A 230,686-nucleotide genomic window follows, 5' to 3' on the forward strand; every position below is an offset into this window, starting at 1 on the left:
GTTGTGGGAACAAGATGGGTCCCGGGAAATAATGGAAAATAAGGTAAATGCCTAGGAACAAAACCCAGTACACTTCACACACACTTTTTGGCGTTTAACCCCAAACTTCCCGATCGGTTTTCTTATCTAGAACGCCCCGTCACTAGTAAAACTAGCAACGGGGCGTCGAATGCTTCTGCTGCTCAGATCAGTAGCTGAGGGCGGCTACTATACTGCGAAGCCGAGAGCACGCAATTGTTCACGACCTTCGTCAGTGATCATCTGTGGACCCCATGGCGGCATCCATACCCAGTTAAGCTCGAGCTCATCGCATTTGGTGTTCGCCACTACGGCTTGCTCAGCCTGTTCAGCAATGACATCGGTCAATGGGCAGGCCGGCGACGTGAGCGTCATGTTAATGACGCAACGTGTCTTTCCGTCCTTTTCTTCAATCCAAAGGTCATATACCAAGCCCAGATCAACGACGTTGATTCCCAACTCCGGGTCAATGACGTCGCGAAGAAATTCTTCACAGTCATACGCCAAGCTCAGTTGTTCTTCTGTCTGTTCCGGTTTTTCACGCGCACCATCAAATGAGGAATTCTCATTCTGGTACGGATCAACCGGCTGGTCAGAAGATTGTGTTTGAGTATTCTCAGACATTATTTCTCCAATTCATTCAGCGCATCCGCGGTCGCGGATTGGAACGCTTTCCAACCCAACAGAGCGCACTTCACGCGGGCTGGATACTTCGAGACACCAGAAAACGCGACTCCATCTCCAATGATGTCTTCGTCTCCTTCAGCTTTGCCTCGTGAGGTGATCATCCGCTCAAACTCAGCGAGCTTTTCCATCGCGCGGTCACGAGACATACCAATGATCTCTTCCGCCATTACCGAGGTCGACGCTTGCGAGATTGAGCATCCAACAGCGTCGTACGAGACGTCCTCGACGGTCTGCCCGTCATCGGACAACTGCACCCGCAGCGTGAGCTCATCGCCACACGATGGGTTCACGTGGTGGACTTCTGCCTGATACGGCTCACGTAATCCCCGGTGTTGCGGGTTTTTATAGTGATCTAGAATCACTTCCTGATACATCGATTCGAGATTCATCTAGATCAGACTCCAAAAAATTCTTGAGCATGCACGATGCCGTCGGCAAGCGCATCGATTTCTTCGGTGGTGTTATACAAGTAAAAACTTGCACGCGCAGTGGACTGCATTCCCAGGCTGCGGTGTGCCGGCCAGGCGCAATGGTGACCGACTCGCACGCACACCCCGCGATCATCCAGTACCTGACCTAAATCATGCGGGTGTACCCCGTCCACCACAAACGATACTGCCCCGCCCCGGTTTTCTGTATCCAGCGGACCTGCAATCTGAACTCCAGGAATGGCAGAGAGTTTCTCCAAACAGTATTTGGTTAGTTCTTGCTCATGCGCGTGGATTTCGTCCATTCCGATTTCTTGTAAGAACTTGACGGCTGCCCCCAGACCAACAACTTGGCTGGTCATCTGGGTTCCCGCCTCAAACCGCTGCGGTGGTTCGGCGAAAGTCGTCTTTTCCATTTTCACGACTTCAATCATGGAGCCGCCGGTCAAAAATGGCGGCAACTTCGCCAGTAGATCTGGTTTGCCGTACAAGACGCCAACCCCAGAAGGACCGCACATCTTGTGGCCCGAAAACGCGGCAAAGTCCACATCCAATTCCCGGAAATCAACGGGCATATGCGGCACCGACTGGCAGGCATCCAAGACCACCAATGCGTCAACCGCGCGAGCACGCCGGACAACTTCGTGCACGTCGACCACCGCACCCGTGACGTTAGACTGGTGGGTGACCGCAACCACTTTCACGGATTCATCGAGCTCAAGTGAATCCAAGTCAATACGGCCGTCGTCCGTGGTCCGGTACCACTTGAGAGTGGCACCAGTTTTCTCACACAACTCCTGCCACGGAACCAAGTTAGCGTGATGTTCCAGCTCGCTCACCACCACGGTATCGCCTTCGCCGACGTACAGGTCCTCGGAGCGGGGGTCAGCGAATGTGAATGCAACCAGGTTCAATGCCTCTGTCGCGTTCTTAGTGAACGCAATTTCAGCACCGTCTACACCGACGAAGTTGGCGATGGCCTCACGAGCATCCTCGTAGGCGTCGGTAGCTTCCTCAGCCAATTGGTACGCTCCCCGGTGCACCGGTGCAAAAGAATTCAGCACGAATTCCTTTTCTGCTTCCCACACCGATTCAGGGCGCTGGGAAGTTGCCCCAGAGTCCAAATAAATCAGTGGGTTATCGCCACGAACCGTACGCGACAAAATGGGAAATTGTGCGCGGATAGCGGTGGTATCCAGAGTAGACATGGTGTGTTAAAACCTAGTTTCTTCGTATCAGCTCGTAGGTGGCCAGCCGTAGATTATGTGCAGCGTGTGCTTTACATGAACTGGTCGTAGCCGCTGGCCTCAAGCGTGTCAGCCAAGTCAGCACCGCCAGTTTCGACGATCCGTCCTTTGGCAAACACGTGGACGTAGTCAGGGTTGACATAGTTCAAAATGCGCTTGTAGTGGGTGATCATCATGATGCCACCGTTGGTCTCTTCCTGGTAACGGTTAATGCCGTCAGAGACAATGCGCAGAGCGTCGACGTCCAAGCCGGAGTCGGTCTCGTCCATAATGGCAAACTTTGGTTTCAGCAGACCCAACTGCAAAACCTCGTGGCGTTTTTTCTCACCGCCGGAGAATCCCTCGTTGACAGAGCGCTCACCGAAGGACTTGTCGATGGACAAAGCTTCACGCGCCTCGTTAACTTCCTTAACCCATTCACGCAGCTTTGGAGCCTCGCCACGAACAGCAGAAACAGCCGAACGCATAAAGTTGGAGGAAGAAACACCAGGAACTTCAGTTGGGTACTGCATGGCCAGGAACAAACCCGCCTGGGCGCGTTCGTCTACTTCCATTTCCAAGATATTCTCGCCATCAAGCAAGACTTCACCCTCGGTGATTTCGTAGCGTGGGTGGCCAGACAGGGCATAAGCCAACGTGGATTTACCAGAGCCGTTTGGGCCCATGATGGCGTGGGTCTCGCCTGACTTGATGGTTAGGTTCACACCTTTGAGAATTGGCTTTGGCTCTGCGGTCTCGTCCGAAGGCAATACCTGAGCATGCAGGTTCTTAATTTCCAAGGTAGACATAGCTCACTCTTTCCGTGGTTGTGGTCGTGCGTAGCTAGTGCGTGGTCTGTCCACACCTAGCAATGTCGATTCGTCTGTTATGCCGAAATGCTTGCGAGTTCATCGTCGACTCGCTTCGCCAAATCTTCCCGCAGGCTTTGCACTGGAATGCGGTTGATGATCTCCAGGAAGAAGCCACGGATGATCAAACGGCGGGCTTCGCCTTCTGGGATACCGCGCGACATCAGGTAGTACACCTGCTCGTCATCGAAACGGCCTACAGTAGCAGCGTGGCCAGCACCGGCGATTTCACCGGTTTCGATTTCCAAGTTAGGAATTGCGTCAGCACGGGCACCATCAGTCAACAGGAGGTTGCGGTTGACTTCGTAGGTGTCGGTGTTCTCGGCATTGGAGCGGATCAGGATATCGCCAACCCAGCAAGAGCGAGCATCCGGCTTGGAAGAGCCCGGTGCGCCTTGGATTGCGCCCTTGTACATGACGTTGGAACGGCAGGATGGCTGCGAGTGGTCCATCAACAGACGGTTTTCGAAGTACTGCCCTTCCGACGCGTAATAGACACCTAGCAACTCAGCGTCGCCTCCTGGCGCGGTGAAGCTGACGCGAGGAACCATGCGGACAATTTCTCCACCAAAAATGGCTGCATTGTGACGCAATGTGGCATCTCGGCCCAGCGAAGCAATCTGGTGCGACAGATGGACCGCGTCGTCTTCCCAGTCGGCATCCACAACGACATTGACGTTGGCCCCATCGCCGATGACGAACTCGACGTTGTCAGCATGGGTGCCGGAGCCCTGGTAGTTCAGCACGATAGTGACCTCTGCGTGCTTGCCTACTTCGACAGACGTGGCACCGAATGAGGTGACGTTTTCGCCGGCACCGGTGATGGTGATGACCACCGCGTCTTCATACTGCTTGTCACCATCAATGCTGACAACTTGACCGGCAGGCATCGAGGTCCAAGCCTGTGCAGCAACACGGTCGGCTGGTGCACCTGCGCGTCCCAGCCGAGAATCGTCTGAGGCTACCTTTTCGCTGGAAACGCCCGGCTGCTCGCTGACGGAGATTTTCTGTTCCACCACATCCGAGAATGTGCCATCATGCAGGCCACGGAGGCTACGCAATGAAATATAACGCCATACCTCATCGCGCCCGCTAGGCACCTGGAAGTCATCCACATTGAACGACGTGAATTGGTCGCCCTTCGTTGCTGCTTTCGTGGTGTTGAATTCGTTGGAATTAACCAATTTAGCCCACGGATCCTTCCATTTGTAGTTCGATCAGACGGTTCAATTCCAGTGCGTATTCCATCGGCAGTTCCTTGGCAATCGGCTCAACGAAACCACGCACAATCATTGCCATCGCTTCTTCTTCCGCAATACCGCGCGACATCAGGTAGAACAACTGCTCTTCAGAAACCTGCGAGACCGTAGCCTCATGGCCGAGGGTCACGTACTCGTTACGAATATCGTTGTACGGGTAAGTATCCGTGCGCGAGATCGAATCAACCAGCAACGCGTCGCACTCAATGTTCGACGTCGAGTGCTTGGCATTCTTGTTGACCTGCACCAAACCGCGGTACGAAGCACGACCACCGGCACGAGCAACGGACTTGGAAACAACGTTGGACGAGGTACGTGGTGCCATGTGTACCATCTTGGCACCAGTGTCCTGGAACTGGTTCTCTCCAGCGAAGGCTACGGACAGAACCTCACCCTTGGCGCCTTCACCGGTCATCCACACTGCGGGGTATTTCATGGTGACCTTGGAACCAATATTGCCATCGACCCATTCCATGGTGGCGCCTTCTTCGGCCTTCGCACGTTTGGTCACGAGGTTGTAGACGTTTTGCGACCAGTTTTGAATGGTCGTGTAACGGCAACGGGCGTTCTTCTTGACGACGATTTCGACGACAGCCGAGTGCAGCGAATCCGACTTGTAAATCGGTGCAGTGCAACCTTCGACATAGTGGACATACGCGCCTTCGTCAACGATGATCAGGGTGCGCTCAAACTGACCCATATTTTCCGTGTTGATACGGAAATATGCCTGCAACGGAATGTCGACGTGGACACCCTTTGGTACGTAAATGAAAGAGCCACCTGACCACACGGAAGTGTTCAACGCAGAGAACTTGTTGTCACCGGCTGGGATAACGGAACCAAAGTACTCTTTAAAGATATCTTCGTACTCACGCAGACCGGTATCAGTGTCCACGAAGATGACGCCCTTTTCCTCCAGGTCCTCACGGATCTGGTGGTACACAACCTCAGATTCGTACTGGGCTGCGACGCCGGCAACAAGGCGCTGTTTCTCTGCCTCTGGAATGCCCAACTTGTCATAGGTGGACTTAATATCTTCCGGCAGATCCTCCCAGGAAGCAGCCTGTCCTTCAGTGGACGATACGTAATACTTAATCTGATCGAAGTCGATGTCAGAAAGGTCAGCACCCCAGGTTGGCATCGGCTTCTTGTCGAAAATGCGATAAGCCTTCAAACGAGCTTCAAGCATCCATTCTGGCTCGTTTTTCCGGCGGGAGATATCACGGACAACGTCTTCGCTAATTCCGCGTTGCGCAGATGCGCCCGCGGTGTCAGAGTCGTGCCAGCCGTATTCATAAGCACCGATCGAATCGATAATCTCATCATCGGTCATCTGTGGTGTCTCTGGCTTAGATTGTGCCTGAGTCATGACCAGCTCCTTTCGTGATGGTGTGTGCTTGCGTCAAGGGAATATTTGTGGTGCAGATCCCGTGGCCTTCCGCGATAGTAGCCAAAGGCTGCACGTGTTGGCTTAGAAGCGAAGTAACGACCTCGTGCTCGGCTTCGCATAATTCCGGATGCTCTGCTGCCACGTGTGCAATCGGGCAATGGTGTTGACACACCTGAATACCGGATTCTGACGGTCGCACCGTCGACACGTAGCCATGCGCGTTCAACACCTCTGCCAGTTGCTGGGCGGTGTGCTCAACTGCTTGTTCATCGACCTCCTCGTTGTCGTCGGCAAGAGACGACGCCGGTGTTATTGTATCGAGAAGTTTTCGAACACGCTGTCGCGCGAACGCACGAACGGCATCGGAGCCTCCTGCTTCACGCAGTGCGTCGAGAGCATCTGATGCCAGGGAATCGTAGGAATGCCCGAAATACGCACGTCCCCGATCTGTCAGGCGGAAATGCTTCGCTGGTCGACCGCGCGATTGTCCTTGCGGGCGACGCTGCACGGTTTCAGTCAGCCCATCTTCTACCAAAATGTCCAGGTGTCTGCGCACACCCGCGGCCGAGAGGCCGAGATGATCACCGAGCATGCTGGCCGTTACGGGTCCAAGCGTGAGTAACAAGTGCATTACTTGGCGACGAGTCTCACCTTCAGTGGTTCGTGTTTCTTTTCCGGAAACCCCAGCAGCTGCGCTGGAGCCACTTCCACCTTCGGTGTGTTTATTGGACTGAGTCACCCTCATGCACCTCCTTTGCCCTCCATCGGCGGTAAATCATTTGACAACACTAGTGTTCCTTAAATGACGTGCAGTGTCCAACTGGGGCCAAGCTGGTCATATTTACACGCGATTATGTTTTTCTTTTGCCTTCACTTGCGTCACACCTGGGCCGAGCTGGCGCCATCCGACCATGAAAAAACACGCACACAACGAGTGGGATAAATTCATCCGGTCCCACCGGTGCTCACCAGAAGGCAACCCAGTATGACTAAAATGAATCTTCGTGAATTTGCGCACGCTAAACCCATGGCCTTCTATTCGCGCGGTTGCCCCGCGGGTAGGCACTGCTGGTTCACGCTCTGCGCAATTGCACGATGACAACTTAGCGCCACCCGAACGCGATTCGCCGACCATTCGCGAATCTCGAGTTTTTCAGTCCTGGCAGTGGTTGGGCACCGTTGCCGCACTGCTTATTGGCCTCGGTGGCTTGGGGGCAGGAGCGCTACCAGTCGTCAATAACCCATATTCGGATTTCCCCTTGGGTTCGATCATGGCCCGTATGCTGCAAACCTCCTCAGCATTAGTCATGCTAGGCATCGGCATGCTTGTCGTTGCCTGGCTTGGCATAGCGCGATTCGTTGGGATCAGTCTCAGGTTTGGTCACGAGCAGCGACTAACCATCACTACTCGCGAGTTAAAACTCACGCTCGTCGCGTGGTCGCTGCCCCTACTGTTTACTGCACCCCTATTTACGCAAGATATCTACTCTTATCTGGCAAATGGGTCGATTGTTGCGCAAGGCATGAGTCCGTACGAGGCTGGGCCTGTCGAACTTCTCGGCACAGAACACCCTTTAGCTCGCTCGGTTCCTTTCATCTGGGCACAATCACCGTCTCCATATGGCCCAGTCGCATTGGGTATTGCCGGTGCGATTAGTCAGCTCACCGGAGACGGCATTGTCTTCGGCGTGCTGGCACACCGCATCATCGCGCTGCTGGGAATTACCACAATGGCCTGGGGCTTAGCCAAACTTTCACGACGCTGCGCAGTCGCGCCGGAAAGCTCACTGTGGCTTGGCGTGCTTAACCCAGTGGTGATGCTGCACCTTTTGGGGGGCATCCACAATGAAGCAATTTTATTAGGGTTTTTGCTCGTCGGTATTGAATTAGCGCTACGTGGAATGGATCATTCGCATACGTTTCCACGCTGGGGATTACTGTGCGCCAGCGGTTTCTTCATCTCATGCGCCGGGATGGTCAAGGTTACTGGTTTTATTGCCTTAGGTTTTGTGGGTATGGCTCTAGCACGTTGGTTGGTCGGTTCCGGAATGCGGCGCGGGCTGGCTATCGTGGTTGCAGCTTCTTTCTACTTCTTTGTTCTTACTGCCAGCATCATCGTCGTCACGCTCCTTACCGGCATTGATCTTGGTTGGATCAGTGCACAAGGTGGCGCGGCCACAATCCGCAGTTGGCTTTCTCTGACAACGGCATTAGGGGTCATTAGCGGTTTCGTCGGCACGCTTTTGGGCCTCGGCGACCACACGGAATCCATCTTGGTACTCACTCGGACCCTAGGTGTGGTGGTTGCTGGAGTATTTCTGCTCCGCATGTTGTTTGCCACATTTCGCGGTGCCATCCACCCGGTAGGTGGTCTGGGCATGGCGACGTTAGTGCTGGTGATCTTTTTCCCGGTGGTACACCCCTGGTACCTACTGTGGGCGATCGTGCCACTAGCTGCGTGGGCAAATCGTGCCGTATTCCAACTGTTGGTCATCATCTACTGTGTAATCGTCAGTTTCCTGACCCTGCCCCGAGGAATGGCGTTGCCACCAGAGGTTGTCGCTGGCATTTACCTCCAAGCATTACTTACTGCCCTGGTACTTTGTGCTGTTTCCTGGGTTATTCATTACCTGCTTCGGCATCGCAAAGCATCTGCCCTAGAATGAAGACCGTGCATACAACTTTCGATGGCTCCGATGGATCTGACGCGAACAACGCGCCCGCCGTGGTAATCGACAACGTCAGCAAGAAATTCGGTGACAAAATCGCAGTCGATGATCTAAGTCTGACAGTTCCGCGCGGGTGCATTGTTTCTGTGCTTGGCCCCAACGGAGCGGGAAAAACCACCACCATCGAAATGTGTGAAGGCTTCACGCAACCCACCTCCGGCCAGATCTCTGTGTTGGGAATGGATCCCGCCGCGCAACCGGATAAGGTGCGCCAACGCATCGGCATGATGCTGCAAGGCGGCGGCGGATATTCTGGCGCCACCGTGGTTGAACAACTCACCCTTGCCGCCAAATACTATAAAAATCCACACGACCCGGAATGGCTGATCGATATCGTCGGGCTTTCCCAGCACCGCTCTACGACGTATCGACGATTATCTGGCGGCCAACAACAACGTCTCTCGCTTGCCCTAGCGCTGCTACCCCGCCCAGAATTAATCTTTCTCGATGAACCAACCGCTGGAATGGATGCCCAAGCCCGTAGGTTAACCTGGGAACTCATCGAGGCCCTGCGTCGTGACGGCGTGACCGTGGTACTCACCACCCATTTACTCGATGAAGCCGAAAAATTGTCCGACTATGTCTACATCATTAACCACGGAAAGTTACAAGTTTCAGGCACGCCGCACGAGCTACTCACGCAAACCGCTGGAGAGAGTCTGACGTTTACTACCGACGTTGAGCTTGCCGAGGATCTCTTCCCCGCAGAGTGGACGGTGACTGCGGTCGGGCACCACCGCTATCGCTTAGACTCAGCCCCTACCCCAGAGTTGCTCGCTCAATTGACCGCTACCCTGGCCGAGCACCATATTTTATTGCGCGAATGTAATGTCACTGCCCGCAGCCTAGAAGATGTCTTCCTAGCAGTAACCGAAAACGTTGATCACAGTGCATAGTTTTAGTACCGACACTTTCCGTCCAGCACCGAACCCGGCCTCATTCGCCAGAATCGCCGCCGCACAAACGCGAATGGAAACTGCGCTGATTATGCGCCACGGCGAGCAGTTACTTTTGAATATTGTCGTTCCACTTGCCATTTTAATCGGGGCTTCTTTGGTGCCGGTATTGGGCGAAGACCGCGGCATTGATGAGATTTTTCCCATGGTCCTAGCCGTGGCAGCGATGGGCTCTGGTTTTACCGGGCAAGCTATCGCGGTAGCTTTTGACCGGCGCTATGGTGCCTTAAAGCGCTTGGGAGCTTCCGGTGTCCCCCGCCGAGCAATAATCGTCGGCAAGATTGCCGCGATCGCCATCGTCACCTTGTTGCAAGCGATCCTGCTGACTATTGCAGCAGCAGTGCTCGGTTTCAGTGCCCATGTCGCCGCCTACTTCTTGGCGGCCGTAGTACTGCTGCTATCAGCTGCCAGCTTTACGGCTTTTGGGCTGTTATTGGGGGGTACTCTTGCGGCCGAAAAAGTTCTGGGATTGGGGAATTTCTTCTGGCTTGTGTTGCTCGGCGTTGTCGGCTGGGTGTTGTATTCGCAAGGTCTGTCCAGTAACGGTGCGTGGACGGTAGTGCCGTCGGTAGCTGTAGCCTCGGGCCTTATGGAAAGTTTGCGTGGAACCATCCCCGTCACCGAGTTGGCCGTGATCTTAGCCTGGGGATTAGGTGCGGCAGGGTTAGCGAGTAAGAAATTCAGGTTCTCCTAAAGCTTCGATCCTGCTGTGGGGAATCCCTCAGGCTGCTTGCCGCGTAGGCGTTCGGAACCCGAGTTTGTGCAGAGTAGGATGAGCGATGTGAGTAGCCTAAATCAGCAGACACACCAAAGCCTGAAATGGCAGCGACGGCTCGCCCTCATCCTGCTAATTTCGCAAGCCGGAATTACGGTGTCTGGCTCGATCGTTCGGGTCACAGGCTCCGGGCTCGGCTGTGATACTTGGCCCAATTGCCACGAAGGCTCCCTCGTTCCCGTCGCTGGCGCACAGCCGTGGGTGCATCAACTCATCGAATTCGGTAATCGCCTACTGACCTTCGTCGTTGCCGCAGCCGCCATCGCCATACTCGTTGCCGTCATGAAAGCTGGCCGACGTGGCGAACTCGTCGTCTACGGCGCGCTCTCAATCATCGGCATCGTCGTGCAAGCTGTTATCGGCGGCATCTCTGTGCACATGGACCTGCACTGGTGGTCTGTCGCACTGCACTTCTTGCCTTCAATGGCACTCGTGTGGATCGCCGCACTGCTGTACACGCGGATTCCAGAAGACGACCAGCAAGCACCACATCGGGTCTTTGGTGCGCACACGCGTCGATTCGCACTCGCGGCGGCCATCGCCTTGGCAATTGTGCTGATGACCGGCACGATGGTTACCGGTTCCGGACCACATTCTGGCGATGCAGATGCTGGAATGGAAGGCCGTTTAGAGCTCGATACCGAAGTTTTAGCCGTGGTGCACGCGGTATGCATGTACGCCTACCTGCTGCTTACTCTGCTGGTCTTGTGGCAGTTATACAAACAAAAAGCCCCACAACGAGCCAAACGCACCGCGTGGGTGCTAGTCGCTGTGATCATCATCCAGTGGGCGATTGGCGTCGCACAGTTTTACCTCGGCGTCCCCCGCTGGACCGTGCCGTTCCACATTGCGATGAGCTCAGTGGTTGTGGCGTTTACCGCTGCTTTCTGGGCACGAGGTTACGCCCGCCCACACTACGACATTCAGCGGTCACAGGATCTGCAACCCCAGACCAGCTAACTCACGAAACTGCCGCAGTCTGTAACCTCGGTAACCATGAAGGCAATACAGATTGAACAGACCGGCGGGCCGGAAGTCCTTCAGCTCGCTGAGGTTGCAGCACCTGAACCATCCGACGGCCAAATCCTCGTCGATGTCCTTGTCGCTGGTGTGAACTACATCGATACCTATTATCGCGAAGGCATTTACGACGCCGAACCACCGTTTACTCCCGGATTTGAAGGCGTCGGGCGTGTCCGCCATGATCCACAAGGCGAAATCGCACCGGGCACCATGGTCGCCTGGAACACCGCCTTCGGATCGTACGCAGAGCAAGTCTGTGTAGATCGTGACAAGGTGGTGGCAGTACCTAATGATTTTGACCTACCGACTGCAGCTTCCATGCTGCTGCAGGGAATCACCGCGCATTATTTGACCCACGGAGTCTACGAACTTGGTGAAGGCGATAGCTGTGTCATTACCGCTGGTGCAGGCGGGGTTGGCTTGGTAGCCACACAGCTCGCAGCGGCAGCTGGTGCCACTGTCTACACAGTGGTCTCATCAGCGGAAAAGGAACAGCTATCGTATGACGCCGGGGCAACCCGTGTTCTACGCTATGGGCCAGACTTAGTTGAACAGGTCCGCGAACTCACCGACGGCCATGGTGTTGATGTGGTGTATGACGGTGTCGGCAAGGATACTTTTGCGCAATCGCTCGATATGGTCCGTGGGCGCGGTGTCGTCTGTTTGTTCGGTGCAGCATCTGGCCCGGTGGATCCGATTGACCCGCAAGTACTCAACCAGAAGGGTTCAATTTTCCTTACGCGACCATCCGTGGCCGGTTGGACGAGCCGCGAAGGTGAATTCCAAATGCGCGCGCAAGCCGTTGTACAAGCTGTCGTCGACGGAGACTTGCGCTTTCGGGTCAGCAACTCCTATGCCCTGAAAGACGCTGCCCAAGCGCACCGCGATTTACAAGACCGCAAAACTACCGGCTCCATTGTGTTGCGAGTGCAGGAAGACGGGCACGCCTAAGCAGGGCTGCTAGTGGTCCTACGCCTTAAGCCATGAACGGTGTCCAGCCGATAACAGCATCGACGGACAAGGTGAGGAATAAAATCGCCAAGTAATTATTTGACCAGATGAATAGCGCCATGGGTTGCACCTTGGCGCCTTTTTTCACGCCTTGGTGTAAGCGACTGGCCATATATAAAAATACCCCCGCCGTGCCGACAGCACCGACGAGATAGATCCACGACGCCGCTGGGATCAGCACAAATGAGGTAATAACCATGGCGACGGAGTACAGCAGAATTTGGCGGGTGACTTCGGACTCCTTGGCGACCACGGGCAACATTGGAATACCCGCTCGCTTGTAATCATCCTTGTACTTCATGGCCAGCGCCCACGTGTGTGGTGGTGTCCAGAAGAAGATAATCAAAAACAACGCGATTGCTTGCCACCACTGTGCAGGCTCACCCGCAGGCGCATTATCGGTGATGACTGCCCAGCCAACCATGACTGGCATACATCCAGCAAGGCCACCCCACACGATGTTTTGCGAAGTACGACGCTTAAGAAACTTGGTATAGACCACGATGTAATGCACATTGGTCAGGATCACGAATAGCGCAGCCAGCCAGGAATTTGCGAGCAGGCCCAACCACAGCACAGAGATAATCAGCAACACTGAGCCAAATACCGCAGCTTCGCTTTTCGACACGGCGTCGTTCACCAACGGCCTGCCGCGGGTACGCTTCATTTTTTGGTCGAGTTCATAGTCGGCAACCATGTTGAATGTGTGCGCCGCAGAAGCACCCATCCAGCCACCCAATAATGTGAGGATGATCAAGCCGAAGTTATTGGCTATCGCTTCCGTGCCACGTTCTGCTTGCAACATGGCAGGAAGTGCGGCCACCAAGAGCAGTTCAATGATCCGCGGCTTGGTTAATGCGAAATATGCCTTGATCTTCCCCAAGGAAAAATCCTCCAACAACGTGCCAATTAGTTCTCTCTACGCCCATGATTGCTAGCAATCTAGGGCTTTAAGAGATAGTCGTTTACAAAGGGCGGAAAGTTCCCACCTACTTTCGGCGGATAAGAACTCACTGTCTCGAACCACAATAGCCTACACGCCTCCACAGGTGTCGCTCATAATCGCATGCAAGTACGCAAACCTAGACAGCTACCTTTAGACTATGGGCAGACCATCGTCGTCACCGTGATAAAACGTCACCGTGATAAGCCCTCACCGTTGTAAACAGATTGATGCGAGGAACCTGCTGTGTCACTGTCCCCTAAATTAAAAGCTAAGACCGTACGTCGCTACCCAAGTGACTGGAGCGAGACCGATACCCGCGCAGTAGATACGGTGCGTTTATTAGCCGCCGATGCCGTGCAGAACTGCGGTTCTGGCCACCCCGGCACCGCCATGTCTCTCGCACCTCTGGCTTATACGCTCTACCAACGTGTGCTCAACCACAACCCTGCCGATCCACAGTGGTCTGGTCGTGACCGTTTTGTACTTTCCGTGGGTCACTCATCCCTGACGCAATATATTCAGCTTTTCCTTGGTGGTTTCGGCTTGGAACTCGAGGATTTGCAGCAGCTACGCACCTGGGGTTCATTGACTCCAGGACACCCAGAATACGGCCACACGGCTGGCATCGAAATCACAACTGGCCCATTGGGACAAGGCTTAGCATCATCGGTGGGCATGGCTATGGCTGCTCGCAAAGAACGCGGTCTGTTCGACCCGGACACGCCTGCCGGTGAATCCCCATTCGATCATTACGTCTATACCATTTGCTCGGATGGCGACGTACAGGAAGGTGTGACCGCCGAAGCTTGTTCACTGGCGGGTACGCAACAGCTCGGAAACTTGATTGTCTTCTGGGATGACAACAACATCTCGATTGAAGATGACACCGATATTGCATTCTCGGAATCCGTCGCCAAACGTTACGAAGCCTACGGTTGGCAAGTTCTCGAAGTTAGTTCCGGCGAAGACGTCGCCGCCCTCGAGCAGGCCATCAAGCTTGCGAAGCAAGACACGTCGCGGCCGACCTTCATTCGCGTACAAACTGTTATCGCTTATCCTGCACCCAACGCTATGAACACGGGCGCATCGCACGGTGCCGCACTCGGCGAAGAAGAAATCCGTGCGACCAAGAAGTTCCTCGGCTTTGATCCGGATCAACACTTCCATGTCGATGACGAGGTGTTGTCGCATACGCGTGAGCTTGTCAACCGGGGCACCGAAGCACAAAAGGCATGGCAGAAGCGTTTCGATGCGTGGGCAGAAAAGAACCCTGAGCGCAAACAGCTATTCGACCGCATGACAGCCTACGAGCTACCGGAGAACTTCGGCGACGATATGCCAGTTTGGGAACCTGATACCAAAGGCATTGCCACCCGAAAGGCGTCGGCGGAAGCCATTCAGGTACTAGCTGCGCAACTGCCGGAACTATGGGGCGGGTCGGCAGACCTCGCTGGCTCTAACAACACCGTTATCAAAGGCGCACCGTCGTTCGGTCCACAATCGATTTCAACAGAGATGTGGCAGGCCGATCCGTTGCAGGGACGTAACTTACACTTCGGTATCCGTGAACACGGCATGGCCGCGATCATGAACGGCATCGCGTTGCATGGACACACCCGCGTGTACGGCGGCACGTTCTTGATTTTCTCGGAGTACATGTATCCAGCTGTGCGTCTAGGCGCGTTGATGGGCACTGACACGTATTACGTATGGACGCACGACTCCATCGGCCTGGGCGAAGATGGCCCAACCCACCAACCCGTGGAAACCCTGGCTGCGTTGCGTGCCATCCCAAACCTCTCGGTAATCCGTCCCGCCGATGCCAACGAAACTACCCAGGCGTGGGTGGCCGCAATGAGGAAGGACAAAGGCCCCAAGGGGTTGGCGTTAACCCGGCAGAATGTTCCGGTATTGGAGGGCACCGCCGAAAAAGCCGCAGAGGGAGTCGCCAAGGGCGCTTATGTTTTGGTGGAAGCATCCGACTCACCAGAATTGATCCTGATTGCGACCGGCTCCGAGGTGCACCTGGCAGTAGCTGCAGCGCAGCGCCTGGAAGCCGAAGGAACGCCAACACGAGTGGTATCGGCTCCGTGTCTGGAATGGTTTGAGCAACAGGATGAGGCCTACCGGGAATCGGTTTTGCCACGCGAAGTTCCTGCACGCGTATCCATCGAAGCTGGGTTGGCGATGCCCTGGCACAAATACACCGCACCTTATGGACGCCAGATTTCTTTGGAGCACTACGGAGCTTCTGCCCCAGCAGAAGAACTCTTCGAGAAATTCGGCTTCAGCGTCGACAATGTGGTCTCTGAGGCGAAGAAAGCTCTGGAACAAGCACCGGCTGCCTCCAAAATTTCTGGGTGGGGTGAAAAAGCCACCTCCGGGCCCGTTTCCGATTCGCTGGCCCCAGCACACGCCGTGGATTCCGCAGACGCCGATTCTGCACTCGCGGAACTAGCCGCGGTTGGCACCGCTACCTGGCTGGATGATCTCTCGCGCGAGCGCATTACGTCCGGCAACCTCAAACAACTCATCGAAACCAAATCGGTTTTGGGTGTGACCACGAACCCATCGATTTTTTCTGCGGCGATGAGTAAAGGTGATTCTTACGACGCTGATATCGCGGAGCTAGCACAGAAGAATCCAGCTGCCGACGAAGCAGTCTACGAATTAGCAATTGCCGACGTGCAAGATGCGTGCGACGTTTTGTCGTCGGTGTATGAACGCACCGGCGGTGCCGACGGTCGAGTCTCAATCGAAGTTGACCCGCGAATTTCTGCTGATACCGAAAAGACCTTGGAGCAAGCTCGCAGCTTGTGGCAGAAAGTCGGCCGCGAAAACGCAATGATCAAGATTCCGGCCACCCGAGAAGGCCTGCCGGCGATCACCGCAGCCCTGGCAGAAGGGATCTCTGTCAACGTCACCTTGATTTTCTCCGTAGAGCGCTACCGCGAGGTCATCCAGGCCTATAAAGAAGGCATCAAGCAAGCCCTCGACAACGGCCATGATCTGTCCAAGATTCACTCGGTTGCGTCTTTCTTCGTTTCCCGGATCGACACCGAAGTCGACAACCGTCTCGACGAGATCGGCACAGATGAAGCACGCAGTCTGCGCGGACAGGCTGGTATCGCCAACGCTCGACGCGCATACGCACTGTTCATTGATGAGTTCCACGACTTCGACATTCCAGGCGCTAACAAACAGCGGCCACTGTGGGCATCCACCGGTGTCAAGAATCCGAACCACCCTGCCGACATGTACGTCACGGAACTGGCTGGTCCAGACACCGTGAACACGATGCCGGAAGCAACGCTGGAGGCCGTACTGGAAAGCGGTACTATCAAAGGCGACACATTGACTGGTGCAGGTGACAAAGCTGGCTTGATCTTCGGGCAGCTGGAATCTGTCGGCATCGATTTCTCAGAGGTCTATGCCAAACTCGAGCTTGAAGGTGTTGACAAGTTCATTAAGGCATGGGAAGAATTGCTGGAATCTATGTCGCAGCGGTTGCGCTAAAGTACCCCTGTCCGTTGCCCACCTAGCTTTCCATATCACGACACTTTCCATATCACGACAACGCCCACGGTTTGGGCTGAGAAAGGACTATTCGCCTGTGACGTCGAATCCTTGGCATAATCCCCTGCGCAATCCGCACGATTCCCGACTGCCGAGGATCGCTGGCCCTTCGGGCATGGTGATTTTCGGAGTCACCGGCGATTTGGCCTATAAGAAACTGCTGCCAGCTATTTATGATTTAGCGAACCGCGGCCTGTTGTCCTCCGCATTCATCCTGGTTGGTTTTGGCCGCAGAGAATGGTCCAACGAAGATTTCGTAGATTACGTGAAAGCCGCCGTACAAGACGGAGCCCGCACTCCGTTCCGGGAAAACGTCTGGCGCCAGCTGGCTTCGGGCATGGAATTTGTCACCGGTGGCTTCGATAACGATGGTTTCGACCAGCTCGCCACACGTATCGCTGAAGTAGATCAACACCGCGGCACCGCTGGCAACTGGGCTTATTATCTGTCCATTCCACCCAGCTTTTTCTCCGAAGTGTGCCACCAGCTCGAACGCACCAATATGGTCAGCGCCGAGCCCGGCGCTTGGCGTCGGGTGATCATTGAGAAGCCGTTTGGCCATGACGAAAACTCAGCTCGCGAGCTGAACGAGATTGTCAACCAGGTATTCCCCGAGGACTCGGTCTATCGCATTGATCATTACCTAGGCAAAGAGACCGTACAAAATATCCTGGCGCTGCGGTTTGCCAACTCGATTTTTGAGCCAATCTGGAATGCCCGCCACATCGATCACGTTCAGATCACCATGGCAGAAGACATCGGGCTCGGTGGACGCGCCGGGTACTACGATGGCATAGGGGCTGCGCGCGATGTCATGCAGAACCACCTCCTGCAGCTTTTGGCATTGGTGGCGATGGAAGAGCCCATTTCGTTCACCCCAGATGCGCTGCGCGCAGAGAAGGTGAAAATTCTGCAAGCAACCTCACTGGCCACCCCGCTAGAGCACACTACCGCGCGTGGACAATATTCCGCGGGCTGGCAGGGCTCACAAAAAGTCCAAGGCCTGAGAGAAGAAGAAGGCTTCGATCCCGAATCGGCCACCGAAACCTATGCAGCCTGCACGCTGGAAATTAACTCACGTCGATGGGCTGGGGTCCCGTTCTACCTGCGCACTGGCAAACGCTTAGGGCGCCGCGTGACCGAAATCGCGCTGGTTTTCAAGCACGCTCCCCACCAACCCTTTGCGAAAAACGGTGCCCAGCATGGACAGAATACCGTTGTTATCCGTGTGCAGCCGGATGAAGGCGTGCTGATGCGCTTCGGATCCAAGGTTCCCGGCTCCGGTATGGAGGTTCGCGATGTGAATATGGATTTCTCCTATGCAGAGGCTTTTACCGAAGAATCACCTGCCGCCTACGAACGACTGATCCTCGATGCGCTGCTAGATGAGTCAAGTTTGTTCCCGACGAACAAAGAAGTGGAATTAAGCTGGGCGATTTTAGACCCTATGCTGGAATACTGGCAGAATGCCGACCAACCAGAAAGCTACCCCGCGGGTAGCTGGGGGCCTGCCAGCGCTGATGCGATGGTGGCACGCCGGGGCCACTCCTGGCGCCGCCCGTAGAACGTGTCCGTGACTGACCTGCCCAAGGAGTAATTAGCAACCATGATTCATTTCCTCACGGATACGACCACCACCGATATTGCCCGCGAACTTAATCTGGCGCAAGAGCACTACACCCTTACCACCGGCCGAGTGCTGACGCTCATCATCATCGCTTCGGCTAGTGACGACGTTGAGTCCATCTTGCGCGCCAGCCGCGATGCATCGCACGAGCACCCGGCCCGTGTACTGATTTTGTTGACGGCTGACTCTAACGACGACACCTACCTCGATGCTGAGCTGCGCGTTGGTGGTGAGGCCGGGGCATCTGAGATCGTCGTCATGACACTCAACGGTGCTATGGCACACCACCCGTCGTCTATCGCCACCCCGTTGTTGCTGCCGGATACCCCTATTGTTGCGTGGTGGCCTAATGTGCATCCTGATAATCCAGCTGCGGATCCACTAGGAAAAATAGCGCAACGCCGCATCACGAGTGCCCAGGACTTCTCGCAACTAGCTCGCAACTATGCGCCCGGTGACTCGGATACCGCGTGGTCGGCGATCACCGCGTGGCGTGGCATTGTTGCCTCAGCCCTGGATCGTTACCCAAACCATGACGTGCGCTCAGTCACCATCATCGGGGATCAAGGCCCCGAGCACGTCATTGCAGCAGGCTGGCTTGCCGACGCTTTAGGAATCCCCGTAACCCGTACGGCCGTGAGCCATGAGGATGCACCGCATGCTATCGATGCAGTGGACTTAACGATGGATGATGGAGAAACCGTGAGCATCTCCCGCGCTGATAACCACTCCGTCAGCGTCCACGTCCCAGGGGCTGCGCGTAGCCTCGTCGCGCTCAACGTCCGTAGCTGGGCAGAACGACTATCCGAAGAATTGCGGCATCTGGAACCAGACGATACATACGCACGCGCTCTTCGTGCAGCCAGCGACGTGAAAGGATCATAATGACCACAGTCTTTCCTGCAACAGATAAACAGGACATGGCGCACAAGGTGGCACAGCGATTTGTTGATTTAGTCACCGAAATTCACGCAACCGGGGGTGGGGCACATGACGACGGCACTGTGCGCGTGGTATTGACCGGTGGCTCTTCGGGAGCCGCGGTGCTCGAAGCACTAGCTAGTAAAGGTGCGGAGCTGGATTGGTCCCGTATCAGGATCTTTTTCGGTGATGAGCGCAACCTGGCCGTCGACGATACAGAATCCAACGAAGGACTGGCGCGCCGTGTCTTCCTTGACCAGCTGGATATTCCCGAAGACAATATCCACGGTTATGGACTGGCTGGCAACGAAGACCTTGCAGAACGCGCCCGAGATTACGCAGCGATGCTAGCGGATTTCGCGCCCGCTGGTTTTGACCTCCACCTAGTAGGCATCGGTGACGATGGACATATCAATTCATTGTTTCCCAACCACGCGGCACTCGACAACGAAGCAACCGTCGTCGCGGTGACAGACTCGCCCAAGCCCCCGGCAGAACGGTTGAGTCTGGGTCTTCGCGCGGTGACACACACTGACCGGATTTGGTTTCTGGCTGCGGGAGAAAATAAATCCGATGCAGTCGCGCGGGTAATCTCCACCGCGAAACCTGATAAGTCATGTCCAGCCACCCTCGTGCATGGACGTATCGAGACGCTCTTGTTTAGTGACGTGATCCCCGCGCATTAAAAATATGCTTGTGCGCTACCTTTAGCTGCACAAGCACTCAACTCTGACCAAAGAACCAACGCACAAAACCCACCGGCTGGAGATGACTCCGACTGGTGGGTTCATCGTTAGTGTGATGACGATCTACAAGCTAGACGAACTACAAGTTATAAGCCTGTAGCAGGTTCAACGCGACGATCGCTGCAATCCAAATCAACGCCAAGACAATTGTGTAACGGGTCAGGTTCTTTTCCACCACGGTGGAGCCAGACAAGTTAGACTGCACGCCACCACCGAACAGGCTCGACAAACCGCCACCTTTGCCCTTATGGAGCAAGATGAAAATAGTCATCAATACTGCTGTAACCAGCAGGATGATCTGCAGCGCTAGTTGCATTCAGGTGTTCCTTCACAATGAGTGCGGGTTTATAAGTATACCGACGGTCAAGTATACCCTTAATGGGCAGCGAATGGGTGATTTACTAAGCCTGTGAGACGGATGCTGCTGCTAACTTAGCAAACTCTTCGCCATCCAGTGATGCGCCGCCCACCAAGCCGCCGTCGACGTCTGGCTGCGCAACGATATCCGCGATAGAATCGGTGCGCACCGAACCTCCATACAGAATGCGCATTGCTTCTGCTGTCTCCTCGTCGGCAAGCCTGGACACCAAGCCGCGGAGAGCCTTGCATACCTCTTGCGCATCCTTCGGTGACGCTGCTTTACCGGTTCCGATTGCCCAGATTGGTTCATAGGCCAAGACGGTATTCTTCAACTGCTGGGCATCCAAACCGTCCAAGGAATTACGGACCTGCTCCATGATGTAGTCGAGGTAGCTACCCGATTCCCGGATATCTAGCGACTCACCGACGCACACAATTGGCTTGATGCCATGTTGATGCGCCACTTGGGCTTTCTGCGAGACCAGATCAGAAGTCTCGTGGTGGTAGTGGCGCCGCTCCGAATGGCCTACAATGACCCATTCGCAGCCCAATTTGGCAAGCATTGGTGCAGAAACATCGCCGGTATACGCTCCCTTTTCTTGGGGAGCCAGATTCTGTGCGCCATAGCTGATCTTCATTTTTTCGCCACTGACCACAGTTTGAATCGAACGAAGATCAGTAAATGGTGCCAGCACCGCGATATCGACCTGCTCGTAGTACTCTTTCGGCAAAGCAAACGTCAGCTTCTGGATATTCTTGATGGCCTCGAGATGATCGAGGTTCATCTTCCAGTTACCGGCAATGAGTGGAGTTCGTGCCATGTGGTTCTCCTTGTGATGGTGCTAAACGTTCGGGTTTTCAGGAAGTGTCTATCGGCGAAGGACAGCGACGCCTGGAAGTTCTTTTCCTTCCAGGAATTCCAAAGAGGCTCCGCCACCAGTGGAAATATGGCTAAATCCAGCTTCATCCAGGCCTAGTGCGCGCACCGCAGAGGCAGAATCCCCACCACCGACAACGGTAAAAGCTCCATTGTTCGTGGCCGCAATAATGGCCTTGGCGACGCCTTCGGTACCACGTGCGAATGGTTCTTTCTCAAATACGCCCATGGGACCATTCCAAAACACCGTCTTTGAACCGGTAATGAGTTCTGCGAACTTGTCCACTGATTTCGGTCCGATATCCGGGGACAACCAGCCTTCCGGGATATTTGCGAGCCCAACAACCTGAGTATTCGCGTCGACGGAAAATTCATCGGCGGCTAGCAGATCAACCGGCAGACAAATCTTGTCGCCGAAACGTTCCAACAACTGTTGGCACGTTGGAATCATATCCTCCTGCAACAGCGAATTCTGCACGTTATAGCCCTGGGCAGCAAGGAACGTGTAGCACATACCGCCACCAATAATGATGTTGTGCGCCTTGCCTGCCAGCGCTTCAATAACGCCTAATTTATCGGAGACTTTTGAACCGCCCAACACCACGGTGTAATCCTGCTGCGGATCATCCGCGACCGCCGAAAGCTTTTCTAGCTCTGCCTCAACCAGGTACCCGGCATAGGCGTCCAATTTGCCCGCAACCTCGTAGACCGAGGCTTGCGCACGATGAACCACGCCAAACCCATCCGAGACAAACACTCCATCATCGGCAGCTAACGCGGCCAACTCCGCTGCGAACTCTTCCCGCTCGGCTGCATCTTTCGACGTTTCCCGAGCATCGAAACGCACATTTTCCAGCAACATCACGTCACCGTCATTAAGCCCATTAGCGCGTTCATGGGCATCTTCCCCCGTCACATCCTGGGCTAAAGCAACCCACTGACCCAAAGCATCAGACAGAGCTTCCGCGACCGGCGCCAAAGAATACTTGTGGTTGAACTCGCCTTTCGGGCGGCCCAGGTGAGAAGCGATAATCACCTTGGCACCGGCGTCGAGAAGCGCTTGAATAGTGGGCAACGCCGCCGTAATACGGCCGGGATCAGCGATGGCACCATCGTCGGTAAGCGGAACATTGAGATCCGCCCGCACCAATACGTGGCGGGAATCCAGATCTTGTTCCAACAACTGCGCTAGCTTACGAAATGCCAATGTCTCTTCCTTTACGCGATCAGATTCGTGTGCGATTCTACAGCGAACTATTTTACGGTGAACAATTATTTACAACGGACAAGCTATGACACGCCTCAATCAGTCCGAGGTTACAGCTGCGCCCCGACGTGCTTGCATAGTCGTAGCAACTGGCTGCTGTAGCCCCATTCGTTGTCGTACCAGGCCACTACTTTGGCCAGGGACTCGCCGATGACTTTCGTCAACGGGGCATCAAAAATTGCACCGTGCCCGTTTCCAACAATGTCGCTAGATACCAACGGGGCCTCGGAATACTGCACAATTCCTGCTAAACAGCCTTCCGCTGCTTTCTGGATGGCCGAGTTGATCTCGTCAACGGTAACGCCGCGTTCGGCCTGAAACGTCAGCTCCATTGCCGAACCAGTGAGTGTAGGAACGCGTAACGCGTAACCATCGAGCTTGCCAGCAAGCTCCGGAATCACGATTCCCACTGCTTTGGCTGCCCCCGTCGAGGTAGGAACAATGTTTTGTGCAGCCGCACGCGCCCGCCGGAGGTCCTTGTGTGTGCCGTCGACAAGCTGCTGGTCACCAGTATAGGCATGCACGGTCGTCATCAACCCGCTAGCGATCCCGAATTCTTGATGCAGAATCGATGCAATTGGCGCCAAGCAGTTCGTGGTGCACGAGGCGGCGGAAATGACATCGTGTTGTGTTGAATCGTACAAATCCGAATTGATTCCATACACTAAAGTCGCATCGACGTCCTTACCAGGAGCCGACAAAATCACCTTCTTTGCGCCCGATTCCAAGTGAGGGTGAGCTTGTTTACTGGAACGGAATTTGCCGCTAGCTTCAACTACAATATCGACGTCGTGGGTTTCCCACAGCAGTTGCGACGGTTCGCTGATGCTGGTTAACGCAATACGCTGCCCATCGACAACCAGGGAGTTTGTCTCACCAGATTCAACAGAAACGGTAGCCGCAAGCGGACCTGACACGGTGTCAAATTTCAACAGATGCGCCAGAGTTTCCGGCGGCATCACGTCGTTAATGGCAACAATCTCAATATCTCCCGGCGATTCCAGGACGGCGCGCAAAAAGCTGCGCCCAATTCGGCCGAAGCCGTTAATTGCTACACGAGTCATAGCGCCATATTACCGCGTGACGGCCTCAACCGCCGGTCACTTCTGAGTTTCCGCTAGTTTTCTGCACTCCCGGACTCGTCGGAGTGATTGTTGTGCTCGGGAGCCGCAAGATCGTCGTCGAAAGGCTCCTCGTCGATACCTTCTGAAGTATCTGGGATACCAAGTTCTTCTGCACGCTTATCCGCCATCGATAACAGCCTGCGGATGCGTCCAGCAACCGCGTCTTTGGTCATCTGCGGATCACCGAGCTTCCCCAGTTCCTCCAACGACGCTTGACGGTATTTCACGCGGAGGTTGCCTGCATCCGCTAGATGCTCCGGTACCTCGTCACCAAGAATTTCCATCGCCCGATGAACCCGGGCAGCGGCTGTCACCGCAGCACGTGCTGATCGACGTAAATTCGCATCATCGAAATTGGCCAAGCGATTCTGGGAAGCCCGGGCTTCTCGCCGCATGCGTTTCTCATCCCATTCCAGGCGCGCAACCTGCGCTCCCATGCGACTCAGTAACGCGCCAATCGCTTCCCCATCGCGTATGACCACTCGGTCCGTGCCGCGGGATTCTTTGGTTTTCGCCGCGATTCCCAGCCTTCGTGCACAGCCCACCAAGGCAAGAGCTGCCTCTTGACACGGGCAAGAAACTTCCAACGACGAGGAACGACCCGGCTCTGTGAGAACTCCCTGGGCTAAAAATGCTCCTCTCCAGGCGGCCTCATTATCAGCAATCGTCCCAGAAATGACTTGTGGGGGCAGGCCCACTACCGGATGTCCAGATTTCGTCACCAGCCCGAGCCGACGAGCGATCATCTTCGCATTCCGGGTAATACTAAGCTGGTAGCGTGGATTCTTTTGCGCACTGACAGGACCCGCTGCGGCGGGGCGAATCGTGATATTAAACAGTTCTTCCAAGTCGTTTGCCAAACGCTGCGCCACCGATAATGAACTCAGTTCGACCTCGATAGTCAAACTATCGCCGACAACTTCCATCGTCCCTGCTAATCGCAAAATCGCGGCGACTTCTGCATTCCGGGAGGATTGCTTAGCAGGAACTACCCGAGTGAGTTCCTCTTTGACTTGGTCTGTGAGTCCCACAGCAGCACTCTGCCTTTCGTCTAATGAGTCGATATTTTCTAGCCGGGTGTTAAATTTTCCCGGCTCCGCGGAAATGCACAGCCCAGTATTACGTTTCCCGGTTTAACAGGAACTTGGCATAAACTTCGCGCAAAGTATTCGCGAGTTTCGCTTCCTCGTGCCGGGAACTCTCTCTGCCTGCTTCGTCTATTTCGCGAACATCGGAAAAAACCATCTCAGCTTGCAAGATTCGCGCAGCTTTGCGCAAGTATTCTCGTTCTGCTTCCGAGGTTACCGATGCAGAGTCACAAATCACCACATCCACATGTAGCCCTGGCGCATGCTGAGCAAGCACGTGGATATGGCGCTCATACGAAAAACCCTGTGTCTCCCCTGGTTCACCATTCAAGTTCAACACCAGTACACGTAGTCCCGAACATTCGTTAATCGCGCGCACGATCTCTGGCAGTACCAAGTGCGGTATCACACTAGAAAACCAAGAACCTGGACCGATAGTCACAAGTTCCGCATCAGCAATTGCCTTCAGGGCCGCGGGATTAATGCGCGGATTACTAGGAATCACACTTACTCGTCGCACTTGGCCAGGTGTGGAAGCCACCGCGACCTGGCCACGCACTGAACGCATCACACGCGGGTCCTCGTCCAATCCCGAAACATCAGCCTGAATATCCAATGGCTCTGTGCACACCGGCAATACCCGGCCTTGCGCCCCGGTTAAACGCGTCACTGCATCCAACGCCGCCTGTTCCTGCCCCAAAATCTCTTTTAATGCAGTGATCAGCAGATTTCCAAGGGCATGACCAGCCAACGCACCGCTACCGCCAAAACGGTGTTGGAGAGTTTGTTCCCAAAATCTTCCTTCTTCGCTGCCACTAACCGATAACGCAACCAGAGCCATACGCAAATCACCTGGTGGGATCATGTCAAATTCTTTGCGCAACCGACCGGAACTACCACCGTCGTCCGCCACCGTGACGATTGCTGAAATTTCCTCAGCCCCTAACCCTCGGGCAGCCTTAAGGGTTTGGAACAAACCGTGACCACCGCCAAGCGATGCAATGCGCTCTAGTAAATGCGTATCAGAATGGAATTGTCCATGGGCAGGCGCCTCAGATACAGGTGGCGGTGTCGAAGCCATGTCGCAGCTAGTCTTCCTTCTCGTAAATCGATGAGTTAATTATCAATAACCGAGCCCGGTTACAGACGTACACAGATGTGTGGGCTCCGGCTGTTAGTCACCGGGACGTTGAAACCATAACGAGTCTCCGATCGCGGCCCCTATGGCTTTTCGAAATCACGGTGCATAACGTTTACTTCCAATTCCTCGCGTTGGCGGAGTCTTCGCGCTACTTCTTCGGAAATTGCGACCGAGCGATGATGTCCACCGGTACACCCAATAGCCACCGTGATGAAGTTTTTCCCTTCATGTCGATACCCAGAAAGCATCGAATCAAACATTTTCTCAAAGTTTCCGATAAAGCTCTCTGCCGCGGGGTTCTCCAGTACATAATCAGCCACGGGGCCATCGGTACCGCGATATTCTCGCAACTCCGGGATCCAATACGGATTAGGCAAAAAACGCACGTCCAACATCAGATCCGCATCGCGCGGCGTACCATGCTTAAACCCAAACGACTCGATAACCACGTGTTGCTTATCAAGGCTCATCGAACCAAAACTCGCCTCGATTGCACGACGCAGATCATGCACAGAGAGATTTGAGGAATCGATAATCACATCCGCACGCGCCTTCAGCGCAGAAATCGCTTCCCGCTCCCGCTGAATACCCACCTGAAGGGTATCGTCCTCCTGCAGCGGGTGCGTCCGGCGCACAGAATCAAACCGACGAATCAAAACGTCGTCACGAGCGTCCATAAACAACACCATGACTGGCATATCGCGGCGTTCTAATTCATCTTTGGCAGACAGAATCGACCCCCCAAACATGCGAGAACGCACATCCGCCACGACGGCAACTTTGTCAACCGGCGAATTCTCATCCGCGCACAAATCTAACAGCTGCACCATCAATTCCGGTGGCAGATTATGCGCAACATAAAAGCCTTTGTCTTCCAGCACGCGAGCAGCCGAAGATAGCCCGGCACCGGACATTCCGGTGAGTAAAATTGGCGACGTGGCGAATGTGGTCATGGCTTACAGCATAGTCGGTGCATCACATCGGTGCGATTTACCGAAACCACCGGTAAACCTACTTGTGGAGCGCAGTATAAATATTTTCCGCTAATGCCGGACCGAACCCCTTGACCTCGGTGATCTCCTCAACGCTCGCTTGCTTCAGCTTCTTCACGGATCCAAAATGCTTCACCAAATCTGCGCGCCGGGCCGGGCCCAGCCCAGGCACCGCATCCAATGCCGAGGTGCGCATACGTTTCGAGCGTTGCTGACGGTGGTAGCTGATGGCAAAACGGTGTGCTTCGTCACGGATGTGCTGCAACAAGTACAGTGCTTCACTGCCACGCGGGAGAATTATCGGTTCTTCATCACCCGGAACCCAAATCTCTTCGAGGCGTTTTGCCAAGCCAATCAACGCAACGTCCACTACGCCGAGCTCATCGAAGATTTTTTGCGCGGCATTCACCTGGGGCAAACCGCCATCTACGACGAATAACTGTGGTGGATACGCAAATTTCTTTCCATCCGCGGATTCTTCGGTGACGTCTTCGTCGGAAAACGTCGTCGCTTCCAATTCCTCATCCGGGACGTGCAATTTATCGTCTTGGTGTCGTCTGAACCTCCTTCTGGTGACCTCCGCTATGGACGCGACATCATCCGAATGACCATCACCTGCTGCTTCTTTGATACGGTACCGACGATAGCTGGATTTTCGGGGCAGCCCGTCCTCAAAAACCACCAGTGATGCCACGACATCAGTACCTTGAATATGCGAAATATCGATGCACTCAATGCGCAACGGGGCAGTGTCCAAGAACAACGCCGATTGCAGATCCTGGAGCGCGGCCGAACGTGCGGTTAGATCCCCGACACGTTTGAGTTTGTGTTGTTTCAGCGCATCCTTGGCGTTGCGGTAGACAGTGTCCATCAACGCTTTTTTGTCTCCGCGCTGCGGTACGCGTAGCTCTACCGGCCCACCACGTAAATCAGAAAGCACCGTGGAGACTTGCTTGCTGTCCTGAGGTTCGGTGTGCACCATGATCTGACGCGGAATAACAGCCCGGGTGGTCTGCCCCGTAGCCCCGACATGCTCTCGGCTGTCTGCACGCGATTCTTGATCGACCCCGCGACGATCAATGAGCTTAGCGTCTTCAGCAGCTTCTAGTTCTTCGCGTTCGGCGGCATCAGAATAAAACTGCACCAAGAAATTCTCAATGAGCTCAGGAAGTTCCGTGAGCTTTTCGACGACCCAACCACGCTGGCCGCGGATGCGACCATCACGCACGTGGAAAATTTGCACTGCAGCTTCCAACTCGTCGTCGGCAAAAGCTATGAGATCTGCAGCGGTCCCGTCCCCCAGAACCACTGTCTGTTGTTCCATTAACTTGTCAATCGCCCCGAGGTCATCTCGCAAGCGGGCCGCGCGTTCAAATTCAAGCTCTTCGGAAGCTTGTTCCATTTCTGCGGTCAGGCGCTTGACGACGTCATTAGTCCGTCCACGCATGAACGACACCAAACCATCGACCGTGTCACGGTGCTCGGCGACGCTGACCCGGCCGATGCAGGGAGCATCGCATTTGCCGATATATCCCAGCAGACAAGGCCTACCCAAGCGTTCATGCCGTCGATACACCCCAGCAGAGCAGCTGCGCATCGGAAATACGCGCAACAGCAAATCCATGGTTTCGCGCACCGCCCAGGCATGCGAGTATGGGCCGAAGTACCGAACCCCGCGCTTGCGCGGCCCACGGTAGAAAAACACGCGCGGGACTTGTTCGCCCACTGAAACCGCGAGCATCGGATAAGTCTTATCGTCGCGGTACATGACGTTAAACCGCGGATCGAACTTCTTAATCCAGGTGTATTCCAGCTGCAGTGCTTCGACCTCACTGGCAACCACAGTCCATTCCACCGAGCTTGCGGTCTGCACCATTTGTCTGGTTCGCGGGTGCAGTTGCGTGATGTCTTGAAAGTAATTCGACAGGCGCGCCCGAAGGTTTTTTGCCTTGCCGACGTAGACAACGCGCCGGTTTTCGTCGCGAAATTTGTACACTCCCGGTTCCGTGGGAATCGTCCCCGGCGCTGGGCGGTAGGTTGCTGGATCGCTCATTCTACTGGATCACTTAGGGTGCTAGAACTCTCTGTAGCGCTGGTTATTCTTCTGGCATGTACTGTGCTTCAAGTGCGCGGAATTTCCGGACTGCTTCAATCGTGTCTTTGCCATCCGAAGCTTGAATCGCCCACAGCGGCATATATTCAAACTCTGGCAGCTCTAAGCGTGCCATCCGTGCACCTTCTGGGAAGGACAAACCGTAGATCAGCTGCCAATAATAAAATCTGGTGCCAATAATATTGCGAACTTCCACGCCGTCGCTGTTCACACGCACACGCGGACGAGACAACGCGAGCCAAACCAACACGGAAATAATCAACCCCACGCCGGGAAACGCGATGAAATCAATCCCGGTGACTGCAGCACCTGTAAATTCTAGGCTTAATTGCCACGCCATGAAAATATGCACGGCCATGATGATCGGGATCAAAATCCAAGCATAACCCCGCAGGCGTCGGGAAGTGATGGCCAGCTGCCAAGGCTTATCGCTGGTCACAGAAAACGGGTCGAGTGCGGTATACGCGGCTAGCTTCTTCTCATCAAGCTGCTTGCGGGAACTGCCCTCATGAGATTGAGATGTCATGCTTGCTCCTGCTCATTAGATCGCTGTTGTTCGCGCAAAATACCCAGCGTCGCCAAAGTATCGAGCGCAGCAGTCATGGCTTCGCCGCCTTTGTCTTCAATGGAATCAGGAAAACCTGCACGAGCAAGCGCTTGTTCTTGGGAATTAACCGTCAACACCCCGTTCGCGACCGGGGTGGATTCGTCCAGGCTGACCCTAGTGAGGCCTTGCGTCACTGAATCACAAACGTAATCAAAATGCGGGGTACCACCGCGAATCACACACCCCAGCGCAACGACAGCATCGAACTGCCGGGCTGCCTGTTGCACTACCACGGGCAATTCGATAGCGCCCATGACATGGACTTCGACCACTTCTGCCCCTGCTTCGGTTGCTACCGCGACCGCGCGTGAACGCATCTGTTCACACACTTCCTCATTCCAGCGAGTTGTCACTACACACACACGCACGCCTGCAGCACTACCGCTACTGATATTGCTCGCTGGTGCTCCTCCGTGTGCCATGTCAGCTCTTCGCTCCTGTTGGTGTCGGTGTTGTTGCACCTGGCCTCACGCCAGTCGTTTCGTCGGTGTTATCTTCTGTGTGTTTGTCTTCTGAGTGTTTATCTTCTGGGTGCCGTGCATCCCATTCCGCGACCGTCGGCAAGTCATGCCCCATGCGATCACGTTTAGTGCGCAGATAAGAAATATTGTCTTCGTTAGCCTCCGTCACCAGCGCGGTGCGCTGAGACACTTCCACTCCAAAGCCTTCGAGCCCTTCTGCTTTAAAGGGATTATTAGTCAACAAATTTGCCGTGGCGATACCAAGATCAGAAAGGATTTGGCCGGCCACAGAAAACTCGCGAGCATCCGCTGGCAGTCCTTGCTCTAGATTCGCATCGACAGTATCGGAACCGTTTTCCTGCAAGCGATAGGCCTTGAGCTTGGCCAGCAATCCGATCCCACGACCTTCGTGGCCACGGATATAAATCACTACCCCGCGACCAGCCTCTTGAATGTAGTCAATCGCTTGGTCAAGTTGTTGCCCGCAATCGCAGCGCCGCGAATGAAATACATCTCCGGTCAGGCACTCCGAATGCACGCGCACCGGAACATCAGTGGCATCACGTAAATCCTCTACTGACCCCGCGATCAGCGCAACGTGTTCTGTGCCATCCACCTGGTGGCGATATCCCAACGCGGTCATCGGACCAGCATCCGTCGGCAAGCTGGTTTCGACTTCCCGAATCACTTGCATTTCATTACGACGGCGCCACTGGATCAATTGCTCGATCGAGATCAATGCCAGCCCGTGCTCGTCGGCAAATTCACGCAGCTCCGGCAAACGCGCCATATCAGTCGGATCTTTTTCGGAGACGATCTCACAGATAGCACCCGCTGGGCGCAGACCCGCTAATCGAGCGAGATCAACCGATGCTTCAGTATGTCCGTTGCGCTCCAATACTCCGTGTGGACGCGCACTCAGCGGCACGACATGTCCAGGCCGGGTAAATTGTTCGCGATCAGCATCATCAGCTGCTAATGCACGCAAAGTCTTCGCTCGGGTCGTCGCAGAAATGCCAGTAGTCCCATCATTGACATCTACAGTGACCGTATAAGCAGTTCCGCGCACGTCCTCATTAATCGCGGTCATGGGTGGCAACCCCAAACGGTTGAGGTCATGCGGCAACATCGGCGCGCAAATATAGCCGGAGGTATAGCGAACCATGAACGCAACCAGTTCCGGGGTGGCTTTTTCGGCGGCAAAGATGAGATCACCTTCGTTCTCGCGATCTTCGTCGTCAACAACGACGACCGCCTTGCCTGCGCGAATATCGGCTATCGCGCGCTCGACGCTATCAAGTTTAATCTCACTGCCATCCTGGGTGACCTCGGTGCTCATATGCCTCCACCTTAGTGCGTGTCCGACGGAAAATTATAACTGGTCGGCGTACCTGCGGCCAACAGCTTTTCGACGTATTTGCCGATGATATCGACCTCCAGGTTCACCGTTTCGCCCACCACCAATTGCCCCAAGGTAGTTTCGGCCAAAGTCGTGGGAATCAAGGAAACTTCAAACCAGTGCTCAACCTCATGCTGAGCAGTAGAACGAGCTCTATCTTCTGAATTCGCGGCGGCGTCCGCCGTAGCTGCATCAGAAATAGCTGCGCCAGAAACCACTGCGCTAGAAATAGCAGAGACCGTCAAAGAAACCCCACTGACCGCGATCGATCCCTTTTCCACGACGTATCTCACTAGGTGTTCTGGTAGCTGGAACCGCAATACGTCCCAGTGCTCGGAAGGGGTACGCGAGACTAAGGTAGCCGTACCGTCGACGTGGCCTTGCATAATATGGCCACCAAGCCTGGAATCTGCCCGTAATGCGCGCTCCAAATTCACAACACTGCCGGGCCGGAGATCTCCTAACGACGAACGGTTAAGCGATTCCTGCATAACATCAGCACCAAAGACACCGGAAGCAGCGTCTAATTCAGAAACAGTCAAGCAGACGCCATTGACTGCAATGGAATCACCAAGACGTGCATCCTTAAGGACTGCCGGGCCGGAGATGCTTATCCGGGCCGCGTCACCGACGTTGTCCACCGCAGTAACTTCCCCTGTAGTTTCCACCAATCCACTAAACATTATCCGCCACCTTTCACTGCTTCCGGTTTTCGGGCGTGCGCCCTGGCACCATTGTCAACAACACATCGCCGCTAAGTATTTCCACGTCGCTTATCTGCAAGCGCAACCCTTCCGCCAAGCTTTCCCCAACAGCCGAAGCGAGCACACTACGGCCCTGTCCTAACAGCAAAGGAGCGATATAAGCCTGCACTGCGTCCACATAGCCGTGAGCAACGAATGAACTCAACAGCTTAGGTCCGCCTTCCACCAGTACGTCGCGGCAGCCTTGCTCCCATAAAGCAGTCAATGCAGTCGGAATATCCGAATATTGTGCGTAACCCAACCGTTGTAAGTTGCTGCATTCTGTCAGATCCGACTCACCAATGACCACCCGCTGTGGTTGTTGCTGGTACCAGGCAGTTTCTCCTGATTCGGTGATATAGCGAGCAGTCAGCGACGGATTATCCGCCAATGCGGTACCAGTACCGATAATGATCGCATCGCGCTTGCTACGATCCAGGTGCACTCGCTCGCGGGCTGCGGTACCTGTGATCCACTGGCTCGACCCATCGATTGCGGCGCTGAAGCCATCAACAGACTGTGCAAACTTCAGTGTGACATGTACTCGCCCCATGGCTGTTGCGTGCAGCCATGGACGAAGCTCACCATTGCGCATCGCGACCCCGTCAGGGTCGGCAGCACCGAGGTGAAAAACGGGAATTCCTGAGGCACGCAGTCTTTCTGCCCCGCCAGCGGCAATCGCGTTGGGATCCGCATGCACGTAATGCACTGAGGCTACACCTGCATCAATGAGTGCCTGCGCACACGGGCCAGTTCTGCCGAAATGATTACAAGGCTCAAGTGTGACTACCGCATGCGCTCCACGCGCAGCCGCACCGGCGTGCTCTAAGGCAACGATTTCAGCATGCCGCCCACCTGGAGGTTCTGTTGCACCAATCCCGCAAATCTCGCCGGTGGAGGTCACCAGCACCGCGCCTACCGGCGGGTTAGGACTGGTGCCGCCACGAACTGCTTCGCCAGCTCTGCCTGCGGCAGCTAGCGCAGCGTTAAGTATGTGAGCGGCAAGTGGGCTCTCGTCCATTTCCGGTGCCATTTAGTGGCGCGTCGCCCCAACAGCGAGCTCACGGAGATTGTCGACCGCCGCGGCAGGGTTATCCTTTGTGAACACTGCAGAACCTGCTACGAATGCGTCACAGCCTGCTTCCGCGGATTTCTCAATAGTGTGCTCGGAGATTCCACCATCGATTTCAATGACACAATCCAGGTGTTTCTCATCGATCCTTTGGCGCAATGCACGGACCTTATCTAATTGATCCGGCATGAACGATTGCCCTCCGAATCCGGGCTCCACGCTCATTACCAATGCTAAGTCGAAATATTCCAAATCATCGAGATACGGCTCAATCGGCGTACCAGGTTTCACGGAAAAGCCTGCACGCACACCTTTTTCGCGAATCTTTTTCGCTAAGCCGATGTGATCCTCGGTGGCTTCGACGTGGAAGATTATGCAATCAGCCCCCGCCGCAACATAGGCGTCGACCCAGTCCCCCGGATTTTCAATCATGAGATGCACGTCGAGCTGCTGCTGGGTGATTTTGTCGACGGTCGCAGTAATGTCGGGGCCGAAAGATAGGTTGGGAACAAAGTGCCCATCCATGATGTCCACGTGAATCCAATCAGCGTTGTCAATGGCACGCACTTGACTACCCAGCCGCGAAAAATCAGCCGCCAAAATTGACGGGTTAATCAAGGCCCTTTGCTTGACAGTTAGGTCACGCTGGCGGGTATGGCTTGCCGCTGTGCGGGAATGGTTTTCGGCGTGGGTAATATCGCGAACAGACATACCACCCATTCTACGACTACTCCGACTTGCGGCGCAGCACAGCGAAAAACATGGCATCGGTACCATGTCGATGCGGCCACATTTGTGCAGAGTGGAATGCGCCGTCTCCCCCAATACCTGGCATCGGCGGTAGCGTCGACGCCGCAGACAACTCTTCGAGATCCGGGGTATCGGCGTCAGAAATAATCGCATCAACAATGTTCCGGGTTTCCCGCAGATCCGGTGAACACGTGGAATAGACCACGACACCGCCTGGGCGGACTAACTGTAGTGCTGAACGCAACAACTCCGACTGCAGTATATTCAGCTCTTCGATATCAGCATCGTCCTTTTTCCACCGCGCTTCAGGACGGCGTCGTAAAGCACCTAACCCGGAGCAGGGGGCGTCGACAAGCACCCGATCATAGCCGGGAGTTAGGCCCGGATTTCGGCCATCCGACTGATGCACTGTCACGGGCAGATCCCTGACCGTGGCGCGAATAAGCTCTGCGCGGTGCGGGGAAATTTCGACAGCATCGACCGTAGCACCATCGATTCCCGCTAATGCACCGAGCAACGCCGCCTTGCCACCGGGCCCCGCGCACAAATCCAACCACCTGCCGGAATCGGCTCCGCTAACCTCTGCTTGCGCCACCGCGCGGGCAATCAACTGCGAACCTTCATCCTGGACCGCCGCTAATGACTGCTGTACCGGCTCCAAAGCACCCGGATTACCGCCGGATTCCAAACAAACCGCATACGGGCTATACCGAGCCGTCTCCCCTCCGATCATCAAAGCGAGTTCCTCTGCACTGATTTCGCCGGGACGTGCAACCAAATGCACTAACGGGCGTGCAGAATCGGCAGCGAGCAGCTCACCGAGTTCCGGGTGGATCCGGGTCGCGGCCGCAGAATCCGCAGCATCGGCGTCGACAGGAAAATCCTCACTGCCTTCAACAACGGCATCAGCAATTTCAGGAGTGCTAGTCCCAAGAGTGCTAGTGGTGTTTCCACCGGATGTCGCCCACAAGGCCGCGTTAAAGGAACGAGCAATCCACTCCGGATGCGCGTTGGCAAACGCCAGTCCTGCCAGTTCATCTTCCGGACGCAGCTGGCTCATCCAGTCCGCCTTTGGCGTGCGCCCGATCGTGCGCAAAATGCCGTTAACAAAGCCCTTAGCCTTGCCGTGCCCGGCCGATTCCACTAACCGAACCGAGGTATCCACCGCCGCATGATCATCGACCCGGGTGAACAACAGCTGATAGGCGCCAAGGCGCAGGGAATTCAACACGGCAGTTGCCAAAGACTCCAACTCGCGCGAAGAACATTCCTGCAAGACAGTGTCGATAATCCCCAGGCAGCGCAAGCACCCATATGTGATCTCCGTGGCAAATGCAGCATCGCGTCCTTTCAGGCGTGCTTGACGCAAAGACTTCGGCAGAATCAAGTTCGCATAGGCATCATCGTCACTGACCCGATTCAACACCTCGAATGCCACCAGGCGTGGCTTGTCGACGCCCGCTGCTGCCTGGTGTGCGCGATTCCGGTCCTGCTGTTTTTCGTGCGGCGCGCCCTGCTTCCTGTTCTGTGCCTGTCTGCTTCCGGGGCGTTGTGACTGGCCAGAACGCGCCCGAGAACGAAAACCTCCTGCGGCTGCACTCATGACAAAATTCCTTCCGGTTGGCTACCACGTGCCCAATCTGCTGCATCCATCTTCTTCTTGCCAGGTGCTTGCACCATTCCCAAACGTACCGGCGTGGTAGCCGTGCCGACGAAAACGTCATTTTTGGTGACCAGGATTTCGCCAGGTGCTAACACCGCTTCTTCCAACACAGTTTCTTTCAACAACGCAGTCTCTTTCAACGCTGTAGCGGCATCGGAACCTGGTTTAACCACCGTCACCGGCGAAATCTTCAACCGCTGACCCTCCAACATTGTCCACGCACCTGGCCCCGGGGTATAAGCACGGACGTGGCGATCCACCGCGAAGTCTGGCTGAGCCCAGTCAATCCGGGCTTGATCTGCCGAAATTTTCGGTGCATAGGTCGACTCACCCGTTTGTGGTTGCGCCTCCAGGCGATCGTCGGCAAGCCCATCCATGGTGGCTACAAGCAAATCTGCTCCCGAATACGCCAACCGTGTCAATAAATCATCGGCGGTATCATCGTCGCGAATTGCCTCGGTGACTGTGCCAAGGACATCGCCAGTATCTAAGCCTTCCTCAATGCGGAACGTACTGGCCCCTGTGATGTCATCGCCATGCGCAATCGCGGCTTGTACCGGTGCAGCCCCACGCCAATGCGGCAATAACGAAAAATGCAAATTGATCCAGCCATGACGGGCCACCGACAAAAGATCCGGGCTGATCAATTTGCCATAAGCAACGACCGCGATCGCCTCCGGAGCCAAGTCCCGTAGCCAATCACGCACCAGGGCTCCGTCGTTGCTCTCAGCACGCAGAGTCTCTGGCTTCAGCACCTCGATTCCCCGCTCCTGTGCCATCGCTGCCACCGGCGACGGGGCCAAATTTCTTCCACGCCCTTGTCGCGCATCAGGACGTGTGAGCACCCCCACGACGTCGTGCTCAGAACCTAATAGCGCTTCCAAAGCTACGACAGCTGGCTCCGGCGTACCAGCAAACACAATCCGCATAGTTTTCACTGCTCCTTCATCGACGCGTAATAACTAGGAATTACCCAGCTTATCCAATATGAATTGGATCAACTTGAATCCGCAATGGCAACTCATCTTTCCGCAGACTCCGAGCCACCGCCGCAGTGCGCAGCGCTGAGCCTAATTCCGCCCGGGGCCCTAAGGGAGTACGCACCAGAATTCGTTGTGGCGGCCCAAAACGCTGTTCATCGTATTCCCCCGGTAATCGCGTTGAGCGCGGCAAATCCACCGGACCGAGCACTTCTGCATGCTGCGGCAGCTCAACTAGATCCAAAAATAAATCCAGGCTGGCATCGGCTCCATCAATCGCTGCCATATGCACCGCCGGCGGAAACCTCGTTTCCCGTCGGCCCGCCAACTCCGCGGCCGCGGCGGCAACCGGATCCCAACGGATAAACATCTGCACTGCGGGCAAACCAGCAGCAGCAACCACAATCACCGTGCCACCAGCCTCCCGGCTCTCCACCAACGCGGCAGCACGCATCCAGGTCGCGAGCGTATCTTCTGCGGCCCGTAGATCCTGTCTCCCGAGCAAAGCCCAGGTATCAAGAAATAACGCGGCACCATAGGCTCCGTCTTCCACCTGGGGCTCCGCACCCGGTGTTGCCACTACGAGCGCTGGGCCGTTGGGCACGGAATCCAATACTCGCGAACCACCCGAGGTAATGACCCGCGTCGATGGGAATGCCCTGCCAAGTTCCTCAGCTGTGCGTTGCGCTCCCAAGACCACGGCGCGCAACTTGTGCGAACCACACTCACCACAACGAAACGACGAGTGTATTGCCCCGCACCAACGACACGTCGGTACCGACGCCTCTGCATTCTCATGCTCCGGCAAGCCCAACGGGCCATTACATGTCCGACAACGCGCTGGATGACGACACCGTCCGCATGCAAGCGTCGGGATATAGCCTTTCCGAGGTACTTGCACCAGTACAGGCTTCGCGGAAGACAGTGCGCGACGAGCTGTAGTGAAAGCCAGCCCCGGTATTCGAGCTTTGGCAGCACCAGGGTCTTTTTCGAGTTCAAAATCTGTATCTGCAGCTGCGCGAATCAGCGGCGCTGCCTCCCGCACCTGGTCCCGGGAAGCTACCAAATTACGCATCCAGCCGGCTTCTACCAAAAGCTGTGTTTCTGCAGTTCGTGCATACCCACCGATCAACAACGAGCACTTTTCCAATCCAACGCGCGTGGTCAGAATTTCCCGCGCATGGGCGTACGGCGCACGCGGATCTATCAAGTTCTCATCACCATCATCGATGATCACCGCCAGACGTAAATTGGCGACAGGAGCAAATGCAGCATTGCGGGTACCCACGACCACACGCGCTTGGCCGTGCAAAACAGACAGAAAACGGCGGTATCGCGCTTGCGGCCCCAATTGGGCATGCAGAGTCGTGATCTGCTTCGGCCCCATATACTCCCGGAACGCGGATTCTAGGTGATCGACATCCCTTTGATCAGGCACTACTAGCAAAACCCCGCCGCCGTCAATGGCAGTCTTAGCCGCCAACGATGCCACTACTCTTGCCCAATCATCGCCAGGGGTAATCTGCCACGCCGCACGGGACGGCTGGCCCGACAGTACCGAATCTACAAACGACTCCCCATACTGATAATTCGACCACCCCGATAAGTCAGGCTCGGTTGGTTCACCAAGATCCTCCCACGCGGTAGCGAAGTCCGCTGTCTCTGCCTGCTTATGCCGCGGCGGAATCGCATTACGGATGATATCGGCTCGGGTGCCGCCATAACGCTGCGCTAACGACTCGACCAAAGCCGCCGTATGTTCCGGATAGACCACATCCGGTGAATACACCCGTTCAAGATAACGCAACCTGCCGACATGGTCCGAATGTTCGCGACGGTGCAAAACGATGCCGTCGACAAGCCTGCCATGAAAACGTATGCGCACCCGGGTGCCGACCTGCGCAGCCTCATCATCTTTGTCCGCGACCAAATAATCAAACCCGCGATCCAGGTGTGCTAGCCCAAGCAGCGGCAACACATGGGCGACCGGACGGGCTAGCTGCATTGCATCTCCCCGAACAGTTACGACACCCCTGCAGCGGCACGCAGTTGCTCGACCCGGTTCGTTTGCTCCCACGGCAAATTCAGATCATCGCGGCCGAAATGACCATATGCCGCGGTAGGACGGTAAATCGGACGAAGCAAATCCAACTCGCGGATAATAACGGCAGGTCGCAAATCGAAAGTCTGCGCAACCGCTGCCTGAATGGATTCGTCATCCAAACCATGATGTGCGGTGCCAAAGGTCTCGACGTACAACCCTACCGGATTAGCCCGACCGATAGCATAAGCAACCTGGACCTCTGCGCGATCCGCGAGGCCTGCGGCCACGATATTTTTCGCTACCCACCGCATCGCATAAGCCGCCGAACGATCAACTTTTGACGGATCCTTTCCCGAAAATGCACCACCACCATGGCGCGCCATTCCGCCATAAGTGTCGACGATGATCTTCCGGCCGGTCAGTCCGGCATCACCCATGGGACCGCCGAGAATAAAGGACCCGGACGGATTAATCAGCAAGGTGACATCATCGGTATAAAAATCTTGCAACCCCGCCTGCTCGATCACGTACTCAATGACATGGATTCGCAGTTGCTCTTCCAGCCACTCCTGACTGACCTCTGGATCATGTTGCGTAGAAATCACAACCGTATCAATGTGCGACGGCTTTTGTCCGGTATAAGCAAAAGTTACCTGTGTTTTGCCATCCGGGCGCAAGTGCGGCACAATCCCCTGCTTACGCACCTCAGTGAGCCTGCGGGACAAACGGTGCGCGAGTGCAATTGGAAGCGGCATAAACTCCGGGGTTTCATTCGTGGCATAGCCGAACATCAGCCCCTGGTCACCGGCACCCGCGACGTCATCATCATCCAGCTGGGAACCAGACCTGGCTTCGTGTGATCGATCCACACCGTCGCCGATTTCCTGGGACTGCTCACCAATGGCAATGTTCACACCGCAGGTCCGACCGTCGAATCCGACATCAGAGCTCGTGAAACCAATCTCCAACAAGGTTTTGCGCACCAATTGCGGAATTTCTACATAACCACTGGTCCGGACCTCACCTGCCACATGCACCTGGCCGGTGGTGACCAGCGTTTCTACGGCAACACGCGCGTGCTGATCCTTCTCGAGCAACGCATCAAGAATGCTGTCCGAAATGGCATCGCAAATTTTATCCGGATGACCTTCCGTCACGGACTCGGAAGTAAACAAACGCAGGCCGTTGGCGCTTGCGCGAACTGGTGCAGCCACGAAAAATCCTTAGAACACAGAGAAAGCAACGTACATAACCGAATTATTTACCAGCATCGGCATAACACAACATGCGCGCAATACAATGACGCGGTATGCCATAGCGCAACACCGGCACAATACTCAGCGCAGCGCACAGCGCCGCGCGGGAACAACAATTAGTATAGACAAAGCGGTCTATAGAAGCAATGCTAGCTTGTCCCAAATTTGGGCAGACACTACGTGCTTTGAGCTCGCGGCAACCTCGGTAACAGTGCCATCGCTGTCCAAAAGAAAACCTTGATTGGTCGTTTGACCGAAGACCTTGCCCGGTCCTACTTCATTGCACATCAGAACGTCGCAGCCTTTGCTCTGCAACTTATCCTGGGCATATTCCAAAATAGATTGCTTATCATCTCCAGTTTCGGCAGCAAAGCCCATTATCACAGTCTCAGCAGCCAAACTTCCGCCAGCTCGCGCTTCCACCAAACTAGCCAGCACGTCCGGATTTTCCACCAACTCAATCGTGCTCAGTCCTGCATCACCCTGCGACTTTTTCATCTTATGTTCGGCTGGCTTAGCAGGACGAAAGTCAGATACCGCCGCGGCCATGATAATCACATCCGCACCTTCGGCTTGCTTATGCATTGCACGCTGTAACTCCACAGTGGTTTCCACCGGGATAACCTTGACACCTGGAGGATTGGGCAGCGTGGAATTATTCGCAACTACAAGCGTTACCGTGGCGCCACGCTGTACCGCAATTTCTGCAAGTGCAAAACCTTGCCGCCCCGACGAACGGTTGCCAATAAAACGAACCGGATCAATGACTTCTTGGGTACCTCCAGCACTAATAAGCACGTTCACACCGGTGAGATTGTGCTCCATAGACGCGCCAGAAAATACAGTGCGCGCAACCGTTGCAATATGGCTGGGATCAGGAAGACGGCCTGCACCCGAGTCTTTTCCAGTCAGGCGGCCCACCGCGGGGTTGAGCACCACGATTCCGCGTTCCCGCAGCGTCGCGACATTCTCCTGCGTCGCAGGATTATTCCACATTTCGGTATGCATAGCCGGAGCAATGATCACCGGGCACGTAGCGACCAGCACGGTGGCAGCCAGTAAATCGTCGGCACGCCCTGCAGCTACCCGCGCCAAAAAATCAGCCGTCGCCGGCGCAATGACGATTCCGTCGGCCTCTTGCCCATAGCGAACATGCGCAACCTCGTGAACGTCCTCGAACACCGAAGTAGAAACCGGATTACCGGATAAAGCCTCAAATGTTGCTGCCCCGACAAACTGCAATGCCGAATTCGTTGGAATAACACGTACCTGATCGCCGCATTCCGTGAATTCCCGAACGAGCTGACAAGCCTTAAAAGCAGCGATCCCACCACATACCCCGACGACAATATTTTGTGCACGCCGTGCACCATCCGAATTGCGCGGGCTCTCTGCGTTATAAGTGTTCATCGTCGATCCGTTCTGGGACATAGTGGGGCTCCTGTATATTCGCCTAGCTCATAATTGGCACGTAGAAAAAGCCTACCGCGGTAAACAGGATGGCGATAAAGCCGACCGCCACATAGATGTACTGATTGGTGCGTTTGACCTCGGCCACCGTGACATCTGATTCCACACGTTGCTTCAATTCCGAGATATACTGCCACGAGCTTTCTTCTACCGGCTTGATTTTTGAACCGACGATAACGGCAATCAAGCTGGCTGCGAGACCGAACAGTACCGGGTGGAACGCCATCGGCCAATCGACACCGCCAAAAGTCTTGATGCTTTCCAGGATTAACGTGATGACGCCGCCACAGAGCATTCCCCAGAACGCGCCGGCTTCGGAAATCCGCTTGGATTGCGTAGAGGCAAAAGCCACAATGCCCCAGGATGCGGCAAAAAAGGACGCCGCCATATAACCAATATCTAACACGCTTGGCGTCGCGACATATGCCAGCAGCAAGGCAATGCCACCGACGATAAACATCGACCAACGAGCTGAGCGTACGTTATCAGTCTTCGTGTCGCGGCCATCCAGTCCCTCCCCACGACGGAACAAGGGCCCAACATCGTGTGCTGCACTGAAACCGACCAACGATAAAAACGTCGACGCAGAAGACAGACCGGCAGCCACAATTCCGGTCACCAGGATAACTCCAACCGCGGTGGGCATGACGTTGTAGGCAGCCCAGATAAAAACCTGAGAATTTGGCTCGATATCTGGATTAATCAAATTCACCGCGTACGCAGCGAACATGATGAAGAGATAAAACGAAGGGATAATCAGCAGCGTCACGATCCCCGCACGGATAGCAGTGTGACTGGTTTTGGCCATCATATAACGGGAAGCCTGCCATGGACTCACTGCAGTCACGAACGCCCATACCAGGCCAAAGGTGAAGATATAAATCAGTGCTTCACCAATGGAATTCAGTCTCTCGCCGGGCCCCTCAATCTGCCCATGCCACAATAAGCCCTCGCGCAAAGTCGGGTCTGCTGCCAGTTGCGTGAAAGTTTCTTTCACTCCGCCTGCTTCGCGGAAAATTGCAATCGAGCCAAGGATCCCGCCAATGAGAAAGAAGAAAAACATCATAGTATCGGTAATGATCACACCCTTGGAACCGGACAACACCGTAAAAATGGTGAATGCGACCCATGTGATGAACACCGCCCAGAAGCCGTCGATGCCCAAAATTGCTTCGATGACCACAGCAAGACCACGAGTGACTGTGACAAGGTACAACCCCATACCGATCAGCACGGACGCACCTGCGAGTGCACGAAGGCGGGAAGAATTAAAGCGATTTCCGAAGAATTCGGGGATAGTTAGCGCTTCCGAATCGCGCAGATAGCGACCAAACAGGACGACGCCGGCCAAATAGCCCATCTTGGACATCACGCCCAAAAGCAAGATGGGCCAAGGGAAGCCGTCGTAAGCCATTCCGGCCTCACCCATGAGGGCGACCGTCGACAAGAACGACGCAACCAGCGTACCGACGATGAACAGTACGCCGACGTTTCGACCAGCGACAAAATAGTCGTTTTTGTTAGTGATCCCCCGGCTTACCCAGATTCCTACAACGAGAAATCCGAGGAATGAGAGGATGACAGTGATGGTAAACGTATCCACTATTTCTCAGCCTCCCTCTTCTGTTCGGCGGAGTGCTGGGCATTTTTGAGTTCGGAATTGAGTTTCCAATAGGCCAAGCCAAGTCCGATACTAAACACCACGATGTGCAATATGCTGGGAAATAGCAGTTCGAGCATTCATCACTCCATTCAACAACTAGTCAAAACTCGTAGGAAAACAATGAAATCCTAGCGGATTCTCAAGTTTTTGTCAGTTTTCTCACAACGTTCGGAGGTTCCTCCAAGCTGAGTCGGACCCCAGCGGGGGTAATGTGGGGTTAAGCACCAAAGCCCACCTCCCCGTATCTGGGGAGATGGGCTAAATATGTGTGGCTCTTACTTAAACAGATACCACGCTTAACGAGCTTCCTCGTGATCCAACAAGCCTTCTTCAATCTCACGCAACGACAGCGACAATGGCTTCTCGCCTGGTTCCGGGGTGACCAATGGACCGACGAATTCAAATACGCCTTCGTCTTGTTCCTGATAGTAGCTATTGATCTGACGTGCCCGTTTAGCGGCGAAGATCACCAAAGCATACTTCGACGACACCTTATTCAACAATTCGTCGATCGGTGGATCCGTGATGCCTTCGGGTTTATCGAAGACGCTGTCAGTTTTCGTGGACTCGGTAGTCACTACGAGACCAACCCCTTTTCGCGTTGTTGTTTAGAAAAATTATAGGCCGTATCAAAGCCGTGGAAGACGAGCGCCACCAACTGCCTAGAATTGGCTTAGCTGCGCAGAAACTCGCTGATGGTCTCTACTGCCCTGTCGAGATCGTCATTAACCACGACGTGATCAAACTCATTTTGGGCGTCCAACTCGACACGGGCTGTTTCCAGACGCCGACGCACGACCTCGTCGGGCTCAGTGCCACGGTTACTCAGCCTATCGCACAGCACGTCCCATGATGGTGGAGCTAGAAATACAGTTGTGGCTTCCGGCATTGTAGCTTTGACGTTTCGGGCGCCTTCCAAATCCACCTCAACCAGCACAGGCCGCCCCTGAGACAAAGCCTTGGTGACGGGTTCGGCCGGAGTACCCGAGCGCTGCAAACCGGAATGTACCTCTGCCCATTCCAGCATCTCGCCATTATCGATGGTCTCCTGAAAACGTTCCTGGGTGACGAAATAATAATCAATTCCGTCAGTTTCCCCTGGACGCGGATCTCGAGTCGTCATCGAAACCGAGAAGTAGAGATCGTGGATCGCGGCGCGAAGCTGTTTCACCACCGTGGATTTTCCCACGGCAGTTGGTCCAGCAAGCACGACCAAACGGCCACGTGGTGTCACACCGGGCATGCGCTTTAGTCTTCGGAGTAGCCGAAACGATCCAGCAGCGCACGGCGCTGACGCTCACCGAGACCACGCAGACGGCGGGTCTGGGCAATCTCCAGGTCCTCCATGATTTCGCGTGCCTTGACCTTACCGACCTTTGGCAGGGCCTCCAGAAGTGCTGCGACCTTGGTCTTACCGATGATCTCATCGGTTTCTGCCTTGTCCAGAACTTCCTTCAGGTTAGTTCCGCCACGCTTCAGTTCGGCTTTGAGCTCAGCGCGCGCCTTGCGGGCCTCAGCAGCCTTTGCCAGGGCTTCTTTACGCTGCTCATCAGTCAACTTTGGAAGGGCCACGTGGATTCCTCCGATTCAATGTGGGTTTGTTGTTCTTATCAACGGCAACTGTAGCAGTCATGCACCAATTACCGCCCGAATGGGAATTATAGAGCTTCAACGATGTCAGGCGAACGTAAACCAACCGCGGTCAGTTCCCGCACGCGACATCGCCTGCTTTTTGCATATCTTAACACCGTAACCAGGCATTCCGCGATTTCGCATCCTGGATACCTCAGAGTTTTACCGCGTCACAGCTTCGGGAGGCACCAACGAAAGCTTGATGGGCCAACTGTTAGCACCCTGGAAACTGTACACCTTGCTCACGTACCGCTTTATGCAGGTCAGCGATGTCTGGGCCAGCCGAAAGTACACTCCGTGAGACATTCGGAAATGCCCAGTGGGCAGCGTCAGTCGCTATCCGTGCGATATCAGCCACAGTGCCGCCTTGCGCACCAACGCCAGGCATGAGCACCGGCCCGTTAAACCCGCGAACATCGGGCGGGGTTTGGACTGTCGCACCAACGACAATGCCTAGTATCGGTGATTTCTGCGTCTCGTTGTAGTCGCGACAATAATTGACAACGTGCTGCGCCAAGCTCGTACCGTTACGTTGAAAATTCTGGAATTCGACGGCTTCCGGGTTCGACGTCGCTGCCAAGACGAGCACGCCGGTGCCGGTTGCCTCAGCGGTGTCAATGACAGGTTTCAGCGCGCCGAGTCCAAGATAAGGAGCAACCGTAACAGCATCAGCCCGCAGCGGTGAGGCAGGATCAAGCCACGCAGACGCATACCCGGCCATGGTAGAACCGATGTCACCGCGCTTTGCGTCCGCGATGACCAATGCGTCCGCCGCACGCAGTTCGGCGAGAGTTTCCTCGAGCACTGCAAAACCTGCGGATCCAAACCGTTCATAGAACGCCACCTGGGGCTTGACGACGCACGCCGTATCTGCAAAAGCTTCCACGCACCGGCGCGAAAACTCCCGCAGTCCATGGACATCGTCGTTCAATCCCCATTCGTGTAATAACGAGGCATGCGGATCAATACCGACGCAGAGCCGACCGCGCTCAGCGGAACGCTCCCGAAGACGTTCTCCGAAGCTGACAAGAGCTCCAGCACCCTGTGCACTATTCGCCATGGTTGAGCTCCTGCAGGCTACGAACGGTTAATTCATCACCACGCAGAGCTTCGATTCCCTGCACAGCAGCGGTAATCCCCTGCACGGTAGTCACCGCCGGAATGCCTACCGAAATTGCAGCGCTACGAATGTCGTATCCATCGTGCCGTGCCCCAGCAGATCCCGCCGGCGTATTCAGAATCAGATCGATATCGCCTTCGGTGATCTGGTCCACAATGGATTTGCCCTCGATATTGCCTGCGCGGATTTCCGAGGCCTTGTACGCAACCTCGCAATCGATGCCGTTCCGACGCAACATCTGTGCGGTTCCAGCTGTGGCGACGAGGTTGAATCCCATTGATGCCAAACGCTGAATTGGCACGATCAGCGTACGCTTATCGCGATTCGCCACCGAGACGAATACTGTGCCGTCACGTGGTGGACAACCAAACGCTGCGGTTTCTGCTTTCGCATAAGCCGCACCAAAGTTGTCTGCCAATCCCATTACCTCACCAGTAGATTTCATCTCTGGCGACAGCAAAGTATCCAGCGGTGTGCCGTCCGGGCGCCGGAATCGTTTAAAAGGCATCACTGCTTCTTTCACCGCAATCGGGTGGTCCAACGGCAGGGATCCACCGTCATAGGTAGTTGGGACCATGCCCTCGGCGCGCAAATCTTGCAGGCTTGCACCGAGCATGATCCGCGCGGCAGCTTTCGCCAATGGAACACCGGTCGCCTTCGACACAAATGGAACCGTACGGGAAGCACGTGGGTTCGCTTCGATGACATAAAGGATGTCGTCTTTCAAGGCGAATTGCACATTGATCAAGCCCTTGACGCCAATACCATGGGCCAATGCCTTGGTCGATTCACGCACCTTATCAATATCTTCTGGTCCGAGTGTCATCGGCGGCAAAGCACACGAGGAATCACCAGAGTGAATACCTGCTTCTTCGATGTGCTCCATCACGCCAGCAAGGTACACCTCTTCGCCGTCACACAGGGCGTCAACGTCGATCTCAATTGCCGAGTCGAGGAAACGATCCACCAACACAGGGTGGTCTTCGCTCAGCTCTGTCGCACGTTCGATGTAATTTTCCAGGCTGGCTTCGTCGTACACGATTTCCATGCCACGTCCACCGAGCACATAAGACGGACGAACGAGGACTGGATACCCAATCTGTGCAGCAACCTCGCGGGCTTCTGCATAAGAGGTGGCGGTACCGAAATCCGGTGCTGGCAACTGGGCCTTGGCCAATACTTTGCCAAATACTCCCCGGTCTTCTGCGTTGTTAATGGCCTCTGGGCTCGTACCGACCACAGGAACGCCCGCAGCTTCCAAGCGCTCTGCCAAGCCCAATGGGGTTTGCCCACCGAGCTGCACGATCACACCGGCGACATTTCCGGACTGAGATTCAGCGTGATAGACCTCCATGACATCTTCAAAGGTCAATGGCTCGAAATACAAGCGGTCTGCTGTATCGTAGTCCGTCGATACGGTCTCCGGGTTGCAGTTCACCATGACGGTTTCGTAGCCGATTCGTGACAGCTCCAGTGCGGCGTGCACGCAGGAGTAGTCAAACTCAATTCCCTGGCCAATACGGTTTGGACCAGAGCCTAAGATGATGACCTTGTCCTTATCCCGCTGTTCGGAAACCTCCGATTCTGCATTCGGATCATATTCGTAAGCCGAATAGTGATACGGAGTATGGGCTTCGAATTCACCGGCGCAGGTATCGACTGTCTTATACACCGGCCTAATACCCAAGCTCCACCGCAGGGAACGCACACCATTTTCACCCGCGAACTCCGGGCGCAGTGCAGCAATTTGGGCGTCGGAAAGCCCCATGACCTTTGCTTGCCGCAGCAACTGTTCATCCAGTACTGGGGCGGTTCGCAGGTAATCACCGAATTCCACCAAGTGCGCGAGTTCGGCGAGGAACCATGGGTCGATTTCCGATGCTTCGTGGACCGCGTCGACGCTGGCGCCCCACCGTAACGCAAGTTCGGCGTCGTACATACGGCCTGCCGTTGGCCGGCGCAAGCGATCCAATATTTCCGAGACGTTTGTCGCATCCCCCGCGATAACCTCATCCGGCACCGTCCACAAACCAAACGGCTTGGATTCCAGCGAACGCATAACCTTGTTCAGGCCTTGGATGTAGTTGCGGCCAATTCCCATGGCTTCGCCCACCGATTTCATGGTAGTGGTCAGGGTGTCGTCGGCACCCGGGAATTTTTCGAAAGCAAAGCGTGGAGCCTTGACGATGACGTAGTCCAGCGTCGGCTCGAATGCCGCCGGAGTAGTTCCGGTGATGTCGTTAGTGACCTCATCCAGGGAATAGCCGATGGCGAGTTTGGCAGCCAATTTAGCGATCGGGAAACCAGTGGCTTTGGAAGCCAGCGCCGAGGAACGCGACACGCGGGGGTTCATCTCAATAACGATGATCCGCCCGTCGTCCGGATTGATTGCAAATTGAATATTGCAGCCACCCGTGTCGACGCCAACTTCGCGGATGATGTCGATTCCCAAATCGCGCATCTTCTGGAATTCACGGTCTGTCAGCGTCAAAGCAGGCGCCACGGTAACCGAGTCACCGGTGTGTACGCCGAGAGCATCGACGTTTTCGATTGATGCGATAACCACGACATTATCGTCGCCATCACGCATCAGCTCCAGCTCGAATTCTTTCCAGCCCAAAATGGATTCTTCAATCAGGACGTTCGCATCCGGCGAAGCTGCAATACCGCCTCCAGCAATGCGGTCCAGGTCTTCGTAGGTATACGCCAAACCAGACCCCAACCCGCCCATGGTAAACGAAGGCCTTACCACAACTGGCAGTCCCAATCGTTCGACGCATGCATGCACTTCGTCCATGGTGTAGCAGACTTCCGAACGCGCGGACTCACCGCCAACCTTCTCGACGATATCTTTAAACTTCTGTCGATCTTCGCCTCGTTCGATGGCATCGATATCGGCACCGATCAGTTCAATACCGTGCTTGTCGAGGATTCCCGCACGATCCAGCTGGATTGCGGCGTTCAGGGCAGTTTGTCCACCGAGCGTTGCTAACACCGCGTCAATCGGGTGCCCACCAGCACGTTCTTTGTCAATAATCTTTTCGATATATTCGGTCTCGATCGGCTCCACATAGGTGGCATCCGCAAATTCCGGGTCAGTCATGATCGTCGCCGGGTTCGAGTTCACGAGTGTGACCCGCAGGCCCTCAGATTTCAGGACGCGGCAGGCCTGGGTACCCGAGTAGTCGAACTCGCAGGCTTGGCCGATAACGATTGGTCCAGATCCAATAACCAGGACGTGGTGAATATCAGGGCGCTTCGGCATAATTAAGCTTTCCTTTCCTGGCTGTGCTGCTCAAGCAGCGCGAGAAATTGATCAAAGAGCGGGTGGGCATCGTGTGGGCCAGCAGCAGATTCCGGGTGATATTGCACGGAATAAGCCAGGCCGCTACGTAAAGCGACGCCTTCGACGGTGCCATCATTCAGGCAAGTATGCGTGATTAACGCTGAGCCGAAGTCGGTCGAAAACGCACGGTCGGTTTCCTGGCAATCAGCAGGCAACGTCTCGGTATTCCCCGGGGCCGCTAACGCAAAACCGTGATTCTGCGACGTAATATCGATCTTGCCAGTCTCGTGGTGCAGCACCGGAACATTGATGCCGCGGTGACCGAACTTCATCTTGTACGTCTGCAAGCCCAGGGCCCGGCCGAGCAGCTGGTTACCGAAACAAATACCGAAGAATGGAATTTTCGCCGCCAGAATCTCCCGCAAAGTGGCAACCATATCATCAGCGGTTGCTGGGTCTCCCGGACCATTGGAGATGAATACCCCGTCTGGTTGCAGCTTTTCTACCTCGGCGAAGCTGGTGCCCGCTGGCACCACCACAGTTTCAATACCGCGGCGTGAGAAATTACGTGGCGTTGCAGTTTTAATTCCCATGTCAAATGCAACGATTCGGTAGCGAGTTGCACCTTCCGCAGGCACGGTATAGGCCTTATCGACGGAAACTTCCCCAGCCAAATCCGCGCCCGCCATATCTTCTTGCTCACGGACCTCCGCGATCAGTTCATCATGTGGTCGTTGGGCTTGTTCACCAGAGAAAATTCCTGCCTTGACGGAACCGTGATTACGCAAACGACGGACTAAAGTTCGGGTATCGATACCGGAAATGCCGATGACGCCTTGTTGTTCCATCGCTTCGGGTAGCGAGCTAGTCGCACGCCAATTCGACACGCGATGTGCCAGGTCGCGGACGACCAGTCCAGCAACCCAGATGCGCCCATCGTGTGATTCGTCATCCTCGTCATTCCAGCCGGTATTTCCGATATGCGGTGCAGCGGTAACAACGATCTGGCGGTGATATGACGGGTCCGTCATAGTTTCTTGGTACCCGGTCATCGCCGTAGTAAATACGGCTTCTCCGAGATTTTTGCCAATAGCGCCGAACCCAAATCCGGGATACACGCTGCCATCCCCGAGCACGAGTACCGCAGGTACCGTCTCGGGTGGGTAGCTTCGGTGTGCAGGATTAGTCACGGTTTTCTGCCTTTCGCTTGCTGTTGTCATATTCTCGAGTCCGTTGTGCGGTAATCAATTAATCTTCCGAGCCTGTTGACTCACCAACGTCGGCACGCACAAAATCGGCAAGTTCATAACTCAACCCTCCCCGCAAGATCGTGTGGGTAACCTTCGCCCCGAATTCATGGCCCTCATAAGGGTTGTTCCGCGATTTCGACGCAAATTCCTCGGACTTCGAGGTCCATGGATAAGCCGGATCCACCACAGTGAGGTTCGCCGGTTCTCCCACCGCGATCGGGCGGCCGTGATCCGGCAGTCGAGTGATCTCTGCGGGACGCTCCGACATCACGCGAGCAATAAACCGCCAATCTGCCAAGCCGGATTCCACGAAGATCTGGGCGATCACAGCCAACGAGGATTCCAGGCCGAGCATTCCCGGCTTCGCGTGTTCGAATTCCACGCACTTATCCTCGCTGCCATGCGGCGCGTGATCAGTGGCCACACAATCGATTACCCCATCGAGAAGAGCTTGCCGCAGCGCCAACGTGTCTGATTCTTCACGAAGCGGCGGATTAACCCGGAAAATGCCGTCATAAGTACGCAGCTTCTCGTCGTGCAGCAACAAGTGATGCGGAGTAACTTCCGCAGTGATCGGGATTTCGTGTTGCTTCGACCAGCGCACCAGCTCCACCGTGCCTTCTGTGGAGGCATGGCAGATATGCACGCGGTTTCCGTAATCACGCGCCAATAATGCATCACGGACAACAATGGATTCTTCTGCTACCCGCGGCCAACCCGACAGCCCAAGCTGAGCTGCAGTCGCACCCTCATGGGCAACCGCAGTCTGGGTCATTCGGTGATCTTCTGCATGCTGTGCAATCAAGACATTCAAGCCCTTGGCGTATTCCAGAGCTCGACGCATCAACTGTGGATCATTGACGCACTTACCGTCGTCGGAAAACATCCGTACTTTCGCTGCACTGCGTGCGAGCATGCCGAATTCTGTAAGGTTCTTACCTTCCAGTCCTTGAGAGATAGATCCCACCGGGTGCACATCGCACACACCGTGCTGCTGCCCCTTGTACCAGACGGATTCCGCAATCACTGGCTGATCCGTCACTGGCTGCGTGTTTGCCATCGTGAAGACGGCCGTAAAGCCGCCGCGCGCTGCAGCTTCTGAGCCACTGGCGATGGTTTCTGTGTCTTCCCTGCCCGGTTCACGCAAGTGCACATGCATATCAACAAGGCCCGGTAACAAAACGTTGCCCTGCAGATCGCGCTCATCATCTGCCGAAAGTCGAGCAGCTGTATTCGAATCAGTTGCCTCAATCGCCTGGATACGACCTTCGGCAAGCAATACGTCAACGGGGTCGCCCTCGCCATAAGGCCGTACGTTGCGCAACAACAAGGACCTTTGCGACGCGGGGCGTAATTGCCCAGTCGACGGATATTTCTCGTGCGTCGGAGTGTGGTAAGTATGCGACATGATCGTGGCTTCCCCTGTGTTGTATGAATTGTGTGCTGTCATAGTCTGGTTTTGCCTGCGTTATTCAACTGAGCGCGTTATTCCGCTCCGGAACCGGCCAACAATGTAAACAGCACCGCCATGCGCATGTGCACTCCGTTGTTCACCTGTCCCAGTACCACGGTATTTGGATAGTCGGCAACGTCATAGTTGATTTCCATACCGCGCAGCATCGGACCCGGGTGCATGATAATGGCATCATCACGCATCAATGCCGCACGTTGCTTCGACAGCCCGTAGTATGTGGCGTATTCACGGTGCGAAGGGAAGAAACCACCGTTCATGCGTTCTTTTTGCACACGCAACATCATTACGGCATCGGCCCCGGTAAGCTCGGCATCAAAATCGTGACTGGTGCGTACCGGCCACTGTTCTACACCGCGCGGTAACAGGGTTTGCGGTGCGACAAGTACTACGTCCGCACCCATCGTGGAAAGCAAATCGACATTGGAGCGCACTACACGTGAGTGCAGGCAGTCGCCCACAATAACGACACGCCGACCGGCGATCTCTTCGAGATGCTGACGCAGGGTCATCGCATCGAGCAATGCTTGGGTCGGGTGCTGATGAGCACCATCACCGGCGTTAATCACAGACGGGCCAGAACCATCGGTATCCACCCAATTGGCAAGCAACTGAGCAGCTCCGGACGACGGATGCCGGGTGATAATCGCATCGGCGCCGATTGCGGCCAACGTCAATCCGGTATCGCGCAGGGATTCGCCTTTGGATACCGACGAGGAAGACGCAGATAGGTTAATGACGTCGGCGCTCATCCATTTACCGGCAGTTTCAAACGACGAGCGGGTACGAGTGGAGTTTTCGTAGAACAAGGTATAAATCGTCCGACCCCGCAGCGTCGGAAGCTTCTTCACATCGCGATCAGCCAGGGCTTCAGAAAACCGCTCAGCCTCATCCAACAGTCCCGTAATTTGGTCCGCGTCTAGATCTGCAATGGATAGTAAGTGCTTCATTACTTGTCCCCTTGCCTAGGCTGGTCGTCTACTAGATCCGTGGTTTCGACATCTACCGACGCTGTCGACTCTGCGGATTCTGTTGATATTGCTGCTTGATGCTGTGCAACCCGGTCCTGCACGCTGCGAATTCCGCGTGACAAGATCACAGCGTCACGGCCGTCGATATCCGCATTCAGAACAGAAATACCCTCGGTACGCGCAGTCGGGAGATTCTTGCCGACGAAATCAGCGCGGATCGGCAGTTCACGGTGGCCGCGATCCACTAATACGGCCAGTTGAATTGCGCGTGGGCGACCAATATCGGACAATGCATCGAGTGCTGCGCGAATACTACGTCCAGAAAACAGGACGTCGTCGACAAGCACCACGATGGCATCATCGATGCCTCCACGCGGAATCGATGTCGGTTTTAATGCACGGTGTGGTTTCGAACGAAGGTCATCACGATACAAAGTGATATCCAAAGCGCCAGTGGCAACAGCCTGGCCAGAAAACTCGTGAATCTTTTCCGCGATACTCTCCGCCAAGGGAAGGCCCCCGGACGGAATGCCCAGTAAAATCACCGGCGCCGAGTCTGGCGAGCCGATGGCGTTTTTCTCAATAATTTGGTGCGCGATGCGTGCGATCGTGCGCGAAATTGCAGCAGCGCTCAACAACTCAGTTGTTTCTGCTGCCCCCGCGGACGGTTCTTCCACTGTCATCGTGCCCTCCTTCCCCGCCTCTCTGTGCGGATTTTAAAGGATGCCGACTGCATTCATGGGTGGGTCTATGATGGAGACACCGCTTCAGTCTAGCACTAAGGATTACGCGCGTGAGCTTTTCCGCCCAACATCTCGTTCCGGCCCCACGCTCCGAAGTGTGGGATTGGCACACCCGCCCCGGGGCAATCAGTCGTCTCACCCCTCCTTTCATGCCAATGACTCCACAGACCGAAACGACGAGTCTTGCCGACGGCACCACAATTTTCCGGCTTCCGGCCGGACTGAAATGGGTAGCGCGCCACGATCTGACGCGCTACCAACCCGAAATATCGTTTACTGATTTTTGCATCAACTCTCCAATCCGACAGCTCGCACAATGGCGCCATGATCATCACTTCGGCGATGGTGAGCTGCCGAATACCACCACAATCACCGATACGGTCCACACACGTGCGCCCGCTCGCTTAGTGCGCCCAGTGTTTGCTTATCGACAGCGTCAGCTCATCGCGGATTTGACTTTCTTACGATCATTGCAAAACGCAGGCTTCGCAGGGGCAACGTCCACAGCCACGACCGGCAAAAGCTCCATAGAATCCGTACCAGGAAAAGCTCTCACGGTCGCCATGACCGGCGCCCATGGTTCTATCGGACGCAATTTGAAAGCCCAACTAACCACAGCGGGGCATACTGTCATCGAGCTGGTGCGCGGAGAAGCGAAAACCGGCCAGCGCCACTGGCACACCGACTACCCTTCATCACATCTTCTCGCAGGCATCGATGTTCTCGTACACTTAGCAGGTGAGCCTATTTTTGGCCGCTTCAACGAAACACACAAAAAGGAGATTCGCGACTCACGGGTGGACCCAACCTATAAACTGGCACGCTTAGTCGCAGACTCACCGAGTGTTACGACGATGGTCTGTGCTTCTGCTATCGGCTACTACGGCCCAGATCGCGGCCCCGAAATTCTCACAGAAAATTCCGAACGAGGCGACGGCGTCTTGGCCGATGTGGTCGCCGACTGGGAACAGGCATGTCGACCGGCACTAGAAGCTGGAAAACGTGTGGTCAATATCCGTACCGGGGTGACGCTTTCCGGAAACTCTGGTTTGCTTCCACTCCTGAGAACATTGTTTTCCACCGGTTTGGGCGGGAGTTTTGGTGATGGAAATTTCTGGTTCAGCTGGATCGCGATGGATGATGTAACCGATATTTATACCCGAGCAATCGTTGACTCTCAGATTACTGGCGCAATCAACGCGGCTGCCCCGGAACCATTGCTCAACAAAGATATGGCTAGAGTACTCGGTACTGAACTAAAACGCCCGACGCTGCTTCCAGTCCCCACACTCGGACCCAAGTTAATACTGGGTAAAGAAGGCGCCCATGAATTAGCTTTGGCCGATCAACGGGTCTCAAGTGCAAAGATTAGCCAGCTCGGCCACCAATTCCGTTTTCCCACTCTTGATGCTGCCCTCGCTCACGAACTTGGCGGTGAACAGCTACAAGCGGAGTAAATACAGTGCGGGAAAACCAGTGCTCAAGCTGAAACATACACCGGGCCCAATGATTTGTCGGCTAGTTTGCCGGTACGGTGGCAATGGTTAGTAGTAAACCCAACGCGAACGGAAAGAGCATATGAGCCAGCAACCAACGCCGAATGAGCAAGAACGCTCAGCGGAAACCGTCGGCGACATTGGAGAAGTCACCCTCGAGCGGATAGGTGAGATTCTTGATGCCGAAAAGCTCGTGTACCGCAACGAAGAACAAGAAATTCCCGACGGCAGCACATTGCAGGTAGTACGCACCGGATTTAGTAATGCAGCAATCGCAATCAGCGTCCGGCAAAACATCCTTATCGTCGATTCACTCTGGCGCGGACAGCTCGGTACTAGCCAAGCAGTTGACGTGCTTGCTGTCGTGAATTCGTGGAACCAAGCGCAACTCGCCCCAACACTGCGATTTTTTGAGCAGGGAGAAAGCCAGCTAGCGATTTCAGCGGTTCGTGAAGCTGACGTCAGCACTGGTATGACCCGAAACCAGTTGGGCGTGTTTTTGTTGAGCACATTGGACGCAGTCTTGGAATCGTTCCAGACCCTCGGCAAACAATTTCCAGACGCTGTCACCTGGGAAGAAAACCACACGCACGACGAGCAGAAATAGGAGTTTCTCATGAGCACCGATACAGAACTGGCCCCAGCCACCATCGACCGAGTCATCGCAGTCATGCGTGGATTTGATGTGGAACTCACTAAGGTTGCAGGGAAAGAAATCGCTACCGCAAACCTCAACGACACCTTGTGCACATTCGCAGTGTTGGGTTCTGCGATGGTGGTCCGCTCCGAAGTAGCCACCGATACGGACTACGACAGTGCCGATGCTGGATTATTCTTGGCTGCTAACCAAATGAACTCCACCTCGATCGGCGCACGAGCTGTTATTGCCGAGCACGAAGGCAAGTTAATCGTGCGCACCGAACGTGACATTGTGATTGCCGCCGGAATCTCAGACGAACAGCTCAAGGTCTCCCTCAAAGCCGCCGTCGACGGTGTGATTCGAGCGCAAGATGCGATGGTCGCCGCAGCCGATGAAATGCGAAAGCTCAATGAGCACCGCGACCAGGCTGAACGCACCACGGGTGAGCACAGCGCCTCAGACGAAGACGGTGCCTAGTCTCAGCGCCAAAACCTGCGCTTAGGCAGTAGTCCAGGATAGTACCAGGACGCAGCACTGGCGGGACACAGCACTACAACACAAGGCAGCCATGATTACAGCCCTCCGTGAAGGCGGCGGTACTGCTGCTCGACATCGTAGCTTGGCTGCGGCCAATCCAGATCCAAGGCGCGCAAACGCCGCAACAACAAATACTTTACGGCAGTGCGCGCATAAAGCTTATTGTCGCTGGGCACGATGTACCACGGAGCGTCCTCGGTATGGGTGCGATTAATGGCTAACTCATAAGCGCGCTGGTAATCATCCCATTTCTTTCGATTGTCGAGATCAGATGGGTCAAATTTCCAGCGTTTATCGTGTCGTTGCAGCCGACGTGCCAGGTTAGATTTTTGGAATTCTGCAGAAATATGCAGCATTACTTTGATGATGTGTACCCCGCGTGCTGCAAGCTGAGATTCAAAATCAACGATCGCATCATAGCGACGCTCGATCTCCTCAGCTGGTGCCATCTTCTCTACCCGCTGAATAAGAACATCTTCATAATGCGAGCGATCAAACACGACGATTTCACCCTCGTTCGGCACATGTTGGTTGATCCGCCACAGGAAATCGTGGTTCCGTTCTTCTTCAGTTGGCGCGCCGAATCCCACAGGACGCAAGCCTTGTGGGTCAAAAACTGACAAAGCGTTGCGGATCATTCCGCCCTTGCCAGATGTATCCATGCCCTGCAAAATCAACAAAATGGATCCGGACTGTGCGGTCCCTAGGCGAGAATGCGCAAATAATTGTTCCTGCAGTTGCCGCAGTTCCACATCGAATTTACGGAATCGTTTCCGCATCCTTTTTCCGCGCGGATTACCGGAAAAACCGGGAGTCGACTGTGGATCAATCGCGGACAATTCTACGGGTGGAACTGCCCGCAAACATTCTGCATGACGTGGTTTAAAAGACACAGATCTTATGTTTGCTCGTCTGTGTATTTGGCGTCGGGATCTTCGCTAACACCATCGTCAATGTCACTGTCGTCAATCTCACTGTCGTCTCTGTCATCCTGAACCATAGGGTTATCACCTGAGACGGATTGGGCAATATCGTCCAACACCGCGTGAATATACGGCGCAGCCGATTCTGTGGAATATTCACTGGCTAATTCCACGCCTTCCACCACGGCAACGGCTGCCGGAACCTCAGCGTTAAACAATATTTCCCACGCGGAAACGCGCATGATCGCGCGGTCAACAGCCGGAAGTCTTCCAAGTTCCCATTCTTGTGATAAGAAACGGGAAATCAACTCGTCAATTTCATCGAGTTTCTCTGCAGCTCCCGAGATGATTTCTTTAGTGTAGTCAGCCACGGGTGGGACAGACGATTGCTCCCAGGCAGCAAGCTCTACACGATCGTCGACAATCGCCACAGGATCAAGGTCTCTGGTTTCAGCTTCGTAAAGGATGTCCGCGGCACGGCGGCGAGCCCGGTAGCGCTTGGTGTGCAAACGCTTATCTGAGCGTATGAAACGAGAGCCGGAAGCCGCGGTTTTTTTGTTGTCTGACATGCCTTTGCGCGTTAGTTGTTGCTGCGGGACAGGTAGTCGCCGGTACGGGTGTCGATCTTGACGACGTTTCCGGTTTCGATGAACAACGGAACCTGAACTTCAGCTCCGGTTTCTAACGTCGCAGGTTTGGTGCCACCGCTCGAGCGATCACCTTGCAAACCGGGATCAGTGTGTTCTACTTTAAGGTCGACGTTGATCGGTAGTTCAGCGAACAACGGCTCATTGTCATGGAACGAGACTTGGATGCGCATGTTTTCCAGCAGAAAATCCACTGCACGGCCGAATTTGTCGGCAGACAATTCGACCTGGTCGAAGGTCTTATCATCCATGACGACGTAGTTGGTTCCGTCATTATAGAGGTATGTCATGTCACGGCGGTCAACCGTAGCCAACTCGGCTTTCGCGCCGGCGTTCCAGGTCTTGTCAGTCACTTTGCCAGTCATGACATCTTTGAGTTTGGTGCGCACGAATGCTGGACCTTTTCCTGGCTTCACGTGCTGGAATTCCACGATCTGTTGTAGTTTATTGTCAATTTTCAGGACAACGCCGTTTTTGAAAGCAGTGGTATCAGCCACGAATCAACTCTCCAATATTAGTCAGTGCAACAGCTCCACAACGCATGGAGCTGCCTAGTACATCTTTGCTCACGCTAGTATAACCGAGACCAGCCGGACCGTTAAAGAATCGGTGCGGGCGGCAATGTGCATTCGTATCTACCCGACGTCACGCGCACGCATCGTCGTATGCCGACAATCCATGCCGATATCATGGCACGCGCTTCTACAGTTCGCGCAGTTGTTTTGTCGGTGTAGATAAGTTGCGTGGCTTACCGTCCGTAATCACCAAAGTATCTTCAATCCGAACCCCCACCTTGCCCGGGATATAGATTCCTGGCTCAATCGTGAGCGTCATTCCTGCTTCGAGTTTGCCCTGACCCGTGTGAGCAGCTGCTGGGGCTTCATGCACATCAAGGCCAATTCCATGTCCGGTGGAATGGACAAAATACTCTTCATAGCCAGCCTCACGGATAATGTCGCGGCACGCGGCGTCAACGTCAGCCAGCGGAGTACCAGGAGTAGCCGCCCGGACTCCAGCTTCCTGTGCTTTGAGCACAATGTCATAAATTTCCCGCGAGAAATCATCTATCTTGCCTACAGCCACAGTGCGCGTCATATCGGAATTAAACCCAGCGCGGTGTGCACCATAATCAATTGTTACGAGATCGCCTTCTTGCAGCTCGCGATCACCTGCACCGTGGTGTGGTTTCGCGCCGTTCGGACCGCTAGCGACGATTGTGTCAAAACTTGGGCGTTGCGCACCCAACAAACGCATACGGTATTCCAGGTCAGCGGCAATCTGACGTTCGGTGCGACCGGCCGCGATTTCCCCAGCCGCAATCACATCCTCGAGTGCTTGTGAGGCTAACTCTGCGACTCCAGTCAGACGTTCGATTTCGACGTTGTCTTTGATTAGCCGAATCTTTTCAATCATCCCGGAAACCGGCACTAGTGTCACTTCTTCTGGACACTGTTTTTCCAGCTGCTTGAACTGCTCGATGCTGACAAAATCAGACTCCACACCAACCCGACGTGGTCCTTCTAGCTTCTGGAGCAGATCTTTTGTGATGGCACTGGTAATCGTTGCAGTAATATCAGGAACTTCTTCTGCAATCTGCGTCGCATAACGCCCATCTGTGCTGATAGCAGCGGATTGATCTTTCGATAACAGCACCGCACCATTGGATCCCGAGAAACCGGATAAATAGCGAACGTGGATCAGGTGAGTCACCAAAAAATCATCGAGTCGCTCTGCCGCCATGGCTGTTGCCAATTTACGACGACGGTTACTAAAGCGAGTATCAGCCAATGTCATTTTTCTCCTTATTAGGTTAGTTTGCTGAACCTTGTAGGCAACCACCAGGGATCGTGGGAATTCCTATCCCCATACAGCTGAAATTTCCACAAAGAAACTATCTTCTACAATATTACGCCAGATTATCTGCCCAATAACGTAATGCAGCACTATATCCGGTAATACCAAGCCCCGCGATGACACCGCGTGCAAGCGGCGATAAATACGAATACCCACGAAATGTCTCTCGAGCATGCACGTTGGAGATGTGCACCTCGATAAATCCGGCACCGTCTGCTACTTCTGCTAGCGCATCACGCAGCGCCACCGAGGTATGGGTGAAACCACCAGGGTTAATAATCACTGGCCAGTGATGATCCGCGGCTTCGTGCACATAATCCAGTAATTCGTGCTCAGCATTTGACTGCCGACAAATGACATGTAGACCATAGGCCTCGCCTTCGGCGATCAGTGCACTTTCCAGGTCACCCAGCGTCGTCGCACCGTAAATTTCGGGTTGGCGCTTGCCCAACCGGTTCAAGTTAGGACCGTTCAGAACCAATACAGTGGGCCGATTATTCCCAGCCATTACGACAGTATCCTTTCAGCAGATACAAAAATCTGGTTGCCACGCATCGATGCAGATTCTATGAGCAAATTGCTTGGTACGCTGCACGCAATTCTTCATCTGAGGCGTCCGGAATACGCATGCAATCGCCGATTCCCGTGATTCCTACAAACCGGGGTCTGCCGTCACGGTTTTTCTTATCCCTGTTCATAGCTGCAAGTAGTTCGTCGAAATGCCCCGTCTCATACGCCACCGGCAATCCAACTGATTCCAAAATTCGGCGGTGCTGTTGAAGCAATGCATCGTCGATCAACTTGCGGTTACGTGCTAAATGCGCGACGTACATCATGCCCACCGCCACCGCGTTTCCATGGCGCCAGGAAAAATCCTCGCGCAATTCCACCGCATGGGCAAAGGTATGACCGTAGTTTAAGGTTTCCCGCAAACCTGACTCACGCAGGTCCATGCCGACGACGTTTGCTTTCACAGCGATTGAACGCGTGATCAATTCCGGCAAATAACCATCCGGGTCCAAACAAGCAAGCGGGTCATTTTCATAACGATCAATGATGACGCCATCGCTGATAAAACCAGTTTTGATGATCTCCGCCGAACCGGCAATTATTTCTTCTTCAGGAAGAGTCGTCAGCCGGTCTAAGTCAACGAACACACTGTCTGGTTCATGAAAAGCACCGACCAAATTTTTGCCATGTCCAGTATTAATTCCAGTCTTTCCACCGACGGCTGCATCCACCATCGCGAGCAAAGTAGTCGGCACTTGGATGACCTTTATTCCTCGCATCCACGTAGCTGCGATAAACCCAGCTAGATCGGTGACCGCACCGCCTCCAAAGCCCATGATCACGTCACGTCGAGAGAAATTATGCTGCGCAAGTTCATCCCATAATTGACCAGCAACTTCGAGAGTTTTTGCAGCTTCCGCATCTGGTACAGGGAACAAATGTACTCGCAGTCCCAAGTTTTCAATCGAACGGGCAACCTGCCTGGCAGGTGCCGCCATTGTCGGCTGATGCACAATCCCTACAGTCTGAGCGCCAGTATGTTTCGCTCTGTCCGCAATGGCATCAGTCAGTCCCCGGCCAACGGTCACCTGATAAGGGTTTGGGCCATTGACTTCAATTACCTCAGAACTACCCACGCTATGCTGACGGCTTTCAGGCGACGGGGAAAACATGTTAAAGCTCATCGTTATTACTACCTTCCGGCTAAATGCACGCGGTATTACAAAGTTTCCAAAAACCCCAAGATGTCTGCAACTACTTGTTGCGGACTGCGTTGATCAGTGCGGGCACGATAATCAGCAACCTCTCGATACAACGGCCGACGTTGGGCCATCAAATTCCGATAGCGCGTATCAGCATCCTTCCCCGCAAGCAGTGGCCGTTGCTGCCGGTTATGAGGGCGCGTGGTACGCTCAATTCCGGTGTCATCGCTGACATCGACGAATACCACGGTCTGTTGGTCTAATAAACTTCGCGTTCCTGCGTGAGTGACTGCTCCCCCGCCAAGTGCGAGAATTCCCGACTCCTGCAGTGCTTCGGCAATCACCTCAGATTCCAGTGCCCGGAAGGCTTCTTCACCGTCTTCGGCAAAAATTTCCGAACACGTCTTGCCAGCTTTGCTCTCAATCACAAAATCGGAGTCAACAAATTGCTGATTAAGTACGCGGGCTAATCGACGGCCAATGGTTGTTTTACCCGCACCGGGAGGCCCAATAAGCACGACAGACGGACGTGAACTGTCAGCATATCCCATTACATCTCCCCCGCTCCAGCCGTAGCATCCTCAGAGAACGCGAGTTTTTGTTCTACACTGCGTTGATAGGCCAAGAAATTACGGCGAGTTTCTGCAACACTATCGCCACCAAATTTCTCCAGCACAGCCTGTGCCAATACCAACGCCACCATTGCTTCTGCGACAACTCCAGCAGCGGGAACTGCACACACATCGGAACGCTGGTGAATCGCGGTCGCCGCAGAACCAGTTTCCATATCGACGGACCGCAGCGCGCGGGGGACGGTCGAAATCGGCTTCATTGCAGCTTTCAGGCGCAGCTGCTCACCATTGGTGGTGCCTCCTTCTAATCCACCCGCTCGATTCGACGTGCGCTCCAATCCCGTTTCTGTACGGATGATTTCATCATGCGACTCAGAGCCGCGGGAACGAGCCTGTGTAAACCCGTCTCCGATCTCCACTCCCTTAATAGCCTGAATGCTCATCAAAGCCCCAGCCAACCGTGCATCAAGGCGAGCCTGCCCAGAAACATGAGAGCCCAACCCCACTGGCAAACCATCGACGACGACTTCGACGATTCCACCTAACGTATCGCCGGATTTTTTCGCGGATTCAATCTCCGTGATCATCGAAGCTTCAGCGTCTTTTCCAAATGCGCGCACCGGTGAAGCATCAATTTTTTCGAGATCGCCTGGTTGGGGCGCCGGACCATCATAAGGTTGTGACGGGCCAATAGAAATCACATGCGACAAAACCTCCACGCCAAGCACCTGCCGAAGAAAATTACGGGCAACGGTGGCACAAGCGACGCGGGCCGCCGTTTCACGTGCTGAAGAACGCTCCAAAATATTGCGGGCGTCGGCGTGGTCATATTTCACCATCCCGGAAAAATCTGCGTGTCCCGGCCGCGGACGCGTGAGCTGTGCGCCGCGGCCTGAGTGTAGAGCTTTCGCAGTATCCGGATCATTCACATCCACAGGGTGTGGGGACATGATGGTTTCCCACTTTGGCCATTCCGTGTTTCCGATCATGATGGCAATCGGACTACCGAGTGTTTTTCCGTGCCGAATACCGGCAAGCAAGCTCAACTCATCGGCTTCAAATTTCATACGAGCGCCGCGGCCATACCCCAAACGACGACGCGCGAGTTGGTACGCAATATCGTCTGCAGTGAGCTCGACGTGTGCAGGCATATTTTCCACCACAGCCACCAATGCTTGGCCATGTGATTCCCCAGCGGTAGTCCAACGAAGCATGCCGTCTATTATTCCACAAGCAGTATTGAAACAATCACAGTGGCCAGAATCATAGCTGGCCCATGTGCAACGTAGCGCCGGCTTTGAAGCAGTGCAGCGAGCAAGCTCAGCAATGATGCCATTCCTGCAGCAAGCAATACGGCAAGCCCACCGCCTGCCGCGGCAGCCATGATGGCAAGCGGAATTGCTAGTTTAATATCTCCACCACCAAGGCCACGTGCATGCGATTGCTTGCATAAACGGTGCCACAGCGCAGCGCTCCAAATCTGCACCAGATATAGAATTGGCCAGAGACTAGCCGCTAACAAAATTCCGGTGGTATTTGAGTGCTGAAACGCCCAACCAAGAGCACATATCGTGGCCGGAAGAGTCAAAAAATTTGGCAAGCGGTGAGCTTTCAAGTCATAAACAACCAAGGCACACGCCCACAGAAAAATGACGCATACAACGAAATATCCCCCCATGCCTGCTTACGCTACCGAAGAATGCTCAGGTATGGGAATTTCCGTAGCCCCACTCACAATCGAGAAAACCGAGCGCCCCGAAAGCAGCAATTCTTTATGGATTCTGGGAATTCAGCTCTCTATCGAGCGCAGCCCACATTTCTTCTTTCGGGGCAGGAAGCCCTGTGAACAGTCTAAATTGACCAAAGGCCTGGTGTGCCAGCATGACATGCCCACCAACGCTGCGATGCCCATTGGATGCTGCCTGGATCGTCAATGGAGTCGGCCAGGGGTCATAAATAACATCAAGGATCGGTGCGTGTGCCAGGCGCCGTTCGTGGCCGGCTACAGCGCCTGCCGGAGCTGTAGAAATAATAGCGTCGCAGTCTTCTAATGAGTCTTCCCAGGTAGCAATATTCCATTCCAGACCCATGGACTCGGCGAGCGGCGCCCACTCGCTACTGCGATCGCTGCGGTTAACGATGGTGACTTCCCGAACTCCCAACGTACCCAGAGCCCACAGGACCGGCCGCGACGTACCGCCAGAGCCTAGAACCACAACATGCGATAATGAGCCACTTTCATTCGGAAATAATTCCCCGAGTGCTCCAAGCACTCCATCGCCATCCGTATTATCGGCAAACCACCCGTCGTCACGTCGCACCAAGGTGTTTGCGGTGCCAATCATGTTGGCACGACCGCTGACATGATCGGCAAGCTGCAAGGCTTCAAATTTTCCAGGCATGGTAACAGAAAACCCGCGGTACGAGTCATCAGCTTGTTCCACAAAATCGGCCAGCTGTCCCTTACCTACTTCAATGCGATCATAGTGCCAGTCATTCAGGCCAAGCGCACCGTATCCGGCATTGTGCAACACCGGCGATAGCGAATGAGCTACCGGACTACCGAGTACCGCAGCACGATGCGGTACATCCCGTTCCGAATTATTCGGAAACTGAAAGTCCGAAGTAACACTGGACATAGCTGGGATCCTATTCATAATGGTCTAAAATTCCGGATTCGAGTGCACGATCGACATCTTCTAAATGTTGTTCAAAAGTATCATTGAACACCGTGGTACCTTGATCATCGACGGTGACGAAAAACAGCCAATTTCCTTCAGCTGGGTGTTCCATGGCATGCAACGCTCCATCCGAGGGCGCTGCAATCGGTGTGGCCGGTAGCCCATCCATTGCGTAAGTATTCCATGGAGTTTTACGCTCTCGGTCTTCATCTGAGGTCGCGAGTTCGACGTCGTCCAGCCCGTAGTTCACTGTAGAATCGAATTCCAAGCGCATAGGTTCGTCCAGGCGATTAAGAATAACGCGTGCAACCTTATCGAAATCACCCGCCGGTGCCTCTCGCTCAACCAGCGAAGCCGCGATGAGCAAATCATAAGGCGCTAGATCAATCGCACGAGCCCTCTCAACAATATTCGAGTCATTATATCGCTTGGTCGTCCGCGTAACCAGATCAGTCAAGATCTCTTCTGCGTTCATATTCGGATCAATGACATATTGTCCGGGAGCAATCAAACCTTCAAGGCGTTTCGGATCAGCACCTTGCTCACGCACACGATCCGATGCCCATTCGGGTGCACCAAGATCTGCGGGATCGGTGTTGGCAGCTACCGATTCCAACTCCTGTGTACTCACACACTGACTGTCATCGCCACCAGAGCAGCTAACTTTGGAAATTTGTGTGTAGATACCTTCACGGATGTTTCCCCCCTTAACATTCACATCGTGCAGGGTGGCACCACCGTGCACATCAAGTAGTTCTACCTGTTTATCTGGGTCCAGCAATGCCGCCACGGCAGCCTGGGCACTCATTTCCTCTTCCAAACGGTAGAAACCAGGCTGCACATTACCGGCATCAGGATTACTGGCCGCGGCCGTCTGGAAGACCGAGTCCGACGCCACAATTCCGCGCTCTTCCAGCTCCGGTCCAAGCGATGAAATCGAATCGCCTTCTTTAATCTGCACCATCGCCACGACACCGTTACCGTCGCCGTCGTAGTCATCCACGGCAGTACCTCCTCGGTTGCCGGATATGACGTTGAATGCGATATAGGCACTCACTCCAATAATCAGGATAAAAGAGGCGATTAGCACAGCAAGACCCCGTTGCCGACGTTTCACATACTTGGGATCCATGCTGCGTCTTACGCGCACGCGCGTCTGTGTGCTCATGTGTGTTATCTCTTCTTTATTTGGGTTAGTTCGGAGAGTCGTTCTCACGCTGACTTGCCAATACGCGTGAATCCAACCACGATTGCAAAATTTCCACGGCGGCTGCCTGATCAATCACCGATCGGCCGGCCTTTTCTGACACCCCAGATGCGCGTAACGCCTGGGTTGCGGCTACCGTCGTCAAACGCTCGTCGGCAAACACTACGGGGATGGTAGAGCCTGTGTTACGCAGACGGCGTCGGATACGAAATGCAATTTCTTTCGCGTGTTTGACGCTCTTAGAGCCGTGCGCCTGCAAATCGCGGGGCAAACCTACCACGACTTCGACAGCATCATAATCCGAAATAAGCTCCAGAATCCGATCGATGTCTTCCTGGTCCCGATCCTTAAATCCAGTTTCTCGCTGTACCGTCTCCACAGGAAAGGCTAAAGTAGCTTCTCTATTGGACGCGGCAACACCGATACGGACTGTACCAACATCAATTCCGATGCGCCGCCCCTCGATTGCTTGGGAATGCCGAGGCGAATCAACGCTGGGAGCGTTTGGCTCGAGTTTGCTCACGTATGCGGTCTCCCTTTCCATTCCCGAAGTAGTATTAGAAATTACGGCACTAGTCATGTGACGCTGCAAGAAAAACCAGCCGATGCGCCATTATGCTCGCTTATTCTATAACTAAACGATAACAAATCGGCGATCGGCAGGCGTAAAAGCAAACCTTGGCATGCTATGCCCGAGAAATCTCGTCATTCACCGCCGCAAAACCTTGCTCAATACCGGCTGCTTGGTTGCCGGATCCCTGAGCCATATCTGGCTTACCGCCACCTTTACCGCCGACATATCCCCCAAAAATCGACACCAAGCTACCTGCAGCCAAGCCCTTGTCGACTGCTTCTGGGTTTAGCGCTACCACAAACGGAACTTTCCCAGCATTGTCTGCAGCCAAGACTACGACCGCTGGACGGCCTTGCATCCGGTTGCGGATATCGGCCGCAATAGAACGAAGCTGACCACCATTGACCTCTGACGGAAGCTGCGCGTTCACTACGGCAACACCATTAACCTCAATCGCATCATTGGCGTATTCCGCGGCTTTGGCAGCCATTTGCTGTTGCCGCAACGCGGTGACCTGCTTTTCCGCTTCTTTCAACTTACGCGTCAAGGTTTCGATCCGCTCGGGCACCTCATTCGGTTTCGCCTTCAGGGACTGTGCCACGCCATGCGCAAGTGCTGCCTCTTGTGAGAAATAGCGGAAAGCATCCAAGCCAGAATAGGCCTCAATGCGCCGCGCCCCAGAGCCAACCGATGATTCGCCAAGTACAGAAACCGGACCAATCTGCGATGAGTGACTGACGTGGGTACCACCACATAACTCGGTGGAAAAAGGACCAGCGATCTCCACGACTCGTACACGCTCGCCATAATTTTCACCAAACAAGGCGAGAGCACCCATATCCTTTGCATGATCAAGCGAGGTTTCTAGCGTATTAACCTGGTAATCAGCGTCGACTACCTGGTTGGTAATCGTCGCAATTTCTTCTAATTGAGCAGGACTCAACTGCTCCGTGTAATTGAAGTCAAAACGCAAGTATCCCGGACGGTTCATGGAACCAGCCTGCACAGCAGTCGGTCCCAAAACCTCACGCAGCGCACCGTGGATCAGGTGCGTGGCTGTGTGCGCCTGGCGTGCTCCATGGCGCCAATTATGGTCATATTCTGCCGTTACTGTTTGTCCGATCTCTATTGATCCCCCAAGCAACTGCCCCCGGTGCACCCATAGTTTCTTGGCGATTTTTTGTACGTCGGTGACTTCTACGGTGGCATCACCCGCGGTAATCGTTCCACGGTCGGCCAACTGACCACCGGATTCAGCATACATCGGGGTAACGTCCAAAATGACTTCGACATTATCGCCGCTGTGGGCCGTCGTCACGGATTGGCCATCGCGTACTAGCCCAATAATCGTTGAATTAGTTGCCTGCTCCGAATAACCAGCAAATTCTGTCGGCTGGTTGTCGACCCATTCGCGGTACACAGACTCGTCTGCATGAGTATTCTTCTTAGCCTTGTTATCTGCCTTCGCGCGAGCCTTTTGCTCTGCCATTGCCTTCTCGAAGCCGTTCATGTCGACGTCAAGGCCGGCTTCTGCTGCCATCTCCATGGTGAGGTCGATAGGGAAACCATAGGTATCGTGCAGTAAGAAAGCATCGGTACCGGTCAGAACCTTCTCGCCGCGCTTGTTTAGTTGTCGTGCGGTTTCATCGAAACGGCTGGTTCCCGATTCCAAAGTCTTCAAAAACGCACGCTCTTCGGCGAATGAGACCGCGAGAATGCGCTCTCGGTTCTCGGCAATTTCTGGATAAGACGGCTCCATCGTGTCCATGACTGTCGCCATGAAGGTCTTGATGGTCTCGCCTTGTGCCCCGAGCAAGCGAGCAGAACGGATAATGCGTCGCAACAAACGACGCAAAATATAACCTCGGCCCTCATTCGACGGCGTGACACCATCCAAAATCAGCATCATCGCAGTACGCGAGTGATCAGCAATCACGCGGAAACGGACATCGTTATCTTGCTCGGCCCCATAGGCGGCGCCGGTCAGCTTTTCAGCCGCAGTAATTACCGGTCGCAACAGATCGGTTTCATAGACATTATCGACGCCCTGCAGCAAACACGCCAAACGCTCAATACCTAGACCAGTATCAATGTTTTTCGCAGGAAGCTCCCCGAGGATCTCGAAGTCTCCTTTGCCTGATCCGGTCGATTCCCCGCGTTCATATTGCATAAACACGAGGTTCCAGATTTCCATGTACCGGTGTTCATCAGCAGCCGGGCCGCCTTCCGAGCCATATTCTGGGCCACGGTCATAATAAATCTCGGAGCACGGACCACAGGGCCCCGGAACCCCCATGTGCCAGTAGTTATCTTCAACGCCCATGCGCTGAATGCGTTCGGCAGGCACGCCAACCACCTTGTGCCAGATCTCAGCGGCCTCGTCATCAGTTTCATACACGGTCACCCACAAACGCTCTGGGTCAAGCCCTAAGCCACCGTCGGCCAGCGAATTCGTCAATAGCGCCCAAGCGTTGGAAATCGCGCCCTCTTTGAAGTATTGCCCAAACGAGAAATTTCCCGCCATCTGGAAAAAAGTATTGTGCCGGGTAGTGATGCCAACTTCATCAATATCCAGGGTGCGCACACATTTCTGGATCGAAGTCGCCGTACCATTTTCGTACGGAGGGTTTTGCTGGCCCAGGAAATACGGCTTAAAAGGAACCATACCTGCATTGACAAACAACAGGTTGGGATCGTCTAGTATCAACGAGGCGCTCGGCACCACTTCGTGGCCGCGTTTGGCGAAGTGCTGAGTAAAACGATCTCTAATTTCGTGGGTTTGCACTATGTCTATTCCTTTTCGTTGCTAACACGCTGAACACAGCACTCGGCGCGTGCTGTATATTTTGCACACACTGTACATTCTGTACTTTGCCATTAATACGTTCAGCACCGAGTGTACTAAGTGCCCCGGTGTGCTTATTTCTTGCCTCGTACCAACCTACGCAGTCGGCCCAGATATTCCGAAATGCGGCTTTCATTACCATGATCCGTCGGCTGGTAATACACCGCATCCTGGAGCTCATCTGGAATGTATTGTTGTTCCAGAACTCCACGCGGATCATCGTGTGGATATCGATAACCTTGCGCGTTGCCTAAGCGTTGTGCGCCTTCATAATGGCCGTCCCGTAAATGTGCCGGCACCATACCTGCCTTACCAGCGCGCACATCATGTAAAGCATCAGTGATCGCCTGATTCACGCTTGCTGATTTCGGAGCCGTCGCCAAATGGATGACAGCTTGGGCCAAGGTGAGTTTTCCTTCTGGCATACCAATAAGCTGCACTGCCTGCGATGCAGCCACAGCGACCTGCAACGATTGCGGGTCCGCCATGCCGATATCCTCGCTTGCGAGAATAACCAGCCTTCGCGCAATAAAACGCGGATCCTCGCCCGCCTCAATCATTCGAGCTAAATAATGCAAGCCAGCATCGACATCGGAACCTCGAATCGATTTGATAAGAGCACTGGTAACGTCATAGTGTTGGTCGCCGTCGCGATCATAACGAACCAATGCGGTATCGACGCTTTCGGCAACCATGTCGGAGGTGATTTCAGGCTGCTCAGCGTTTTCTGCGGTGTCCGCGCTTTGTGCGGTTTCAGCCGCTGCCTCTAAATAAGTCAGTGCTCGGCGGGCGTCACCGCCAGCCAGGCGCACTATATCGTCAATGGCTGATTGCGCAATGCGAACGCGACCGGATAATCCTCGAGTATCAGTCACCGCACGCTGGACCAATTCAGCAATTTCAGCTTTTCCGAGCGGTTGCAATGTCAGCAGCAACGAGCGGGATAACAGCGGTGACACCACCGCAAATGACGGATTTTCCGTCGTCGCTGCCACAAGTAACACCGTCTGATTTTCCACAGCCGCTAACAAAGCATCCTGTTGTGTTTTGGAAAACCTGTGCACCTCATCGAGGAACAAAACAGTCCGTTTCCCATGCTGTGCATCACGACGTGCAGCACTAATAACCTCACGAACTTGTTTTACGCCAGAATCCAAAGCCGATAAACCAACGAAATAATGCCCCATCTGCGAAGCAATGAGAGAAGCGATGGTGGTTTTCCCAGTCCCAGGAGGTCCATAGAGGATGACAGAGCTGCGTCCCTGTCCTTCAACTAGTTTCCGGAGAGGCTTACCATCATCAAGTAGGTGGCCTTGACCAAGCACTTCGTGCAGGTCCGCGGGCCGCATCCGTGCTGCCAACGGCGCGTCTGCACCTGATTGGAAAAGAGCAGATCCCTGAAAACGTTCATACATCTCTACGCCGAGATTGGCCTGGTAGTCGGAGGTGGAGTTAACACCTTGTAACGCTCCGCCAAACAACGAATCTTGACTCATTATTTCCAGCTCGGCTTTTCGACGCGCTGAGCAATACTGCGGGCAAACTCGGCAATCTCGGCACTCGTGTCTTCCGTGCCGTTATCTCCAAAACGCGACATAGCTTCAAACGTCTCGTAAATATCGCGTCTAGCCAATAGTTCATCGTCACTGAAACTATCGGCAGAAGCAGTGCGCAGTAACGCCGCCGCCTGATCTAAATCAGCGGAAATATCCTCGCCTTTCTGCAACATGCCAACAACACCACTCAGATTTCCGGCCGACATCGTCGCAAGCGTCGATAAGCCCCACCCCACGAGGGCAGCCAGCACACGCGCATGCAAGTTGTGCGGTTCAACCAGTTTTGGGAAGACTTCCTTAATTTCCCGCTTCCAGGCAGAAATAAAGGTATCGGCTTCTTCATCGGTGATTGGATGGGTGAAGACAAATTGTGGAAATCCAGCAACCACGCACGCGATATCAAAGGAGACATCGCGAAAACCTGCCCATTCATAATCCAAGAAATGCGTTCGCTCGGCCACAATAATATTATCCGGCGATAAGTCAAATGGTGTAAAAGCGCGTGCAGACCCTCCGACCACACGTTGCCGAGCAATCTGTGCGGCGTCGTGGAAAGCTTGCGGAACAATAAAACCTGATTGCTCCAGGATCTGCTCACCCAACAGGATGGACTGCTGGAGGGCATCATCCCGGACCCCTTGATTTTCCCCAAACTGTGGATGCTGTTTCAACATCCGGGTCATGAGAATATCAAATTCGTTTTCCCGTTCCGCTGTCCCAGCGTGCATACGGCCCAACGAACTACCCAAGTTACGCAGGATATGACCACGCGTTTCATGTTTCGCGGTTTCCAGTAAATCGTCGAAAGTATCGCCGTCGCCGGAATCAGTCATAACCACGAGGCGTTGGTCGATATCATGCGCGAGCAGCATCGGTCCAGGACGAACGTTTTCCGGCAATGCGGTGGTGAACTGATAGGCAACCACTTCACGCATCAATGCGGCGTCATACAGCACCTCACCGGTCATAGGGACAAATTTCAACACCACTGTGCGATACTGCAAGAATGGTTGGCTTGCTACGCGAGCACGCAGCACCGTAGATTCACCAGAACCTGCGAGCACTTCCACTTCTTCGAGCCGCTGTGAGCCACCGAAACGGTGCGAGAGAAGATCTTCGGCGATGCTTACTAATTGTTCCTGGCTAGGCACTGTTGTCACTCCATGAAGTGGTCAACCCAAGCCTCTTATACCGAGTGTATAAGAGGCTGGATTCACGCATGATAGGGTCGAAAACCTATTTGTCTTTGTCGGTCTCGGTGGCTCTTCCACCGGCTTTGTTCGCCTTTGGTTTGACATCAACCCCGGTTTCTTTACGCTGCGCAGCAGAAATCGGAGCGGGTGCATCAGTCAATGGGTCGACGCCGCCACCGGACTTAGGGAAGGCGATGACGTCGCGAATGGAATCATAGCCGCCAAGCAGAGAGACGATACGGTCCCACCCAAAAGCAATGCCGCCGTGTGGTGGTGCTCCGTAGCTCATAGCCTCCAGCAGGAACCCGAATTTCTCTTGAGCATCTGCTGCGCTGATACCCATGACATTGAACACGCGTTCCTGCACATCCTTGTTATGGATACGGATTGATCCGCCGCCGATTTCGTTGCCGTTGCAGACCAAATCGTATGCGTATGCGGTAGCCTCACCTGGGTTTTCGTCGAAGGTGTCAATCCATTCCGGCTTTGGTGAAGTAAACGCGTGGTGTACTGCGGTCCACTTAGAATCGCCCAAGGCAACGTCACCATCGGCTACAGCGGCCTCGGCTGGCTCGAACAATGGGGCATCCACGACCCATACGAAAGACCAGTCTCCGTCCTTAATGAGACCCAACTTGCGCGCGATCTCATTACGAGCTGCGCCCAGCAAGGCACGTGAGGAACGAGCATCACCGGCGGCGAAGAAAATGCAGTCACCCGGTTGCGCTCCGACGTGTTCTGCGATGCCAGCCCGCTCAGCATCGGTAATGTTTTTCGCCACTGGACCAGACAACGTCCCGTCTTCACCAACGAGAATATAGGCTAGGCCCTTAGCACCACGCTGCTTGGCCCACTCCTGCCACGCATCCAACTGTCGACGCGGCTGGTCAGCGCCGCCACGCACGACGACGGCTCCGACATACTCATTCTGGAACACGCGGAATGACGTATCCTGGAAAAACTCGGCGCACTCGGTGATCTCAATATCGAAGCGTAGATCTGGTTTGTCCGATCCGTATTTCCGCATCGCCTCGGCGTATGTGATGCGCGGAATTGGACGAGAAATTTCGTAGCCGATGAGACTCCACAGCTCTGCAGCGATTTCCTCACCCAGTGCAATAACGTCTTCTTGATCAACGAACGACATCTCGACGTCCAACTGCGTGAATTCCGGCTGCCGGTCTGCTCGGAAATCTTCATCGCGGTAACAGCGCGCGATCTGGTAATACCGCTCCATGCCGGCGACCATCAACAACTGCTTAAACAACTGCGGCGACTGCGGAAGCGCGTACCAAGAACCTGGCTTCAGTCGTGCTGGCACAACGAAGTCACGTGCACCTTCTGGCGTCGAACGAGTCAGTGTTGGAGTTTCGATTTCTAAGAAATCATGCTTCTCGAGCACGCGGCGTGCGGCCTGGTTGGCGCGCGAACGCAGTTTCAGCGCTTCTGCCTGCTTTCCCCGGCGCAAATCGAGGTAGCGGTGACGCAAACGTGCTTCTTCCCCCACATCAGTAGATGAGGCATCTTCTACCTGAAACGGCAATGCTTCCGACGTCGACAAGACCTTGAGTTCGGTGACGTTTACCTCGATCTCACCAGAAGCCAGGTTCGGGTTTTCCGAACCTTCTGGGCGGGGCTCGACCTCACCTGTGATCTCAATGCAGTATTCCGAACGTAAAGTGTGGGCCTGCTCGGCAACCTGCGAATCGCGGAAAACAGCTTGTACGTACCCGGAGTGATCCCGCAAATCAATGAAAATCACGCCTCCATGGTCACGGCGTCGGGCAACCCATCCGGCGAGGGTCACCGAGTCCCCTGCGAGATTTTTGCCAAGCTGGCCTGCTGAATGTGTGCGCAGCACGATTATCGAAGATCCTTCCATGCGGGTCGGGTGGCTCTTGTGCGTGTAATACTCCAAAGATATCGCCAGCCGCGCAGCAGCCTGGCGCACTGCCGAAAGATGCAGCAAGCCAGGATTACAGCGTGACCGACAGCACTGAGCCTGAATGAAACTGTTCCCAATCCTACATTGTTTCAGCCCCGCAGTTTAACCCGTGCAGGTGCGGCCTGGGAGTGTCTTTCAGGCGAGGCGGTGCTTTAATTTTTTGCCGAGCTAGTACCGTGTTGCCCAAATACCCTAGCTAGCCCACAACGTTGGCACGTAGACTAGGGAAGCATTCCCAGCAAATTGTTGAACAAACAAGCGTCGTCCTGATCACTCCAAGACCCTCCTGCTTTTGGGGAGCGATAAGGAAAAGGAGCACTTCTATGACTATTAGCGTGACTGATATATTTTCGATCGGGATTGGCCCGTCATCCTCGCACACGGTCGGCCCCATGCGCGCGGCGAAAACCTTCGTCAATTCCCTCCCGGCCACCCCACACCGTGTGAAGGCCCAGCTACGAGGATCCCTCGCTGCCACTGGCCGGGGTCACGCTAGTGACCGCGCTGTTATCTTGGGCCTAGTTGGTTGGGATCCGCTCGACGTCCCCCTTGATGCCGAGCCACGCGCAGATCACCCCATCCCAGCGACGGGCACTGCACAGGGCCCAGATGGCGAAATACACTACGAACTTGAATTCATTAACGAGCCGCTACCTCAGCACCCCAATGCCGTTGTATTCAGCGCCTGGGATAACAAGGGCGAATGTGTAGCCGACGGCACCGAATATTTCTCAGTCGGCGGCGGGTTTATCCTCTCCCGCAAAGAACTCGATGCCGAAGTGGAAAAAGACGATGAAGTACCCGCCGGTATGGCAGCGGTAGATGGCGAATCAGAGGTACCCTATCCTTTTAGCTCCGGTGAAGAACTTCTGCGTATGTGCGAAGAATCGGGCTTAGAGATCTGGCAACTCGTCGAGGCGAATGAAAAGGTACTCCACCACAACGACGGCGGCATAGACTTTGTCAATGACCACCTGTTCACCGTATGGAAAGTAATGCGTTCCTGTGTCACCGAAGGCATCGCAGCCAAAGGTCACCTACCCGGTGGACTGCACGTGCCTCGGCGTGCACACCAGGTCTATCAACAACTTCTCGACGGCGGCCACGATACCTCGCACGGATTTCATGCAATGGACTGGGTAAACCTCTATGCGTTGGCAGTGAACGAACAAAACGCAGCCGGTGGCCGCGTGATCACTGCGCCCACCAACGGCGCCTGTGGCATCATCCCGGCGGTATTGCACTATGCCCGCGACTTCCAGCCACACTTCACCCACGAATCTGCTCGGCGCTATCTGCTGACTGCCGGCGCAATCGGCATGATCATCAAGCAGAATGCATCTATTTCCGGCGCAGAAGTCGGTTGCCAAGGCGAAGTAGGCTCTGCGTCGGCGATGGCGGCTGCCGGAATGGCGCACTTGTTTGGCTGCAGCCCCGCCCAGATAGAAAACGCAGCAGAAATTGCGCTTGAGCATAACCTCGGCTTAACCTGCGACCCGGTTGGTGGACTAGTGCAGATTCCATGCATCGAGCGCAACGCGATTGGTGGAGTCAAAGCAATCAACGCTGCCCGACTTGCTAAGATCGGTGAAGGTACTCACCACGTCACGCTCGACAACGCCATTGAGACCATGGCCGAAACCGGCCGCGATATGCTCTCAAAATACAAGGAGACATCCATCGGCGGCCTTGCGAAAACCCTCGGTTTTACCGTCAGCCAGGTGGAATGCTAGCGCAGTTTGTTTAACAGCCACTGTTCCAGCTCAGATGCTGGAACGTCGGTTTGCTCGTGCGCTGCCAGATCTTTGACAGCCACAACACCGTCGGCAAGCTCGGACTCCCCCAGGACCAGCGCATATGCTGCTCCAGACCGGTTGGCCGCTTTCATAGCGCCCTTCATGCCCTTGCCGCCAAATGCCATATCCGCAGAAATGCCGATCTGCCGCAAAGAGTTCAGCACGATTGGCATTCGGGTGCCTGCCGTTTCACCAAGCGGGACGCCAAAGACTTCCACCCGTTGCTCAGTACCTTCCAGCGTGATACCTTCCGCTTCCAAAGCCAAGAGTGCGCGATCCACGCCGAGGCCAAATCCAATGCCCGACAATTCCTGACCGCCAAGCTGCGCCATCAGGCCATCATAGCGTCCACCGCCGCCGATACCCGATTGTGCACCCAAACCATCGTGGACGAACTCGAAACACGTCTTCGTATAGTAATCCAATCCCCGAACCATACGCGGGTTAATCGTGTAGTCGATGCCCATATCATCCAAGTAGCCGGTCACCGCATCAAAATGCGCGCGGCACTCATCATTGAGGTGATCAATCATCAACGGTGCATCGACAAGCTGACGCTGGACTTCCTCGCGTTTATCGTCCAAAACTCGCAAAGGATTAATTTCTGCGCGCTTGCGGGTCTCATCATCGAGATCAAGCTGGAACAAAAATTCTTGCAATTTCTCCCGATATGCCGGACGACAATTGTGATCCCCTAGGCTGGTGATCTCCAGCCGGTATCCACGCAACCCCAGTGCTTTATAGGCACGATCGGCAATAGCAATAACCTCAGCATCAAGCGCTGGATCATCCACGCCAATCGCTTCAACGCCAACCTGCTGCAGCTGCCGGTAGCGGCCTGCTTGCGGGCGTTCATAACGGAAAAACGGACCGTTATAGACTAATTTCGCGGGCAGGGGGCCACGGTCAATTCCATGCTGGATGACCGCACGCACAACACCGGCGGTACCCTCCGGGCGCAATGTCACAGAACGGTCGCCTCGATCGGCGAATGTATACATTTCCTTAGAAACAACGTCCGTGGATTCGCCCACACCGCGAGCGAACAACTGGGTGTCTTCAAAAATCGGAAGCTCAATGTGCTCAAATCCCGCAAGCCGCGCGTGATGCACTAACGTATCGCGCACTTTCACAAACGTCGCTGACTGCGGCGGGATATAGTCCGGAACGCCCTTCGGGGCTGCTGCTTTGAATTTCGAAGTACTCACGGCAAACCAGTTTAGCCCCTTAACTGTGCCAGGAATGGATTGGTAGATTTCTCATGCTTCATGGTCGTGGCTGGTCCGTGACCAGGTAGCACATGCAGATCATCCGGCAGGTTCAGGACGACCTCCCGCAATGAGGTATTCATCGCTTGCGGGTCAGAAAACGGCAAATCCGTGCGCCCAACCGCACCCCGGAATAAAACATCACCAGAAAACAGAATGTTGTCACTACCCAGCATCACACAACCAGGCGAATGCCCTGGTGCATGCAACACAAAAAACTCGCGCCCCAAAAATTCTATCGTGCCGAGTTCATCACGCACGTTATCAGCGGTACAAGCTTCAGCGCTACCGATAGTACGCAGATCAGCAATCGGAACCATATTGGCAACGTCGAAAAGTGCCTGCATTTGTTGTGGCAGCGCCGACATATCACCAAGCCACAATTCATCGGCAGCATGGATATAAACTGGGATATCAAATTCTCTGGCTAAATCGCCAGCACACCGTGTATGGTCAAAATGCCCATGGGTAAGAAAAACCGCATCGAGTTGCAACGACTGTGTTGCAACAACGACACGGTCAAAAGAGTGCATTCCCGGATCAACCACAATCGCGTGTCCGTTTTCGGAAACGATATAACAATTGGTTTGATAGGGGCCTGCAGCGAATCCGGAAATCTCCATGTCCGGATTCTACATATCTCACCAACAGTCAGTAGGCAGCGGTTAACGACAAATCATAGTTAGTTCTGCAGCGCTTCCAATGCAGCGTCATAATTTGGCTCGGTGGTGATTTCGTCGACCAGCTCCACGTGAGTAATCGTGTGATCAGCATCGGTCACGATAACAGTACGCGCCAGCAAACCCTTCAGCGGCGACCCATCGAGCTGCACGCCATAGTCCTGCCCAAAACTGGACCGGAACACCGAACCCGTCTTCACGTTGTCGATGCCTTCAGCATCGGTGAATCGACCGTGCGCCATCGGCAAGTCAGCGGAAATACCCAGCACCACGGCGTCGTCAAGCTTCGTTGCTTCTTCGTTAAAACGGCGTACAGAAGCAGCGCACACACCGGTGTCCAAGGACGGGAAGATATTGAGTACGAGCTTCTTGCCGGAAAAATCAGCTGGGGAGAACTCTTTCAGGTCAGAACCAACGATGGTGAAGTCAGGCAGCTTGTCGCCAACTTTTGGCAAGTCACCAACGGTTGCGGTTTCTTGATCTTGGAATTTAGTAATAGCCATGGCCGCCATGATAATGGCATAGACCCCACGCTGCCACTAAAGCATAATCACGAGTTCACACCAGACACTGTTAAAATTCCGCACAGACCGCTATACCATCTGTACTCATGCCCGGGTCTTCAACGGTTTTGACTCGGCAGGCCCCTGAGCACAATTACCGCTACTAGAAAGTTCAACAGTGGATACACAACACAGCAACAAACAACGAGGTGCCGAGGCGCTCGACAAACTCGAAAAGTCCTTGAAATCGCGCGAACGAAAAGAAAAATCGCGCCCAGTCGGAGTCGCCGCAGTCGCAGCTCTGGCGATTGTCGTACTCGTCGGTGGCATCTGGCTATTGGCAACTCGTGATGGCGATGACGCAGACCTTACAGCCGAGGAACAAACCACCACTCCAGAGGCAGAGGCACTTGCACTGGAGCGTAGCGAGCAGCTTCCAAAAACTGTCACTTGTACTTATAACGAACACAAAGGTGAGACTGCTACAGACGATGCCGGTCTACCCAAAACAGATAATGTCTCTGCCCGCGGAAATGTCACTGTCACCCTGGAGACCTCCCAAGGTGACATCGGTATGGAACTAGACCGCGAAGTCGCTCCATGCACGGTAAACGCAATCGAGCATCTAGCGAGCGCCGGTTATTACGACGACACCGTTTGCCACCGTCTGACCACCGAAGGAATCCACGTGCTGCAGTGCGGAGACCCGACCGGTCAGGGCTCCGGTGGACCAGGTTTCCAGTTCGCAAACGAATACCCCACAGATGAGCTTGGCGACGAAGCAGCATCCAGTCAGGTCATCTACCCACGCGGGTCCATCGCAATGGCCAATGCAGGTGCAGACACCAATGGTTCGCAGTTCTTCTTGAACTACGAAGACTCACCACTGCAGGCCAACTACACCTACTTCGGACAAATCGACGATAAGGGCCTGAAAACCCTGGACAGCGTCGCGGAAGCTGGTACGGAAAGCGGCTCCGGTGATGGTTCACCTGCCGAAGAAGTACGGATTAAAAAAGCTATCGTACAGGGTTCCTGAGCACCTAATGTCCTTTAAGATAAACCGTTGCAAGGATACCCATTGCTAAGTTATCCTGGTTGTGCCCTACGCAACTTCAATCCGAAAGGACTAGGAACAATGAAATCCTTCCCACGCAAGTCAGTACTCGCTGGAGCTAGCGCTTTCGCACTAGCAACCACCATGTTGACCGCCACACCAGCTTTTGCTGACGAAGCACAGGAAACCAAGGAAGCACAGGTAACCAAGGAAGCAGAGGAAACCAAGGAAGCAGAAGCAACCGAAGCAACCAAGGAAGCACAGGAAACCAAGACGGAAGATTCAAAGTTCAGCATCGGGAAACTTTTGGGATCCTCGTCTAGCAACGACAAAGACGAGTCTGACAAAACCAGCAAGAGCGACAAAGACGAGAAGACTGGCGGCTCTTCCGAACTGAACTTGGACTTCTTGAAGAAATTGCTGAACCGAGGATAACCAGCTTCAGACTCACCGGCGACTGATTATTAAATCCCGCTAACTGGTTGTCGAGTCAAAGTCAAAACAATCTGCCCGGTAAGTATTGCTTGAGCTACTTACCGGGCAGTTTACGTATGCTTCACTACCTTTTTCTGGTCCATTTTCGTTCACTACCCCAGAACGGCACCTACATGTGCTAGCAGCTTGCTGGTGTGCTTTTCAATGACACGAAACAGACCACGATGCCTCATATGCAAGGGGCAAATGAAGTACCCCAGGTTTTGTGAAGTGCCCCAGGTTGTGTTCAGTTTGAGCAGAAGGAAAATCTGGACTATGCTCAAGAAATTCGATCAGGATGCCAAGGACCGCGTTAGCCGGCTTGTAGAGGACCGCACCCTGACAGAGAATCTTTCGTTGCAACAAAGGTGCGAGATTGTGGCGCCGAAACTGGGAATCCCGTGGAACACGACAAGTCGATGACGGCTACCTCAAATTTCCTCGCCTCAGAACCAGGCCCACGACTTCGGTTATGGTTCGATGTCATCGATGAAAACTGATGTGGTTTCACCACCTGAGTTCCCGTAGTACTTCGTAGTTGCCAAGAGCTTGGAGACGTAGCATTCGCCAGGCAGCGGTTACTACGCAGTCACACGGTAAACGTCGAATACACCCTCCGTATTTCGCAATGTATTCATCAACGCACCAAGCTGTTTGCTCCCGGATACGGTAAAGGTAAAGCGTACGGTAGCGACGTGATCTTCCGAGCACTGCGAATTCATCGACAACACCGACAAACTTGACTGCTGGAAAATCCCGGTCAGCTCGTACAAAAGTCCCTGCCGGTCCAAAGCCTCCAGCTGCAAAGTCGCGCTGAATGCTCCTTCTGTATCCACATTGTTGGCCCAAGCAACCTCGAGCACCCGTTCGGGCTCATCACGCAGCTTCATGGCATTCGTACAATCTGCCCGGTGCACGGAAACGCCTCCACCCCGAGTCACGAAACCGAAAATCTCATCACCAGGCACCGGCTGGCAACACTTCGCGATCTTCGCCATCACATCAGGGTTACCCTCGACCAGAATCGCACTACCACTTTTTTCCTGCCCAGCGGCTTGCTGTTTCGATTCCAGCAGCTGGCTCCACGGCGCGCGGTCTGCCAAGGCATCCACAGCATCTTCTTGGTCGCCGAACATGGCCATCAACTGGTTCGTCACGTGTTTCGCCGACACATGGCCAGCACCAATCGCAGTGTATAGCGCATCGATATCCGGGTAGTGCAGTTGGGTGGCCACCTGCTTCATCGAAGACGTCGTAAACAACCTGTGCAGTGGCAACCCGCCCCGCTGAATCTCCGCCGCTAGGGCATCCCTACCAGCTTCCAGATGCACCTCGCGCATTTCTTTCGCAAACCACTGACGAATATTTGCGCGAGCCCGCGGCGAAACGACGAAATGCTGCCAGTCGCGTGACGGTCCAGCATTCGGGTCTTTGGAGGTGAATATCTCTACCCGATCACCAGAATTAAGCTTGGATTCCAACGCCACGAGCTTGCCATTGACTTTAGCGCCGATGCAGCGGTGACCCACTTCTGTGTGCACGGTATAAGCGAAATCAACCGGGGTGGATCCAGCCGGTAGCGTAATCACGTCGCCTTTCGGCGTAAACGCAAAAATCTGGTTGGACGTGAGATCATAGCGCAACGAATCGAGAAACTCGTTGGGATCAGCAGCTTCCTTTTGCCAATCAAGCAGCTGGCGCATCCACGCCATTTGATCGACCTCGGCATCTTTTTCGCTATTTTTACCCTTCAACTCTTTATAACGCCAGTGAGCAGCCACGCCATATTCCGCATTATGATGCATCTCGTGGGTCCGAACTTGGACTTCCAAAGGTTTGCCACTACCCGAAATCACTGTGGTGTGCAGCGACTGATACACGCCATAACGAGGCTGGGCGATATAGTCTTTGAAACGCCCCGGCAAAGCAGAATAAAGGCCGTGGACGACACCAATGGCTGCATAACAGCTGTTGACATCATTGACCAAAATCCGAATGCCCACTAAATCGAAGATTTCAGCAAAATCTCGACCACGCACGATCATCTTCTGATAGATCGACCAATAATGTTTTGGGCGACCTCGTACCTCGGCTTCAATGCCGTTGTCTTTCAGTGTTGATGTAACTTCAGCGGTAATCTCGGCCAACATACGATCACGCTGCGGAGCCCGATCGGCAATCATCCGCACGATCTCGTCATACTTTTTGGGGTACAAAATGGCAAAGGCAAGATCTTCCAATTCCCATTTCACCGAGGCCATGCCCAAACGATGTGCCAAAGGAGCAATGATTTCCAATGTTTCGCGAGCCTTTTTCGCTTGCTTTTCTGGCGGCAAGAAACGCATCGTGCGCATATTGTGCAGCCGGTCCGAAACCTTAATGACCAACACGCGTGGATCCCGCGACATCGCAACAATCATTTTGCGGATCGTTTCCGCCTCAGCACCGCTGCCAAAAGCTAATTTGTCTAGCTTGGTTACCCCGTCGACCAACCGAGCAACCTCCCCGCCGAAATCGCGGGTGAGATCATCCAACGAATAATCGGTATCTTCGACCGTATCGTGCAATAAAGCAGCTACCACTGTGGTGGTGTCCATACCAATCTCTGCAGCAATTGTAGCTACCGCTAGCGGATGCGTGATATACGGATCACCCGAATTCCGTGTAACGCCTTCGTGTAGGCGTTCTGCCGTCTGATACGCACGGTTAATAACGTCCGCATCTGCCTTCGGGTGAAACTCCCGGTGGATAGACATCAGTGGTTCAAGAACAGGTTTAATCTTTACTTTCCCGGAAGTGAGAGACCGTGCCAACCGTGCGGACATGCTGCGCACGCTGGGGGAAGATCGTTTCGCTGCTTTATTGTCCGTCATAGTTATATCTCCGCGGTCTAGCGTGCCGAATTTGGATAGATGACCACCAGATTATCGTCGCCGAGCATCTTGCGCCCATCGAGACCAGGAATTTCCAAAATAACGACGTTTGCGACAATATTTGCACCGCAGCTAGCCAGCAATTTTTTAGCTGCTCCAAGGGTGCCACCGGTGGCGAGGATATCGTCGACAAGCGCGACGTTTTTGCCGTCTAAATCGATCCCGTCTGCGGGCACCTCCAGCGCAGCATTACCATATTCCAAGTTGTAATCCTGACTATGGACTGGGGGCGGCAGCTTCCCCTTTTTCCGGATCGCCAAAATCCCCAGCCCGAGCTTATATGCAACAGCGGAACCTAATAAAAACCCGCGAGCATCCAAACCCCCGATAATCTCTGCGCCAGCGGCCGCACACTCTTCGGCTAATGCATCAACCAACATGGCAAAAGATTGTGGATCCGCAAGCACTGGCGTGAGATCCTCAAAAACAATCCCAGGTTGTGGGAAGTCTTTAACACGTCGCATCTTGTTATCCAATACGTTTTGCGCGTCGACGAGAGTGGTTGTTCTAACAAGTTCAGTCACAGTCTCAATTCCCAATGTTGGATTTCGTATTGACGGCTTATTGACGGTGTATTGACGGGTTAGTTAATGCACTGCCCCGACTATCTGGTTTTCTGCCAGCGATCCATATTCCACCCGATCGCCGATTCCCCAGTATAAGGCACAGCACTTGTGACATCGCGGTTGATCACAAAAACGCGTGGCTGGGCTGCCAACGGAATCGTAGAGACTTCTTCCCACATCATGGATTCAGCTCGACGCAGAGCATCAATCCCCGAAATGTGTACTGCTGCTCGCGCATCGAGATTTGGTGGATATACCGCACCCAGGTAGGCATCGATTTTGCGACTTTCACCAGGCTGATCCCCCTCGGATTGCTTGGTAGCTTCCTCCTCAGAGTCTTCCACTACAGAGCCACCTACTGCGGTGTTCACGTCATCAATATACAAATCTTGTGCTGTGGTTTCTGCCTGTGCCGCATCTACGACCTCAATTCCGGCTTCCCGGCAGCGCTTCGCAATGATTTCTACCATGGCTGCCAAGCGTTTATCCTGCCCACGGTAGCCTACGCGGATGGTTTGTCCTTCTAATTCGCGCGCCTTGGCAATATCCACGCCCACATGCGATTCCGAAATATCCTGCAGATGATGCCGCACCGGATCCTCGTGCTCAATGCTTTGCCACAGCACGGGCCCAACCTCAACACCGGAGACTCTTGACGACGTCTCTGCTACCGCAGCTTGGTCGATACATGCCGCAAACGCTTGACGACTGCCTGCTTCTGCAAATACTCCGGTTTCGGACAACAACAACGCATCCGTGAGTTCTCCGACCTGAGGTTGAATTGTGAAATTAGCTCCAGCAGCATTACGATCCAACCACTCAGGGTTCACCTGGCTAATATCCGCGATATCCAGCGAGTCTTGTTCCAACAACTTCCCTGAATCAGCACGAGCAGGCCAAACCGCGAGGCTCGCGAGCCTTGCATCGTCACCATAATAAGCTTCATTGCGGACCAGAATCGCTGCCCCGTCATCGCTCACGTGATCCAACAGAAATGGGCCGGCAGATACTTGCAGTAAGGAATCGAAGTTATCCAAGGCGAAAGCCTCGGACCAAATTCTGGCCGGTTCAGACAACTTCTCAACGTCGCGGTCTTCTAAAGCCTGATGCAACTCAGTAAGCGACATACCTGCCCGGGAGGCGATCGCGTGTGCAGGTAGCAGGGTGCCCGGCGAGAAAAGCTCACGCCAGCGCTTACCTGCGCCTTCCTGGAACCTTACGGAAAACCGTGCGGCCCCCGGCTGGCACTCAAATTCATCAATATGTTGCATCAATGGCAACTGTGATGCAAAAAGCTCCGGCATAACGCCCGCAGTATAGGCCAGCAAAAAATCCGTGCACGTTATCGGAGCCCCATCGGAATACTGCGCATCCTCGGAAATCGTGTAAATGACCTGAGGATCAATACCAGGTAAAAACCGTACACTGATCAAATCACTATTCTGAATCAGCTGCCCGTGTGGCCCTGGCACGTAGACACCCGGATAAAGACGTGCCGACAGTTGCTGCGCTGCCGTCGAGCTACCGGTAATGGAGCCCGCATTGGTCGTCGTCAGTGGAGACGAGGACTGGTAGTTCAGTTCCTGTTCCCCGTCAGCGACCGTGCTAATCCAACCTGGGTGATCTTCAGCCTCAGGAGTCGGTTCATCAACACACGCCACCAAGACGCCGACCAAACTCAGACTCGCCGCGTAGACCCCAACCCGACGGATTAGCGATGGCTTGTTGGTGCGCCTGCGGTGTCTTACGTCCAAATCATGGAGAACGGTCATAGCCTAGTGGTCCTCATCTTTGCAATGGTCTCGGGCTGCTGCCTGACTGCGGGCACGTCCGCAGACGTGCCCTTCAATCTTAGACGAGGGGCGTGGCAACGCGCGTTACTCGGGCCTCCAGGTGCTTCCCCCTGAACTGTGCGGGCTTTGAAAAGTTTCGCCTGCTGGTGCCGCAACCGCAGTCGTTTCCGGAGATGCAATGGTCCGATGTTCGATGTCATTATCGTTTTCCGCTGAGACACCCTCGAAATCACCGCGAGCACGGTATTCTGAGACTTCTTGGTTGTGTTTTTTGATCTTCTTGCTTCGATTAACAATTGAGACCAACAATGGCGTCGCCAAGAAAATTGAGGAGAAAATACCTTCGATGACACCAATTAATTGAACGAGCGCCAGATCACGCAAAGTGCCAATTCCCATCAACCAGACCGCAACGGCGAACAGTGCGATAATCGGCAGCGCGGAAATAACAGACGTCGAAATCGAGCGCATCACCGTCTGATTAATCGCGCGATTAGCTTCTTCACCGTAGGTAGCGCGTCGAGAAGCGGTAATGCCTTCTGTGTTTTCATTCACCTTATCAAAAACAATGACGGTGTCGTAGATGGAGAACGTCAATACGGTAAGCAAACCAATGATCACTGCTGGCGAGACCTCAAAACCAAACAGCGAATAAATGCCAGCAATGACAATACCGTCGACAATAAGTGCGCCCATTGCTGCGAGTGCCATGTATTTTTGCAAACGGAAGGCAACATAGATGGTTGCGAAAACCAAGAAAACAACCATGGACAACAACATGCGCTGTGTAATGGTATCGCCCCAGGATTCCGACACTGTGGAATCACCGATGGCATCCGGCGACGGCGCACCAGTGTGGTCTATGGGTTGATGCTCTTCGTAGATCGCCAAACGAGCTGCATCAATTTGCGGTTGCGACAGGTGTTCAGCGGTAATCTCGAGGGTCTCAGAATCACCGGAACCGACGATTTGAGTGATTTCAGGTTCTACGTCGGTTGCCTCGACGAACGTCTCTTCTACTTCCTCAGCGACCAGATCACCAGCAGGCATCGTCATCCGTGTTCCACCCTCGAAGTCGATTGACATGGAGAATCCACGAAACAACATCGACGCTAGGCTGATCAGAATGAATGCCGCTGTAGTGAGGTAGAAAAGTTTACTCCGACCAATGAAGTCGATGCCCCCATCACCGGTGGTCAAACGGTTGACAAGAGATTGTTTAGCCATGGATTTTCTCCTCATCCGCAACTTCGGCTTCTGCACGACGCTCTTCGACCAAGTCAAATACCTTGCCCAGTCCGTTGACTTGTGGTTTTGCCCAGAACGGCTTTCGCGCAGCCATGATCATCAATGGTGCGGTGACCAGGAAGGATACGACGATATCAAATACTGTCGTGATTCCTAGGGTAAACGCGAATCCTTTGACATCGCCGACTGCAAGGAAATAGACCACCACAGAACCGATGAGCGTGACAACGTTACCGGTCACAATGGTCCGCTTAGCACGTTCCCAAGCACGTGGTGCTGCCGAACGGAAAGTACGCCCTTGCAACAGTTCGTCTTTAATACGCTCATACAACACCACAAAAGAGTCAGCTGCGGTGGCGATACCGATGATCAATCCAGCAATTCCAGATAGGTCCAAGGAATAGCCGATCCAACGGCCCAGCAAAACAATCGCTGCATAAGTAATAACACCTGCTGCAGCAAGAGACACTAGTGACACCAGCGCTAACAAGCGGTAATAGTAGAAAACGTAGACGGCGATCAGCGCCAGGCCCACCAGGCCAGCAATGAGTCCAGCCTTCAGCGCGGCCTGCCCCAATGAAGGCGGAACCGTCTCCGCCGTACCGCCTGGAGTGCCGTCTTCTCCAACGAATGACAGAGGCAGAGCACCGTAGCGCAGATTATTTGCTAGTTCTTGGGCTTCTTCTTGGCTGAATTGCCCGGTGATCGAGGTCGTCGAACCATACGGCGTGACGCCTTGAATCACAGGCGCGGAAATCACATTGGAGTCGAGCGTAATCGCAATTTGCTGCTGCAGATATTCCTCCGTCAAATCAGCCCAGGTTTGCGCACCGGACGGACCAGATCCAGTCTTGAACGCAAATGAAATTTCCATCTGACCACTGTGCTGGTTAAAACCACCGTTGATCGGTCGATCCGTATCAATCTCGTTACCCGTCAAACGTGGACCTTTGGGGTCAGTGATCCCGTTAAGCAATGGCGCAGGCTGCAACAGATACGGTTGGCCCTGCTCATAATCGCACGTCACCAATGGTCGAGCCGGATCATCAGCACCGGATAGTGGATCCACGTCACCTTCACAGGTCAGCAACGCACTGGCAGCGGTTTGCGTCGTTGGATCTTCCGACTGCCGATCTGCAATCAGCATCTCGGTAATTTCGTCTCGGCGTTCGGCCTGTTCCAGAGAATTTTCCGGCTCCGGCTTGACAGAGGCGGTAATTTTTGGCTTCTCCCCCAGACCTGCAGCGGCTGCGTCATCAGCTTGCTCTTCAAAAGCAGCGAAGAGCTGATTAATGGTTTCTTCTGCGTCTTGCTTCTCGAGCAAACCGTACTCCACCCAGCGGTTGGCCATATCTCCGAGGGTGTCAGTCAGCTCCGTCGGGTCGGGAGCCGGTTGCTGCGCAACTGGACGGAACAGCAGCTGCGAAGTCTGCCCCACTGCTCGGGCTTGGGCTGTGTCTTCTCCTGGCACAGTAATCACCAGCGTGTTGCCGTCGGTAACGACTTGCGCGCCAGAAACGCCCATGCCGTTGACACGCTGTTCCAAAATTGCGCGCGCTTGATCCAGCTGGTCCTGGGTCGGTTCGTCCCCCTGCGGGACGAGCGTGACGCGAGTTCCGCCCTGCAGATCAATGCCTAAACGGGGTGTTGCGTGTCTATCACCCGTAAACAAAATAAGGGAAAATAGCGCCACTGTGATGACGATGAACCAGGCGATTGCTTTGGCAGGCCACGTGCGGGAATTGCCGCCACGATTAGCCTTAGTATTTGGTTCCGGCAAGGGAGTTTCTCCTGAAAGCGATTATTAAACCTGCGAATGCGCACATGCCCACCGCAGTCAGTCTTTAGTTATTACGATCATCATTTTCTGGGTGTTGTGGAATTCCCCCGCCACCCCGTGCTTCTGTGGCATCATCGTGCATCTGTTCCGGGTGGATTGGAGCGTTCTGCGCCGGGCTTACCTGATCCGCGGGACGCAAAATGGCGATCTTTTCCATGGTGACCTCGACGCCAGCAGCGATTTCTCCTGTAACAGTGGTTTCGCCAATATCTGTCAATACCAAATGGATGCCACCGGCAGTAATCACTCGATCGCCCGGGCTCAACGCCTGCTGAAAACTGCGCAGTTCTTCCTGCTGTTTCCGTTGCTTGCGCATCATGAAAAATGATGGCAACAAGAACAAGGCCAATAGAGCAATAATGAGAACAATATCCATGCCCCATAGTGTGCCAGACGCGGTTAAGGCAATGCTACTTAGTAGCTATTCCATAACCCGTTGAGTCGTCGGAGTTGATGAAAAATATCAAGCACGCCGACGGATAGTGGCACTAGTTTTCGTATTGCCCAGGCGCATTTTCCGGCGCTTCCAACCCCAGGTGGCGCCAGGCCCGTGCAGTAGCAACCCTTCCCCTGCCAGTTCGCGCCAGTAAACCGGCTCGGACCAAGTAAGGCTCACATACTTCTTCTACCGTTGCGGATTCTTCTCCGACTGCTACCGCCAGGGTGTTGACCCCCACAGGTCCACCTCCATGCCCCTTAACCAATGCCGAGAGCACAGCCCGGTCTAACCGGTCAAGCCCAAGTTCATCGACATCGAAAACATCTAACGCTCCCTGAGCAGAGCGGAGATCAATCTTGCCCGGACCATGCACGTCGGCAAAGTCTCGCACCCTGCGCAAAAGCCTATTGGCGATGCGCGGTGTTCCCCTGGAACGCGAACCAATCTCAACGGCGGCATCGTGGTCAATATCAACGTGCAATATTTTCGCCGTCCGTTCGATAACTTCTGTCAAATCTTCGGTGTCATAAAACTCCATCTGCGCATTGAAACCGAAGCGATCACGCAACGGCCCCGTCAGCATTCCTGCGCGTGTAGTGGCGCCAACCAGGGTGAATGGTGGAATTTCCAACGGGATCGAGGTTGCTCCAGGGCCCTTACCGACAATGACGTCGATACGGAAATCCTCCATGGCCATATACAGCATCTCTTCCGCCGACCGTGCCATGCGATGAATCTCATCGATAAACAGCACGTCTCCTTCAATGAGGTTCGACAACATCGCGGCCAAATCGCCCGCACGCTCTAAGGCCGGCCCAGAAGTCATGCGTAAGCTAGAACCGAGTTCACCGGCGATAATCATCGCCATTGTCGTCTTGCCCAGCCCCGGCGGGCCGGAGAGCAACACGTGATCCGGAGTGACATTACGACCCCGCGCGCCTTCCAAAACCAGGGAAAGCTGCTGCCGCACTTTTGGCTGCCCAATGAATTCCTGCAGATTTTTCGGGCGTAAACTACGTTCAAAATCCTGTTCGCCAATCTGCCGCTGAGGATCAACGTCAGCATCAATTGGTCTACCGCCAGCATTCTGGATCCCAGATACACGACCCCCGGCGGTGGCTGCATAATCTTTCGGCAGTTCGAATTCGGTTCGTTCCAAATCTGACATTTCTACCAGCTCTATCCAGCGTTATTTCTTGGGTCCCAATTCTGCCAAAGCACCGCGCAAGACAACGGATGTATCTGCATCTGGCTGTTGCGCAAGCACCTTATCCACCGCCCCAGTAGCTTGCTTCTCGCCGAAACCAAGTCCGATTAATGCCGCAACTACCTGTTCCGATACCGCTGCGGAGGGCTGGCCAACAACGCGGCCTACTCCATCGTCTATTGCTGCGGAATCAGCCTCTGCGTTCGTTGGTTGCCACTGCGCAACCTTGTCTTTGAGTTCCACGATTAAACGCTCGGCGACACGTTTGCCAATACCCGGTATACGTTGCAGAGTTTTGGCCTCTCCTGCAGCAATCGCAATTGCAAGTTCTTGTGCGTTCATGACCGCCAGGGACGTCATCGCTAGTTTCGGACCAAAACCAGACACGCTCTGCAAAACAGTAAACATTTCTTGGTCATTGGCATCAAGAAACCCATAGAGTGTCATGGAATCTTCTTTTACCGCCAGCGTGGTCAAGATGAATGCTTCTTCACCACGACGCAAAATTCCCAATGTGCGCGGTGTCGCAATAACGCGGTAGCCAACGCCTGCGCATTCCACAACCGCGGCATTAAGGCCAACATCAATCACAGTCCCGCGTAACGAGGCGATCATAAACTAGGAGCCTTTCTTAAGCGACTTATTGAGCAGTTGTCTTTGCTGAGCCAATGCGGGAGCACGCCAACAATGACAAATTGCTAAGGCTAATGCGTCAGCTGCATCGGCGGGTTTCGGTGGCTCGGATAACCCTAAAATCCTTGTGACCATAGCGGTCATTTGTTTCTTGTCTGCCCGGCCATTACCGCTAATAGCTTTTTTCACCTCGGATGGCGTGTACATATCCACTGGCAGTCCGCGTTCTGCTGCCGCTAACATCAGCACTCCGGCTGCGTGCGCAGTATGCATCACCGTAGACACATTGCCACGCTCAAATAACCGCTCGATCGCGACGACGTCAGGCTGGTAGTCTTCCATCCACTCGTGCACAGCGTGAGAAATGCGCAATAAGCGTTCCGTCAAGGGGGCATCACTGGGCGTCCTAATCACCCCGACGGAAACTGGATATATCGCGCGCCCCTTACCGGACTGTACGACAGATAACCCGCAGCGTGTCAGGCCGGGGTCAATCCCCATCACGCGCAGCCCTTCGAGATTCATCTCGAGCTAAGCGTTGAGCTCTTCCAAGACCTCGTCCGATACAGTCATGTTGGTATAAACATCCTGCACATCATCGACGTCTTCTAGTGCATCGATCAGTTTGAACACTTTCTTGGCGCCCTCGACACCAAGTGGTACGTCCACCGAAGCCCGAAAATCCTGATCCGAATCATCAACCTCAATCTCGGCTTCTTCCAGTGCTTTTCTCACTGCAGGAACGTCGGTTGGCTGGCAAATGATTTCAAACTTTTCGCCCTGGTCTTTGACCTCTTCAGCGCCCGCGTCCAAGACTGCCATCAAAAGGTCGTCTTCGGTGAGTTCGCCTTTCTTTTCCACCAGCACGTAGCCGGTGCGGCTAAACATATAAGCCACAGAACCTGATTCACCCAAGTTACCGCCGTTTTTACTCATTGCGGTACGTACATCGGTGGCAGCACGATTCTTGTTGTCCGTCAAGCATTCAATCAGCATCGCTACACCATTCGGGGCATAGCCTTCGTACATGATTGCTTGCCAGTCAGCACCGCCAGCCTCTTCACCCGAACCACGCTTTCGCGCACGTTCAATATTGTCGGCTGGAACCGAGGCCTTCTTGGCCTTCTTGATCATGTCATCCAACGTCGGGTTCGCTGCCGGGTCACCGCCACCATTACGCGCCGCAACTTCGATATTCTTAACCAATTTCGCGAATTCTTTGCCGCGTTTGGCGTCGTTGGCAGCCTTTTTATGCTTGTTATTTGCCCATTTCGAATGGCCTGCCATGTCAATCCTTTCAACAGCATTGTTTATGCCGGTTCAACGGCGTGGGGAGTACAACCGTGTGGTAAGTATTCAGTACTCGCACGACGGAGTCATATGAACTCCGGGCGGGAAAATGCCCAGATATTTTAACGCAATCAAGTATACGTGTGAATACACATTGATATGCGAGCACGTGTGCTATTACCGATGATCCCGGACTAGGCCTTCCTGGGTAGCCATAGCTACGAGTTTTCCGTCGCTAGTGAAAAACCTTCCCATCGCGAATCCGCGGCCCGCGCCAGCCGCCGGAGACCATTGGTCATACAACAGCCAATCGTCGACACGAAAAGGTTCAAATATCCACATGGAATGATCTAAGCTGGCCATTTGTACATGACGATCCGGCTCAAGCGCGGTGGCATTCGACAACAGCGTGCTATCAGAGATATACCCCAGTGCGGCGGCGTGGTGGTTATCGTCGTCGGTGATGTCACCGTTATAGCGCATCCAAATACTCAGTCGGTTGCCTGGTGCGAAATCATCACCAACTTTTTCTTGTGGGACTACAAGAGCGTCCCAATCACCACTGTGGTCTAAGGTGTGCGATTTACTGAAATCATCAAACACGGCTCGTGGAGTAGTTTCGGGGTTGGGAACAGCGGGCATGTCATGGCCATGTGATGGCCCGGTATCACCGCTACGGTGGTAGCTCACAGAAACATGGCAAATTTCTACCTCATTCTGGAACACCCGCACCCGGCGATTCGCAAAGCTGCGCCCATCACGCACGAGTTCAACTTGCACATCGATCCCTTGTTGTGCGTCGCCTCCTTTGAGGAAATATGTATGCAGTGAGTGAAGTTTCTTCTTGCCGACGGTCGCGTGGGCTGCGGCTAAGGCTTGTGCGACTAGTTGCCCACCATAGGTACGTTCCAAATTTGTCGGCACGCTTCTAGCGTGAAACCAGCGCGTGTTCGGGCTCACCACAGCCCCGGCTTCCCTGCCGCTCAGTACTTCTCCTTCGCCGCCATTGTTGTTTATATCAACGACACCAGCCGCGTATGCCGGTGATGGAATTTCTGTCACATGAAGGATCCGGTCAATCTCGCTCGAATTCGTGCTCATCGCGTCTCTTTCGCTTGCCGACGATTAGTGATTTATGTTACAAGCCTACCGCAAGTTCTCCACCGCGCAATGAGTAGACATCGAGCCCAAACCTGCTCACGCATCAATGAAGTATTAGAGTTGCGGCTATGACTCCACAAAGACTGCACCGAACCGCCGCAATCCTCGAGATGGTGACGTGGTCGCTGTTAATCTTGGGCATGGTCTTGAAGTATTCTGGAACCACTGATGCAGTAGTACCTATTACCGGTAGTATTCATGGCTTCGGTTTCTTATGCTTCGTGGTCATGACGGTACTCATCTGGATCAATAACCGTTGGAATCCACTTCTAGGTCTTGTCGGTCTCGTGGTTTCAGTCATTCCATTTGCGGCGTGGCCGTTTGCTGCCTGGGCAGACAGCAAAGGAATTCTCGACGGTGGTTGGCGCTTCCGCGATACAGACGCCACTACTTCCCCGAAAGGACCATGTGATTGGGCTTTGTACCAAGCCGTCCGCTACCCGGCCCGCAGCATCATCATAATGGTGGTTGCGGTCGCTGTTGTTTTCAGCGTTTTACTATTCCTTGGCCCACCAGTCGCACTAGAAGATATCGTCAACAAATAAATAACGCTCAATTGCTTGTTAAGCACTCAAATATGAGGTGTATTGGAAGAAATCGGGTAGAGGCGCCCTGCCACCTAAGCGGAAGGTTTTCACTAGCGGGCGCAGGCGTAGCCCACGGGTACTCGCCACTGCCTCGTTATAAAACCGGTGTGCAAGTTCCACCCGTACATCGGCATCGATGAGTTCCGGGTGGTGGTTGCTTAGCCCATGCTCGGCAGGTCCGTTCATATGCGAATCATCAGCAGAAATTTCAGCAGCAAATTTTCTGTTAATCGCTGCCGATAATTCTCGTTCAGCAGCCTCCCGTGGCGCCAATTGTCCGTGAAGGAGCCGAATCGATTCCACTTCTCGTGCTTGAGGTGCCATCTGAGAACTGACGGCGGCGACCACAGCTACACGGCGATCAAGCGCGGCTTGCAACGATTGCAGTGCCGCATCGAGACGAATATGCAAGCGATGAAGTCGCTGCGCTGTGAAATACGTCCAGAGTACGGCACTCACGACGCAAACCAACAAGATTGCTAGTACTAGGTCAATAATCATTGAGCGTCTCGCACCTTAGAACCATTAACGACGGTTTCATACACAGTCTCTACTTGCGTCGCAACAGAATCCCAATCAAAGTTTTGGGCACGTTTGATGCCAGCTTCTACTAAACGTTTCCGATGCCCGGAATCGTCGACCAGCACCCGCAATACCCGAGCAAGATCAGAACTATCACCGGTTCGGAATAAGGCTCCCGCGGGCGTATCGCTAGCTGCATCGCACACGACGTCAAAAGCCTCTAGATCGCTGGCAACCACGGCACAGCCGGCGGCCATAGCTTCGACTAATACGATGCCGAAACTTTCACCGCCTAAATTGGGCGCGACATAAATATCTGCTCGACCCAAAATCGTAGCTTTTTCAGCATCGCTGACACGTCCGACGAAATCCACGCCCGAAGCCTCGCGTTTTCGTCCACCACCCATAATGGTTACTCGAACATCTCGGTCAAATTCGCGCAGTGCTTCCAACAATACATCCAGGCCTTTGCGAGATTCATCCAAACGGCCGAGGAACACAATCTCTACCGGTTTCCCACCGTTTTCTTTGAATGGAACACGTTGTGCCGCATACACCGAGGTGTCGACACCATTGGGAATCAACACGGGATCGCCACCGAGCTGCTCAACTTGCCAGCGCCGTGCCATCTCCGAAACCGCAATACCCGCCCGTATTTTGTCCAATAACGGACGAAGCACCGGCTTAAACAATTTCAACAATAGCGACGAATCTGCCGAGGCATGATATGTCGCGACAATAGGGCCTTGTGCCATTCGTAAAACCGCCATGGAATAGCTCGGCGAGTTCGGCTCGTGGATGTGCACGACATCAAACTCGCCTTCCCGAAGAAACTTCTTTACCGTTCGACGAACGTGTGGTCCGAGGGACAAACGCGCTACCGATCCGTTGTATCGAATCGGAACTGAACCACCCCCCTTGACCACAAAATCAGGGACGTCAGTCTGGTCGGAAGCAGGCCCAAGTACGCGGACCGTATGACCACGGGTGATCAGTATCGTCGCCAGGTCATAAATATGTGCTTGTACGCCGCCAGGCTCGTCGAAAGAATAAGGACAAACTATTCCAATGCGCATTGCGGATCGCCCTAGTTTTCGGACTGCTCGTGAGCGCGCAAGGCCTCGCGCTGTTGCTCGCTCATCCGAGCCGGGTCAAGGTCAGCTAACCAAATCGGCTGCAGCATATGCCAGTCTTGCGGAGTAGTAGCGATGTTTTCTGCTAAAGCATCAGCCAGCCGTTGGGTCGTCGATTGCACGTCGCTGACCTCAATCTCATGAGTCGCAGCAAGGCCCCAGTTCGGCGATACTCCATCGTCAGTACCCTGGAACCACGAGTGCACAGCGAATAATGTCGCTCCAGTTTCTTTCGCTAATACAGCTGGCCCGGCCGCCATAGACGCCGGTTCGCCAAAAAAGTCGACAATAACGCCAGAGTTTTTCAAATCTCGCTCACACAATAGCGCGACGACGCCTCCGTCCTGCAGTACCCGTTTCAGATAAGAAAACGGCGGTTGTTCCCCTCCAGTCAAAGGAATGACGTCAAAGCCCATCGAGTTCCGATACTCCACAAACGCATCGAACAAGGATTCAGGCTTGACCCGCTCGGCGACAGTGGCAAACTGTCCATAATGCGCCACGACAAATACACCCGCCATATCCCAATTCCCGGTATGTGGCAGTGCAAGCACTACCCCCTTGCCGCGTTTTAATGCGGCATCGAAGGCGTCACGGCCAGATACACCGTCGGCAAGCCGTTGTGGAAGACTATCTTCGTATTGCATCATGGGCAAGCGAAACGCTTCTAGCCAATAGCGAAAATAGCTGCGCATGGAATCTCGGACCAATTGTCTGGTCACATTCTCCGCGCCGACGACGCGGGTCAAATTCTTACGCAATTGTTCCGGCCCCGTCCCTTTGTCGCTGACAGCGTCGGCAAGCCTGTCAAACGCCCAGCGGCTAAAAGACAACGGCAGCCGACGAACCAACGACCAACCCGCAAAATACCCATATGCCACGATATCTTCGCGCTGCGGAAGCCGCGTGCCAAGACTGGAAATTATGCTCATGCGGTGGCCTTTCGTGCAACAGAGTCGAGTTTACGTGCCATAGCCATACGCTGGTATACCGTAAACAACGAGCCAACCGCCAAAATCCATAATGCAACATCAATCGCGTAGGGTACACCTAGCCCTTGCAGGCCAATTCCAACCAAAGAAATAATCAACCGTTCGGGCCGTTCAATAAGACCACCCACCAACTTCAGGCCAGAAGCTTCACCGCGAGCTTTGACGTAGCTAATTACTTGTGACGATACTAAGACCACTAGAGACGCTACGACCAGGGATTTCGGGGCGTCATAAGAATAAATCAGCCACCAAATAATAGCCGCAAACAGTGCGCCATCAGTAATGCGGTCACAGGTGGCATCGAGCGTCGCGCCAAAGGCGGAGGCCCCACCTTTGAGACGTGCCATTGTGCCATCGATCATGTCGAACGCTGCGAACAGCCCGGATAAAATGGCAGCCCAAAACAGAAATCCTGCGGGAATCAACACGACGGCGATCGCGGTGGTCACCACTGCACCGATGACGGTGACCATATTTGGGGTTAAGCCAGTAGCAATCGCTAATTTGGCGAGCGGTTCTACAACCACCGCCGCGGGTTTCCGACCATGAACGCTAAGCATCGGTGGCGTTATTCACTCCCTCGTTATCAGAATCTTCCGCGGCAATTTCCGCCCAACTTTCTGCCAGGATAGTGCGCGTATCCGCCAAAAGCTCCGGTAACACCTTAATTCCGTCAATTATTGTCAGAAAATTGGCGTCACCTTGCCAGCGTGGGACGATATGCATGTGCAGATGGTCACGCACACTACCGCCGCTGGCTCCGCCCAGATTCATGCCGACGTTGACCGCGTGTGGACGCGAGACTCGTTTTAATACCCGAATAGACATCTGTGTGAACTCGAGCAGCTCCGTTGATTCCTCGGAATCCAACTCTTCGAGATTCGCTACTTTCCGGTACGGAACGACCAGCATGTGTCCTGCGTTATACGGGTACAGGTTCAACAATGCGTACACCTTGTTCCCGCGCGCAATAATCAGGCCATCCTCATCCGATTTCCGCGGCGCCTCAACAAAAGGTTCTGAGCTCTTTTCTTTGATGTAGGCCTTCCGATAAGGTGCCCACAAGCGCTGCAAGCGGTCCGGATCGCCAACACTGTGGTCAACACACCGCTGATCATTAGTCTCGGTTTCCAAAGGTCTCCTTAGACGGCGCATCATTACGACGCAGACTGATCCAGTCGCTGATCAAATTCACCGCATCATCAACAGCCACACCATTCAGTTGCGTGCCGTCGAGGAAACGGAATGACACAGCCCCGGCTTCTACGTCACGTCCTCCAGCCAATAACATGAACGGAATCTTGCCCGTGGTGTGGTTGCGGATCTTCTTTTGCATACGATCGTCTGAGGTATCAACATCCGCACGGATACCTCTTGCCCGTAGTTGCGCGGTGATTTCTTCCAAGTGCGGGACAAATTCATCGGCCACCGGGATGCCCATTACTTGCTGTGGGGCTAGCCACGCTGGAAATACACCCGCGTAGTGCTCAAGCAGTACACCGAAAAAGCGCTCAATTGAACCAAACAGGGCGCGGTGCACCATGATGGGGCGTTTCTTACTGCCATCGGGCGCCGTATATTCCAATTCGAAGCGCTCCGGCAGGTTGAAGTCCAACTGCACGGTCGACATTTGCCACGTACGACCGATGGCATCACGAGCCTGCACCGAAATTTTCGGACCATAGAAAGCGGCACCTTCCGGATCCGGAACCAAATTAAGGCCTGAAGAATCAGCTACCCGCTGCAAAATGGCGGTGGAGCGCTCCCAAATCTCGTCCGAACCCACAAATTTCTTTGGATCTTTGGTGGAGAGCTCCAGATAGAAATCATCCAGACCATAGTCACGCAACAACGAAATAATAAAATCGATGACCTTGCGCAGCTCATCCTCAAGCTGGTCTTCCGTACAATAAATATGCGCGTCATCCTGGGTGAAACCACGAGCCCGGGTTAAGCCATGCACTACTCCTGATTTTTCGTATCGATAGACCGTGCCAAACTCGAATAGACGCAGAGGCAATTCCCGGTAGGACCGGCCCCGTGAGGCAAAGATCAAATTATGCATGGGGCAGTTCATCGGCTTGGCATAATAATCCTGTGCCGGTTTAGTGACATTACCGTCCGCATCATATTCGCCATCGAGCTGCATCGGCGGGAACATACCCTCAGAGTAGAAATCCAGGTGACCGGACTTCCGGAACAAATCCCCTTTTGTCAAGTGTGGGGTGTTGACGAAAGAATATCCTGCTTCGATATGCCGCCGACGAGAAAATTCCTCCATCTCCATGCGCACGGTGGCACCATTGGGATGAAATACTGGAAAACCGGAACCGATCTCTTCGGGGAAAGAAAACAAGTCTAGCTCAGCCCCGAGACGGCGGTGGTCACGTTTTTCGGCTTCTTCCAACATCGTCTGGTAGGCCTCGAGAGCCTCGGATGATTCCCAGGCAGTACCATAAACACGTTGCAAATCAGCCTGGGATTGATCACCACGCCAGTATGCTGCCGACGCACGTGTCAGGCTAAAGGCCGGGATGTACTTCGTCGTGGGAATGTGCGGGCCGCGACACAGATCCGACCATTCGACCTCTCCGGTCCGAGGGTTGAGATTGTCATAATACGTCAGTTCACCGGATCCAACTTCCGTCGCTTCGTCAGAATCTGGGTCCACGTTTCCTTTGTCGGCCACCAATTCCAACTTGAATGGCTCGTCGGCAAGCGCTGATTCCGCCGCAGTTGAATCCGCAAATACGCCACGTGCAAAGCGCTGTCCGGTCTTGATGATCTTCTTCATCCGCTTTTCGATCTTTTTGAGATCTTCCGGAGTGAATGGTTCTGCAACTTGGAAATCGTAGTAGAAGCCATTGTCAATGGCAGGTCCAATTCCCAATTTCGTCCCTGGGAATTCTTTTTGCACTGCTTGTGCCAGTACATGGGCGCACGAGTGACGAATGACTCCTCGCCCTTCCTCAGACCCCGCAATGACTGGCCAAAATTCGCCATCAGTCTCTGAAACATGGCTTAAGTCTTTGAGAACTCCTTCGGCGTCTTTTACGCAGACGACAGCCTCCGGCCCTTTATTGGGAAACCCAAGTTCTTTCATCGCAGCGCCTACTGGGGTTCCTGCACCGACGCTGAAAGATTCCGAAGGATTCGCCAAAGGCTCAAGTGAGTGGACCATGAAAGTGTGCGCTCCTTTGCGCTTATCGACTGCGGCATACCTGGCCGCACCCTGAGGAAACTAGTTACTTAGCCATTTTAGCGCTTCGGTCTTTCTCCGTTACAGCTAGGCCCGGTAACGCAAAAACCGTATCTTCGACTTCCCTAAGTCAACCTCGAACCAGGCTTTCACGCTTCTAACAACGATTGTCCCCAATATTCATCACGTGCCTGGCCTTCTGCATCAGTTCCAGGGGGAACAGCCCACACCGACGACCCAATATGCGTAATCCATTCGTTAAGGCGGTCGACTTCATCAAGTCGCCTCTGAATGGGAATAAATTGTTCACGCGGGTCCTGCTGGTAGCAAATGAAAATCAGACCAGAGTTCGATAATTGCTCATCGCCGGATTCAGGGGGCAGGTCATAGCTAAATGGCCGACGCAAAAGTTTTTGTTCCGGTTTATCATCTGGATTACGTGCACGCGCCATGTGGCTCGTCGGATCAATAACAGGGAGCCCGAATTTATCGCGAGCGGTGAAATCTGGATCATCATGTTCATCGGTTCCGGTTAACGGCGCCCCAGAATCCAGTTTGCGACCCATCGCATTTTCGCGTGATCCGCGGTCGAGCTTTTCCCACGTATCCAAATTCATCCGGATGCGTCGAATCACCATCGCACTGCCACCATGAATCCAGTTAGGGGCAGACGAATCATGCGGGATAAATACCTGGTTGGCAAATTCTTTTTCGGACCTAGGGTTTACGGTGCCGTCGAATTGCCCGAATAAGTTTCTTGGCGTGGTGCTCCGAGAGCGGGCTCCGTCTGCGTGGCTGAAGCCTTGCTGCAACCACGCAACGTCGACGTAGTCCACGCCGGAGCGAATCATATGTCGCAGAGCGTATGTGGCAGTCAGTGGTTCGTCGGAGCCGATCTGTAATAAGAGGTCTGCTTCACCCCAGTGCGGATCAAGTTCATCTCGGCTAAATTCTGGGATCGGCTCCAACCATTCTGGGCGCTGGTCTTCAGCACCGATGGCGGTAAACAAGCCGGGCCCAAATCCCGCCGTTATGGTTAAATTGCCAGGAACATGCAGCAATTCAGGTTCTAAGGTACCACGCGGTGCGATGCCCGCGGTTAAGCGTCGGGCGTCTTCGGTCCACAATTTCAGCAGTCTCCGAACCCCTTCGCGGTCTACCCCTGCTTTTAGGTCGAACGCGACGAGATTGGCACGTGCCTGTTGCGGTTCCTTAATCCCCGCCTGGTGAGTGCCATCGAATTCCACCACCGCATTTTGCAGCCTGACATCCCCCATTGCTTCAGCGTCGGCGGTGGTGCCGGACCCAGCGTGTGCACTCACCCTAGTCTGCTGGTCTTCGGAACATCCTTGTAACGCGATCGCAGATGCACCGGTACCAAGCCCAGCGAGAAAGTGTCGGCGTGAAAAACCAGCCACGAAACTAGCTCCTTAAAAATATGCCCGTTACCGTTGGCATTGCATGTCCGGCACCACGATTTTCTCTGTAGCGGGCTAGCGAAATCTATCGATATTAGTTGTGTTCGCCGTGATCGTGACCATCGTGCTCGCTGTGGTCGTGGCCCTCGTGATCATGGCCCTCGTGACCTCCGTGGCCCTCGAGGTCACCGTACTCTTCATCACCGGCGCCAATGGTACGAACCGGAACTGGTGCAAGTTCTACTTCACCACCGTCGGCCAATTTCAGGGTAATGGTGATTTCATCACCTGCGGCGATTTCCCCGTCGTAATCCATGATCATAAGGTGATCGTCGCCTGGCTTGAGTTCATGCGATTTTCCAGCGGGGATGCGCAATTCTTCTTCGCGCTCACGCATCGATCCATTCACGACCTCGTGGATTTCGTAGCGTGCCTCCCCCAGGCTCGTCGTGAAGCTCTCGATCACGATATCTTTATCGGAGGTGTTTGTCAGTTCACCAAAGATGGCAGTCATTGGCTCACCAGCTGCTTTTGCCTTGACGACGCCGTCTTCCAGAGTTACTTCCGCGGCGGATGATTCTTTGGACTCGGTCATGGACTCAGAAGCAGAGCTTTCGGTGGTGGTTGCTGTGGCATCTGTGTCTGCATCGTCGCTGGAGCAAGCGGCCAAGGTCAGACCGGTAGTAAGTACGAGTGCGGACAATGATAGGGCTTTGTTTTTCATGGTTTTCTCCTAGTGTTAATTGTCGAATGTTAATTATCGAACCGTTTACGCTTTTGTACTAACAGTGCGATAACCCCGATGGCAGCAGCGATAGCACCGATTGCAATAACGATGCTGGCAGCGCCGATTCCGTCATTGTCTTCCGCGTTTTCTACCGCATCTGAGTTGTCTTCTCCCGCAGAGCCTTTATCATCTGCTTGTGCATCTGCCGACGCGGAGGTAGCGGTTCCGGCGCCGTCTCCAACGCTGAACTCCAGCCCACCGCGGGTAGCATGACCGTCGGATGAGGTGATCTGATAGCCGATAGAGTAGGTGCCATCAGGTGTCTCAAGATTATCAGGAACGTCGACGGTTAGTACCCTGCCATCCAAGTCTGGTTCAGCATCAAAAATGGTCTCGCCATTCGAATCGCTCACCGCGACGGTATTGAAGCCTTCCCTCGGTTCCCCTGAGAACTCGAGCACGATGGAGTCTGGGAATTCTTCTACGACCGAACCGTCTGCAGGGTTACTGTCAACCACTACGTCATGCGCTGACGCTTGTGGCGCAAATGACCACAAGCCAGCCGCGCTCAAAGTAGCTGTCGCCAAGCCAACACCAAAGCGACGTATAGGTGTTCGTTGAGCAGAAGAGCTCATAAAATTCAGCCTCCATGTTGTGAACTGCGTAGTCATGCACTGTTCTACAGGACTAATCGAGTGTTTGACGAGTCCACCGTAGTAGTCGGTAGATCCATAGAAATAGTTCCGACAAGCCTCAAGTTTAACGGTGTAATACCACCCACAGATGACAAGCCCCCGCCCTTGTCACTTATCCACTTTTGTCGTTTAACCCAATCAATAGCATGGACGAACGCCGCCCCTTCCAGCGGAGAGACGGCGTTTCCCGAATAAAATTTGGAGCGGATGACGAGACTCGAACTCGCGACCCTCACCTTGGCAAGGTGATGCGCTACCAGCTGCGCTACATCCGCAAAAGAAAACCACAGGCCCGGTTTCCTTGGGGAACCTCGAAAAGAATTCGGACATTCCCGTGTGCGCGATACTGGACTTGAACCAGTGACCCCTACCGTGTCGAGGTAGTGCTCTACCAACTGAGCTAATCGCGCTGACAATGACGAAAGTCGTCATTGCGACTCGAGGTGGAAACGGGAATCGAACCCGTGTGCACGGTTTTGCAGACCGTTGCCTCACCACTCGGCCATTCCACCGCGGCGATACCGCCTCACAAGGATACCCACAAAGGGGGAACCAGAGCGGATGACGAGACTCGAACTCGCGACCCTCACCTTGGCAAGGTGATGCGCTACCAGCTGCGCTACATCCGCGGGCGAGGGCACCGTGAGATGTGCCCTCTGTGCGCGATACTGGACTTGAACCAGTGACCCCTACCGTGTCGAGGTAGTGCTCTACCAACTGAGCTAATCGCGCTAGATATGGAGTTTTCACTCGGCGTCCGCAACCCTCGGCTGGGATTCAACGGTGTAAATACCAACCAGCGGCGTACGCTGAGCGGATGACGAGACTCGAACTCGCGACCCTCACCTTGGCAAGGTGATGCGCTACCAGCTGCGCTACATCCGCACTCAGTGCTTTGTGCACTGCTTAAGAGACTCTAGCGGCATACTAACCTAAACACCAAATCTCAAGGTGAAAGCCATATTAGCCGGCACGTCATTACACATGTTTGAGTGAATGCTACTGCTATTCTGGTCACTATGGATAACCGGACCAGCCTTGCGCAACTTCTCGGCCCTGAACAACGAAATTCCGACGGATATTGTGTTCGCGCAATCTTTGCAAGCACGATCACTGGTTCTGCGACTATCGATGGCCGCTCGAATGATCTGGGCAACGAGCTCGATACTGAATTATTACTCGCAGCTCGCGAGTGGTCAGACGTGGTCTTGGTCGGTTCAGAAACCGTGCGAGCAGAAAATTATGGTGGTGTCCAACCGACTACCCAGAAACCCTCGCCAGCACACATTGCTGTCATGACGGCGTCAATGAGTTTTGGCGATAATTCCCGTTTCCTCCACGACTACCACGTGCCACATCTATTTTTAGTGCCGGAATCTTCGCTCACCGATCCTCATAAAAAGGAACGAGCGGAGAAATTAACCTTATTTGGCCAGGTCATCGGAGTTGGTGCGGGTTCGGTGGAAGAGTGTATTAAGACCTTGGTAAGTCGAGGCTTTAAGCGCATTTTGTGTGAGGGTGGCCCGTCTATTTTCAGCGGGTTGATCACAGCAAATGCCGTCGACCAATTTTACCTCACACTCCATCCAACGTTGACTTCTACGGTGGAAACTCCCATCACTCGCGGCACTACCGGAACGGTAACAACACAGCAAATGCACTTAGAATCCGTAGAGCACTGTCCGGATAGCACGCTTTTCCTGCGCTATGGCCGTCACCCACGATAGACTCAATGCGATGAATACAGTGGGACTCTCTCAGGTCACCGCCCGCCGCGCACAGGCTTTTTTGTGGCCGCTAGCAATTGTGCTGGGAATACAGCTAGTTATAGTCGACAGCTTGAACGGAGCCGTAACCGACGATTTCACAACAGTCTATTCGGCGCTTCAACGATTCATTGACGGTCAGAACGTTTATGCGCAGGTCTACCACCACACTGACCCACTGTATTTATACAACCCCGGCGCTACTCTGCTTCTAACTCCGCTGGGGTTCATTGAACCCGCAGGACTTGCCCGCGCACTGTTCATCATCGCTAATGTCACCGCGATCGTCGCATCATTGGCAATTCTCACGCGCATTTTTGGTTATTCGCTGCGAGGCCCGGTTTTCCCGTTGTGCATCGCGGTGGCCACGATGACCGAAGCAGTCCGCAATACACTCATTTTCTCCAATATCAACGGCATACTCCTACTCGCACTCACAGCGTATCTTTGGTGCCTGACTCAAAAGCAACCTTGGGCACGCTGGGTGGCCGGAGCAATCATCGGTCTCGCGATCCTGATCAAACCCCAGTTCGCCCCACTGTTATTTTTGCCGCTAGTTATGAGATGGTGGTCTACGATCATCATCGGCATCGTGGTACCTGTCGGACTCAATCTCGCTGCCTGGCCTCTCATTCCAGGCACCCAAGAATACCAGTCAGAACTGATTCCCCATTTACGCCAAACGCGTGATTTCGCGAACTCCTCTTTGCCCGGTCTCGCCGAATATTTCGCCATGCCCGATTGGCTTTATTACCCACTGTGGGTGTTTTTTGCCGGGTTAGCAGGCATCGCGGTGCTCGCCGCGCTGCCACTACGAAAAACTGATCACTTACTCTGGATGGTCACCACCGCCGGAGTGCTCTTCTGCGGTGTTTTCTTCTTGTCCTCATTAGGACAAATGTATTATTCAATGTTGCTTTTCCCAATGATCTTTAGCTGCACGCGGCGGCGAAGTGTATTCCACATCTGGCCATCGTGGTGTGCGGCAATTCTATTTCTATTCCCCCTCAGTTGGACTATGTCATGGACTCCAGACGGGACCGCGCCCATAGGTACATGGATAAATTATTTTTCTGCCACAGCTGGCTGGGGACTGTTGCTCTTGACGACGGCTACTTGTTCGGTGGCGTGGTTGCTGCATGACAGAAAACACAACATCGCAACGCCCAGGGAGCAACATCCCAAGCCGGACACAGGAAGCGATGACTCGTCGAGACAGCGCCACGAAAAAAGACTCCGGTAGAAATGACTAGACTGCCGCGATGAACATCTCGTGCTTAAGCGTAGAATATCGCCCATGACTGATTTTTCTCTGATTGCTGATGACCAATGGCGCGAGCGCCTCAGCGCAGAAGAGTACCGAGTGCTTCGTCAAGGCGGAACCGAGGCTCCACACACTGGTGAATACAACAACACCACCACTGAGGGCATCTATTCTTGCCGCGCGTGCGGCGCAGAATTATTTCGCTCGAACCAAAAATTTGCTTCGCACTGTGGCTGGCCCTCGTTTTTCTCCCCGTTGGCTGGAGATTCCGTTATTGAACGCGAAGATCGCTCGCATGGAATGCTACGTACGGAAGTCCTGTGCGCAAGCTGCCACTCACACCTAGGGCATGTTTTCGCTGGCGAAGGCTACGATACCCCGACGGATCTGCGTTATTGCATTAATTCGGTAGCCATGAAACTCAATGAGTCCTAGGTACTTGAAAACACAGGAGCCTAGTCATACTGCGTATATTGTGTGCATGAGCAGCAGCCATCCATAAATTCAGAAGAGCCTGACGAAAGCAAACAAAACGTGCTAGCAGCGCTAGCACGTTTTCACGGACGTTACCGTCCCGTTGGTTTGATTGCTTTACTCACAGCTAGATCTACGGCAGGATCTGTACTAACTCGGTGAGGTTTTCCACCATGCGGCCGGTGTAGAATGGAAGCTCTTCTCGTACATGCAAACGGGCTTCTGTGTAACGCATGGTGTGCATCAAATCCACGATGCGCCCCAGGTCTTCTGCTTCAAACGACAGCATCCATTCGTAGTCACTGACGACGAACGCAGCGATGGTATTAGCACGCACGTCAGCAAAATCACGCGCTTTCATTCCGTGTTCACGCAGAATACGCGCACGCTTTTCTTCTTCCATGATGTACCAGTCGTACGAACGAATGAACGGATAAACACAGCACCATTTTTCAGGCGCCTCGCCCATGATAAAAGCTGGAAGGTGGCGTTTATTAAATTCCGACGGGCGGTGCACGCCATTTCCTGCCCACACCAACGAGCTTGCCTTACCCAGTGAAGTCTCACGGCGGAATGCAGCGAATGCCGACTGCAATTCCTCGAAGTTTTCCGCGTGCCACCAGATCATGAAATCCGCACCCGCCTTCATCCCGGCGAGATCATAGATTCCGCGAACAGTGATTAGGCCTTCGTCGGCAAGCCTGTCAAAGAATTCTTGTGCCTCAACAGCAATCCGCTCCCGTGAAGCTTTGTCACCAGCCGTAAATCCATCGTTGAGCTTAAACACCGCGTGCTGGCTATAGCGCTGCAGTTTGTTCAACTCGTCGTAATTCAATTCTTGTGGGGACTCTGAATGGGACGCCGCCATGGAAACCTCCTGGGGTGTACAGGTGTAATGTGCAAGTTGTTCGTGACAAGCATTGGTTGTGCACCAATGTTCGTGTTAGACGCACAGCAAAACTCAAGAATTTGCGTTCGTCGGCGATTAACCACGCAATTGGTGATTCTACCGCCAACCTTACCCCACGGCGCGCCTTCACCACTACGCCAAAGCTCAACATTAGGTTGAACGTTGTGAATGACACAGATACGTCGACGAACTCGCAGGGCACCACAGCTTCCAAGCCGGAACGTGGCGTGACGCCACCGGCTTTTAGCGAAGCCGTGGAATCAATGCACCAAGCAAGCCTGCGTCAGGGTATCTCACTCGGAACGATCCGCCCGCCACAGCGTTTGGCGCCTTTTAGCCATGCCATTGGTCTTGAGGTTGAACACCGCTCCACTGAACACACCCCAACAGCCTCTGAAGGCGATGCTTTCGGCCGACTCATCCTTTTGCACGACCCAGGCGCGCAGGAATCCTGGGAGGGTGACATGCGCTTAGTCGCATATATCCAGGCGGACATGGAATCCGCCGTCGCTACCGATCCCCTGTTACCCGATGTTGCGTGGCAATGGCTCAGCGAAGGCCTCGAAGCACACGCCGCCGGTTATACCAACTTAGGCGGCACCGTGACCTCAACGACTTCAGTACGCTTCGGCGAAGTCGGCGGCCCACCTCGCGCATATCAATTAGAAATGCGAGCTTCCTGGACGGCAAACAACAATCAGCTTGCTAGCCACGTTCAATCCTTCGCCGAGGTTCTCGCACACGTCGCTGGTTTGCCGCCCGAAGGCGTGAGTGAACTCCGCCGCTAAACTGCGACACCGCAAAACCATGACTGAATTTCTGCGCCGTCCGGCAGGCGGCATTCCGCCGGTTCTATCGTCTGCGGCCGAATTCCTCGCCGCCGCAGATCGCATTGCAGGCGGCCATGGACCTATTGCCATTGATACTGAGCGAGCCTCTGCGTTTCGTTACGACGACCGAGCTTTCCTAGTTCAGATTAAACGCGCTGGTGCTGGCACATTTTTGTTCGCGCCAGAAGGTCGACGCGCCGAGCTTGGCGCCGCGCTGGCCCCAGTAATCAACAAACTCACCTGGGTCGTGCACGCCGCTGTTTCTGACTTGCCATGCCTTGCTTGGCTTGGGTTGTATCCCGCGCGTCTCATCGATACTGAGTTGGGTGGTCGACTTGCTGGCCTATCGCGTGTGGGGTTAGGAGCCATGTACGAAGATCTGCTTGGTGTACGCGTGGCCAAAGAACATAGTGCACAGAATTGGTCGTCCACCCCACTGCCAAAGTCCTGGCTTGCTTATGCAGCATTAGACGTCGAAGAATTGCTGGAGCTTGCAGACGAAGTTGAGTATCTTCTGCGTTCCCAAGAAAAATGGGAATGGGCATTAGAAGAGTTCGAATACGTGCGCACACAACACCAAGATATCGTGGCACCGGATGCGCGGGAATGGCACGAAGTAAAAGGAATGCGCGGCTTAGAGCGTCCGCGAGAGCTCGCTATTGCCCGGGAAATTTGGACTGTACGCGAAGATATTGCCGCCCAGGACGATATTTCACCTGGCAAAATCCTACCGAATAAGGTGCTCCTCGCGATTGCTAGCCGCAGACCCGCAAACCTTGCGCAACTCAAGCGGGTTCCCGATGCTAAAAATTCCCGCCTAGCACCAAGCACTTGGTTGGATGCTATTCACCGAGCTGAAAACCTCCCTGTCACCGAACTCCCGGTTCCTGGAGAAGGAGAATTGGCTCACTGGCGTAATACTCAAGGCATCAATACCAGGCTGTGGAAAAAGCGCAATGCGGATTCATGGAATACCTGGGAATTAGTTCGCGAAGATCTACGGGAGCTTTCGGATGAGATCGCCGTCCCACATGAGAATCTCGTGAACGCAACCAGCGCGAAAAAAATTACCTGGGATCTCACCGTGACGCATAGCATTCGTACCGAGGATGATTTGGAAGATGCACTGGCGGCAGAAGAGCTACGAGAATGGCAAAAGGATATTATTTGGCCGGTTTTCGCGGAGCTTTTGCTTGAAGACTAACGGCTAGAATTTGACGGTAAAACTAAATTCTCGTCAGGATTGAATGCGCCAAAGGCAACTTGGGACAGCGTAAACCGGCCTACCCGCGCCGGAGCTCACTAATTGCGCCAGAAATGCCCGCGACATCCAGCCCCACTTCAGCTAACAGCTCATTTCGGGAGGCGTGTAACGGGAATACCGCAGGAAAGCCCAGGTGACGCACCGGAGTAGTAATGCCAGCTGCGGAAAGTTCCTCGGCTACCAGCGATCCTATGCCACCGCGCACGATGCCATCTTCCACAGTCAGCACCGCATCGTGATCAGAAGCCAAACTATACAATGATTCCGCTACTGGAGAAACCCATCCTGGATCAACCACAGTGACGTTTCCATGTGCTTTCGCTGCGATAACAGCAGTCTCCACCATCGAGCCGACTGCTATAACAAGAACCGATTTATCCAGCCCAGCTTTTTCCGAACCATCTTCAACGTCACTGTAATGCATGATATCGACGCCGTCGGACAGCGATGCCCAAACTGGGAGCTCCGTCGGTAAGCTTCCTTTCGGGAAGCGAACAATCGTTGGGCCGTCGTCGACAAGCAACGCCTCGTGAAACAGTGTTGCCAGCTGCACCCCGTCGCGCGGTGCGGCGATGCGGATGCCTGGAACGACGCTCGCAACAGAAAGATCCCACACACCATTGTGGCTGGCCCCATCAGAGCCTGTCACACCAGCACGATCAAGAACCAGAGTCACCGGTTGATCCAACAAGGCAACATCGAATAACAACTGGTCAAAAGCCCGGTTCAAAAAAGTGGAATACACTGCTACAACCGGGTGGAAACCAGCCAATGCGAGACCGGATGCAGACGCTACCGCATGTTGTTCGGCGATGCCGACATCAAAAAAGCGCTCTGGAAAACGCTCGGCAAACGGTGCCAGGCCTGTTGGGCCAGCCATGGCAGCGGTAATCGCGACGATATCGGATCGCTCCTCGGCTGCCGCAAGTAATTCTTTCGTAAACACCTGGGTCCAACCAGGTTTCGATTTCGATTTCGGCAAGCCGGTCACCGGATCAATCGCCCCGGTGGAATGCATCTGATCAGCTTCATCATTGACCGCATGCTCATAGCCGTGGCCCTTTTCGGTAACCACATGCACGATGATCGGCCCTTGGTAATTTTTCGCATAACTAAAGGCCTGGTCAAGCGCATCGAAATCGTGCCCGTCAACAGGACCCACATATTTCATGCCGAGTTCTGGAAACATCTCCGTAGGCAAAACGGTATGCCTGACGCCTTCTTTGAATGCATGCAGCGCGTCGAAAGCACGGTTTCCCATCCGGCCCATGGACTTCAACGTCTTTTTGCCGTGCTCCATCAGACCGTCGTAAGGCCCGGAAATACGCAGGTGTGCGAGGTTTTCTGCAAACCCGCCAATGGTTGGCGAATAACTGCGCCCGTTATCGTTGACGACGATAACCACGTTGCGGTCTTTACCCGCTGCGATATTGTTGAGCGCTTCCCAGCACATTCCACCGGTCAGTGCACCATCGCCCACCACGGCCACAACATTATGCTTGCCGCGCCCATCCAGCGCAAAGCCTTTTGATATTCCATCGGCATAAGCCAAAGACGCAGAGGCATGGGAAGATTCGGTCCAGTCATGTTCCGACTCTGCCCGCGAGGTATAACCAGACAAACCTTCTTTTTGCCGCAAAGTCGTAAACCGGTCAGCCCGGCCAGTCACAATTTTGTGAACATAGGACTGATGCGAAGTATCGAAGATGAATGGCTCTTCCGGGGAATCGAAAACTCGGTGCAGTGCAAGCGTCAGTTCCACCACGCCCAGGTTCGGCCCCAAATGACCACCAGTTACTGAGACGTGTTCGATGAGAAAATCGCGAATTTCCTCTGCCAAGGTAGGGAGCTGTTCCGGGGACAGAGCCTTGAGGTCGGCGGGAGTGCGTATTCCGCGAAGAAGGCCCATTGTCTCTACCTCAACTCCTCGTCTCATCTGTAATCGTCAGTAGCTAACGTTTCTATCCTACTTGGTACCCCTACAGAATCTGGAACTAGTGAATTACTCAGAGCTTATAGGTTTTTCCAACAGCGCCAAGACTTCGAAATGATGGGTGCCTGGAAACGCGTTTACCAAAGTAATCTTCTCGACGCGATAGCCGTTATCTACCCAGCTTCGCAGATCGCGTGCACAAGTTGCAGGATCACAACCTATGTGCACAATCCGATGTGGGTTCGCCTGTGCTACTACTTCGATAACGCGTGCGCCAGCACCTTTCCGTGGCGGATCAAGGACCACCGCATCGGGTGAATCCATTTGCGCTACTGCTTTTTCCACCTGCATCTTGTGCATCTCAACCCTCAAATCTGAGAGTGCAGGTTGGGTTTGTTCCATCGCGGCGGCGGAAGTATCCACACTATGTATCACGCTTGCCGACGGATCCTGTGGCTGTAATGCGCGCGCAATCGCCGAGATAAACAGTCCTACCCCGCCATACAGGTCCCAGCCGGTTCCCCCGTCTGTGTGCTGTGTACCGGACAACCAATCAGTGATCATCCTGGAATACTGTTGTGGTGCCCCGATGTGTGCTTGCCAAAAAGCGGTGACTGGAAAATGGAAAGTATTTCCGTCGACGGTTTCCGTAACGGTCCCGCTTCCTTCTAATACCTTTTCGATTTTCTCCGTGCGTTTACCCCTGCCAGATTTGCGGGATTCTACGACGTGTCGTGTGCCTGTTGAATCCATGGCCACGATCACTTCTGCCCCAGGCCGAAAATGCCGAGCATCGGGACCGACAATATTGTCGGCTAGGCCGTCGACGAGCTGGATACATACATGGTTGGTTACCAATTCATGGCTGTTTTTCTTGCGTAGTCCGGCCCGACCGTTGTCGTCGACGCCAAACCGAACGCGAGTACGCCAACCGCGTTGGGGAGCAAGATCAACGGTGGCTACTTCCGGCAGTTGGGTGGTATCCAGTTTCCCAATCCGCTGAAGCTGATCTAGAAGAACCGATCGCTTAAGTTCTGCTTCCTGTGCGTAGTCAAGGGTGGAAAAATCACAGCATCCGGCCCCGGCAGCTGCTGCAGGGCACCGTGGCGCAGTGCGATAATCGCTAGGCTCGATGATTGACGTAACTTCACCGGCGATGAAAGATTTCTTTTCCTTGGTGATCTGCACCTGCACCCGATCACCGGGGTAAGTGGAGCCAACAAAGACCACTCGTCCGTCGTCAGCGGTTCCAATTCCAACACCGCCGTGACCCATCCGCTCGATGGTCAGTTCAAGATTAGATGCAGCCACTGCTATCGCTGTTCCTCTATGCTATCTGGGGTTACTGGATGTGTGCTATCCGGGCTTGCTGCGCTTTGATCGTTGCTTGTCGGTTGCCCGGCTGCATCCCGTAGCGCTTGTTTCGCTTCATCTACTCGTGGAGATTGCTGCTGGCTTTGTGCTTGACGTTGCTGCATCGCTTGTTGGATCTGCTGCATCAAACTGGAAGGCATCGTGACTGGCAAAGAATTTCCTGCCAGAATTGGTTTATCGCCGCGGTACACGAAAGTCCGCGCAATCACCTCACGTGCAAGTTCCGCTAATTGCTCAGCCCGTTGCGCTGGGCCTGCCAGGGTGACGCGTAGCATCCAGCGGGGCTTTTCTGCACCGATGACCCGGGTGACGGCCTGTTTATTCTCACCGACGACTTCCCTTCCCCACGGGCCTTGCTCAAAACGCACTTCGGCGCCACTTTGCGCCATACTTTCAGCAATCTCGTCAGCGGCTTCCTCCCATTGGCCCGCAGACGACGGTGCTGCGAACGCAATCGGGGTCAACCTGCCATAGTGGGTCACCAAGTGCAGCATCTTGGGTCCTTTTTCGCCCATTTCAACTTGCACCTGGGAGTCTTTTGGCACAGCAAATTTGACTGATCCTAAGTCAAGCAGCCCCGAAGAAAAATCGCCGAAATCGAATTCGTTGATATCGACGGTATCCCCATCGAATGGTCCGGTTTCTCCGGGCGTACTGGTATCGCCAGGCACAGATGGTATTAGTGATCCTTCCTGCACCTCATTGTTCTCGGCTGACGGATCATCAGAAATATTGTTCTCAGCAACATCTGCAGCTTCGGTTACACCGGTTGCGTCGATCGCTTCGTCGTTACTTACGTCGTTTGATGCCTCGTCAGCCTTCGCTGTCTTTTTCTTCTTGGAAAAACCCCACAATGCCATGCTGAGTATCGTCCTTTCCCGCAGCGGGCTCGCCGCTACATATCATTGACATCGTCACTATCATCAGTCGCTATCATCATGACTGTTAATGCGACCGCCACAGCTAGTACGACCGCCACGGTCACGGCTTAAGACAATGCGCAATGACTTTAGTGTCTTTGGTGTAATGATTCCTCTGGTGTAGTTTTGTTTGCTTCGCTAGTGCGTACCAGTAGAGCCGTAACCAGCGGTTCCGCGTTCTGTCTCAGCGAGTTCGGTAGTTTCAACAAAGTCAACTAACTCCACGCGTTGAATCACCAATTGCGCAATCCGCATTCCCCGGGTGATGTCAATCGAGTTTTCGGGGTCATGGTTAATCAAACAAACTTTGATTTCTCCGCGATATTGCGCGTCGATAGTGCCCGGTGTATTCACAACGCTAAGGCCGTGCTTTGCAGCAAGCCCTGAACGGGGGTGAACCAGCCCGACGGTACCTTCCGGCAACGCGATGGCAATACCAGTCCCGACGAGAGCTCGTTGCCCAGGAGCTAGACTAATATCTTCCGTAGCGCACAAATCTGCTCCGGCATCCCCAGGGTGTGCCCGAACAGGCAGCGGTATTTCGGGGTCTAATCGTCGAACTTGGATCTGGCTAAATTGAGATACGCTCATGTACTGCAAGGTTACCCGTCACTGGTCTCCATGTCGCAGTTGGTCTTGGTTGGCCTGAATTATTCTGGGGTGGTTACCGGTGACCTGGAGTGGTCGTGGCGTCTTCTCGGGAACTACCATGGCCGTTATGAGCTCATCTGCCAATTCAGCTGACACTGCTAATTCACAAGCTCCACACCCTACCGCCAACTCTGCTCCAGCCCCCGAAGTGCTGTATCAAGAGCGTCAATGGGTCCCTTGGCACTGGTGGCTGATTGCCCTAGTTGCGGTTGTGATCGGCACCGGCCAGCTAGCGCTGAACCGAAATCTCTGGTGGTTCGCAATACCTTTTCTGGTTGTCGCTGCATTGGCAACCTGGGTGCTGATCCACCTATCTTCCACCGTCATCCGCGTCGAACGTGATTCCGATGGGACGAGGTGGCTCGTAGCCGGTTCGGCACAGTTGCCCTCGGACGTCGTCAGCCGTAGCTTGGCTGTCCCAAAAAGTGCGAAACGGAATGCCATGGGTCCACAACTTGATCCAGCCGCCTTCTTGGTGACACACAGTTGGGTTCCGCATCTCGTGATGTTGGTGCTTGACGACCCCGATGACCCCACCCCATATTGGTTGGTCAGCGCAAAAAAACCGCGCGCTATTTTAGAAGCGTTCGTCCCGGACCAAGCTGCACAGGCCACAAGTCCGATGGCTGATTAGCAGCATTCTGCTGCAGTTGTGCCAGGCCGCGACTGAGCGCAACCTGGATTTGCACGCGATGAAGAGTTACGCGCAGTCGAGGCAAATCTTTAGCCCGTCTTCTTCATGTGAAAAACGATTTTTGCGTTGAACCAAAAAGCAGCTATCACATGTAAATTCGTCGGCTTGTCGTGGCACAACTTTCACGTTGAGTTCTTCACCTGAAACATCAACTGTTGGCGGCTCGAAGGGCTCAACGATGTCCCCGTCTTCATCCATCGGGTCGGAATCGCTCTCCGCAGCCTTGAGCCCTTCCAACGAATCTGCTTCCAATTCGTCTTCTGGGCGAGTGCGGGCCGCATCGTAGTCTGTAGCCATTATCCACGTCCTATTGAGTGATTGATTAATGTCGAAACCGGGTATTCGAGCACTCAGGCCTTGATGGTTAGAGCCTTGTGATCGACTACTCGACGGTTTTCTCAATGTATGTGCGTCGGATACTAAGCTAAAATAATTACATTGTCATATTTCCTGCTCATCTACGCTTTTTAGCAGGATATCTAATCATCAGTTGTAGTCGGAAGCGCCTCTAATGCCCCTGCTGCGTGCAGCTCATCGTGCATGCGTTCTGCCAACCCAGGCGCATAGGCAGCAAGAACTTCACCCTGGCTGCCTTCAGTAGCAAACTCTGGGGCGTGCACAACAGCCCCAGCTTCTGCGGCAATCAACATGCCTGCTGCATAATCCCATTTGTTTAAGGCTGCCTCATAGAACACATCGACCTGTCCACAAGCCACCCGACACAAGTCGAGGGCTGCCGAACCCATACGCCGGATATCGCGTACACGACCCAACAGCTTGGTTAAAACTTTGGCTTGGCGCACACGCCTACTGCTTTCATAGGAAAACCCCGTTGCTACCAACGCAAGTGAGGGATCTGAAACAGTATTGGCCTGTAAAAGTTCAACTTCCCCAGTTACATCCTGTCTAGTCGCTCCACCTCCGAGGTGTGCAGAATACATTTGTTGACGCTCGACGTTATACACCGCACCAGCTACAGGTATGCCGTTCCATACCGCTGCCACGGAAACCGAATACTCTGGAATACCGTACAAAAAATTCACGGTGCCGTCGATGGGATCAATAATCCATTCAATCCCAGTGGTCCCGGTATATCCCGCACCTTCTTCGCCAACCATGCCATCGGCAGGTCGAAGTTGCTGCAGCTTGCCGACGAGCGCGGCCTCGGTGGCTTTGTCAACTGCGGTGACAGGATCAACTGCGCTACTTTTTGTTTCTACGGTCTGTGCAATCGCAGTAGAACTTCCAATTTCCTCACTACGGCACGTAATTACTGATCCGCCGAGCCTCGCTAACTCGATTGCAATCTCTCGTAGCTGTTCTGCGGTTTGCACTCGGTGTTGCTGACAGAAATCTGCGAAGGAAGCAAGCACTGAATTACGTTGAGTCGCACCGGTAGTCATACCCTCACCGTACTCGTTACTTATCATGCGCTAATCTGTCACCCATGTGCGAACAGCAACTCGGTTTTGGCATCGATATCGGAGGCTCTGGAACAAAAGGTGCCTTGGTTAATTTGCATACTGGCGAATTTATCGGTGAACGAATTAAGTACGAGACCCCCAAACCAGCGACCCCTGTAGCAGTCGCTGCGACCGTAGCAAGGATCATTGGCCAGGCAGACTGGGATGGTCCCGTGGGGATCGCTTTGCCCGGTGTCGTTCGCGGATCGTCTATGCTTACTGCCGCTAATATCGACCCATCCTGGTTGCATGCAAATATTCACAATGTTTTCCGTGCGGAACTGGGTGACCGCGCAATCACTTTCCTCAATGACGCCGACGCCGCAGGATTGGCAGAAGTCGCATACGGAAACCCACAAGCGCAATCGGGTTCAGTCATCTTTTTAACGATTGGCACAGGCATCGGCTCTGCTTTCTTGGTCGAGGGCAAACTATTTCCTAACACAGAGCTTGGTCACCTTCTCATTGGCAACGAAGAAGCCGAAAAAATCGCTTCCTCCGGGGTAAAAAAATCGCTTGGTTTAAGTTTTGATGACTGGGCACCGAGATTGGAAAAGGTTCTCCGCGAATACGAGCGACTATTCAACCCTGCCGCTTTTGTGATCGGTGGAGGAATTTCGCGCAAATCCACTCGTTGGCTACCGCTACTGCAACTTTCCACCCCAATCATACCTGCAACACTGTTAAACCGTGCGGGTATCGTAGGCGCAGCGCTCGCCGCTCATTCACCCGAGTATGTTGCCGGTTAACCCAAAGTTCTGCCCTGCACAGCCCTGAACACACACAAAACATTGATCGTCCGTTATACTGGGCGCTCATTCCAGACAATCAACCAACTTCATGATGCGCATTAAACACGGTGATGCTGAAATGATTGTGACATGTCACTGCGAACACGAGATTCTTGCAGGTGTGACAAGTCAGTCATTTCAGCAGCCACAACCCAATGCGCACATAGGTAGGCTTGTTCATTGATGTCAGTACAATTCGGCGAAAGGGCGTACGTGTCAGCCACTGAATCTTCCGATCAGCCTCTCAACGAGAGCACACCAAGCTCTGCGCGTGCACGTGGCGCGAAGGCAGCTTCTAGGAAGTCAACCAGCAAGTCTGCGTCGAAGTCTGCTCAGACCAAGACCGGCAAAGCTTCGCAAACCAGTGTCTCCATCGAGCCCGAAGAAATTCCTGCGGCCACAGCACCAGTCACTGATCCGGTGCTGGATGAACCCATTGACGGGACCGATGATGATCCCGATGTTGAGTCAGACCTCGACGACGCCGGCGCATTCGACGACGAGCCTCTTGACGAACAAGAAGCGGCGGAACCAGAACTCGGCGAAGAAGACGAAGAAGACGCTGGCAATTCTGTTTGGGACGAGGATGAATCCGCGGCACTGCGCCAAGCGCGCAAAGATGCTGAACTTACTGCATCAGCAGACTCTGTACGGGCATATTTAAAGCAAATCGGTAAGGTCGCTCTGCTTAATGCGGAGCAAGAGGTTTCTCTCGCAGAACGCATCGAAGCTGGCCTTTATGCGCAGTTCCGTATCGAAGAAATGTCGAAAGCACTCGAAGCTGGAGACAAGCAGGCCAAGCTCTCTCCTGCCCTGAAACGCGATCTGCGCTCGATCGCCCGCGATGGGCGCAAGGCCAAGAACCACTTGCTGGAAGCAAACCTTCGCTTGGTGGTCTCTCTAGCAAAGCGTTATACCGGTCGTGGTATGGCCTTTCTGGATTTGATCCAGGAAGGAAACTTGGGCTTGATCCGTGCTGTCGAGAAATTCGACTATACAAAGGGCTACAAGTTTTCTACCTACGCCACGTGGTGGATTCGCCAAGCCATCACTCGAGCGATGGCAGACCAGGCCCGCACCATTCGTATTCCGGTGCATATGGTTGAGGTCATCAACAAATTAGGCCGGATTCAGCGCGAATTGTTACAAGACCTAGGACGCGAACCTACGCCGCAGGAGTTGGCAAAGGAAATGGACATCACCGAGGAAAAGGTGATGGAAATCCAGCAATACGCTCGCGAGCCAATTTCACTGGACCAGACCATCGGTGATGAGGGCGATAGCCAGCTTGGAGACTTCATTGAGGATTCCGAAGCTGTCATTGCCGTTGACGCGGTCTCATTCACGCTGTTGCAAGATCAGCTGCAAGACGTTCTGACGACGTTGTCGGAACGTGAGGCCGGCGTCGTCCGCCTTCGTTTTGGTTTAACCGACGGTATGCCTCGTACACTGGATGAAATCGGTCAAGTTTACGGCGTCACCCGTGAACGCATCCGGCAAATCGAATCGAAGACTATGTCGAAATTGCGCCACCCTTCGCGCTCCCAGGTGCTCCGCGACTACTTAGATTAAGCCCCCTCCCAATTCGGGAACAAACCGCTATCTAGCCACCTTCGGCCATACCGTAGAAAAACAGAAATCCTCACCCAACGGCTTTGTGGGTGAGGATTTCTGTGTATGACGAGTGAAACTCAGTGAAAGAGTTTATCCCTCAACGTTTTGTTCTTGCATGGCATCATCGACGCACTCTTGCAACGCGGCTTCGTTGTCTCCGTGTTGTTCATAGCAATCAATAAAGCCTATGTCGTCGAGTAGCCTGAACCCGAAGATCACAAGTGCTATACCCACGACAATGGACAAGATAGACGTCACTAAGCCGACTACTGACATCACGGTTCTGCGATTTTCGGTACGCCGCTTGCGCCCCACCACCAAGCTGACGATGGACAGCACGATGCCGATGATTCCGAGCAGCGAACCCAGCAAGAATATTGAGCCAATCAGCGACAGGATACCGATGCCCAACGCCCACGGAGCCACCGGGTTTTTGGATTCATTCAGTGCCTCGAAGCCGCCAGACTGCCCAGCCTCATATCCGCCCGCGTAATAGGCATTACCTGCCTGGTTTTGTCCAGCTTCTTGGCCACCTGCGGAAAAATCATAGCCGTCACTGTGACCATACTGACCGTACTGGGAGTATTGGCCTGTATCATCACCCGATTGTTGCGAATTATCATCGAAATGGTCTGGATTATTGGGGGTAGACATGCCTTTCGCTATCCCTTCATGTATAGATACACTTAACCATTCTTACCTTACCCTGGTTAATGCTAAGCGTGGGTCTTGCGTATTACCAAGCACGCAAATGTTGAATCCGTTCTTTCAGCTGCTCTGGATTACACAATGCAGTGGGTGGGCCACCACATGCTTTCCGGACTTCATTATGAATCGCACCATGTGGACGTCCGGTGTTCTCTGCCCGGACGGCCACCAGGGTATTCAGTTCTTTTCGTAGCTTCGGAATTTCCACCGCGGCGATCTCATCATCCTCCTGGGTGCCGGTCTGTACGGAGGCCGAGTGAGGAGAAACCGCCCGGGACCCCACCAAACTCGATGGCTCATCATCGAGCAAGCCGTTTTTGAGTTTGTGTTGATACTCTGCCTCGGCTTGCCGACGCGCCTTCTCTTCGGCCTCGCGGGCATCAAGCTGTTCTTCCTGACGTTTCCGCAACAACGCTCTGACTTGTTCCTGATCAAGCAACCCGGGCAGCCCCAAAAAATCAGCTTCTTCGTCGGAACCACTGAAGGCACCCGTTCCAAACGTCGAACCATCATAGATCAGCGAATCTAGCTCTGCCGAGGCGCCAATTGATTCATAGGACGAGTCTTCCGTCTTCTCATTTTTTTCTTTATTGGCTTCAGCAACCGCCTCTTCATCCCAAGCCTCCTCACGATGTGGCTTTCCGATGACGTGATCACGAGATGTCTCGAGTTTTTCCGCAAGATCCAACAACGTCGGTACGGAAGGCAAAAATACGCTTGCGGTCTCCCCAGGCATCCGCGAACGCACAAAACGGCCGATCGCCTGCGCAAAAAAAAGTGGCGTGGATGCCGAGGTGGCATATACACCAACAGCCAAACGTGGCACATCCACTCCTTCAGAGACCATACGTACCGCCACCATCCATTCATCCGTGGAATCAGAGAAGGAATTGATGCGTTCTGATGACCCTGGCTCATCAGACAAAATCACCGAAACGGGTGTCGACGAGATTTTCTCCAGTATTTTGGCATAGGCGCGGGCAGTTGTCGTATCCGTCGCAATGACCAAACCGCCGGCATCGGGCATATTGGTTCGGATTTGCTGCAGGCGCGTATGCGCGGCCTGCAGCACTGCCGGTATCCACTCACCTTTCGGATCCAAAGCGGTACGCCAGGCACGTGCGGTTTCCTCTGCGCTCAGCGGGGTCCCCAAACGCGCAGAAATCTCTTCCCCCGCACTGGTACGCCAGGTAGCCTCACCAGAATAGGCAAGGAAAACGACAGGGCGAACCACACCGTCGGCAAGCGCGTCGCCGTAATCGTAGGTGTGATCCGCCTTCGAAATCTCATGACCTTCACCGTCTTCTTCATAGCGTACAAAAGGGATATACGAATTATCGGATCGAAAAGGCGTACCAGTAAGAGCCAGTCGATATTCGGCTTGCTCATAGGCCTCACGAACACCATCGCCCCAACTTTTAGCATCGCCTGCATGGTGTATTTCGTCGAGGATCACCAGCGTACGTTTCGACGTCGCCAAAGCGTGATGCTTCGGCGGATGCATTCCCACTTGGGCATAGGTAACAACAACTCCATCGTAGGCATAATTAATCGCGGCGGAGTTAGTGAACCGATCATCTAAAGACACACCCACGCGCCCAGCGGCCGCAGCCCACTGACGCTTCAAATGCTCAGTGGGAACCACAACGATGATGCGGTCTACGGATCGGTCTTCTAACAGCTCGGTTGCCACCCGAATAGCAAATGTCGTTTTACCAGCTCCAGGGGTAGCGACGGCCATAAAATCACGCGGGCGTTCCGCCAAAAACTTCTGCAAAGCCGCCTGCTGCCACGCACGCAAGCTGGAGTTATTGTTAAAATTGCGTGGTTTTGCCACAAAACACCACCGATGCTGAAGAAATGCTGAACACTGCGACAGAAAGTTAAAGCGAGTTATTCGGACGGTCTCGCCTGCCACAGTCGCTTGGAACTGTCTACTCGTGGAGTTACTTCTTGCGTAACCCAGAATAAATTTCTTGGCATTTCGGGCACACCGGCGAACCTGGTTTAGCTTGTTTACGCACCGGGAATTTTTCACCACACAATGCGATGATCATTTTTCCGCTGACGGCGGAATCAACGATCTGATTTTTCTTTACGTAGTGGAAAAACTTTGGCGTATCGTCGTCAGAGCCGGTACGCTCGCGGGTTTCTGGACGTTCGATGGTCTGGGTTGCTGTGCTCGTCATGGCCTTCCATTTTGCCGTATTCATAGGATTTTGGGTAGCCAGCCTCTAGGCTGGGGTTTATGACTACCGGAAGCACTCATGGCACCAGTGGAGAGGATTTCCCGCGCCGTTCTCTGTGGCAACGCTTCCACCACCACTTACACCGCGACAAACCTGTTTTAATCACCACTGCACGCACCACTCGGGCGCAGGATCGCAAAAAGCGCGAATGGTGGTACGGGCTCTTACAGTTTTTACGAGTCCCATTAACCCTTGCGTGCGTTGGAATGTATCTAGCTTGGGACTGGGTGCTGGTTCCGGTAGTACTCGCAGCAATTACGTTCCCTCTACCGTGGATTGCAGTAATGATCGCAAATATGGAAGGTACTCCCACGGACAAGCGCCAACCGCGGGTATACAAGCCAGCAGTTGCCCGGCAAGCCGAGCGGAGTATGTTTCCTGATATCGAAGCTGCCGAACAGCAGCAAAACCACAGCAACGCGCTGCCGCCCAGAATTATCGACGCGGATGCGGCGAATTCGCACAACGGAAACACGAGAAACGATAATGCTGATGACCACAATGATCATTACGGCGAATGATCATTACACTGAATAGCAATGACTACGCACGCTAATTCCAATACTCCTCATCCAGCTGAAAAATTTGGCGACGCTGCCAAGGACCTCATCGAATATTTCACCACTATCGGGTTTGATTCGGCAGGTTTAGCCGCCCACTTAGGCCCGGATTATCTTTCGGCGCTGCACCGTGGTGATCCCGGCGCACTCCGGTTTCGCACTCAAGAGGCCACAGAATTCGATCAACTCATTCAGGCATTCATCCTGCGCGATCCGGTAGAAAAAGAGCATTTTTCACAACTGCTAGGCCCAGATCTCGCCGATAAGGTGATCGCCGCAAATATTGCCGTCTGCAACGGACCAGCTATCGTACGGGTGGTTATCGATGTCCGGCCGCACATTATTAACGGTAAGCCACGCTGGGTTTTCTCCGATCCAGATGCAGCAATGGTGCGCCAAGACGCTGCGGAAGACCATGTACCGGGTGTCGGTGCCGCATCGTTATCGCTGTTACAGTTTTGCCCCACGGAGCCAGTCGAATCTGTACTTGACCTAGGAACAGGTTCAGGCGTGCAGATTCTAGGGCAAGCTGATTCAGCTCAGAAAGTGACTGCCACCGATGTATCTACGCGAGCCCTCGCTTTAGCAGATGCCACCATTCGCGGTGCAAAAATCGCCGACAAAGTTGAACTACGCGCCGGATCGTGGTTTGAGCCCGTCGTCGGCAAGCGCTTCGACCGGATTGTCGCAAACCCACCTTTTGTTGTCGGCTCCACCGAAATTATGCACACCTACCGCGATTCCGGGTTGGACTTGGACGGCGCTAGCGAGCTGGTGGTTTCCGAGGTGGCCGACTATCTGGCTCCAAGTGGATCCGCATATTTATTGGCGTCGTGGACCCACAGCGGGAAAATACCATGGCAGCATCGAGTTGCCAGTTGGTTGCCGAGCCATGGCGTTGCGGCCTGGGTGTTGCAACGTGATTTTGCAGATCCTGCGCTGTATGTCAGCACGTGGTTGCGCGACGAGGCGATTGACCCGCGCTCGCATGAAGCAAGTGAACGCAGCGCAGAATGGTTACAACATTTTGCTGACCATGACGTGCACGCAATTGGGTTTGGGTATATCGCCATACAGGATATCGGGGATCAGCCCTCAGAAATTATCGCGGAGGATATCCCGCAAGCATTTGACGACCGGCTGGCCGACGAGGTTTCCGAATATTTCGTGCGTGCCGCTTGGCTCCGGGAACAATCAAGCGAGGACATTGCAAACGCACATTATCAATTACGCCCGCAAGTAGCACGGGAGATTGTCGAAGTACCCAATACGGCAGCTGGAATGGGATTTCAGCCACAGGTTTATCGTTTGACGCGCATGGACGGTCCCCGGTGGTCGCACGAAGTGGATGAGCACGTTGCCGCCATTGTCGCAGGCCTGAATCCAGAGGGGCTACCCCTGCGCGAGGTCGTCAACATGTACGCTGCCGCACATAACATCAGCAACGTCGGCACGCTTCGCGCGGAGGGCATCAGCAACAACGACGTTGAAGACTCACATGATTTTCCAACCGGCCCCGACCATGATGACGATGAGTTATTACGACAAGCAGTGAGCGTTATCGCTGATTTGGTGCGGCACGGCCTCGTTATTCCCGCCGAGCTTGTCGACGATTAACCTCCCTGCGATCAACACAGCAGCGCTGGGCTTGCGGTGCTCACGCTGTCGCAATTGGGTTATTGGAAGCAACCATACATCGTTAATACATAGCAAAACCACCAAATTTTTCCTGGACAAGCGAGATAAGGACAGCATGAAAGCAGTATTAACCCGTGTCTCAGAAGCCAAAGTCACCGTACATGGAGAGATTGTCGGCAACATTAAAGCGGAAGATACCGGCGGTATTTTGGCTCTTGTCGGTGTCGGGGCCGAAGACGTATCCAGTGGCGAACCCAGTGACGAAAACAATGCCAACAACGCGTCGTGGAAAAAGATGGCGAAAAAATCGCCGAGTTGCGCATCTTGGCTGACGAGAAATCTGCACTAGATCTTGAGGCGCCGATTTTAGTCGTCAGCCAATTCACCTTGTACGGGCAAACTGCACAAGGACGGCGTCCTTCCTGGGCTCAGGCAGCACCAGCAGAATTGGCAAAACCCGTCATCGACAAGATCGTCGCAGATCTTCGCGAACGGGGACTCGATGTCGCCACTGGCAGTTTCGGCGCGATGATGGAAGTATCCTCGGTGAATCAAGGCCCTTTTACCGTCCTCGTGGAAACATAAAGACGTTGCATAACAGTAAAGCCCACGAGTAGTTAGCCAACGCCAGCAGAATGATCTGCCTACATACCGGAAAACCCTGGGTACCCACAGGAAGCTACCCCCGATTACTACCCCTGCAATGGTACTGGGAACAACTTCACTCGGTGAGTCGTTATTAGCTATGTAATCGGCAATTTGAGGAGGCCATCACAGTGACAACCGCTCCCGTGCAAGAATTTGACGAAGAAGAGCAGGATCGCGGCTCCCGTCGTGGCCACACCAACGACAATCCGTCCGCGGACTTGGTTCGCGTTTATCTCAATGGAATCGGCAAAACCGATTTACTCACTGCAGATGACGAAATTGAACTCGCTCAACAGATTGAGGTCGGCCTATATGCGCAGCATCTATTGAATGACCCGGAACAACACTTAACCCGCGCCAAAAAGCGTGACCTTAAGGTGCTTGCAAAACAAGGCAAAAAAGCTCGCTCCCATCTATTAGAAGCCAACTTGCGTCTAGTTGTCTCCTTGGCGAAGCGTTACACCGGTCGTGGAATGCCACTTTTGGATCTCATCCAAGAAGGCAACCTCGGGCTGATTCGCGCCATGGAGAAATTTGATTACGACAAGGGATTTAAGTTCTCCACTTATGCCACATGGTGGATTCGGCAAGCGATCACTCGCGGTATGGCCGACCAATCACGCACCATCCGGCTTCCAGTCCACCTCGTCGAGCAGGTCAACAAGCTTTCCCGCATCAAGCGAGAGATGTACCAGTCATTGGGCCGCGAAGCTACCAACGAAGAGCTTTCAGAAGAATCCGGAATACCGGAAGACAAGATTGAAATGCTTTTGCATCAATCCAGGGATCCAGTTTCGTTGGATATGCCGGTTGGCGCTGACGAAGAAGCACCATTGGGTGATTTCATTGAGGACGCAGAGGCAACGGATGCAGAATCGGCGGTTGTCGCCTCACTACGCCACTCCGATATCCGCGATGTAATTGGCACCTTGGAGCAACGGGAACAGGACGTCATTCGTTTACGTTACGGCCTAGACGACGGCGTTCCACGGACCCTGGACCAGATTGGCCGCCGATTCGAACTTTCTCGCGAGCGTGTCCGCCAGATCGAACGCGAAGTGATGGCCAAGCTGCGCGACGGCCATCGCGCTGATCGACTTCGTGAATATGCACAATAGGTAACTGTTATTGCTGTTCACCACGGCAGCATTGAAGGTCTGGTAGTTCTATGCCAGACCTTCGTTGTGCGCTAGAATGACCCACAGGCATTAGACGAATTAACAGGAAGGTTTCCCACAGTGAGGGACTTAGTCGATACAACAGAGATGTACCTGCGTACTATCTATGAGCTGGAAGAAGAAGGCATTACCCCACTCCGTGCTCGTATCGCTGAACGCTTAGAGCAGTCTGGCCCTACGGTTTCGCAAACCGTCGCGCGCATGGAACGCGACGGTTTGCTGCACGTACGCCCAGACCGCAGCCTAGATTTAACCGCTCGCGGTCGTGAATTAGCCACCAAGGTTATGCGTAAGCACCGCCTAGCGGAATTGCTTCTTACCGAGGTACTCGGCGTCGATATTCACGACGTGCACGAAGAAGCCTGCCGTTGGGAGCATGTTATGAGCGACAACGTCGAGCGTCGCGTGACCTCGATTTTGCAGGATTGTTCCCGCTCCCCATTCGGTAACCCGGTTCCGGCATTAGAGGAGCTCGGTGTCGAAACTTCATCGCTACCTAAGGTTGCTCGTGCCATTGATCTCCCAGAAGAAGAGGAAATCGAGGGTACCGTAGCGCAAATCAACGAGATTCTCCAAGTCGAGGGCGATCGTCTTCGCGAACTCACCGATGCTGGCATCGTCGTTGGCGCCAAAGTCAACGTGATTAACTATGGCCATTCTGTCATTCTTACCGCTGAGAATGGGGCGAAAGTGGTCTTGAACGAAACCCTTGGTCACGCCGTCCGTATTGCTACTGATTAATGCACCTCAGCCTAATTAATAGCTGGTTTGTGCATGTGCCCGATCATCGCCACGACTGAGACTAAGCAAAGGGAACCGAATTAGGCATGCGCGTGTTGGTCACTGGCGGCGCTGGATACGTCGGAAGCGTATGCAGTGCCGTCCTTATTGAAGCCGGTCACGATGTCACCATCGTTGACGATTTCTCTACCGGAAACCGCGACGCGGTTCCGTCGGCAGCACACTTAGTGGAAGGTGAGCTTTCACAAGTAATCGAGGAAACACTCAGCGCCCGGGACATTGATGCTGTGGTTCACTGCGCAGCACGTAGCCTCGTTGGTGAATCGGTCTCACAACCAGAGTTATACTGGCACGCCAACGTTGTCACCTCGCTGCATCTGCTTGATGCCATGCGCGCGCACGACGTACGCAATCTCGTTTTTTCGTCCACTGCCGCGACCTACGGTGAACCTGACTCAGTCCCGATCCTCGAATCTGCAGCGACTGCTCCCACTAACCCTTATGGTGCAAGCAAGCTTGCCATCGACCATATGATTAGTTCTTATGCGGGTGCACACGGATTAGCAGCAACGTCCCTGCGTTATTTTAATGTCGCCGGAGCCTATGGCACGATTGGTGAAAACCGCGCAGTAGAAACTCACCTCATTCCTCTGGTTTTGCAAGTAGCACTCGGGCATCGTGAAAAGATCATGATCTTCGGCGACGATTACCCTACTGACGACGGGACAGCGGTACGCGACTATATTCATGTCAGGGACTTGGCTGAGGCACATATTCTGGCACTGAAATCTAATAAGGCCGGATCGCACAGGATCTATAATTTAGGATCTGGTGACGGCTATTCGGTGCAGCAAGTTATTTCACAGGTACGCGAAACCACAGGGCACCCAATTCCTGCAGAATCAGCTCCGCGTCGCGAGGGCGACCCAGCGACGCTCATCGCATCGTCCAGCAAAATTTGTCACGAGCTGGGTTGGATGCCTCAACACACTGATTTGCCGACAATAGTCCATGATGCCTGGGAATTCACGCGTAACTTGGGCCCTAGTGCCCATTCGCATCCCAGTCATCGTCCCTGAATACCCTGCTTTATAGCTGCTAAAGCAGTTTCTTCTGCACGTGCGCTAATCGCGGCGAATAATAACTGACTTAAATTATGCCCAGGGTCTTCATCCAGTGCCTCGGTCAGCGCCTGACTCGCATTCAAGTTTTTCCCAAGCTCCAGAAATACCACAGCCAGGATCGCGAGCGCATTGGCGCGCGGTTTGCCGGTAAGGCTCCGTGCCGTAGCAATGAGGAGCTCTTGTGCCGGAAGCGGATTGGACACCATCGGCTCCAAGACTTCATCCCGTAAGCTGGTACGTGACAACCACGTTCCTACCTTTTCCAGGATGTCTTCTTCTTTTTGCAGGTCCTCAGCTGTTAGTTCATTGTAGGAAATTCCCGCCAACAAATCATCGGCATCTCTTGCAGCGTATCCTAATACCCCGCCTGGAGCATCGGCGATCCATTGCACTCGGCGAGTACGTTCGGCTCTTTCTGCTTCGCTCCGATCCGGATCATCACCCAATAAATACGCAAATGCTTCACGCCGTGTCAGACTTGGCAATTCATTACGCTGTCTCCACGGCCGCATAGCAGGAGCAGCAGTAACTGACGCTACCTCCCCGCTCTGCCAGCATCCTGAGCCCGAACTATCCTGTTCAGCGGTGCTGTCAAGTAATAGGTGATAGTTCGCGCCTTGCCTGGTCTCATCCACGATCCAACAAGCCTGTAGGGCTGAGCTATCTGCGCCCATCGATTCAGTGAGCGATCGATACCACTCTCGATGTTGCCGCCCGGAGATTCCTTCTGGACCTGGATCAACGCTGGCCTCTGCCGTAATGATAAATCCGAGGTAGAATGAACACTCCGCATTATCGAGATACCTGATAATTTCTGTACACGGTAACTCCGCAGACAAATCCACACGAACAGTAGGGCCGATCTCCGCATTTCCATCAGGTTTCGAATAGAATCCCTGAACAACCAGGGATTCTTCAGGGTAAAAACCTAATAGACCCGGGATATTCGCGATCAATTCACCAGGGTGCAAGTCAAGCAGAGCTGAAAAATTCGCCGATTGCTCGGGAATTCTCTGCTGTCTCGGATTGTTTCGAGCGGTGCGGTATTTTCTTCCTTGCTGACTCATGATGACCAGTATCGGAGTGTCCACCACTGTTTTCCAGACCACGAATGAACGAGAGCCCGCAACCTGTGGATAGTCTCGGTTCTCCACAGGACCAAGCTATCGGAGGTTGCGGTTAGATCCAGATGAGGATCAAGAATCCGTTCGAATGCACAGGGAATAAGCTGGCATCGACGGCTGTTAATACACAAGAGGCCCACCGACGTGCCATTGGTATGTCATCGGCGATAGAATGCAATGAGGAGGTGCGCCAATGTATGACGATGCACGCGACATGTACGAACTTGAATACCCAGCACCAGATATGGGGAGCAAATCTGGTGACCGCCCCACGTTGGTGGTGGCGTTGAATGGATACGCAGATGCGGGCATGGCAGTGGAAGCTGCGGCTGACCACCTCGTTTCGGCATTAGACCATCGACCAGTAGCCACCTTCGATTCTGATGAATTGATCGATTACCGCTCGCGGCGCCCGGCGGTAACTATCGCGAACAATCAGCCCGTCGAAATTGACGACACCGATATTGATATGAAGGTGTTGCGCGATAACCAAGGCAAGCCATTTTTATTGCTGTCGGGCCCAGAACCAGACTTGCGGTGGAACGGCTTCACTGAAGCTGTCGCTGACCTGGTCGAAAAATTGGACGTAGAACAGACTATTTGTCTGTACGCAGCGCCGATGACCGTGCCGCACACCCGCCCGATGACGATTTCTGGCCACGGAAATTCCCAGCAACTGATCGACCGCCTGGTTTCCTGGGATCAAAAGTTAATGGTTCCTGGCTCCGCCGCCCTTTACTTGGAACGCGCATTGCACAAGCGTGGACGCAATGTGGCTGGCTATACGGCGCATGTACCGCACTACCTGGCTTCTTCGCCATATCCGCTCGCAACCTATAACTTGTTGCGATCGGTAGCTAGCGTAAGCAAATTGGATTTCCCGCTGGGCAGCTTGGAATACGATATCCAACGCATCAGCCATCAGTTAGAGGAACAAGTCGCGCAAGCTGACGAGGTTCAGTCGCTGGTCGCAGGCCTAGAAGAACAGTTCGATGAAGGCTTGGAGCGCTACCGTGAGCAAAACCCCCAAGCCATTTTGCCTGGCGAGCAAAATATGCCTACGGGTGATGAAATCGGTGCGTCATTTGAGCAATTCCTTGATTCCTTAGACAACCCAGACGCTGGGGATTCTGACAAGGACTAATCGTCGTGGCACATCGACTACGGTGGAGGCTGTGAATCTCAACGACGTAGTCCCAGATCTCTCCGAAGTACCTTCCTCTTTGTTGGAAGAATCCATTTGGGAATCCTTCCTGCGGTGGACTCGAGAGAAAAATATCTCGCTTTATCCCGCTCAAGAGGAAGCCAGTCTCGCGGCTTTAGCTGGAGATAACGTGATCTTGTCGACGCCCACTGGCTCCGGTAAGACCATGGTTGCCACCGCCGCGCATTTTTTCTGCCTTGCGGAGGGCAAACGCTCGTTTTATACTGCTCCGATTAAAGCACTAGTTAGCGAGAAATTCTTCGCCTTGTGCGGGGTATTCGGCCCAGAAAACGTCGGCATGATGACTGGTGATGCCACGGTTAATGGTAACGCCCCGATTATCGCCGCCACCGCCGAAATTGTTGCGAATATTGCGTTGCGTGACGGCAAAGATGCCCGGATTGATCAGGTCGTGATGGACGAGTTCCATTTCTACTCCGAACCAGATCGCGGATGGGCTTGGCAAGTTCCGCTCCTAGAACTACCGCAAGCACAGTTTATTTTGATGTCGGCCACCCTCGGTGATGTGGATTGGCTACGGGCTGATCTCACCGAGCGTACCGGGCGCACCACCACTGTGGTTTCTGGTGCTACCCGGCCAGTCCCGTTGTCCTTTAGCTACGAATTCGTTCCGGTCGAGGAGATGATTTCTCATCTCGTCGAAGACAACAAAGCGCCGATCTATGTGGTGCATTTTTCCCAGCGTAAAGCCACCGAACAAGCGCAATCATTAACCGGAACCTCGTTTTTGAACGCGGAAGAAAAACAGCGCATGGTCGACGAGATTGGAAATTTTCGGTTCAGTACAACTTTCGGCAAACAGCTATCGAAGATGGTGCGCCGCGGCATTGGCTTGCATCACGCGGGTATGCTGCCAAAATACCGTCGCCTGGTGGAAAAACTTGCACAGACTGGTTTGCTGAAAGTCATTTGCGGCACCGACACTCTCGGGGTCGGCATCAATATCCCAATCCGTACCGTGCTGATGACCGGATTGGCAAAGTTCGATGGCAGGCGCGAACGCATCGTCAAATCCCGCGAGTTCCACCAGATCGCAGGCCGCGCTGGTCGTGCCGGCTATGACACCGAAGGCACCGTCGTCGTGCTGGCACCTGAATTTGAGATCGAAAACGCTAAGATGCGTCGAAAAGCAGGCGATGATCCGAAAAAACTAAAGAAGCTCAAGAAAAAAGCGCCACGGGATGGTGAAGTTTCGTGGTCGGAAAAAACCTACCAACGCCTCATCCATGCGGAACCGGAACCGCTGAGCAGTCAGTTCCACATGAGCAATTCAATGTTGTTGAACGTCATCGCGCGTCCGGGTGACCTTTACGAACACATGAAGCATCTCATTCGCACGAACCACGACACCCGAGCCCAGCAAAACCAGTCGGTTCTGGCGGCCACTTCCCTGTTTCGCGGGCTGCGCAATGCGGGAATCGTCGACAAGCCGACCAGTAACAACGGCACCGATGAACACGGTCGACGCTACCACCTGACTGAGGAATTGCAGCGGGATTTTGCACTCAACCAGCCGCTTGCCCCATTCGCTCTGGCTGCCGTCGGGTTATGGGATCCGGACTCGCCGACCTACACGTTGGATATTATTTCTACCTTCGAAGCAATCTTGGACGATCCACGTCAGTTGTTGCAAGCCCAGCAGTCTTTTGCGCGCGGCGAAGAAATTAACGCGCTGAAGGCCGACGGCATCGACTACACCGAGCGGATGAAAATCGTCGAGGAAATTACCTGGCCGATGCCTCGCCGTGAAGAGCTTGACGACGCGTTTGACACCTATTGTCAGGGACACCCGTGGGCCCGCGAATTCGATATCTCTCCGAAGTCCGTCGTGCGCGACATGATCGAAAACTCCATGACTTTTTCCGACCTCATCGCTACTTATGGCCTTGCGCGTTCAGAGGGCGTAGTGCTGCGCTACCTCACTGATGCGTGGCGCACCTTGAGCCATTCGGTACCAGAAGAGGCTAAAACCGAGGAGCTTTCCGACATCATCGTCTGGCTCGGCGAGCTGATCCAACAGGTAGATTCTTCGCTTGTCGACGAATGGGCCACGATAACTGATGATGACGCACCAGTCTCACAAGAACGTGTGGATCACGAACTAGCATTTGGCGTAGAAGACCCGACTGCCCTAAGCGCAAATCCGCGGGCTCTAAAAATCATGGTGCGCAATTATATGTTCCGCCTAGTGCAGCTGTTTGCGCTAGAGCGGGAAGAGCGGCTCGAGCAGCTTCTGGATTATCTGGAACATTACCCAGATGTCAGCGATGCTCTCGACGATTACTTCGAGGAATATACCGACCTGGATACCGGCCCAGAAGCGCGCGGACCAGAATTTTTCCACCTGGATGCCTCAGCCCGTTCCCGCTTGTGGCCAGTACGCCAAATCATCAAAGACCCAGCAGGAAATAACGATTTCCAATTCGTGGCAACGGTAGATCTCGATGCCAGTGATGCTGCCGGTGAGGTTCGGCTTCGGGAGCTACGCATCGAGCGCTAAACCGCGACTGGGACGGATGCATTCCTAGTAGCTCACCTGATCACGGTGACAAACCGGCCCCGTCCCAGTGGCAAAAATCGCTCTAGCGCAGTGGATCAAACGGCGTGAGGATGGGATCAGTTACGCCCGTCGCAATCTGTGTTGCCAGCAGTTTACCGGAGATCGGCCCCAACACCACTCCCCACATGCCATGGCCGCCACACGTATACACATTCGGTACTTGGGTACGCCCAATGAGTGGCAATCCGTCTGGGGTTACTGGCCGGGAACCCACCCAGGCATCTTCGATGTCGTCCCAGTCGATGCCGGTAAACATCGGGGCTGTGACGTCAATGATGGATTCTATGCGCCGGGGCTGAAACGGCTCATCCGGTCCACGAAATTCCATGGTTCCAGCGATTCGGAAACGACCGCGGGTTGGCGCCGGTGTACAAGCCACGCGTTTTTCCGGCAGATATATCGGATATTTGGTTTCTACTTCTGGTTTAACGGTGAACGAGTATCCACGGCCAGCCTGGACCATGGTGCGCACACCTAAACTCTTGGCTAAGCCCGATAACCAAGCGCCAGTAGCGATAACTACCACATCAGCAGTTTTCCACTCACCGGTGGACAGCTGCACGATGGGCTGCCTGGTGGATTGGACTTCGGTGACCTCCACGCCGGTGGTAATCACCCCGCCGCGGGCAGTGACTGCCTCTGCGATTGCCTGACAGAAATATTGCGGTTCGATGAACCGCTGTCCACCAATCTTATAAAAGGATTCAACGCGCTCGGAAAAGATCGGTGCACACCGGGTAGCTTCAGCACGCGGAAGTTTCTCGAAAGGGACGTCTTGACCATGGCGTACCACACCCGCAATCTCGTCGATGACGCCGGCAACTTCTCTGTCGTTTTCGAAACCTGCGATAATCGGTTTCTCGTGAGTCACCGCATCAACGCCGCCGTCGATCAATTCATCATAGGCACCGAGAGCAGCTTTATCGATGGGGGTCAGTGCAGCCATGGTTTTATCCCATGCTCGCTGAGTAGCGCGTGCCATAAACTGGGCGACAAATGACCACAACTTCGGGTCAATCCGCGTGGGTACGCTCAACGCTGCGTCTTTATCCAACAACGCTGTCGGGCCATAACGCCACAAGCTGGAATTCGCCAGCGGGATGGTTTTACCCGGCGCGAGCCAACCAGCATTGCCCCACGATGCGCCTCCAGCCACGCCGATTCTGTCGATGACTTCGACGTCGTAGCCGTGTTCTTGCAAGTACCATGCTGTCGACAGCCCGGTCATTCCGGCACCGACTACGATTGCGCGAGTCATATAATCCTCTGTCTTTATATTGCCCTGTAGTGCAGATGGTAATGCATCTCGAGACGGTCCATTGATAGCTGTCTTCTTAGTTATTCGATAAAATTATAGTTATGTCTAATAAGGAGTTTAGTCCGACGCTGTCACAGCTACGCACTTTTGCGACGGTTGCCGAGAACCGACACTTCGGTACCGCAGCCACAAAGTTAGGCATCTCGCAGCCTTCACTGTCGCAGGCATTGGTGACGTTGGAACAGGGATTGGGGGTTCAGCTCATTGAGCGCTCCACCCGAAAAGTTATCGTCACCGCTGCCGGCAAACAACTCCTGCCTTATGCATTGGCGACATTGCAAGCTGCAGAGTTATTCGTCACGGAGTCACGCGGTTCTGCAGGTACGTTGGATGGGCCGCTCACCCTTGGCATCATCCCTACTGTTGCCCCGTATATTTTGCCTGATGTCTTGCGCGCGACTGCTGAGGATTATCCGTATCTGGAGCTCCACATTGTAGAGGAGCAAACCACTCATTTATTACAGCAATTGCGTGAAGGCTCGATTGATGTCGCGATGATTGCTTTGCCGACCGATGTCTCTGCATTCGTAGAGCAGCCTTTGTATACAGAGAATATGGCTCTGGTGGTCAACGAGGATCATGAGTTGGCCGGGCGTGCAGACTTGAGCTTAGATGCCTTGCACTCGATCGAATTATTGTTGCTTGACGACGGCCATTGTTTGCGTGACCAGATTTTGAAATTGTGTCGGCGCGTGGATCGGCAGCCACAATCGCAAAACTCGTGGGTCACGCGCGCTGCCTCATTGACGACGATTATGCAGTTGGTTGTCGCACGGTTTGGGGCCACGTTGGTGCCGGAATCCGCGCTTGATGCCGAGTGCCGCAAGCCAGGGTTGTCGGTCGCGAATTTCGCAGATCACGTGCAGGCGGACCGCACCATTGGCTTGGTTTATCGCGCCTCAAGTTCTCGTGGCGACGATTTTGACGCACTCGGTGAAATTTTGCAGCGGGCATTTCACCAGGCGGTCGACCGTGCGCAGGATTTGCAAGTCCCCCACGCCGGGCGCAGCGCGTCGCTGCGCTAGATGTTTCTAATCGTTTGTTTTGTTTGGTTGACTGCCTAGTGAGATGTGGTGCCGACTGCCTGGCGGAACATGTGTGCAAGCATCAAGGTATATGCCGGGAAGATGACGATAAAGCCAAGCAAGAGCGTAAGCAAAATTGCAATTGGAGCAATGAGTTGGAATGCGATCACGAATAACAAGAGCTTTCCAAAATTACTCTTTCCGATATTCCATCCGGTTTTCAAGCTCTCACCAAAGCCAAACTGACCGCTAACTGCTGCCCATACCATGAACATGCTCAACACGGACCAGATGAGCATCACTACGAAGCCCAGCACCACGAGAATCACCGCGGATGTAGCAACGCTGCGATCGGGATCTATCAACTCCTCCAAGGCCTGATTCAAAGGCACCATCGTCAGCAAATACACGACTCCGCTCACGATCCCGGCAACAATCATCACCCCCAGGGTGCGCAACAACGGAGTGTCTTTCCACAAATGACCCCACCCTGTCGCAGGGTCATCTACCTGGAAAAGCGCCAAACGATAAATATACGGCGTCAATACCAAGCTGATCAGCACGACAGCCACCCAAACCATGCTTTCTGCAGCACTTACGCCCCCAAACGGTTGCAGTTCCTGTTCGTTAGCAGCATCTAAATCGGCGGTCACGGTCAATACCCCGAAGGAAATCGCGGATGATCCGATAATCGCCAGCAGACCAATCAGCCCCAACACGATCCACAACTTCGCGTTTCGGAAAGTGGCAGAAAAACCCCAGGACACTGCTGCTAAAATGTTGATCTTGCCAGTGCCTGCCCCCGCGCCGGGATGCACTCCAGACTGCGAGTAGCCTTCTGCAGAATGGTTGCCACCGTTTTCACTGAGGTCTCCGTAAGCACCATAAGCGGCCTGCTCTGCGCCTTGATAACCGAAGTCAGACCGATCTTCAGGATGGTCGCTCGGCGGATAATACGGCTGCTGCGAGGGATTGTTGTTGTCCTGGTCGTCGTCATCTGAGCTACGACCATGTGAAGGAGTTGTCATCGTGATGCACCTGTCTTTCTGACGAAAATCATTACCGTTACCCATGGTACAGAGTTGCCCTAAGAGTTAGGCTTACCAGACTGGCGACGGTTAAACTAGGGCTATCACCATGACTAATTCACATCACCCCACACATCACCCCACTCAGCAGACTTCCACATCCATAAATTCCGCAACCATGAATTCCGATTACCACGCTGACGCTCCACGTAAACGCGAGCTGTACAAACGGCTCGACCAATTACGCTATGCCGATCAACACCGTTTTCGCCGACGGCTGTCCAAGGCAAAAGCAGACAAAGCACTGCGTGCGATAGCCAAAGACTTGGACAAAGCTGCCGCAATTATCCCAGCGATCGAACAAGGGCTACCAGATATTAACTTTCCTGAAGGATTACCGGTTAGCCGCAGCGTCGACGAGATTTCCACAGCAATCGACAACCACCAAGTAGTGGTTATTGCTGGTGAGACGGGATCTGGTAAAACCACTCAGATTCCTAAAATTTGTTTGCAGTTAGGCCGCGGCCGCCATGGCCTAATTGGACATACGCAGCCGCGTCGTTTGGCTGCGCGTACCGTCGCCGAACGCATTAGCGATGAACTTGACCAAAGCATCGGTGAATCTGTCGGTTACGCAATTCGCTTTGACGATCGCGTCGGCAAGAACACCTCCGTAAAATTGATGACCGACGGTATTTTGCTAGCGGAACTGCAGCGCGATCCGAAGCTGTACGCTTATGACACCATCATCATCGACGAAGCTCACGAACGTAGCTTGAATATCGATTTTCTTCTCGGCTACCTCAAACGACTATTGCCGCAGCGTCCGGATCTCAAGGTGATAATTACCTCGGCAACCATCGATCCGGAGAGTTTCGCCGAGCATTTCCGGGACCCACAAACGAACCAACCTGCGCCGATCATCGAAGTTTCCGGCCGCACCTACCCCGTAGAGGTGCGCTACCGGCCGCTGGAAATCGACGTCGATGGCAAAACGGTAGCTATTGAGCCAGTAGATGGTTTGTGTACGGCGGCGGAGGAGCTTCTGTCCGAAGGCAGCGGTGATATCTTGTGCTTTTTGCCGAGTGAGCGAGACATTCGGGATGCCCAAGATGCCTTAGAGAAAAAACGGTGGCGCGGGGTAGAAATCGTGCCGCTGTTTGGACGGTTATCGAATCAGGAACAACACCGAGTTTTTGCACCGCATTCCAAGCGCCGGATTGTCTTAGCGACCAATATTGCAGAAACCTCATTGACGGTACCAGGGATCCACTATGTAATTGATTCCGGCACAGCACGTATTTCTCGGTATTCCACACGCACCAAGGTGCAGCGCCTCCCGATCGAACCGATCTCACAAGCTAGTGCCAACCAACGCGCCGGGCGTTGCGGACGAATTGCCGACGGTATCGCGATTCGCCTGTACTCCGAGGAAGATTTCGCTTCCCGCCCGGAGTTTACCGATCCAGAGATTCTGCGGACCAACTTGGCCAGTGTCATTTTGCAGATGTCCTCGCTCAAGCTCGGCCCTGTGGCAGACTTTCCGTTTGTGCAACCGCCGGAGCCGAAAGCAGTCCGCGACGGCCTGGTGCTTCTCGACGAACTCGATGCGATCGAGCTTGCCGGGTCTAGTGGATCTCACAGCTCATCTGGATCCGCTGATACCGCACCACGATTGACCACGATTGGTAAGCAGCTTGCTCGTATACCGGTGGACCCACGCTTAGCACGCATGCTGGTGGAAGCGGAAAAGCTCGAATGTTTACAGCCAGTGATAGTTCTTGTTGCAGCAATGACACTGCAAGATGTGCGTGAGCGCCCGCTGGAGCACCAACAACAAGCGGATCAAGCCCACGCTCGTTTTCGTTCGCGCACGAGTGATTTTTTGAGCCTGCTCTCTTTATGGGGCTATATCACGGAACGGAAAGCAGAGTTATCAGGTAACCAATTCCGCAAACGCATGAAGGAAGAATTTTTGCATTTCATGCGCATCCGCGAATGGTTTGATTTGGTGCGCCAATTGCAAGATATCGCTCGTGATATGAGGTGGACTCTCTCTGGTGGGTCTGACGGCCAACACGGCGGTATCAGAATGGCCGATGGAAAGTTCGCAGGTGATTCTGTTGCAATACACCGTGCGCTGCTCACCGGGTTGTTATCGAATATCGGTGCACGCATCAGCGACTCTGCAGAATTCCAGGGAGCACGCGGCACGAAGTTCCTCATTTTTCCGGGGTCCGGGGTAGCAAAAAAGCCACCAGAATTAGTGATGGCCTCTGAATTAGTAGAAACCTCACGACTATTCGCACGCGAGGTCGCCGCCATCGAGCCAGCATGGGTCGAAACCGCCGCCCACTCACTGCTCAAGCACCACTACTCAGATCCGCACTGGTCTTATAAACGCGGTGCGGCGATGGCAACACAACGCTCCACGCTGTACGGCGTGCCGATCATAGCTGACCGAGCCATCTCATATCACCGCGTAGACCCAGAAGCTGCGCGCATAATGTTCATCCAGCACGCATTGATTGCCGGGGAATGGAAAACTTCCCACAAATTTTTCCACGACAATGTAGAAAAATTGTCTGCAGCGGGTGAATACGAAGAAAAGGCTCGTCGACGCGGCATCATCGCGGATGAAGACGCACTGTTCGAATTTTATGATCAACGGTTGCCTGACTCTGTCACCCACTCGAAAGCCTTCGATGGTTGGTGGAAAAAAGCCCGCCGCACACAACCAGATCTACTAGATTTTGACCCGGCTGATCTGCTCACTGACGGGGCTGAATCTGTCACAGAACAGGATTTTCCGGACCATTGGCGTCATGCTGGTCTGGACTTGGAGCTGGATTATATGTTCGAGCCTGGACACCGCCGCGATGGCGTCACGGTCAACATTCCAGTACCGATGTTGGCTAGCGTTGATCCAGGACCATTCGCATGGCTAGTTCCTGGTCTCCGCGAAGAGTTGGTTACTGAGTTAATTCGTGGCTTACCCAAAGCACTGCGCCGCAGCCTGGTACCCGCACCTGATTTTGCTGCCCGGGCTATGGAGCACTTGTTGCCCTATGAATCTAATTTGTTGCAGCAAGTAGCTGGGGCATTCCAGAAATTAGGTGCACGCGGTATTAACGCCGCTGATTTTTCGTGGGAAAAACTACCGTCGCACCTGAAAATGACATTTGCGGCCATCGATAAGCGTGGAATTATCATCGATGCTGATAAAGATCTCCGTGCGTTGCAAGAGCGCCAAGCCAGCAAAATTAGTGCTTCAATCACCAAAAAAGTCGAAAACAAGGTCCGGGATAAGCACAAGCACTCTCCACACGAGTCACACGCGAGACCACAACAGCAATCAGCGCGCACCTACGTTGCTTCCTGGACGGCAGAAAACCTGGGAACAATCCCCGCCTCAATTGAGCACGAGGTTGATCAGCACACCGTCACGGCATACCCAGCCTTGACGATAAGCGAGCGTGGGTTGACTGTGCAGTACTACCCGACGCCTGCTGCAGCAGATTCAGCGATGATGACTGCCACGTTGACGCTACTGCTGCGTAATTTAACTGTGAATACTCAAAAAATGATCAATGGTTTACCCCTGCAGCAACGCGTGACCGTGGATCATTATCCTCATGGTGGTGCCGATGGTCTGATCTCTGATGCACGCATTGCCGCGTTACGAGACCTGCTGGTAGCACACGGTGGTCCGGTGCGCAGCCCAGCTGAGTTCGAGAAACTGAAAAACGCCATCGGGCAGCAGCTACCGCGCGAGGTGCGGCAAGCAGTGGTCACGTTGGCTCCGGGTTTGGTGCGCTACTCTAAGCTTGCCGACGAGTTGCAGAACTGGGAAGGTCCCGCCATTGATGATATGCGCGGCCAGTTGGAATTCTTATTGCCGAAAAATGCAGTCAGTATCCACGGGATCTCTCAGTTGCGCCATCTATCGCGATATCTGCAAGCTATGGAGATCCGATTAGACGATATGTCCAGTAACCCAGACAAAGACGGTGAACGGCAAGACGTCATTGACGATTGTCTGGCATATGTACGTAATCGCCTCAGACGCCTGCCTGCAGGAGCGGAAAAGTCTCCCGCGGTGACAAAAATTCGCTGGATGATTGAAGAGTTACGAGTAAGCTTGTTTGCCCAGCGGTTGGGCACGGCACATCCCGTCTCTGCCCGTCGGATTCGTAAGGCAGTGGACAGCCTTGGGAAAAATTCCTAACTAGCTTACGGCATTGAGCTTACGCGCCAACTAGTCTCCGCGCTCCCGGCGGCGCATCAGTCGAATTTCAGACTCAAAATCTTGTGCACTGTCGAAGGACTTATACACCGAGGCGAAACGCAAATAAGCAACCTCATCGAGTTCTCGCAGCGGCTCGAGGATGGCTAAGCCAATCGCATTAGCATCAACCTGGGAGCTCCCGTGCCCACGCACAGTCTCTTCAACTTGCTGTGCCAGTCGCTTCAGTGAGTCCTCAGTCACCGGACGGCCTTGGCATGCCCGATGCACACCGCGTATCAGCTTATCGCGAGAAAACGGCTCTGTCAGACCATTGCGCTTGACCACCAACAACACGGATTTTTCCACAGTAGTAAACCGTCCCTGGCACTCCGTGCATTCCCTGCGACGCCGAATGGCTACACCGCCATCAACTAAACGGGAATCGACGACTCTGGACTGTTCGTGGTGACAGAATGGACAGTACACGGCCTCGTCAAAGCTCCTTCACTGCATATAACAGCATGTAGTCGGTAAAAAGATTGTGTTTGGCAAAATTTCTGGCGTCATAGCGCAAAGAGTGTGATGCACGGGGTGCTCTAATGATCACCACCGCATCCCCCACCGACAGCACTAACTCGCCCCGAGCAGAACGCCGCCGGCCATCAGTACCCCTAGTATCGCACCTAACACGTACGAGACAATAATTGCGGACGTACGGGACGCTGCCCCAGTGCTACCTACGGATAATTCATCGTTGTCAACACTGTTTACGGCGGCAGAGTTGCATTTTCCACCGTTCGCATAATCAGCTATGCAGGGCAGTGGCTGGAGAGCATAAATTACTTCCTGCGCAGTGCCTGCCCGGACTGGTTGTGGCTCCCACTCAGCAGCCGTCGGAGCGGTGCTCCCCACAGATCCGCTGGAGGCCTGTGCTGGTCGTACACGTTTATAGCGCGGCAGGCCGTGCTGGCTCTGTTGGCGGTGGCCATACTGAGATTGGCACAGCAGTTGGCATTGGCAACGCCGATGTCGATGTCGTTGGTGATGGTGACGATGAATGTGCAGCATAACTAAGATTCACGCTCCTTTCAGAATGATTTATGTACTCAATCTGAAAGCACAATAAGCCGTGACTGTCACACCCATTCGCAGTACTAGTAATTGTGTTCGATTAACGCTTGCATTAGACTAGTCATTAAAACTCATTGCCACGCAGAGGTAATTTCTCACGTATGTTCGGTACCAAGCATGTGAATTACACCATAGTGTAAGCATATGCCACAACATTGCTAACAACTCGACTTAGGAGCTATCTATGCCGCGTCCACGCACATCCTCAGCGCCGAAGCCCACCTTTGAACAACTTAGCCACCGGCAGCGTCGAATTCTGGAAGTCATCCGCGACGCCGTGATGCTGCGCGGATATCCGCCAAGCATTCGCGAAATCGGAGATACCGCAGGGCTGCAATCCACCTCATCGGTGGCGTACCAGTTAAAACAGCTGGAAGAAAAAGGCTTCCTCCAACGCGATCCCAATAAGCCACGTGCGATGATCGTGCGCAACATGCCCGAGACCAAAAAGCCGGGCAAACGCCCCAGCAGCAACAAAACTGCAGAAAACCCAGAGGCACCAACCGACGCCTCAGGTTATTGTTATGTCCCAGTTTTGGGTCGAATCGCTGCTGGTACACCTATTACCGCGGAAGAAAATATCGATTCTTATTACCCAATGCCAGAAGAGATTGTTGGCGGCGGGGATCTATTCATGCTGCAGGTTGTTGGTGAATCCATGAAGGATGCCGGGATTTTAGATGGTGACTGGGTCGTGGTGCGTTCGCAAAAGGTCGCTGAAGTGGGGGAATTCGTCGCAGCTTTACTCGATGGCGAAGAAGCCACAGTCAAAGAATTTCACCGAGATTCATCAGGCATCTGGTTACTGCCACACAATGACTCTTTTAGCCCTATTCCAGGCGATGAAGCCGAGATCATGGGCAAAGTTGTCTCCGTCATGCGTAAGCTTTAACTACCGCAGCAGCTGCGCATTTGATCCACTCTTACGTTACTCAAACCGGCAGAAAGGACCCTGCACGCAGAATGTACGCCGAAGAACGGCGCCGCCATATCGCCTCACTCGCCGCGGTAGACGGGTGGGTTAAGGTCGGAGAACTAGCCGAACGGTTCTCTGTGACCTCCGAAACCATACGTAGAGATCTTGCGGCGCTAGACGAAATCGGCGCTGTGCACCGGGTCCGCGGCGGCGCACGAGCCGCGCATAACTACCAGACCTCGGAAGTTCCTCTGGCGGACCGCAACAGGTCAGCCACAGAGGCCAAACTTGCCATCGCAACCGCTGCACTCCAATTCGTGCCTTCCCATGGCACTGTATTCATTGGCGCTGGCACCACAAATAATTCTTTGGCAGATTTTCTTGGTCAAACCGAGCACGCCGCCAATCTAGAGATTGTGATCAATAGCCTGCCTGGCGCATTGAACCTTGCTGCTTACGGCTTACACAACGTGCAATTGCTCGGCGGAACCGTCCGGAGCATGACCCAATCTATCGTCGGCCCAACAGCACTACGCTCTTTGGCGCTCAAACGTGCCGATGTAGCGTTCATCGGCACCGACGCACTTACCGTCGAACACGGGTTATCGACTGCAGATACACAAGAAGCCGCAATTAAAACCGCATTCATGACGAATGCTCATAAAGTGGTGGTGCTGTGTGACTCCAGCAAACTCGGGCGCGATTACCTCGTCAGCTTCGGCACCATCCGAGATATCGACGTATTAATCACCGATTCTGCGGCACCAGCTTCGCTTGTCACCGCACTACGACAACACGGCGTAGAAGTCGTCGTCGTAGAGCGCTAAAGGTTATTTGTCGCTCTGCGTTTGATAGCTTCTCACCTTCGCAGCGACTGCGCGTGGATTCTGCGTTTTATTTCTGTGTGTGCTGGGTACCTTGGCCTTCCCCAACGCGCTCGTATAGCCAGCGCATAATTGGGTAGAACACCATAATGCCCACGGAACCCCATGCAATGCCTTCGAGCTCCACTGGACCAATCGGAAGGGTGAGGTTCCCGATTCCAGCTACTAACGCGATAGCCGCAGCCGTCAGGTTCGCGGGGTTATTGAAATTAACCTTATTATCCATCCAAATTCGCACACCCAGCATGCCGATCAAGCCATAAAGCAACAATGTTGCACCGCCTAAAACACCGACCGGAATACTGAAAATCAGCGCACCAAACTTCGGAATGAATGCCAACGCAATCGCCGCGATTGCAGCAACCCAATACGCGGCCGTGGAATATACCTTGGTCGCGGCCATGACACCAATATTTTCGGCATACGTGGTGGTACCAGAGCCACCAGCTCCACCGGCCAGCGTGGTCGCTAAACCATCGGCAAGCAACGCATCACCTGCCAAATGATCCACGTTGCGTCCGGTCATCGCGGAGACCGCTTTCACGTGCCCCACGTTTTCGGCAATCAGCACCACCAACACTGGAAGCGTCGTCAGCACCACTGAAAAGTGAAACTCCGGGGTGTGGAATTCCGGGATTCCCATCCACGGTGCATCTTCGATTGCTTACGCGGCTTCTGCATCGACGTTTCCGGTTACCACCGCAAAAATCCATCCAGCGACTACCCCAATCAAAATGCTCAACCGACTGATCATGCCGCGGCCAGCTACCGTAGTCACAACTATTACGCCCAAGGTGATCGCAGCCACCAGTGGTTGGGTTTGGAAATTCTCGGTTGCGGCCGGAGCCAAATTAAGCCCGATCAAAGCGACGATTGCGCCTGTGACTGCGGGTGGCAACACTGCATCGATAACTCCCCGGCCAGCTATTTTGACCAGCAGGCCCACCAGCATCAGAACGATACCGGTAACAAAAATCCCACCCAGCTGGGCAGCAATGCCATGCTGCTGCGAAGCGACCAGGGGTGCGATAAAAGCAAATGACGAACCGAGGTAAGACGGCAATTTGTTGCGGGTAATGAGCAAAAACAGCATCGTTCCCACGCCGGAGAATAGCAACGTGGTGTTAACCGGAAACCCGGTGAGAGTCGGCACCAATAAAGTAGCCCCGAACATCGCAAAGACATGTTGAATGCCGATGCCAATGGTCCGGGGCCATGAAAGCCGCTCATCAGGCGCAACCACCGCGCCTTTATTTATTGTCTTGCCGTCACCGTGTAACGTCCAGCCAATCGAAGTACTCACATTGAGACATTATTGCTGGCAGCCTGAGCCTCATGGTAATCGGATGCGAACTCAGCAAGCTCTTGGGCCATCACTGCAGGTAAACGTACATCGAGTACAGTGCCTTCTGTAGTGTATTCTTCACTGTGCACGGTACCGTACTCATGTACCCGGGAGACGAGATCACCACGCGTAAACGGAATCTTTAGCACCACGCGGGTATCCAGAGAATTCAAAAATAATTCTACTCTGCCGCTTAACTCGGCGATGCCTTCGCCAGTTTTCGCGGAAACATAAACAACATTGTCGTTATCGAGTACGTGGCGAACTTCAGCCAGCACCAACGGGTCCGCCGCATCGATTTTGTTCAGCACAATGATCTCCGGCGGAGCGGGTGTGCCAGTTTCTTCCACGATATCGCGAATAACCTTATTCACGGCGGTGATCTGCTTCAGCGGGAATGGATCTGCCGCATCCACAACATGCAACATGAGATCAGCCGCCAGGACTTCTTCCAATGTCGATTTGAATGCCTCCACCAGCTGCGTCGGCAAGTGTCGCACGAATCCGACAGTATCGGTGAAGACGACGCTGCGACCGTCGCCAAGCTGGGCCTTCCGGGTGGTCGGGTCCAAAGTCGCAAATAGAGCGTCCTCCACCAATACTCCGGCGTCCGTCATCGCATTTATCAACGACGACTTGCCGGCGTTGGTATACCCAGCGATCGCGATCTGCGGCACCAAGGAATCTTGCCGACGCGCCCGCTTTATCTCTCGTGCGGTTTTCATTCCTGCCAGAGATTTGCGCAGCCGTGCCATCTCCGCGCGGATGCGGCGACGGTCAGTCTCAATCTTCGTTTCACCCGGGCCACGCAAACCCACACCCCCGTTGGACCCAGCGCGACCACCAGCCTGACGGGACAAGCTACCGCCCCAACCACGCGTATGCGTATAAAGGTATTCCAGCTGCGCAAGCGAGACCTGCGCTTTACCTTCTTTAGACTTTGCGTGTTGGGCGAAAATATCCAAAATTAGCATCGTGCGGTCAATGACCTTGGTATCAAGCTCGCGTTCCAAAGCCGTGAGCTGCCCGGGGTTAAGCTCACCATCGCAAATCACAGTATCGGCACCGTATTCTTGCACCAGAGATTTCAACTGTTGAACTTTACCCGAGCCGATAAATGTGCCTGAATCCGGCGAGTCCCGCTTTTGGTACAAGATCTCCAGCACATCAGCGCCTGCAGTTTCTGCCAGCGCCGCCAGTTCTTCCAACGTCGCCTCCAATTCTGCGACGGTCCCCTCAGTCCAGACCCCAACCAAGATCACTTGTTCCAGGCGAAGCTTTCGGTATTCCACCTCATAGCCATCGGTAGTGTCCTCAGTCCGGATGGTGGTTTCACGCGTGACACGACGAAACGCGTTACGCTCTGCCAAGTCCATGTCACCGGTAGTCGGAACATTGCTGTCGCCCGTGTGGAGGTCTGTTTGGTCGACTCCAGCAATAGGCGAATCGTGAGTCGAATCGTATGCTGCGCTGAAGGCAGAATCCGCATCGCTGATAGGCAGCGAATCCTGCGGTTCATTATCTTTGAATGCCGCCTGCAGAAGCTCCTCGTGAGCTTGGGAGCTCTCGCGGCCTACAGAAATATTATTCCAGGATTTTTTTGTCATCTTGTTTCCCATTATGCCAGCCGATACCTGATAATTCGAGGTTTCCCCAGAACATGCTAATTCGCTAAAATAAAGCATTATGACCGCGACGAAACAGACTAATCTTTCCGCAATCGGCATGCACTTTGACAATTGGCAGGATGCTGTCGAGGCCGCGATTGCTACCAACCAGCTCATGGTCACCGGCGAGGTCCGCGGCGGCCAACTGGTGCAATTCAATGACACTTCTGGTGCACAGCTCAACATTTTGGCCGTGGAGCCGTTTTCTACTTTCGTCGGGTTCAATTCCCTCAGCCAAACTTATGCCCACGTCGAGATGATCAATGACGTGCTCGGTTTGTGCGAGATTGTTGATCCGTCGGGAGCGCCACTGAAAACAGTCACCGCTCACCTGGCACAAGGCCCGTTGCTTGCCGACGAGCCAGCCCAGCCATGGCAGCAACTGACCGTAGCCGCCCTTGCCGACGACGCATCTATTTCTGTCGACGCCAAGGACTGGCAGCAACAGCACCCCGAGGCGCAACTCGGTGTTGTGGAATCACATGGCGCTGCCGTGATCTCCTCCGGTAGTGGTGCCCAAGCCCCAGATGCGTCTGCAACTTTTTCGGGTCGCGTTATGCAATCAACAACCCTGCGCAATCAACTTACCGGCCAGGAATTTCATCACATAGTACTCGATTCCGAGTTCCCCTTGGATGTCTGCATCCCAGCGGAAAGCTTGGATAAATTGCCGGAAAAAGGAAAAATCCTGCACGGCTCAGGCACCCTCACAGCCAGCATTTTGGCACCGACTGGTGGCTGTGGATGCGGTTCCGGCGGTTGCGGTTGCGGCGGCCATGACCACGAAAGCTCTGCAGCCAATGTCGGCGGATGCGGCTCTGGCTGTGGTTGCGGCGGCCACTAGTTTTCCACTACAGCATGGTTAACCAGGAATAACAGCGCTTATACGCGAGAATCAGGACGAGATGATGGCAGCGAATACTCCGGGCGGCTTTTCCCGTCGACGCCTCGGCATTATCTGCGTCGCCGTGTTAGCAAGCCTACTGACATGGTGGTGGTTGAAATCCGCTGGCGTTATTTTAGTGCTAGTCATTGCGGTTCTCGCCTGGTTTTATCTCGCTTCTCGCCCATCGTCGAATGAAGTGCAGGCGCTACGCACCTCAATAAAATTATCGCTCGATGAGCTCGACGATGTGCTCGCCGAATTCGACGAATTCGCATATTCGCACGACCCAGATAACCTGGCCGATCGCACCATACATCGCCCAGAACTGTTAAACACCGATAGTGCGGATCCCGATATCGAGCGTTTTCATTACGAATATTCCACCGCGCAGCGCTACCGGAAACGAATGCATGCGCATCTAGCGAATCACCACTTAGGTGTCGGGCAGCTTGAGCGATTATTAAGAATCTCTGATGAACGCGTCGCTAAACTTCGCGAATATTGGTTAGCTGCCCGTCGCGCTGCCCACCGGCAAGGCCCCGGAAAACCGGGGACTGCATAGAACCTAAATCCAGCGCTGACCAAATCCGGCATGGACCGGCGCAACTGCTTCGCCCAGCATTGCCGTCTCATCCCCGCCCCGGTTATCTAATTCTCAATCTCATTCTCAATCTCATTGCATTGAGTCAGCATTGAGTTCGATCGTGAACGTTCCGCGAGCCACGATGCGCGATGGCCCAGTTAATGTGGCACCATTGGCACGGATTTCTACTGCCACTTCACCACCAGGTACGACAACACGCACTGTCCCTTCTGCCTTACCTGCTTCTGCAAGCGCGGCACACGCCGTGGCAACAGTGCCGGTGCCACACGACTTCGTTTCACCAACGCCACGTTCAAAGACCCGCATGTGTGTGGTGTCGTCGACGAGCGGAGTTGCTATCTCTAGGTTTGCCCCGGACGGGAAAAAATCATCATCCAGACGCGGCGCTTCAAGTGCCAGGTTCGCAATATCCTTTGCTTCCCAGCCGGGAACTACCACGGCCAAGTGTGGGTTGCCGACATCCACAGCGAGGCCAGCGAATTTTTCTTTCCCAACCTGCGCCGTTGACAAGCCAGTAACCTCAGCATGCCCCATTTCGACACTGACAACTGCTTGCTGGTTATCGGGGCCTCGCCCATGCTCGTCTGCCTCGGCAATGGTGACTGCCCTATCACCGGCTCGCGTACCGATGAGAAAATGGTTGGTGGTTTCATAGCCTTGTCGGTACAACCAATGTGCAAATACGCGGGTACCGTTGCCGCACATTTCGGCGATGGAACCATCTGCATTGCGGTAATCCATAAACCACGTAGCAGCAGAATCCGCTGTTACAGGCACGTGTGGGGTCAGATGCTGTGTACGCACCACTCGCAAGACTCCATCAGCACCGATTCCCCCGGTGCGATCACAGAGCGCGCGTACCTGGTTTTCCGTTAAATCCCGTTGATTGTTCGGATCATCGATGATGACAAAGTCGTTGTGGGTGCCATGACCCTTAGCAAAATCAATGTGGAAATTCACAACCACCCAGTTTACGCATGATCACAGCAATGGCTAGCGTCTGTCTAGCTGACGCAAAGCTTGCGTATACGGCTCCGTCGCAGCATCCAGCCACGTGATGCGCTTATCACGGCGAAACCAGGACCGTTGCCGTCGCGCATATTGTCTCGTCGCGATCAGCGTTTGTTCTTCAGCTTCTTCTTCTGTCAGCTCGCCAGCAAGCAGCGCGAGTACCTGTGCATAGCCGATTGCACGTCCGGCGGTGGAATCCGCCACAAGCCCATCGTCGGTGAGATTGCGGACCTCGTCGACAAGCCCGGAGGTAAACATGGTTGCAGTACGTAATTTAATACGCTCGGCATACCACGCTGGATCGGAGCGCAAGCCAAAAACGGTGGTATTCCACCGGTAAGAAGCAGTTTTATCCGGTTGACTAGCGCGAAATGGTTTGCCCGTGAGTTCGATGACCTCTAGTGCACGCACAATCCGTCGTGGGTCATTTTCCTCAATGATTTGTGCGGCAGCGGGATCAATCTCGGCTAGCTCAGCATGCAACGCTTTCGTTCCCAACCGGTGTTGTCGCTCATAATATTTATCGCGCACGGCTGGCTCCGTGGGCGGAAATTCCCACTGATCAAGTAGCGCCTGCGCATACATCATGGAACCGCCGACCATAATCGGGGTTTTCCCTCGTGCCAAGATGTCGTCGACATCCGCCACGGCGGCACGCTGATACTCCGCCACTGAGGCAGTATCTCTGACCGTAAGAACATCCAACTGGTGATGCGGGATACCACCGCGTTCTTCCGGGACAAGTTTTGCAGTTCCAATATCCATCCCTTGATAGAGCTGCATGGAATCAACATTGACCACCTCACCGTCAAACTCGCGCGCAAGTGCCAACCCCAATTCGGATTTTCCGGAACCAGTAGGCCCCACGACCGCGATCGGGCGCAGACCAGAACTAGTATTTTTTGTCGGCTCCTGCACCGATGAGCCTGATGTCATGGTGTTGTCCTTGTCCGGGCTATCGTTTTCAGCGCTGTCATTTTCAGCACTGTCGTTTTCAACGCTGTGCCTTCCGTGATGGCCCCTAGCCTCTCCAGGCTGTCCGTGCACACCTAATCCCCTTTCTTGCCAGTGCGCCCAATAATCTGGCCAGTCGCAATATAGCGAGCTACCCCATGGCTGACATCCACATGACGTAATTTCATCTGCGTCAATGCTCCGGCAGCGTGCAGCGTAGCTAGCTCGAGCCACAAGGCCGGTTCCCGGATACCGGCATCCTGCAACTGCTGGCTGCTCGGTGGCTCAGTAAACGCGGGCAGCATATCCGGCAACCGCCCTGCACGTTCCGGCTCCCCATCAGTCGCATCATGTGCGTTGGCGTCTTGATTCACAGCACAAGCGCTAGCGCTCGTTTTAGCACTGCCGCTGCCCAATAAGGCCCGTGCCCAACGATCGGCTGCCGGTGCGGCTGGCAGCTCGGCCAAAGGTGCACGTGGCCCTAGCCCGGCGCTCCCATCGATTCCCAACAACACGACGGTTTCTGGAGTTAAACGATGCGAAGCCAGCAGCTCCGCCAAGCTGGGATAGCTCGCGCTGATGAGATGCTCCCATTCCACACAGAGATAGCGCAACACGAGTTCCGCGAGAAAATAGCCGTCGGCAAGCTCAACCTGTGGAGCACCCCACGCGCGAAAACTCCCGCGATGCGCTGTCCGCCACTGTGGATCTTGCGATCCAACAAGTACGATCTCACTGACAGAGCTTTCACCAGCCGCGTCCTTCTCAATCAGATCGGTGAGCAGGCCCCGGACGCGTTCACGAATTTCGGCGCTTGCGCTATCGGCTGGAGCCAATTCCGCAACAAATGCTGGGCTCGTTGGCACCACGCACAACTGACACAAATACTGCGCACCGTGCACGTTTATCTGACCTGTCGAGCCAGATGAAGCTGAGACAGGCCCTGGCGATTTTGACGGTTTTGGCTGCTGCGAGATCACAAACAATAGCCTAACCGAGCGTCGCTGCTTTCCACATAATGACGATAACGACCTCTGCCACGAGTCGCCTAGCCACATGGCAGCAAGAGATGGCTGCAAGGAATTACTGTTCAGAATGGCGATCGAAAAAAGCACCCCAGAAATAGCCGGGAGAGATAACAGTGCCGGAGGGTCTGGTGACAGTAACAAATCCAAGCAGGTAAGTTTGAAAACACAAGTGGTACTCACTCATCATGTGCAGAGTGAGTAGAAACTGTCCACAACTGCCCGACGAGTTTTACAGTAGTAGTTCACGAAAATTCGAGGACCATCAGACATGACACAGCAGCACACGCCCAGCCCATCCCCAGCATCCATGCCGAAGCCGGGTCTGCGTTCACGTGGAGTTTCCCGTACGGCAGGCATAGCCGCGTCTACGCCCACCCCTGTGCCTGTTTCTGCGCCGATTTTCTCCAAGCCCAGTGAGCACGGCTATATTACCGACGACGGCACGGTCTACCTCACCAGCGTGCTCAATGGTGCCGAACGCATAGTCGGGTCCTGGCAGGCTGGCAGCAGTGCAGATGGCCTGGCACATTTTGGCGCCAAGTTCGAGGAATTAGCGACCAAGGCAGAAGTACTCGAAACCCGCCTGCGGGCTCACCCGCACGATGCTGCCGACATCGCACGCTCAGCACAGGCACAGCGTGAAAGTTTGTCTGAGGCAGCTGTCGTAGGTGACCTACCAGCCCTCGACAAGCGGCTTGCAGAGATCATCGACCTGTGCGACGACGCGGCTAAGCAAGCAAAGCGCGACCAAGAACAGCGTGCTGCCGATGCTCAAGCCGCAAAAACCACGCTGGCTGAAGAAGCCGAAGCAATCGCCGAGCATTCCACCGATTGGAAGGCCTCCGGCGATCGCTTGCGCAGCATCTTGCAAGAGTGGAAGTCCATTAAAGGACTGGACCGGGCCACTGATGATAAGTTGTGGAAACGTTTTTCCCGTGCCCGGGACAGTTTCCACCGTCGCCGCGGGGCACACTTCGCGGACTTGGATAAGCAGCGCGCCCAAGCGCAAAAGACAAAGGAATCTCTAGCAGACAAGGCTGAAGCTTTGCAAGATTCCACGGATTGGTCCCGTACCGCAAGCGCCTATCGGGATCTCATGCGGGAGTGGAAAGCAGCTGGCCGCGCTCCCCGTGCCACAGATGATGCTCTCTGGGTACGTTTCCGTGCAGCACAGGATAAATTCTTCGGTGCGCGCGATGCTGCCCAGGCGGAAAAAGACGAGGAGTTTGCCAACAACGCGAAGCGCAAAGACGAGTTGCTCGCGCGCTATGACGAGCTCGTAGACCCTGCCAAAGGCATTGCCACCGCCCGCGAGAAACTGCGGGAGTTGCAAGAGCAGTGGGACGAAATCGGGTTTGTGCCCCGTGGACAAGTGCGCGAATATGAGGATAAAATTGCCGCAGTAGAAGCCCGGGTATCACAAGCCGAAGAAGCTGAGTGGAAACGCACAGACCCCGAGGCACAGGCACGGATCGCACAATTCCAGTCGAAGGCCGATGATTTCGCCGCACAGGCCGAAGCTGCGGAAAAGGCCGGCAAAACAGCACGAGCGAATGCTCTGCGCGAGCAGGCTAGCCAATGGCGCGAGTGGACACAGGTGGCAGAACAAAGCCTGGACGATACCACCGACTAGATGCACTTAGCCCAATTCGCTGCTCCCGTCCGTCGGCAGCAGCCGCAGAACCCACATCAAGCACAGCAGACACACAAACTGCTCGTGCCCAGCGATGAAATCCGCGATTTCGTGCTCGCCGCAAACGTAGCTGCGCAGGATGCGACACAGGATCCAGCTGCCTCTGCAGCACCGGAGCGTGTAGTCTCCCAACTCGCGGGTTCAGCCGAATCAGCAACGTACCTATTTGCACTGTGCGAAGCACCTCCACTCGGCGAGGTCTCTGAACTGTCCTATCCCCTCATTAGTTCTACGGATAATCCACGAGAGTGTGGTATACGCGGCCATGCTTGGCCGGGTGGCGAACCCAATTTTGTTGGTTTTATTCACCTGACCTTGGCGCTACTAGAAGATACCAGCATCGCCGAGATTGAATGCGTCCTCGATATTGACCTGCTGCCGTTGCCCGGCGAATCCGCAGACGAAAAAACCAAACAAGTAACGGCACGGCTACTCGATTCCGCCGAGCACATCGCGGCTCAACTGGGGCGAAGTCGTGCACAGATTACCGTGCATCATCCGGCTGATCGCCCTCCCGATGCGGACCCGTTTTATGCTGCTGTCATAGATTCCGGCTACTACCGCCACTTGGGGCATATACAGGCGTATATCCCCGCGGAGCCCGTTACACAACAAGCACACGTAGCCAGCCAGCAAGCAGACAGCGAAGCAGAAAACCACCCAGGTTATCGTCTTGTGGCATGGCGGGACTACGCCATTGCTGACGAATACGTCCCGCAAGTCCGAGAGCTTTTGACGGTTGCTTCTATCGATGTTCCCAGCGGTGGTATGGAACTCGACCCCATCGAATGGACATCAACCCGTATGGAGCAAGCTGCTCAGCGATTGCGCTCTCGCGGTGGCTCCACCTTGTTGTTCGCGCTCGTCGACAAGCACACAGACAAGATTTGCGCCTTGACCGAAATTGCGCGGCACTATGGCTCCGATCCGACAGTAGCGGAATGGACACTGACCGTGACCGCCCGCATACGACGTCGGCAAGGGTTAGCAAGCCACGTGAAATTCCAAGCTATCCACGCTGCACGAAAAATTTGGCCAAGTGTGAACCGGATTTATGGATCCATCCCGGATCAGCCCGACCATATGCGCTCACTTTATCGCAGCCTTGGTGCCGTCGAGCTTAGTTGCAGCTCGACATGGGAAAAACGACTTCCCTTCGCCGAGACAGCGGCAGATTAGTGCTGAGGACTGAAGGCTAGTTGTTCCGCTGCGTGCGCGAGGCTGCATGCCGACGGCGGTCATCGACAAACAGCGGGTTTGAATCATAATCCGTATTCTGGACTTCCATACCAGATGCTCGCTGCAAGCGGGCAATATCATCAATGGTGGTCGAATCCGCGCGCATCCGGGCCGCAGCTTGCTGCTGCGGATTACGCGTAAGCGCCACCGAACAATACGCGCCAAACGCGAAAATAGCAGCCACTATGCCAACGTACATCCCGATGGAATGTGGAGTATTTTCTCCATCATGTGGCCCGGTGTGACGCACCCACAACGAGAACACCGAATACGGCAGCGCAACGGTCACACACATCCAGCCAATCAGACCTGCCGGAGCAAAGCGGGTGATGACCACAAGAGTGCTCGCGATACCAATGCCGACGGTTAACAGCACTGCATGAACCTGTTCAATCGTCGTGGTCACCTCACTGCTGCCCAGCAAAGCTTCATAACCGCGCGCGCTGCCGGCATACGGCAACAACAGGAACCCGACATAGCCCACGATGGCGGCAATCAGCACATAAGCGGCTTTCCCAAGCGTCATCGTGCGTGCGGCTCGCTTTTCGACGACCGCTGATTCAGCCGCAGTCGGACGGCGCGTCGGCTCTTGCGATTGTGGCTGCTGCGGGTTCGATGATGAATCTGACACTGAGTCCGAAGAGGAAGAAGTAGACATGTCACCGATGGTATAAGACGCGCCTAATTGCTGCGAGCGGCAACTGTAGGCAAGCCCAAGCTCACGCCCACTGGTGCAGTGCTCGGGGTCTTACCGGCACCGGACATGTCACCAGCTTTCGTACGACGGTGGTGATTCACTCCCCCGTCCGCAACAAGAAAATATGGCTTCGCAGCGGTCACAGTAGTCACGACCACATCGCCAGGTCGGATTTCACCATCGAGATTGCCGCTTGGAGCAAAGTGCACAAGACGGCCATCACGGGCACGGCCAGACAAACGATTCGTCTGCTCATTTTTCCGCCCGCCAGCTGCTTGGACCAGCAATTCTACTTCTGTGCCCACAAGGGCGCGGTTGTCCTCCAACATGATTTCGTCTTGCAGCGCCACCAAGCGTTCAAAACGATCCTGCACGATCTCCTTCGGGATCTGCTCATCCATCTCCGCAGCAGGAGTACCTGGGCGAGGAGAATATTGGAAGGTAAAAGCAGAGGAGAATCGAGCACGGCGCACGATATCCATCGTTGCCTGGAAATCCTCTTCGGTCTCACCAGGAAATCCGACAATGATATCGGTAGTAATTGCAGCTCCGGGAATTTTTTCTCGAGCTTCGTCCACGATTTTCATGAATTTCTTGCTGCGATACGAACGGCGCATATCTTTAAGCACTTTGTCCGAACCAGACTGCAATGGCATGTGCAGCTGTGGACAAATAACCGGGTACTGAGCCATCACGTCAATCACATCACTCGTGAATTCTGCAGGGTGCGGGCTAGTAAAACGCAATCGGTCCAAACCCTCAATCTGCGCACAGGCTGCAAGCAACTTCGAAAACGCGCTGCGGTCACGCTTCAGGTCAGGGTCCACGAAGTTCACCCCATAAGCGTTGACATTTTGTCCAAGGAGGGTAACTTCACTGACGCCCTGGTCAACGAGCGCTTTCACTTCCGCAAGAATATCTCCTGGGCGGCGATCAATTTCTTTACCGCGCAACGATGGCACAATGCAAAATGTGCAGGTGTTATTGCAGCCAACAGAAATCGATACCCATCCGGAATAAGCAGATTCGCGCTTAGCTGGCAGCACAGACGGGAAATCTTCCAAAGCATCAACGATTTCTACCTGAGCTTGCTCATTGTGACGCGCCCGTTCCAAAAGCGTCGGCAGCGAGCCCATGTTGTGGGTACCAAAAACGGCATCGACCCACGGAGCGTTTTTCAGCACTGCGTCTTTGTCTTTTTGCGCCAGGCAGCCGCCTACGGCAATCTGCATACCAGGATGATTTTCCTTGGTCTTTTTTAAATTACCCAGGGTGCCGTATAAGCGCTGATCAGCATTTTCTCGTACTGCACAGGTGTTAAATACGATGAGATCAGGTTGCACCGATTCCGCATCCGCTCCAGCATGAGCGCTATATTCTGCGGCAGAGACATAGCCCGCATCTTCTAGCAACCCAGCCAAACGTTCTGAATCATGCACGTTCATTTGGCAACCAAAGGTGCGCACCTCATAGGTGCGCGGAGATCCCGCGGGGCCTGCCTGCTCGGTGGAGCCGGTGGTCATATCGACTGCGGTTTGCCGCATCTCGGTGGTGTATTCCCTATTCTCGTTGCGCATGCTCACGGAAGGACATTGTAGTGACCTCCCGCGAGAGTTCATAACAGCCGGATACCCGGTTAGCTGAGTGTCTTTTCTCCCCAGCAACCGGGTACCGGCCCCATCAGCATCCTGCAGAAAGCAGCCGCGGATGCACCACCTCAGCTTAGGAACGCTGTGGTGCTGCAGGAATGACGTCTGGGTACTGCTCGAGCCAGGCTGCAATGGCTTTGTCTTCTTCGCCCTCAAACTCGTTGACGACGAGATCCTCCAGCGCACCGTATTCCTCATCAGTCATGCTGAGCTCAGCGAACCAATCTGCCAGTTCTGGGAATTCCTCACTGAAACCGCTGCGCGCCAACCAGTGCAACGCTTCGGCCTCGCCCATCACCGTGTCTGGATCTTCCAGATCACGAACCGGGAAGACATGGTTGGCAAAATGTGGGCGCCACAGGGTCACGACAATATCTTCTTCATCCTGGATCGCCGCATCGAGCTCAGCCAGCATCGCAGGAGTAGAAGAAGTAGCCAGCTGGTATTCATCGTCGAGATCATAAGCTGGCATCGCCGAGTTTTCTGTCTGGTCAGTCAAGCCGGCGGATGGCTCAATCCCCACGATGCGGCCGCCGAAGCGCTCACCTTGGCCTTTAAGATCCTCAATCTTGTCGACGCCTTCGACATACTCCGGAACCGCCAGCGTCAATTGAGCATTGTCGTAGTACGCGCCCAGATCTTCTATGTTGTCGCCATGTTCTTCTATGTAGTGGTCATGGGTCATTTCCGGCCACGCGGACGGATAGATATCGATATCGCCATTGGCTAGGGCAGTGTAGAGCACGGCTGCTTCCGATTGCGGATCATGCTCAACCTCGTAGCCGGCTTCTTCCAAGAAGTGCTCGATAAGGTACGCGGTCGACAATCCGTCTGGCCACGACGGCAGGTAGCCCAGGGTAATCGTCGCATCACCGGCGCCATTAGTTACACTATCGCCGCCGTCATCAGCGCAAGCAGTCAAGGTCAGTACCAAGGCGCTAGCTCCCGCTCCGGCAAGAAGCTTTCGGTTAATCATGGGGTTGTCCTTTCTCCACTCACAGAAATGTCATGGGATCAAAGATGTCATGGGATTGACGGCGATATGAAGTTATTCGTTAACGACGACGTGAGAGTGCCCTCGCTAACGCGTTCTGTTTTTATTCGGCACTGGCGGCCACTGTGGAAGGTGCTTTGTGCTTGTCGCGCTTCGTTGTGCGCCAACGAGCAAGCAACGACGACGGGTAATCACCTGGATTGCCCAAAGCTGCGGTGAGACGATCCAAAAAGACCGCCAAGATTACCACTGCAAGGCCAGATTCCAGTCCTTGCGCCAGATTCAGCGTGGAAATCGCCGCCACAACTTCTTTGCCTAATCCGTCGGCACCGACCATGCCTGCGATTACAGCCATTGATAGCGAAAGCATGATGATCTGGTTAATACCGGCCATGATCGAAGGCATGGCTAAGGGCAATTCGATGCCACGAAGAATTTGGCGATCGGTCGCACCATAGGAGCGCCCAGCTTCCACGGTCTCCGCATCGACATGCCGAATGCCTAATTCGGTCATGCGCACGCCGGGGGCCAGAGCAAAAATAATTGTCGAGAAGATGCCCGGAACCACTCCGATGGAGAAAAACATCACCGCTGGCAGCAGGTATACGAAGGCTGGCATAGTCTGCATAAAGTCCAAAATTGGACGAACCACGGCGGAGACTCGAGCGTTTTTCGCCGCCCAGATCCCCACCGGAATTGCAATGACCACCGCAACCAGCGTCGCAATGATCACCAAAGCCATCGTGTCCAGCATCTGTTCCCATTGACGCATTCCCATAACCAGCAAGAAAGTTAATGCCACACCAACTGCCAGCCGCCAGGATCGCAGCGCCCAACCGGCAAACGCGAAAATGACCAACAGCACAAATGCAGGTATTGCCTTCAGACCATTGGCAAGGCCTTCGACCAGAAACGACGTGACCGTGGAAAAGACATCAAAAACAATAGAGGCGTTTTCCCGCAGCCACATCAAGACATCATCGCCCCAAGTTCCTAAGGGGATGCGTGGGACTAATTCTTCATTCAGTGCCATTAGCGACCACCTTCTTCGGAGGTTTCGGAATGATCAGCTACGGCTGCAAGCAATGTTTCTTTCGTTATGATGCCGTCGATCCCACCATCGCTATTCTTGACGACGAGTGGTTGCTCGTGGCCTGCGGCTCGGGAAAATAACTGGGAGACCGGGATATCCGCGGCGACGATAATCTCATTATCAACTGTTGTCTCATCCGGCAGCGGCGTTGTCAGGGATTCACAAATATCGCCGGCGAGCAATACCCGTGAACGGTCGACATCGCGAATGAACTGTGCGACGTAGTCGTTAGCAGGCTCACGGAGAATCTCCCCAGCCGTACCTATTTGCTCGATCCGGCCATCACGCATCACGGCAATTCGATCACCGATACGCATCGCCTCATTAAGATCGTGAGTAATGAACAATACGGTTTTGCCCAGTTCTTGCTGCAGATTCATCAGGTGATCCTGCATTTCTTTGCGAATTAGCGGATCCAGAGCAGAAAAAGCCTCATCCATGAGCAGAATATCGGTATCGTTCGCCAACGCTCGTGCTAAGCCGACGCGTTGCTTCATTCCACCTGATAATTCATCCGGCCGGTAGTGTTCCCAGCCTTCCAACCCCACCATTTGTAGAGCCTTGCGGGCTTTTTCTTCCCGCTCAGACTTATTTACGCCCTTAATTTCTAAGCCATACGCCGCATTGTCTCTGACAGTCCGGTGTGGTAGAAGGGCAAAATTTTGAAAGACCATTGAGATTTTGTCACGGCGTACTGCACGGAGCTCAGCTTCGGACATATCCGTAATCACATGGCCCCCTAAGCGTAGTTCCCCAGCGGTGGCTGGGTGCAAACCGTTAACCATGCGGATGAGAGTGGACTTGCCACTGCCTGAAAGCCCCATGACGACAAATACTTCTCCGGGGATTACTTCGAAGCTAGCGTCAATTACTGCAGCTGTGAGGCCGTCTTCGCGCAGCTGTTCACGGCTGATCCCGTTGTGTAGCGCATCGACGCCACGCTTTGGGTTTTTCCCGAAAATCTTATACAGCCCATTGGCAGAAATACCTGTCACAAATGCTCTCCCCTACCGTGAAACAAAGTCTGTGCGCACGACGGCGCCGTGCCTTAGAGCTATGTGCTAGTTCGAAGTTTTCTACCATTGTATTTTCTCATTAAACACCAAGGTTGCCACGAAAACCCGAGTTTGGCTACCAAGGTGCGCTGAAATTGCCATTGAGTTGATCATTCCGACGCCAGCACGGAACCGTGGGTAACACATGAGATAAGCGCAATGGCCAGCAGCAAGGCGGACTATCACTTTGCTACTGGCCATCACCACGGACAGTGCCTGTTGTGCTAGCGAGTATCCATCTCTAGCTCATCACAGCGTTCATCGAGTGCCTGTCTGGCGTATCGTAAAGCCATTCCCTGGCCAAATCCTCGCCGGGCTAGCACACCAACAATTTTTCGAAGCTCTTTGTCATATCCCGCCCGGTCGTTAATACGCTTGACTTTCTTCGCTTTTTTCGTTGCCAGAGCTTGGGCAAGTTCAGCTTCATCGTCATCGTCAATCTGGTCTAGCGCCTGCGCACGGATGACCGGCGAAATACCTTTGTCCGCTAACTCATGATCAAGCACCAGCCTGGTTTTCCCACGACGATTGTGCCGCTGATAAACCCACTCATGCGCAAATTTCTCATCATCAAGCAAATCCGCGCTCTCTAAATCCGCTATCACCTCGTCGATAACTTTGGCTTCGAATTCTGCATCGAGAAGCTTACCGCGCAACTCGTGTACGGATCGTGCGCGGTAATTAAGCAAGCCAAGTGCTTTTTTACGCACAGGAGCTTTTTGTTCTTCTAGCTCGTAATCAATGATTGACGAGCCATCAGAATTATCGGTCGTGTGTTGCGCAATTGCATCGCGCAGGCGAGCGATTTTCTCCGAGCTGGGCTGCGGATCACCAGCTGGCTGATCCACAGGCTGTTTATTCTTCGGAGTCATCAAAATCAGGTGCGTCGCTGTCTGCGCCTGTTTGTTCGCGCAATGGCGCATCAGAACCCGGAACGTCCAGGCTCTCCTCGCCACTGTTCTTAGCAGCATATTTTCCAATTCCTAGTTTTTGGAAAATCTTTTGCTCCAGCTCGTCACTCAGCTCCGGGTTGGACTTGAGGAACTGACGGACCTTTTCTTTGCCCTGCCCAAGTTGCTCGCCTTCGTAGGTGAACCAGGAGCCGGATTTCTTAACAATGTTGTTTTCTACAGACAGATCAATGATCGAGGACTCACGAGAGATACCTTCGCCGTACATAATGTCGAATTCGGCGACCTTAAATGGTGGCGACACCTTGTTCTTCACAACCTTGAGCTTGGTACGGTTTCCGATGGAGTCTTGTCCGTCCTTGAGCGTCTGAATACGGCGGATATCACAGCGCACTGACGAATAAAACTTCAGGGCTTTACCACCGGTAGTGGTTTCTGGCGAACCGAACATGACGCCAATCTTTTCGCGCAACTGGTTAATAAAGATTGCAGTCGTACCAGAATTGTACAACGCACCGGTCATCTTTCGTAGTGCCTGCGACATCAGACGAGCTTGCAAACCAACATGGGAATCACCCATCTCGCCTTCGATTTCAGCCTTGGGAGTTAGCGCTGCCACTGAGTCCACCACAATGATGTCAATGGCGCCCGATCGCACAAGCATATCGGCAATTTCCAGCGCTTGCTCGCCAGTATCTGGTTGCGAAACTAACAGGTTATCGGTGTCGACGCCCAGCAAACGAGCATATTCTGGATCAAGAGCGTGCTCAGCGTCAATAAACGCAGCAATGCCACCTGCCTTCTGTGCCTCGGCAATAGCGTGCAGGGTCACAGTCGTTTTACCCGATGATTCCGGACCGTAGATTTCCACAACGCGCCCACGCGGGAAGCCACCAATGCCCAAGGCAACGTCGATTGCAGTATTTCCCGAAGAAATAGCTTGAATTGGAGGACGATCGTCGTCTCCCAGACGCATGACAGCGCCTTTGCCGTAATCCTTTTCAATCATCGCCATTGCAGCATCGAGTGCCTTTTGGCGATCTGCTCCTGCATTTTCCGTTTTCTTAGCGCTAGTTTTTTTCTTCGTTGCCATAGTTATTGTTTTCCTTGTTCATTTTCCCGTGTTCACTGTGATTCCTGGTGGTTACGCATGTATATGGTGCAGGCAATCGTACATTCGCATCCTCTAGGAAACACTTAATCTGCTACGAGCAGAACGTCGAGTACCGCTCGTGCTACATTAGACGCCACAAAACCTCAAAAGGTTCCGCGCATCTAGTTTTTATAGAGTTTGCACGGGCCACATGTACTGGTTTTCCGCCTCTATAGTGTTTGTTCTTCGAACTCGATGGCTTTCAGGCCAATTACCAGCCAGGGTTGTCCTTACCCAAGCGCCGTTCTTCTGGGATACGAAAATCTTCCATGATCCCATCCCAAATCTCTGCGGGATCAACTCCTGCTTCGATAAGCTCGTCGGCGGTGGCCTCACGCCCGGTCAACACGTGTGAATGAGCAATCCATTTCGCCTGGGTTTCCCCAAATTCATCGTGCAATAGTCGGCTGAATTCAGTTAGTCGCATAGCAACACCGCCTTATACTCGGGATCTTATGCAATCGTAGTTGCTATTCCCCACGAAGTTCCCGCATGCGTTTAGCAATTTCATCTTCCGAAACTTGCGGCTGAGCTTGCTGATCTGCCTGGGCACCACCTTGTTGACCAGACGTCACCTGCTTCGGTGCACCTGACTGACCTTGCGACATCGACTTCTGCGCAGAACCTGACCCACCCATCTCGGCCCGGATTTGCTCAAGCCGCGAATGACCAGCCATCTGGATGCCGGCCTGCTTTACCTCGTGCATGCGGTTGTGGACGGAGTTTTCCGCAAGTTCAGCCTGGCCCAATGCGCGCGAATAGCGTTGTTCAATCTTGTCGCGAACACTATCAAGCGATGGTGAGGAATCATTGGTGAGGTTGTTCATGGAGTTGATCGACTCTGAAACCTTTTCCTGCATCTTGGCCTGCTCCAGCTGGCTCAGCAACTTGGACCGCTGCTGTACCTTTTCTTGCAGCTGCATATTATTGCGCTCTACAGCCTGCTTAGCCTGGTCGGCCTGTTTCAGTGCTTGATCGTGCATTTGCTTGGTTTCTTCTACAGATTGCTCCGCAGTCACCAACTGTGCAGCAAAAGCTTCTGCAGCGTTTTCGTATTCAATAGCCTTTCGCTCGTCACCTTCACTGCGGGCTTTGTCCGACAATTCCAACGCTTGCTTCGTATTCGACTGCAGCTTTTCTACCTCATTAAGCCTGCGGTTCAACTGCATCTCTAACTGGCGTTGATTACCGATCACTGCGGCCGCCTGTTGCGACAGCTCCTGATGTTGCCGCTTCGCATCGCTAATCGCTTGCTCGATCTGGACCTTCGGGTCTGCGTGTTCGTCAATCTTCGAATCGAACAGAGCCATGAAATAATTCCATGCCTTACTAAAAGGATTAGCCATGCTAAATCAAGCACCTTCCTGTGTGCGTATCTAGGTCAAATTGTGGTTGTCGGTGTAAAGCCACCGCGGCCCGAGATGAACTGCGAATCAATTTTCCATGAAGTGCTCGCCGAAAGCAGTAAACCTAAGACTGCGAAGCAGGCTCCGCGGCGGCAGGTGAGGTTTGCGCCAACTCTTGATCGACGGAAGTCATTGCCATATTTCCGGCAGCTTCAATGAGAACGTCAGCCACGGTTGCATTCAAAGCGTGGCAGACTGACGCAAGAAGTTCCGAAGAAACTTCTTTGCGCCCACGCTCAAGCTCGGAAATATAACCAGGTGAAACCCGTGCCGCTTTCGCCAGCTCACGCAACGTAACCCCTTTATCAGCGCGGAAGGCACGCAGCGCTAAGCCTAAAGCCTGCCGCAACAGGGGCTCTGGCTTAGCCAAACGCTCGTGATATGCGGTGGTTTCTCCGGTGATAATCGGAGTATCAAGTACTACTGATTGAGTTGCCATCACTTATTCCAACGATTCGAGTTCATATTTTGTTCCCACCTAATGGGGTGGGAACACCGGCTAGTATACAACGGCTTTAAACATTAAGACTCAAAATTTCATAGCTAGCCGAACATACTAGCGACCTATCACGCCGATCCAATAATTCCCTTAAATAGCAATCGACTAGGCCTTGGAAAGCGCAGATAGCAGTAGTCGCAACGCAGCTTCAACTGAGTTTTCACGCACCTGTCCGCGCGTGAGATTCGGCCATTGGTGCAACTGCACTGATGACGATGTAGAGGTCGGCCCCGCGATCGCAATGTAGACATCGCCAGCAGGATGCCCTTCAGCCGGACCAGGCCCTGCCACACCAGTAAGAGATACTGCCCAATCACTCCTGCATGCCTTGCGGGCACCCCCAGCCATCGCTTGCGCGCACTCGGCAGATATTACCCCGTAGCGCGTAATCAGATCACGATCAACGCCGGCCAGCAACACCTTGAGCTCGGCAGAATAGGTAACTAGCCCTCCTTGTAAAACCGCAGATGCCCCGGGTACATCTGCAAGGCGCGCTGCCAATCCACCTGCCGTCAAGGATTCACACGTCGCCAGGGTTTGGCTTCGGGATTCCAACAGCTTTAACACTGCGCGGGCATCACCATCTCGCGCATCGTCGCAGGCATTATCACGGCAGTCCCCAGTGTATGCACTCCGAAATGCAGGCATGATTTAATTCTCCCGCTGCGAATCACGCAGATAGGCAAAGCCGGTCCATACAGTCACCACGACGGCAGCCAGCATGACCAATAGCGTCGGCACGTCCATCCAGCTTGGCAGTGGACATAGGTAGAACGCGACAGCGAGCGCTTGCAGCGCGGTTTTTAGCTTGCCGCCTTGGCTAGCTGGGACTACTTTTCCACGACGCAAAAGCGCAAAGCGCCAGACGGTGATTCCGAATTCACGAATTAAAATGACGACCGTTATCCACACCGAAAGCTCACCGATAATATTCAAGCTCACCAAAGCAGAAGTCATCAGTGCTTTGTCGGCAATCGGGTCGGCAATCTTGCCGAAATTTGTGACCAATCCGCGTGCTCGCGCGATATCGCCATCGAGCTTATCGGTAATCATGAGCGCGGCAAAAACCAAGAACGCCGCCCACATCCAGCCAATTTCGGTGCCCCCGCCCGCTAGAACGAGCCACACAAAGACCGGGATAAAGGCGATCCGCAAACTCGTGAGAACGTTTGGGAGATTTAGGTTAGACGGCTTCGCAGCTGGGGTACTCACACACCTGATCCTACCCCGTTCCGATTCACCTTTTGCCTAGACCCCCGGTCGATGTGTGCGGGTATCAATTGCACCTTGTGCGACATCCCGACGAGATTTGATCACCGAGGCAACCACCGTCACTACCAGTGTCAAGACAATAAAGATTAGCGAGCCAATTGTGGAAATCTCTGGCACTGACAAGTTTTCTCCACCATTGATAAACGGCAGATTATTTTCGTGCAGCGCATGCAGCAGTAGTTTGATACCGATGAATCCCAAGATCACACCCAAACCGTATGCCAAGTAAATCAAGCGATCCAGTAAACCATCAAGCAAGAAATACAATTGCCGCAAGCCCATGAGGGAAAAAGCATTCGCCGCGAATACCAGATAAGCCTCGGTGGTGATTCCGTAAATTGCCGGGATCGAGTCGAATGCAAACATGACATCCACGAAACCGATGGCCAGAAGTGCGACCAGCAGTGGAGTGACCGCCAGTTTTCCTGCGTTACGCACGACCAAATTATCGCCCTGGTAATCCTTCGTGACCGGCATGACCTTACGGATCATTGTGATGACCAGCATGTCATTTGGATGAGTCTCCGGTTTGTCACGGAACTCATCGATCACCAACCTGATGGCGATGTACAGCAAAAAGATCGCAAATACATAAAAAATATCTGACCAGGCAGAGATAAGCGCTGAACCCGCAAGGATAAAGATCAAGCGGAAAATGAGGGCCAGAATAATGCCGATCAGCAATACCTTCTGCTGGTATTGTCTCGGCACCTGAAATGCCCCGATAATCAAGGCAAACACAAAGAGGTTGTCAATCGACAACGCCTTTTCGGTCACATAACCAGTGAAATATTCAATGCCGTGCCGCGCGTCCCATCCAAACCACACGACGACACCGAACAATAAGGCGATCCCGATATAAAACGCTGACCAGAAACCGGCCTCTTTCAGCGTGGGCGCATGCGGTGTGCGAACGTGAGTATAGAAATCAAATATGAAAAACCCAGCAATGGCTGCGATAGTAATCAGCCAAACAACGAGTGGTACTCCCACCACGACCTCCGGTCAGCATGTAGATGGACCAGAGGTCTCTCCTGCCCACAACCCGCACACGGACAACTCAGGAACAATCACGTATTCCGAGGCAATAGCTGTTGCCGCCATTGCTGCGCAAAGAGCCCAAACTCTTTCGCGTTCTCCCTTGCCACGTGGGGTGGGCCGACAGAACCGGGTGCCAGCAAAGACGCTGCCACCGTGTTGACGATTACTGTCGCGTTGAGGATACTCCCCTCCATGAACTGCTCTACAGTTTAGCGCACTCCAAAGCGAACCCCGATAACCACGCTTTAAAACGCCGATGAGGTGGGATTATAGGAAGCCTTAGATACTTGTCGCGCTCCTGTACCATTTGATGAGTCATCCTCGGCAGTCTCACCAAGGTGAGCCTCCTGTTCTTGCACTTCCTTCGGAGCCTCAGCTGGATCCGCACCTTTGATCATCCAAATGGTCGTATCCAGCTCTTCTGGTTTGGTCAACACTTCGCGTGCTTTAGAGCCTTCTGAAGGGCCGACGATTCCACGAGTTTCCATCAAATCCATCAAACGACCAGCTTTGGCGAAACCGATACGCAACTTCCTCTGCAGCATCGACGTGGATCCCAGTCCGGAGGTCACAACCAACTCGACGGCTTCCAGCAAGTCATCCATGTCTTTGCCGATATCGTCGTCAATCGCCTTCTTCGCCTCAGCTTGTTTATCCTCGGTCACGCCCTCGGTATAGTCTGGCTCCCCTTGCGCCTTAGCCGCTTCTACCACGGCGTAGACCTCGTCATCGGATACAAAGGCACCCTGCATGCGCACTGGACGTCCACCCTGCGGAATGAACAGGCCATCACCCATACCAATCAGTTGTTCGGCACCGGTCTGGTCCAAAATCACGCGCGAGTCCGTCGACGACGACGTCGCAAATGCCAAACGCGATGGCACGTTAGTTTTGATCAGACCGGTCACGACATCGACCGACGGGCGCTGGGTGGCCAATACCAGGTGGATACCCGCCGCGCGCGCTTTTTGTGTGATGCGCACGATCGATTCTTCAATCTCTTTCGGTGCTGTCATCATCAGATCTGCCAACTCATCAACGACACACACAATGAATGGATAGGGTTCCATCACACGCTCAGAGCCCGCAGGTGCCTGCACCTGACCGGTACGGACCTTGTGGTTGAAGTCTTTGATGTGGCGGACTCGCGCCGACCGCATGTCCTGGTAACGTTGCTCCATTTCCTCCACCAACCACTGCAATGCGGCCGCTGCCTTCTTTGGTTGGGTGATAATTGGCGTGATCAGGTGTGGAATACCCTCATAGGGAGTCAATTCCACCATTTTTGGATCCACCAAAATCAAGCGCACATCATCCGGGGTCGCACGTGTGAGCAGCGAGACCAGCATGGAGTTAACGAATGCCGATTTACCAGAACCCGTCGAACCGGCAACGAGTAAGTGTGGCATCTTCTGAATAGACGACGAGATAAATTCGCCTTCGATATCTTTACCCAATCCAACCAGCGTTGGATCCTCGTCGCCAGCGATAACCTCAGATTCCAGAACATCGCGCAACCGCACGATCTCACGATCAGAATTTGGCACCTCGATACCAACTGCCGATTTACCCGGAATTGGCGCCAAAATACGCACGTTTCCTGTCGCTACCGCGTAAGCCAGGTTCGACTGCAAGTTAGTAATCTTGCTGACTTTCACACCTGGCCCCAGCTCAACGATATACCGAGTCACTGTCGGGCCACGAGTGAAACCAGTAACTTCTGCATCCACCTTGAACTCTGCAAAACAGGCATCGATGGCTTCAATAGTGCGATCATTAGTTTCGGTGCGCGTCTTCGGTGCACGCCCAGGCTCCAATAATCCCGGTGATGGAATCGCATATTCAACCGGCTCAATCGCCGCTTCCGAATTCAACTCTGCTCCGTCTGCCGGATCCGCGTCCACGCCCTCTGGCACTGTCTGTGCGGTGTGCGGAGCGTGCGAAGCCTTTGTCTGCGGTACCGGCTTTTTCTGTTGGTGCAAACTATCCTGCGCTTGGGCCACAGCATCGCGAGATTCTGTTGAAAGCACCTCAGTTTGTTCCGAACCAACGCTGGTAGAAGAGTTATCCGAACCGGCACGCGAGGATTCGAGTACTACTGGAATCTCGTCGGTATCACTCACTGACGGTGCACGCCGTGCTCCCGCACTAGCCGCCGAGGATGACTCGCTGCGTGCGGGTACGCCAGTATTTCGCAATACCTCAGTCTGTTCTCCCCGCCGGTTATCCAACGCCGAATCGGTACGCGCCTTGTGCCCAGCAGTGCTTGGTTGCTGGTTGGCTGGTGCAAGAGCGCGCGCAGCATCCACGGGTACTGTCCTTCGGCCCGCAGAACGATCTGGTCGCACGACAGGTGTCGCACGCAATGGTGCACGACGACGCGGCCGAGGCCCTCCGGAAACAATGGCATCGATGTCTTCATCAACATGGCCATAGGCATCATCTAGCTCTACGGAACCCTCATCACATGCTTCTGTATCGCCAGCTTTGCCAGAAACTGCCTCGCGAAGGTACTCAACCAATTCTTTGACGGTGATCCCGGTGACTTTCAAGGCTCCGTAAATAATCACCAAAAACAGTAAAGGCACCGCTACATATGAACTAAATCCGGCGGCTAAGGCACCACCTGTCCAGGCCCCAAGTGCACCACCGCCGACAAATCGTTCCGCCCAGGAATCTGGCGCACCAGAAAAGAGGTGAATTAACCCCAGCATCGACACCACAATCAAACCGGTACCGACGCTGACGCGCACGCGATTTTCTAATGCCACTCGCTTTCCAGAAAACAGGGCAGCCGCCGCGACTACCAAAGCCACGGGAATCACAAAAGCGCCAGCGCCCAATACTGCATGGGTAGCCGTCGCGATGCCACGCCCGATGAATCCAGCGATATCAAGCCAAACCGAGGCCCCCAACACTATGGCGATACCAATTAAGACCAACGCGATCGCATCGGAGCGTGACGACGGGCCACTGGCAGCCTTCTGCGCTGTCGATACCTCATCGCCGAATTCATCAGTCTCTGGCGACTCGAGGTTCGGGCAAACCGAAGATTCTATTTTCTTCGGGTTTTTATTCGGCTTTACGGAACTATCAGGAGCACCCGCAGAATAGAGGTCCTCATCAAGTTTTCCGTGGCCATCTTCGTTCGCTACGACTTTTTTGTCGTACTCGGCATACTCGTCGTATTCTTCATCGGATTGCCCAATATTGCCAAACTTCGTCAGCGCTTCAGCTGTTTTAGAAAAAATCGACCCAATCCCTGATCCGACTGCCCGAAATGCGCTCCCCGTACGCTCGTGCGAGGTGTTCGCAGCGCGATGAGAAGAACCAAATACTGCCGTTTCAGGATGTGTGGATTCCACCTTTGTCACCGAGCCCTGCGTAGACTTACCAGCAGCTCGTGTCGACGCAGCGCTACCGCTCGCCTTAGCCTCCGTACGGCTGGTGCGGCTGCGCGCCGCCGGGCGGGTGGAATCAGAACGGAATTTCTTGCGCTCACTACCACCTCGAGTATTGCGTGGGCTGGTGGATTTTACAGACATGACCCATACCCTAATACCTCAATGCTCAATTTTCCCAAGCGCCACACCATTTCCACGAATTGACTTACATACCTGTAAGTCAAGTCTATAAACTAGACCGAACAATTTTCGCAGTATCTCCACTCATCTCAACATCAACAGAGTCCCTACCAAAGACCCACAACACGAGCTCCCCGATATCACCGGACACGCGGGCGACAGCATCACCTTGGTCAACCACTCCCCGCGCACCACCGATGGCCAGGGGAGCTAAGCTTGTTGGACCCAATATGACCGGTAACTCCGAATGCCGAAGTAGCACCTTCGCCAGCAACGGCAATGACTTGGATAAAGCAGCAGTCGCTGCTGGTTCAAGTACACGTGGGCTCCACGACTGGCGGGCACGACGAACATCTTCATGGTGCACGAAATGCTCAGCTGCATTCATCGTGCGATCAGCAAGCCGGAGCGGTGAAAATTTCGGCGGTCCAGCGCGCCAGTGTTGTACCAACTGTGCATAGTCCTGCTTTTTCACCTTATTCTGCACCCTCACAAGGTGATTTTTCAACGGCGAAATCACCATCCCCGCAGCAGCATCTGGGCGGTGTTCACGAACCCATAAATGCGCAGCCAAATCGGTAGTCGTCCACCCAGAGCACAAGGTAGGTGCTTGTGGACCGACTTCGAGGAGAAGGTCGGCCAATAGCTGGCGCTCAGAATCAGAAAAAGACATGTCCCCAGGTTACCCCCAGGGACATGTCTTTCTGAACTATCTACACAGGCTAAAAAGCCAGAGACTTAGATAGATTCACGTGAGTTATCAACTTCCTCATCATCCACGATCTCGATCTCCGAGGCCATTGGGACGACGGTCGGCAGAATCACTGGCTCACGCTTCCAGTTCTGCTCAATGAAACGGGAGACCTTACGGCGAAGCTTCTGCACCATGCGGTAGGTATCGTTTTCGCCCTCGGCGGCCAGATCATTCATGGTGTTATCCACAAGTTCGACTACCTGTGGAATAAGCGCACGGTCGTCTTCTGCAAAGCCTGTGGTTTCAACGCGTGGCCGCTCCAGCAACTGTGAGGTGCGGTTGTCGACCACACAGGTAATTGACACCACACCGCCAGCCCCAAGGCTGGTGCGATCAGCGAGGGTGTCGGCATCCACGTTGCCCATGTTCACGCCGTCGACGTAGAGGTTACCAACGGTCTTCTGGCCCACTACTTCGGCTTTGCCGTTCGCCATGTCAATAACCACGCCATTTTGTGCGAGCATAACACGCTCACGCGGCACGCCGGTGGAGATCGCTAGCTCCTTGTTTGCGCGAAGATGGCGCCACTCACCGTGAACCGGCCAGGCATTCTTCGGACGCGCGGCGTTATACAGGAACAAAAGTTCACCAGCATAACCATGGCCTGACGAGTGCACCTTGGCATCAGCGCTGGTGATCAATTCCGCGCCGATTTGTGACAGCATATTGATCACACCGAAAACTGCTTCTTCGTTACCCGGGATCAGTGACGACGACAGAATAATCAGATCTCCTGCACGCACCGTAATCTGCCGATGCTCACGGCGGGCCATCCGTGACAGCGCAGCCATCGGTTCTCCCTGGGTACCGGTGGTAATCAACATGGTCTTGTGCGGAGCCATCTTCGAGGCTTCCTCAATCGGAATGATGGTGCCCTTTGGTACGCGGAGGTACCCCATCTTTTCGGCAATTTCCATGTTTCGCAGCATCGAACGTCCGTTGAACGCAACCTTACGATGCGAAGAAACAGCGGCGTCAATGGCCGCCTGAACACGGTACACGTTCGAGGCAAATGATGCAACGATCACCCGGTTTTTTGCAGACTGCACGATGCGTTTCAGTGTCGGCGCAATATCAGCCTCAGTAGCCGATACCCCAGGAACCGTGGCATTCGTAGAATCACACAGCATCAGGTCGACGCCTTCATCACCGTACCGCGACAAGGCTGGCAGGTCCGTTGGACGGTTATCCAACGGCGTCTGGTCAAGCTTGATGTCACCGGTATGAATGATCGATCCTGCAGGCGTATTCAGCATGATGCCCAATGCATCTGGGATCGAGTGGTTAACTGCCCAGAACCGGCACCGGAACGGCCCGTAATTCACGTCAGATTTTTCATTAACTTCCACCAGCTTTGGTTTCTGGCGGTGTTCTTTCGTCTTCGCCGCGATCAGCGCGAGGGTGAATTTGGATGCGACGATTGGAATGTCCGGACGTAGCTTAAGTAACCACGGGATAGCACCGATATGATCCTCGTGGGCGTGGGTCACGACCAATGCTTCAACTTTGTCAATTTTTTTCTCGATTGGTCCGAAATCCGGCAGAATCAGGTCCACACCTGGCTCTCCTGACGAGGGGAAAAGCACGCCGCAGTCGATGATCAACAATTTGCCGTCATATTCGAAGACGGTCATGTTACGGCCGATCTCCGAGATACCACCCAGAGCATACATACGCAGCGTACCTTTTTGCTGCTGCGGTGGCTCAGGCAAGCGCTTCGTTAGATCAGCACCTTGCATCGATTTCGGGACGTTGCGACGTCCACGGTTGTTTCCGCCATGGTTGTTTCCGCCCTGGCCGCCACCGTGGTTGTTGTTACCGCCACGCCCCCGGTTCGAACGCCCACGAGAACCGCGGCCGCGTCCCTTACCGGAATTGTTGCCGCCGCCTTTGTTGTCTTTGTTATTTCCAGAGGCGTTTTCGGCAGAGTTATCTCCCCCGGATTTTTTATTATCCGAGTTATTCGACTTGTCCTGTTTTTTGGACTTGTTCGAGTTCTTGTGGTTCCGGTTGTGGTTACCAGAATCAGCAGACTGCGAGCCACCAGATTCTGGCGTATTTTCTGGTGGCTTAAACGACGGGTTCGGTGCAGTTTCAGCAGAACCGCTGTTCTGCGACAAAGATTGCGATACAGTTGCAGCGTCCTCCGGCGGCCCCGCCTTACGGGATACTTTCCGGGAACGAGTGCGAGATTCAGTCATCTATAAGACTCCAGCTTGGTCCAAATTACGGCGCAGCCCAGCCACCTGCTCGTTGTCTAACGGAACGAGTGGCAACCGCGGCTCGCCTACGTCAATGCCCTGTTCACGCAGGGCTGCTTTAGCAAAATTGGCGCCGCCCAAACGATGTTGTGCTCGGATTAACGGCGTTAATACAGTTGTGTGGATCTCTCGCGCACGCGCAAGATCTCCGGTGTCGTATGCGTCATAGAGCTCACGCAAAGCTTTCGGTGCAGCGTGTCCGATTACGGAAATAAACCCGCTTGCACCAACCGACAACCACGGCAGGTTTGCTGGGTCATCACCCGAATACCATGCCAGGCCGGTTTCTTGAATCAGATTGCAAGCAGCATGCAGATCACCTTTTGCGTCCTTCACTGCTTGGATGGTGGGCAGCTTGGCGAGTTCAACGATAGTTTCCGACTCGACCGGAATGCCCGAGCGTCCAGGGATGTCATACAAGCTGATGGGCAGGTCCGTAGCCTGCGCAACTGCCGTGTAATGAGCGATAAGGCCTGCTTGGCTCGGCTTCGAGTAATACGGAGTCACAACCAAGAGAGAATCTGCCCCCGCAGCCGCGGATTTCTGGGCGAGATCAATTGTGGTAGCCGTATTATTCGTGCCGACGCCGGCCATGATCTTGGCACGATCACCGACCTCGTCTTTGACAGCTTTGATGAGAGCAAGCTTCTCCTCCACCGATGTGGTGGGTGACTCTCCAGTGGTACCGGAAACCACGAGGGCATCCAAGCCATTATCCACCAGATGAGCGGCTAGTTTTCGCGCAGCGCCAAGGTCCACAGCGCCGTCCTTATCGAACGGGGTCACCATGGCAACACTGACGCTGCCGAATGTCTCGACTCCAGTCTTGACTGTCAAACCTGTGCTCATGCTGGTCTAGGTTACCCGTTAACCACGTCCAACCGAGAACCGGCGCGCCTTTGCGCAGTTAAGCATAAGGACTCACAGCCATTTGGGTGCCATCGGAGAGCGTACTGACGTGGAAATCTGAAAACAGCGACGGGGCCTGTTGCTGCAATAAGCGCAAGCATTCCACAGCCAGCCTGCGAATCTCCACATCGGCGTGCTCACTGGCCCGAGCGCCAATGAAGTGGCGCCATGCGCGGTAATTACCAGTCACTACGATGCGAGATTCGGTGGCATTCGGAAGCACCGCACGCGCCGCCTGTCGGGCTTGCTTTTTGCGTAACAATGCATTCGGCTCGTCGGCAAGCTTATCTTCCAACGCAGCAAGTAACTCATTGTACACAAACCGAGAATCATCGACTGCCTGTTCCACTAGGCGAGATAATTCTTCGTCCTCGACGACGGCATCAGGCATAACAAACTCTGCATCCCCGGAATGCACAAATCTCTGGGAGAGTTGGCTGAACGAGAAATGTCGGTGCCGAACGAGTTCATGCGTGACCGAGCGCGAGATGCCGCGGATATACATGGTCGCGGTAGCATGCTCCAGCAATGCCGTGTGGCCAACCTCCATGATGTGGTGCAGATAAGCGTCATTAGCTGCAGTATGCGGGTTGGGCTTGTCAAAAGTTTCGTAACACGCCCTGCCAGCGAATTCCACCAATGATTCAGCAGCCGTCGCTGTCTCATCGACCTGCCATGCGGAGTCGAGATCTGCGGGCGGAAAAAATTGCGTAGCTGCGAGAAGATCAACTTTCAGTTTCTTGGCGGTAGCCATGAATTAATTCAGACCTAAGAACTTATCGAGGCCAACCGTCAAGCCAGGATTGTCTTTAATCTGACGCACACCGACGAAGACACCAGGGACAAACGAGGTTCGGTCATAAGAATCCTGACGGATAGTCAGCGACTGGCCCTGTGCGCCAAAAATCACTTCTTCGTGCGCCACCATGCCCCGGGTGCGCACCGCGTGTACTGGCACCCCGTCGACATTGGCTCCGCGAGCTCCGTCGAGCGCTTGTTCCGTCGCATCCGGCATGTCTGGCATAGTGGCCTGCCGACGTGCGTCTGCGATCCCCTGTGCAGTATGAATGGCGGTACCTGACGGCGCATCAAGTTTCGTCGGATGGTGGTATTCCACGACCTCAGCGGTGTCAAAGTATTTCGCTGCCTGCCGGGCGAAGTGCATAGTCAAAATCGCAGAAATTGCGAAGTTCGGGGCAATAAGTACGTGGCCTGCACCATCGGCTTGCGCCCATTGTGCAACTTCTTCCAGCCGGTCCTGATCAAACCCAGTAGTGCCCACAACACAATGAATTCCCCGCGCCAAACAAAATTGTAGATTACCCATGACCACGCCCGGCTGCGTGAAATCAACCACGACCTCGGCGTGGTTGTCCACCAAAGCCTCTAAGCTGTCATCCCTGTCTAGTGCTGCAACCAGCTCTAAATCATCGGCTGCGTTAACTGCCTCCACGATTGCACTGCCCACGCGGCCGTGTGCTCCGAGTACGCCTACTTTAATAGTCATTAATGATCCTCACTTGCTTCCCACTGACCCGACACCGGGGCGGATGTACGGTTTTTCTGTTTATCCAGTTATCTCGTTACCTAATTGTATCGACAGTGTTGCCTAGTTTCGCCGAATACGTTCGGAATAACCGATAAACTGGGTATATGAACACTTCTCGGAAATTTATTAGCCTGGTGGCTACGATAAGCGCTGGCGGTTTAGTGCTTGCAGCTTGTGCGTCTGCTGGCGATTCGAATGATTCCGCACAACGCCCAACCAGCACCGTGACTTCTACATCACCGCAGCCATCTGAGGCAGCGGATTCGACGACTCCAAATGACGAACACTCCAGCACGGTCGAAAAACCCGAAGACGAAGATGCGGCTGATTCTTCCCGCACTACCGCCGCACGCGGCCAGTCCTCGACACAACCTGCCGGAGCGAAAATGTTCGGCACACCGTCGTTGGAAGACCGGCAGGATTTACCGGCTGACTACGGAAACTTGAGTCCGACAGATGTCCGCGTGGGCTCTCACCAAGGCTTTGACCGAGTCGTGTTCGAGTTCGAAGGCACCGGAAAACCGGGCTGGTTTACCCGCTTGACCGAAGAGCCAGCACAGCCAGGATCCGGTTTTCCCGTCGAATACGCGGGAAATATCGCTCTGAATGTCGCTATCGAGGGCACCCCCGCCCCGATTGATCCCGAGAAACAGGCAAAGTGGATTGATTTAAACGCCCAATTTCCTGGCGCTGGGTCCGTGACCGAAGTGAAACTCGCCGGGGCCTTCGAGGCACAGTCAGTCTTTGTTATCGGTTTGGACAAACCCCGCCCATATTCCATTACGCGGTTAGAAAACCCCACCCGAGTCGTGGTCGATATTCAAAAATAACGGCAAACATGCCGAAACACCCCGAGGCCAGAAGAACCAGTTCAGGTATCGTGCCTTGGGGTGCCCTTGACGTTTACCGCCAACCACTTAGCGAATGCGCCGTGGGAAAACTCCAGAAAATTCGGGGAAATCTCCAGGAAACCCACTAGTCTTCTTCGACTGGCACCAACGAAATCTTGCCGCGATCGTCGATATCAGCGATTTCAACCTGGACCTTGTCGCCAACGTTGATTTCGTCTTCCACCTTCTCAATACGGCGGTTGCCACCGATCTTCGAGATGTGCATCAAACCGTCACGTCCTGGCATCAGCGAGATGAAGGCGCCAAAAGCTACAGTCTTGACAACAGTGCCCAAGAAACGCTCTCCCACCTTCGGCAACTGTGGGTTGGCAATAGCATTGATCTTTTCCACAGCTGCATCGGCTTCCTCACCGGTAGCAGCCGAAACATAGACAGTGCCATCATCTTCGATGGAAATTTCGGCACCCGTTTCATCATGGATGGCGTTGATGGTCTTGCCCTTCGGGCCGATCAATTCACCGATCTTCGATGCTGGGATGGTCACCGTCACTACGCGTGGTGCGGTTTCTGCCATCTCATCTGGGGAATCGATAACATCTGCCATCGTATCCAAGATGGTCAAACGCGCCTCGCGAGCCTGTTCCAGCGCCTGGGCTAACACGTCAGAAGGAATACCATCCAGCTTGGTGTCTAATTGCAGTGCGGTGATGTAGTCCGGAGTACCGGCCACCTTAAAGTCCATATCGCCGAAAGCGTCTTCCACACCGAGGATATCGGTCAAGGTGACGTGCCGTTCCTCACCATCGACCTCACCAGAGACCAGGCCCATGGCAATTCCTGCCACCGGTGCCTTCAGTGGAACGCCGGCATTGTACAGAGACAACGTCGAAGCACACACAGACCCCATAGATGTCGAGCCATTAGAACCCAATGCTTCAGAGACTTGACGGATGGCGTAAGGGAATTCTTCCCGTGATGGAATCACTGGTGCGACGGCGCGCTCTGCAAGTGCACCATGGCCGATCTCGCGACGCTTCGGGGACCCGACACGACCAGTTTCGCCAGTCGAAAATGGTGGGAAGTTGTAATGATGCATGTAACGCTTGGACTCTCCCGGCGACAGGGAATCAACGCGTTGCACCATCTCCAGCATGTTCAGCGTGGTTACACCCAGGATTTGGGTTTCGCCACGTTCAAACAATGCAGACCCGTGTGCGCGCGGAATCAGCTCAACTTCAACTTCCAGATCACGGATATCCGTGGTACGGCGGCCATCCACACGGTAACCGTCACGCAAAATCTTTTCGCGAACGATTTCTTTCTGCAGCGCATTGTAGGCAGCCCGGATTTCGATCAGAGCATCATCATCGTCGATGTCATACTCATCCTCGATATCGTCGGCAAGATCCTCATCCCACTCGGCGATATAATCATTAATGGCTTCCTCACGGGCGTTTTTCTCGCCGATTGACAGAAGCTTGTGCAGTTTCTTACGTGCCTTCTTGGAAACCTCGTTGTAAACCTCATCGGAATAATCCACGAACAACGGGAATTCCGAGGTTTCTTTGGCAACCTGGGCAGCCAAATCTGCCTGTGCCTGACAAAGCACAGCAATAAACGGCTTTGCGGCCTCCAAGCCCTCAGTAACGGTGGCTTCGGTGGGAGCCGGTGCACCCGCAGCCACACGGTCCGCAACGTTCACGCCAGCGCCTGCTTCGACCATCATGATGGCAACATCGCTGCCCGCCGACTTGTTGCCTTTCGAGCCGCGACGGCCCTTCTTGTGACCGCCGTCTTTCTTTTCCACGATTCGCCCGGCCACGACCATCTCGAAAAGAGCTTCCTGGTGTTGCTGATGGTTCGGGAAAGCAACCCAAGCTCCTGCTGGGTGCTCGTCATCAGCCAGCAAAGCAATACGAACGGCACCGACGGCACCAGAAACCGGCAATCCAGAAATTTGCGTCGCGGCAGAAGCACCATTGATCGCGAGAACGTCGTAGTATTCGCCCGGTGCTATCGACAGCACAGTGTTGACGTTTTGCACTTCGTTGCGCAGACCTTGAACAAAGGTCGGGCGCAGTGGGCGGTCGATCAAACGACACGCCAAAATTGCTTCGGTGGACGGGCGACCTTCCCGCCGAAAAAAGCTGCCCGGAATACGGCCAGCCGCATACATACGTTCTTCCACATCCACGGTTAGTGGGAAAAAGTTGAGTCCCTCTTTGGGTTTCGACGACGCGGTGGTCGTCGACAAGATCATCGTGTCATCATCCAAATACGTGGTGACAGATCCATCGGCCTGGCGGGCCAACTGGCCAGTTTCAAATCGGATGGTGCGGGTTCCAAAATCCCCGTTGTCGATCGTGGCTTCTACGCCATTGATTCCAACTTCTTCATCAATAAATTTTTGCACAGCTTTTGTGCTGCTCATACAAACTCCTTGCTCTTACGAGAGCTCGTTCGTCGTGACGATCATCGTAGCCGTCATTAAATCTTTGTCCGTTAAGGAAAATCTTGCTTCAAAAAGAGAAATTCCTAAGAGGTATTCCTGGCAGATTTTTAAGCCAAGACCACCTTAGCATGCGAAACCCATATAAAATTGCAAAACCACCCCGCCCGGACAACCGGACAGGGTGGCGATAAGCATGCAGTCAAGGTCACCAAGCGGCTGCTTGACTACTGCTTAACGGCTAAGACTGCTTAACGACGCAGCCCCAGGCGAGAAATCAGATCACGGTAACGGTTGATGTCCTTGCTCTGCAGGTACTTCAACAGACCACGACGACGACCAACCAGCAGCAACAGACCGCGACGGGAGTGGTGATCGTGCTTGTGATCCTTCAGGTGCTCAGTCAGGTTGGTGATGCGGTGGGTCAGCAACGCAACCTGGGCCTCTGGGGAACCGGAATCAGTCTCGTGAACTCCGTATTCCTTCAGAATCTCTTGCTTCTTTTCCGTAGAAAGAGCCATGCTTATCTCCTTATTTCAGTCCACACGAAAATTCATTTGCAACCACTGCGGACCATAGTCGCAAACCAAACGATCATTTTAGCCGTTATGGGGGCTGGCTTGCAAAAAGAACTCCTCTGCAACTATCACGTGATCGCCCACACCGCTGCCTCTGCCGCTTGCTCCGCTTACGCCCGCATCCTGTGACGCAAGGTCACGCGCCAATATTTCGCGCACGTTTTCGACATCCCGAGAAATCGCCGCCAGCAAGTCATCCAGACTGTCGTACTTCTCCATCGCGCGGATACGAGCGACGAAATGCACGGTGGCGCTGAAACCGTAGAGATCTGCCTCCCTGTCCAACACGAAAGATTCCACGCTGCGCTCGTCATCGCCAAAAGTCGGGTTGGTTCCCACCGATATCGCGGCAGCATAAGCAGTACCCGGAACGATATTTCCATCGACCGGTGAGTTTGCACCTTCAACCACAAGCCAGCCGGCATACACGCCGTCGGCAGGAAGCGCGAGGTTGTCCGGAAAATACTGGTTCGCCGTCGGAAAGCCCAGCTCCTTGCCTCCCCTACCCGCGCCGCGAACAATCGGACCATAGACGCTAAATGGCCGCCCCAATGCCCAGCGCGCAGAGACAACATCGCCCGTCGCCAAGAATCTCCGGATGGCCGTGGAACAAATCAAGGTGTGGTCTTGCGCAGATACGTCAGACTCATGCAGCCGATCATGCAATAAGTCGACGAGATCTACGGAAATACCGTATGGCTGGCACAGCTGTCGCATCACATCGGGCGTGCCGACGGCATTTTTGCCAAACGTGAAATTCTCCCCAATGATCACATGGTTGGCATGCAGCTTGCCGACGAGCAGCCGATCGACATATTCCTGCGGCGACCACCCCGCCATTTCCTTGGTGAAGTCAATCACCATGACATTGTCGATGCCCATCTTGTCGACGACCGACATCCGCTGATCAAACGTCCCCAACGCCAAGGGGGCGCGTTCCGGCAAAAACACACTGACTGGGTGCGGATCGAAAGTAACCAACACCGACTGCTGCCCAGTAGCGCGCGACTTGCCCACAGCAGCAGAAATTAGCTCTTGGTGCCCGCGGTGTACACCATCGAAAACGCCGATAGTGACCACAGCAGAATCCACGTGTTCTGGGATCTCGTCCATACCGTGCCAAATATTCACCCTGCCAGCTTAAGGCATACACTGACTGCTATGAATTCAGCTACGGATTTTTCGCACACGAACGTTCAAAGCAACCCGCAGACTGACCAGCCGACTAAACAGCAGACTAAGCAGCAAACGGACTCGTTGGCAGGATCTGGTTTGGTAGTCGTCGACAAACCCGCTGGCATGACATCACACGACGTTGTCGGCAAGCTGCGACGGATATTCCGAACCAAAAAAGTCGGACATGCGGGCACCTTAGACCCCATGGCCACGGGAGTTCTGGTTGCCGGTATCGAACGTGGCACGAAATTTTTGGCGCACATGGTGGCGGCGACGAAAGGTTATCAGGCAACCATTCGGCTCGGCGCAGGCACCACCACCGATGATGCCGAAGGCGATTTCCTGCTCCCCGAAGAAATTTCTGCCGGGCTGAGCCAATCGCAGATACAGGCTCGTCTAGCAGCGCTTTCCGATGACGAGATTTACGCGGCCGCCGCTGCCTGGACCGGCACTGTTGAACAAGTCCCGGCGAAAGTCTCGGCCATCAAAATTGACGGCAAACGCGCCCACCAGCGCGTCCGTGACGGCGAGCACGTCGAAATTCCGGCACGCACCGTCACGATCAGTAGTTTCGAGATTCATTCCATCAATCGTTCTACAGACAGTGAAAATACAGACAGCGCGAGGAAAGGCAGTGAAATCAGCGGTGGCTGGATCGATATCGAGTGCACCGTCGCGTGTTCTTCCGGCACGTATATCCGCAGCCTAGCCCGTGATATTGGGGCTGACCTCGGCGTCGGCGGGCACCTTACCGCGCTACGCCGCACGCAGGTGGGCGCATATTCTATTACGGATGCACAAAGCCTCGATGAGCTTGCCGACGTACCAGCAATTAGCCTGAGCCTGGATGAAGCATTGACCCGGACCTACCCCATCTGGCAGGTCACAGATCAACAAGCGCACGATTTGAGCATGGGAAAACGGCTCCCTGCCTGCGGTCTCGACGGTATACATGCAGCAGTTGCTCCCGACGGGCGCGCGATCGCACTGGTCACAGAGGGCGCAGAAATTAAAACGATTTTCGTAGCACGCCCGAGCACCTTGTAATCGGTTTACTGAGGACCCAACCAACGTGCGTGCGCTGGCACGCTGTATAAACCGATCTTAGACAGACACCACAGCAGCAGTAATCACGAATCCGTCCTCGATCGCCCACCGCCCACTGATAAAAGGCACCGGAGTGGGGCGCACCAACAAATAAGCAATAAACGTCCCATCCTCCCGTACATCAATTTCGGCTTGTTCAAATCCCAGCCAGCGCTGGGTCATAGGAAACCACGTCTTGTAGACCGTTTCTTTGGCACAGAAAATTATCCGGTCTGCATACGGAATCCCTGCAGAGCGCAGGCGTGAAATCTGTGGTTTTTCCGTATCCCTTACGATTAAGTCAACGATATCAACGGGAAGCTTTTGCGCTGGTTCGATATCGATGCCCAAGCTACGCACCTTCTCAATAGGCGCCACCGCAGCTGCCCGCATGCCAGAGGTATGCGACATGGAACCGCAAAACCCATCTGGCCACAGCGGCATCCCACGGTTGCCCCGCAATATCGGCGCTGCGCCGGTATACCCCAGTTGGGCCAGTGCTTGATGTGCGCACCACCGCGCATCACCAAATTCTGCTTTCCGCTTATCTACCGAATGGGCAACGAGGGTTTGTTCCAGCGGATGCAAACTGTGGAAATTCACCAAGTCACCATCACGGGTGCTCCGTATCACAACCATACGGGCGGAATCTGGCAACAAAAACTCGCGGTTGTGGTTAGTCATTGCATCCCCCTTCCCCGCTGTCGGTAAGCCGTGTGTGCCGTCATCGTTCCGGCGCCGTCATCGGCAAGCTCCAGAATTGGGCAAGGCCAGACTCTATCCTCGTCGTAACGCGTCCACTCCCGGGGATATCCCAGCGAGACCTCATGGTGCAGCACACCATCGAATTCACTCTCGTCCGGCATGTGCAAATGTCCATACACCACCGCTTTCGCGTTATAGCGCCGCGGCCAATGACGCGTATGACGAGTCCCACACCACAGAGCAACCTCCGGTAGCCCTAGGCGCAGTGTCGGTTCCTGCACCAACGGCCAATGGTTAATCAATACCGTTGGTCCATGTACCCGCGACAAACGAGTAATGGAATACGCTAACCGATCCCAACACCATGCACGAATATCAGTAAACGGCGCGATGGCGATTTCGTCGGCCAGCACCACATTTTTCTGCCCTGCAGCGTCTAATGCCTCCTCCACACCCATGCCCGCTGGGCGAAAGCTGTAATCGTATAACGTAAACAAAGGCACAATCGTGGTATCCCCGAAGACCGGGAAACTATCTTCTGGAGTCAATACATTAATCTCGCGGCAAAGCTGCACCAGACTGTCGTATTTCGCGCGCCCGACATGTGCATCCGTAGAGCGACAAAACAACTCGTGATTACCGGGTACCCAAATCACCTGGGCAAACCGGCTACGCAACTCATTTAACACCGAAGCGATAAGGTCAAATCGCTCCGCAACATCACCGGCCACAATTAACCAATCATCGGGATGCCGCGGCGTAATTTCCGCCAGACGCTTCCGGTTCGCCCGAACTGCGGCATGCAGATCCGCCACTGCCCACACGGTCGGTGGGAACTCAACCGGCTCGCTTGCTTCATCAAGGTGGGTCATGAGTCAATCACCGCCCACTTCATGGATTGGAACCGATAGACCACCGCCGCGGTACGCAGCGCAATAAACGCCAACAACCCGCACCAGATACCCGTCAACCCACCGTCGACAAGATAGGCGATCCACACACCCGGCAGAAACCCCAGAAGCACCGAACCGATTGTGATTGTGCGTAAAAACGCAACATCACCCGCACCGAGTAAGACGCCATCAAAGGCAAACAACACCCCGCCCAGCACAATCATCATGAGCAATAACCACCACGGTGCCGCAATAGTATCCAGTACCCCAGCATCATCAGTAAACAACCGCGGGATCCAACCAGAAAATACTGCGAATACAGCCGCAAGCGCCAACGCGAAAATGGTGGAATACCAGGTAATTTTCAAGCCAGCGCGCCGGGCCGCGGTGACGGTCTTTCCACCGAGTGCAGCACCAATAAGCGCTTGCGCGGCAATAGCCAGCGAATCCAACACCAGAGTAAGGAAATTCCACAGCTGCAACATAATCTGGTGCGCTGCCAAAGCATGTGTGCCGAACCGCGCAGCCACACCCGCGGCAGACAAAAACGCCACCTGGAATGCAAGAGAACGCAAAATCAAATCGCGCCCCAACACCAGTTGGCGCATGATCACTCGAGCCTGCGGTGTCCAACTACCATCATGAGCGCGCAACAGGCATACTACGAAACAAGTTGCGGTAAGCCCCATCCCCAACACATTCGCCCAGGCAGAGCCCACAAGGCCGAACATGGAGACCAAAAATGGCAGGGCAATTGCCCCGGGGACCACACCAGCCAGCGTGAAATAGAACGGCCACCGGGTATTCTGAATCCCGCGCATCCACCCATTACCTGCCATGGTGACTAAGGTCAGTGGGATCGCTAACGCGGACACATGCAACCAACTAGCCGTTGCAGCTGCCACATTCGGATCGCCGGTTAACCACTGTGCGATATGCGAACCGAAGGTCCACAGCACGGCAGCCAGCAATAGACCCACTGCAACCGCAACCCACGTTGCCTGCACGCCCTCGGCAATAGCAGCTGATTTCTTGCCTTGCCCATATAACCGCGAGGCCCGGGCAGTTGTTCCATAAGACAAAAAAGTCAACTGGGTAGTCAACATCGACTGGACAGTGGCTCCAGCACCCAGCGCGGCGAGTTCGAAGCTCCCAAGCCTCCCCACGACTGCTGTATCCAGCAATAAATACAGCGGCATGGCAGCAAGAACCCCGAGCGCCGGAAGCGCTAGGCCGAAGATTGTGCGAGCGCTAATCTCCGCGCTATCTGCACCGGGTGAATGTGTCTGAGAAGGTAGGGTCATGGGCACTCACGTTCAATAACAGTCAGTAGTTCATCGATCACTTCCGCAGCCGTGCCCCGTGCCGAAAATCCCGCCGCCGGAATATGGCCGCCACCACCTAATTTCATGGCAATCGCCGAGCAATCAATTTCCCGTGAACGCAGCGAACCATTCCAATATCCCGGAGACATCTCCTTGTACACCACTCCGAGATTGGTGCCGTCGAGCGAGCGGACAAAATCCACGAGCTTTTCCACCGCAGATTGATTATGCGCAGCGATAATGTGGTGCGGGACTTGTAACACCGCCATTGTTACCGATCCAGCGGATTTAATCTGCAGGTTGGACAGTACCTCGCCCGTCATTTGCAGATCATCCGGAGCCGTCAAATCCACCAAATCAACAGCGATTTGCTTTGGGTCGAGCCCGTAATCCATCAGCTCAGCAGCCATGGTGTGCATGAGGCGACTACCCCAGCGAAAACTTCCAGTATCGGTCATCAACCCGGCATACAACCCGTGCGCGATCTCCCGATCTAGCGAGATCCCCAGGGTCCGAAACAACTCGAAGAGCACCACGGTCGTGGACTCCCTGGTGGGATCTACCAAGTTAATGTCACCGTAGCCTGGGTTTGTGTCGTGATGGTCAATATTAATGCGCGGTCCGGAAAATGCCTGATATTCTGCCGAAGCTGTGCCAGTTCGAGACAGCGAGCCGCAATCAACACTTATGACGACGTCGGCAGGCGGAAATTCCTGGTCCCGTTCAAATAGCTCCACGTTTTCTGCATATGGGATAGACAAGAGGTTGTCCGGAATTGGTTTATCTTGTCCCACGTACAGCCGCGAGTTGATACCAAGTTGCTTGAGTCCCAGGGCAAGCGCGCACGCCGAGCCGATGGCATCAGCATCCGGGTTCACATGCGCCACGATAATCACCCGCCGTGCCTGGCGAATGGCGCTAGCTACCTGAGAATAGGGCATTACTCAGAGTCCTTATACGGGTCTTCGTCTCCAGCAGGCCGTGCCTGCTGCCGCAAACGTGCGAGTTCTTCATCACGAGCTTTCGCTTTCGCGAGTAAGCCTTCCATATGGGCAGAGGCTTGCGGAACTTCGTCGAATTCAAACTCGAGGGTGGGGGTAAACCGCACGGACAGCACATCACCGACGATCTTCCGCAGTTGGCCGCGGTGGCGGTGCAAAGCTTCTGCAGCCTGATCCAAGTCAGGTTCTTCGTTGATATCACGACCGCGCACGGTGTAATACACTGTCGCGTTGTGCAAATCGCCGGTCACACGCGTATCAGTGACAGTAATGAGTTCGAGTCGGCGATCCTTAATCTGGTGTTCTAGGGCGTTCGCGACAATTTCTTGGATACGCTTAGCGATCCGGCCTGTTCGTGCATTATCAGCCATGAAATATTTACCTTTCACATAAGGACTGCTGGCAGAGACGAAACACACCGCGCAGTCAGTGTCGTAACAATCTTTCCCCATTGATTCGGTGACGAATTGCTATTCATTTTCCGCTATTTTAGCGCAGACGAAAAACACCCACCCGAGGTGGCGATGAGCCAACTCGGATGGGTGTATACGGTGAGGGCCTCCCACCATTACGTGGTGGGTCTACAGGAAGTCTCAAGGATCTAGCTTGCCGGACGTGCCCGATGGACTCCGCCTGGCTGCACGCTAGGTACTACTAGTCGCGTGGAACCTCGACTTCTTCGTAAGCCTGGATAATATCGCCAACCTGAATGTCTGGGTAAGACAGGGTCATACCGCATTCATAACCGGCCTTGATCTCGTTCATGTCGTCCTTTTCGTGACGCAGAGACTCGATCGTGGCATTCGGTGCGATGACATTGCCATCGCGCAGGATGCGGGCCTTTCCGTTGCGCTTGACGGAACCTTCGTTGACCATACAACCCGCAATGAGGCCGACAGCCGAAGACTTGAACAGCGCACGGATTTCGGCTTCACCGGTATCGCGCTCTTCGTAGATCGGCTTGAGCATGCCCTTGAGAGCCTGCTCGATCTCTTCGATCGCACGGTAGATGACCGTGTAGTAGCGCAGATCGACGCCTTCTTGGTTGGCAGCCTCGGTGGCTTTGCCTTCCGCGCGGACGTTGAACGCCACGATGACAGCATCCGATGCAGCGGCCAGCGACACGTTGGTCTGTGTGACAGCACCGACACCACGGTCGATGATGTTCAGCTCGACCTCGTCGTCGATTTCGATCTGCAGCAAAGCGTCTTCCAAGGCCTCGACCGAACCAGCATTGTCGCCCTTCAGGATCAGGTTGAGCGTGCTGGTTTCCTTCAGCACCTTGTCCAGATCCTCCAAGGACACGCGCTTCTTCGTCTTCGCCTGCATTGCAGAACGACGACGAGCATCACGCTGCGCAGCGATCTGGCGAGCGACCCGGTCATCTTCCACTACCAGCAGCGAGTCACCGGCACCAGGCACGCCGTTCAAACCTTGCACCTGTACTGGGCGCGAAGGACCGGCTTCATCGACGTCATGGCCGAATTCATCCACCATGCGACGGACACGGCCATGGGCATCGCCGACGACGATCGAATCGCCGACGTGCAAGGTTCCGCGCTGCACAATGACGGTGGCAACCGGACCACGACCGCGGTCCAAGTTGGCTTCGATCGCCAGACCTTGGGCATTCATGTCCGGGTTGGCAGTCAACTCCAACGCGGCATCCGCGGTAAGAACAACGGCTTCGAGCAGCTCATCTATGTTGGTTCCCTGACGCGCAGAGATATCGATGAACATCGTATCGCCGCCGTACTCTTCCGGAATCAACCCGTATTCAGTCAGCTGACCACGAATCTTGTCCGGTTGTGCTTCCGGCTTATCGATCTTGTTGACGGCAACGACCACTGGGATATCTGCGGCCTTCGCGTGGTTAATCGCCTCAATGGTCTGCGGCATCACGCCGTCGTCGGCAGCAACCACCAGAATAGCCAGGTCGGTGGCTTTCGCACCACGAGCACGCATCTGGGTGAATGCTTCGTGACCTGGGGTATCCAGGAACGTCAGCACACGCTGCTTACCTTCAGCCGTAATCTCGGTCTGGTATGCACCAATGCCCTGGGTGATGCCACCGGCTTCACCCTCACCTTCGTTTGTCTTACGGATGGTGTCCAACAGTCGAGTCTTACCGTGGTCAACGTGGCCCATGACGGTGATGACTGGAGGGCGTTTCGCGAGGTCTTCCTCGTCGCCTTCGTCTTCACCGAACTGCAGGTCGAACGACTCCAGCAGCTCGCGGTCCTCGTCTTCTGGGGAAACCACTTCGAGTTCATAGTTGATCTCGGCGGCCAACAACTGCAGGGTCTCTTCCGACACCGTTGCCGTTGCGGTCACCATCTCACCCATGTTGAACAAAGCCTGCACCAGTGCGGCTGGATCAGCGTTGATCTTTTCCGCAAAATCCGACACAGAAGCGCCGCGACGCAGACGAACGGTCTTGCCCTTGCCATCTGGTAAGCGCACACCGCCGACTACATTTGGTGCGTGCAGCTCCTCGTACTCGGCTTTCTTCTGACGCTTCGACTTCTTACCACGACGCGGTGGGCCGCCTGGACGCCCGAATGCACCTGCGGTACCACCACGACGGCCGCCACGGCCACCGCGGAAGCCACCAGCTGGAGGGCCACCACGCCCTGGGCCACCTGGGCCTGCTTTCCCGCGTCCACGACCACTACCGGACTGTTTGTTCGGCATTGCCGCCGGAGTTGGCGTCGCTGGCATCATCGCCGGGGTTGGACGACGTCCGCCACCGCTGCGTTCATTCGAAGAAGCCGAACGATCATCACGATTATTGCGTGGTTTAGCGCCACCACCATCGCGAGCAGGTTTGCCTTGCCCCTGTCCCGGTTTTGGCCCCTTAGAACCACCCGGACGTGGACCGGGTTTCGCACGATCGTCTCCCGTACCAGATGAGAACGGGTTGTTCGCCACCTTTGGGCGCCCACCAGGCTTTGGCATCGGACGAGGCATTGCATTGCCAGGATTTGGTGTACCTGGTTTCGCCTGACCGGGTTTCGCTTGCACGGCTTGCCCAGGCTTCGTTGGGCCTGGTTTTGTCTGACCTGGTTTCGGCGCATTGGCGCTCGAACGCTGTCCCTGGCGTTTGTCTGCACCTGCGGCAGCCTTGTTCGGACCAGGCTTAGCTGGGCGATCCGATCCAGGCTTTGGTGCCCGCGCACCTGGATTTGCAGGCTTTGCTGGACGTTCTTGGCCTGGTTTCGGTGCGCCTGATTGCGACTGACCAGGCTTCGCTTGCGCGGCTTGCCCAGGCTTCATTTGGCCTGGTTTCGCCTGACCTGGTTTTGGCGCACCAGTCTGAGATTTTGCTCCAGGCTGTGCCCCAGGTTTTGTCTGAGCGCCTGCTGGACCGGTTTTTTGCGCGGCAGATGGGGCAGCTTCGTTTGCTGCATCTTGTTCGTAGTGCGCACGCATTTTTTTGACTACCGGCGGCTCAATCGTGGACGATGCGGTTTTGACGAATTCGCCTTTTTCTTTCAGCGTCGCCAGTAGTTCTTTACTGGTAATGCCGAGCTGTTTTGCTAGCTCGTGTACGCGTAATTTTCCGGGCACTTGACTCCTCTGTTGTTTACTAGAGGCCCAAGTAACCCTTGTGACCTCTAGGGTGTGCTAGTGACTTTCATCGCTGATGCAACTTCATGGTTGAGTGCTCATCAGTGTCGGTCTTCCTTACATTCTCTAGTCGGTGAAGTGGCGCGAGCTTCTAGGTACGTCCGTACATGACCAGCGTCCAGTTTCCTGGACGTTTTGAACGCACGCTCTAAGGCGCGACGTTGCAGCGCCGTATCGAGTGCAGATAGTTCCGGCGTTATCCACGCACCGCGGCCCGGTAGGCTGCGGGAAGGATCTGCGAGAACACGATGATGGTCATTGGGGTCAATCACCATACGTAGCAGGTGAGTATCGTCGTATCGTTTCCGGGTAGCGATGCAGGTCCGAACCGGTTGCACACCTCGGGCCATCGCATCCTTCCTACCGTGAAATGCTCGCACTCGCCTGCAGCTGTTCTGCACGCGATAATCCAGTCTAATAGAAAATAAGCAAAAGGTGAACTTTGCCGATCCTCCGCACTTATTCCTGCGGCTTGCTTTCTCCTTCAGCTCCGGACCCGTCGACGACAGCATCCGACACAGATTCGTCAACTGAAGCAGCTACAACTGCTGAGCCTTCAGCACTGCTTTCGGTCGCAGAAACTGCTGCAGCCGCAGATTCCGCTTGCACGCGGGCGCGTACTTGCGCTAGCGGCTCCAGCTTTTCAGTATCCGAGTGAATATCGATCTTCCAGCCGGTCAATCGAGCCGCCAAGCGAGCATTTTGCCCTTCTTTCCCAATAGCCAGTGACAACTGATAATCCGGAACAACGACGCGGGCTTTCTGTTCTTGTTCGTCCAATACTTCAGCTGCCACTACCTTTGACGGCGCCAACGCATTTCCCACGTACACCGCCGGGTTATCTGAATATCCAATGATGTCGATCTTTTCGCCGCCGAGTTCACGCATCACATTGTTCACACGTTGCCCACGGGGGCCAATACAAGCACCTTTCGGGTTCAGCCCCTTGGCATTGCCACGCACAGCAATCTTCGTGCGATGGCCGGCTTCACGGGCAATCGAGAGGATCTCGACGCTACCGTCCGCGACCTCCGGTACCTCTAATTCAAACAGACCGCGGACCAGGTCCGGGTGGGTGCGGGAAAGATTCACCTGAACGTTGTTGTTTTGCCGGTTAACGCCAACAACATAAGCCTTGATCCGATCACCGTGCTTCAGCTTCTCGCCTGGTATTTGCTCCGCCGGCAACAAAATTCCGTCTTGCGCCTCAATTTCCGTACCCAGCTCAACGACAACGATTCCCCGTTCATTGGCGCGTGCATCGGCCTGCACCACTCCTGAGACCACACGGCCTTCGGTCTCGGAATACGTTTCATATGTCCGTCCTGCTTCAGCTTCGCGCAGTTTTCGCACGATGGCGTTCCGAACCGCCGGGGCGCCAATGCGTGCGAAATTGATTGGAGTGTCGTCATATTCCGACTCCACTTCCCCTGTGGCGTTGAGTTCTTGCACGATGACCGTAGCATCACCGGTTGCTGTATCAATATCGATCCGCGCACGGTCCGTAGGGCCCTCAATTCCCGCGGCAGCGGCGCGTGCCCGGTTGGCTTTTCCTGCACCACTGAGATCTTCTTCCAACCCTCGGTGCTCACGGTAAGCCCCCAGCAGGGCACGAGCAATAGTTTCGAGCAATTCCTCGAACGGAATACCCTTGTCAGTTTCGATGCTGCGTAGTGCGTTGAGATCAATATTCACTTGTGATCGTCCTAGTCTTTACTATCTGTGTCTGCGTCTTGGATTTCGGAGTGTTGGTTTTCGGTGTCTTGGTTTTCGGAGTTGTGCTTCTTAGCGCCGTGGTTCTGGTCATCACGCGCAGTGAGCGCAGCTCCGGAAACGATATGTTCAGCTATCTGCACGTCGGCGAACGGCCGCTGCGTCAACGCCAACTCCGCTTGCGGCGGCTGCGAGAACTCAATTTCTACCACTGCATGCACCGAAGACGCCAATTCTAGGGCAACCGGATCACGCCTATTCTTACCGCTGGCTTTGCTGCTGGATTTCTTCGTCGAAGATCCCGCAGGGCCGGCACCGGATTGCTTCGTTGGCACCAAAATCACGGCCATGCCGTCGTCGGCAAGCGCACCAATGCGCCAGACTTCAGCTGCACCACGGCCAGCAATCTGTACAGAAACTAGACGGTGCCGGTTCCGGCGCCAATGACGAGGGGCTGTCAACGGCATATCCAGGCCCGGTGTTGAAACCTCCAGGGTATACCCCGGGCCAAAGCTCATATCGCCAGCTTCTTCCCGCGCGTCAAGTTCATCGCCGATGTGCTGCGAGAGTTTTTCTAATAGTTCAGAATCCGGGCGTTGGTCACCATCAAGATAAATTGCTACCTGGGATTTCTTACCTGCACGGGTAATCTTTATGTGCTCGATATCCAGCTGTTGCGCGCTGGCAATCGGGGTGAGCACCTCTTCCAATTGTGTGCTAGACGGGAATGCCATAACCATCAGCTTAACCGTCAACGGTAACCTATTCGCTGTGAACCCCAAGCGAGCATTCACCAGGAAGCCTCACCGCGACAACACCCCAACGTCAAACACCCTTACGTCCCCTGAGAAATCGAGGTTTCACCGTTTCCATCGTTTTCGCCGCACCAGCGCAGCCGCAACCATTCTGACAGCTAGCTTGGCCCTATCCGGCTGTGATTTCTCCTTGGACGCCATCGCCGAACCGTTTGGCCCCACACCGGACGAGACTCTAGTCAGTATGGCTTTTAGCGCAGAAGATGAGGCTGCGGCATTTGCGGAATCCGATCCGGTTTTTTCTGAACTGCGCGCCCAGCAAGCCAGCGATTTATTCGGGGAAATCGCGCGCATCTGCGGCCACCACCCACATGGCAGCGCTCCCGCAACCTGCGCGGTCGATCGCACAGAACGCAGCAACTACGACGGCAACCACCACATCGCCAACACCCCAGACCAGGCGCTACACCAGCTGGTGAAATCGCTTGCCGACGCCCCACAGCAGTCGCACGCATTGTTGATCGAACAGGCTGTCGCCGTGACCAACCGGCTACCCAATCACGAAAATACGCTCACTACTGCGGTCGACACCTTGCGCTCCGACGAGGCTTCCCTGCCTGAGTCGTGGACGGACATGCCAGATTGGGAATACCAATTGGGCACTGCTTTGGAAACTGCTCGTGCCTTCACCGCTGGCGCGGCTGCGGCACACACTGAGCAGGCCGCTGCGCATTCCGATGCCCGGTTGGCGCTTTTACGCCAATTTGGAGGGGAAATCTCAGAGCGCGCCCTGACGTATCAAGGCCATGCGCCATCAGCCCTGCCCGCAGCCCAGGACGTGTCCGCCGTACACGACGGCAATGCCGTCGAGTTCGTTACCACCGCGTTACAGCAGACTTCTCAGCAGTGGAAGCACCGAGCACTCAGTGCTGGCGATACCGAGTGGGTCATCCTCGCAATACTTTTTGCATCCGAAACTAACCAGGACCTTGGTTAGACTGGCGGTATGAGTACCCATGATTTTCTACAATTAGACGTCTTTAGCACCGACTCGTTCACCGGAAACCCGTTAGCGGTGATCAATGACGCTGATGATCTCAGCGACGAACAAATGCAAAACATAGCGCGGTGGACAGGGCTTTCCGAAACCGCGTTTCTGTGCTCCCCAGATGACGGCAGCTCGGCTGACTACAAAGTGCGCATCTTTACCCCAGATCGCGAACTTCCCTTTGCCGGGCACCCGACGCTGGGTGCAGCGTTTGCATGGCGGAGTTTTACGGGTACGGAGAAAACGGAAGTTTCGCAGCAGTGCCAGGCCGGAGTCGTTCCTGTGCGCGAAGAAGACGGCAAGCTCTACTTCGCGGCACCCGAATTGCAGCGCACGGGTCCGCTGGACGATAACACTATCGGCACCATAGTGCGGGCGTTAGGAATTTCGCATTATGACATCATCGACCACGCGTGGGGCGATAACGGGCCAGGTTGGGCTTTGATTCAGCTGAAAAACGCCGACGCTGTACGCCGCATTAAAGCGCGTACCCACGGTCACGTCAATATGGCACTCTTTGGTTTCGAGGAAGACGTGACACACAAAGATGCGCAACCGATCGTCGGGGCCAAGGATGAAGAATTTGTCGCCGATGCAGGACACGCAGCCTCCGGTGAAGCAATCCTCGAAGTCCGTGCCGTGCACGGCTCCCACGAAGACCCAGTGACGGGTTCCGCGAACGCCGCGATCGCCCAGTTCTTGCACGCAAAAAATGCCGTCCCGCAGCGCTACCGTGCCAAGCAGGGCTCGCGCATCGGATTCAATGGTGAGGTCGAGATCAATATTGAATCCGAAATTTGGGTCGGCGGCAAGGTTGCGCCAATCATACGCGGCACCATCGAGGCCTAGAAATTACACTTCAGGCTGCGCCAGGCGATCGTGGCCAAGTAGCTGAATAATCTTGGCCACGATTTCTTCTTCCGCAACCTCGAGAGTTTCGCCGCCACGAATACGTAGCTCGATCTTGCCATCTGCATATGCCCGTCCCACGACGGCAATCAGCGGCATACCTAATAGCTCTGCATCTTTAAAGCGCACACCAGGGCTGACCTTCGGGCGGTCGTCGTACAAAATATCCATGCCGTGATCAGACAGGTTGGTAGCCAGACGATCACCTGCCATTTTTGCGTCCTCGCCTTTGGCCGCGACGGTCACATGCACCTGATATGGCGCTGCAGAGGCTGGCCAGATCAGGCCTTTCTCATCATGGTTTTGTTCGGCAAGAACGGCCAGCATACGCGAAACACCAATGCCGTACGAGCCCATGGTCGGCACGACTTGTTTGCCGTTTTCATCGAGAATATTGACGTTAAATGCTTGCGTGTATTTTCGGCCCAGTTGGAAGATATGGCCTAACTCGATGCCGCGTTGGATGCTGAGTACTTCCCCGTTCGGGGCAATGTCGCCGTCTTTGACTTCTGCGGCTTCGATGAAATCCGTTACTTCGAAATCGCGTCCAGCTACTAGTCCCACGGCATGGCGGTCTTTCTCGTCGGCTCCGGCAATCCAGCTAGTACCGCGCACCACACGAGGATCCGCTAATGTGCGTAATCCAGCTTCTGCCAACCCACGTGGGCCCATGAAACCTGGTACTAGATTGTATTCTGCACAATCCTTGGCGTCTGCCAGCTGCACCGTGGCTGGTTCAAGGGCTGCTTCCAACCGCTTCACATCGACTTCTCGATCGCCAGGAATCAATACGCCGACGAGTTCGGACTCGGGTTCGGCTTGTGCAGCTGCATTGTCCATTTTTTCGTCGCCGCCGGTTTTTTTCGCGAGCTTGCCCTGTGCAACCGGCGCAGGCTGCTGGATCTTCACCAACACACACTTCAAGGTATCCGCGGCGGTCACGGCACGGCCGGCAATCTGCAGTCCCTGTCCGTTCGCCCAATCCACCAGCGCGTCGATAGTGTCGGCGCCTGGGGTTTCATGGAACTCTGCCGCTGGGTGCGCCTGGGGGTCAGATTCCGTACCTGGCTGGGTAGTCACAGCTTCAACGTTTGCGGTGTAGTCGCCTGCGCTGACGAAAGTGTCTTCGCCGTTAGGAGAGATGGCCAAAAATTCTTCAGATGCTGAGCCTCCCATGGCTCCAGATGTTGCTTTACAGATGGCGTAGTCAATGCCTACCCGATCAAACACGCGGCGATAAGCATCGCGGTGCCGCTGATACGCCGCATCCAGCCCCTCATCGGTGAGGTCAAACGAATAAGAATCTTTCATCAAAAATTCGCGACCTCGCAAAATACCAGCGCGGGGGCGTTCTTCATCACGGTATTTTGTCTGGACTTGGTACAAGGTCACTGGAAAGTCCTTGTATGAACCGAACATATCCTTAACTGCTGTAGCAAACATCTCTTCGTGTGTTGGCCCCAACAGAAGGTCTGCGTTTTTACGATCGTGCAAACGGAACAGGTTATCGCCATATTCACGCCAGCGATCGGTCGCCTCATACGGTTCGCGTGGCAGCAGCGCTGGGAAAAGCAGCTCTTGGCCGCCAATCGCATCCATTTCTTCTCGCACGATGCCTTCCAGCCTGCGCAGCGCTTTCAAGCCCAACGGCAGCCAAGTGTAAATCCCGGGTGCGACGCGTCGAATATAGCCGGCTCGCACGAGGAGTTTGTGGGAAGCGACCTCGGCATCTGCAGGGTCTTCGCGCAGCGTGCGCAAAAACAGTGTGGACATACGTGTGATCATGGCCCTTAGCTTACATTCTGCCGCTACTGCCTAGTATGGGGGTATGCTGATTGTTCTTCCTCCTTCCGAAACCAAAGCTTTTGGCGGCGACGGCGCGCCGTTGCAATGGGATAATTTGTCGGAACTTTCTTTCGCAGGCCTGCACGACATTCGCCAGGAGATCGCGCGCGATTTAATGGCTCTGCCGATTGAGCAGGCTTTTTCAGTACTCGGGGTATCAGAAAAGCTGCGACCGGAATTGGAAGCGAATAAACAACTCGCCAACTCCCCCACCATGCCCGCAATTTTTCGCTACACCGGGGTGCTGTACGACGCCCTCGATGCACCAAGTCTTCCGGATTTCGCCCTGAATCCATTAGCAGTCGGTTCCGCTTTGTTCGGTATTGTCGGCGCAACTGATCCAATCCCCTATTACCGCCTATCCGGGGGCACTAAGCTTCCCCTTCGTTATAACAGCCATAACAGTGATGACACTGGCAATAACAGCGACGGCACGAATGCCAGTAAGGCCCCCACCATGAAAAAACGTTGGGGCAGCGCCATCACACAAGCCCTGCAAGAGCACGGAGAACTCATCGTGGATCTGCGCTCTGGCACCTACCAACAACTCGGGCGGGTGCCCGCCGTGACCGTCCGGGTGGAATCAATACGCGAGGATGGCTCCCGGAAAGTAGTCTCTCACTTCAACAAACACTACAAAGGGGAATTGGCGCGCATTCTGGCCTTAGCTGTTGCCGACGGGGCCAACCCTGATTCCGTAGACGACGTGGCTGACATCGCGCGAAGCGCGGGTTTGCTTGTGGAAGGCCCCATAGACAAGCAACAATGTCGCGAGCTGACCCTGGTAATCGCCTAAATAATCGCCTCACTCCGTCAGTTTTCGCCCTGGTCGAGGCGGATTGTTGAACGAAGAACAACCTTGCACACCGTTTCTCGCTAGACTAGGTAAACGTGACCCCTGCTACACTTCCGGCGGCCCCGTTTGTGGCGGCAGCCCATGCAGCCAATGCAGGGTGCATCGTGTCCATCTAGCAAGGAGATTCGTTCATGACCCAAGAGTTCTTCCACATCGGCGCCGAAAAACTACGCGAGCTTATGAGCCCGAAAAACGCCGCCGACGCCCTCCGGCAAACGATTCTGGACGGATTCGATCCCGCCGATGACTTCGACAAGACCCGAGCGGTCGTCGACAAAGAAGACAACGCTAAGTTCCTATTGTTACCAGCGATCAACCCTGACTACTTCGGTGCCAAGCTGATCACGGTCGCCCACATCAATCCCACTCGCGGTCGGGAAACCGTACAGGGCACCTACGTGCTGTTTTCAAACACGACCTACGGCCCACTGTTTTCCATTGACGGTGCGGAGCTCACCAACCTACGCACCCCAGCCGTGACTATGGCCGCATTCAAGGATTTGATTGAGGCACGTGACGAAGACCTCAAGGTTGTTGTGTTTGGTTCCGGTGTGCAAGCGCGTGCCCACAAAGAAGCCATCGACGATAACTTTGGCCAGCGCAATCCGAGCTACACCTTCATCTCACGTAATGATCCAGGCGATCTGGACAACTGGGTACAAATCGGATCCGAGGAAGCCCAAAAGGCGACCAAGGAAGCAGAGGTCGTGGTGTGTTCCACTTCGGCGCATGAAGCATACTTGGATATCGACGAAGTCCGCAGTGACGCATTGGTTGTCGCTTTGGGTGCTGGTAACCCGAATGACCGCGAGCTCACCACCAACTTCATGGAAAAGGCCCAGATAATCTTGGAAGGTGGCGACGTCACGCTGAAGTACGGCGGTGACGCTGCTCGCGCTTTGAAAGAGGGCGCGGACCTGTCACACGCTGTGACCCTGCGGGATATCATCACCGGAGACAAATCATTAGACCGCGAATCTCCTATCGTGTTTAAAACCACCGGTATGCCTTGGCTGGACCTGGCTGTCGCAGGCCGCATCGCTACCAAATTGGGAGTTAAATAACCAGTGCCGCATTTGCACCACGAATTCGCCGATCATCTTCCGGAGTTGTGCCTAGATTGGCAGGCAGCCGAGACGCCAGAGCCACAGCTGCTGTGTCTTAACGAGCAGCTTGCACGCGAACTGGGGCTAGACCCCGAATGGTTGCGCAGCCCGGAAGGCATTGGCTTTTTGTGTGGCACCACACTGCCGAAAGGTGCCCGCCCAGTAGCGATGGGCTACGCCGGCCATCAATTCGGCCAGCTTTCACCGCGGCTGGGTGACGGGCGCGCACTCTTATTAGGTGAGATCAAAGATTCCCAGGGAAACCTACGCGATATCCACGTAAAAGGCTCTGGCCCAACGAAGTTTTCTCGCGGTGGTGACGGCTGGGGTGCGCTCGGGCCAATGCTGCGCGAATATCTCATTTCTGAAGCCATGCATGCGCTTGGTGTACCGACGACGCGTGCTCTGGCGGTTATTACCACCGGGAGGAAAATCGTCCGCGATCGCATAGTACCAGCCGCGCTTGTGGTGCGTGTGGCCAGCTCGCACATACGCATCGGTAGTTTTCAGTACGCCCAACTCACTGGCGGCGAAAGGCTCACCCGCACACTTGCGGAATACACACGCACACGCCACTATCCGGACGCGGCTGATGCCCGCGGGGTGTTTACCGGCGCGCTGGACGCTCAACTTTCCACAGTCGCACAATGGATGCGTCTCGGTTTTATCCATGGCGTGATGAATACCGATAACACCACATTATCGGGCGAAACCATTGATTATGGTCCTTGCGCGTTCCTGGACGAATATGACGAGCACACGGTGTTTTCTTCCATTGACCACGGCGGTCGCTACCGCTACCGCAACCAGCCACACATCATTGGGTGGAATTTCGCTCGCTTGGCTGAGGCTATGCTGCCTACTTTCCACGATGAACCCGAGCAGGCAGTGGATTTTGCGCAAGCGACCATGAACGGGTTTCAGGAGCGTTGGCGCACGGCGCAATGTGCGCAGCGTTGCCGTTCGCTCGGTGTAACCTACACCGAAAACAACACCAAGCTTGCCGACGATTTCTACAGGTTGGTCGAACAAGCGCGTCCAGATTTAACCACGGTCCATCGTGCGTTAGTGGCTGCCGCGAAGGCGAATACGCGCATAACAGCCGACCCGAGCAAGCACCCGCAGGATCTCCACAAGCAGCAAGCTGCGTTGGATCTAACCCGCCTTTTGGGTACTACTGAGCAAGCTCACGAGTGGCTTGTCTCGTGGTTGCAGCACGCCCCAGATGCCGCTGCCCTTGCACGACTGCACCCGGTAGTGATTCCCCGTAATCACTTGGTAGAAAAGGCCTTGCGCGCAGCTACCGATGGCGATATAGCCCCGTTTGCCGAATTATTGGCTGCAGCAACAGATCCGTTCAATGACGAGCATCCAGAGAAATTCCGGAAACCAGCCCCACTGGAATTCAGCGAGTCCTATCAAACTTTCTGCGGAACCTAACACAGCCTGGGTGATAAAGCGCAAGGGGTCCGCGCCGTTTGGCGCGGACCCCTTGCGCTTGTGCGTTAGTTATATCCAGCGGCATCCACAGCGCGCACTAAGAGTGCTTCCTGACATGCGTACCCTAAAAACACTAACTGTAGGTGATTTAGTCTTCTAGCTTGAGCGTCTTCTGGGTAAACTCCCACAGCTCGTGGTACATCTTTTCATCCTTGAATAGCTTGGTGCCGTAGGACGGGATCATCTCGTAGATCTTGTCAGCCCATTCGATCATCTTTTCTCCGAAGCAGCGTTCCAACAGCTCCAGCATGGCCGCTGGTGCGATGGATGCTCCCGGCGATGCGCCTAGCAGACCGGCAATGGAGCCTTCGGTGTTGTTAATTAAAGCAGTGCCGAATTCCAAGGAACCGAAACGCGGTGGAGCTGCTGGCTTAATTACCTGGACTCGCTGGCCCGCAGTAACGATCTCCCAGTCCTCGTTTTTCGCATCTGGGACATAGTTGCGCAAGTTTTCCATGCGCTTGTCAAAGTCTTGTAGCACCTCGGTAACCAGATACTTGGTCAAATTGAATTCCTGAACAGAAACGCCCAAGTAGGAAGGAATATTATCCGGACGGATAGACTTGAATAGATCCAGGTACGAGCCCTTCTTCAAGAACTTCGGTGACCAGCCACCGTATGGACCAAACATCAGCCCCTTCTTGCCATCGATCACGCGGGTGTCTAGATGCGGAACCGACATTGGCGGAGCGTTTTTGGTCATGGCCTGGCCATAAACCTTGGCCGAGTGGTTGTCAATCAGGTCCGGGTTAGTGGAACGCAGCCAGAGACCGGAGACTGGGAAGCCCGCGTAGCCGTGCACCTCCGAGAGCCCCGCCTTACGCAGCAGATCCAATGCGTAGCCTCCGGCACCAACGAAAACAAAGTTGGCCTTGACGACGCTCGTGTCACCGGTGTGCAGGTTTTTGACGGTAACTTTCCACTTGTTTCCGTCCTTGGTCAGGTTTTTCACCTCGTGGCCGTAGCGCATTTCCGTACCGGCAGCCTTCGCTGCGGTGAAAAATTGCTTGGTCAGTGCACCGAAGTTGATGTCGGTTCCCTTGTCGGTCCAGGAGATCGCGACCTTTTCGTTGTCGTTACGGCCGCTTGCCATGACTGGCAGTTTTTCCGCAAATTCTTCGCGGTCGTCGGTGAATTTCATGTCCGGGAACATGTGGTTATCGCGCAGTGCTTCAAAACGACGCTCGATATAGCCAACCTGGTCGGCACCTTTACCGAAAGACACGTGCGGGACTTTGTTGATGAACTGCTTCGGGTCCGACAAAATGCCGTTGTTGAGCTGATGCGCCCAGAACTGACGCGAGATCTGAAATTTTTCATTAACCCCCACGGCTTTGGACAAGTCGATGGTGCCGTTTTTTTCTGGGGTGTAATTCAGTTCACAGAGAGCGGAGTGCCCGGTACCCGCATTGTTCCATGGCGACGAGGATTCCATGGCCGGTGCGTCCAAGCGTTCGAAAACCATTTGCGACCAGCTCGGTTCCAGTTCGCGGAGCATGGCGCCGAGCGTGGCGCTCATGATGCCTCCGCCAATAAGAACAATGTCTACATCATCGGTGGGTTTCGGGTTGGGGTTTTTGGACACCTGACTACCTCTTCGTATTCGATTGCACCGCTTCCGCCACGGGTTACACACCGCGCCCGGAAAGTTGAGCGCGAAGCGATACGCCTGGCGAAAATTTACTTGCCTGTTACCTTACTTACCATACGCCCTGTGTGAGCTAATAGGCGAATAACCGTGGCCCATTTATCCCCCCACACTCAGTTATTGCATACCGGCCACTGCTCCACGATCCGGGCATTGTGCCTAGACTATTGCCATGAATAATTCTTGGGTAACCGACAGCTTGCTAGGCAGGCCATTCCAGCAGCTCACCTTTGATTTCGGTACTGAACCAACTGAACACACCACGGCGTATGCCACGCTTGTGCGCTACACCGGCACTTCGAGCCCGGATTCGCTTGCGGACGATTGGGCTGCCCGCCCAGCGATCTTATGGATTCATGGGCTCACTGATTATTTCTTCCACAAGCACGTCGCCGAATATTTCCATCACCAGGGATTCGCTTTCTATGCACTTGATTTACGTAAATGTGGACGATCGCTACGCGATGGGCAAACCGCGCACCACTGCCTCGACATCGCCGAATACTACGAAGAACTCGATGCCGCGGCAGAACTTATTACCGCAGCCCACGAACAAGCACCGCACAAACGAATCATTCCACTGGCCCATTCCACGGGCGGTTTAATTGCACCACTATGGCTGGATTACCTGCGCCGCGAAAAACCCCAGCTACACACACACTGCGCAGCCTTGGTACTCAATAGCCCATGGATGGAGCTGCCGGTGTCTGATTTTCTAGCAAAAATTGCGCGCCCGGTACTGGCAGGCGTCGGCAAGATTTTGCCTAGCATCCCCTTCCCCGGTGGCCTGATGAGCGTGTATGGGCGCTCGTTACACCAAGATTACGACGGAGAATGGGACATCGATCTACGGTTCAAGCCGTTAGGTAGCTTCAAAAAGCACATGGGATGGATCCGTGCGATCATCACCGCCCAGGGACGGATTCATCGGGATGAAATAAATGCGGGTGTTCCTGTGTTGACATTATCGTCGACGCAGTCAGCAGTGGGAACTTCCACCATGGACAAAGCCCAAACGGCCGATATCATTTTGGATGTTGCACACATGTGGAAATGGACCCCGTACTTGGCTCCAGACGTCACGCTCGCTCCTTTAGAAGGAGCCATGCACGACGTGTTCCTTTCCCGTCTGGCAGTGCGCGAAAACGCTTGCGAAACCACCTTCACGTGGCTAGAACGAAACGGAGTAATTACTCACTAATGAGCACAGCATCTGCACCAGCACCATCGACGGCAAACAATAATACGGACAACAACCAGGCGAAGCATTACGACCTCGTGATCATTGGTACCGGTTCTGCCAACTCGATCCCAGACGAAAACTTCGCGAACAAATCCATCGCGATCATCGAAAAGGGCCGGTTCGGCGGCACCTGTCTGAACGTAGGCTGCATTCCCACAAAAATGTACGTTTACGCTGCTGACATCGCACTGGCAGCACGGGAATCACAGCATCTAGGCATCCACGGTGAGGTCACCAAAGTTGATTGGAACTCCATCGTGGAGCGCGTATTTGCCAATCGCATCGACCTGATCGCGCAGGGCGGCGAAGAATATCGCCGTGGCGATGAGTGCCCAAATATCGATGTCTATGCTGGACATGCCACGTTCAACGGTCCAAAATCGCTGACGGTTGCCGGTGCTGGCGCCGATGGTTCCGATTGCGTCGTCACCGGCGACGAGATCGTGGTTGCAACTGGTTCTCGCCCAATGATTCCAGAACCAATCGCTAAATCTGGCGCACGGTTTTATACCAACGAAGACATCATGCGCTTGGACGAGCAACCGACATCAATGATCATTGTCGGCGCCGGGTTCATCGCCATGGAATTCGCACACGTCTTTCACGGGTTAGGCACGGACGTTACCGTCGCAGTGCGCGGGCAAGAATTGTTGAAACACCTGGATCAGGACATCAAATCTCGCTTCAACCAAGCCATGACCGAAGCCGTCGACGTGCGTTTTGGCCTGAACATCAGTGAGGTGGAAGATACCGAGCATGGTGTCCGCGTGACTTATGACGACGGCAGTACACAAGAAGCGGATGTCTTGTTGGTCGCCACCGGACGCGTGCCTAACGGCGATCAGATGAATTTGCATGCCGCGGGCATCGAGATGCGTGAGGACGGACGCGTAAAAGTTGATGATTACGGCCGCACGACTGCCGACGGAGTCTGGGCACTCGGCGATGTATCCTCGCCGTACATGCTGAAGCACGTCGCTAACGCTGAAACTCGCGTGCTCAAGCACAATATGCTGCACCCAGAAGATCTGCGTCCGATGCCGCACGATCACGTGCCATCAGCGATTTTCACGCACCCGCAGATTGCCACCGTCGGCATGACCGAAGATGAAGCCCGCGATGCCGGTTTCGATATTACCGTGAAGGTACAAAACTATGGTGATGTTGCGTATGGCTGGGCGATGAATGATTCGCAGGGTGTGGCCAAACTGATTGCAGATCGTAACACTGGCCGATTGCTCGGTGCACATTATTTCGGTGAACAGGCCTCCACGCTGATCCAACAGATGGTGCAGGTCATGGCCTTTGATCAGGACGTCCGCGAGGTGGCGACGCAGCAGTACTGGATTCACCCAGCACTGCCAGAAGTCACCGAAAACGCACTACTTGGCCTGGAATTTTAGGCCGGCGCCTTAAATAGTCGGATTCGTCAGAATCTCATTACCGTCGTCAGTGATGACGATGGTGTGCTCGAACTGGGCGGTGAATTTGCCGTCCGAGTTCTGGATGGTCCAATCGTCGTCCCAGACATCATAATCTAGTGATCCCAGGTTGATCATTGGCTCGATGGTCAGGGTCATGCCTGGTTCGAGGACATCGCGGTAGTGATCAGAATCGTAGTGCAAGATGACCAGACCATTGTGGAAAGTCGGGCCGACGCCGTGGCCAGTGAAATCGCGCACCACGTTGTAGCCAAAACGGTTGGCATACGATTCGATGACGCGTCCAATAACGTTGACTTCCCTACCCGGCTTTGCCACCTTGATTGCGCGCATCAGTGATTCCTCGGTGCGCTCCACCAACAAACGGTGTTCTTCGGAGACTTCCCCCGCCAGAAAGGTGCGGTTAGTGTCACCGTGGACACCGTTTTTGTATGCGGTGACGTCGATGTTGACGATATCGCCCTCCTGGATCACGGTAGAATCTGGAATGCCGTGGCAGACGATTTCGTTGAGAGAGGTGCAGCAAGATTTCGGGAAGCCCATGTATCCCAGTGGCGACGGGTAAGCGCCGTGGTCACACATGTATTCATGCGCAATGCGGTCGAGTTCGTCGGTGGTAACCCCTGGGGCTACGGCGCGGCCTGCGACTTCAAGCGCGTTCGCGGCGATTTCGCAGGATTCCCGCATAGCCTCGATGGTTTCTGGCTTCTGGATGAACGGCTCACCGATATTTTCTTGGACGGTGTCTTTCCATACGTATTCCGGACGTTCGATATTCTCCGGAACCGTGCGAATTGGAGTTTGTTTTCCTGGGGAGAGCTTTCCACGTTGAGTCATGGCTCCCCATGGTAATACCTACACCAGGATGATGAGGCTGTAGGTGCTTGTCGACGCCTGACGGTGCGAAGGCAGAGGCAAAAGCAAAGACAGCGGCAGAGACAGCTGCAATCATACTGAAGAAACGACCGTTTACTGCAGCACGACCTTTTTCAGCTCGTCTTCATCTTGCGAGAGGTAGACCTTTGAACGCATCCAGAAGAAACCGAGTCCAAGAATTAGCCACACGGCCAGCGCATAGAACGATTCAGTACTGAGCACGCCGGGCGAGCCTGGTACCAGCAACAGGGCCATGAAGCCCAACGATAGGATGCAGCCCGCGAGGCTAATCCACTTCTGTACTGGATTGCTCCCGGTTTCTAGCTGGACGGATCGAAGTTTTCCATCACGAGCGATCTTGTACGCGCAGTAGCAAGCATAGAAATACGCGATGGTGATACCCACGCTGGTCATGTCCACGACCCAGTTCAGTGCTGCTCGACCAAACCACGGGCTGATCAGGCACAGTAATGCCGTCACCACAATCGCGATCACCGGCGTGTTGTGCTTCGGGTGGATATGAGACACCTGGCTCGGCAACATCTGTGCTTTACCCATGGTGAACAACACACGTGAGGTTGCGGTATAGAAACCATTAAGTCCAGTTAAAACCCCAGCACTGACGGCAACCACCATGAGGATCAATCCCACCGGCCCCATGACATCCCCGATAGCAGCAGCCGGTGGCCAGGCATCGTCTGCATAGTTGGCGTGTCCATCGGCTACTGCGATTGACGTGGCGATCATCATCGTCATGTAGATCAACGTCGCAATCGAAACACCCCAGATCAACAACCCCAAAGCTTTGCGGGGTGAAAAATTAAATTCGCCGGCCAACTGTGGCACGCTATCGAAACCGACATACGCCCAAGGGGCGAAGGCAACAATCACTGCGATTGCGGCGAACGGCGACGTATCAGATGGATAGCCAGGTGCCATGGTGATGTCGTTAGTGAAATAGTAAGTGACCATGGACACAAAGATTATGGCGACACTGACGACGATCAGCACCACCGCGTAGAACTGGAAACGGCCAGAAATCGACGCCCCGCGGTAGTTCAAAAATCCAAAAACGATGATAAATAGTGACGCAATCAGTACTTCCGGCAGATAAATATCCCAACCAGCAACCTCATAGAGTTTGTTGCGCATGAAAAGATCCGGCAGCGTCACGCGGAAGACCAGTGTGATCGCCGAAGCGTTCAGCGCAACAATACCCGCGTACCCGAGTGTCAGCGCCCACCCAGCAATGAACGCATGTATTCGGCCCAACGAAGCCAGAGCAAAGGCTACGCCACCGCCGGTGACTGGCAGTGCCCGCACCACGAATCCATAGCTAAAAGCGACGACCAGGATGGCAAAACCACCAATGAGAAAGCCCAGCAGCGTACCGTACAGGCCTCCCTCGCTCATCCAGTCGAAGGGCAAAATAAAAGCACCCCACCCAATCGCAGAGCCCAGCGCCATGGCGAAGACCCAGGACGGCTTGAACGTTTTGTCCAATGCCGGGGCGTTGTCAGCTGCTCCAGTTGGTTGCGGGTTGGTTGATGCTACCGGTCTGTCTATAGATTCACTGTCAGGCATGAATCAAGAATAACGTAGATCACACAAGACTGTGATTTACACGGCCCTAAAGATTTACATGGCCCTAAACACCGACACTATCTATCCTCCATCGGCCGTGCGAGCGGGAGCGCCTGCGCCGGCACGCAGTTCATCGAGGCGTTGGAAGAAACGATCAGAAACATTCACCGCCGTGGTCGAGCCACCACCGTCGACGACCAACGTGGCAAAAGCGATATCGTCGTCTCGGAAACCAGTAAACCACGCGTGTGATCCTCCGGAGTACTCCGCCTCACCGGTTTTGCCGTGGATCGTGCCTCCGGCTTGCATACCCGCAGCAGTGCCCGAGGCGACAACTTCCCGCATCATCGAGCGCACACCTTCTATAGCTTCCGGGGACGGACCTGGGACGTCTTCACTCGGCGTCGTCTCATGACCTTCGATCAGGGTCGGCACGGGGCGATGCCCTGCAGCCACAGTCGCCGAGACTAGAGCAAAACCAAATGGGCTGGCCAGATCCAGGCCTTGGCCGTAACCAGCTTCGGTGCGCTCGAACGCGGTTTCCCCTTCTGGGATTTCCCCGGTGATGGTCACTAATCCGGGGATCTCATAATCAATGCCCAGGCCGAATTTTTTGCCGGTTTGTTCCAATTCACCTGGGGCGAGGTTCGTCGACATTTCGGCGAACGTGGTGTTACACGACGCGGCAAATGCACGCTGTAGCGGAACCGTGCCCAGCGAGAACTGGTTGTAGTTAATCACGGTGCGGCCTTGGATATTCATCGTTCCTGGACAGCCGACGTACGTTCCCGGATTAACATCTTGGTGTTCGATTCCAGCGGCCGCGGTAATGATCTTGAATACCGATCCGGGTGGATAATGCCCATTGAGGGCAATATCGCCGTCTTTATCTGCTTCCGGGGTTTGTGCGACCGCGAGAATTTCCCCCGTCGACGGACGCATCGCCACCAACATGGTTTGTTTATCTTCCCGCATGGCGACGGCATCTTGTGCCGCCCGTTGTACGTTGTAATCGATCGCGACTTTCAGCGCCGGGGCCGGGTCTGCATCATGCACACTCACGTCGGAAAGCGCAGCCCCCTGGGGATTGACCACGCTCACTTTCCACCCGTTGGCTCCTTCCAGATCATCGCCAACGATCCGGGTCACTCGCGACATAATATCCGGCGCAAAGTCTTTTTCCACCGGAACCATCGCAGGTTCCTCGTTCAGGCGCACCCCAGGCACACCTGCAAGGGCATCAACAATCGCCGGGCCTTCGTCGGCGGAATACACACCAACCGAATAAATGCCATCAATGCCTTCCAACGACGACGCCAGCTCAGCAGCATCCAATGAAGATATCGTCGTATCCCTGGCGCTGGCAGCATTGACCGCACTCGCAATGCGCGCTGCAGCCACGCGGGGATCGTCCAACTGGGCGGTATCGACCAGTAACCGGTGCGAAACTCCTGGCGACAAGAGCTCTACCCCATCCGAGGAAACCACGCTGGCACGAGCTGCCTCGACCGCACGCAATTCCAGGTGTTGATTAGCCCCAAGATCCGGGTGAATGATCGTCGGCTTATAGCGCACGGTCCACTCATCAGACGCCTTCGTCAACGTCATCTCCGTGTCATAGACCAACCCGCGATCGCGCGGAAGATCCCAATGCATGGAATAACGCGCGGTAGCTATCGAATCATTGACGTCGACGTCGTCCAGAGTGGCGGTGAGGCCTTCTGCCTGTAATCCCGTGAAAGTATCGTCGATTGCTTTCGTGATGTCCTGTGGGTTGTCCACAACATCAGATAAAGCCTCCGCATCACGTTCGGCCATGGCATCCAAGAAATCTTGGGCAACCGGGTCTACAGAGGCTGGCTTTGGGGTGCACGCCGCCAGCGTCGAGCCGCCAATGACGGCGGAAACTAGCAGCGCAACCGTCTTTTTCATGACGAAAAGACTACCACGCCACAGTGATGATTTTAGGAAGTGACGCGCACATCGGCCTTAGCACCTTCTTGTGCTTCCAAGCCTTGTTCCTCAGCGATGATATTCGCCTGCTCAATCAGTGTCTCGACAATCTGTGATTCTGGGACTGTTTTCACGACCTGCCCTTTCACAAAAATCTGCCCCTTACCGTTACCCGATGCCACACCAAGATCAGCATCGCGAGCCTCACCAGGGCCATTGACGACACAACCCATCACAGCAACGCGTAACGGGAATTCCAAGCCGTCGAGGCCTTCAGTAACTTCTTCGGCCAACTTGTACACATCCACCTGGGCGCGACCACAAGAAGGGCAAGAAACGATCTCCAGCTTGCGTTCTTTCAGGTTCATCGCCTGCAGGATTTGCTCGCCAACTTTGATTTCTTCTACTGGGTCAGCGGACAACGACACGCGGATGGTATCGCCAATTCCTTGCGAAAGCAGTGCACCGAAAGCTACGGAAGACTTAATGGTGCCCATCATCAACGGCCCGGCTTCTGTCACGCCCAAGTGCAGCGGGTAATCCGTCTTGGCAGCTAGCTGCCGATATGCCTCCACCATCAGCACCGGATCGGAATGCTTGACCGAAATCGCAATATCACCGAAACCGTGCTCTTCGAATAGGGAAGCCTCCCAGATCGCGGATTCCACCAGGGCTTCCGGGGTCGCCTTGCCATATTTTTCCAGCAGCCGCTTGTCTAGCGAGCCGCCGTTGACGCCGATGCGGATGGGAATTCCCGCATCGCCAGCCGCCTTGGCAACTTCTTTCACTCGGCCATCGAACTCCTTGATATTGCCGGGATTCACGCGCACCGCAGCACACCCGGCATCAATGGCCTGGAAAATGTATTTCGGTTGGAAGTGGATGTCCGCAATCACCGGAATAGGCGACTTTTTCGCGATCGCCGGAAGTGCCTCAGCATCGATAGGCTTCGGGCACGCAACCCGGACGATATCGCAACCGGTTGCCGTCAGCTGGGCAATCTGCTGCAAAGTTGCGTTAATATCATGGGTTTTGGTCGTCGTCATCGACTGCACTGAAACCGGATAATCCGATCCGACTCCCACATCACCGACCATAAGCTGACGCGTCTTACGTCGCGGAGCCAGCGTTGGCGGCGGACCTTCCGGCATTCCGAGTCCAATCGGAGTTGGCATGTATTCTCCTTGCAAATTGCGAATGTGCTGGCAATATTCTAACACTGACGGCTACAGCTACACACTGCTAAAACAGCATGATGGGGTTAACCAGATCGGCAATAATCACGATCACACCGACCGTCAGTAGTAATGCCGCCATGCCATAGGTCAACGGCAGCAATTTTTCATAATTCGCCGGGCCACCTGGTTCTTGGCCACGTAATCGACGGACAAGGTTACGTAGCTTTTCCCACAGCACCACCGCGATGTGCCCGCCGTCGAAAGGCGGAAGCGGAATCATGTTAAACAGCGCGAGGAAAAAGTTCAGCGTCGCTAGCATCATCCAGAACATCGGCCACAACTCGCGTTCGACGAGTTCACCGCCTGCACGCGAGGCACCCACCACGCTCATCGGGCCATCTTGTTCTCGTTCTGCACCGAAAATTGAAGCGGCAACCGCTGGAATCTTGCTTGGGAAAGCAATAATGCCATCGACCGTGGCTTTCAGCATGTACCAAGAATAATCGAGACTCGCCGGTATCGCCTCAATAACGTTGTATTCACGATGCACATCCAACGGTGCGTTGGTCAGACCAACCGAGCCGACAGTCTGTGGCTGACCGTCGACGTCGTAACGCACCACAGAGTCCAGTTCGACATCCAACTGCAACTGTTGGCCGTCACGTTCGATATCCAACGTGACGGTCTCCCCCGGCCGGGCCTGAACCTCATCGCGGAACTGCATGAAATTATCCAGCTCTTCGCCGTTAAGTCCGGTGATAATGTCTCCGGCGACAACTCCAGCTTCTCCACCAGCGCCGTGCCCCGTACAGTCTTCTAATTCAGCGGGCGCATCCGCCTGGATAGGTGCCTTTTGATCCGCAGAGCACGTAACCTCACCTACCTTCGCCCGGACGTCGGCATGCGGATCTGGCAATCCAGCACTCGCCGCGACTAGGAACAAGATCAGCAAACCAAGTACAACATTGACGAGCGGTCCCGCTGCCAACACCGCGATACGCTGCCATGCAGGTTTGGAATACATCGCATGCGGCTTTTCTTCCTCCGTCATCTCATCCATCGCGGTCATACCAGCGATGTCACAAAAACCCCCAAGCGGAAGCGCAGCTAGACCATACCGGGTATGCCCTTTGGTAAACGACAGCACGGACGGGCCGAAGCCCACATAAAAACGACGCACGCGCATACCAAAAGCCCGCGCCGAAACCATATGCCCGGCCTCATGCAGTGCGATCGTGGCTGCAATGCCCAGGGCAAACAGGAAAATGCCAAGAATAAAAGCCATCGCGAAAACTCTACCTTAACTACGCACTAGGACAGACAGTGCACGCGTGTGATATGTTCCCCGGCGACCCGGCGGGCAGCTTTTTCCAGTTCATAAATATCGTCGAGGTTGTTAGCGAGCGGTCCCGATTGCTGCGCGAGGGTCTCCATCACGGTGCCGACGACATCAACGATCTGCGGGAAACGGATGTGCCCACGCAAAAATGCTGTTGCGGCTTCCTCATTAGCAGCGTTGAACACGGCTGGTAGACCGTCGGTAGCAAGCGCAGTGCGGGCTAAATCTAGGGCTGGAAAAGCCTCGTTATCCACCGGCAGGAATTCCCAGGACTGCGCGTCTTGCCAGTTGAGCGGCGGCTGCGCATGCGGGAGGCGGTTCGGCCACGCCAAGGCCAACGCGATCGGAAGTTTCATCGACGGTGGCGAGGCCTGCGCAAGCGTAGAGCCATCACAAAACGTTGCCGCTGAGTGCACGATCGACTGCGGATGCACGACCACATCAATATTGCTGGCGGGAAAATCAAATAGATAGCTGGCTTCGATCAGCTCAAGGCCTTTATTAACCAAAGTCGCAGAATTAAGTGTATTCATCTGCCCCATCGACCACGTCGGATGTGCTGCGGCTTGCTTCGGAGTGACATTCCACATACGTTCGCGATCCCATCCGCGGAACGGCCCCCCAGATGCGGTAAGCACCAACCGCGAAAGCTCTTGCCGACGCCCGGAACGAAGGGCTTGCGCCATGGCAGAATGCTCAGAATCAACCGGTATAATCTGTCCCTGAGCTGCTTGTTCTAATATCCAGCGCCCACCAGCGACTAGGGATTCTTTATTCGCCAGTGCCAGTGTCGAGCCTGCGCTCAGCGCAGCAAGCGTTACCGGCAACCCGCGAGAACCATCCATGGCGTTGAGCACGACATCTGCGTCGGCAGACGCACACAGCGTCGCCGCTGCATCCGGACCGCCCGCGATATTTTCGCCGAGTTCTTGCGAGATCTTCTGCGCTGCGGCCTTATCGGCGACGGCGAGAGATTCCGCTGAAATCCCGAAATGCCGTGCCTGCTGACATAACAGCTCCGGCCGCGAACCACCTGCAGCGAGCCCAACTAGCTCAAATTTATCCGGGTTATCGGCGATAATTTCTAAGGCCTGGGTGCCGATCGACCCTGTCGATCCCACCACGACTACGGAACGCTTATGGTCGGTTTCCGGGGCTACCGTCTGCTGTTTGTGTTCTGCACGATTCACGCCCGCTACTTTATCGCCTAGCGGCTTTAATCGCTTTATACCCGTCGGTATGCAAGAATAAAGACAGCTATATTTTCAGGTTCGGCAATTGCCACCACAATAGACACCGTGGCCCGTGAACTCATACAGTTTCCGAAACAGGCGGGTTTATTCTGGTGGTGCGCCGGACACAGGTTTAACTGACGTTGATGTGAAGGAGTATCCGCTGTGGCTTCCCACGAACCCGCACCGCAGGTACATAACGGTGTATCTACCCTCGATGTTCCCTCGGCGGCCTGGGGTTACAGCGCCGTAAAGCGCACCACCATCCAGGTGTCAGGCTGGATTTCCGTCCTGTGGCTTTTGGGGTTGAACTTCGGTAACCACGAAGGCCACGTCGAGACCATCTACCTGTTTACTTTCGCGATTCTGATTGCACTTGGCTTGCTCATCCACCTGTTTGAACCAAAGCTTTCTCAGGTGCGCACCCTCACCGGCCGTAACAAGGGCGAAAACCACAAAGAACCAGAATGGGCTTACCAGCAGGCGACCCTCACCGGTGTCTACGCTGAGCTCACCGATTCACAGCTGCGCTCGATGAACATCGATCCAGCACGTGTTGCTCAGTTGCGTGCAGGCCAGCGCAACGAATCCATCGAGGGCTAATCACCACCGCGGTTAATCACACCGCATCAAACTAATAGCCACCCCGGTTTCGGGGTGGCTATTGTTGCCTGTAGAACTTTCTCAAACCCTAAATACCCGAGTTAAACTCTGGCTTCGGCTTCCATTTTTCGGTCAGCTTCTTCCTCTGCAGCCAGCTGGCCACAGGCTGCCGCGATTTCTTGTCCCTTGGTATCACGAACGGTGCACGGTACCCACTGAGAAACGCGACGGACGAACTCGTCTTGCCGGTCTTTCGGCGAGGCATCCCATTCTGATCCTGGGGTTGGGTTCAGCGGAATCAAGTTCACATGCACCTTGGTACCCAAAGCCTTCCACAGCTTCTCTCCCAGGAGATCCGCGCGCCAATCCTGATCATTCTTATCGCGGATCAACGCATATTCAATAGAAACCCGGCGTGAGGTCTTTTCCACGTAGTACTTCGCGGCATCCAAAACTTCTTCTACCGACCAACGGTTATTCACGGGCACGAGGGTATCGCGGAATTCGTCGTCCGGCGTGTGCAAAGAAACCGCCAGGGTAACGTTCATCTGCTCGTCGGCAAGCTTTCGGATAGCTGGTGCCAAACCCACCGTGGAGACTGTCACGTTACGAGCGGAAATACCGAATCCTTTCGGAGACGGGGCAATAATCTGGGCGACGGTTTCCTTCACGCGCTTGTAGTTTGCCAGCGGCTCACCCATGCCCATAAACACGATATTCGACAAACGCGAACCTTCGTCGGCAAGAGTCTTGGCTGCATGACGCACCTGCTCTGTCATCTCTGCGACTGAGAGGTTACGGTCCAACCCGCCTTGGCCGGTAGCGCAAAATGGACAGTTCATGCCGCACCCAGCCTGCGAAGAAATACACAACGTCGCACGGTTCGGATAACGCATCACTACCGATTCCAACAAGGTTCCATCATGCAGACGCCACAACGACTTTGAGGTATGGCCGTCGTCGGTTTCTTTGGAATACAGGTGCGTCATCAGCTGCGGAAATAGAGCTTCTGCAACTTTGCCCCGGGCGTCGGCAGGTAGATCCGTCATCGTCGTCGGATCGGCTTCATAGCGCTCGTAATAGTGACGCGCAATCTGATTGGCACGGAATTTTGGTAGCCCCAGCTCGGCTAACGCGTCGATGCGTTGCTGTTCACTCAAGTCCGCAAAATGCTTTGGCGGAAGGCCCCGCTTTGGGGAGGAAAAATCGAGTTTTACTGGTTGTGGCATGACTGCCATACTGCCTTGTTCGGAGCCTATGGACAAATCGTTAAGCAGTATATTCCACCAGCATATTAATCAATAACCACGTAGCCATGGCCGCGGGCAGCATGCCATCAATACGGTCCATGAGTCCACCGTGGCCGGGAAGAATTGCTGACATATCCTTGATGCCAAATTCGCGTTTAAACTGAGACTCCACAAGATCGCCCAAGGAGGCGCAAATTACCAAGCCTAAGCCCAGCACGAGGCCGATGCGCCAATCATCGTGCAGCAAGAAATGCACACTCAGTGCTCCGGTGATCATGCCAAACAAAACCGAGCCGGCAAAACCTTCCCAGGATTTCTTCGGACTCACCGCAGGCGCCATGGGGTGGGCACCAAACATGACGCCAGCAGCATAGCCGCCGACATCGGAAGCTACGACGCATAACATAAAAGTCGCGATCGAGGCGCTCCCCGATGCCCATGAGGTACTCAGATGCGAAAGCATCGCGCCAAACGAGGCGAACAATGGGATCCACATAAGCACGAATACGCCAACGGACATATCGCGCAAATAATTCTGTGGGGCGGCATGCCTGCCATTATGAAATAGCCTGCCGAACATCAGAACCAATACAGATGCAACAAACGCGGCAACCAGGCCCGTAATTTCAAATGGCCATGACAGCCACACCATGGCTTGGCCCATGATCATCATCTGATAAGACGGCAGGCTGTAGGAGTTTTCCCGCAAGCGTGAGAGCACTTCCCACATAGCCACGGCCACACCGATAGAAACAACTGGATACCACGCGACCGGACCGATCAATAACGCGCCAATAACCAGCGCGCCCAGCAGAACACCAACACCAATTGCTACACGAAGATCACGACCGGCATCGTTTTTTGGGTATGGGAGATGGCCACGCAGTGACCACCTGGATCTAGATTCCTTCATACCCCTCCTTAAGGCCCGTGTTCAGGAATTCTTGGCGAAAGTGTTCGTGGAATGCATCGCCCTCACGGCAGCGCTCATGCTGGTTGTAGAAAGACGCCGCACTGCGCGGTTAACCACACGCACAGCGCGACGTTGGCAAAATGCTGAAACGAATTTAGACTTCCATCAATTCGGATTCTTTATTTCCGACGACGTCATCGATGGAATCGACATACTTCGCGGTCACTTTCTCCATCTCGGCTTCTGCCGCCTTGACTTCGTCTTCGCCGCTTTCACCATCTTTTTGCAGCTTCTTCAGCTGTTCCATGGCTTTTCGACGAACGTTACGGATAGCGATCTTTCCGTCTTCGCCTTTGGAACGAGCAAGTTTTACCATGTCTTTACGACGTTCCTCAGTAAGCTGCGGGATAGTCACGCGCAGGACTTGGCCATCGTTCGTTGGGTTCACACCGAGATCAGAGTTGCGAATTGCGTTTTCAATCTCACCGATCATCGACTGCTCATAAGGCTTGATCAGCAACATGCGTGGTTCAGGTACCGAGACCGTCGCCATCTGGGTAATAGGTGTCGGGGCACCGTAGTATTCCGCGACCAGGCCATTGAACATTGATGGGTTCGCCCTGCCCGTGCGAATGGTGGTGAGGTCTTCACGGGTGTGCTCAACAGAGGCTGCCATGCGCTCTTCTGCTTCCAGCAAAATATCATCAATCATGAGTAAGTCCTGTACTTAATCGAGTAATGCAGATCTGCCGCCGAACTAGTGTGTCCGGCTATCCAGCTGTTTCTAGTTTTCCTGTGAGATTACCAGGGTGCCAATACGTTCCCCGGCTACCGCGCGGGCAATATTGCCCTCAGTCAACAGGTTGAACACCAAAATTGGCATGTCATTATCCATGCACAGGCTGAAGGCCGTGGCATCAGCAACCTTCAGGCCCTTTTCGATGACTTCCCGTGGGGTAATTTCGCTGTAGAGTTCGGCATCTGGGTTATACCGTGGATCATCGGAATAGACTCCATCGACACCCTTGGCCAAAAACAGCACCTCTGCCCCGATTTCCAGGGCGCGCTGGGCGGCAGTGGTATCCGTAGAGAAATAGGGCATTCCCATGCCCGCGCCAAAAATAACCACGCGTCCTTTTTCCAAGTGCCGGTCGGCGCGCAATGGTAGATAAGGCTCTGCGATTTGGGCCATGTTGATGGAGGTTTGCACACGGCAGTCCACGCCCAGTTGTTTCAGGAAGTCCTGCAGCGCCAACGAATTCATGACTGTACCGAGCATGCCCATGTAGTCCGAGCGTGCCCGATCCATTCCGCGCTGGGATAGTTCAGCGCCGCGGAAGAAGTTGCCGCCACCGATGACGACGGCGATTTCCGCGCCGGTTTTTGCTACCTCGGCAATTTGGCGGGCGACGTTTTCGACCACATCCGGGTCAATGCCGACGGTTCCCCCACCGAACATTTCGCCGCCGAGTTTCAACATGACGCGTTTATAGCGGGTTCTTTGGGCACTCTCGGTGTCAGTCACCGTTGTTCTCTCCTTGGCTGTGCAGACAATAGTTTCTATGGTACCTTCTCGGCTCACTAGCCTAGCAATTATAGGCCTAGCTCGGCACAAAATCCTTGCCAAGGTATCTATACGACCCCAAGAAATCAGGATCCAAGCCTACTACTCCAGATACAACAAAACCCTCGCCATAATGGCGAGGGTTTACCGGGTGAGCAGTGCACAAAGCGACTGCATCAGGGTTTTATGCCTGACCAACCTCGAAACGACGGAAACCGGTCAGCTTCACGCCAGCTTCTTCAGTTACCTGAGCGACTGTCTTCTTGTTGTCTTCCAAAGATGGCTGTTCCAAAAGAACAACGTCCTTGTAGAAACCGTTCAGGCGACCTTCGACGATCTTTGGGATGGCCTTTTCTGGCTTGCCTTCTTCGCGGGTGATCTGCTCAGCAATAGCCTTTTCCTTCTCAACGATCTCGGAAGGAACATCCTCGCGAGTCAGGTACTTGGCTTTCAAAGCAGCAACCTGCATGGCGGCTGCGCGGGCGACGTTATCAGCGTTGTCAGCATCAGACTCGTAGGAAACCATGACACCCACTGATGGTGGCAAGTCGCCGGAGCGCTTGTGCAGGTAGATTGCGACTTTGTCGCTGTCTACGGTGGCAGCGCGCTTCAGTTCCAGCTTTTCGCCGATCTTGGCGGACTGCTCCTGGATCAAATCGCCGGCAGTGCTGCCATCAATCTCGACAGCAACCAGTTCTTCCTGGGAGTTAGCCCTCGCGGAAGCGGCAGCGTCGGCGATCTTTTGGGCGAAGCTAATGAAGTCCTGGTTCTTCGCAACAAAGTCAGTCTCACAGTTAACTTCGACCATGGTGTTTCCGGAAACTGCAATTAGACCTTCGGAAGCGTCGCGGTCTGCACGCTTGCCAACGTCCTTAGCACCCTGGATACGCAGGGTTTCGACGGCTTTGTCGAAGTCGCCGTCGTTTTCTGCCAAAGCCTTCTTGCAGTCCATCATGCCGGAACCGGTCATGTCACGGAGCTTCTTAACGTCTGCAGCGGTGTAATTCGCCATAGTGTGGACGATCCTCCTTATGTAGGAACGATGTGGGAACGGGAAACGTTTTCTTAGTACGTCTCGTTGGCGCGATTAAGCGTTCTCGGAAGAAGCGCCTTCTGCCGATGCTGGGTCAGCAGCAGCCGCTGCTTCTGCAGCATCGCGCTGTTCCTTATCTGCGGAATCGCCGGCGGATTCCTTAGCGGCAGCGAGCTTACGCTCTTCACGTGCCTTCTTGCCTTCTTCAACTGCGTGGCCGACGATGCGGGACAGCAGCTTAGTAGCGCCGATGGCGTCATCGTTGCCTGGAATTGGGAAGTCAACATCGTCCGGATCACAGTTGGTATCCAGGATGGCGACGATAGGAATGTTGAGCTTATGAGCCTCGGAAACTGCGATGTGCTCTTTGTTGGTGTCAACGATCCACAAGGCCGATGGCGTCTTGGTCATCTCTGAAATACCACCCAGAACGCGCTCCAGTTTTTCGCGCTCGCGGGTCAGAGTCAGAACTTCTTTCTTGGTACGACCCTTGTAGCCATCCTCAGCAGCGTCCATAGCCTGCAGTTCTTTCATGCGGCCGAGACGCTTAGTGACAGTCTGGAAGTTGGTGAGCATACCACCGAGCCAACGGTGGTTCACGTATGGCATGCCAACGCGCTTTGCTTCTTCTTCAACAGCTTCCTGAGCCTGCTTCTTGGTACCAACGAAGAGGATAGTGCCGCCGTGAGCAACGGTTTCTTTCACGAATTCGTATGCTTCATCGATGAAAGTCAGAGTCTGCTGCAGATCGATGATGTAGATGCCGTTGCGATCGGTGAAGATGTGGCGACGCATCTTTGGGTTCCAGCGACGCGTCTGGTGACCGAAGTGGACACCCGCGTCGAGGAGCTCGCGCATGGTTACAACTGCCATGGTTAGCTTCCTTCTCGGTAGATAGTTTTGGTTTTCAAGGACATCGCAGGGCTTGCACCCTACTTTTGCGCTGCAAGGGTTTTTATCCCTTGCCCTAGCAATGAAGTCCGTCGCTAACACTCCACGGCAAACTTCCGCGATTCACACAGAATCGAATACCACCTGGAGACCACGTCAGCGCCGGTTTTTCGCCACCTTCTATATTGTTATGGAATGGTGAAAAACTTCATCGCGCGTAGTCAGTGCGCATAACACACACTGCTGAGCCGTATTGTAGGTTAAACAGGCAGATAACACCAATTTTTTGCGTGCGTTGTTCCAAAGTTATCCACAACTGCGCTTCGTTATGTCACTACTGTAGTCTGCCATCACTTTATCCACAGCCACGGCAGCGCCCCGACGAATAGTCATCGCTTTTCCGCCATGCTGAGTAACCATGACGAAGCTGCCGCCAACCCCTCAACCACACTTCGCAATTCTTGCCATCGTGGCTCTGGCTTTTTCTCTGCTTGCCGACGTCACACCGACCGCCAACGGCGCCCCCGCCGAAGTGCCAGAAGAGTCTGCTTCCACAGAGTTTCCTGGAGATTACGTCGACCCCGGAACCCGCAGCGCTAACCCATCCCCCGTGTTACAAGGCTTTGACCCGCCCGAGCAGGACTGGCTACCCGGCCACCGCGGGGTCGATCTCGATATCGCCATCGGCACACCTATCGCAGCAGCCGGTTCTGGAACCGTACATTTCGCTGGCACTGTAGCTGGCACACCGACTGTATCGATTGACCACGATGGTGGTCTACGAACCACTTACCAGCCTGTCTTTGCTCGGGTCAGCCCCGGAGATCACGTTATTGCCGGCGAGATCATTGGAACCTTGGCTCCCCCGATAAATGGCGAAGCTGGCCTACATTGGGGAGCTCGAACCGGGCCGAAAACGTATATCAATCCGTTGGATCTCTTAGGTGAGGTACCCATCCGTTTGAAGCCCTGGAATTAGCGGAGTTTTGCTCGCAAGAAAATTCCGCATCGTCACGAAGCTCACACATCACCCCATCAAGCCCGTGGGTGCGCCTGCGCATGCACCTGTTTGAGTCGTTCGGCAGTCACATGGGTATACCGCTGCGTCGTCTGCAGGGAGGCATGCCCCAGGATCTCTTGCACCACGCGTAGATCTGCCCCGCCTTCTAATAAATGCGTCGCTGCTGAGTGCCGTAAGCCGTGCGGACTTAATGAGCTGATTCCTTGCGCCATCCCTGCGCGTTCAACGATCCGTCTTACCTCGCGTTGATCAATTCGTTTGCCACGAGCACCAACGAATAATGCCGGTTGTTGGTGCTGGTTTCTGTCGCCACGGGAGTCGTGATTAGTGTCAGTACCTCTGTGCGCTTTTTTGAGCACGGCTTGGCGACCGTGTTCGGTCCAGGTGCTCAATGCGCGCGCGGCGGTACGTCCAAAGGGCACGACGCGTTGCTTGTTTCCCTTACCCGTGACTTTGATGGTGCCGCGGTCCACATCGAGATTTGCAAGGTTCAGCGCGACAAGTTCGGCTACCCGCATGCCGGAGGCATACAGCAATTCGAGAATCGCAGCATCGCGTTGACTGAGTGGGTCTGAGCCTGAATGAGTGGCTGCTGTTTGTCTTATTGGCGACGAGACCACATTGGCGGCTTCATCAACAGCAAGCACGTTAGGCAAGGCATTAGAGGCACTCGGACTGTGCAGTCGGGCAGCAATATCGGCGTCCAGATGGCCTTGCCGTTGCGCCCAGGTGGAAAAAGCTCGGACTGACGAAGCCCGGCGCGCAATCGTCGCCCGGGATTTGCCGTCACGGACTGCCTTCGCCAGCCATGCGCGTAAGGCGGGCAATCGGAATTCGGCAAAAGTGGAAATGTGAGATGCAAGATCATACAGGTCGCTGCGGTAACTGCGCACCGTGGCTGGCGAGCGCCCTTGCACATAGTGTTGATAGTCGGTGAAGTCATCGACGGCTTCGTGCAATTGGCTGCGCTGCTTGCCTTGGGTGCGCGGTTTGTCAGTGCCCGTGTCCATAGCGGTTAAGTATAGGCCGGTACGCTGGCTAGTACTGCTAGCTTTGTCAGGATGCGCGGGTAAACCGGCCGGCTTGTCGTGTCACAAGCCCAGTTTTGTGTAGCTCCAGTAGTAGGTGAACGGCAAGCCCTAGCGGCATTCCAGCTTCTGTTGCTATTTCTTCGGCTGTCTTACCGGGAAAACCATGTGCTGGGCTGCAGTCATAGATGCGGAGTTCATTGCGGGATAGTTTCTGTATTGGGTCGGGGCTAAATTGCAGTTCGTATTGGCCGGTCGCATCAACTTCGCCGATGCTTCCGAGTAATTCGCGTACGTCATTGGCGTTGGTAACCAACTGTGCTCGTCCGTCTTTGAGCAGTTGGTGGCAGCCTAATGATCCCACTGTGGTTATCGGCCCGGGAACCGCCATCGTGGTTTTGCCGAACCCTTCCGCCCAGTGCACAGTGTTGAGTGCCCCGGAGCGCCAGGCGGCTTCTACTACCACGGTGCCTTCGGTTAATGCCGCGACCAGTCGGTTGCGGGTAAGGAAGCGGTGTCGTTGTGGCGGCGTTTCCGGTGGGTACTCTGTCACCATCGCCCCGGAATCGCCTGTGGCTATGGTCTGAAACAACCCCGTATGAGCGCGCGGGTAGACCTTGTCCACGCCACAGGCGGTAATGACCATGGTCTTTCCACCCGAAGCCAAGGCAGCCGAGTGTGCTGTGGCATCAATGCCTAGTGCGCCTCCGGCGATCACTGTCCATTGCGCAGGAGAAAGTCCTCGCACTAACTGCTCGGTGGCGGCTTTTCCGTATGCGCTCATCGAACGCGTGCCGACGATAGCGACAGATTGCGCCACCAGTTGTCGAAGGTCCTGTCCGCGCACCCACAAACTATGCGGAGGCGCGCTAGCTCCTGCCCCGCTGCTTGAACCACTCGCTGCACGCGCTGCTCCGAGTTCTGCAAAGCCAAAGGCCGTGTCAAATGTTTCCGCCGGAAATTCAGCATCATCAGGGCTAACCAAGCGCGCACCGTAGCGCGCGGCTATGTCCAGATCTTGTTCCCACCGGCACCAGTCGTGCCGGGCTTCCGTTTGTCCCAATAGCTCGTGCAGCCAGCTCGCACGTCTGCGAACCCCGCGCGCAATTTCTGTGGCATCCCTTCCTGCGCGTAATAGCTGCCAGAGTGGTTGCGATGGCCCCTCGATCGCTCTATTGAGATATGCCCATGCATAGCGTTCAGCATTGATACCGCTGCTGCTAGTACTACTGGCGCTAGTATTACTGCTGCTGGTACTACTGCTAGCACAGCCGCCGTTATTGCTGATGCCGTTAGTTCCATCGTGGGTCATACCGCAAGCTCCTGCTGTGGCTGTGCCATCTCACCGCGTATTTCGATGGCCTGGGCAATTTCTTCCAAACCCGGTTGTGGCGCATCTGACAGATCACAGAGCGTCCACGCCAGTTTTAATACCTTGTCGACTGCCCGCTGCGTGATGTCACCCTGCGCCAAATGAGCCTGCAACAATGCCATGCCAGCAGAATCAGCTGCGAAATCACGCCGTAGCAGCGTCGTAGGCACCGAGGCATTAGTGGTTACTGCAATGCCTGCTTTCATCCAGCGGTGGGCACTACGCTCGCGCGCTTGAGCCACCGCATCCGCTATTTCTGCCGAGCTGCGCGCATTCTTACTGACCAACGTCGCCGCCTGCGAATGCGTCCGGACAGTCATATCAAGCCGATCGCGCATCGGCCCAGACAGATTATTCAAATAGCGCATGCGCTCATGCGGTCGACAACGACACTTCGTGGCATCCTCTGCGGCACACCGGCACGGATTCGCCGCTAGTACCAGCTGACACCGCGCCGGGAAAATAATTTCTCGGCGGTTACGCACTAACCGCACTTCTCCTTGCTCTAGCGGGGTACGCAAACTATCGACGATTGCTGCTGGCATTTCCGATATCTCATCAAGAAACAACACGCCGTGATGCGCCAGGCTCACCGCACCAGGGCGCGGATTTCCAGAGCCCCCACCGAGTAGCCCGGCGCGTGTGATGGAATGGTGTGGGGCGATATACGGTGCCTGCGTGATCACCGACCTGGGTGCGCTGCCGGTTCCCAGAACAGAATGCACCGCGCTGACTTCTAGCGCTTGCGAGGTAGTCAGCTCCGGCATGATCCCCGGGATGCGCGCGGCAAGCATGGATTTTCCAGAACCTGGTGGACCGATCATTAACAAGTGGTGGCCACCAGTTGCCGCGATTTCAGCTGCGCGGATCGCTTCTTCTTGGCCTGCGATATCCGCGAAATCCAGCCTCGGAGGCCCGGAACTATCAGGATGATTGGCATAACGGTGGGCGTCGGCAAGCTCTGCTTCACCACGCATCCAGTAATACGCGGCGCTCAGCGTGGGCGCGACCAGAACGTTCATGTCATCAAGCAGTGCGGCTTCGGCAGCATTCGCGGGTGGGATAATCACAGTGTCAAAACCGAAACGGCGTGCTGCCAACAGCGCTGGTACGATCCCGGCGACCGCATGCACACGCCCGTCCAATCCAAGCTCGCCCAGCACTAAGGTGGAATCTAGATCTCGATGTTCTAACCGATGCGAACGTTCTGCGGCTTCCAAAATCGCCAGCGCCGTCGGTAAATCAAAATGTGAACCGGACTTCGGCAAGCCCGCCGGAGACATGGACACCACGATTTTGGTTTTCGGCCAGCCTAATTGCGCGTTTGCGACTGCGGTACGGATACGATCACGTGATTCATTGACGGCTGCATCACCCAGCCCAACCACGTGGATGCCTGGGAGCCCGGGCCCAATATTGGCTTCGACGGTAACGATATCGGCATGAACACCAGACAAGGCAACGGTATGAGTTTTAGCAAGCACCGTGTTCTACCCCCTCGAAAATTTCTAGGGCAGCGCCTTGTGCTGAATCAGCATCAGCACGAACCACCAGGACATCAAAGCGGACCGGCCCCAGAAACAAAGGCCGCTTCCCACGCTGTTGCTCATCCAGCCACCGAGCTGCAGCATGGCGCATACGCCGCAATTTCTGGGTGGTCACAGCCTCGGCCGTACCAAATGCGGTGCTACTGCGGGTTTTCACTTCCACGAAAACGACGGCACCGGGTGGGCCCTCAGTAGGCCGGACAATCAGATCGATTTCACCGCCGCGGTAATACACATTGCTAGCGACGACCTCATAACCTCCGCTGCGATAAAAATCCTGCGCAATCGCTTCACCACGTTGGCCCAATTGGCGTGCATGGGTAGGCATGACAAAATCCCCCAACAAAATTTCTGCTGTACCTGAAGCTTTTCCAGATACCGCTAGTTTTCGTCGACAAGCACCACCGAAACAACCAGGATGTCCGGATGGAAAGCCAAATCTGTGGACTACTTGAGTTATCCACACCCTCTGCGCGCAGAATTTGACAGGTTGTCAGGAGTTAGCCTGATCCTAGAACGCCCCAGCATGCTCTAGCCCCCAGCATGCATCCGACTAATGAACACACGAGAAAACCCCAGCACAGACTCCGTGTACTGGGGCAAACAACGCGTGGAAAGCAGTGCGAATTACTCCGGCAGAATCATATCCGGCTTATCCAGCTCTTCGATGTTCACGTCTTTGTACGTAATTACGCGGACATAACGCACGAAACGAGCCGCCCGGTACATATCCCACACCCAGGCATCCGACATGCGGACTTCGTAATACACATCGCCACCAGAAGTATGCGGGATGAGCTCAACGGCGTTGGCCAGGTAGAACCGCCGCTCAGTTTCAATCACGTAGGAGAACTGGCTGACGACATCACGATATTCGCGATACAGGGAAAGCTCGACTTCAGCTTCGTAGTTGTCCAGTTCTTCTGCGCTCATCTGCGATTACTCCTTATACGGGCGACTACCAGGTGTTGGCGAACAATTCGGTCACCAGTCTAATCCCGGCACCGCCTTTCACGGCCACGGCGCACCGGGCTTGGTTCGGGTTTGTCGTACTGGAGCCCGAGGGAGTATTGCTGTCGCACAGGCTAGTTACGTTGGCGTGCTTGCCACTGCGCATGAGCTGCGGCAACATTCGCATAACTGTGACGATGCTCGGGGCACGCACCACGTTCTGCAATTGCTTGACTGTGCGCTTTGGTGCCATATCCTTTATGCCCAGCCAAATCATAGCCTGGGTAGCGCTGATCGAGCTCGACCATCAGGCGATCCCGGCTCACTTTCGCCAGCACACTGGCCGCGGAAATACAACGCGCAACCGCATCCCCGCCAATAATCGGTAGCTGCGGGACAGTCAAGCCAGGAATTTTCATCGCGTCGCTGAGAACGTAAGACACCGGCTGGCCTAACCCTGCCACTGCGCGGCGCATCCCCGAGAGATTCGCGTGTTGAATACCACCAGTGTCAATGCGAGCAGCCGACACATGCACCACAGTAAAGCCTATAGACTTGTCAACAATGATATCGAAGAGCTTTTCCCGTTTCGCCGGAGATATTTTCTTCGAATCCGTCAACGCCGCTAACTCCGGCAGGGGCCCAGCAGGCAACACACACGCGGCGATCGTCACCGGCCCGCAGCAGGCTCCGCGCCCTGCTTCATCAACACCTGCGATCGGGCCGAAGCTGTGGTCTTCCAAGAGCTGTTCCATCCAGCTGGGGTTTCCATAGAGTTTCGCAACCGGCTTGCTACCCGCCGATGGCGCGCTAATACTCATGCGGTTATTCCACCCCACCAAACCGATCAAGCGGCAAAATTATCCCGCGGACTTTGCCAATAAAATTCTCCACCGGCACCGTGCCCTGGTATGGATCACCGAGATAGGCCCGCGAATCCAGCGAATTAGTACGGTTATCCCCCATCACCCACACGTGCCCGTCCGGCACAGTCACGGGACCGAAATAATCTCCGCCGCATTCTGGCGCGCCACCCGGCCCGTCGACACGATGCGTAGGTGGATGAGCAATATACGGTTCATCCAACGCCACGCCGTCGACAAGCACACCCGGATCACCTGGCATGCACTGCACAGTTTGGCCCGCGGTGGCGATGACACGTTTGACGAAGCTATTCGCATCCGGAGCCACTAATCCAATCGCCGCTCCAGCATTTTGGAGACCGCGAACGAATCGATTATCACTGCGTGGGGAGGAAAAACCTGCCTGCCAGGACTCTGTGCCATCGAACACTGCCACCTCACCGGGTTGTGGCTCCCCCAAACGATAAGCCAGCTTGTCGACGATGATGCGGTCGTTGCTCTCGGCACAGTCGGTGCACCCCTGCAGTGTGGGTTCCATCGACGCCGACGGTACGACATAAAATCTGCCGACAAAGGCCTGCACCGCAGCCAGAACACCGAAAGTCACGACGGCAGTAGCGAGTATGATCCGCCACCGCCACACACTCGTGACATGAATTCCCGCATCGGGCGACTCGGTGTTATTGCTGGATATCCGGGTCATCGATACCGCCAAAGCGGTTAAACGGGAAGAAGACAAACTGCGCTTTGCCGCGGATATTGTCAGCAGGAATCGTGCCGTGGCGCTCATCAAACATATGCGCCCGGGAATCCGCAGAATTGGTGCGGTTATCGCCCATCACGAAATAAGAATCTTCCGGGACCTCGATGGGACCGAAATATGGTCCGCCGCAGGCGTGCGAGCCCGAGGTCTCATCGATCGGATACTGTGGCGGGGTTTGGATATAAGACTGGTCGATCGGTTTCCCATCTACCATCACGGCCTCATCGCCTTCTTGACAGGACACGGTCTGCCCACCAGTGGCAATAATGCGTTTGACCAGGGTGTTTTCATCCGGGGCTGCCAACCCAACCAGCGACAAACCATCCTGGATGCGCGCAATCAGGGCGTTGTCAGAACGCGGCGATTGGTACATCCCAGCCCACGACGGGGTGCCTTCGAACACCACGACGTCGCCTGGCTGTGGGTCTGAGAAATAATAGCTGACTTTTTCAACAAAGATCCGGTCATCGGTGCATTCCGGGCAGCCGTGCAAGGTCGGTTCCATAGAGGCTGAGGGGATTACGTACTGGCGTCCAATCAGATTTTGCACAAGGCCGACTACAACCAGCACCACCAGTACTGTCAGGACGGTTTCCGCCCACGCCGGCAATCGTGGCTTGCGTTCATCTTCCACGTCCTCCGCGTGTGCGTTGTTCTCCGCGTGTGCATCGGATCCGTCGTCAGCAGCGGAGTCCTTAACAGGTTGCACGTCAGCATCCAGTGCATTGACGGACTCAGCGTCGGACTCAGCTTCATCTCCAGAACGGTTTTCTTGGCTATTCACGGATTACACCTTAGCAGCGGAAAATGAGCAGTGCGCCAGCACCGCAGCGGGGATCAACAACCGTAGCTACGCAAAAACCCAGGTGGAAAAAATCCAACCTGGGTGCTTGCAACAACTGCGAAAAACTTTTAGCGCTTTTCCTTGATACGGGCCTTCTTGCCGCGCAGGTTACGCAGGTAGTACAGCTTCGCACGACGGACCTTGCCGCGGCGGGTCACCTTGATCGAATCGATGTTTGGCGAGTGAACCGGGAAAGTACGCTCGATACCAATACCGAACGAGATCTTGCGCACAGTGAAGGTCTCACGGATACCGGAGCCCTGACGACGGATGCACACGCCCGAGAAGAGCTGGGTACGCTGGGTGGAACCCTCGATGACCTTGACGTCTACGTCGAGGGTGTCGCCGGCACGGAATTCTGGGATGTCATCGCGCAGCTGCGCGGCATCGACTTTGTCGAGAATGTTGTTCATAACAGTGTCCTTAATACGTCGGGAAAGAGGAGCCTAGCAACCACTAATAATCCCAGGGTGATTCTCCTGTGATGACTAGCGGTGTAACCGGTTCGTATCCTTAACAATCAACCGCTCTAGTCTGGCACAATAGGCAGATGGATTTCAAATCTTGTCAACTCTTATTCCAGCATTCCAGTGCGGATTAATCCAGCGAGCAAAGTGGTGGTTTCATGCCTGTGCCCTTCCCATCCCGATCTCACAGTGCCCGCGACCAGCTAGATCTCCGCTGTTATTTCGTCACCGGTTCCGGCAGCCACGACGAGATCATTGCCCGCGCGGTGGCTGCCGCCCGCGGCGGCGCCGGCATCATTCAGGTGCGCTCCAAGCCGATTACCGCGGATACCTTATATGATCTTGCCGCGGATCTCTCCGTGGCTGTCGAACAGATAGCACCTGAGTGCGCAGTGCTGGTCGACGACGCTGTCGAGCTCGTCGGCAAGCTCAAAGCCGACGGCTACCCGATCGCCGGCGTGCACGTGGGCCAAGATGACATGCCCGTCGACAAGGTACGCGAACTATTGGGGCCCGGCGCGGTCATTGGCTTGACGACGGGCACGGTGGAACTAGTCACAGCAGCGAATGCGCATGCCGACGATCTTGACTACATCGGTTGTGGGCCGTTTCGCACCACGCCGACGAAGGATTCTGGCCGCACACCGCTGGGTATTGCTGGCTACCCACAGATTGTGGCTGCAAGCGAGGTTCCAGTCGTTGCTATTGGCGATGTCAACGTCGACGATGCGCGTGAGTTAGCTGCCACCGGAGTGTCTGGTGTCGCCATTGTGCGTGGGATCATGCATGCCGATAACCCGGAAGACTACGTCGCGCACGTCGTCAAAAATGTCACCGCCGGGCACGCGGATTATCGAAACACAAAACACGCCGACACTGTCGTTGACGTTAATATCATTGGCGCCGGCATGGTGGGGCTGGCCACTGCGGTCGAACTAGCACACCACGGCCATAGCGTGCGCGTGATTGATCCCACCCCAGCCTCTGGCGCAACGCATCATGCAGGAGGCATGCTGGCCCCGGCCGCGGAAGTGGTCTACCAGCAAGACCCGCTTTTTCCGCTCATGCAGAAATCTGGGCAATGGTATCCGGAACTCATGGACATTGTTGCCGCACACACAGACCTTCCTACTGGCTATCGCACCGAAGGCACACTGGTAGTTGCCGCTGATCGCGCGGATTCACAGCATTTGTCTGAGCTCATGGATTACCAAAATGCCCATGGTATGGAGGTGTCCAAACTGACGGTGCGCCAAGCCCGCGCACTCGAACCTGCGCTTTCCCCCGCAGTGGCAGGCGCGGTGGAAATTCCCGGCGACCACCAAGTTTTCCCACGTCTAACTGCCCGCGCGCTACTGAATGCCCTGGAGAACATGGGTGCGCAGATAGTGCGCGAAAAAGCCACGGCGGTGGAATCGGGCACGGTCGTGACAGAACACGGCCGATATCCCGGCACCCAGGTGGTGCTCGCCAATGGTTTGGGAGCCGCACACATTTCCGGGGTGCTGGATGACGTCGACAAGCCCGACGTGCACCAGGCGTTCCAACTGCGGCCGGTCTATGGCGAAGTTCTGCAGCTACACTGCCCGGCACACTTGCAGCCACTGTGTGACCGGGTGATCCGCGGTTTCGTGGAAGACCGCCCGATCTACCTCATCCCACGTGCCGACGGCCGCATCACGATTGGTGCCACCAGCCGAGAAGATCACCGCTCTGGCCCACCAGCATCCTCCGTCTATGACCTGCTGCGTGATGCCATCCGCATCGTGCCTGGAATTGAAGAATGCGAGTTCCTGGAAGCCACCACCGGCGCCCGTCCGGGCACCCCCAATGACCTGCCGTATTTGGGGCGAGTCAGTGCTAACCTGGTGGTATCTACCGGTTATTTCCGGCACGGGATTTTGCTTGCTGCGCTGGCTGCTCGCATCACGCGCGAACTCATCGACGGCGTGCACGACGATCAGCTCAGCGTCGACATCAGTGCTTGTGCCCCACTTCGCGATGCCCGCTAACTGCTCCCCCCCCCTAGGAAGGACCGACCATGAGTAACGAATCCCCCAAAAACGTGCACATCACCGTCAATGATCAGCCACACGAGACCTCCGCGATTGATGTCACCGCCTTGGTCAAAGAAATTACCGGCAAGGACCTTACCGCCGGCATCGCGGTCGCGATTGATGGCGAGGTAATACCGGCCTCACAATGGTGCCGCCTGCTTAACGACGGCGAAACCATCGATATACTCAACGCACGCCAAGGAGGCTAAACAACCATATGCTCACGATCGCTGATCGCTCCTACGATTCCCGCCTGATCATGGGCACCGGTGGGTCGTCGTCACAGGAGATGCTGGAAAAAGCACTGGTTGCTTCTGGCACGCAGCTAACCACGGTGGCGATGCGGCGTTATTCTGCAGCAACCTCCACCGGAAGCGAATCCGTTTTTGAGTTGATGCAACGTTTAGGCATTGACCCTTTACCGAACACCGCGGGTTGCCGCACAGCCCGGGATGCGGTGATCACCGCGAAACTCGCCCGCGAAGCACTGGGGACCAACTGGGTGAAACTCGAGGTCATTGCCGACGAGCACACGCTTCTGCCCGATGTGACTGAAACCCTCGATGCGTGCGAGTTGCTGGTCGACGAAGGTTTTACCGTCCTGGCTTATACCTCTGATGATCCGGTAGTCGCACGCAAACTCGAAGATGCCGGGGCTGCTGCGGTGATGCCGCTGGGCTCACCGATTGGCACTGGCTTAGGAATTTTGAATCCGCACAATATCGAGCTGATTTGCTCCCGCGCAGAAATCCCCGTGCTGATCGACGCCGGCATCGGCACCGCCTCCGATGCAGCCTTCGCCATGGAACTGGGATGTTCCGGAGTGCTGCTGGCTAGTGCCATCAACCGTTGCCAAGATCCAGTCGCAATGGCCCAGGCAATGCGTCACGCGGTGATTGGTGGCTATCTTTCCCGCGGCGCCGGGCGTATCCCGCGCCGAGAGCATGCACAAGCCTCTAGTAGTTTCGATGGTCTGGCTTCGTGGTCAGACCAAGTGTTATAGGTATAGGCCATGGACACTGAACCTGCCGTTGACGCATACGATGCCCTGGCTCAGCTACCCGACCGCGAAATTCATCGCACCGCACGCCAGATGAATCTTCCGGGGTTTGGCCCGGTACAGCAGGCTCGTTTACACGCCAGCCACGTCTTGATCATCGGGGCTGGTGGTTTGGGGTGCCCAGCTTTACAGCAGCTAGCAGCAGCCGGCGTCGGCACGATTACGCTGGTGGACGACGACACAGTGGATCTCAGCAATATCCACCGACAGATTTTGTTCGGCGCCGGAGATATCGGTAAGCCAAAGGTTGACGTCGCTGCGGCGCGCGCCCGGGAATTGCAGCCGGATATTCAGATTAATGCGGTAGCTGCGCGTGTGCAGGTTGATAACGTATTAGAGCTAGTCGGCGGCGTGGACCTGGTGTTGGATGGCTCGGATACCTTTGCCACCAAATATCTCGTCGCCGATGCCTGCGAGATCCTCGGCATCCCGCTGGTGTGGGGCACGGTGTTGCGTTATTCCGGTGAGGTCGCCCTATGGCATTCCGGTGCTAGTGCCGATGGGCAGAGGAAACAGGTTGTGCAACGAGGCGTCGGTTTACGGGATTTATTTCCGGAACAACCCGATGCTGCAAGCGCGCCCGATTGTGCGACCGCTGGTGTGCTGGGTGTGACGACGTCCGTGGTTGCCGGGCTGATGTCTACCGAAGCAATCGCCTATCTTGCAGGACTGCGCTCTGGGCCGGGGCGAGTTCTCAGCTACCAGGCATTACCAGCTTCGCTCACGAGTTACCGGGTTGGTGCGGATCCGCAGCGTCCGCTGACCACGAAATTAGCCGCTTTTCATGGCACCAGTTGCGCAGGCCCCAGCAAGGAACCGGCAGATACGCTGTTACAGCGCGTCGCCTCGGGTGTCGCGGTAGCGCTGGATGTGCGTGAGCCGCATGAAAAATACGTGGCCGACCTTGCAGGGCGCTACCATCCGCTGCGTCTTCCGTTGAGCGAGATCACCAGCAGCACGGATATCGCCAACGCGATTGGCAGTGCTGACGAGGCCGTGGTGTTTTGCGCATCCGGTGTGCGCAGCCAGCGCGTCGTCGACAAGTACGCCACTGCACTGCCGCAGTTACGGCTACACAGTTTGCCTGGCGGGGTAGGTGCTCTCGACTCTGCCGACACCAACGACGATATTAATAACGCCTAGGTTCCCTTCGGGATCCAATGGAGCCAGGAATTCACGGTGGGCAAGAATTCAGCGTTTCCGCCGGGCATACGAAAAACCCGCATCCAGAAACTGGAGCGGGTGAGCACGCTAGTTTAAGCCTTAGAGATATTCCAGGGCGTTGAAACCACCGATGACCAGACCCAGGCCAACGGCCATCACAATGAAGAAGCCAATGAACGGCAGGTAGACCTCGGACATATTCGACGGCTGATCGTCGCCGGACTTAATGTCCCGAGCCTCTTCTTGCCGGTCTTGCTTGGTGCTCATGTTCTGCCCCTTTAAATAGCTTTCTGAACTCGCGCCCGGGAAATCATGGCGCAGTAAATCATGGCCAGTGGACCACCCGGGCATTATAGGCTTCAGTATACTTCCTGCTTCCTACAGAATCCAACGCACATGCCCGAGCGATCCAACGGGCGCACCCGCAAACAAATCCACAATTTCGCGAGCCCCACGTTCGCGAACCCCAACTCCAGGTAACTGAAATTTAAGATCCGAATCCGGCATTACGCAACGCATCAGCCATGGAACCGGCAGGCTTATTCTTCTGTGCGCCGTTCTTAACCTGTTTCTTAGCCTGGTTGTTAGCCTTATTCTTGCCGCGTTTCCCACCCTGGTTGCTACCGCCACGGTTATCCACTGCCCTGGCGCCACCCGGTTTGTTTCCACCCGATTGGTTTCTTCCAGCACCGGGATCATCATCCAAGCGCAAACTCAGCCCAATGCGTTGCCGGTCAACGTCAACATCCAGAACTTTCACCTTGACGATCTCACCAGAACGCACCACGGTGTGCGGATCAGAAACGAATTTGTTGCTCATCGCGGAAATATGCACCAAACCGTCTTGGTGCACCCCAATATCCACGAATGCCCCGAAAGCAGCAACATTGGTTACCGTTCCTTCCAGGATCATGCCCGGTTGCAAATCCGATACCTTGGTCACACCTTCTTTGAAACTGGCAGTGCGGAATTCTGGGCGCGGATCCCGGCCAGGTTTTTCCAGCTCAGCGATAATATCGGCGACAGTGAGTTCACCAAATTCGTCGTCGGCGAACTCTACAGGCCGCAGCTGCGCCAGCCGGGCAGAATCACCAATCAGCTCGCCGACGCCTGCGCCGACTGCCGCGGCAATTTTTTCTACCACTGGGTACGCCTCGGGGTGAACCGCGGAGGCATCCAAAGGATTATCCCCGCCGTTAATGCGCAAAAACCCTGCCGCCTGTTCAAAAGCCTTCGGCCCCAAACGCGGCACCTTCGACAATTCCTTGCGCGTAGCAAACCGCCCATTCTGATGACGGTAAGTCACCAGATTCTCTGCGACAGTCGCATTCAACCCGGCAACGCGCTCAAGCAGTGGAACCGAGGCGGTATTCACGTCCACACCGACGCTATTTACCGCATCCTCGACGACGTCGTCCAGCGCCCGGGCTAGATTGGTCTGATTCACATCGTGCTGGTACTGCCCCACACCGATGGACTTCGGATCGATCTTTACTAGCTCGGCCAACGGATCCTGCACACGTCGCGCGATCGAGACAGCTCCGCGTAGCGAAACATCCATATCCGGCAACTCGGTTGCCGCCTGCTCCGAAGCGGAATACACCGAGGCACCCG

At 54.5% G+C, this 230,686-nt stretch carries 202 protein-coding genes, 6 tRNA genes and 7 pseudogenes (1 of these 215 cut by a window edge); 58 read left to right on the top strand and 157 right to left on the bottom strand.

Translation table 11 applies throughout. The annotated features are described in order from the left end of the window. Nucleotides 1-207 precede the first annotated feature (207 nt). The 7 genes from QP888_RS00005 to QP888_RS00035 all read right to left on the bottom strand — a co-directional run bounded on the left by QP888_RS00005 (nucleotide 208) and on the right by QP888_RS00035 (nucleotide 6,622). Nucleotides 208-642, bottom strand: coding sequence for a metal-sulfur cluster assembly factor (locus tag QP888_RS00005; protein ID WP_021353940.1), 435 nt, complete (start codon nucleotides 640-642; stop codon nucleotides 208-210). Continuing rightward, complete coding sequence (gene sufU / locus QP888_RS00010) at nucleotides 642-1,094, bottom strand: Fe-S cluster assembly sulfur transfer protein SufU (RefSeq protein WP_018119579.1); 453 nt, start codon at nucleotides 1,092-1,094, stop codon at nucleotides 642-644. Before sufU ends, QP888_RS00005 begins: the two co-directional genes overlap by 1 nt. A 5-nt stretch (nucleotides 1,095-1,099) precedes the next feature. After that, nucleotides 1,100-2,341 (bottom strand): cysteine desulfurase, encoded by a 1,242-nt coding sequence (locus QP888_RS00015; RefSeq protein WP_284811250.1) that lies wholly within the window; start codon nucleotides 2,339-2,341, stop codon nucleotides 1,100-1,102. A gap of 71 nt (nucleotides 2,342-2,412) precedes the next feature. Beyond that, nucleotides 2,413-3,168, bottom strand: coding sequence for a Fe-S cluster assembly ATPase SufC (gene sufC / locus QP888_RS00020; protein ID WP_018119581.1), 756 nt, complete (start codon nucleotides 3,166-3,168; stop codon nucleotides 2,413-2,415). A gap of 77 nt (nucleotides 3,169-3,245) precedes the next feature. Then, nucleotides 3,246-4,412: a Fe-S cluster assembly protein SufD gene (gene sufD, locus QP888_RS00025; protein WP_284811251.1), complete on the bottom strand. Its 1,167-nt coding sequence runs from the start codon at nucleotides 4,410-4,412 to the stop codon at nucleotides 3,246-3,248. Between the two features lies 1 nt (nucleotide 4,413). Next, nucleotides 4,414-5,856: a Fe-S cluster assembly protein SufB gene (gene sufB, locus QP888_RS00030; RefSeq protein ID WP_018119583.1), complete on the bottom strand. Its 1,443-nt coding sequence runs from the start codon at nucleotides 5,854-5,856 to the stop codon at nucleotides 4,414-4,416. Then, nucleotides 5,837-6,622 (bottom strand): helix-turn-helix transcriptional regulator, encoded by a 786-nt coding sequence (locus QP888_RS00035; protein WP_502869048.1) that lies wholly within the window; start codon nucleotides 6,620-6,622, stop codon nucleotides 5,837-5,839. The genes sufB and QP888_RS00035 overlap by 20 nt, the downstream gene beginning before the upstream one ends. Before the next feature lie 259 nt (nucleotides 6,623-6,881). Here QP888_RS00035 and mptB point away from each other — a divergent pair, with 259 nt between their 5' ends. The 5 genes from mptB (at nucleotide 6,882) to QP888_RS00060 (ending at nucleotide 12,311) form a co-directional block, all read left to right on the top strand. Beyond that, nucleotides 6,882-8,543 (top strand): polyprenol phosphomannose-dependent alpha 1,6 mannosyltransferase MptB, encoded by a 1,662-nt coding sequence (gene mptB, locus QP888_RS00040; RefSeq protein ID WP_284811255.1) that lies wholly within the window; start codon nucleotides 6,882-6,884, stop codon nucleotides 8,541-8,543. Beyond that, nucleotides 8,540-9,502 (top strand): ABC transporter ATP-binding protein, encoded by a 963-nt coding sequence (locus QP888_RS00045; RefSeq protein ID WP_284811256.1) that lies wholly within the window; start codon nucleotides 8,540-8,542, stop codon nucleotides 9,500-9,502. Before mptB ends, QP888_RS00045 begins: the two co-directional genes overlap by 4 nt. Beyond that, nucleotides 9,495-10,256 (top strand): ABC transporter permease, encoded by a 762-nt coding sequence (locus QP888_RS00050; RefSeq protein ID WP_350338207.1) that lies wholly within the window; start codon nucleotides 9,495-9,497, stop codon nucleotides 10,254-10,256. The genes QP888_RS00045 and QP888_RS00050 overlap by 8 nt, the downstream gene beginning before the upstream one ends. 78 nt (nucleotides 10,257-10,334) lie before the next feature. Further along, complete coding sequence (locus QP888_RS00055) at nucleotides 10,335-11,297, top strand: COX15/CtaA family protein (RefSeq protein ID WP_502869049.1); 963 nt, start codon at nucleotides 10,335-10,337, stop codon at nucleotides 11,295-11,297. Nucleotides 11,298-11,333: 36 nt separating this feature from the next. Then, entirely contained in the window at nucleotides 11,334-12,311 is a 978-nt protein-coding gene (locus tag QP888_RS00060; RefSeq protein ID WP_284811258.1) for a quinone oxidoreductase family protein, read from the top strand. A gap of 25 nt (nucleotides 12,312-12,336) precedes the next feature. On the opposite strand, the gene QP888_RS00065 is transcribed toward QP888_RS00060, so the two are convergent. Further along, nucleotides 12,337-13,272 (bottom strand): heme o synthase, encoded by a 936-nt coding sequence (locus QP888_RS00065; protein ID WP_284811260.1) that lies wholly within the window; start codon nucleotides 13,270-13,272, stop codon nucleotides 12,337-12,339. A gap of 288 nt (nucleotides 13,273-13,560) precedes the next feature. Here QP888_RS00065 and tkt point away from each other — a divergent pair. From tkt to pgl, 5 genes and pseudogenes are all read left to right on the top strand, one after another. Continuing rightward, a pseudogene (gene tkt / locus QP888_RS00070) lies at nucleotides 13,561-15,654 on the top strand (transketolase); the annotation flags it as partial. Between the two features lie 114 nt (nucleotides 15,655-15,768). After that, nucleotides 15,769-16,833: pseudogene (gene tal / locus QP888_RS00075) on the top strand (transaldolase); the annotation flags it as partial. 97 nt (nucleotides 16,834-16,930) lie between these two features. After that, nucleotides 16,931-18,457: a glucose-6-phosphate dehydrogenase gene (gene zwf / locus QP888_RS00080; protein WP_284811262.1), complete on the top strand. Its 1,527-nt coding sequence runs from the start codon at nucleotides 16,931-16,933 to the stop codon at nucleotides 18,455-18,457. Between the two features lie 42 nt (nucleotides 18,458-18,499). After that, nucleotides 18,500-19,405: a glucose-6-phosphate dehydrogenase assembly protein OpcA gene (locus QP888_RS00085; RefSeq protein WP_284811264.1), complete on the top strand. Its 906-nt coding sequence runs from the start codon at nucleotides 18,500-18,502 to the stop codon at nucleotides 19,403-19,405. Next, nucleotides 19,405-20,127 (top strand): 6-phosphogluconolactonase, encoded by a 723-nt coding sequence (gene pgl, locus QP888_RS00090; RefSeq protein ID WP_284811266.1) that lies wholly within the window; start codon nucleotides 19,405-19,407, stop codon nucleotides 20,125-20,127. The genes QP888_RS00085 and pgl overlap by 1 nt, the downstream gene beginning before the upstream one ends. Nucleotides 20,128-20,266: 139 nt before the next feature. On the opposite strand, the gene secG is transcribed toward pgl, so the two are convergent. From secG to pyrR, 29 genes are all read right to left on the bottom strand, one after another. After that, a complete protein-coding gene (gene secG / locus QP888_RS00095) occupies nucleotides 20,267-20,503 on the bottom strand; it encodes a preprotein translocase subunit SecG (protein WP_018119595.1) in 237 nt (78 codons plus the stop codon). A gap of 85 nt (nucleotides 20,504-20,588) precedes the next feature. Further along, complete coding sequence (gene tpiA / locus QP888_RS00100; protein ID WP_284811268.1) at nucleotides 20,589-21,368, bottom strand: triose-phosphate isomerase; 780 nt, start codon at nucleotides 21,366-21,368, stop codon at nucleotides 20,589-20,591. A gap of 48 nt (nucleotides 21,369-21,416) precedes the next feature. Continuing rightward, nucleotides 21,417-22,631, bottom strand: coding sequence for a phosphoglycerate kinase (locus tag QP888_RS00105; protein WP_284811270.1), 1,215 nt, complete (start codon nucleotides 22,629-22,631; stop codon nucleotides 21,417-21,419). 110 nt (nucleotides 22,632-22,741) lie between these two features. Further along, nucleotides 22,742-23,755 carry a type I glyceraldehyde-3-phosphate dehydrogenase gene (gene gap / locus QP888_RS00110; protein WP_284811272.1) on the bottom strand — a complete coding sequence of 338 codons (1,014 nt, stop codon included), beginning with the start codon at nucleotides 23,753-23,755 and terminating at the stop codon, nucleotides 22,742-22,744. Nucleotides 23,756-23,808: 53 nt separating this feature from the next. Then, nucleotides 23,809-24,846 (bottom strand): DNA-binding protein WhiA, encoded by a 1,038-nt coding sequence (whiA, locus tag QP888_RS00115; protein ID WP_284811274.1) that lies wholly within the window; start codon nucleotides 24,844-24,846, stop codon nucleotides 23,809-23,811. Between the two features lie 88 nt (nucleotides 24,847-24,934). After that, nucleotides 24,935-25,984 (bottom strand): gluconeogenesis factor YvcK family protein, encoded by a 1,050-nt coding sequence (locus tag QP888_RS00120; RefSeq protein ID WP_284811276.1) that lies wholly within the window; start codon nucleotides 25,982-25,984, stop codon nucleotides 24,935-24,937. A gap of 140 nt (nucleotides 25,985-26,124) precedes the next feature. After that, nucleotides 26,125-26,997 carry an RNase adapter RapZ gene (gene rapZ, locus QP888_RS00125; RefSeq protein ID WP_284811277.1) on the bottom strand — a complete coding sequence of 291 codons (873 nt, stop codon included), beginning with the start codon at nucleotides 26,995-26,997 and terminating at the stop codon, nucleotides 26,125-26,127. 58 nt (nucleotides 26,998-27,055) lie between these two features. After that, a complete protein-coding gene (gene uvrC, locus QP888_RS00130) occupies nucleotides 27,056-29,089 on the bottom strand; it encodes an excinuclease ABC subunit UvrC (RefSeq protein WP_284811279.1) in 2,034 nt (677 codons plus the stop codon). Between the two features lie 43 nt (nucleotides 29,090-29,132). Beyond that, nucleotides 29,133-29,675 (bottom strand): PH domain-containing protein, encoded by a 543-nt coding sequence (locus tag QP888_RS00135; protein WP_284811281.1) that lies wholly within the window; start codon nucleotides 29,673-29,675, stop codon nucleotides 29,133-29,135. Further along, nucleotides 29,672-30,178, bottom strand: coding sequence for a 6,7-dimethyl-8-ribityllumazine synthase (gene ribH / locus QP888_RS00140; RefSeq protein ID WP_284811283.1), 507 nt, complete (start codon nucleotides 30,176-30,178; stop codon nucleotides 29,672-29,674). The genes QP888_RS00135 and ribH overlap by 4 nt, the downstream gene beginning before the upstream one ends. 1 nt (nucleotide 30,179) lies before the next feature. Next, nucleotides 30,180-31,556, bottom strand: a complete 1,377-nt coding sequence (locus QP888_RS00145; protein ID WP_284811285.1) for a bifunctional 3,4-dihydroxy-2-butanone-4-phosphate synthase/GTP cyclohydrolase II — start codon at nucleotides 31,554-31,556, stop codon at nucleotides 30,180-30,182. A gap of 11 nt (nucleotides 31,557-31,567) precedes the next feature. Continuing rightward, nucleotides 31,568-32,299 carry a riboflavin synthase gene (locus QP888_RS00150; RefSeq protein WP_284811287.1) on the bottom strand — a complete coding sequence of 244 codons (732 nt, stop codon included), beginning with the start codon at nucleotides 32,297-32,299 and terminating at the stop codon, nucleotides 31,568-31,570. A gap of 13 nt (nucleotides 32,300-32,312) precedes the next feature. Continuing rightward, nucleotides 32,313-33,392: a bifunctional diaminohydroxyphosphoribosylaminopyrimidine deaminase/5-amino-6-(5-phosphoribosylamino)uracil reductase RibD gene (ribD, locus tag QP888_RS00155; protein WP_502869050.1), complete on the bottom strand. Its 1,080-nt coding sequence runs from the start codon at nucleotides 33,390-33,392 to the stop codon at nucleotides 32,313-32,315. Next, on the bottom strand, nucleotides 33,393-34,142 hold the full coding sequence (gene rpe / locus QP888_RS00160) for a ribulose-phosphate 3-epimerase (protein ID WP_284811288.1): 750 nt from the start codon (nucleotides 34,140-34,142) through the stop codon (nucleotides 33,393-33,395). 16 nt (nucleotides 34,143-34,158) lie between these two features. Next, a complete protein-coding gene (locus QP888_RS00165; RefSeq protein ID WP_284811290.1) occupies nucleotides 34,159-35,784 on the bottom strand; it encodes an RsmB/NOP family class I SAM-dependent RNA methyltransferase in 1,626 nt (541 codons plus the stop codon). Then, on the bottom strand, nucleotides 35,781-36,773 hold the full coding sequence (gene fmt, locus QP888_RS00170; protein WP_284811292.1) for a methionyl-tRNA formyltransferase: 993 nt from the start codon (nucleotides 36,771-36,773) through the stop codon (nucleotides 35,781-35,783). Before fmt ends, QP888_RS00165 begins: the two co-directional genes overlap by 4 nt. 49 nt (nucleotides 36,774-36,822) lie before the next feature. Further along, nucleotides 36,823-38,829, bottom strand: a complete 2,007-nt coding sequence (locus QP888_RS00175; protein ID WP_284811294.1) for a primosomal protein N' — start codon at nucleotides 38,827-38,829, stop codon at nucleotides 36,823-36,825. Nucleotides 38,830-38,846: 17 nt separating this feature from the next. Beyond that, nucleotides 38,847-40,082, bottom strand: coding sequence for a methionine adenosyltransferase (gene metK, locus QP888_RS00180; RefSeq protein WP_284811295.1), 1,236 nt, complete (start codon nucleotides 40,080-40,082; stop codon nucleotides 38,847-38,849). A 177-nt stretch (nucleotides 40,083-40,259) separates the two neighbouring features. Further along, a complete protein-coding gene (gene coaBC, locus QP888_RS00185; protein WP_502869052.1) occupies nucleotides 40,260-41,555 on the bottom strand; it encodes a bifunctional phosphopantothenoylcysteine decarboxylase/phosphopantothenate--cysteine ligase CoaBC in 1,296 nt (431 codons plus the stop codon). A 22-nt stretch (nucleotides 41,556-41,577) separates the two neighbouring features. Continuing rightward, nucleotides 41,578-43,197 (bottom strand): sodium:solute symporter family protein, encoded by a 1,620-nt coding sequence (locus tag QP888_RS00190; protein WP_284811297.1) that lies wholly within the window; start codon nucleotides 43,195-43,197, stop codon nucleotides 41,578-41,580. 356 nt (nucleotides 43,198-43,553) lie between these two features. After that, the gene (gene rpoZ, locus QP888_RS00195; protein WP_018119616.1) at nucleotides 43,554-43,835 is read right to left on the bottom strand and encodes a DNA-directed RNA polymerase subunit omega; all 282 of its coding nucleotides are present in this window, start codon (nucleotides 43,833-43,835) and stop codon (nucleotides 43,554-43,556) included. A gap of 95 nt (nucleotides 43,836-43,930) precedes the next feature. Continuing rightward, a complete protein-coding gene (gene gmk, locus QP888_RS00200; protein ID WP_284811299.1) occupies nucleotides 43,931-44,500 on the bottom strand; it encodes a guanylate kinase in 570 nt (189 codons plus the stop codon). Nucleotides 44,501-44,505: 5 nt separating this feature from the next. Further along, a complete protein-coding gene (mihF, locus tag QP888_RS00205) occupies nucleotides 44,506-44,829 on the bottom strand; it encodes an integration host factor, actinobacterial type (RefSeq protein ID WP_018119618.1) in 324 nt (107 codons plus the stop codon). A gap of 274 nt (nucleotides 44,830-45,103) precedes the next feature. After that, complete coding sequence (pyrF, locus tag QP888_RS00210; RefSeq protein ID WP_284811301.1) at nucleotides 45,104-45,949, bottom strand: orotidine-5'-phosphate decarboxylase; 846 nt, start codon at nucleotides 45,947-45,949, stop codon at nucleotides 45,104-45,106. Further along, complete coding sequence (carB, locus tag QP888_RS00215; protein WP_284811303.1) at nucleotides 45,939-49,274, bottom strand: carbamoyl-phosphate synthase large subunit; 3,336 nt, start codon at nucleotides 49,272-49,274, stop codon at nucleotides 45,939-45,941. The genes pyrF and carB overlap by 11 nt, the downstream gene beginning before the upstream one ends. 2 nt (nucleotides 49,275-49,276) lie before the next feature. After that, nucleotides 49,277-50,485: a glutamine-hydrolyzing carbamoyl-phosphate synthase small subunit gene (gene carA / locus QP888_RS00220; RefSeq protein ID WP_284811305.1), complete on the bottom strand. Its 1,209-nt coding sequence runs from the start codon at nucleotides 50,483-50,485 to the stop codon at nucleotides 49,277-49,279. Nucleotides 50,486-50,543: 58 nt separating this feature from the next. Then, nucleotides 50,544-51,953, bottom strand: coding sequence for a dihydroorotase (locus tag QP888_RS00225; protein ID WP_284811821.1), 1,410 nt, complete (start codon nucleotides 51,951-51,953; stop codon nucleotides 50,544-50,546). Nucleotides 51,954-52,030: 77 nt separating this feature from the next. Continuing rightward, a complete protein-coding gene (locus QP888_RS00230; RefSeq protein WP_284811306.1) occupies nucleotides 52,031-52,966 on the bottom strand; it encodes an aspartate carbamoyltransferase catalytic subunit in 936 nt (311 codons plus the stop codon). Then, nucleotides 52,966-53,670, bottom strand: coding sequence for a bifunctional pyr operon transcriptional regulator/uracil phosphoribosyltransferase PyrR (gene pyrR, locus QP888_RS00235; RefSeq protein WP_284811307.1), 705 nt, complete (start codon nucleotides 53,668-53,670; stop codon nucleotides 52,966-52,968). The genes QP888_RS00230 and pyrR overlap by 1 nt, the downstream gene beginning before the upstream one ends. A gap of 110 nt (nucleotides 53,671-53,780) precedes the next feature. Here pyrR and QP888_RS00240 point away from each other — a divergent pair, with 110 nt between their 5' ends. From QP888_RS00240 to QP888_RS00250, 3 genes are all read left to right on the top strand, one after another. Further along, nucleotides 53,781-55,187, top strand: a complete 1,407-nt coding sequence (locus tag QP888_RS00240) for a TIGR01777 family oxidoreductase (protein ID WP_284811308.1) — start codon at nucleotides 53,781-53,783, stop codon at nucleotides 55,185-55,187. Nucleotides 55,188-55,308: 121 nt separating this feature from the next. Next, nucleotides 55,309-55,833, top strand: coding sequence for a YbjN domain-containing protein (locus tag QP888_RS00245; protein ID WP_284811310.1), 525 nt, complete (start codon nucleotides 55,309-55,311; stop codon nucleotides 55,831-55,833). A gap of 9 nt (nucleotides 55,834-55,842) precedes the next feature. Continuing rightward, nucleotides 55,843-56,343, top strand: coding sequence for a YbjN domain-containing protein (locus QP888_RS00250; protein ID WP_284811312.1), 501 nt, complete (start codon nucleotides 55,843-55,845; stop codon nucleotides 56,341-56,343). A 95-nt stretch (nucleotides 56,344-56,438) separates the two neighbouring features. On the opposite strand, the gene QP888_RS00255 is transcribed toward QP888_RS00250, so the two are convergent. The 16 genes from QP888_RS00255 to aspS all read right to left on the bottom strand — a co-directional run bounded on the left by QP888_RS00255 (nucleotide 56,439) and on the right by aspS (nucleotide 74,028). Further along, nucleotides 56,439-57,296, bottom strand: a complete 858-nt coding sequence (locus QP888_RS00255; RefSeq protein ID WP_284811313.1) for a PPK2 family polyphosphate kinase — start codon at nucleotides 57,294-57,296, stop codon at nucleotides 56,439-56,441. 5 nt (nucleotides 57,297-57,301) lie between these two features. Beyond that, nucleotides 57,302-57,895 (bottom strand): transcription antitermination factor NusB, encoded by a 594-nt coding sequence (gene nusB / locus QP888_RS00260; RefSeq protein WP_284811315.1) that lies wholly within the window; start codon nucleotides 57,893-57,895, stop codon nucleotides 57,302-57,304. A gap of 11 nt (nucleotides 57,896-57,906) precedes the next feature. Next, the gene (efp, locus tag QP888_RS00265) at nucleotides 57,907-58,470 is read right to left on the bottom strand and encodes an elongation factor P (RefSeq protein ID WP_284811316.1); all 564 of its coding nucleotides are present in this window, start codon (nucleotides 58,468-58,470) and stop codon (nucleotides 57,907-57,909) included. 205 nt (nucleotides 58,471-58,675) lie between these two features. Further along, the gene (locus tag QP888_RS00270; RefSeq protein ID WP_284811317.1) at nucleotides 58,676-59,767 is read right to left on the bottom strand and encodes an aminopeptidase P family protein; all 1,092 of its coding nucleotides are present in this window, start codon (nucleotides 59,765-59,767) and stop codon (nucleotides 58,676-58,678) included. Between the two features lie 112 nt (nucleotides 59,768-59,879). Further along, nucleotides 59,880-60,335 carry a type II 3-dehydroquinate dehydratase gene (gene aroQ, locus QP888_RS00275; protein WP_284811319.1) on the bottom strand — a complete coding sequence of 152 codons (456 nt, stop codon included), beginning with the start codon at nucleotides 60,333-60,335 and terminating at the stop codon, nucleotides 59,880-59,882. Nucleotides 60,336-60,393: 58 nt separating this feature from the next. After that, nucleotides 60,394-61,521 carry a 3-dehydroquinate synthase gene (gene aroB, locus QP888_RS00280; protein ID WP_502869053.1) on the bottom strand — a complete coding sequence of 376 codons (1,128 nt, stop codon included), beginning with the start codon at nucleotides 61,519-61,521 and terminating at the stop codon, nucleotides 60,394-60,396. 35 nt (nucleotides 61,522-61,556) lie between these two features. Then, on the bottom strand, nucleotides 61,557-62,090 hold the full coding sequence (locus QP888_RS00285; RefSeq protein ID WP_284811321.1) for a shikimate kinase: 534 nt from the start codon (nucleotides 62,088-62,090) through the stop codon (nucleotides 61,557-61,559). Next, the gene (aroC, locus tag QP888_RS00290) at nucleotides 62,090-63,325 is read right to left on the bottom strand and encodes a chorismate synthase (RefSeq protein ID WP_284811323.1); all 1,236 of its coding nucleotides are present in this window, start codon (nucleotides 63,323-63,325) and stop codon (nucleotides 62,090-62,092) included. Before aroC ends, QP888_RS00285 begins: the two co-directional genes overlap by 1 nt. A gap of 8 nt (nucleotides 63,326-63,333) precedes the next feature. After that, the gene (locus QP888_RS00295) at nucleotides 63,334-63,789 is read right to left on the bottom strand and encodes a prepilin peptidase (RefSeq protein ID WP_284811325.1); all 456 of its coding nucleotides are present in this window, start codon (nucleotides 63,787-63,789) and stop codon (nucleotides 63,334-63,336) included. 94 nt (nucleotides 63,790-63,883) lie between these two features. Further along, on the bottom strand, nucleotides 63,884-64,750 hold the full coding sequence (locus QP888_RS00300) for a shikimate dehydrogenase (protein WP_284811328.1): 867 nt from the start codon (nucleotides 64,748-64,750) through the stop codon (nucleotides 63,884-63,886). A gap of 10 nt (nucleotides 64,751-64,760) precedes the next feature. Next, nucleotides 64,761-65,960: an endolytic transglycosylase MltG gene (gene mltG / locus QP888_RS00305; protein WP_284811330.1), complete on the bottom strand. Its 1,200-nt coding sequence runs from the start codon at nucleotides 65,958-65,960 to the stop codon at nucleotides 64,761-64,763. Between the two features lie 25 nt (nucleotides 65,961-65,985). Next, nucleotides 65,986-66,543 (bottom strand): Holliday junction resolvase RuvX, encoded by a 558-nt coding sequence (gene ruvX, locus QP888_RS00310; protein WP_502869075.1) that lies wholly within the window; start codon nucleotides 66,541-66,543, stop codon nucleotides 65,986-65,988. Between the two features lie 142 nt (nucleotides 66,544-66,685). Continuing rightward, the gene (gene alaS / locus QP888_RS00315) at nucleotides 66,686-69,358 is read right to left on the bottom strand and encodes an alanine--tRNA ligase (protein ID WP_284811334.1); all 2,673 of its coding nucleotides are present in this window, start codon (nucleotides 69,356-69,358) and stop codon (nucleotides 66,686-66,688) included. Between the two features lie 134 nt (nucleotides 69,359-69,492). Beyond that, nucleotides 69,493-70,833 carry a replication-associated recombination protein A gene (locus QP888_RS00320; RefSeq protein ID WP_284811825.1) on the bottom strand — a complete coding sequence of 447 codons (1,341 nt, stop codon included), beginning with the start codon at nucleotides 70,831-70,833 and terminating at the stop codon, nucleotides 69,493-69,495. 80 nt (nucleotides 70,834-70,913) lie between these two features. Then, a complete protein-coding gene (locus QP888_RS00325; RefSeq protein WP_284811336.1) occupies nucleotides 70,914-72,125 on the bottom strand; it encodes a phosphotransferase in 1,212 nt (403 codons plus the stop codon). 85 nt (nucleotides 72,126-72,210) lie between these two features. Continuing rightward, nucleotides 72,211-74,028: an aspartate--tRNA ligase gene (aspS, locus tag QP888_RS00330; RefSeq protein ID WP_284811827.1), complete on the bottom strand. Its 1,818-nt coding sequence runs from the start codon at nucleotides 74,026-74,028 to the stop codon at nucleotides 72,211-72,213. Between the two features lie 407 nt (nucleotides 74,029-74,435). Between aspS and QP888_RS00335 the strand changes: the two genes are divergently transcribed. Beyond that, nucleotides 74,436-75,845: an L-serine ammonia-lyase gene (locus QP888_RS00335; protein WP_284811338.1), complete on the top strand. Its 1,410-nt coding sequence runs from the start codon at nucleotides 74,436-74,438 to the stop codon at nucleotides 75,843-75,845. Here QP888_RS00335 and hisS read toward each other — a convergent pair. Genes hisS through tpx form a run of 3 tightly spaced genes read right to left on the bottom strand, consistent with a single transcriptional unit; the run spans nucleotide 75,842 to nucleotide 78,359 of the window. Continuing rightward, the gene (gene hisS, locus QP888_RS00340) at nucleotides 75,842-77,116 is read right to left on the bottom strand and encodes a histidine--tRNA ligase (RefSeq protein WP_284811340.1); all 1,275 of its coding nucleotides are present in this window, start codon (nucleotides 77,114-77,116) and stop codon (nucleotides 75,842-75,844) included. The two genes, QP888_RS00335 and hisS, sit on opposite strands and share 4 nt — an antisense overlap. An 11-nt stretch (nucleotides 77,117-77,127) precedes the next feature. Beyond that, on the bottom strand, nucleotides 77,128-77,799 hold the full coding sequence (locus QP888_RS00345; RefSeq protein ID WP_284811342.1) for an MBL fold metallo-hydrolase: 672 nt from the start codon (nucleotides 77,797-77,799) through the stop codon (nucleotides 77,128-77,130). A 59-nt stretch (nucleotides 77,800-77,858) separates the two neighbouring features. Continuing rightward, on the bottom strand, nucleotides 77,859-78,359 hold the full coding sequence (gene tpx, locus QP888_RS00350) for a thiol peroxidase (protein WP_284811344.1): 501 nt from the start codon (nucleotides 78,357-78,359) through the stop codon (nucleotides 77,859-77,861). A 178-nt stretch (nucleotides 78,360-78,537) separates the two neighbouring features. Here tpx and QP888_RS00355 point away from each other — a divergent pair, with 178 nt between their 5' ends. After that, nucleotides 78,538-79,398, top strand: coding sequence for a peptidylprolyl isomerase (locus tag QP888_RS00355; RefSeq protein WP_284811346.1), 861 nt, complete (start codon nucleotides 78,538-78,540; stop codon nucleotides 79,396-79,398). A 99-nt stretch (nucleotides 79,399-79,497) separates the two neighbouring features. Continuing rightward, nucleotides 79,498-79,851: a hypothetical protein gene (locus QP888_RS00360; RefSeq protein ID WP_284811348.1), complete on the top strand. Its 354-nt coding sequence runs from the start codon at nucleotides 79,498-79,500 to the stop codon at nucleotides 79,849-79,851. 620 nt (nucleotides 79,852-80,471) lie between these two features. On the opposite strand, the gene QP888_RS00365 is transcribed toward QP888_RS00360, so the two are convergent. The 11 genes from QP888_RS00365 to QP888_RS00415 form a co-directional block, all read right to left on the bottom strand. Next, nucleotides 80,472-82,763, bottom strand: a complete 2,292-nt coding sequence (locus QP888_RS00365; protein WP_284811350.1) for a RelA/SpoT family protein — start codon at nucleotides 82,761-82,763, stop codon at nucleotides 80,472-80,474. A 17-nt stretch (nucleotides 82,764-82,780) separates the two neighbouring features. After that, the gene (locus QP888_RS00370; protein ID WP_284811352.1) at nucleotides 82,781-83,347 is read right to left on the bottom strand and encodes an adenine phosphoribosyltransferase; all 567 of its coding nucleotides are present in this window, start codon (nucleotides 83,345-83,347) and stop codon (nucleotides 82,781-82,783) included. An 80-nt stretch (nucleotides 83,348-83,427) separates the two neighbouring features. Beyond that, the gene (locus tag QP888_RS00375) at nucleotides 83,428-85,161 is read right to left on the bottom strand and encodes an ABC transporter substrate-binding protein (protein ID WP_284811354.1); all 1,734 of its coding nucleotides are present in this window, start codon (nucleotides 85,159-85,161) and stop codon (nucleotides 83,428-83,430) included. Nucleotides 85,162-85,266: 105 nt separating this feature from the next. Next, nucleotides 85,267-86,409 carry a protein translocase subunit SecF gene (secF, locus tag QP888_RS00380; RefSeq protein WP_284811356.1) on the bottom strand — a complete coding sequence of 381 codons (1,143 nt, stop codon included), beginning with the start codon at nucleotides 86,407-86,409 and terminating at the stop codon, nucleotides 85,267-85,269. Next, a complete protein-coding gene (gene secD, locus QP888_RS00385; RefSeq protein WP_284811358.1) occupies nucleotides 86,402-88,210 on the bottom strand; it encodes a protein translocase subunit SecD in 1,809 nt (602 codons plus the stop codon). Before secD ends, secF begins: the two co-directional genes overlap by 8 nt. A gap of 64 nt (nucleotides 88,211-88,274) precedes the next feature. After that, entirely contained in the window at nucleotides 88,275-88,646 is a 372-nt protein-coding gene (gene yajC / locus QP888_RS00390) for a preprotein translocase subunit YajC (RefSeq protein ID WP_284811360.1), read from the bottom strand. A gap of 112 nt (nucleotides 88,647-88,758) precedes the next feature. Further along, nucleotides 88,759-89,877, bottom strand: a complete 1,119-nt coding sequence (gene ruvB, locus QP888_RS00395; protein ID WP_284811361.1) for a Holliday junction branch migration DNA helicase RuvB — start codon at nucleotides 89,875-89,877, stop codon at nucleotides 88,759-88,761. Nucleotides 89,878-89,898: 21 nt separating this feature from the next. Continuing rightward, nucleotides 89,899-90,531 (bottom strand): Holliday junction branch migration protein RuvA, encoded by a 633-nt coding sequence (gene ruvA / locus QP888_RS00400; protein WP_284811363.1) that lies wholly within the window; start codon nucleotides 90,529-90,531, stop codon nucleotides 89,899-89,901. Nucleotides 90,532-90,534: 3 nt separating this feature from the next. Further along, nucleotides 90,535-91,074: a crossover junction endodeoxyribonuclease RuvC gene (gene ruvC, locus QP888_RS00405; RefSeq protein ID WP_284811366.1), complete on the bottom strand. Its 540-nt coding sequence runs from the start codon at nucleotides 91,072-91,074 to the stop codon at nucleotides 90,535-90,537. A gap of 6 nt (nucleotides 91,075-91,080) precedes the next feature. Continuing rightward, on the bottom strand, nucleotides 91,081-91,836 hold the full coding sequence (locus QP888_RS00410) for a YebC/PmpR family DNA-binding transcriptional regulator (RefSeq protein WP_284811368.1): 756 nt from the start codon (nucleotides 91,834-91,836) through the stop codon (nucleotides 91,081-91,083). 180 nt (nucleotides 91,837-92,016) lie between these two features. Continuing rightward, complete coding sequence (locus QP888_RS00415; protein ID WP_284811370.1) at nucleotides 92,017-92,940, bottom strand: acyl-CoA thioesterase; 924 nt, start codon at nucleotides 92,938-92,940, stop codon at nucleotides 92,017-92,019. Nucleotides 92,941-93,068: 128 nt separating this feature from the next. Here QP888_RS00415 and QP888_RS00420 point away from each other — a divergent pair, with 128 nt between their 5' ends. Next, nucleotides 93,069-93,545 carry a DUF3817 domain-containing protein gene (locus tag QP888_RS00420; RefSeq protein WP_284811371.1) on the top strand — a complete coding sequence of 159 codons (477 nt, stop codon included), beginning with the start codon at nucleotides 93,069-93,071 and terminating at the stop codon, nucleotides 93,543-93,545. A gap of 18 nt (nucleotides 93,546-93,563) precedes the next feature. On the opposite strand, the gene QP888_RS00425 is transcribed toward QP888_RS00420, so the two are convergent. The 15 genes from QP888_RS00425 to QP888_RS00495 all read right to left on the bottom strand — a co-directional run bounded on the left by QP888_RS00425 (nucleotide 93,564) and on the right by QP888_RS00495 (nucleotide 103,158). Beyond that, a complete protein-coding gene (locus QP888_RS00425) occupies nucleotides 93,564-94,088 on the bottom strand; it encodes a hypothetical protein (protein WP_284811372.1) in 525 nt (174 codons plus the stop codon). Next, the gene (locus QP888_RS00430) at nucleotides 94,085-95,185 is read right to left on the bottom strand and encodes a glycosyltransferase family 4 protein (RefSeq protein WP_284811374.1); all 1,101 of its coding nucleotides are present in this window, start codon (nucleotides 95,183-95,185) and stop codon (nucleotides 94,085-94,087) included. Before QP888_RS00430 ends, QP888_RS00425 begins: the two co-directional genes overlap by 4 nt. An 11-nt stretch (nucleotides 95,186-95,196) precedes the next feature. Continuing rightward, nucleotides 95,197-96,174: a phosphatidylinositol mannoside acyltransferase gene (locus QP888_RS00435; protein WP_284811375.1), complete on the bottom strand. Its 978-nt coding sequence runs from the start codon at nucleotides 96,172-96,174 to the stop codon at nucleotides 95,197-95,199. Further along, on the bottom strand, nucleotides 96,171-96,794 hold the full coding sequence (pgsA, locus tag QP888_RS00440; protein ID WP_284811376.1) for a phosphatidylinositol phosphate synthase: 624 nt from the start codon (nucleotides 96,792-96,794) through the stop codon (nucleotides 96,171-96,173). Before pgsA (QP888_RS00440) ends, QP888_RS00435 begins: the two co-directional genes overlap by 4 nt. Next, on the bottom strand, nucleotides 96,787-97,389 hold the full coding sequence (locus tag QP888_RS00445) for an HIT family protein (RefSeq protein ID WP_502869076.1): 603 nt from the start codon (nucleotides 97,387-97,389) through the stop codon (nucleotides 96,787-96,789). Before QP888_RS00445 ends, pgsA (QP888_RS00440) begins: the two co-directional genes overlap by 8 nt. Next, a complete protein-coding gene (gene thrS, locus QP888_RS00450) occupies nucleotides 97,352-99,415 on the bottom strand; it encodes a threonine--tRNA ligase (protein WP_284811379.1) in 2,064 nt (687 codons plus the stop codon). Before thrS ends, QP888_RS00445 begins: the two co-directional genes overlap by 38 nt. Before the next feature lie 167 nt (nucleotides 99,416-99,582). Next, on the bottom strand, nucleotides 99,583-100,851 hold the full coding sequence (locus tag QP888_RS00455; protein WP_284811381.1) for a Dyp-type peroxidase: 1,269 nt from the start codon (nucleotides 100,849-100,851) through the stop codon (nucleotides 99,583-99,585). A gap of 94 nt (nucleotides 100,852-100,945) precedes the next feature. Continuing rightward, nucleotides 100,946-101,575 (bottom strand): copper chaperone PCu(A)C, encoded by a 630-nt coding sequence (locus QP888_RS00460; protein WP_284811383.1) that lies wholly within the window; start codon nucleotides 101,573-101,575, stop codon nucleotides 100,946-100,948. A 29-nt stretch (nucleotides 101,576-101,604) separates the two neighbouring features. Further along, nucleotides 101,605-102,213 carry a copper resistance CopC family protein gene (locus QP888_RS00465; protein ID WP_284811385.1) on the bottom strand — a complete coding sequence of 203 codons (609 nt, stop codon included), beginning with the start codon at nucleotides 102,211-102,213 and terminating at the stop codon, nucleotides 101,605-101,607. Between the two features lie 259 nt (nucleotides 102,214-102,472). Continuing rightward, a tRNA-Gly gene (locus QP888_RS00470) sits at nucleotides 102,473-102,548 on the bottom strand. Between the two features lie 62 nt (nucleotides 102,549-102,610). Continuing rightward, nucleotides 102,611-102,683 (bottom strand) — tRNA-Val (locus tag QP888_RS00475). A gap of 31 nt (nucleotides 102,684-102,714) precedes the next feature. Then, nucleotides 102,715-102,785: transfer RNA gene (locus QP888_RS00480), tRNA-Cys, on the bottom strand. A 44-nt stretch (nucleotides 102,786-102,829) separates the two neighbouring features. After that, nucleotides 102,830-102,902, bottom strand: a tRNA-Gly gene (locus QP888_RS00485). A gap of 30 nt (nucleotides 102,903-102,932) precedes the next feature. Beyond that, nucleotides 102,933-103,005 (bottom strand) — tRNA-Val (locus QP888_RS00490). An 80-nt stretch (nucleotides 103,006-103,085) separates the two neighbouring features. Continuing rightward, a tRNA-Gly gene (locus QP888_RS00495) sits at nucleotides 103,086-103,158 on the bottom strand. 134 nt (nucleotides 103,159-103,292) lie between these two features. On the opposite strand from QP888_RS00495, the gene QP888_RS00500 reads away from it, so the two are divergent. The 3 genes from QP888_RS00500 to msrB are packed head-to-tail and all read left to right on the top strand — an operon-like array spanning nucleotide 103,293 to nucleotide 105,738. Then, on the top strand, nucleotides 103,293-104,000 hold the full coding sequence (locus tag QP888_RS00500; RefSeq protein ID WP_284811387.1) for a dihydrofolate reductase family protein: 708 nt from the start codon (nucleotides 103,293-103,295) through the stop codon (nucleotides 103,998-104,000). A gap of 10 nt (nucleotides 104,001-104,010) precedes the next feature. Further along, on the top strand, nucleotides 104,011-105,282 hold the full coding sequence (locus tag QP888_RS00505) for a glycosyltransferase family 87 protein (protein ID WP_284811389.1): 1,272 nt from the start codon (nucleotides 104,011-104,013) through the stop codon (nucleotides 105,280-105,282). 54 nt (nucleotides 105,283-105,336) lie between these two features. After that, complete coding sequence (gene msrB / locus QP888_RS00510) at nucleotides 105,337-105,738, top strand: peptide-methionine (R)-S-oxide reductase MsrB (protein ID WP_284811391.1); 402 nt, start codon at nucleotides 105,337-105,339, stop codon at nucleotides 105,736-105,738. Nucleotides 105,739-105,910: 172 nt separating this feature from the next. Here msrB and hemQ read toward each other — a convergent pair whose 3' ends face one another. Beyond that, complete coding sequence (gene hemQ / locus QP888_RS00515; RefSeq protein WP_284811393.1) at nucleotides 105,911-106,645, bottom strand: hydrogen peroxide-dependent heme synthase; 735 nt, start codon at nucleotides 106,643-106,645, stop codon at nucleotides 105,911-105,913. Nucleotides 106,646-106,842: 197 nt separating this feature from the next. On the opposite strand from hemQ, the gene QP888_RS00520 reads away from it, so the two are divergent. Together QP888_RS00520 and QP888_RS00525 are read left to right on the top strand one after the other, a co-directional pair. Continuing rightward, nucleotides 106,843-107,475, top strand: coding sequence for a DUF3000 domain-containing protein (locus tag QP888_RS00520; RefSeq protein WP_502869057.1), 633 nt, complete (start codon nucleotides 106,843-106,845; stop codon nucleotides 107,473-107,475). Nucleotides 107,476-107,494: 19 nt separating this feature from the next. After that, nucleotides 107,495-108,721 carry an HRDC domain-containing protein gene (locus QP888_RS00525; protein ID WP_284811394.1) on the top strand — a complete coding sequence of 409 codons (1,227 nt, stop codon included), beginning with the start codon at nucleotides 107,495-107,497 and terminating at the stop codon, nucleotides 108,719-108,721. A 79-nt stretch (nucleotides 108,722-108,800) separates the two neighbouring features. Here QP888_RS00525 and dxs read toward each other — a convergent pair whose 3' ends face one another. From dxs to dut, 4 genes are all read right to left on the bottom strand, one after another. Further along, a complete protein-coding gene (dxs, locus tag QP888_RS00530; protein WP_284811397.1) occupies nucleotides 108,801-110,690 on the bottom strand; it encodes a 1-deoxy-D-xylulose-5-phosphate synthase in 1,890 nt (629 codons plus the stop codon). A gap of 93 nt (nucleotides 110,691-110,783) precedes the next feature. Next, a complete protein-coding gene (locus tag QP888_RS00535) occupies nucleotides 110,784-112,025 on the bottom strand; it encodes a class I SAM-dependent RNA methyltransferase (RefSeq protein WP_284811399.1) in 1,242 nt (413 codons plus the stop codon). Between the two features lie 2 nt (nucleotides 112,026-112,027). After that, on the bottom strand, nucleotides 112,028-112,948 hold the full coding sequence (locus QP888_RS00540) for a DUF3710 domain-containing protein (protein ID WP_284811400.1): 921 nt from the start codon (nucleotides 112,946-112,948) through the stop codon (nucleotides 112,028-112,030). 198 nt (nucleotides 112,949-113,146) lie between these two features. Beyond that, the gene (gene dut / locus QP888_RS00545; RefSeq protein ID WP_284811402.1) at nucleotides 113,147-113,599 is read right to left on the bottom strand and encodes a dUTP diphosphatase; all 453 of its coding nucleotides are present in this window, start codon (nucleotides 113,597-113,599) and stop codon (nucleotides 113,147-113,149) included. A gap of 127 nt (nucleotides 113,600-113,726) precedes the next feature. Here dut and QP888_RS00550 point away from each other — a divergent pair, with 127 nt between their 5' ends. Continuing rightward, nucleotides 113,727-114,293: a DUF3093 domain-containing protein gene (locus QP888_RS00550; RefSeq protein WP_284811404.1), complete on the top strand. Its 567-nt coding sequence runs from the start codon at nucleotides 113,727-113,729 to the stop codon at nucleotides 114,291-114,293. Between the two features lie 66 nt (nucleotides 114,294-114,359). On the opposite strand, the gene QP888_RS00555 is transcribed toward QP888_RS00550, so the two are convergent. Together QP888_RS00555 and QP888_RS00560 are read right to left on the bottom strand one after the other, a co-directional pair. After that, a complete protein-coding gene (locus tag QP888_RS00555) occupies nucleotides 114,360-114,650 on the bottom strand; it encodes a DUF4193 domain-containing protein (RefSeq protein WP_284811406.1) in 291 nt (96 codons plus the stop codon). A 182-nt stretch (nucleotides 114,651-114,832) separates the two neighbouring features. After that, nucleotides 114,833-115,783, bottom strand: a complete 951-nt coding sequence (locus QP888_RS00560; protein ID WP_284811408.1) for an inositol monophosphatase family protein — start codon at nucleotides 115,781-115,783, stop codon at nucleotides 114,833-114,835. A gap of 17 nt (nucleotides 115,784-115,800) precedes the next feature. On the opposite strand from QP888_RS00560, the gene ppgK reads away from it, so the two are divergent. After that, entirely contained in the window at nucleotides 115,801-116,565 is a 765-nt protein-coding gene (gene ppgK, locus QP888_RS00565; RefSeq protein WP_284811409.1) for a polyphosphate--glucose phosphotransferase, read from the top strand. A 225-nt stretch (nucleotides 116,566-116,790) separates the two neighbouring features. Then, complete coding sequence (locus QP888_RS00570) at nucleotides 116,791-118,179, top strand: RNA polymerase sigma factor (RefSeq protein WP_502869058.1); 1,389 nt, start codon at nucleotides 116,791-116,793, stop codon at nucleotides 118,177-118,179. Between the two features lie 132 nt (nucleotides 118,180-118,311). Here QP888_RS00570 and QP888_RS00575 read toward each other — a convergent pair whose 3' ends face one another. The 3 genes from QP888_RS00575 to QP888_RS00585 all read right to left on the bottom strand — a co-directional run bounded on the left by QP888_RS00575 (nucleotide 118,312) and on the right by QP888_RS00585 (nucleotide 121,118). After that, nucleotides 118,312-118,875 carry a DUF4190 domain-containing protein gene (locus tag QP888_RS00575; RefSeq protein WP_284811413.1) on the bottom strand — a complete coding sequence of 188 codons (564 nt, stop codon included), beginning with the start codon at nucleotides 118,873-118,875 and terminating at the stop codon, nucleotides 118,312-118,314. Nucleotides 118,876-118,957: 82 nt separating this feature from the next. Continuing rightward, nucleotides 118,958-120,766: a DEAD/DEAH box helicase gene (locus QP888_RS00580; RefSeq protein ID WP_284811414.1), complete on the bottom strand. Its 1,809-nt coding sequence runs from the start codon at nucleotides 120,764-120,766 to the stop codon at nucleotides 118,958-118,960. 109 nt (nucleotides 120,767-120,875) lie between these two features. Continuing rightward, nucleotides 120,876-121,118, bottom strand: a complete 243-nt coding sequence (locus QP888_RS00585; protein WP_018119689.1) for a DUF3039 domain-containing protein — start codon at nucleotides 121,116-121,118, stop codon at nucleotides 120,876-120,878. Between the two features lie 59 nt (nucleotides 121,119-121,177). Between QP888_RS00585 and QP888_RS00590 the strand changes: the two genes are divergently transcribed. From QP888_RS00590 to galE, 6 genes and pseudogenes are all read left to right on the top strand, one after another. Further along, nucleotides 121,178-121,699 (top strand): DUF3099 domain-containing protein, encoded by a 522-nt coding sequence (locus tag QP888_RS00590; protein ID WP_284811416.1) that lies wholly within the window; start codon nucleotides 121,178-121,180, stop codon nucleotides 121,697-121,699. A gap of 18 nt (nucleotides 121,700-121,717) precedes the next feature. After that, nucleotides 121,718-123,355 (top strand): N5-glutamine methyltransferase family protein, encoded by a 1,638-nt coding sequence (locus QP888_RS00595; protein WP_284811418.1) that lies wholly within the window; start codon nucleotides 121,718-121,720, stop codon nucleotides 123,353-123,355. 136 nt (nucleotides 123,356-123,491) lie between these two features. Further along, nucleotides 123,492-123,961 (top strand): annotated as a pseudogene (dtd, locus tag QP888_RS00600) (D-aminoacyl-tRNA deacylase). A gap of 191 nt (nucleotides 123,962-124,152) precedes the next feature. After that, nucleotides 124,153-125,142, top strand: coding sequence for a sigma-70 family RNA polymerase sigma factor (locus tag QP888_RS00605; RefSeq protein ID WP_018119693.1), 990 nt, complete (start codon nucleotides 124,153-124,155; stop codon nucleotides 125,140-125,142). 120 nt (nucleotides 125,143-125,262) lie between these two features. Beyond that, nucleotides 125,263-125,943, top strand: a complete 681-nt coding sequence (locus QP888_RS00610; RefSeq protein WP_284811420.1) for a metal-dependent transcriptional regulator — start codon at nucleotides 125,263-125,265, stop codon at nucleotides 125,941-125,943. An 86-nt stretch (nucleotides 125,944-126,029) separates the two neighbouring features. Further along, the gene (gene galE / locus QP888_RS00615) at nucleotides 126,030-127,022 is read left to right on the top strand and encodes a UDP-glucose 4-epimerase GalE (RefSeq protein WP_284811421.1); all 993 of its coding nucleotides are present in this window, start codon (nucleotides 126,030-126,032) and stop codon (nucleotides 127,020-127,022) included. Here the strand turns inward: galE and QP888_RS00620 are convergent. Then, entirely contained in the window at nucleotides 127,010-128,161 is a 1,152-nt protein-coding gene (locus QP888_RS00620) for a DUF4192 domain-containing protein (protein WP_284811423.1), read from the bottom strand. The genes galE and QP888_RS00620 overlap by 13 nt on opposite strands. 223 nt (nucleotides 128,162-128,384) lie before the next feature. Between QP888_RS00620 and QP888_RS00625 the strand changes: the two genes are divergently transcribed. Beyond that, complete coding sequence (locus QP888_RS00625; RefSeq protein WP_284811425.1) at nucleotides 128,385-129,335, top strand: PAC2 family protein; 951 nt, start codon at nucleotides 128,385-128,387, stop codon at nucleotides 129,333-129,335. 31 nt (nucleotides 129,336-129,366) lie between these two features. Beyond that, complete coding sequence (locus QP888_RS00630) at nucleotides 129,367-131,916, top strand: DEAD/DEAH box helicase (RefSeq protein WP_284811427.1); 2,550 nt, start codon at nucleotides 129,367-129,369, stop codon at nucleotides 131,914-131,916. 82 nt (nucleotides 131,917-131,998) lie between these two features. Here QP888_RS00630 and QP888_RS00635 read toward each other — a convergent pair whose 3' ends face one another. Beyond that, complete coding sequence (locus QP888_RS00635; RefSeq protein ID WP_284811429.1) at nucleotides 131,999-133,234, bottom strand: NAD(P)/FAD-dependent oxidoreductase; 1,236 nt, start codon at nucleotides 133,232-133,234, stop codon at nucleotides 131,999-132,001. Nucleotides 133,235-133,335: 101 nt separating this feature from the next. Here QP888_RS00635 and QP888_RS00640 point away from each other — a divergent pair, with 101 nt between their 5' ends. Beyond that, nucleotides 133,336-134,319: a hydrogen peroxide-inducible genes activator gene (locus tag QP888_RS00640; protein WP_284811431.1), complete on the top strand. Its 984-nt coding sequence runs from the start codon at nucleotides 133,336-133,338 to the stop codon at nucleotides 134,317-134,319. Nucleotides 134,320-134,354: 35 nt separating this feature from the next. Here QP888_RS00640 and QP888_RS00645 read toward each other — a convergent pair whose 3' ends face one another. Next, nucleotides 134,355-135,347: a hypothetical protein gene (locus QP888_RS00645; protein ID WP_284811433.1), complete on the bottom strand. Its 993-nt coding sequence runs from the start codon at nucleotides 135,345-135,347 to the stop codon at nucleotides 134,355-134,357. A 178-nt stretch (nucleotides 135,348-135,525) separates the two neighbouring features. On the opposite strand from QP888_RS00645, the gene hrpA reads away from it, so the two are divergent. Continuing rightward, a complete protein-coding gene (hrpA, locus tag QP888_RS00650; protein WP_284811435.1) occupies nucleotides 135,526-139,575 on the top strand; it encodes an ATP-dependent RNA helicase HrpA in 4,050 nt (1,349 codons plus the stop codon). Between the two features lie 30 nt (nucleotides 139,576-139,605). On the opposite strand, the gene nrdR is transcribed toward hrpA, so the two are convergent. Continuing rightward, nucleotides 139,606-140,061, bottom strand: coding sequence for a transcriptional regulator NrdR (gene nrdR, locus QP888_RS00655; protein ID WP_284811437.1), 456 nt, complete (start codon nucleotides 140,059-140,061; stop codon nucleotides 139,606-139,608). 386 nt (nucleotides 140,062-140,447) lie between these two features. Between nrdR and QP888_RS00660 the strand changes: the two genes are divergently transcribed. From QP888_RS00660 to QP888_RS00670, 3 genes are all read left to right on the top strand, one after another. Further along, nucleotides 140,448-140,645 carry a hypothetical protein gene (locus QP888_RS00660; protein ID WP_284811439.1) on the top strand — a complete coding sequence of 66 codons (198 nt, stop codon included), beginning with the start codon at nucleotides 140,448-140,450 and terminating at the stop codon, nucleotides 140,643-140,645. 245 nt (nucleotides 140,646-140,890) lie between these two features. Then, nucleotides 140,891-141,598 carry a transcriptional repressor LexA gene (gene lexA / locus QP888_RS00665; RefSeq protein WP_284811441.1) on the top strand — a complete coding sequence of 236 codons (708 nt, stop codon included), beginning with the start codon at nucleotides 140,891-140,893 and terminating at the stop codon, nucleotides 141,596-141,598. A gap of 71 nt (nucleotides 141,599-141,669) precedes the next feature. After that, on the top strand, nucleotides 141,670-142,449 hold the full coding sequence (locus QP888_RS00670) for a DeoR/GlpR family DNA-binding transcription regulator (protein ID WP_284811443.1): 780 nt from the start codon (nucleotides 141,670-141,672) through the stop codon (nucleotides 142,447-142,449). A gap of 67 nt (nucleotides 142,450-142,516) precedes the next feature. On the opposite strand, the pseudogene QP888_RS00675 reads toward QP888_RS00670, so the two are convergent. Both QP888_RS00675 and hflX read right to left on the bottom strand, forming a co-directional pair. Beyond that, nucleotides 142,517-143,809 (bottom strand): annotated as a pseudogene (locus QP888_RS00675) (uracil-xanthine permease family protein). Beyond that, entirely contained in the window at nucleotides 143,806-145,458 is a 1,653-nt protein-coding gene (hflX, locus tag QP888_RS00680) for a GTPase HflX (RefSeq protein WP_284811445.1), read from the bottom strand. The pseudogene QP888_RS00675 and the gene hflX overlap by 4 nt, the downstream one beginning before the upstream one ends. Nucleotides 145,459-145,537: 79 nt before the next feature. On the opposite strand from hflX, the gene QP888_RS00685 reads away from it, so the two are divergent. Together QP888_RS00685 and QP888_RS00690 are read left to right on the top strand one after the other, a co-directional pair. Then, nucleotides 145,538-146,362 (top strand): hypothetical protein, encoded by an 825-nt coding sequence (locus QP888_RS00685; protein WP_284811447.1) that lies wholly within the window; start codon nucleotides 145,538-145,540, stop codon nucleotides 146,360-146,362. 61 nt (nucleotides 146,363-146,423) lie between these two features. Next, nucleotides 146,424-146,966, top strand: a complete 543-nt coding sequence (locus tag QP888_RS00690) for a hypothetical protein (RefSeq protein WP_284811449.1) — start codon at nucleotides 146,424-146,426, stop codon at nucleotides 146,964-146,966. A gap of 111 nt (nucleotides 146,967-147,077) precedes the next feature. Here QP888_RS00690 and dapF read toward each other — a convergent pair whose 3' ends face one another. From dapF to QP888_RS00705, 3 genes are all read right to left on the bottom strand, one after another. Further along, the gene (gene dapF / locus QP888_RS00695) at nucleotides 147,078-147,956 is read right to left on the bottom strand and encodes a diaminopimelate epimerase (RefSeq protein WP_284811830.1); all 879 of its coding nucleotides are present in this window, start codon (nucleotides 147,954-147,956) and stop codon (nucleotides 147,078-147,080) included. A 45-nt stretch (nucleotides 147,957-148,001) separates the two neighbouring features. Next, entirely contained in the window at nucleotides 148,002-148,955 is a 954-nt protein-coding gene (gene miaA / locus QP888_RS00700) for a tRNA (adenosine(37)-N6)-dimethylallyltransferase MiaA (RefSeq protein ID WP_284811451.1), read from the bottom strand. Nucleotides 148,956-149,068: 113 nt separating this feature from the next. After that, nucleotides 149,069-149,842, bottom strand: a complete 774-nt coding sequence (locus QP888_RS00705) for a hypothetical protein (protein WP_284811453.1) — start codon at nucleotides 149,840-149,842, stop codon at nucleotides 149,069-149,071. Nucleotides 149,843-150,269: 427 nt separating this feature from the next. Between QP888_RS00705 and QP888_RS00710 the strand changes: the two genes are divergently transcribed. Further along, on the top strand, nucleotides 150,270-151,634 hold the full coding sequence (locus QP888_RS00710; RefSeq protein ID WP_284811454.1) for a DUF349 domain-containing protein: 1,365 nt from the start codon (nucleotides 150,270-150,272) through the stop codon (nucleotides 151,632-151,634). Next, entirely contained in the window at nucleotides 151,635-152,873 is a 1,239-nt protein-coding gene (locus tag QP888_RS00715) for a GNAT family acetyltransferase (protein WP_284811456.1), read from the top strand. Between the two features lie 16 nt (nucleotides 152,874-152,889). Here the strand turns inward: QP888_RS00715 and QP888_RS00720 are convergent, their stop codons facing one another. From QP888_RS00720 to dapB, 19 genes are all read right to left on the bottom strand, one after another. After that, nucleotides 152,890-153,591: an Rv2732c family membrane protein gene (locus QP888_RS00720; protein ID WP_284811458.1), complete on the bottom strand. Its 702-nt coding sequence runs from the start codon at nucleotides 153,589-153,591 to the stop codon at nucleotides 152,890-152,892. A gap of 23 nt (nucleotides 153,592-153,614) precedes the next feature. Next, nucleotides 153,615-155,153: a tRNA (N6-isopentenyl adenosine(37)-C2)-methylthiotransferase MiaB gene (miaB, locus tag QP888_RS00725; RefSeq protein ID WP_284811832.1), complete on the bottom strand. Its 1,539-nt coding sequence runs from the start codon at nucleotides 155,151-155,153 to the stop codon at nucleotides 153,615-153,617. A gap of 199 nt (nucleotides 155,154-155,352) precedes the next feature. Beyond that, a complete protein-coding gene (locus QP888_RS00730) occupies nucleotides 155,353-156,255 on the bottom strand; it encodes a glycine betaine ABC transporter substrate-binding protein (RefSeq protein WP_284811461.1) in 903 nt (300 codons plus the stop codon). 121 nt (nucleotides 156,256-156,376) lie between these two features. After that, the gene (locus QP888_RS00735; protein ID WP_284811462.1) at nucleotides 156,377-157,306 is read right to left on the bottom strand and encodes an ABC transporter permease; all 930 of its coding nucleotides are present in this window, start codon (nucleotides 157,304-157,306) and stop codon (nucleotides 156,377-156,379) included. Further along, complete coding sequence (locus QP888_RS00740; RefSeq protein WP_284811463.1) at nucleotides 157,306-158,361, bottom strand: quaternary amine ABC transporter ATP-binding protein; 1,056 nt, start codon at nucleotides 158,359-158,361, stop codon at nucleotides 157,306-157,308. Before QP888_RS00740 ends, QP888_RS00735 begins: the two co-directional genes overlap by 1 nt. A 284-nt stretch (nucleotides 158,362-158,645) precedes the next feature. Beyond that, nucleotides 158,646-159,293, bottom strand: a complete 648-nt coding sequence (locus QP888_RS00745; protein ID WP_284811465.1) for a regulatory protein RecX — start codon at nucleotides 159,291-159,293, stop codon at nucleotides 158,646-158,648. Then, entirely contained in the window at nucleotides 159,277-160,425 is a 1,149-nt protein-coding gene (recA, locus tag QP888_RS00750) for a recombinase RecA (RefSeq protein WP_284811467.1), read from the bottom strand. The genes QP888_RS00745 and recA overlap by 17 nt, the downstream gene beginning before the upstream one ends. A 271-nt stretch (nucleotides 160,426-160,696) precedes the next feature. Beyond that, nucleotides 160,697-160,912 carry a DUF3046 domain-containing protein gene (locus QP888_RS00755; RefSeq protein ID WP_284811469.1) on the bottom strand — a complete coding sequence of 72 codons (216 nt, stop codon included), beginning with the start codon at nucleotides 160,910-160,912 and terminating at the stop codon, nucleotides 160,697-160,699. A gap of 43 nt (nucleotides 160,913-160,955) precedes the next feature. Further along, complete coding sequence (locus QP888_RS00760; RefSeq protein ID WP_284811471.1) at nucleotides 160,956-161,831, bottom strand: PspA/IM30 family protein; 876 nt, start codon at nucleotides 161,829-161,831, stop codon at nucleotides 160,956-160,958. A gap of 124 nt (nucleotides 161,832-161,955) precedes the next feature. Next, entirely contained in the window at nucleotides 161,956-162,330 is a 375-nt protein-coding gene (locus QP888_RS00765; RefSeq protein ID WP_018119725.1) for a helix-turn-helix domain-containing protein, read from the bottom strand. A 165-nt stretch (nucleotides 162,331-162,495) separates the two neighbouring features. After that, entirely contained in the window at nucleotides 162,496-163,038 is a 543-nt protein-coding gene (locus tag QP888_RS00770) for a CinA family protein (protein WP_284811473.1), read from the bottom strand. 3 nt (nucleotides 163,039-163,041) lie between these two features. After that, the gene (pgsA, locus tag QP888_RS00775; RefSeq protein WP_284811475.1) at nucleotides 163,042-163,602 is read right to left on the bottom strand and encodes a CDP-diacylglycerol--glycerol-3-phosphate 3-phosphatidyltransferase; all 561 of its coding nucleotides are present in this window, start codon (nucleotides 163,600-163,602) and stop codon (nucleotides 163,042-163,044) included. A gap of 36 nt (nucleotides 163,603-163,638) precedes the next feature. Continuing rightward, the gene (locus QP888_RS00780) at nucleotides 163,639-164,655 is read right to left on the bottom strand and encodes a TerC/Alx family metal homeostasis membrane protein (RefSeq protein WP_284811834.1); all 1,017 of its coding nucleotides are present in this window, start codon (nucleotides 164,653-164,655) and stop codon (nucleotides 163,639-163,641) included. 293 nt (nucleotides 164,656-164,948) lie between these two features. Next, nucleotides 164,949-168,248, bottom strand: coding sequence for an FtsK/SpoIIIE family DNA translocase (locus QP888_RS00785; protein ID WP_284811477.1), 3,300 nt, complete (start codon nucleotides 168,246-168,248; stop codon nucleotides 164,949-164,951). Between the two features lie 85 nt (nucleotides 168,249-168,333). Next, entirely contained in the window at nucleotides 168,334-168,960 is a 627-nt protein-coding gene (locus QP888_RS00790) for a TIGR03085 family metal-binding protein (protein WP_284811479.1), read from the bottom strand. Nucleotides 168,961-169,025: 65 nt separating this feature from the next. Then, nucleotides 169,026-171,242, bottom strand: a complete 2,217-nt coding sequence (locus QP888_RS00795; RefSeq protein WP_284811480.1) for an RNase J family beta-CASP ribonuclease — start codon at nucleotides 171,240-171,242, stop codon at nucleotides 169,026-169,028. Then, on the bottom strand, nucleotides 171,243-172,151 hold the full coding sequence (gene dapA, locus QP888_RS00800) for a 4-hydroxy-tetrahydrodipicolinate synthase (RefSeq protein WP_284811482.1): 909 nt from the start codon (nucleotides 172,149-172,151) through the stop codon (nucleotides 171,243-171,245). A gap of 58 nt (nucleotides 172,152-172,209) precedes the next feature. Continuing rightward, nucleotides 172,210-172,965, bottom strand: coding sequence for an FAD-dependent thymidylate synthase (gene thyX / locus QP888_RS00805; RefSeq protein WP_284811484.1), 756 nt, complete (start codon nucleotides 172,963-172,965; stop codon nucleotides 172,210-172,212). A 3-nt stretch (nucleotides 172,966-172,968) separates the two neighbouring features. Beyond that, complete coding sequence (gene dapB / locus QP888_RS00810) at nucleotides 172,969-173,718, bottom strand: 4-hydroxy-tetrahydrodipicolinate reductase (protein WP_284811486.1); 750 nt, start codon at nucleotides 173,716-173,718, stop codon at nucleotides 172,969-172,971. Between the two features lie 146 nt (nucleotides 173,719-173,864). On the opposite strand from dapB, the gene QP888_RS00815 reads away from it, so the two are divergent. Continuing rightward, complete coding sequence (locus tag QP888_RS00815; RefSeq protein ID WP_284811488.1) at nucleotides 173,865-174,590, top strand: AMIN-like domain-containing (lipo)protein; 726 nt, start codon at nucleotides 173,865-173,867, stop codon at nucleotides 174,588-174,590. A 145-nt stretch (nucleotides 174,591-174,735) separates the two neighbouring features. On the opposite strand, the gene QP888_RS00820 is transcribed toward QP888_RS00815, so the two are convergent. The 3 genes from QP888_RS00820 to QP888_RS00830 all read right to left on the bottom strand — a co-directional run bounded on the left by QP888_RS00820 (nucleotide 174,736) and on the right by QP888_RS00830 (nucleotide 178,769). After that, nucleotides 174,736-177,042, bottom strand: coding sequence for a polyribonucleotide nucleotidyltransferase (locus tag QP888_RS00820; protein WP_284811489.1), 2,307 nt, complete (start codon nucleotides 177,040-177,042; stop codon nucleotides 174,736-174,738). Between the two features lie 269 nt (nucleotides 177,043-177,311). Further along, on the bottom strand, nucleotides 177,312-177,581 hold the full coding sequence (gene rpsO / locus QP888_RS00825; protein ID WP_018119737.1) for a 30S ribosomal protein S15: 270 nt from the start codon (nucleotides 177,579-177,581) through the stop codon (nucleotides 177,312-177,314). Between the two features lie 78 nt (nucleotides 177,582-177,659). Next, nucleotides 177,660-178,769, bottom strand: a complete 1,110-nt coding sequence (locus QP888_RS00830; protein ID WP_284811491.1) for a bifunctional riboflavin kinase/FAD synthetase — start codon at nucleotides 178,767-178,769, stop codon at nucleotides 177,660-177,662. Nucleotides 178,770-178,937: 168 nt separating this feature from the next. Here QP888_RS00830 and truB point away from each other — a divergent pair, with 168 nt between their 5' ends. Beyond that, the gene (gene truB, locus QP888_RS00835) at nucleotides 178,938-179,861 is read left to right on the top strand and encodes a tRNA pseudouridine(55) synthase TruB (protein WP_502869077.1); all 924 of its coding nucleotides are present in this window, start codon (nucleotides 178,938-178,940) and stop codon (nucleotides 179,859-179,861) included. A 57-nt stretch (nucleotides 179,862-179,918) separates the two neighbouring features. Here the strand turns inward: truB and QP888_RS00840 are convergent, their stop codons facing one another. The 9 genes and pseudogenes from QP888_RS00840 to rimP all read right to left on the bottom strand — a co-directional run. Then, nucleotides 179,919-180,584 (bottom strand): 4'-phosphopantetheinyl transferase family protein, encoded by a 666-nt coding sequence (locus QP888_RS00840; RefSeq protein WP_284811495.1) that lies wholly within the window; start codon nucleotides 180,582-180,584, stop codon nucleotides 179,919-179,921. Beyond that, nucleotides 180,581-181,477, bottom strand: a complete 897-nt coding sequence (locus tag QP888_RS00845; RefSeq protein WP_284811497.1) for a metallophosphoesterase family protein — start codon at nucleotides 181,475-181,477, stop codon at nucleotides 180,581-180,583. The genes QP888_RS00840 and QP888_RS00845 overlap by 4 nt, the downstream gene beginning before the upstream one ends. Next, nucleotides 181,474-182,802 carry an MATE family efflux transporter gene (locus QP888_RS00850; protein ID WP_284811498.1) on the bottom strand — a complete coding sequence of 443 codons (1,329 nt, stop codon included), beginning with the start codon at nucleotides 182,800-182,802 and terminating at the stop codon, nucleotides 181,474-181,476. Before QP888_RS00850 ends, QP888_RS00845 begins: the two co-directional genes overlap by 4 nt. Beyond that, nucleotides 182,799-183,764 (bottom strand): DHH family phosphoesterase, encoded by a 966-nt coding sequence (locus QP888_RS00855; protein WP_284811500.1) that lies wholly within the window; start codon nucleotides 183,762-183,764, stop codon nucleotides 182,799-182,801. The genes QP888_RS00850 and QP888_RS00855 overlap by 4 nt, the downstream gene beginning before the upstream one ends. After that, nucleotides 183,764-184,195: a 30S ribosome-binding factor RbfA gene (rbfA, locus tag QP888_RS00860; protein WP_018119744.1), complete on the bottom strand. Its 432-nt coding sequence runs from the start codon at nucleotides 184,193-184,195 to the stop codon at nucleotides 183,764-183,766. Before rbfA ends, QP888_RS00855 begins: the two co-directional genes overlap by 1 nt. Before the next feature lie 283 nt (nucleotides 184,196-184,478). Next, entirely contained in the window at nucleotides 184,479-187,394 is a 2,916-nt protein-coding gene (gene infB, locus QP888_RS00865; RefSeq protein ID WP_284811503.1) for a translation initiation factor IF-2, read from the bottom strand. A 101-nt stretch (nucleotides 187,395-187,495) separates the two neighbouring features. Then, entirely contained in the window at nucleotides 187,496-187,966 is a 471-nt protein-coding gene (locus tag QP888_RS00870) for a YlxR family protein (protein WP_350338208.1), read from the bottom strand. Between the two features lie 130 nt (nucleotides 187,967-188,096). Beyond that, nucleotides 188,097-189,149: pseudogene (nusA, locus tag QP888_RS00875) on the bottom strand (transcription termination factor NusA); the annotation flags it as partial. Between the two features lie 167 nt (nucleotides 189,150-189,316). Continuing rightward, a pseudogene (gene rimP, locus QP888_RS00880) lies at nucleotides 189,317-189,901 on the bottom strand (ribosome maturation factor RimP); the annotation flags it as partial. 265 nt (nucleotides 189,902-190,166) lie between these two features. Here rimP and QP888_RS00885 point away from each other — a divergent pair. Beyond that, complete coding sequence (locus QP888_RS00885) at nucleotides 190,167-190,919, top strand: hypothetical protein (protein WP_284811508.1); 753 nt, start codon at nucleotides 190,167-190,169, stop codon at nucleotides 190,917-190,919. A 9-nt stretch (nucleotides 190,920-190,928) separates the two neighbouring features. Next, complete coding sequence (locus QP888_RS00890) at nucleotides 190,929-191,819, top strand: PhzF family phenazine biosynthesis protein (RefSeq protein WP_284811510.1); 891 nt, start codon at nucleotides 190,929-190,931, stop codon at nucleotides 191,817-191,819. Nucleotides 191,820-191,822: 3 nt separating this feature from the next. Here the strand turns inward: QP888_RS00890 and QP888_RS00895 are convergent, their stop codons facing one another. Beyond that, nucleotides 191,823-193,664, bottom strand: coding sequence for a proline--tRNA ligase (locus QP888_RS00895; protein ID WP_284811511.1), 1,842 nt, complete (start codon nucleotides 193,662-193,664; stop codon nucleotides 191,823-191,825). A 43-nt stretch (nucleotides 193,665-193,707) separates the two neighbouring features. Here QP888_RS00895 and yaaA point away from each other — a divergent pair, with 43 nt between their 5' ends. The 3 genes from yaaA to QP888_RS00910 all read left to right on the top strand — a co-directional run bounded on the left by yaaA (nucleotide 193,708) and on the right by QP888_RS00910 (nucleotide 197,126). Further along, entirely contained in the window at nucleotides 193,708-194,520 is an 813-nt protein-coding gene (gene yaaA / locus QP888_RS00900) for a peroxide stress protein YaaA (RefSeq protein WP_284811513.1), read from the top strand. Between the two features lie 191 nt (nucleotides 194,521-194,711). After that, entirely contained in the window at nucleotides 194,712-195,644 is a 933-nt protein-coding gene (locus QP888_RS00905) for an ornithine cyclodeaminase family protein (protein WP_284811516.1), read from the top strand. Between the two features lie 3 nt (nucleotides 195,645-195,647). Continuing rightward, nucleotides 195,648-197,126, top strand: a complete 1,479-nt coding sequence (locus QP888_RS00910; protein WP_284811517.1) for a protein adenylyltransferase SelO — start codon at nucleotides 195,648-195,650, stop codon at nucleotides 197,124-197,126. Between the two features lie 148 nt (nucleotides 197,127-197,274). Here the strand turns inward: QP888_RS00910 and mqo are convergent, their stop codons facing one another. Next, nucleotides 197,275-198,771 (bottom strand): malate dehydrogenase (quinone), encoded by a 1,497-nt coding sequence (gene mqo / locus QP888_RS00915; protein WP_284811519.1) that lies wholly within the window; start codon nucleotides 198,769-198,771, stop codon nucleotides 197,275-197,277. Between the two features lie 235 nt (nucleotides 198,772-199,006). Between mqo and QP888_RS00920 the strand changes: the two genes are divergently transcribed. Both QP888_RS00920 and mtr read left to right on the top strand, forming a co-directional pair. Then, nucleotides 199,007-200,035 carry an alpha/beta hydrolase gene (locus tag QP888_RS00920; protein ID WP_284811521.1) on the top strand — a complete coding sequence of 343 codons (1,029 nt, stop codon included), beginning with the start codon at nucleotides 199,007-199,009 and terminating at the stop codon, nucleotides 200,033-200,035. After that, a complete protein-coding gene (gene mtr, locus QP888_RS00925) occupies nucleotides 200,035-201,480 on the top strand; it encodes a mycothione reductase (RefSeq protein WP_284811523.1) in 1,446 nt (481 codons plus the stop codon). Before QP888_RS00920 ends, mtr begins: the two co-directional genes overlap by 1 nt. Nucleotides 201,481-201,489: 9 nt before the next feature. On the opposite strand, the gene map is transcribed toward mtr, so the two are convergent. The 6 genes from map to dxr all read right to left on the bottom strand — a co-directional run bounded on the left by map (nucleotide 201,490) and on the right by dxr (nucleotide 209,639). After that, nucleotides 201,490-202,356, bottom strand: a complete 867-nt coding sequence (gene map, locus QP888_RS00930) for a type I methionyl aminopeptidase (RefSeq protein WP_284811524.1) — start codon at nucleotides 202,354-202,356, stop codon at nucleotides 201,490-201,492. A gap of 132 nt (nucleotides 202,357-202,488) precedes the next feature. Next, entirely contained in the window at nucleotides 202,489-203,979 is a 1,491-nt protein-coding gene (locus QP888_RS00935; RefSeq protein WP_284811526.1) for an APC family permease, read from the bottom strand. An 81-nt stretch (nucleotides 203,980-204,060) separates the two neighbouring features. After that, a complete protein-coding gene (locus QP888_RS00940) occupies nucleotides 204,061-205,911 on the bottom strand; it encodes a penicillin-binding transpeptidase domain-containing protein (protein WP_284811528.1) in 1,851 nt (616 codons plus the stop codon). Nucleotides 205,912-205,943: 32 nt separating this feature from the next. Beyond that, a complete protein-coding gene (ispG, locus tag QP888_RS00945; protein WP_018119761.1) occupies nucleotides 205,944-207,107 on the bottom strand; it encodes a flavodoxin-dependent (E)-4-hydroxy-3-methylbut-2-enyl-diphosphate synthase in 1,164 nt (387 codons plus the stop codon). A gap of 67 nt (nucleotides 207,108-207,174) precedes the next feature. Beyond that, nucleotides 207,175-208,395 carry a M50 family metallopeptidase gene (locus QP888_RS00950; protein ID WP_284811530.1) on the bottom strand — a complete coding sequence of 407 codons (1,221 nt, stop codon included), beginning with the start codon at nucleotides 208,393-208,395 and terminating at the stop codon, nucleotides 207,175-207,177. A 26-nt stretch (nucleotides 208,396-208,421) separates the two neighbouring features. Next, a complete protein-coding gene (gene dxr, locus QP888_RS00955; protein ID WP_284811532.1) occupies nucleotides 208,422-209,639 on the bottom strand; it encodes a 1-deoxy-D-xylulose-5-phosphate reductoisomerase in 1,218 nt (405 codons plus the stop codon). A gap of 207 nt (nucleotides 209,640-209,846) precedes the next feature. On the opposite strand from dxr, the gene QP888_RS00960 reads away from it, so the two are divergent. Beyond that, a complete protein-coding gene (locus tag QP888_RS00960) occupies nucleotides 209,847-210,284 on the top strand; it encodes a DUF2631 domain-containing protein (RefSeq protein ID WP_284811534.1) in 438 nt (145 codons plus the stop codon). A 101-nt stretch (nucleotides 210,285-210,385) separates the two neighbouring features. Here the strand turns inward: QP888_RS00960 and rlmN are convergent, their stop codons facing one another. The 6 genes from rlmN to rpsB form a co-directional block, all read right to left on the bottom strand. Next, the gene (rlmN, locus tag QP888_RS00965; RefSeq protein ID WP_284811536.1) at nucleotides 210,386-211,513 is read right to left on the bottom strand and encodes a dual-specificity RNA methyltransferase RlmN; all 1,128 of its coding nucleotides are present in this window, start codon (nucleotides 211,511-211,513) and stop codon (nucleotides 210,386-210,388) included. Nucleotides 211,514-211,553: 40 nt separating this feature from the next. Then, a complete protein-coding gene (locus QP888_RS00970; protein ID WP_284811538.1) occupies nucleotides 211,554-212,447 on the bottom strand; it encodes a phosphatidate cytidylyltransferase in 894 nt (297 codons plus the stop codon). 154 nt (nucleotides 212,448-212,601) lie between these two features. Then, a complete protein-coding gene (gene frr, locus QP888_RS00975) occupies nucleotides 212,602-213,159 on the bottom strand; it encodes a ribosome recycling factor (protein ID WP_284811540.1) in 558 nt (185 codons plus the stop codon). 72 nt (nucleotides 213,160-213,231) lie between these two features. After that, nucleotides 213,232-213,927 (bottom strand): UMP kinase, encoded by a 696-nt coding sequence (gene pyrH / locus QP888_RS00980; RefSeq protein ID WP_284811836.1) that lies wholly within the window; start codon nucleotides 213,925-213,927, stop codon nucleotides 213,232-213,234. Between the two features lie 268 nt (nucleotides 213,928-214,195). Continuing rightward, the gene (gene tsf, locus QP888_RS00985) at nucleotides 214,196-215,023 is read right to left on the bottom strand and encodes a translation elongation factor Ts (RefSeq protein ID WP_284811542.1); all 828 of its coding nucleotides are present in this window, start codon (nucleotides 215,021-215,023) and stop codon (nucleotides 214,196-214,198) included. Between the two features lie 75 nt (nucleotides 215,024-215,098). Next, the gene (gene rpsB / locus QP888_RS00990) at nucleotides 215,099-215,917 is read right to left on the bottom strand and encodes a 30S ribosomal protein S2 (RefSeq protein ID WP_284811544.1); all 819 of its coding nucleotides are present in this window, start codon (nucleotides 215,915-215,917) and stop codon (nucleotides 215,099-215,101) included. Between the two features lie 436 nt (nucleotides 215,918-216,353). On the opposite strand from rpsB, the gene QP888_RS00995 reads away from it, so the two are divergent. Continuing rightward, entirely contained in the window at nucleotides 216,354-216,914 is a 561-nt protein-coding gene (locus tag QP888_RS00995) for a M23 family metallopeptidase (RefSeq protein WP_284811546.1), read from the top strand. Between the two features lie 56 nt (nucleotides 216,915-216,970). Here the strand turns inward: QP888_RS00995 and QP888_RS01000 are convergent, their stop codons facing one another. The 9 genes from QP888_RS01000 to rplS form a co-directional block, all read right to left on the bottom strand. Next, nucleotides 216,971-217,966 (bottom strand): tyrosine recombinase XerC, encoded by a 996-nt coding sequence (locus QP888_RS01000; protein WP_284811548.1) that lies wholly within the window; start codon nucleotides 217,964-217,966, stop codon nucleotides 216,971-216,973. A 46-nt stretch (nucleotides 217,967-218,012) separates the two neighbouring features. Next, nucleotides 218,013-219,296 carry a DNA-processing protein DprA gene (gene dprA / locus QP888_RS01005; RefSeq protein ID WP_284811549.1) on the bottom strand — a complete coding sequence of 428 codons (1,284 nt, stop codon included), beginning with the start codon at nucleotides 219,294-219,296 and terminating at the stop codon, nucleotides 218,013-218,015. After that, entirely contained in the window at nucleotides 219,293-220,840 is a 1,548-nt protein-coding gene (locus tag QP888_RS01010) for a YifB family Mg chelatase-like AAA ATPase (protein WP_284811551.1), read from the bottom strand. The genes dprA and QP888_RS01010 overlap by 4 nt, the downstream gene beginning before the upstream one ends. Then, entirely contained in the window at nucleotides 220,830-221,231 is a 402-nt protein-coding gene (locus QP888_RS01015) for a YraN family protein (protein ID WP_284811553.1), read from the bottom strand. Before QP888_RS01015 ends, QP888_RS01010 begins: the two co-directional genes overlap by 11 nt. A 299-nt stretch (nucleotides 221,232-221,530) precedes the next feature. Continuing rightward, nucleotides 221,531-221,836 (bottom strand): DUF2469 domain-containing protein, encoded by a 306-nt coding sequence (locus tag QP888_RS01020; protein WP_284811555.1) that lies wholly within the window; start codon nucleotides 221,834-221,836, stop codon nucleotides 221,531-221,533. 152 nt (nucleotides 221,837-221,988) lie between these two features. Next, nucleotides 221,989-222,609 carry a ribonuclease HII gene (locus QP888_RS01025; protein WP_284811837.1) on the bottom strand — a complete coding sequence of 207 codons (621 nt, stop codon included), beginning with the start codon at nucleotides 222,607-222,609 and terminating at the stop codon, nucleotides 221,989-221,991. 70 nt (nucleotides 222,610-222,679) lie between these two features. Next, nucleotides 222,680-223,420 carry a signal peptidase I gene (gene lepB / locus QP888_RS01030; RefSeq protein WP_284811557.1) on the bottom strand — a complete coding sequence of 247 codons (741 nt, stop codon included), beginning with the start codon at nucleotides 223,418-223,420 and terminating at the stop codon, nucleotides 222,680-222,682. Continuing rightward, nucleotides 223,398-224,264 carry a signal peptidase I gene (gene lepB, locus QP888_RS01035; protein WP_502869064.1) on the bottom strand — a complete coding sequence of 289 codons (867 nt, stop codon included), beginning with the start codon at nucleotides 224,262-224,264 and terminating at the stop codon, nucleotides 223,398-223,400. The genes lepB (QP888_RS01030) and lepB (QP888_RS01035) overlap by 23 nt, the downstream gene beginning before the upstream one ends. A gap of 128 nt (nucleotides 224,265-224,392) precedes the next feature. Next, nucleotides 224,393-224,737 (bottom strand): 50S ribosomal protein L19, encoded by a 345-nt coding sequence (gene rplS / locus QP888_RS01040; RefSeq protein WP_018119780.1) that lies wholly within the window; start codon nucleotides 224,735-224,737, stop codon nucleotides 224,393-224,395. A gap of 212 nt (nucleotides 224,738-224,949) precedes the next feature. Here rplS and QP888_RS01045 point away from each other — a divergent pair. The 5 genes and pseudogenes from QP888_RS01045 to QP888_RS01065 form a co-directional block, all read left to right on the top strand. Then, nucleotides 224,950-225,615, top strand: a pseudogene (locus QP888_RS01045) (thiamine phosphate synthase); the annotation flags it as partial. A gap of 69 nt (nucleotides 225,616-225,684) precedes the next feature. Continuing rightward, the gene (thiO, locus tag QP888_RS01050; protein ID WP_284811840.1) at nucleotides 225,685-226,803 is read left to right on the top strand and encodes a glycine oxidase ThiO; all 1,119 of its coding nucleotides are present in this window, start codon (nucleotides 225,685-225,687) and stop codon (nucleotides 226,801-226,803) included. Between the two features lie 29 nt (nucleotides 226,804-226,832). Next, nucleotides 226,833-227,057, top strand: a complete 225-nt coding sequence (gene thiS, locus QP888_RS01055) for a sulfur carrier protein ThiS (protein WP_284811559.1) — start codon at nucleotides 226,833-226,835, stop codon at nucleotides 227,055-227,057. 8 nt (nucleotides 227,058-227,065) lie between these two features. After that, nucleotides 227,066-227,851, top strand: coding sequence for a thiazole synthase (locus QP888_RS01060; protein WP_284811560.1), 786 nt, complete (start codon nucleotides 227,066-227,068; stop codon nucleotides 227,849-227,851). 9 nt (nucleotides 227,852-227,860) lie between these two features. Further along, nucleotides 227,861-229,051: a ThiF family adenylyltransferase gene (locus QP888_RS01065; protein ID WP_284811562.1), complete on the top strand. Its 1,191-nt coding sequence runs from the start codon at nucleotides 227,861-227,863 to the stop codon at nucleotides 229,049-229,051. Nucleotides 229,052-229,171: 120 nt separating this feature from the next. On the opposite strand, the gene QP888_RS01070 is transcribed toward QP888_RS01065, so the two are convergent. Continuing rightward, entirely contained in the window at nucleotides 229,172-229,339 is a 168-nt protein-coding gene (locus tag QP888_RS01070) for a hypothetical protein (protein WP_018119785.1), read from the bottom strand. A 220-nt stretch (nucleotides 229,340-229,559) separates the two neighbouring features. Next, a protein-coding gene (locus QP888_RS01075; RefSeq protein WP_284811564.1) for a Tex family protein crosses the window boundary here: on the bottom strand, nucleotides 229,560-230,686 show its 3' end. The gene runs 1,207 nt beyond the window's last position; the window shows 1,127 of its 2,334 coding nt (coding positions 1,208-2,334); its start codon lies beyond the right edge, outside the window; the stop codon is at nucleotides 229,560-229,562.

The organism is Corynebacterium sp. MSK297, assembly GCF_030232885.1.
Classification (GTDB): Bacteria; Actinomycetota; Actinomycetes; order Mycobacteriales; family Mycobacteriaceae; genus Corynebacterium.

Excerpts from the sequence above, each read along its gene's own strand:
- QP888_RS00005 (WP_021353940.1), bottom strand. The coding sequence starts at position 642 with ATGTCTGAGAATACTCAAACACAATCTTCTGACCAGCCGGTTGATCCG.
- sufU (WP_018119579.1), bottom strand. The coding sequence starts at position 1,094 with ATGAATCTCGAATCGATGTATCAGGAAGTGATTCTAGATCACTATAAA.
- QP888_RS00015 (WP_284811250.1), bottom strand. The coding sequence starts at position 2,341 with ATGTCTACTCTGGATACCACCGCTATCCGCGCACAATTTCCCATTTTG.
- sufC (WP_018119581.1), bottom strand. The coding sequence starts at position 3,168 with ATGTCTACCTTGGAAATTAAGAACCTGCATGCTCAGGTATTGCCTTCG.
- sufB (WP_018119583.1), bottom strand. The coding sequence starts at position 5,856 with ATGACTCAGGCACAATCTAAGCCAGAGACACCACAGATGACCGATGAT.
- QP888_RS00035 (WP_502869048.1), bottom strand. The coding sequence starts at position 6,622 with ATGAGGGTGACTCAGTCCAATAAACACACCGAAGGTGGAAGTGGCTCC.
- QP888_RS00045 (WP_284811256.1), top strand. The coding sequence starts at position 8,540 with ATGAAGACCGTGCATACAACTTTCGATGGCTCCGATGGATCTGACGCG.
- QP888_RS00055 (WP_502869049.1), top strand. The coding sequence starts at position 10,335 with ATGAGCGATGTGAGTAGCCTAAATCAGCAGACACACCAAAGCCTGAAA.
- QP888_RS00060 (WP_284811258.1), top strand. The coding sequence starts at position 11,334 with ATGAAGGCAATACAGATTGAACAGACCGGCGGGCCGGAAGTCCTTCAG.
- QP888_RS00085 (WP_284811264.1), top strand. The coding sequence starts at position 18,500 with ATGATTCATTTCCTCACGGATACGACCACCACCGATATTGCCCGCGAA.
- pgl (WP_284811266.1), top strand. The coding sequence starts at position 19,405 with ATGACCACAGTCTTTCCTGCAACAGATAAACAGGACATGGCGCACAAG.
- secG (WP_018119595.1), bottom strand. The coding sequence starts at position 20,503 with ATGCAACTAGCGCTGCAGATCATCCTGCTGGTTACAGCAGTATTGATG.
- tpiA (WP_284811268.1), bottom strand. The coding sequence starts at position 21,368 with ATGGCACGAACTCCACTCATTGCCGGTAACTGGAAGATGAACCTCGAT.
- gap (WP_284811272.1), bottom strand. The coding sequence starts at position 23,755 with ATGACTCGTGTAGCAATTAACGGCTTCGGCCGAATTGGGCGCAGCTTT.
- QP888_RS00120 (WP_284811276.1), bottom strand. The coding sequence starts at position 25,984 with ATGGCTTCGACACCGCCACCTGTATCTGAGGCGCCTGCCCATGGACAA.
- rapZ (WP_284811277.1), bottom strand. The coding sequence starts at position 26,997 with ATGACCACATTCGCCACGTCGCCAATTTTACTCACCGGAATGTCCGGT.
- uvrC (WP_284811279.1), bottom strand. The coding sequence starts at position 29,089 with ATGAGCGATCCAGCAACCTACCGCCCAGCGCCGGGGACGATTCCCACG.
- QP888_RS00135 (WP_284811281.1), bottom strand. The coding sequence starts at position 29,675 with ATGACATCTCAATCTCATGAGGGCAGTTCCCGCAAGCAGCTTGATGAG.
- ribH (WP_284811283.1), bottom strand. The coding sequence starts at position 30,178 with ATGGCACACGGAGGAGCACCAGCGAGCAATATCAGTAGCGGTAGTGCT.
- QP888_RS00145 (WP_284811285.1), bottom strand. The coding sequence starts at position 31,556 with ATGAGCACCGAGGTCACCCAGGATGGCAGTGAGATTAAACTTGATAGC.
- QP888_RS00150 (WP_284811287.1), bottom strand. The coding sequence starts at position 32,299 with ATGTTTAGTGGATTGGTGGAAACTACAGGGGAAGTTACTGCGGTGGAC.
- ribD (WP_502869050.1), bottom strand. The coding sequence starts at position 33,392 with ATGGCACCGGAAATGGACGAGAGCCCACTTGCCGCTCACATACTTAAC.
- rpe (WP_284811288.1), bottom strand. The coding sequence starts at position 34,142 with ATGTCTGTTCGCGATATTACCCACGCCGAAAACCATTCCCGCACAGCG.
- QP888_RS00165 (WP_284811290.1), bottom strand. The coding sequence starts at position 35,784 with ATGAGTGCAGCCGCAGGAGGTTTTCGTTCTCGGGCGCGTTCTGGCCAG.
- fmt (WP_284811292.1), bottom strand. The coding sequence starts at position 36,773 with ATGCGGATTGTGTTTGCTGGTACGCCGGAGCCAGCTGTCGTAGCTTTG.
- QP888_RS00175 (WP_284811294.1), bottom strand. The coding sequence starts at position 38,829 with ATGCAGCTAGCCCGTCCGGTCGCCCATGTGTTGCCGCTGCTTGGGCTA.
- coaBC (WP_502869052.1), bottom strand. The coding sequence starts at position 41,555 with ATGTCCCAGAACGGATCGACGATGAACACTTATAACGCAGAGAGCCCG.
- gmk (WP_284811299.1), bottom strand. The coding sequence starts at position 44,500 with ATGCCCGGTGTGACACCACGTGGCCGTTTGGTCGTGCTTGCTGGACCA.
- pyrF (WP_284811301.1), bottom strand. The coding sequence starts at position 45,949 with ATGGCGAATAGTGCACAGGGTGCTGGAGCTCTTGTCAGCTTCGGAGAA.
- carB (WP_284811303.1), bottom strand. The coding sequence starts at position 49,274 with ATGCCGAAGCGCCCTGATATTCACCACGTCCTGGTTATTGGATCTGGA.
- QP888_RS00225 (WP_284811821.1), bottom strand. The coding sequence starts at position 51,953 with ATGTCGCATACTTACCACACTCCGACGCACGAGAAATATCCGTCGACT.
- QP888_RS00230 (WP_284811306.1), bottom strand. The coding sequence starts at position 52,966 with ATGAAGCACTTACTATCCATTGCAGATCTAGACGCGGACCAAATTACG.
- pyrR (WP_284811307.1), bottom strand. The coding sequence starts at position 53,670 with ATGACAGTGGAAGAACCGTCCGCGGGGGCAGCAGAAACAACTGAGTTG.
- QP888_RS00245 (WP_284811310.1), top strand. The coding sequence starts at position 55,309 with ATGAGCCAGCAACCAACGCCGAATGAGCAAGAACGCTCAGCGGAAACC.
- QP888_RS00250 (WP_284811312.1), top strand. The coding sequence starts at position 55,843 with ATGAGCACCGATACAGAACTGGCCCCAGCCACCATCGACCGAGTCATC.
- nusB (WP_284811315.1), bottom strand. The coding sequence starts at position 57,895 with ATGTCAGACAACAAAAAAACCGCGGCTTCCGGCTCTCGTTTCATACGC.
- QP888_RS00270 (WP_284811317.1), bottom strand. The coding sequence starts at position 59,767 with ATGACATTGGCTGATACTCGCTTTAGTAACCGTCGTCGTAAATTGGCA.
- aroQ (WP_284811319.1), bottom strand. The coding sequence starts at position 60,335 with ATGGCTGGGAATAATCGGCCCACTGTATTGGTTCTGAACGGTCCTAAC.
- aroB (WP_502869053.1), bottom strand. The coding sequence starts at position 61,521 with ATGAGCTTTAACATGTTTTCCCCGTCGCCTGAAAGCCGTCAGCATAGC.
- QP888_RS00285 (WP_284811321.1), bottom strand. The coding sequence starts at position 62,090 with ATGGGATATGCTGACAGTTCACGTCCGTCTGTCGTGCTTATTGGGCCT.
- aroC (WP_284811323.1), bottom strand. The coding sequence starts at position 63,325 with ATGCTTCGTTGGACTACCGCTGGGGAATCACATGGCCAAGCATTGGTG.
- QP888_RS00295 (WP_284811325.1), bottom strand. The coding sequence starts at position 63,789 with ATGGGGGGATATTTCGTTGTATGCGTCATTTTTCTGTGGGCGTGTGCC.
- QP888_RS00300 (WP_284811328.1), bottom strand. The coding sequence starts at position 64,750 with ATGTCCAGTGTTACTTCGGACTTTCAGTTTCCGAATAATTCGGAACGG.
- mltG (WP_284811330.1), bottom strand. The coding sequence starts at position 65,960 with ATGAGCACACAGACGCGCGTGCGCGTAAGACGCAGCATGGATCCCAAG.
- ruvX (WP_502869075.1), bottom strand. The coding sequence starts at position 66,543 with ATGGAAAGGGAGACCGCATACGTGAGCAAACTCGAGCCAAACGCTCCC.
- QP888_RS00320 (WP_284811825.1), bottom strand. The coding sequence starts at position 70,833 with ATGTATGAACGTTTTCAGGGATCTGCTCTTTTCCAATCAGGTGCAGAC.
- QP888_RS00335 (WP_284811338.1), top strand. The coding sequence starts at position 74,436 with ATGACTATTAGCGTGACTGATATATTTTCGATCGGGATTGGCCCGTCA.
- QP888_RS00345 (WP_284811342.1), bottom strand. The coding sequence starts at position 77,799 with ATGGAGATTTCCGGATTCGCTGCAGGCCCCTATCAAACCAATTGTTAT.
- tpx (WP_284811344.1), bottom strand. The coding sequence starts at position 78,359 with ATGGCTATTACTAAATTCCAAGATCAAGAAACCGCAACCGTTGGTGAC.
- QP888_RS00360 (WP_284811348.1), top strand. The coding sequence starts at position 79,498 with ATGAAATCCTTCCCACGCAAGTCAGTACTCGCTGGAGCTAGCGCTTTC.
- QP888_RS00365 (WP_284811350.1), bottom strand. The coding sequence starts at position 82,763 with ATGACGGACAATAAAGCAGCGAAACGATCTTCCCCCAGCGTGCGCAGC.
- QP888_RS00375 (WP_284811354.1), bottom strand. The coding sequence starts at position 85,161 with ATGACCGTTCTCCATGATTTGGACGTAAGACACCGCAGGCGCACCAAC.
- secF (WP_284811356.1), bottom strand. The coding sequence starts at position 86,409 with ATGGCTAAACAATCTCTTGTCAACCGTTTGACCACCGGTGATGGGGGC.
- yajC (WP_284811360.1), bottom strand. The coding sequence starts at position 88,646 with ATGGATATTGTTCTCATTATTGCTCTATTGGCCTTGTTCTTGTTGCCA.
- ruvB (WP_284811361.1), bottom strand. The coding sequence starts at position 89,877 with ATGTCAGATTTGGAACGAACCGAATTCGAACTGCCGAAAGATTATGCA.
- ruvA (WP_284811363.1), bottom strand. The coding sequence starts at position 90,531 with ATGATCGCCTCGTTACGCGGGACTGTGATTGATGTTGGCCTTAATGCC.
- ruvC (WP_284811366.1), bottom strand. The coding sequence starts at position 91,074 with ATGAATCTCGAAGGGCTGCGCGTGATGGGGATTGACCCCGGCCTGACA.
- QP888_RS00410 (WP_284811368.1), bottom strand. The coding sequence starts at position 91,836 with ATGGCAGGCCATTCGAAATGGGCAAATAACAAGCATAAAAAGGCTGCC.
- QP888_RS00415 (WP_284811370.1), bottom strand. The coding sequence starts at position 92,940 with ATGAGCACGAATTCGAGCGAGATTGACCGGATCCTTCATGTGACAGAA.
- QP888_RS00420 (WP_284811371.1), top strand. The coding sequence starts at position 93,069 with ATGACTCCACAAAGACTGCACCGAACCGCCGCAATCCTCGAGATGGTG.
- QP888_RS00425 (WP_284811372.1), bottom strand. The coding sequence starts at position 94,088 with ATGATTATTGACCTAGTACTAGCAATCTTGTTGGTTTGCGTCGTGAGT.
- QP888_RS00430 (WP_284811374.1), bottom strand. The coding sequence starts at position 95,185 with ATGCGCATTGGAATAGTTTGTCCTTATTCTTTCGACGAGCCTGGCGGC.
- QP888_RS00435 (WP_284811375.1), bottom strand. The coding sequence starts at position 96,174 with ATGAGCATAATTTCCAGTCTTGGCACGCGGCTTCCGCAGCGCGAAGAT.
- pgsA (WP_284811376.1), bottom strand. The coding sequence starts at position 96,794 with ATGCTTAGCGTTCATGGTCGGAAACCCGCGGCGGTGGTTGTAGAACCG.
- QP888_RS00445 (WP_502869076.1), bottom strand. The coding sequence starts at position 97,389 with ATGCGCCGTCTAAGGAGACCTTTGGAAACCGAGACTAATGATCAGCGG.
- thrS (WP_284811379.1), bottom strand. The coding sequence starts at position 99,415 with ATGGTCCACTCACTTGAGCCTTTGGCGAATCCTTCGGAATCTTTCAGC.
- QP888_RS00460 (WP_284811383.1), bottom strand. The coding sequence starts at position 101,575 with ATGAAAAACAAAGCCCTATCATTGTCCGCACTCGTACTTACTACCGGT.
- QP888_RS00465 (WP_284811385.1), bottom strand. The coding sequence starts at position 102,213 with ATGAGCTCTTCTGCTCAACGAACACCTATACGTCGCTTTGGTGTTGGC.
- QP888_RS00500 (WP_284811387.1), top strand. The coding sequence starts at position 103,293 with ATGGATAACCGGACCAGCCTTGCGCAACTTCTCGGCCCTGAACAACGA.
- QP888_RS00505 (WP_284811389.1), top strand. The coding sequence starts at position 104,011 with ATGAATACAGTGGGACTCTCTCAGGTCACCGCCCGCCGCGCACAGGCT.
- msrB (WP_284811391.1), top strand. The coding sequence starts at position 105,337 with ATGACTGATTTTTCTCTGATTGCTGATGACCAATGGCGCGAGCGCCTC.
- hemQ (WP_284811393.1), bottom strand. The coding sequence starts at position 106,645 with ATGGCGGCGTCCCATTCAGAGTCCCCACAAGAATTGAATTACGACGAG.
- QP888_RS00525 (WP_284811394.1), top strand. The coding sequence starts at position 107,495 with ATGACTGAATTTCTGCGCCGTCCGGCAGGCGGCATTCCGCCGGTTCTA.
- dxs (WP_284811397.1), bottom strand. The coding sequence starts at position 110,690 with ATGGGCCTTCTTCGCGGAATACGCACTCCCGCCGACCTCAAGGCTCTG.
- QP888_RS00540 (WP_284811400.1), bottom strand. The coding sequence starts at position 112,948 with ATGGCATTGTGGGGTTTTTCCAAGAAGAAAAAGACAGCGAAGGCTGAC.
- dut (WP_284811402.1), bottom strand. The coding sequence starts at position 113,599 with ATGAGCGTATCTCAATTTAGCCAGATCCAAGTTCGACGATTAGACCCC.
- QP888_RS00550 (WP_284811404.1), top strand. The coding sequence starts at position 113,727 with ATGAGCTCATCTGCCAATTCAGCTGACACTGCTAATTCACAAGCTCCA.
- QP888_RS00555 (WP_284811406.1), bottom strand. The coding sequence starts at position 114,650 with ATGGCTACAGACTACGATGCGGCCCGCACTCGCCCAGAAGACGAATTG.
- QP888_RS00560 (WP_284811408.1), bottom strand. The coding sequence starts at position 115,783 with ATGATAAGTAACGAGTACGGTGAGGGTATGACTACCGGTGCGACTCAA.
- ppgK (WP_284811409.1), top strand. The coding sequence starts at position 115,801 with ATGTGCGAACAGCAACTCGGTTTTGGCATCGATATCGGAGGCTCTGGA.
- QP888_RS00570 (WP_502869058.1), top strand. The coding sequence starts at position 116,791 with ATGTCAGTACAATTCGGCGAAAGGGCGTACGTGTCAGCCACTGAATCT.
- QP888_RS00575 (WP_284811413.1), bottom strand. The coding sequence starts at position 118,875 with ATGTCTACCCCCAATAATCCAGACCATTTCGATGATAATTCGCAACAA.
- QP888_RS00585 (WP_018119689.1), bottom strand. The coding sequence starts at position 121,118 with ATGACGAGCACAGCAACCCAGACCATCGAACGTCCAGAAACCCGCGAG.
- QP888_RS00590 (WP_284811416.1), top strand. The coding sequence starts at position 121,178 with ATGACTACCGGAAGCACTCATGGCACCAGTGGAGAGGATTTCCCGCGC.
- QP888_RS00595 (WP_284811418.1), top strand. The coding sequence starts at position 121,718 with ATGACTACGCACGCTAATTCCAATACTCCTCATCCAGCTGAAAAATTT.
- galE (WP_284811421.1), top strand. The coding sequence starts at position 126,030 with ATGCGCGTGTTGGTCACTGGCGGCGCTGGATACGTCGGAAGCGTATGC.
- QP888_RS00625 (WP_284811425.1), top strand. The coding sequence starts at position 128,385 with ATGTATGACGATGCACGCGACATGTACGAACTTGAATACCCAGCACCA.
- QP888_RS00635 (WP_284811429.1), bottom strand. The coding sequence starts at position 133,234 with ATGACTCGCGCAATCGTAGTCGGTGCCGGAATGACCGGGCTGTCGACA.
- QP888_RS00640 (WP_284811431.1), top strand. The coding sequence starts at position 133,336 with ATGTCTAATAAGGAGTTTAGTCCGACGCTGTCACAGCTACGCACTTTT.
- QP888_RS00645 (WP_284811433.1), bottom strand. The coding sequence starts at position 135,347 with ATGACAACTCCTTCACATGGTCGTAGCTCAGATGACGACGACCAGGAC.
- hrpA (WP_284811435.1), top strand. The coding sequence starts at position 135,526 with ATGAATTCCGATTACCACGCTGACGCTCCACGTAAACGCGAGCTGTAC.
- lexA (WP_284811441.1), top strand. The coding sequence starts at position 140,891 with ATGCCGCGTCCACGCACATCCTCAGCGCCGAAGCCCACCTTTGAACAA.
- QP888_RS00670 (WP_284811443.1), top strand. The coding sequence starts at position 141,670 with ATGTACGCCGAAGAACGGCGCCGCCATATCGCCTCACTCGCCGCGGTA.
- hflX (WP_284811445.1), bottom strand. The coding sequence starts at position 145,458 with ATGACAAAAAAATCCTGGAATAATATTTCTGTAGGCCGCGAGAGCTCC.
- QP888_RS00685 (WP_284811447.1), top strand. The coding sequence starts at position 145,538 with ATGACCGCGACGAAACAGACTAATCTTTCCGCAATCGGCATGCACTTT.
- QP888_RS00690 (WP_284811449.1), top strand. The coding sequence starts at position 146,424 with ATGATGGCAGCGAATACTCCGGGCGGCTTTTCCCGTCGACGCCTCGGC.
- miaA (WP_284811451.1), bottom strand. The coding sequence starts at position 148,955 with ATGACATCAGGCTCATCGGTGCAGGAGCCGACAAAAAATACTAGTTCT.
- QP888_RS00710 (WP_284811454.1), top strand. The coding sequence starts at position 150,270 with ATGACACAGCAGCACACGCCCAGCCCATCCCCAGCATCCATGCCGAAG.
- QP888_RS00715 (WP_284811456.1), top strand. The coding sequence starts at position 151,635 with ATGCACTTAGCCCAATTCGCTGCTCCCGTCCGTCGGCAGCAGCCGCAG.
- QP888_RS00720 (WP_284811458.1), bottom strand. The coding sequence starts at position 153,591 with ATGTCTACTTCTTCCTCTTCGGACTCAGTGTCAGATTCATCATCGAAC.
- miaB (WP_284811832.1), bottom strand. The coding sequence starts at position 155,153 with ATGACCACCGGCTCCACCGAGCAGGCAGGCCCCGCGGGATCTCCGCGC.
- QP888_RS00730 (WP_284811461.1), bottom strand. The coding sequence starts at position 156,255 with ATGATTAACCGAAAGCTTCTTGCCGGAGCGGGAGCTAGCGCCTTGGTA.
- QP888_RS00735 (WP_284811462.1), bottom strand. The coding sequence starts at position 157,306 with ATGGCACTGAATGAAGAATTAGTCCCACGCATCCCCTTAGGAACTTGG.
- QP888_RS00745 (WP_284811465.1), bottom strand. The coding sequence starts at position 159,293 with ATGACTCCGAAGAATAAACAGCCTGTGGATCAGCCAGCTGGTGATCCG.
- recA (WP_284811467.1), bottom strand. The coding sequence starts at position 160,425 with ATGGCAACGAAGAAAAAAACTAGCGCTAAGAAAACGGAAAATGCAGGA.
- QP888_RS00755 (WP_284811469.1), bottom strand. The coding sequence starts at position 160,912 with ATGCGACTAACTGAATTCAGCCGACTATTGCACGATGAATTTGGGGAA.
- QP888_RS00760 (WP_284811471.1), bottom strand. The coding sequence starts at position 161,831 with ATGGCTAATCCTTTTAGTAAGGCATGGAATTATTTCATGGCTCTGTTC.
- QP888_RS00765 (WP_018119725.1), bottom strand. The coding sequence starts at position 162,330 with ATGGCAACTCAATCAGTAGTACTTGATACTCCGATTATCACCGGAGAA.
- QP888_RS00770 (WP_284811473.1), bottom strand. The coding sequence starts at position 163,038 with ATGCCTGCATTTCGGAGTGCATACACTGGGGACTGCCGTGATAATGCC.
- QP888_RS00785 (WP_284811477.1), bottom strand. The coding sequence starts at position 168,248 with ATGTCTGTAAAATCCACCAGCCCACGCAATACTCGAGGTGGTAGTGAG.
- QP888_RS00790 (WP_284811479.1), bottom strand. The coding sequence starts at position 168,960 with ATGTCTTTTTCTGATTCTGAGCGCCAGCTATTGGCCGACCTTCTCCTC.
- QP888_RS00795 (WP_284811480.1), bottom strand. The coding sequence starts at position 171,242 with ATGACTGAATCTCGCACTCGTTCCCGGAAAGTATCCCGTAAGGCGGGG.
- dapA (WP_284811482.1), bottom strand. The coding sequence starts at position 172,151 with ATGAGCACAGGTTTGACAGTCAAGACTGGAGTCGAGACATTCGGCAGC.
- thyX (WP_284811484.1), bottom strand. The coding sequence starts at position 172,965 with ATGGCTACCGCCAAGAAACTGAAAGTTGATCTTCTCGCAGCTACGCAA.
- dapB (WP_284811486.1), bottom strand. The coding sequence starts at position 173,718 with ATGACTATTAAAGTAGGCGTACTCGGAGCACACGGCCGCGTGGGCAGT.
- QP888_RS00815 (WP_284811488.1), top strand. The coding sequence starts at position 173,865 with ATGAACACTTCTCGGAAATTTATTAGCCTGGTGGCTACGATAAGCGCT.
- QP888_RS00820 (WP_284811489.1), bottom strand. The coding sequence starts at position 177,042 with ATGAGCAGCACAAAAGCTGTGCAAAAATTTATTGATGAAGAAGTTGGA.
- rpsO (WP_018119737.1), bottom strand. The coding sequence starts at position 177,581 with ATGGCTCTTTCTACGGAAAAGAAGCAAGAGATTCTGAAGGAATACGGA.
- truB (WP_502869077.1), top strand. The coding sequence starts at position 178,938 with ATGACATCACACGACGTTGTCGGCAAGCTGCGACGGATATTCCGAACC.
- QP888_RS00840 (WP_284811495.1), bottom strand. The coding sequence starts at position 180,584 with ATGACTAACCACAACCGCGAGTTTTTGTTGCCAGATTCCGCCCGTATG.
- QP888_RS00845 (WP_284811497.1), bottom strand. The coding sequence starts at position 181,477 with ATGACCCACCTTGATGAAGCAAGCGAGCCGGTTGAGTTCCCACCGACC.
- QP888_RS00850 (WP_284811498.1), bottom strand. The coding sequence starts at position 182,802 with ATGACCCTACCTTCTCAGACACATTCACCCGGTGCAGATAGCGCGGAG.
- QP888_RS00855 (WP_284811500.1), bottom strand. The coding sequence starts at position 183,764 with ATGCCCTATTCTCAGGTAGCTAGCGCCATTCGCCAGGCACGGCGGGTG.
- rbfA (WP_018119744.1), bottom strand. The coding sequence starts at position 184,195 with ATGGCTGATAATGCACGAACAGGCCGGATCGCTAAGCGTATCCAAGAA.
- QP888_RS00870 (WP_350338208.1), bottom strand. The coding sequence starts at position 187,966 with ATGCTGTCGTCGACGGGTCCGGAGCTGAAGGAGAAAGCAAGCCGCAGG.
- QP888_RS00885 (WP_284811508.1), top strand. The coding sequence starts at position 190,167 with ATGGCTTTTAGCGCAGAAGATGAGGCTGCGGCATTTGCGGAATCCGAT.
- QP888_RS00890 (WP_284811510.1), top strand. The coding sequence starts at position 190,929 with ATGAGTACCCATGATTTTCTACAATTAGACGTCTTTAGCACCGACTCG.
- QP888_RS00895 (WP_284811511.1), bottom strand. The coding sequence starts at position 193,664 with ATGATCACACGTATGTCCACACTGTTTTTGCGCACGCTGCGCGAAGAC.
- yaaA (WP_284811513.1), top strand. The coding sequence starts at position 193,708 with ATGCTGATTGTTCTTCCTCCTTCCGAAACCAAAGCTTTTGGCGGCGAC.
- QP888_RS00905 (WP_284811516.1), top strand. The coding sequence starts at position 194,712 with ATGACCCAAGAGTTCTTCCACATCGGCGCCGAAAAACTACGCGAGCTT.
- QP888_RS00920 (WP_284811521.1), top strand. The coding sequence starts at position 199,007 with ATGAATAATTCTTGGGTAACCGACAGCTTGCTAGGCAGGCCATTCCAG.
- mtr (WP_284811523.1), top strand. The coding sequence starts at position 200,035 with ATGAGCACAGCATCTGCACCAGCACCATCGACGGCAAACAATAATACG.
- map (WP_284811524.1), bottom strand. The coding sequence starts at position 202,356 with ATGACTCAACGTGGAAAGCTCTCCCCAGGAAAACAAACTCCAATTCGC.
- QP888_RS00935 (WP_284811526.1), bottom strand. The coding sequence starts at position 203,979 with ATGCCTGACAGTGAATCTATAGACAGACCGGTAGCATCAACCAACCCG.
- QP888_RS00940 (WP_284811528.1), bottom strand. The coding sequence starts at position 205,911 with ATGAAAAAGACGGTTGCGCTGCTAGTTTCCGCCGTCATTGGCGGCTCG.
- ispG (WP_018119761.1), bottom strand. The coding sequence starts at position 207,107 with ATGCCAACTCCGATTGGACTCGGAATGCCGGAAGGTCCGCCGCCAACG.
- QP888_RS00950 (WP_284811530.1), bottom strand. The coding sequence starts at position 208,395 with ATGGCTTTTATTCTTGGCATTTTCCTGTTTGCCCTGGGCATTGCAGCC.
- rlmN (WP_284811536.1), bottom strand. The coding sequence starts at position 211,513 with ATGCCACAACCAGTAAAACTCGATTTTTCCTCCCCAAAGCGGGGCCTT.
- QP888_RS00970 (WP_284811538.1), bottom strand. The coding sequence starts at position 212,447 with ATGAAGGAATCTAGATCCAGGTGGTCACTGCGTGGCCATCTCCCATAC.
- frr (WP_284811540.1), bottom strand. The coding sequence starts at position 213,159 with ATGATTGATGATATTTTGCTGGAAGCAGAAGAGCGCATGGCAGCCTCT.
- pyrH (WP_284811836.1), bottom strand. The coding sequence starts at position 213,927 with ATGTTGAAACTCGGCGGCGAAATGTTCGGTGGGGGAACCGTCGGCATT.
- tsf (WP_284811542.1), bottom strand. The coding sequence starts at position 215,023 with ATGGCGAATTACACCGCTGCAGACGTTAAGAAGCTCCGTGACATGACC.
- rpsB (WP_284811544.1), bottom strand. The coding sequence starts at position 215,917 with ATGGCAGTTGTAACCATGCGCGAGCTCCTCGACGCGGGTGTCCACTTC.
- QP888_RS00995 (WP_284811546.1), top strand. The coding sequence starts at position 216,354 with ATGACGAAGCTGCCGCCAACCCCTCAACCACACTTCGCAATTCTTGCC.
- QP888_RS01000 (WP_284811548.1), bottom strand. The coding sequence starts at position 217,966 with ATGGACACGGGCACTGACAAACCGCGCACCCAAGGCAAGCAGCGCAGC.
- dprA (WP_284811549.1), bottom strand. The coding sequence starts at position 219,296 with ATGACCCACGATGGAACTAACGGCATCAGCAATAACGGCGGCTGTGCT.
- QP888_RS01015 (WP_284811553.1), bottom strand. The coding sequence starts at position 221,231 with ATGCCTACCCATGCACGCCAATTGGGCCAACGTGGTGAAGCGATTGCG.
- QP888_RS01020 (WP_284811555.1), bottom strand. The coding sequence starts at position 221,836 with ATGAGCGCAGAAGAACTGGACAACTACGAAGCTGAAGTCGAGCTTTCC.
- QP888_RS01025 (WP_284811837.1), bottom strand. The coding sequence starts at position 222,609 with ATGGAACAGCTCTTGGAAGACCACAGCTTCGGCCCGATCGCAGGTGTT.
- lepB (WP_284811557.1), bottom strand. The coding sequence starts at position 223,420 with ATGACCCGGATATCCAGCAATAACACCGAGTCGCCCGATGCGGGAATT.
- rplS (WP_018119780.1), bottom strand. The coding sequence starts at position 224,737 with ATGAACAACATTCTCGACAAAGTCGATGCCGCGCAGCTGCGCGATGAC.
- thiS (WP_284811559.1), top strand. The coding sequence starts at position 226,833 with ATGAGTAACGAATCCCCCAAAAACGTGCACATCACCGTCAATGATCAG.
- QP888_RS01060 (WP_284811560.1), top strand. The coding sequence starts at position 227,066 with ATGCTCACGATCGCTGATCGCTCCTACGATTCCCGCCTGATCATGGGC.
- QP888_RS01065 (WP_284811562.1), top strand. The coding sequence starts at position 227,861 with ATGGACACTGAACCTGCCGTTGACGCATACGATGCCCTGGCTCAGCTA.
- QP888_RS01070 (WP_018119785.1), bottom strand. The coding sequence starts at position 229,339 with ATGAGCACCAAGCAAGACCGGCAAGAAGAGGCTCGGGACATTAAGTCC.